We start from the raw sequence: 213,052 nt of genomic DNA, 5'->3' as shown, positions 1-213,052 counted from the left end.
GGCGGACTCCACTCGAACAAGAACGATCAAAAAGAAAAGAATAAGACGTTATTTATGTGACTCATGATTTTTTGGCGCCTGCGTCATCTACGATTGTTTCATTCACAATTCAGACAGCAAGCACACCACATAGCGCGGCGGTTTACTCCGACGATCCCGTCAAAAGGATCGCTAACGGAACCGCGGATCATAACCTAATCCGCCGAAGAGATCTTCCCCTTCTGCACAGTTTCGATCCTTTTTATCCACAGGCTATTCTTATCACAATACCCCGCAACACGGCAGAGGGGCCGCTAGCACACATTTTATCCGCCCGCGATGAAGCGCCCCAAGCATACCCTCGGTGACACGATCGTTACGGTGACATCGATCATGATCTTGTGGGACAGATCGTTGGAGGATCCTTGCGCTTTATAATAGAGTCCGTATAATTCTCTGCCCGCGCGTCTACGCCTTTTCTGTGCTCTGGCAGGCAGAAATTCCAAAAATAATCGGAATGGCTGGCGTGTTAAGTGTGATGTTAATTGACTCAGGACTGTACAATTATTACAATCCTGCCTCTTTCCGTTATATAGCTGTGATATGCGATTGAGGCGTCGGTCATTTTTTCACGCCGAACAGCCAAACGCGTTTACTGTGAAGTTATAATTTTCCAAGTTTAGGTAGAAATCGCCATGAAACGCACTTTCCAACCGTCCGTATTGAAGCGTAACCGTAGCCATGGTTTCCGTGCTCGTATGGCCACCAAAAATGGTCGTCAAGTTCTGGCCCGCCGTCGTGCGAAAGGCCGTACTCGTCTGTCTGTTTCTAAGTAATAAAAGCTAACCCACCGAGTGGTTAAGCTAGCATTTCCCAGGGAGTTACGTTTGTTAACTCCCAGTCATTTCACTTTCGTCTTCCAGCAACCGCAACGGGCTGGCACGCCGCAAATCACCATTCTCGGCCGCCTGAACTCGCTGGGGCATCCCCGCATCGGTCTTACCGTCGCCAAAAAGCATGTGAAACGTGCTCATGAACGCAATCGGATTAAACGCCTGACGCGCGAAAGTTTTCGCCTGCACCAACATTCATTGCCTTCAATGGACTTTGTGGTGCTTGTGAAAAAAGGGGTGTCTGAACTGGATAACCGTACTCTGACGGAAGCATTGGAAAAACTATGGCGTCGGCATTGTCGTTTGGCTCCCGACTCCTGATCGGGTTGATACGCGGTTATCAACTCGTTATCAGCCCGTTGCTGGGACCGCATTGTCGGTTCCAGCCAACGTGCTCGCAATACGGTATTGAAGCAATACGCAGGTTCGGCATGATAAAAGGCTGTTGGTTGACGCTTAAACGCGTATTAAAATGCCATCCTTTGAACCCTGGTGGTGATGATCCCGTACCGCCAAAAACCGACAATAACAGAGAACATTAACGATGGATTCGCAACGCAATCTTCTTCTCATCGCTCTGCTATTCGTAACCTTTATGCTTTGGCAGGCTTGGGAGACGGATAAAAATCCGCCAGCAACCACGCAGGCCATACAGCAGGCGACGAACGCAGTGACCGGTGATGCTACCAACCAGGGCGTACCAGCCAGCGGTCAAGGCAAACTGATCACAGTGAAAACCGATGTGCTGTCGCTGACAATCAACACGCGTGGCGGCGACATCGAGCAAGCGCATCTGCTGGCTTACCCAGATACATTGGGTTCAGATAAACCTTTCCACCTGCTGGAAACCACCTCCGAGTTTGTCTATCAGGCTCAGAGCGGTTTGACCGGCAAAAACGGCCCAGACAACCCGGCTAACGGCCCGCGTCCGCTGTTTACCACAACGCAAGATAGCTTCGAGCTGGCGGATGGTCAGAGCGAACTGCGCATCCCGATGACATACACTGCGGCTGACGGCGTCACCTACACCAAAACGTTTGTTCTGAAACGTGGCGACTATGCACTGAACGTTGACTATAGCGTCAACAATACCAGCGCTCAGCCTCTGGAACTCACGCTGTTCGGTCAGTTAAAGCAGTCTATGGAATTGCCTAAGCACCGCGATACCGGCAGCAGCAACTTTGCACTGCACACTTATCGTGGCGCGGCGTTCTCTTCCAGTGAAGACAAGTACAAAAAGTACAGCTTCAGCGACATGGACGAAAACCTGAACATCACCACCAACGGTGGCTGGGTCGCGATGCTGCAACAGTACTTCGCAACCGCATGGATTCCGACTACTGCAGGCGCTAACACCTTCTATACCAGCAAGCTGGGTAACGGTCAGGCCGCTATTGGCTTCAAATCCGCTCCGGTTGTGGTTGCCGCTGGTAGCCAACAGGATCTGAAGACCACCCTGTGGGTCGGCCCTGAGATTCAGGATAAGATGGCTGCTGTCGCACCACATCTGGATCTGACCGTAGATTACGGCTGGCTGTGGTTCATTTCTCAGCCGTTGTTTAAGCTGCTGAAATTCCTGCATAGCTTCATCGGCAACTGGGGCTTCTCCATCATTGCCATTACCTTTATCGTGCGCGGTATCATGTATCCGCTGACGAAAGCGCAATACACCTCAATGGCGAAAATGCGCTTACTGCAACCTAAATTGCAGGCTATGCGTGAGCGTATTGGTGATGACAAACAGCGCATGAGTCAGGAAATGATGGCGCTGTACAAGTCAGAGAAAGTGAACCCACTGGGCGGCTGCTTCCCGCTGCTGATTCAGATGCCAATCTTCCTGGCGCTGTATTACATGCTGATGGGCTCCGTTGAACTGCGTCACGCGCCGTTCGCTCTGTGGATTCATGACCTGTCCGCACAAGACCCGTACTACATTCTGCCGATCCTGATGGGCGTGACGATGTTCTTCATTCAGAAGATGTCACCAACCACCGTGACCGATCCAATGCAGCAGAAGATCATGACCTACATGCCGGTCATCTTTACGGTCTTCTTCCTGTGGTTCCCGTCAGGTCTGGTTATGTACTACATCGTCAGCAACCTGGTTACCATTCTCCAGCAGCAGTTGATCTACCGCGGTCTGGAAAAACGTGGCTTGCATAGCCGCGAGAAAAAATAATCCGGTTGATGGCTAACCGATACAAAGCGTAAGGCGGTCATTGACCGCCTTATTTTTTTAACGGCTGCTTTATCAGCCAACGATACGTAAAATAGCCTGCCAGACAGGCATCAATGCAGAGAGAACATCATGAGTAATACCGACACCATCGTCGCCCAAGCCACGCCACCGGGACGCGGAGGCGTGGGTATTTTACGCATTTCAGGACAGGCCGCCGCCGACGTCGCGCATACCGTTCTGGGTAAGCTCCCCAAGCCTCGCCACGCCGATTACCTGCCGTTCCGTGATGCCAACGGCACCACGCTCGATCAGGGCATTGCCCTCTGGTTTCCTGGCCCGAACTCCTTTACGGGGGAAGACGTGCTGGAGCTTCAGGGTCACGGCGGTCCGGTTATTCTTGATTTGCTCCTGCAACGTATTCTGACGCTATCTAACGTGCGGATTGCACGTCCTGGCGAATTTTCTGAACGTGCCTTCCTGAACGACAAACTCGATCTTGCGCAGGCGGAAGCCATTGCCGATCTGATTGATGCCAGCTCGGAACAGGCCGCGCGCTCAGCGCTGAACTCTCTGCAAGGCGTATTTTCCACCCGTATAAATCAGTTAGTGGAAGCACTTACTCACCTGCGAATCTACGTCGAAGCTGCCATCGACTTCCCGGATGAAGAGATCGACTTTCTCTCCGATGGCAAAATTGAAGCACAGTTAAATGGCGTGATGGCCGATCTGGATGCCGTCAGAGCCGAAGCGCATCAAGGTAGCCTGCTGCGGGAAGGGATGAAGGTCGTGATTGCGGGTCGTCCTAATGCCGGTAAATCCAGCTTACTCAATGCGTTAGCCGGTCGTGAAGCTGCCATTGTGACTGACATCGCGGGCACCACACGCGACGTACTACGTGAACATATCCATATCGACGGCATGCCGCTGCATATTATCGACACCGCTGGGCTGCGCGATGCCAGCGACGAAGTCGAACGCATTGGTATTGAGCGAGCCTGGCAGGAAATCGAACAGGCCGACCGCGTGCTGTTTATGGTGGACGGCACCACCACGCAGGCGACCGAGCCTGAGCAGATCTGGCCAGAATTTATGGCACGCCTGCCAAAAACGCTGCCGATTACCGTGGTGCGAAACAAAGCTGACGTGACTGGCGAAACGCTCGGCATCGAAGAGGTGAATACTCACTCACTTATCCGCCTGTCCGCCCGTACGGGTGAAGGTATCGATACGCTGCGCGACCACCTCAAGCAAAGTATGGGGTTCACCAGCAACACAGAAGGCGGTTTTATGGCTCGACGTCGCCACCTGCAAGCACTCGAAATGGCTGCACAGCATCTGATTCAGGGCAAAGAACAACTGGTGAGCGCCTACGCGGGAGAACTGCTGGCAGAAGAACTGCGGCTGGCACAGCAGGCCTTAAGTGAAATCACCGGCGAGTTCACCTCTGACGACCTGCTAGGCCGTATTTTCTCGAGCTTTTGTATTGGGAAGTGACGCTTACTTTATTCTAATCTACTCGTGCTACGCCACTGAATGACAACTGTTACCCCCGCAGTCAGTGGCGCTTTACGCAACTCACATCCGATATCAATCGACCAAGCAACCAGCACGGAAACCTGCTCACCTTACAGCGCCAGATCCGACGCTATTAAATAAATTATCATTTTTTTAACAAAAAAATTGATAAAAAATAAAATTTGTTGTATTAATCAATAATACAAAAAGCATTACTCATAATAAGAATACTCTCTGTCTCCCTGCCGTTTCCGATGATTGAAATTACTATCAATAGCTTGGTGATATTCATGATTCCATCAGTAGCCAACATAATGATTAATATATAAGTCCATATGACTTAAAATAAAAAAGAGATATGGGAATTATTAATCGGCTATCCTTTTACATAGGATAGTTATCCTGTTCTTCACGACAGCCAGTTTTATTAGAAAATAACATTAGAATAGAGAGAATTAAAAAAACCATGGCGTTTTCATTTTTAATAGCATGATTTCCCTTGAATTTTAACAACAATATTATCATTGGCTAATTTTTATTTTCATTACAACACCTGAGATTTAGACGTTATCTGTAGTCGTAGCATCTTATTTTTTGATGTTATATTTTAACTATGAGGTTGATAATGAATAGCAATACTACCAATAACGCTGGGAGACTATATTCTCACAGCACAACTCAAGATATCCCAATAGTAGCAAAAGTCGCTTCCCCCAATCTGCCATCGCTGAACGGGATACGCATGATTCTGGCCCTCTTCGTCTATCTTTTTCATACGTCGTTAGACAACATGCTTAGTCCATTTTCTGATCCCGAAATCAATACTGCCTACGCATTTATCTTTAGCAAATCTGGCTGGGTAAGCGTTTCTTTCTTTTTTATATTAAGCGGATTTGTCATGAATTGGTCATCAAAACCACTTGGCAACACGCTGACTTTCTATAAGAAGAAACTTGCGAGAATATACCCGGTTAATATTATCGTCATGTTACTACTCGTTGCGACAGGGGTGATTAATATAAGCAGAGTCGATATTTGGTTACCTAATGCTTTGCTAATACAATCCTGGCTGCCTGATGGAGAAAATTACATAGGTGGAAATATACCAAGTTGGTTTCTTTGCACGATAGTTCTTTTTTATCTATTATTTCCTTTTTTACAGAGAGTTATTAGAGCAATCCCAACCGCTCATTTATGGAAATCCATAGGTTTTTTATACCTGATTATGATTGCCACGCAAATTATTATCGCCCTATATACACCCGCAACACCCTATATTGAAGGGTGGTCATTATCGATTAGTGAACGCCGCTGGTGGTTTTCTTATACCTTCCCTCTCACCCGCCTGCCTGAACTTATTATTGGTATGTTACTATCACGAGTTATTCAGGAAGGTAAATGGATCCCCATATCAATCACAACGAGCCTAATACTAACCGCTGTAACATATTCTATTGATCTCTTTATACCACTTCAATTCAGTTTCAACCTGATTACACTCATACCTTTACTGCTCGTAATTGGTTCACTAACCGTTAGTGACATCAATCAACGTCGCTCTTTTTTACATACCAAACCCATGCAATGGCTAGGTAATCTCTCTTTTGGGTTTTATATGATTCACTTCTTAGTGATAAAACTCATTATGGTATGGGCTGACGGTGCTAAATATGATGTCCCTGAGGCGACTTTATTGGTTGTCGCCGGAATGGTGCTGAGTCTTTTAGGTGCCTGGCTGTTGTATAAATTCGTTGAGCTACCAGCCAGTAAATGGATTACTTCAAAAACATGGCTCAACTTTCGTCGTGACCCACAAAAAACCGGCGCGACATCCTGATAAACAACAGAGCATCGCTGCTTAAGCGGCGATGCTCCAGTAAAAAAGGGAATGGCCGTTAATGTGAACACTCACTTACATAGCGTGCACATTCAGGCGTTTTTTCGGTGCTTCATTTACTTTCTTACTTCAGCGTTGCTTTCACTACCGCAGACAGCGGCGTTGTTGGGCGACCAATCAGGCGGCTCAGTTGCTTGCCATCATCAAACAGACCGCCTTTGGATGCACCAGTGTCTGAATCCGCAATGATCTGCGCAAAGACATCAGGTAGCCCAGCTGAAACCAGCGCGGCGGTGAACTCCGCTTCAGACAGGTTTTGATAACCAATATTTTTACCAGACTGCTTGCTAATCTCCGCCGCCAGTTCTGCCAGCGTATAAGGCTCATCACCAGCCAGTTCGTAAACCTTGCCAGCCTGCCCTTCCTGCGTCAGTACCGCGACCGCAGCGGCAGCGAAATCTTCGCGCGTTGCTGAGGTAATTTTCCCCTCACCTGCGCTACCGATAAACACACCGTGTTCCAGCGCAGCAGGAATGCTGGCCGCGTAGTTTTCGGTATACCAGCCGTTGCGCAGCAGGACATGCGGTAAGCCAGACGCTTTCAGAAGCGCTTCTGTCTGCTGATGCTCTGCCGCCAGCGCCAGAGGCGATTTATCCGCGTGTAACAGGCTGGTGTATGCGACCAACTTAACTCCAGCTTTCACCGCCGCCTCTATGACGTTGCGGTGTTGTGCAGCACGCTGACCAACCTCGCTAGAAGAGATCAGCAGCACTTTATCCACACCTTGCAGCGCAGAAGCCAGCGCCTCACGCTGATTGTAATCCGCGGCTTTCACCTGCACGCCAAGCGCCGACAGATCGGTAACTTTATTCACATCACGCACCAGCGCCACGATGCCGCTCGCCGGAACCTTCTCTAACAGTTGTTTGATAACCAAACGGCCCAGTTGGCCGGATGCACCAGTAATAGCAATCATCTCAAGCTCCTTTTATTGACTGTCTTTTATTAACCATCTTTTGTTAACAAGAACTGGCTGGCATAATATCGGCAAAGCTAATTTTAAGTAAGTACATACATAAAGGTAAGTATAGTGAATCAATCCAAAACACCAGCAGATTTATTGCTACCCATTTTGCCAGCTGGTGATGTCTTTGCTGAAAAATGCCCTTCTCGCCAGATACTTAACCACGTTACCAGTCGCTGGGGAGTGCTGATTTTGATCGCATTACTTGATGATACGTATCGCTTCAGCCAGTTGCGTCGACGGATTGGCGGCGTGAGCGAGCGCATGTTGGCGCAGACTCTGCAATCGCTAGAAAGTGATGGTTTTGTCCTGCGAACAGCCTATCCGGTTGTCCCGCCGCATGTTGAATACAGCCTGACGCCATTAGGCAAGGAAGTGAGCGTAAGGGTAAAAGAGCTGGCGATATGGGTCGAAGGGAATCTGGACGACATTCTGGCAGCGCAGCAGTCCAGCGAGCAACAATCTATCAAACCATAATCAAACGATCATCGATAAAACAATGCGCTTCATGGATAGAGGAGCTTACTCAGGAAGAAGCCGTACGCTCAGGTAGAAGGCGGGAAATATCAGAAAAAATGGCTTTCCAGGTCTCGTCATCGACCGCCATAAAGCCAAAATAGCGCAGCAGGAATGCCCCTTCGGATGCCAGAAACGCCAGCCGAGCATCTCGCCCTTCCTGCGAATTCAGATCAAGCCCGGCCAACTGGCTGTCATACCACGCCTGCGATCTAGCAAGGTGCTCAGGCATATTCAACAGCGAGGCCATCATCCCCGCCGCTCGATCGCCTTCTGCGGCATCCGTCCGATAAGTGATGTCAACGTGCGCACGCACTCTGGCTTCCTGACTATCATCCGTACCGATGCACACGGCGGCCATCTCATCAAACTCATCTTCCCAGCGCTGATACATCGCGTGAATTAGCTCATCTTTCGTACCGAAGCTCGACTGAATACCGCCTTTTGTCACGCCCGCCGCTTTAGCAACTGCATCGATCGTCAGCGCAGCCGTTCCCTGCGTGCGGACAATCTGCTCCGCCGCATCCAACACGCATGCACGATTAATGCTCTTATGACGCCCCATATCTTCCCCAATTTAAAATACGTTTGTATTTAAAAAGCAATTCTATATCATCAGAACGCTATCCAACAGATGAAAAATAGAAGTTAAAGGTAGAGATCCTGCTATGCAATCACCAAAGAAGTGGCTGATCCTGGCCATTGTTTCCAGCGCACTGTTCCTGATCGTTATCGACATGACAGTGCTGTACACCGCACTCCCAACACTGACTCACGACTTGCACGCTACGGCATCGGACAAGCTGTGGATCGTTAATATCTACGCGTTGGTTGCCTCCGGCTTGCTGCTGGGAATGGGGACTTTGGGCGATAAGCTGGGTCATAAACCTTTATTTATCTCTGGATTGGTGGTCTTTGGTGCCGCGTCATTATTTGCCGCTTATTCGCCCACACCCAGCATGCTTATTGCCGCTCGCGCTTTGCTAGCGGTCGGTGCCGCGATGATGATGCCCGCCACACTGTCGATTATTCGTCTGACATTTACTGATGAACGGGAACGCGCACTGGCAATCGGTATCTGGGCTGCGGTGGCATCCGGCGGCGCAGCGTTTGGTCCTGTGATGGGCGGGATACTGCTTGAATACTTCTGGTGGGGCTCGGTTTTCCTCATCAACGTACCGGTTGTTCTGCTCGCTCTTATCATGGGAACCACCGTGATTCCACATCGGCCAGGTAATGCTTCACACCGCTGGGACTTCATTGGTTCTCTATTAATCATGGTTGGTTTGATTGGTGTAACCTATGCCATAAAAGAACTGGGTAAACGGGTTCCATCCTATGAAGATGCGCTTATCGCTCTGCTTATCGGCGTGGCGTTCGTTACCCTGTTCGTTCGACGTCAGCGTAACAGCAAACACCCTCTGGTCGATTTCTCTCTCTTCCGTCTGCGGCCTTTCAGCGCGGCCGTAGCCGCCGCTATCGTGGCCGCCGCCGCCTTGATCGGAATGGAGTTAGCCTTCACACAGCGGTTACAGTTAGTCGTCGGACTGTCTCCGCTACAGGCAGGATTGTTCATTTTACCGCTATCGCTGGCGTCCTTTATCTCTGGCCCATTAACTGGAAAGATACTGCCGCGCATGAACAGCGGGACAATGCTAGCGGCTGGCCTGTTGGTTTCGGGACTCGGAATGGGAAGCTATCTGCTGCTGCACAATGCACCCATCATCATACAAGTCATCAGCCTGATGGTGATTGGCGCAGGTGTGGGCTCCACCATGACGGCCGCATCCAGCACTATTATGCAGGTTGCTCCAGCGTCAAAAGCGGGTATGGCGGCATCAATTGAAGAAGTGTCCTATGAATTAGGGGGCGCAACGGGCGTAACGCTGATGGGCAGTTTGCTGTCTTTTGCTTATTCCGCAACGTTTATGCTACCCGCTGGGTTTGCCGCACCGGACACCGCGTATGACAGCCTGGACGAGGCGTTAATTTTTGCCGAATCCTTACCGGAAAATATGCGGCAGGTGCTTACTGCACAAGCCCATTCCGCCTTTGATTCGGGGTTTTCCATTGTGCTAGCAGCGGCCACGCTGATCCTGCTGTTGACCTCTGCCTTCGTCTGGACAACCCGCCATAATAAACAGCATCGTAATCAAGCCACTGATGTATAGCACTACCGACTCATCGGTTAAGACGATAAAAAACGCCGTTCAATAACGAACGGCGTTGATGATTTAGCAACGTATTACACTATAACAACGTACTGCAATGTAACGGTGTACTACCTAGAAATTTAGTAGGTTTCTTTACCGTATTGCAGTGAACGAGGCCCGTACAGCATACCGCGTGGATGGCCCGCGGCCAGCAGGCGCGCGCTGGTCACGCCCGCAACATCGTGGCCTTTGTCAGAGATCGTGTCCGCTATCTGGTTCACTGCGGCCTGCACCAGAATACCAATAATGCCGCCGTTAGAACTTGATTGCTGCTCGTTGCTGGATGCCGTTGCGCTTCCGCTCCACAGCAGTTTTCCGGTACGCAGATCAACCAGACGAGCATCCGCAGAAACACGGGTTTCGCTGTTAATCACGATGTATGACGTGCCGTACTCTTTTACGTCCAAATACAGCGCAGCATCAGCACCAAAGATTTGCTGCAGCTTAGCCGTACTCAGCGCATGAATATCCGCCGCGGTCGACAGACCATTCTGTTTGAACGTTTCGTCCACTACAGCGACAGGCAAGACGTAATAACCCGATTCCGCCAGCGGATACGTGACCTGAGAAAGCAGGCTATAGCTCGCTTTCACATCCGGGGAATGGTTAACTGGCGGCAACACCAGAATAGACTTAGGCTTGCTCTGCTTAAATGCCGTGTAATCATAAGGAACAGGTTTAGCACAGCCGGTCAGCACCAGCGCAAAAACCAGACCACATAATCCTAAGAAACGATTCATTTAATGTTCCCTTTATTTTTACTCAACAGGAAGTCCATAAAAGGTGCTGATTCAGGGAATTTCGCCTTTTCAGTTTCAAACTGTTGGCGAGCTTCACTATCACGGCCAGTATTGGCATACAGCAACCCAAGTTGAGCATAGAGTCCCGGCGGGACAGGTTTGTTTGCAGCTTTCGCTTTTTCGATCGATTCATTCAGAGAAAGAATCTGCTGCTCTGGGCTGACTTTATCTTGTTGATAATAATCATAAAGTGCAGGCTGATATTTATCCCAGCTGTAAATCGTTTTTGGTGCAGATGCACAGCCTGCTAATACTGCCGCTGCCAGTAGCAGGACAATTTTCTTATGAGATAACATGGTTATATTCCTATTCCATTAGTTCGCTGGGCGCCAGGCACCGCTTTCAATTCCTGCAACCAGATTATTGACGGCTTCACGAATAGCCAAATCCAGCACTTTGCCGTTCAGCGTAGAGTCATAGCTGGCTGTACCGCCGAAACCGATAATTTCACGGTTGGACAAGGTGTACTCGCCCGCACCCTGTACGGAATACACCACTTCAGACGTTTGTACGTTCACCACGTTTAACGTGGTTTTTGCGTAAGCAACCTGTGTTTTACCGCGCCCCAGAATGCCCCACAGCTGATGGTCACCCACTTCTTTGCGGCCAAACTCGGTCACATCACCGGTAATCACATAGCTAGCGCCTTTCAGCGTCTGCGTTTGCCCTTTAATACCCGCTTCCGCTTTCAGCTCTTCCATGTTGGTACGATCCAACACATTAAAGCGGCCGCTCTGCTGGAGATGGCTAACAAGAATGGTTTTGGATTGATTACCTAAACGGTCAACGCCATCAGAAAAAATACCGTTCATGTAGTTAGAGCGGTTTTCAAATTTCCCGATGGAAATTGGGCTGCGAACACCCTGATAAGGCGTACTGTAAGAAGTGACTTTTTGTGCTTCTACGGTACGGGAAGACTCTGTGGCACATCCGCTCAATAACGCAGCTGACATGAATACAGAACAAAGAACAACTTTTTTATTCATAACACTATCCCTTAGTGACAATCCATTAACCTGAGCAACGCCCTGTTATTGATTCATAATGAAAATGCCGTAAAACACGTTATTTAGCAGCAACATTGTTTTGATACAACAGTGTTTTGCTGCGTGTAAATAGCGCCAAACATTATGAGGGGCATAAGTAAAAGTAACGAGTTATTTCATCAAAAATAATGAAAACCAGAATTTTCACCCGAGATAAACCACTGTAAACCAGACAAAAAATAAGGTTATATGCAACCAGACCATTACTTTCACATAACATTATAACTTACTGAAACGATTCAATAATTTTATTAGTAACCCATGTGAGATTTAACATTAACCGACTTTTTACCTGCTCTATATCAAAGTCAGGGTGTTATCCAGCTATTAGGATAAAGGCCACGATTGAGGGATCCAGAGTGGGAAAAGGTAATGAACCGATTTGTTATTGCCAGTACTCAAGACTGTATGGGGTGCCATGCATGCGAAATCGCCTGTGTCATTTCACACAATGACGAGCGCTATCCAGATAGTGCCGCGGTGTTTCAGCCCAGAATCAAAGCATTCAATACGCCAACGCTGCGGGCTGCCGTGACCTGCCGTCATTGTGAAGATGCCCCCTGCGCCAGCGTGTGTCCAACGCAGGCCTTGATCAGAAAAGACAATAGCATTCAGCTCGTTCAGGAAAAGTGCATCGGCTGCAAAAGCTGTGTGCTGGCTTGCCCGTTTGGCGCAATGTCCATGGTAACAAGCCCGGTAGACAACAGCGCCGTCGCCCATAAATGCGATCTCTGCGCCGATCGTCCAGAAGGGCAAGCGTGTGTAGAAGCCTGTCCGACTCAGGCCTTACAGCTCGTCAGCGAGCAAACGTTAGCGGCCCGCCGTCAGGAGAAACAGCAGGTGATGGCGCTGCGCTCCTCCGCTCACTGGCAGCGTGAAACGCCCGTACTGAAAGCGCAGACAACCCATCCGCTCAGCAAAAGAAAAAACTGGCCGCGCCAGGATGCCGAGAAAAAGCCGCTGGCCCAGAGAACCTCCACGTTTGATGAAATCTATCATGGCTTCTCCGTGCAGCAGACGGAAGATCAGGCTGACCGCTGCCTTTCTTGCGGCAAACGCGCGATCTGCGAGTGGACCTGCCCGCTGCATAACAATATTCCCGAATTGCTGAGTCTGGCAAAACAAGGGCGGATTCTTGAAGCCGTAGAGCTATCGCACCAAACCAGCAGCCTGCCGGAAATCTGTGGCCGAGTGTGCCCGCAGGATCGGCTATGCGAAGGCGCCTGTACGCTGGGCAAGGAGTACGGTGCAATTACCATCGGTAACGTTGAGCGCTACATTACCGACACCGCGATGGAAATGGGCTGGTCGCCCGATATGACGCGTGTCGTTCCCAGCGGAAAACGCGCGGCGATTGTCGGGGCAGGCCCAGCAGGACTGGCCTGTGCCGATGTGCTGGCCCGCAACGGTGTGCAGGCCGTGGTGTTCGATCGTCACCCGGAAATTGGGGGGCTGCTCACGTTCGGGATTCCGTCGTTCAAGCTGGATAAAGACGTCCTGATCCATCGTCGTGAAGTGTTCAGCGCCATGGGAATCGAGTTCAGGCTGAATACCGAAGTGGGGAAAGATATTTCTCTGGCTCAGTTGCTGGACGACTATGACACCGTGTTCCTCGGCGTAGGCACCTACCGCTCCATGAAGGCCAACATTGAGAATGAAGAGGCTCCCGGCGTTTTCGATGCGCTTCCGTTCCTGATCGCCAATACCAAACACGTCATGGGGCTACCTGAACTAGACGACGAACCTTATATCTCGATGGCGGGAAAACGTGTTGTGGTGCTCGGCGGTGGAGATACCGCAATGGACTGCCTGCGCACCTCCGTTCGACAAGGTGCGATATCCGTAACCTGCGCGTATCGTCGCGATGAAGCGAATATGCCAGGCTCGAAAAAAGAGGTGAAAAACTCTCGCGAAGAAGGCGTGGAGTTCATGTTTAATGTCCAGCCACAAAAAATCTGCCTGAATGAACAGGGCGAAGTGTGCGGAATTAGTCTGGTTCGCACCGAACTGGGCGAACCAGATGCCAGCGGCCGTCGTCGTCCGCGCCCCATTCCTAATTCGGAATTCGTGCAGCCCGCAGAGGCCGTGATAACCGCCTTTGGTTTTCAGTCACATAGTATGCCGTGGCTGGAAGACGCCGACGTCGGTCTGGATAATTGGGGATACATCACCGCCCCCTTGAATAGTCAAATACCTTGCCAGACCAGCCATCCGCGTATTTTTGCCGGTGGCGATGCCGTGCGCGGTGCCGATTTGGTGGTTACCGCCATTGCCGACGGGCGCAAAGCCGCATTAGGAATGATTGCGACAATGGGGCTGACCGCCGTCACGGGTACGATTCCCGCGCACCCGCAGCGCCCTGAGATGAACGCAACCCGCGAGGAGCTCCGCTCATGAATCAATTTGTTATCGCTGAAGCAGAAAAATGTATCGGTTGCCGAACTTGTGAGATCGCCTGTGCGGTAGCCCATAGCGGTGGTCAAAGTGCACAACTGCGGCCTTCTCATTTCTTCCCTCGTCTGAAAGTTGTCAAAAGCGCCAGCGTCAGCGTCCCCGTTCTATGCCGCCAGTGTGAAAACGCGCCCTGTGCCAGCGTGTGCCCGAATGACGCACTGGTGCGCGATCGGGACAGCATTCAGGTTATCCCGTCTCGCTGTATCGGCTGCAAAAGTTGCGTCGTCGCCTGTCCTTTTGGAGCCATCAATGTGGTAACAAAAGCGTCAAATGATGAAGAGGAAGTACACCTCATGCAAAGCGAGGTTCACAAATGTGATTTGTGCGTAGATGTTGCCCAGAGCCCTTCCTGCGTCAGCGTGTGTCCGACATCGGCGCTGCGATTAGTGACAGCGGATGAGTTACGCAAGCAGACGTTGGAAAAACAGCGGCGTTCCGCACTGGGGTGGCCGAGCCATTAAAACAGACTGGAAGGTGGCGGACAGGGAAGATCGCCACAAAACGCACGACACAGGAAATTCGTTGTACCTAATTAATAATTATCGCCGATTTATCCATCGATTTTTCTTTAGATCACATATTAGTCTGATAATATGCATCGGTAATGCCTGATAGGTTCCCATCTTTTATCACGATCACGGAGTGAACAATGACCTGCCATTTTGTCAGGTGGACAAGCACGGAAGCGCTTCCTGACTTACAAAGACTGCCCGATAGGCTCATCTCATCAACGCAGGGTTTTTCAGCCAAACGCCGCGAGCGTTACCTGAAAAGTCGAGCGTTGCTAGCTGAGATGATGTTCTATTTTTTCGGCTATCCGCTGTTGCCCACGCTGCTGGTGTCCCCTGAAGGACGCCCTTATTTTGCCGATCCCAATATGCCCGACTTCAGCATCGGCTATGCAGGCAATACTATCGCCATCCTCCTGAGCGAAGAAGGCAGCGTCGGTATGGATATCGAAATCGTTCATGTCAGGCCAACAAATCAGGTTGTCCCACAGATGCAGGCGCAGACACAGGCCGAACAGGCGTGGATCGACGCGCAGCGCGATCCGCTGGAGGCAGCAACGCAGCTATGTACCATCCGCCAGTCATTGATGAAGATCCCTGGCGTGAACAGTCACCCTCCCAATAACCTGAAACTCCACCCCGCCTCTGGCAGGCTGCGTTCAACCTGCACCCCCGCCGTAGAAGTGATGAGCGATGTTGATGATTACCTTGCCTGGGCCTGCGCCCATATCCCCACACTTAACCGATTGATCATGTGGAAATACACGTCAGCATCGGGCATGAGAAAGTCGGGAGAAATACTACAGCAGCAGCGCCAGTCTTTACGCTATATGAAATTAACCAGCCATACGATAGAAAAAGCCACCTCTACCGCCTCACAGTAGCCAGCCGCCTTGTCGCAGGCTGAGGCTCCGGGAAAGCCCCGGAGCCACGAACACATTAATGCCCGTCGATAAACACAATTTTCAGCAGGAACAGCAGCGCAACTACGACCACGCAAGGGCTGATTTCACGCCAGCGACCCGTCGCCAACTTCATCACACAGTAAGAAATGAAGCCCAGCGCGATCCCTTCAGTAATAGAGAAGCTGAACGGCATCATCACCGCGGTAATAAAGGCCGGTACGGCTTCCGTCAAGTCATCCCACGTCACGCGCGCCAGGCTGGACGTCATCAATACGCCCACGTAAATCAGTGCGCCCGCGGCCGCATAGGCAGGTACCATCCCCGCCAACGGCGACAGGAAGATCACCAGCAGGAACAGCAGGCCAACAACCACAGCCGTCAGGCCGGTACGTCCGCCTACGGACACGCCAGAAGAGCTTTCAATATACGCAGTAACGGATGACGTTCCGATAAACGAACCGGCTACAGAGCTGATGCTATCGACATACAGCGCCTGCTTCATGCGCGGGAACTTACCGCGAGCATCAACCAGACCGGCTTTATCCGTCACGCCAATCAGCGTACCGGAGGAGTCAAACAGGTTAACCAGCATGAAGGAGAAAATAATGCCGGACATCCCGAGGTTCAGCGCCCCTGCCAGATCAACCTGGCCCACCACCGACATGACGCTCGGCGGCATGGAGAACACGCCAGAATACGTCACATCGCCCAGCAGCAGGCCAATTGAGGTGGTCACCACGATGGAGATCAGTACCGCGGCATGAATATTACGTGAAGCCAGTGCCACAATAATGAAAAAGCCCAGAGCACCCAGCAGCACGCTGTGTGACGTCAGGTTACCAATCGTCACCAGCGTTTCAGGGTTAGGAACGATAATGCCGGCGTTTTTCAGGCCCATCATGGCAATGAACAACCCGATACCGCTGGCGATACCCAAACGCAGGCTGAGCGGGATATTGGCGATCATCCAATAGCGAATCTGGAAGATGGTCAGCAACAGGAAACCGATTGCGCCCCAGAAAATAGCACCCATCGCAACCTGCCATGGCAGACCCATCGCACCGACGACGACAAAAGCGAAAAACGCATTCAGCCCCATTGCTGGTGCCAGCGCCACAGGCAGGTTAGCCAGCAGCCCCATCAAAATGCTGCCGAACGCCGCAATCAGACAGGTGGTCACAAAGACCGCTTTGGTATCCATCCCCGCCACGCCCAGAATCTGCGGGTTAACAAAAACGATGTAGACCATCGTCAAAAACGTCGTGAAACCGGCAATCGTTTCCGTACGTGCTGTCGTGCCGTGTTGTTTAAGTTTAAACACGCGCTCCAGCAAGCCCTGCTCGGTAGCAAGGCCGGGTTGTGATTTATTCATTAGTAACAATCCAAAGAAGGGAATAACTGTCGTCGGGTATCCTATAACAAAACGCTGCGTTTTTACGTTGATCCCACGTTTTTTTTCATCGAATAAGAAGAACCTATTAACGTCATGTCTATTGCGCCGCCATCCCTCTATTGAAACCCCCTAATTTTATGCAAGATCGCTCTGAAAATGGCTTTGTATTCTCTAAATAATTCGAGTTTCAGGCAGGCGGCAAGCGAGGGAGTCCCGATGAGCTTACTCAAGTAAGTGATTCGGGCGAGTAAGCGCTGCCAACGCACATGCAACTTGAAGTATGACGAGTATAGGTCGCAATATCGGGTCAATTGGTTAAAGTAGGAGCTTCATCTTTTATTTCATCGATAAGGATTGGTCATGCCCCGTATTGAATGCGTCTTCTTCGACTGTGATGGCACGCTGGTTGATAGCGAAGTGCTGTGTTGCCAGGCTTATGTGAATATCTTCATCCCGTATGGGGTGAACTTATCGCTGGAGGAGGTGATAAAAACCTACAAGGGCGTGAAGCTGTACGAGATTATTGCCCGCATCAGCCAGCAGCATGGCTTAACCGTGTCGGTAGACGATGCGGAGCGTCATTTCCGGCAAGAGGTGAAACGTCTGTTCGATGAGTTCCTGCAACCTATCGAGGGCGCACGTGAGTTAGTGCAGTCTATTACTGTCCCAATGGCCGTGGTGTCCAACGGTCCGGTCAGCAAGATGCACCATTCGCTCGGCCTGACGCACATGCTCGATCTGTTTGGCGACCATCTCTACAGCGGCTACGATCTGAAAAAATGGAAGCCCGACCCGGCGGTGCTGTATCACGCTGCCGAGCAGTTACAGCTTCCCATCGAACACTGCATTCTGGTTGAAGATTCCGCCGCGGGCGTACAAGCAGGCATCGCCGCGGGCATTCCTGTGTTCTATTACTGCGCCGATCCCCATAACCAGCCGATCCATCACCCTCTGGTCACGATGTTCGACGATATGCGCGAACTGCCGCAAATCTGGCGCGAAAAAGGCTGGAACATCACTGCGCAGGAATAAACCACAGAAAGGATTGCTTGAGGTTACCGACAAAAATCGCCGAGCGGGAGTAACGGATAGATCGTAAAGACGCTGCAAGTACATCCATGTAAGCTCGGATTGCGCCATCCCTGGCGCAAACGCTTTACTCTTCTATTCCGTTAATCCCGTTTTCGTTCTACAAATAGGTTTGTCGACAATCTGCATCCTCAGGCTGGCTTATTCCGCCACCACAGCAAACGGCGTTTCGGCTGCTTTTCCTGCTGGTTAAAACGGGCGTTAACCCCGTTCGCCAGCAGCTCCAGCGACAGACAAAACACAAAGTAGACCAGCGCGACAAACAGGAACACCTCCATCGGGTAAACCATACTGCGGTTATTGACCTGCGTAGCAAGAAACGTCAGCTCGCCGACCCCGACAATGTAGGCCAGTGAGGTATCTTTAATCAGAGAAATCCATTGGTTGATGAAGGAAGGCACCATCATCCGCAGCGCTTGAGGAAGCACTATTTGCCATAACACCTGCCAGCGGCTTAGCCCCAGCGAGAGCCCAGCCTGCCACTGGCCGCGCCCGATGGCGACAATACCGGCCTTCACACCATGTGCCAGATACGCCGAGGCGATCAGCGCCAGCGCACAAACTACGGTAGTAATTTCGGGAATATCGACGCCAAAAACGATCGGCAGCAGGAAGTACGTCCAGAAAATCAGCATGATGACGGGAATCGCCCGGAAGAACCCCAGCATCATCGCCAACAGTGCGCTCCACCAGCCTCGGGACATCGCCAGCGCCACGCCTAAAATCGTACCCAATATGGCAGACGCTATGCCCGCCAGCAGGCTCATCACCAGCGTCAGCGCCGCGCCACCCAGCGGGCCATCGGGGAACGTTCCCCACATCAAATAGTCGATGTTATCGGTGATAACGGTAAAATCCATCTTAGTGTCTCTCCGCCAGACTACGTTGCTGACGCCACATGCCCCAGCCTTCCATCACCGCAATAATCACGATGTACAACACCGTCGCCACGCCAAACGCCTGAAACGTACGCAGGGTTTCCGTCTCTACCTGACGCGACGCGTAGGACAATTCAGCCACGCCAATCGCCATCGTCAACGACGAGTTCTTAACGATATTCATGTACTGCCCAAGCAGCGGTGGCAGGGCGATTTTTAGCGCCTGTGGCAACACCACATAACGCATGGATTGGAAGCCAGTTAACCCCAAAGCATGCGCGGCGTACTTCTGCCCGCGCGCGACGCCACGAATACCGGCGCGGATCTCCTCCGCAATAAACGCGCTGGAGTAGAGCGTCAGCCCTGCCAAACCCGCCAGAAACTCAAAAGAAGGCCAGGCTAACGTCGTACCGAAGAGAGAAAGCGTATGCGGGGTGTTCAGCCATTGCATCATCTCTGAGGGAAAAAGCTGTCCGGCACCGAAATACCAGAAAAACAGCTGCACCAGCAGCGGTGTATTACGAAATAACGAGCTATACGCCACAACAACGCCGCGTAACACACGAATCTGGCTGTCTCTGGCTGCCGCCAACAAAAAGCCCAGCACCGTGGACAGAACGATCGTACTCAGGGAAAGACCCAGCGTGATCAGGAAACCATGCCACAGCCAGATGAGGTATTGAGGAGCCAACAGCCACGATTCAAGCGATTGCAGCGCCGTATCCATGCGTTTTATCTCTCTTTGTCATTATTACGAGGTACAAATAGAAATGCCCTCTGCAATGCAGAGGGCTGAGATCATAGCACTGAAGGCGTCAGCTATCAGGATTTAGGTTGTTGATCCAGCGGGGCAAAGGTGAAGTCGCCGCGCGGCTGGGATGATTTCGTGCTCGGCCCGAACCAGCGATCGTAGATTGTCTTCGCTTCACCCTGTTTTTCCAGATTAATCAGCGTGTCATTAATTTTCGCCGTCAGACGCTCTTCGCCCTTCGGAATCCCAACGCCCTGATACTCTTTGGTAATGCTGAACGGAGAAATTTCGAACTCAGCCTTCTGTGCATCAGGCACGTTAGCCAGCAGGCCGACCAGTTTGGCATCATCCTGCGTGATGGCCTGAACGTTGCCGTTACGCAGCGCGGCGAAGGCCAGCGGCGTATCGTCGTAGGAAATCACTTTGGCCGTCGGGTAATGCTCGCGCAGGGTAATTTCCTGCACGGTGCCTTTATCCGCGCCGATGCGCAGCGTTTTGATGTCTTCCGGCGTTTTCAGCACGCCTTTACGGGCGATGAATTTTTGCCCGGTCGCGAAATAAGGAATACTAAAGTTAACCTGCTTGGCACGCTCATCGGTAATGGTGAAGTTCGCGGCGATCAGATCGACTTTCTGCGAACTTAACAAAGGAATACGGTTAGCCGGGTTCGTCGCACGCAGCTCAACCTTTACGCCCAGCGCTTTACCAATGGCCTCAGCGATATCCACGTCATAACCCACCAGCTTTTTGCTTTGTGGATCGACATAGCCAAACGGCGGATTACTGTCGAAGACGGCAATTTTCACCACACCCGCCTTCTGAATGTCATCTAATTTATCTGCCTGTGCAGCACCAGAAACGGAAGCCAACCCGGCCAATAAAGTCACTGTCAAAATCTGCTTTTTCATTCCCTGCCCCTTAATTATTGGTGTATTAACCGCAGGCTATCAGCAGGGCGAAAACGCGGGAAATAACATAAATAGCTATAATATAACCTTATGTTACTTCGGTATTCTGGCAGATTATTCTGACGATTCAACGCACCTTGTCAGCGTATGCTGACAGAATAAACCAGGTCATCATCCCCCCAATCAGTCCCCAAAACGCCGCGCCGATTCCCCACAGCGTTAATCCAGAGGCGGTAATCAGAAAAGTGACCACCGCGGCATCGCGCTGTTTTTCATCCAGTAAAGCGCGGTATAGGCTGCCTGAAATGGTGCTGAGCAGCGCCAAACCGGCGATAGCGTGAATCAGCGGCTGCGGTAGCGCCGTGAAAAGCTGCCCGATCGATCCGCCAAAAGCACCCGCCAGCAGATAAAATCCACCGGCAGCGACGGCGGCAAGATAGCGTTTCTGCGGATCGGGATGCACATCCGGCCCCATACAGATTGCGGCAGTAATCGCGGCGATGCACACGGAAAAACCACCGAACGGCGTCAAAACCAGCGCGATTAATGCGGTAATACTAATCAGCGGTGATATGGGAACCTGATAGCCTGCCGCTTTCAGCGTGGCAACGCCCGGCGCGTTCTGCGACGCCATCGTGACAATGAAAAATGGAATACCGACGCCCAGCAGAGACGCCCACGAAAAATGCGGCGTAATAAACTCCGGTACGGCGAACACCAGCGGCGAATCAGAAACCACAATTTGTCCGCGAAATAAGGCGAGCAGCAGGCCAGCAAGCAGCGTCAACACAATGGCAAAGCGCGGCAACAGCCGACGGCTGAGCAAATAGGTTACGCACATCGCAAAAGCCAGCCAGAAATCGTGTTGCAGGGAAAGAAAGGCATCCGCACCAAAGCGCAGCAAAATCCCCGCCAGCATCGCAGCAGAAATAGCGTGCGGAATAACATTCATCAGGCGGGCAAAGAGGCCAGTGATTCCACAGATAAAAATAAGCGCGGAGGCAAACAGGAACACGCCGATCGCCTCATTGATCGAGGTGCCCGGCAGGCTGGTGACCAGCAGCGCCGCCCCTGGCGTTGACCAGGCCGCCAGTATCGGCGCGCGGTAATACAGCGACAGGCTAATAGACGCCAGCCCCTGGGCAATCCCCAGCATGCTTAACCAGCCGCCGATCTGCACCGCACTGGCACCCGCCGCTTCCGCTGCCTGAAAAATAATGGCGGCCGAGCTGGTGTAGCCCACCAGCACCGCAACAAAGCCAGCGATGAGGGTCGAAAAGGTGACATCTTTTAGCGCAAATGACGCAGGCATGGTATACCTTCACTCTTATCGTGCGTTATAACGCACAGAAAGCGTTAACATAGCAGTGTGCGCTATAACGCACAAGCAGGAGCCAGTACTGATGTCTGATGAGCTAACCCGCCGTATTGGCAATACGTTGAAAACGTTAAGACAAGAGAAAGGCTGGAGCCTCACGCGTGCGGCAGAAGAGACAGGTGTGAGCAAAGCGATGCTGGGCCAGATCGAACGGGGGGAATCCAGCCCAACGGTTTCCACGCTGTGGAAAATTGCGACTGGCATGAATGTCGCGTTCTCTAGCTTTATTGAACCGACGCTCGCGCACGAAGACGTGACCTATCGCTCAGGAGCGGGATCGTCATTCAGGGAAAACGAAGCGGGAATGCACGTTGCACCGCTCTTCCCTTTCGACGAAAAGCTACGTTTTGATATGTTGGTTATTGAGCTGGCGGCAGGTGCCAGCAGCACCTCATCGGCGCATGAAAGCGGGGTGATCGAGCATATTATTGTGCTGGAGGGACAACTGGAAATGACCGTTGATGGGCAAACGCATGTGTTGTCCGCTGGTGACGCCTTGCGCTTTGCCGCCGACAGGGTACACCGCTACCACAACCCTGCCGATACCACAGCGCGCTTCCACGATCTGATTCACTATCCTGATAAAAAATAACGCCCTGCAAGCAGGGCGTTATCACGAGAATCACAAAGACTGGATCACTCTTCGGCTTTATCTTTCTGCGCCAGCAGCTTTTCCAGCGCATCGCCACCCAGGTGACGGAAATCCTGACCTTTGACGAAATAGAAGATAAATTCGCAGATGTTCTGGCAACGGTCACCAATACGCTCGATAGAACGGGCGCAGAACAACGCCGTCAGTACGCTTGGGATGGTGCGAGGATCTTCCATCATGTGGGTCATCAGTTGACGCACAATCCCTTCGTACTCTTTATCCACTTTTTTGTCTTCGCGATAAATACGAATCGCTCCATCCAGATCCATACGGGCAAACGCATCCAGCACGTCATGCAGCATCTGCACGGTGTGGCGCCCTAATGACTCCAGACTCACCAGCAGCGGCTGATGCTGATGGGAAAACTTCTCCAGCGCGGTACGACAGATTTTATCCGCTACGTCACCGATGCGTTCCAGTTCGGAGATGGTTTTGATGATCGCCATCACCAGACGCAGATCGCTGGCGGTAGGCTGCCTTTTCGCAATAATGCGCACGCAGGCTTCATCAATCGCCACTTCCATCATGTTAACTTTGGCGTCACCTTCAATCACCTGCTGAGCCAGCTCCGCATCCTGATTATGCATCGCGGTAATCGCGTCACTCAGCTGTTGCTCCACCAGCCCGCCCATGGTCAGGACCTGCGTGCGGATGTGTTCCAGTTCGGCGTTAAACTGACCGGAAATGTGTTTGTTCAGATTCAGATTATCCATGATGCTTTCCTAATCAACCGTAACGGCCGGTGATGTAATCTTCAGTCTGTTTCTGCCGTGGAGCAGTAAACAGGGTATCAGTATCGCTGAACTCAATCAGTTCACCCAAATACATGAACGCCGTATGATCTGAGCAACGCGCCGCCTGCTGCATGTTGTGCGTCACGATAACCACGGTGTAATCTTTTTTCAGCTCGGAGATCAGCTCTTCAATGCGACCAGTAGAAATCGGGTCAAGCGCAGAACAAGGTTCATCCAGCAGCAAGACATCTGGACGAATCGCGATACCACGCGCAATACATAAACGCTGCTGTTGACCACCGGACAGGCTATAGCCACTCTGGTGCAGCTTATCTTTCGTCTCTTGCCACAGCGCGGCTTTGGTCAGCGCCCACTGAACGCGTTCATCCATATCGGCACGAGACAGCTTTTCAAACAGACGCACACCAAACGCGATGTTGTCGTAAATCGACATCGGGAACGGCGTCGGCTTCTGGAACACCATGCCGACCTTGGCGCGCAGCAGCGCGATATCTTGCTTATCCGTCAGGATGTTATTGCCATCCAGCAGGATGTCGCCTTCGGCGCGCTGCTCAGGGTAGAGCTGATACATTTTATTCAGCGTACGCAGCAGCGTGGATTTACCACAGCCGGACGGGCCGATAAACGCGGTAACCTGATTCGCGGCAATATCCAGCGTAATGTTTTTCAACGCATGGAATTTTCCGTAATAGAAATTCAGATCGCGTACCTGGATTTTGTTGGATGTCTCAGTAGCCATACTCATCAAGACTTCTCTCTTTTTCCTGGCGCTGCCTGGCAGCGCCTTGAATTTATTTAATGTTTCTCAGAAAACGACGCTTTCTTAGCGAATTAGTGCTTCTTGGCAGAGAAAATAACGCGCGCCAGAATATTCAGCAGCAGCACACACATCGTAATCAGCAGTACGCCCGCCCAAGCCAGCTGTTGCCACTCCACAAACGGGCTCATGGCAAACTTAAATATGGTGACCGGCAGGTTAGCAATCGGATGCATCATATCCGTGCTCCAGAACTGATTCGACAGCGACGTAAACAGCAGCGGCGCCGTTTCCCCGGCGATACGCGCAATGGCCAGTAATACCCCGGTGATGATGCCCGATACCGATGCCTTCAGCGTAATCGCAGAAATCATTTTCCATTTCGGCGTCCCCAGCGCATAAGCCGCTTCACGCAGGCTATCTGGCACCAGTTTAAGCATGTTCTCAGTGGTACGAATCACAATCGGCACCTGCAACAGCGCCAGCGCAATCACGCCCGCCCAGCCGGAGAAGTGCTGCATCTTTGCCACCACCAGCGTGTAGACAAACAGACCCACCACAATCGACGGTGCTGACAGCAGAATGTCGTTGATGAAACGAATCACTTCGGCGATCCAGGATTTACGACCGTATTCCGCCAGATAGATGCCTGCCATAATACCCAGCGGCGTCCCCAGCAGCGTCGCCCACAGGATCAGCAATCCGCTCCCGACGATGGCATTCGCCAACCCGCCACCCGCCGTATTAGGCGGCGGCGTCATTTCGGTAAACAACGCCAGAGACATGCCATCCACGCCTCGGGTCACGGTCGAAAACAGAATCCAGACCAGCCAGAACAGGCCAAACACCATCGTGGACATGGATAAGAACAGCGCAATGCGGTTTTTCTGGCGACGCCAGGCCTGCATTTTACGCCGCGAACGCTCCAGAGCAGCGTCTTGCTCTATGCCTAATGCAGCCATTAGCGCGCCCCCTCATTTTTAGCCAGACGCATCACCATCAGCTTTGAACATGCCAGAACAATAAAGGTAATCACAAACAGAATCAGCCCCAGCTCCATCAGTGCCGCCGTGTGCAGGCCGGATTCCGCTTCGGCGAATTCGTTCGCCAGCGCAGAGGTAATACTGTTGCCTGGCATATACAGCGACGCGCTGTCGAGTTGGTAGGTGTTACCGATGATAAAGGTGACCGCCATGGTTTCCCCCAACGCGCGCCCCAATCCCAACATCACCCCGCCGATCACACCGTTTTTGGTGTAAGGCAGCACAATGCGCCAGATGACTTCCCACGTCGTACAGCCAATACCGTAGGCAGACTCTTTCATCATCACCGGCGTTTGCTCAAACACATCACGCATCACCGCCGCAATGTACGGGATAATCATGATGGCCAGAATGACGCCAGCCGCCAGAATACCGATCCCGAATGCCGGCCCGGAGAACAGCGAGCCAACAATAGGAATACCGGACAGGACGTTGCCTACCGGTTGTTGGAAGTATTTGGCAAACAGCGGAGCGAAAATGAACAGCCCCCACATGCCGTAAACAATACTCGGTATGGCTGCCAGCAATTCAATCGCCACGCCAAGCGGACGCTTCAACCAAGCTGGTGCCAGTTCTGTCAGAAACAACGCAATCCCGAAGCTAATCGGAATCGCAATAATCAGTGCAATCAGCGAGGTAACGATGGTGCCGTAAATCGGAACCAGTGCACCAAACTGCTCTGCGGGCGCATCCCACTCTTTCGTCCACAAGAAGGAAAAACCGAACTTCTCGATGCTAGGCCAAGACGCCACAATCAGGGAAACAATGATGCCTCCCAAGAGCAGTAACGTGACCAGCGCCGCCAGTTTTACCAGCGTGCTGAAGAGGATATCGCCATATTTTCCCGGGGCTTTGATAGTTGGCTTGTACTCCGCCATACGTCTCTCTTCTCGTTTTAACTACATTTGATAAGCTATTGAAGGCAGAGAGGTTACTATCACCTCTCCGCCCCGATACGACTTGTTATTCCACTACATCTTTCCCAGAACCTGACAGCCTCATCACGCTCTGGTTATCAACACGATGGTGTCGATACAATAATTAGTACAGAGCTTTACCGCTGCTGTCTTTTACCTGAGTTTTCCAGGCAGCACGGATTTGCTCAACCACTTCTTTTGGCAGTGTGGCGTAATCCAGCGCTTCAGCTTGCTCACCGCCTTTCTTGAACGCCCAGTCGAAGAATTTCAACACTTCAGCGCCCTGCTCAGGTTTTTCCTGTTTGGTCTGAACCAGGATGAACGTGGTTGAGGTGATCGGCCATGCATCAGCGCCTTTCTGGTTCGTCAGATCCTGAGCGAAAGACTTGCTCCAGTCGATCTCTTTAGCCGCGTTGCTGAAGCTTGCGCCAGTCGGGCTAACCGCTTTGCCATCGGCAGAAATCAGTTTGGTGTAAGCCAGGTTGTTTTGCTTGGCATACGCGTATTCTACGTAACCGATAGAACCGGGCAGACGCTGTACGAACGCCGCGATACCATCGTTACCTTTACCGCCCAGACCGGTTGGCCAGTTCACAGTAGAACCTGCACCAATCTTCTCTTTCCACTCTGGGTTCACTTTTGCAAGGTAGCTGGTGAACACGAAAGAGGTACCAGAACCGTCAGCACGACGAACCACTGCGATATCCTGATCCGGCAGCTTGGCATTCGGGTTCAGTTTGGTGATGGCTGGGTCGTTCCATTTTTTGATTTTGCCCAGGTAGATATCACCCAGTGTTTTACCATCCAGCGTTAAATCGCCAGATTTGATACCAGGAACGTTTACAGCCAGTACCACGCCACCGATAACGGTTGGGAACTGGAATAAACCATCCTGTGCTAATTTGTCGTCAGCCAGAGGCGCGTCAGAAGCACCGAAATCGACCGTTTTAGCGATAATCTGTTTTACACCGCCAGAAGAACCGATGCCTTGATAGTTAACCTTATTACCGGTTTCTTTTTGATAGGAGTCAGCCCATTTGGCATAAACAGGCGCAGGGAATGTCGCACCGGCACCGGTGAGGTTAGCAGCAGCTAAAGCAGAAAATGCCGTCAGAGAAAAGGTTGCCGCAACAACACTGGCAAGAGTGGTACGCATCAGTTTCATAATCCCTCCTGTGGGATACTCAAACGTGTCGACGTAACGTCGTTATCAATCAGAGTTATCAAATCAGAGTGTAGTTCGCAGGAGGAAAAATAGGACAATTTGGTGACAGTAAAATGTACGAAATATGACAGTTTTATGACAAAAGAGCAGTGAGCGGGAAAGTTCGGGCACCACCAGCCAGAACACGCGTTCTGACTGGTAGAGGAGATTGGTCAGTGAGTCTGGCTATGGCTAAGCAGTTTATAAATCGTATCAGGCTTATAGCTATCGCCCTGATAATAAATCGCCCAGTCGGTTACCCACGATATATCAATAGAATACACACCGCCTTCCTGCATGTCCTCAACGTAGAATGGATGATTGATTAATGTCCCCGTAACGACCGCATCGTCGATTTTTTCGGGCACAAACCACATGTGTTCACGCTCTTCTCCCGCTTCGCCATGAGGAATGCCAAACTTCACCATAAAGCGCCATTCACTTTCGACGGGCTTAGGTGATTTTTTGAGTAGCTTAGCTAAAAAACTGGGCTTAGCCGGTTCGTCACTCACATGATAATTTTTAAACATGTTGACGAAATAACGCCAGCGCAGCTGCGCTTTACGTGACATTTCTGCCGTTTCCGCGTTCGTGCGCCAGAACATGATGGCATTCTGCTCATCAAACCCTTTAAAGAACGTTTGCAGTACCGGATTCTCTTCGTTGGTACGAAACAGCATGCAGGAAGGCTCCTGATGCACGTCATCCCGATCGGCGTGATCGCCCAGAAACACGCCTTCCGGCGTCCCTTCCAGATCGTAGTGCATCTCTTCCAGAGGCCGCAGTTGATCAATCGGTGTGGATTGATTCACATGCCGTAACCCTTCTTCAAACGGCAACGCCACCAGATATTCATACCCGCTGTCCGTTTGCCCGCACAGAATCGGCTCATTAAAGGTAATTTGCTGATTTTGAATAGCATTATTAACAAAGCTTCGGAATAAATCTGGGATGCCATAATACGAACTCAGCGTCTCAGGAATAACTAATTCAGCCTCCGTCAGGCCGCATCGCGCCAGACCATGCGAGTGGAACCAGAATGTGGTTGGCGGATCGTTCTCGATGTCGTACACGGCATGAATGGTATACAGCGATTCAATTTCCGGCAGGACATCATCTTCCAGTTGAAAACTCAGCCATTCACGGGTAAACACGTTACCGGCCGCGGAAATATCGATACCCAAGAGAAAATCCGGCACCACGGCGCTTAATAAACGGAGCTGATGAACGTAATCTTCCAGTGGATTGGGGCCAAAAATACACTCAACCATCACTTCCTGCGTTGCCGCATTCGCCTGCGCCAGCAGCTCCGGCGAAATTTCATCGGTTGAATGTATCGGCGTAATGTTATTCTCGGGATCGCGCTCCGATACCTCAAGATAAAAGGTCAGCTCACGATCGTGATGACGACAGGTATAAAAGAATCCACCCTGTTCCTGCTCGGTATAGCTTATTTCGCCCTCGGTGAAAAATGCCTGCGCCTCTAACAAGCTCTCCAGCAGTGGATAGTTCATCTCTCGTGAGGAGAAAGCCACCATCGTTGAAGGCGCTTTTTCACCCTTCCCTTCAGCGATATCCAGATATTGTTGTTTGTTATTCATATTAAGAACTAATCAATATTCAATATGGGTAAACCAATATACCCAATAAATTTTGATAAGGAGAGTGCGGTGGACTTAAAATAAGGGGGATAAAAAATGAGATGTACTATAAAAATAAGCGGAGGTAAATAACACAATCGCTATTTACCTCCGTTTTTAAAAAATTACTCTACCGTAACGGATTTCGCCAGGTTACGTGGCTGATCGACATCGGTGCCTTTAATCAGCGCGACGTGATAAGACAGCAGCTGCAACGGCACCGTATAGAAGATTGGCGCAATCACTTCTTCGATATGCGGCAGTGGAATAATCTTCATATTTTCGCTGCTGGTGAAACCGGCATCTTCGTCAGCGAAGACATACAGCTCACCGCCGCGCGCCCGAACTTCTTCGATGTTGGATTTCAATTTTTCCAACAGTTCGTTGTTCGGTGCCACGACGACAACTGGCATATCCGCATCAATCAGCGCCAGTGGGCCATGTTTCAGCTCGCCTGCCGCATAGGCTTCCGCGTGGATGTAAGAAATCTCTTTCAGCTTCAGCGCCCCTTCCATTGCGATCGGGTACTGATCGCCACGGCCGAGGAACAGCGCATGGTGCTTGTCAGAGAAACCTTCCGCCAGAGATTCGATGAGCTTGTCCTGAGACAGCATTTGCTCAATACGCGCTGGCAGCGCCTGCAAACCGTGAACGATCTCATGCTCAATTTTCGCATCCATACCGCGCAGGCGGCCAACACGCGCCACCAGCATCAGCAGAACGGTAAGCTGGGTAGTGAAGGCTTTGGTCGAGGCCACGCCAATCTCTACGCCCGCTTTAGTCATCAGCGCCAGATCGGATTCGCGCACCAGCGAGGAACCCGCAACGTTACAGATAGCCAGCGAACCCAGGTAGCCCAGCTCTTTGGACAAACGCAGTGCCGCCAGCGTATCTGCCGTTTCACCGGACTGGGACAGGGTAATCATCAGGCTGTTCTTACGCACGGCAGGTTTGCGATAGCGGAATTCGGAAGCGATTTCTACATCGCACGGAATCCCCGCCAGCGCTTCAAACCAGTAACGGGAAACCATACCGGAGTTGTAGGACGTACCGCAGGCGATAATCTGAACGTGCTCAACCTTCGCCAGCAGCTCATCCGCTTTCGGGCCTAACTCAGAAAGATTGATCTCGCCGTGGCTGAAACGCCCTTCAAGGGTGTTCTTGATCGCCATCGGCTGTTCATAGATCTCTTTCTGCATGTAGTGACGATACGCGCCTTTGTCACCAGCATCGTAATTCACTTTTGATTCAATTTCTTCGCGTACGGCAAGCTGGCCGGATTTATCAAAAACGCGCACATCACGACGGGTGATTTCCGCAATGTCACCTTCTTCCAGGAACATAAAGCGGCGAGTCACAGGCAGTAATGCCAGCTGATCGGAGGCAATGAAGTTTTCACCCACACCACGGCCAATCACCAGCGGGCTACCAGAACGCGCGGCGACCAATACGCTTGGGTCGCGGTTATCCAACACCACCATGCCATACGCACCGCGCAGCTGTGGGATCACACGCTTAACCACGTCAACCAGCGTTCCGCCGGTCTGCTGCTGTTCAAAATGAACCAGATGAGCAACCACTTCGGTATCGGTTTCAGAAACGAAACGATAGCCGCGACCGATCAGCAGTTCGCGCAGCGGTTCATGGTTTTCGATAATGCCGTTATGGACGATAGTGATATGTTCAGAAACATGCGGGTGTGCGTTCTCTTCAGAAGGTTCACCGTGCGTTGCCCAGCGAGTATGGGCAATACCCGTACCGCCGTGCAGTTCATGCTCTTCGGCTGCCTGAGACAGCACCTGCACTTTCCCCAAACGGCGCAAACGAGCGACATGTCCTTCGCTGTCAACCACCGCCAGGCCCGCAGAGTCATAGCCGCGGTACTCAAGACGGCGTAAACCTTCCAACAAAATTTCAGCAACATCACGTTGCGCAACAGCGCCTACAATTCCACACATCGATGGTATTCCTATAAAAGTGACATATTGTGTCACCAGGGATGTCTTAGACCTGATTGTTCCGGTTTTTCCGGGTTCCCCGAGCCTTGTAGAGAGTTGGGGATTATTATGTTTTGTTCTGTGCTCGGAGACCGACCCACACAGGGGATAGGCCAAAGCACAGGGCAAAACCGCCTCCGCCGCGTGCGGAGGCATCAAATATTATTTCTTTTTCACTGGCCGTATCCAGCCGGAAATATGCCGTTGTTTCACGCGACCGACCACCAGCTCATTCTCTGCCACGTCGCGCGTAACCGTCGTTCCTGCACCGATCGTCGCGCCACTGGCAATGCTAACGGGCGCTACCAGTTGACTATCCGAACCAACAAATACATCGTCACCAATAACCGTTTTATGTTTATTCGCGCCGTCATAATTACAGGTGATCGTTCCTGCGCCAATATTAACACCGGAACCGATATCCGCATCACCCAAATAGCTGAGGTGACCCGCTTTTGATCCTTTACCCAGCCGCGCTTTTTTCAGTTCGACAAAGTTGCCGACATGCGCGCCCTCAGCCAGCTCCGATCCGGGACGCAAGCGGGCAAATGGGCCAACGGTACACTCCGCTTCTAACACGGCATCTTCCAACACGGAATAAGGGCTGATCTCTGTGTCATCGCCAAGGATGCAATTTTTGATTACGCAGCCAGCACCGATTTTCACCCGGCTGCCCAGCTTAACATTGCCTTCCACGATCACATTGATATCAATCACCACATCGCGACCATGAGTCAGTTCGCCACGCAGATCAAATCGTGCCGGATCAAGCAGCATGACACCAGCAAGCAGCAGCTTATCCGCCTGTTCACGCTGATAAACCCGCTCCAGCGCCGACAGTTGCAGGCGATTATTAACACCTTCAACTTCGCTCAGCCGCTCTGGATGGACCGCTTCAACACGCTGACCTTCTTCCGCTGCCATCGCAATAATATCGGTGATGTAAAACTCACCCTGTGCGTTGTTGTTATTCAACTGGCTTAACCAACGCTTCAGATCCTTGCCGTTCGCAATCAGAATGCCGGTATTGATCTCGTTAATCTGACGCTGTTCTTCGCTGGCATCTTTGTGCTCGACGATCCCAACTACGGCACCTTTTTCACGCACAATACGTCCATAACCCGTCGGATCGTCCAGCTTCACCGTCAACAGGCCGATACCCCCCTGCGGCTTAGCCTCACGTAAACGTCCCAGCGTTTGCGATGAAATCAGCGGCACATCGCCATACAACATCAAGATGTCTTCATCATCAGCAAAATGAGGCGCGGCTTGCTGCATCGCATGCCCGGTTCCCAGCTGTTCCGCCTGCAATACCCAGTTCAACGCCGGATCGGTCAATTCACGTTTTAGCAAATCACCGCCGTGGCCGTATACCAGATGAACGTGCTGTGCACCTGTCGTCATCGCAGCATCAATAACGTGCTGAACCATTGGCTTACCCGCCAGTTGATGCAACACTTTGGGAAGGTCGGAATACATACGGGTTCCTTTACCCGCAGCAAGGATCACCACACTCATCGCACTATTTGACATAAGTATCCTGACAGTACGGAACCACAGCTCCGCAAAAATAAAATGGCTAGCCTGTTACGGCATGAATAAACCAGAGTTTACCGAAACTCATGCATAACGCGGATACTTTTTGGTGAGTTTTTTCTGAAAATCTCGCTCAAAACGACGAATGTTCGTGAGGAGAAGAAACGGACACCGTTCTATCTACATCAACAAAAATGACATGGTGTTTCATAAAAAACAGACTTTATTTTTAAGTATTTCCATTTGTGACACACACAAAAGAAACAGCGTTTCATTTATAGCAATATATGCGGGAAAATAATTCAATAACGAAGGAGATACAATGAAACGTTGTTCTTCACAAAAATGTGATTCATTACGGAAACACCGTTCTTCACGCCTCGCAGCCGTCGCGTTGACGAATGCATTACTCTTTAGCTTTAGTACACACGCTGCGACAGAATCAACCCCTGTCTGGCACGGCATCGCCTTTGGTCAATCAACAGACGTAAACTTCTCATCCAATGTCCTGCCAGAAAAGATTGGCGTTAACGACGTCACGATTAATGGCAAGAAATTAGCGCCGGGGGATAACGCTGATTTGTCCGCACCTATCACGATCGAAAGTCGTGGCGGAAAGATTGCCAACACCCATGACGGACTGACGTTCTTCTATACGCAGTTACCTGCGAATGTGAATTTTACGCTTCAGTCTGATATTACCGTGGAACAGTTTGGGCCAGAAAACGGCGCCAAGCCGGCGGCTCAGGAAGGGGCGGGGATTCTGGTGCGCGATATTATCGGCGTGCCACGTCAAGAACCGCTGAAAGAAGGGTATGAGGAATTCCCTGCTGCATCCAACATGGTGATGAACGCCATCATGACGCAGGATAAAAAGTCTCATACCGAAATCAAACTACAGGCAATTTTACGTAATGGCGTCACACAACCGTGGGGCAATGCAGGCGCGAAAATAACCAAAACCAGCTATCAGGAAAACGTTAATCTCGAGCAAACACCGACGTTCCGTCTGAAACTAGAACGCACCAACGACGGCTTCATTACCTCTTATGCGCCGAAAGGCACGGACAACTGGGTATCAAAAGAAGTCAAAGGCGCAGACGTCGTCACCAAGTTGGATAAAGATCACTACTACGTTGGTTTCTTTGCCTCCCGTAACGCCAAAATCACCGTCAGCAATGCACAGTTGACCACGACGCCAGCGCAAACCAAAGCCTCACCGGAATTTAAAGCCAAGGATTATGATCCTTTGCTCCAGGTGATGTCATCACCTAAAACCACCAGCGAACACTATGTGGTTCAGGCCAGAGCCAATTACAATGGCACGATCGCGGTATCGCAAAACGGTCAACCTCTGGGTGATGCTAAGCAGGTAAAAGCGGGAGAAACCTTATCTCTGCCAGCGAAAATTGCTGGTAAAGGCGCTGAGTTCAAGATTGCCTACCAGCCTACGGAAGGCGATGATAAAGCAGTAAAAGAGAGCACGTTCAAGGTTGAAAGAGTGGCCTACGCAGACGCCAAAAATCTGTATGTTTCGCCACAAGGCGCAGCCGGCAACGACGGCAGTAAAAATGCACCTATCGATTTAGCTAGCGCCGTCGCCGCTCTGCCAGCAGGTGGCACCATCTGGCTCAACGATGGCGATTACAGCGCGGCTGAAATCCCTGTCAGCGCCAGCGGCCAGCAAAAAACCGTCAAGAACCTGTTTGCTGTCGGCAATAAAGCCGTGATTCATGGCCTGCAGCTAAAAGCGAGCCATTGGCATGTTAAAGGGATTGAAATTACAGAGAAACCATTCCGTATCGAAGGGAGCTACAACACCATCGAACGCGTTCTGGCGCACCACGCTGACGATACGGGTATTCAGGTGACCTCGACGGCCGATGTAGGCAGACCACTGTGGGCCAGCCATAATCTGATTCTGAATTCAGAATCTCACAGCAACCAGGATCCAGGCAAAATTAACGCTGACGGTTTCGCGGTGAAAATGCGTGTGGGTGAAGGCAACGTGATCCGTGGTGCGTTCTCGCACAACAATGTCGATGACGGCTTTGACCTGTTTAACAAAATTGAAGACGGTGCCAACGGCGTTGTGGTGATCGAGAATTCAATTGCCATGAACAACACCAGCAATGGCTTCAAAATGGGTGGCGAAGGCCAGCCAGTGGCGCATCAGGTTAAACACAGCATTGCTGTGGGCAACAAACTCGATGGTTTCACTGACAACTTCAACCCTGGCGCATTGATCGTTGAAGGCAACATCGCGTTGGATAACGAACGCTTTAACTTTATCTTCCGCCCAAGCCCTTACTCTGGCCCGGAAAAACAAGGCGTCTTCAAGAGCAACATTTCGCTGAAAACCAAAGCGGGTAAATATGATGATGCGGTTGTCGGCAGTATCGATAACACCAACTATTTCATCAAAGAAGACCGTTCGGTTAACGCGCAAGGCAATGAAATCACAGTAAATAACTTCGTATCCGTTACCGTTCCGGAGACGTTTACGCGTGATGCCAAAGGCAATCTGGTACTTGGCGATTTCCTGAAGAAAAAATAAGCTAGCGCAGAGAGCATCACAGATTTTGCCGTTATCCGGCGTAAAAAATTATGCTGAGGAGGTAGCAGGCTTAGGATGAGCCGCATGGACGCGGCGAAAGCTTGCGCCACGTCAGACAAAAACGTCAGAGACGTTTTTGAACAGCACTTGTGCTGGCCCGAAGGGCGAGCCCCATTGATGGGGCGAGTAAACGTGTCGCAAGCTGTCCGTTAAGCCTGATACCGACGAAGGTACCGCGTAGCGGCATAATTTAGCCGGAAGGCAGGGAAGGGGCATCACCTTAAATACAAAAAGGCCAGTCAGTGTGAACTGACTGGCCTTCAATTATTGCAAGCTTATCTGTTACATCGCTTTTCTGGTCAGCTCGATAACACGCAGCTTCGCAATCGCTTTAGTCAGCTCTGCGGAAGCCTGAGCATAATCCACATCGCCATGCGAATTGCGGATATGATCTTCGGCTTTGCGCTTCGCTTCCAGCGCACGTGCTTCATCCAGATCCTGCCCACGGATAGCGGTATCAGACAGTACGGTGACCATATTCGGCTGCACCTCAAGGACGCCACCAGAAAGATAAATATACTCTTCCTCACCGTGCTGCTTAACGATACGAATCATACCCGGCTTAATGGCAGTGAGCAGAGGGGCATGTCCCGGATAAATACCCAGTTCGCCTTCGCTCCCCGTTACCTGGATCTTCTGCACCAGACCGGAGAACATTTGCTGTTCTGCACTCACGACATCCAGATGGTAAGTCATAGCCATGTCACCCTCCTACAAGGCGTTACAGTTTCTTGGCTTTTTCCACGACTTCTTCAATGGAACCAACCATGTAGAACGCCTGCTCTGGCAGGTGGTCGTATTCGCCTTCCATAATCCCTTTAAAGCCACGGATAGTGTCTTTCAGGGATACGTATTTGCCCGGAGAACCGGTAAATACTTCCGCTACGAAGAACGGCTGAGACAGGAAGCGCTGAATCTTACGCGCACGGGATACCACCAACTTGTCTTCTTCAGACAGCTCGTCCATACCCAGAATCGCGATGATGTCTTTCAGTTCCTGATAACGTTGCAGAATAGACTGCACGCCACGGGCAACATCATAGTGTTCCTGACCAACAACCAGCGGATCCAACTGACGGCTGGTGGAATCCAGCGGGTCAACGGCCGGGTAGATACCCAGAGAAGCGATCTGACGGCTCAGTACCACGGTTGCATCCAAGTGAGCAAAGGTGGTGGCTGGTGACGGGTCAGTCAAGTCATCCGCAGGAACGTAAACGGCCTGAACGGAGGTGATAGAACCGGTTTTGGTTGAGGTGATACGTTCTTGCAGAACGCCCATCTCTTCCGCCAGCGTCGGCTGATAACCTACCGCAGAAGGCATACGGCCCAGCAGTGCAGATACTTCCGTACCGGCCAGGGTATAACGGTAGATGTTATCGACGAACAGCAGTACGTCACGGCCTTCATCACGGAATTTTTCCGCCATGGTCAGACCGGTCAATGCTACGCGCAGACGGTTACCCGGCGGCTCGTTCATCTGGCCATACACCAGTGATACTTTATCGATTACGTTGGAATCGGTCATTTCGTGGTAGAAGTCGTTACCTTCACGGGTACGCTCACCAACACCTGCAAACACGGAGTAACCGGAGTGCTCGATCGCGATGTTACGGATCAGCTCCATCATGTTTACGGTTTTACCTACGCCCGCACCACCGAACAGACCCACTTTACCGCCCTTGGCAAACGGACACATCAGGTCGATAACCTTGATGCCGGTTTCCAGCAGTTCCTGTGAGTTTGACAGCTCTTCATAGCTCGGAGCTGAACGGTGAATAGCCCAACGCTCTTCTTCACCGATGTCGCCTTTCATGTCGATTGGATCGCCCAATACGTTCATGATACGACCCAGCGTTGCTTTACCTACCGGTACTTCGATCGGGTGGTCCAGGTTATTCACGTTCAACCCGCGACGCAGGCCGTCAGAAGAACCCATTGCGATACAACGAACAATGCCGCCGCCCAACTGCTGCTGCACTTCCAGCACCAGTTTTTCAGCGCCGTTCTCTACCTCAAGCGCATCGTACACCTTCGGTACGGCATCTTGCGGGAACTCGACGTCCACCACGGCGCCGATTACCTGGATAATCTTTCCAGTAGCCATCTTGAATCCTCTACGTAATTCGACAATACGTAATTCGTAAACCTGCTTTAAACCGCGGAGGCTCCCCCGACGATTTCGGTGAGTTCCTGGGTAATGCTGGCCTGACGAGCTTTGTTGTATACCAACTGAAGCTCTTTGATCAGGCTACCGCCGTTATCGGTCGCGGCTTTCATCGCAACCATTCGCGCGGCCTGCTCACTAGCCAGATTTTCTACGACGCCCTGATAAACCTGAGATTCTACATAACGGCGCAGCAGGGTATCCAGCAGCGACTTAGGATCGGGTTCATACAGGTAATCCCAGGCTTTCTTCTTCAACTCACCGTCATCCGAAGGCGGTAACGGTAACACTTGAACAACAAGCGGTTCCTGAGACATGGTATTAATAAACTTGTTGCTGACGATATACAGCTTGTCCAGACGACCTTCGTCATAGGCTTGCAGCATAACTTTAACCGGGCCGATCAATTCTGATACGGAAGGGTTGTCCCCATACCGGTAACCTGAGCAACAATGTTTCCGCCTACCGAACCGAAGAAAGAAACCGCTTTGGAACCAATCAGCGCTAAATCAGTTTCAACGCCTTTGTCACTCCAGGATTTCATATCAGCCAGCAGTTTCTTGAACAGGTTAATGTTCAAACCACCACACAGGCCACGGTCAGTAGACACCACCAAATACCCAACGCGCTTAACATCGCGTTCTTCCAGGTACGGGTGTTTATATTCCAGATTTCCTAACGCAAGGTGACCAATCACATTGCGTATGGTTTCCGCATAAGGACGGCTGGCCGCCATACGATCCTGCGATTTACGCATTTTGGAAGCGGCGACCATTTCCATTGCTTTGGTGATCTTCTGCGTATTTTGGACGCTTGCGATCTTACTACGTATCTCTTTTGCGCCGGCCATCTTTGCTTCTCCTCAAAGCCTTGCGGCCTGCTTTACAGCAGGCCACCGGGCGTTACCAGGACTGGGTTGCCTTAAAAGTATCGAGGATGCCTTTAAACTTGCCCTCGATCTCATCGTTATAAGCGCCAGTCTGGTCGATTTGTTGCAGAAGTTCGCCATGCTCACGGTCAGCATAAGCCAACAGTGCCGCTTCAAAGCTACCGACTTTCGACAACTCAACATCTTCCAGATAACCACGTTCCGCCGCAAACAGAACCAGAGACTGCTGTGCGACAGACATCGGCGCATACTGTTTCTGCTTCAACAGCTCGGTCACTTTCTGACCGTGGCTCAACTGCTTACGGGTTGCATCATCAAGATCGGAAGCGAACTGAGAGAACGCTGCCAGTTCACGGTACTGTGCCAGCGCGGTACGAATACCACCGGACAGTTTTTTCATGATCTTGGTCTGTGCTGCACCACCCACACGGGATACGGAGATCCCTGGGTTAACCGCAGGACGAATACCGGCGTTAAACAGGTTGGATTCCAGGAAGATCTGACCATCGGTAATAGAAATTACGTTGGTCGGAACGAACGCAGAAACGTCACCCGCTTGCGTTTCGATGATCGGCAGAGCGGTCAACGAACCGGTTTTCCCTTTCACTTCACCCTTGGTGAATGCTTCAACGTAATCGGCGTTAACACGCGATGCACGCTCCAGCAAACGGGAGTGGAGATAGAAAACGTCACCAGGATAAGCTTCACGACCTGGCGGACGACGGAGCAGCAGAGAAATCTGACGATAAGCAACGGCCTGTTTAGACAGGTCATCATAAATAATCAGTGCATCTTCACCACGGTCGCGGAAGTACTCGCCCATCGCACAACCGGCATACGGTGCCAGGTATTGCAGAGCAGCAGATTCAGACGCGGTAGCAACAACAACAATGGTGTTTTCCAGTGCGCCATGCTCTTCCAGTTTACGTACCACGTTAGAAATCGTGGAGGCTTTCTGGCCGATAGCGACGTACACACATTTGATGCCGGAATCACGCTGGTTGATGATGGCGTCGATGGCCAGTGCGGTTTTACCCGTCTGACGGTCACCGATAATCAGCTCACGCTGACCACGACCGATTGGAATCATGGCGTCAACGGACTTATAGCCCGTTTGTACCGGCTCATCAACGGACTGACGTTCGATAACGCCAGGCGCAATCGCTTCAACCGCAGAGAAACCGTCGTGATCCAGTGCGCCTTTACCGTCAATCGGTGCACCCAGCGTGTTGACCACGCGACCCAGCAGGCCGCGGCCAACTGGAACTTCAAGAATACGGCCGGTGCATTTTACTTTCATGCCTTCAGCCAGATCCGCATACGGACCCATAACTACCGCACCAACGGAGTCGCGCTCCAGGTTCAGTGCGATCGCATAACGGTTACCCGGCAGAGAGATCATCTCTCCCTGCATCACGTCTGCCAGACCGTGGACACGGATGATTCCGTCGCTGACGGAAACAATAGTACCTTCATTGTGAGCTTCGCTCACCACATTGAACTGAGCAATGCGCTGCTTGATCAGTTCGCTGATTTCGGTGGAATTCAGTTGCATGCTCCAGTCCCCTTAAGACTGCAAGACGTCTGCCAGACGTTCCAGACGACCGCGAATGCTGCCATCTATCACCATATCGCCCGCGCGGATAACCACGCCGGCCATGACAGACTTATCAATTTTGCAATTCAGCTTCACTTTGCGTGACAGACGTTTTTCCATAGCAGCAGCGATCTTCGATAGCTGCTGCTCATTCAACGTATTGGCAGAAATGACATCGACGTCAACCGTCGATTCTAGCGCTGCCCGCAGTTGAATAAATTGTTCCAGTACTTCAGTAAGCACTGGTAAACGTCCGTTCTCGGCCATCACCCTAATCAGGTTCTGACCGGCTTCATCAAGTTGATCACCACAAACGGCAATGAACGTTTTCGCCAGTTCAATCGGTGCGACTGCACCAGAAAGCAATTCGGCAATTTGCTCATTGCGCGCTACTTCGGCCGAAAACGCCAGCATGTTCTGCCAGCGATCCAAGGCCTGATTCTCAACCGCAAAGTCAAAAGCTGCTTTGGCGTAGGGGCGAGCTACCGTGACAAATTCAGACATCAGCCCCTCCCTCCTTACAGTTCAGCGACCAGTTTATCAACGATGTCGCTGTTAGCAGCTTCATCCACGGAACGTTCAATAATTTTCTCGGCACCTGCAATCGCCAATACGGCAACTTGCTTACGCAGCTCTTCACGAGCACGTTTACGTTCGGCTTCGATTTCAGCCTGCGCCTGCGCCACAATCTTGTTACGTTCAGCTTCCGCTTCAGCTTTCGCCTCATCCAGGATCTGAGCACGGCGTTTGTTCGCCTGCTCGATGATAACCTGAGCATCCGCTTTGGCTTTCTTCAGTTGATCTGTCGCATTGGCCTGAGCCAAGTTCAAATCTTTTTTGGCACGTTCAGCAGAAGCCAGACCGTCAGCAATTTCTTTCTGACGTTTCTCGATGGCTGCCATCATCGGCGGCCATACATACTTCATGCAGAACCAGACAAACAGGACGAACGCAATGGCCTGGCCGAGGATTGTTGCATTAATATTCACAGCACAATGCCTCTTTCAAAGTTAAATAAGTTGATGTTTTAACCTCAGCAGAAAACATTCTGCTTAGGCCACCGCAAACATCACATACAGCCCCAGACCAACAGCGATCATCGGGATGGCGTCAACCAGACCCATGACGATAAAGAACTGTGTACGCAGTAAAGGAATCAGGTCAGGCTGACGAGCAGCACCTTCCAAGAATTTACCACCCAGAATGCCGATACCGATCGCAGCACCGATTGCCGCCAAACCCATCATTAACGCGGCAGCCATGTACAGCAGATCCACACTCAGGTTTTCCATGACAGTCTCCAGTTTGTTTCAGTTAAAAACGTTATTTGTTGAAAGAAAATCAATGCTCTTCAGATGCCATCGAGAGATAAACAACCGTCAGAACCATGAAAATAAAAGCCTGAAGCGTAATAATCAAAATGTGGAAAATAGCCCAAGGCACATTTAACAGCCATTGTGACCACCACGGCAACAGACCGGCAATCAGGATGAAGATCAACTCACCCGCATACATATTGCCAAACAGTCGCAAGCCTAAGGAAATAGGTTTGGACAGCAGGCTGACACCTTCAAGAATCAGGTTGATAGGAATAAATACTGGATGGTTGAACGGCTGCATGGTCAGTTCTTTAACAAAACCACCGAGACCCTTCATTTTGATGCTGTAGAACAGAACCAGGATAAACACCCCAAGCGCCATAGACAGCGTGATGTTCACATCAGCCGTCGGCACAGCACGCAGATAAGCATGCGCCGGATCGTATCCCAGCAGGCTATAGATACCCGCCCAGGCTTGCGGCAACAGATCGATAGGCAGCAGGTCCATCAGGTTCATCAGGAAAACCCAGACGAAAATGGTCAGCGCCAGAGGAGCAATCAGTTTGCTTTTGCCATGGAACATATCGCGTACGGTGCCATCAACGAAACCGATAATCAGTTCGACAGCCGTTTGCAGCTTACCTGGCACACCGCTGGTCGCACGTTTCGCTACGCGGTGAAAAATAACCAGAAAGAGGACCCCAAGAGCGATGGAGAAAAACATCGAATCGACGTTGATCGACCAAAAACCCGTCCCGACCTGCAAATGCTGCAAGTGGTGACCGATATACTCTTGCGGAGTAGAGATTTCTCCAGCAGCCATGATGTCTCTTACCCTTTTGTTGTTAATTACGGCAACGATTAATTACGGCCGGTGCCACGATCTGCATAACCAGCACCGATAAATAAGTCAGGCCAAGCGGAAAGAATGCCGCTTTAAACACGCCTAACGCCACCACTAACAGTGCAATGGTGATAAACACCTTAAGCGCCTCGCCAATCGCGAATGACCAGGCCACACGCCCATCAGCAGGCTTGTGTGACTGGTGACGCAAGGCAAACAGCACAAACAACACATTCGGTAACCAGGCTGCCAATCCTCCGCCTAATGCAGAAGCAGCAGCGTTGACGCTATTGAGGCTGAAAGCAGCACTCAACAAAGCAAAAGTCACTAACTGTAACAACAGCAGCCTTAAGGCCACTTTTCCGCTGTAAAGGGATACAGGCATGACGTTTGCTCTCTCCGTACCTTTTCAGAGGTATACCGAATGACGTATAAAACTGCCTTTACACCACTGAGTCAAGCAGCAAAAAACGAGCAAATTATACGGGTCATACCTGCGAATTCAATCGATAAGTAGCGAAAAGGTGAACAATTATTTAAATTTCTTTCTGAAGCCCCGTTTTTACTAACAATCCTCACGACTCATGCTAAGTGTTATTAATTTCTAAAGGCCTCTAATCTGTGATATGACTCACATAAAAGGACTTACGAATATTTACAACAGGATGTATCTTTTTTTCCCCTTAGCAATAAAACGTATTTATTTTATTTAATTTCAATAATTTAATAAAAAAACCATTCAAAAAGAGCAATAAACAACGCTTCAACCATCTATTGACATTATTGATATCGTTTTTTTACCCAATTAACACAAAAATAACTAAATTTTGATGCCGATGATTTATTTTCGCTCGTTATTATTCAGTGCGAAAGCAAAAGGACAACGCTGAAAAAACGAAGATGTAAAATTTCAGTGATCGCGATGCGTTCTGGAACCATGCCACCCATAGACGAGGTGGCATCCTGACGCGCAATATTTAGTTATAATTTTTTTGATAAAAAACAAAATTAGTTTGGTTTAAGCACGATTAAATGGCGTTCACCTTCCAGATCGGGAACGGATAAGCGAACGACCCGATCTAATAGGACACCTTGTGGCAAGGATGACAATTCATCCTCTGGAAGTACGCCTTTTAGAGCATAAAACCGCCCTGCTGGTCTGGCTGGAAGGTGACTACACCAGCTAATCATGTCCTGCAAAGAAGCAAATGCGCGGCTGATTACGCCATCAAAAGGCGGTTCTGCCGGAAATTCCTCAACGCGGCTCTGCACTGGCGTAATATTTTCAAGCTGTAGTTCATGCTGTACCTGACGCAGGAAGCGCACACGCTTACCCAAGCTATCCAGCAAGGTGAAATGCGACTCAGGGCGAACAATCGCCAATGGAATCCCAGGCAATCCAGGCCCCGTTCCCACATCGATAAAACGCTGTCCGTGTAACTGTGGCTCAACCACGATACTGTCCATGATATGGCGGACAAGCATTTGCTGCGGATCACGTACCGACGTCAGGTTATAAGCTTTGTTCCACTTATTCAGCATGTCAACATACTGTATCAGAAGGTTTTTTTGCTTATCTGAAATAACCATACCAGCCGCGTTTAGCAGATTATCGAGTGTGTTGCGCACAATAAGATCCCGATGAAAAATATGAGGTTAATAATAAAAATAGCCGGATAACCGGCTATTTAGGGGATAAGTTTACCGTAAATCAGGCGCTGCGACGCAGCAGACCCTGTTTTTTAAGCCAGATCAGCAAAATGGAGATCGCCGCAGGCGTAATGCCAGAAATCCGTGAAGCCTGACCGATCGACGAAGGTTTGTGATCGTTCAGCTTGGCAATCACCTCATTGGACAATCCACTTACCTGTTTGTAATCCAGATCGGCAGGCAGCAGTGCATTTTCATTACGCTGCTGTTTCTCAATTTCATCCTGCTGACGAGCAATATAACCTTCGTATTTGACCTGAATTTCAACCTGTTCTGCAGCCTGCTCGTCGGTTAATCCCGGGGCAAACAGCGGTAGCGCAGTAAGCTGAACGTAATCCACTTCAGGGCGACGCAGCAGTTCTTCACCGTTCGCTTCACGGGACAACGGTGTCTTCAGCAGTGAGTTGATTTGATCTAATTGCTCAGATTGCGGGTGAACGTGAATGTCGCGCAGGCGCTGACGTTCTTTCTCAATGTTCTCAAGCTTCTCATTGAAACGCGCCCAGCGGTGATCGTCGACCATACCCAGCTCACGACCCATTTCCGTCAAACGTAGATCGGCGTTATCTTCACGCAGCATCAGGCGATATTCCGCACGTGAAGTAAACATACGGTAGGGTTCTTTCGTCCCCAGCGTACAGAGATCGTCAACTAGCACACCGAGATAAGCTTGATCGCGACGTGGCGACCAGCCTTCCTTATCGGCAGCCAATCGAGCCGCATTCAGCCCTGCCAGCATGCCCTGTGCCGCGGCTTCTTCATAGCCAGTTGTCCCGTTTATCTGTCCGGCGAAGAACAGGCCATGAATAAATTTGTTTTCCAGCGTAGGTTTCAGATCGCGAGGATCGAAGAAATCGTACTCAATCGCATAACCAGGACGAACGATGCGTGCATTTTCCATCCCTGCCATTGAGCGAACAATCTGCCACTGGACGTCAAACGGCAAACTGGTTGAGATCCCGTTAGGGTAAATTTCGTTGCTAGTCAGTCCTTCAGGTTCAAGAAAGATCTGATGCGTATTTCGATCGGCAAAGCGCATGACCTTGTCTTCGATCGATGGGCAATAGCGTGGCCCGATCCCTTCGATGATCCCGGCATACATCGGGCTGCGATCCAGATTATTACGGATCACATCATGGGTCTTCTCATTGGTATGCGTGATGTAGCACGGCATTTGTGCCGGATGCTGGCTCGCATTCCCCAGGAATGAGAAAACCGGCATCGGGTTGTCACCGTGCTGTTGTGCCAGCACGCTAAAATCAATTGTTCTGGCGTCAATACGCGGCGGAGTACCGGTTTTCAGGCGGTTGACGCGCAGAGGCAGTTCACGCAGGCGGCGCGCGAGCGGAATGGAAGGCGGATCGCCTGCACGCCCACCGCTGTAGTTATCCAATCCAATATGAATTTTGCCATCAAGGAAAGTGCCTACCGTCAACACCACGGCTTTTGCACGGAATTTTAGTCCCATCTGGGTAACCGCACCGACAACGCGATCGTTTTCCACGATCAGATCGTCAACCGCTTGCTGGAAGATCGTCAGATTTGGCTGATTCTCCAGTGCGGTGCGAACAGCCTGACGATAGAGCACGCGATCCGCTTGTGCGCGCGTTGCTCTGACGGCCGGGCCTTTACTGCTGTTTAGTATCCTAAACTGTATACCTGCCTGATCGACGGCTCGCGCCATCAAGCCTCCCATGGCATCGATCTCTTTAACCAGATGACCTTTCCCAATACCGCCGATCGCGGGGTTGCAAGACATTTGTCCCAGCGTGTCGATATTGTGTGTGAGCAAAAGCGTCTGTTGGCCCATTCGGGCAGAAGCCATTGCTGCTTCTGTTCCGGCATGACCGCCACCGATCACGATGACGTCAAATGGATCTGGATAAAACATGGTACAGCTCCTCGCATTATCGCGAATGATGAGTGGCGAACGATCGTTATTTGCCCTGGGGAGGGGATTCTACTCAACTTTGAGCCAACGACCAAGTCCGTTGGATCCTCGTTAATTAAAGAAAGATCTTTTTATTTAAAGATCTCTTTATTAGATCTCTTATTAGGATCGTCATGTTGTGTGGATAAGTGATTATTCATATTAAAGATCAAGAGAATGGAGATGATCCTTACCTGTGAATGATCGGTGATCCTAGCCAGTATAAGCTGGGATCTTAATGTGGAGTTATACACAGGACAAAAAACATACTCGGGTTGTTATTGGGATAACTACTGCTTTTACACCTGAAATAAGCATAGTTATCCACATTCAACTGCCGAATATTTCATCTTATTTGAGTAAATTAACCCACGATCCTAGCCATTCTTCTGCTGGATCTTCTGGAATTTGATGTTGGGTGATGTCGATCTCGAGGATTTCACCGATCCGTTTGGCCCCTAATTGAGCCAGTACACGATCCGCTGTTTGGATCGCGCCACAGAATGTGTCGTACTCTTTACTACCGATCCCCACTGCACCGAAACTCACCTGAGAAAGATCGGGCTTTTGCTGTTCCAGCTGTTCAAACAGTGCTTTCAGGTTGTCAGGGAATTCCCCTGCACCGTGTGTAGATGTCACCACCAGCCATATACCGCTTTCAGGCAGTGCATCAAGCGTGGGGCCATGGAGAGTTTCAGTGGAAAAATTATCCTTCTCCAGCAGTTCGGCCAAATGTTCTGCAACATATTCGGCACTGCCAAGGGTACTGCCACTGATTAAGGTAATGTCTGCCATAGCGATCCCATCCGATAAAAGACGGGACATTGTACGCTGTGATCTGGCTGGGATCTACCTGTGGATAATATGGGTATAGGAAAAAAGCATTACGGCGCGATCGTCCGCATGATGGGGTTTTGCAGGGAGATCAGCGTTTCAGTGGACTGAATTTCATCAATTGTTTGAATCTTGTTGATAAGCACATGTTGCAGCGCCTCGATCGAGCGGCACATGACCTTAATAAAGATGCTGTAATGCCCGGTGGTGTAGTAGGCCTCGACGACTTCTTCCAGATTGTTCAGCTTCTCCAGCGCGGAGGGATAATCTTTGGCGCTTTTCAGAATGATGCCGATAAAACAGCATACGTCGTAGCCCAGCTGTTTTGGATTCACATCCAGACGTGTACCGACAATGATGCCCGCCTGCTTCATTTTTTCCACCCGAACGTGGATCGTACCTGGACTGACTGAAAATTGTTTTGCCAGTTCGGCATAAGGCGTGCGTGCATTTTCCATTAAGGCGGAAAGAATGCCGCGATCGAGATTATCGATCTGATAAATTTCTGCCACTTTGAGCCCCCTATTTTAACGAATAATGATTTTATGCCGCTATAAAATGACGGATTAAAAGCACAAGTGCAATTTATCCATAAGATTATTGAATGACTAGCAGTTTTTATTGCTTAATGAATAACTAAATACGATGAATAAGAGACGCGGCAATGAAAAAGCAGTACATCGAAAAACAACAGCAAATCAGCTTCGTTAAGTCTTTCTTCTCCAGCCAGTTGGAGCAGCTTCTGGGATTGATTGAAGTCCAGGCACCGATTCTCAGCCGTATCGGCGATGGTACGCAGGACAACTTGTCCGGTACGGAAAAAGCGGTACAGGTTAAGGTTAAAGCCCTGCCGGATGCCACATTTGAAGTGGTGCACTCACTGGCGAAATGGAAACGTAAAACGCTGGGCGCGTATGATTTTAGCTTTGGCGAAGGTATCTATACCCATATGAAGGCACTGCGCCCGGACGAAGATCGTCTGAGCCCGATCCACTCGGTTTATGTCGATCAGTGGGACTGGGAGCGCGTGATGGGGGACGGCGAGCGCAATGCCGAGTATCTGAAATCGACTGTGACGCGCATTTATCAGGGTATCAAAGCGACGGAAGCGGCGGTACATCAGGCGTTTGGCATTCAGCCTTTCCTGCCAGAACAGATTCATTTTGTGCACACCGAAACGCTGCTGCAGCGCTATCCCGATCTGGATGCCAAAGGGCGTGAGCGAGCTATCGCTAAAGAACTGGGTGCGGTCTTCCTGATTGGGATTGGCGGTAAGCTGTCCAGCGGACACTCTCACGATGTGCGTGCGCCGGATTATGATGACTGGACTACACCAGGCGAGCAGGAACTGGCAGGTCTGAACGGCGATATCGTCGTGTGGAACCCGGTCCTGAACGATGCGTTTGAGATTTCATCAATGGGCATCCGTGTCGATGCAGAAGCGTTAACACGCCAGCTGGCGCTGACGCAGGACGAAGAACGTCTGAAGCTGGAATGGCATCAGGCGCTGCTGCGCGGTGAAATGCCGCAAACGATCGGTGGGGGAATCGGTCAGTCTCGTCTGGTCATGCTGTTGCTGCAATTGCCACACATTGGTCAGGTTCAGTGCGGCGTCTGGCCACAGTCGCTGCGTGAGTCGGTTTCCGGCCTGCTTTAATAAGCCTTGCCGTGCTGCCAACGGCGCATTAAGCGGCTTTTTAACCCAGTATCAAAGCGCCAGATATGGTCAAAGATGTGCATGATGCCGGGTTTGCCATGATCGGACATCGCTACAGCATGGAAACGATGCTGTAGCTGCTTCTGACGGCTTTTCACCTTATTTACTACCTCATCCGGCAACCGCTGGGCGATAAAATCCGAAATCACCACCGCGTCGGCATCATGCCAGAGTGCGTCGTCCATCTTATCCAACAATGCCGACAGACAGGCGCTCATATCTGTGCCGCCGCGGAAGGACTGGCTGAGAAAACGTATCGCCTGCTCTAATCCGTCCGCAGACGTGAGCTCATATTTCACCACGCCAGTAGAAAACAGCATGATGTAGCAACGGCGGTTGTCGGCGAGCGCGATGCGCATCAGCGCCAGACAGAAGGCTTTGGCACAGCGCTCATTAAAGCCGCCCATGGAGCCTGACGTATCGACGCAGACGATAAACGGGCCACGCGGCTGCTGTTCGTTTTGCTGATGGACAACGGGGCGCTCGGTGATTTTCTCGCGCCAGCTCTCCCCTTGTAAGCGATAGGTCAGCAGCCGATGCTCTAGCAGGCGACGATAGAATTCATATTCCAATTCGCTAATGCCCAATGTGGCCAACTCCGTCGGCATCAAACGCAAAATGTCATCGCTCTGATGTACGCCGCTCACCTGCTCGGGCACGGTGGCCGGTTCTCGTACTCTTACCCGGAAGGCTTCTTGTGGTGCCTCTTGCGTGAGGATGGATTTGGTTTCCCGGCTGCGGCCTAAGCGTTCCGCCAGTTTTTGTAATGCGGGCTGGCGTTGCAGGAAGGCACCGAAATCCAGTAACGGGCGGGGATCGGTGTGAATACGCTGCGCTGCGCTGAGATCCCAGAGCCGCCCTGCCGCGTTTTCGTTTTCGGCCAGAATAGGTTCGAGTTTGCCGCTGAGGGTCAGGCGTTGTTGCAGTTCATCCAGCAGGATTTCCCGTTCTTGATCCATCAACTGCTGATGCAGTGAAACGGTTTGCAGTGTGAGGCTTAGCCGCCAGCGCTGAAGAAAGAGTGCGTGGAGCCCACTGGTGATCTTCTGCCCTAAGGTTCTCTCTGGAGAGGTAATGAGCTGTGAGGCCTGTGCCAGAAAGGGGGATTCTACGTTGTTCAGCATATCCATAATCGCAGGCAGGCGTGTCTGAAAAGCCTGGTTGTCGATCGATTGTGAACGTTGGTAGCAGCTAAATTCTTTTTCCAGCTCTGGCGGTACCTGCGTGGTGCGTAGGCGCTGCTTTAAGGTTTCTTTCCAGTGAGGAAGATCGTTGAGTAACGCGGATTTCAGGCTGGGATACTTTTCAAAGAAGAAAGCGAGCTGCGGCGTTGCCAACAGCGTGACGACCAGATCGTCCAGCAGTTCGTTTTCATCGATAGACAGCAGCATTTCCAGTGATTCCAGCGTGATCATCGGCGTTAGTCCTGTTGCTCTGATTGCTGGATCTGCTCGGCAACCTGTTGCAAGCTGGCTTCTATTTTCGCTAGCCACTCAGCGGGGACGAACAGACAAGGCTGATGCTGGCTGAATAAGCGGCGCTGTTCGCGCAACTGCATGTTCAGTTTTTCATATTCATCGGTAATGTCGGCAGGCAGCGCACAGTCGCGCTTTTCTGGCAGAGAAAGAATGGAGGATTGCAGGCTGATATCGCGAACCGTCAGATGCTGGCGATCGTCCACCAGCAGATCGAGACGTTGAGTAAAGCCGATGCCGTTGAGCTTGCCCCGGATTTCTCCCCCTTTTTGCAGCCAGCCTTGCAAAGCATTTTTTTCAATGATCAGGTGATTGACTTCAATATCGTGCAGGATCAGCGGGCGCTGCAACACCAGATCCAGCGTTTCAGCGACGATCGTGTCAGGCAAGGTGTAATGGAATTTCCGGCCAAGGAAGTGCCCCTGTTTCTCCACCGAAAATGCCTGTAATTCGCTTTGTTCACGTTGGTATTGCTGACGTTTGGTATTCGCCTGTTGCAGCCGGAACAGCAGACTTTTCTGCTGGTAAGCGTGCTCGGTAATCAGTAGCTCAAGCTGGTGTTCGATGAGCGTCAAGGTGCTTTGGTCATGCCAGAGACAGTCTTTCAGCAGAATGATATCAACTGGTGTAATGGCGTCCCGCCCGCAGAAAAATGCGCTGGCCTGAAGCAGGCGCAGGGCTTTTTTCCAGCGTCGGTCAGAAATATATGGCGCTTGTTCCAGCGTATCTAACTGCTGACGCAGCGTGTAAATCAGCTCGAAACCGAACTCCGGCAATGCGATATGCTCAATATCCTTCTGCCACTGTTGGTACTCTTCATCGCTGACGCTAAGGGCGGGTGGAACGGGGTTATCGCGTTCGCTGCTGTTATTCACAAGTAGTGCACGGAAATTCTGTTTTTCCTGCACGCGATCGAGCCACAGACGGATGAGCATTCGGTCGTAGAGTGCTTCCAGACCGCCATCAGCCTCTGGCAGTTCGTTCGAGGCCGCGACCAGTAGGCGCATGGGGATGGTATCTTCGCTATTGCCATTGCGGAAACGTCGTTCGTTAATGGCCGTCAGCAGGGTGTTCAAAATAGCGGGACCCGCTTTCCAGATTTCATCCAGAAAGACGATTTCGGCTTCCGGCAGGTAACCCGCAGTCAAACGCTGATAGCGGCCTTCATCTTTTAACGCCTGAATGGAAAGGGGGCCAAATACTTCTTCCGGCGTTGAAAAGCGGGTCATCAGGTACTCAAACGCGTTCGCATGACGAAAAGCGAATTTAAGACGCCGGGCGATCATACTTTTGGCTATACCTGGCGGTCCCAGCAGAAAAACGCTTTCTCCGCTTAGTGCTGCCAGTAGGCAGAGACGAATGGCGTGCTGCCTTTCGTAGAGCCCGTGTTCTAGCGCATTGCTGAGACGAGAAATTCTTTCAGCCAATGCCGCAGTTTGACGCATAATTAATCCGTTAGTCCCATGATGTGATGTACTGAAATCGTTTATTTTTGAATTCGGTTGGTCTACTGAAAGCGGTGTCTCAGAAAAACCCTACTTTCAGAAAGACAATCGTAATAATAAACGGCAGATCACAGATTTTTATTAGAATACTTTTACGGATTATTACACCCTAACGGGGTGAGTAAGCAATAAACCACTTTTTACAGGATGTTTCTTGAGCAGGCGATCCACACAATAAAAATGGGTTTTTACCCTGATTTGTGCATACTGTGCGCTTTTGGACGAGTTGCTGTGAATGACGCGCTTCGCGGACTGATTAACAACAGAAGATAGGTTTATGAGCTCAGAACATAAACGTTCGCTTCCGGCTGTCACGCTGGCGGCCATCGGGGTGGTTTATGGAGATATAGGAACCAGCCCTCTTTATACGTTAAGGGAATGTTTATCAGGGCAGTTTGGTTTTGGGGTCGAACCTGACTCGGTCTTTGGTTTTCTTTCACTGATCTTTTGGCTATTGGTTCTCGTTGTTTCGCTGAAATATCTGACCTATGTGATGCGTGCCGATAACGCAGGCGAAGGTGGGATTCTGACATTAATGTCGCTAGCTGGGCGCAATACCTCCGATCGCATGACGTCCGTGCTAGTCATCATGGGGTTGATTGGTGGCAGCTTCTTTTATGGGGAAGTCGTCATCACGCCTGCTATCTCTGTGATGTCGGCGATGGAAGGGCTGGAAATTGCCGCGCCGTCGATGGACAGCTATATCGTTCCGCTCTCGATTGTCGTCCTGACGTTACTGTTTATCATTCAAAAACACGGTACGGGTAGCGTTGGCAAGCTGTTTGCACCCGTGATGCTGATTTGGTTTTTAACGCTTGGTATCCTGGGCGCTCGCAGCATTATCGCTAATCCCGAAGTCTTGCAGGCGTTGAACCCGATGTACGCTGTGCGCTTCTTTGTCGAGTATAAAGCGGTGTCGTTCTTCGCCCTGGGGGCGGTGGTGCTGGCGATTACCGGGGTCGAGGCGCTGTATGCCGATATGGGCCACTTCGGTAAATTCCCCATTCGTCTGGCTTGGTTTACGGTGGTGCTGCCGTCGCTGGTGTTAAATTACTTCGGGCAGGGGGCGTTGCTGTTAAAAGACCCGGAAGCCATCAAAAACCCGTTCTTCCTGCTGGCGCCAGATTGGGCGCTGATTCCACTGATGATATTGGCCACGCTGGCGACAATTATTGCCTCGCAGGCGGTGATTTCCGGCGTGTTCTCCCTGACGCGCCAAGCGGTGCGGCTGGGCTATTTACCGCCGATGCGTATCGTACACACGTCAGATATGGAATCCGGTCAGATTTATATTCCTGCCATTAACTGGATGCTCTATATCGCCGTCGTCATCGTGATTGTCAGCTTTGAGCATTCGAGCAATTTGGCTGCGGCTTATGGGATTGCGGTAACGGGGACGATGGTGATTACCAGTATTCTGTTCTGTACGGTGGCGGTGAAGAACTGGCTCTGGAATCGCTATCTGGCGTGGGTGTTGCTGGCGGGCCTGCTGATTATTGACGTGCCGATGTTTTTGGCAAACGTAGTCAAGATCCTCTCTGGCGGCTGGCTACCGCTAGCGCTGGGTATGGTGATGTTTATCATCATGACCACATGGAAAAGCGAGCGTTTCAGGTTGCTGCGCCGGTTGCATGAGCATGGTAATTCGCTGGATGCCATGATTGCGTCACTGGAGAAAACGCCGCCGACGCGTGTGCCAGGGACTGCTGTGTACTTCTCGCGTGCGACTCGCGTGATTCCGTTCGCACTGCTGCATAACCTTAAGCACAATAAAATCCTGCATGAGCGTGTGGTGCTGTTGACCATGCGAACGGAGGATGCGCCCTATGTATTGAACGCTCGCCGTGTGACGGTTGAACAGCTTTCGCCGACGTTTTGGCGAGTGATTGCCAACTATGGCTGGCGTGAGACGCCGGATGTGGAAGAGGTCTTTCAGCGCTGCTGGCAGGATGGGTTAACCTGCCAAATGATGGAAACATCTTTCTTTATGTCTAATGAGTCGCTGATTATCGGTGAGCGCCCGTGGTATCTGCGCTTGCGCGGTAAGCTATTCATGATGCTCAGCAGAAATGCGCTGCGAGCGGCGGATCAGTTTGAAATACCGCCGAACAGGCTGATTGAGCTGGGGATACAGGTCGAGATTTAAGTGATCCCACGATTAGGGCGCTATGTTGGGATAAGATCGAGATATACGGTCGACCACGGGGCGAGGCGTCCCTGCGGGAACCTCATCCCCGTGTTTCCCTAATAACAAGCAGCAGTTGCTGCCTGTTGGGGGAAGCCATATTGCTCAGTGCGTTAACGTATAGATAGAGAGAATAATCGTTACCAATTCACTGACACAATCAGCCCGCCTTCGGGCTGATTGGTGAACGTGACCCGCATGCGGTGCAGCGTGGCGATGTTATTTACGATGGAAATCCCCAGACCGCTGCCGGATTTCTCTTGCCCCGGCGGGCGATAAAAACGTTCGCCGATTCTTGCCAGTGCCTCCTCGCTAATGCCCGGTCCGTTATCGGCAACCTGAAAGCCGTGCTCTGTCAGCGTCAGGCTTACCGTTCCCCCTTCATAGCTGTAGCGAATAGCGTTATCCAGCAGATTGCGCACCAGCAGGGTCAGCAGCAGCGGGTGGCCCTGCTGGATAACGGGGGCGTCTGGTAAATCCAGCGTCAGTTCGATACCTGCGGTTTGCGCCGTGTGGTAGTGCGCGATCACCGCCTGTTGCAGTAGTTCATTGAACTGGACGGGCTGCATCCCTTCGGGGGACGATTCGGCATCCAGCCGCGATAGCGTCAGGAGTTGATCCACCAGCCGTGTAGCCCGATCGATACCTTTGTCCAGATTGACCAGTGCATGGTGCCGCATGGCTTCATCGTCATGCGCGAGCTGTGCGACTTCGGTTTGAACTTTCAACGCTGCCAGCGGGCTACGCAGCTCGTGAGCGGCATCGGAGGTGAAACGGCGTTCACGAACCAGCATGTCGCTGATGCGGGAAAACAGGTGGTTCAATGCATTGACCAACGGGCGAACTTCTTGCGGGATGTGCTGTGTCGCCAGCGGTGTACTTTCGTCCGGTGAACGCTGTTGAAGCTCGGCGGTAATACGTTTTAACGGCGAGAGTTCACGCGTGACCAGCCAGAACAGCAGCGCCAACATGATCGGCAGTGCGAACAGCCAGGGCATCAGGTTGGTTTTTACAATATCCAGCGTCATGTCCTGACGGTATTCCCATTCCTGTCCGACAGCGATCACGTAGCGATTATCCACCGTCGTTAGCCAGACAATGCGCCATGCGTCGTTGTCATCGCGCAATTTGCCGTCGGTGAAGCCGTTTCGCTGGTAATCAAAAATGAAATCTTTGCCGTTCTCACCATCATTCAACACCATCTTCCCATCGCGAGTAAAAATGGCGAAGGCTAGGGCATCGTCGTCCTGCTTGCCTCGATCCTTATGTACCAGACTTTTGGTTTTGGGCAGAGAAGTCGACTGAATTCGCAATTCATCGGGGTTCATCGTGGCAAGACGTTTGGCAAACAGCATTTGCTGGGTATCAAATAACTCATTGATGTTATGGCGCGTTTGATACCACGAAAGCAAACTGGCTACGCCCCAGCAAATCAGCGTCAGCAGCGTGAAACCCGCAATCAGGCGTAAACGCAGGCTGAGTCGGTTCATGGAGCATCTCCCAGAATGTAGCCAACGCCATGTACGGTACGGATAAACCCAGCACCCAGCTTTTTGCGCAGGTGGTGGATATGCACTTCTACCGCATTGCTGGAGACATCATCGTCCCACCCGTAGAGCTTTTCTTCCAACTGTGCGCGCGTGAGTACGCGGTTTGGATTGAGCAAAAACAGTTCCAGTAACGCCAGTTCGCGAGATTTTAGTATCAGCGGTTCGTTGTTAAGGGTGACGCTCCGCGATCCCGGCTCAAGGGAAACCGCGCCGTGCGTTAATGTCGGTTGCAGTTGGCCGTGACGACGGCGAATCAGCGCCTGCAGGCGAGCGGCTACTTCTGTCAGCGCAAAGGGCTTACATAAATAATCATCGGCACCCTGCTGTAGCCCTTCTACGCGCTGTTCTAACGCATCGCGGGCGGTCAGAACCAGTACCGGTTCGTCATGCCCCGCCTGACGCCACTGGCGCAGAATATCCATCCCGTCCATGCCCGGCAGGCTGAGATCGAGCACAACCGCATCATAGGGGGCAGCCTTCAATGCAGCGGCACCCGCTTTACCTTCCATAAACCAGTCAATATTAAAGCCCAGTTTGTTTAAACCAGCTTTCAGGCCGTCACCAATCAAGCGATCGTCTTCGATTAACAATATTCTCATGGGGGCCTCGCAGGGAATGTACTGCTGTTGCGCTTATGTCTTTTCCGGTTTTATACGAAATAGAGAGGCGGTGTGTACAGGACAAATCGCTGAAATTGGGCGATTTCGGCAATATAAAAAAATAAGAAAGTAAACGCTGACTCCTTAAGATTCTGTTAAGAACGGTTTGCTTTAATCCTTCCCGAAGACCGATTACTCCCGCAGGCTGACTGCGAAACCGTTGACTGTGAAACAACAGAAAAAATAAGGAAGGTAAACATGAAAAAAGCAGCTGCGTTACTCGCCATTACCGCTCTGGTTTCTGCACCCGTATTTGCCGCACAAAACGGCGGTGGTTTCGTCAACCCAGAAACGCCTGCGGTTGGCACACATAAAGGGGGATTCATCGATCAACAGAGTTCCCTCACCACGGTAGATAAAGCTAAAGAACTGCGTGACGACAGTTGGGTGACGCTGAGCGGTAATATTGAAAAACGAATCGGTGATGAAAACTACCTGTTCCGCGACGCGACAGGCACGATGGAAGTCGAAATCGATCACAAACGCTGGAATGGTCAGATGGTTTCGCCCACCGACAAAGTGGAAATTCAGGGTGAGCTGGATAAAGACTTCAACTCCGTCGAGCTGGATGTGAAGCAGATTCGCAAACTCTAAATCGTTATCCTCAATTCCCTCGTGGCGGGCCGTTGCCCGCCATTTCTCTATTTATCAACCTTCTATAACGGCCTCTTGTTCTCTTTATTTTTTTGTTAGCGAAACGTTTCGATAGCGATCACAGTTTTTTTATCTCTTCATTGCCTTTCTTGCTTCTTTTTCTAGAATGTTATTAGCGAAACGTTTCGCTGGTGGGGTGAGAAGATGAAAAAAGCAGCATTATTGAATTCAGATATTTCTTCCGTGATTTCTCGACTGGGGCATACCGATAGCCTTGTTATTGGTGATGCCGGTTTACCGATTCCTGAAACGACGACCCGTATCGATCTGGCGTTGACGCACAACGTACCGACGTTCTTGCAGGTCGTTAGCGTTGTCACCAGCGAAATGCAGGTCGAGGCCGCTATTCTTGCGGAAGAGATTCTTGAAAAGAACCCCGCAGTCCATGACGCATTACTCGATCAATTGAAGCAACTTGAACAACACCAGGGAAACTCAATTGCATTGCACTATGTTAGCCATGAAGAATTTAAAACCCAAAGCGGCAAAAGCCGGGCGATCATTCGCAGCGGAGAGTGTTCTCCGTATGCCAATGTCATCCTTTGTGCTGGCGTAACGTTCTGAGGCATCAATGCAACCTTTACTGCAACTGCAAGGCATCACGAAATCTTTTCCCGGCGTTAAAGCGCTTTCCGGTGCGGCACTCAACGTCTATCCGGGAAAAGTGATGGCGCTGGTGGGCGAAAACGGTGCGGGCAAGTCCACCATGATGAAAGTGCTGACCGGGATCTATCGTAAAGATGCCGGCAGCATTCATTTTCTGGGACAAGAGGTGGATTTCAGTGGGCCGAAAGCGTCCCAGGAAGCAGGTATCGGTATTATCCATCAGGAACTTAACCTGATTCCCCAACTCACGATTGCCGAGAATATCTTCCTTGGTCGTGAATTTACCAACCGCTTCGGTCGTATCGACTGGAACAAGATGTATGCGGAAGCCGATAAGCTGCTGAAGCGCCTTAATCTGCGCTATGACAGCCGTCGTATGGTCGGGGATTTATCGATTGGCGATCAGCAAATGGTAGAAATTGCCAAGGTGCTGAGCTTTGAATCGAAAGTCATCATCATGGATGAACCGACCGATGCTCTGACGGATACCGAAACCGCTTCGCTATTCAGCGTGATCAAAGAGCTGCAATCTCAGGGATGCGGCATTGTCTATATTTCCCACCGTCTGAAAGAAATCTTTGAAATCTGCGATGACATTACTGTTTTCCGCGATGGTCAGTTTATCGGCGAGCGTCCGGTTAGTGACTTAGAGGAAGATACGCTGATTGAAATGATGGTGGGCCGTAAACTGGAAGATCAGTACCCGCGTTCGAATAAAGCGCCGGGAGAGGTTCGCCTTAAGGTGCAGAACCTGTCTGGGCCAGGCGTAGAGGGCGTCAGCTTTACGGTGCGAAAAGGCGAGATTCTGGGCGTCGCAGGATTGATGGGCGCGGGCCGTACCGAGCTGATGAAGATTCTCTACGGCGCACTGCCGCGTACGGGCGGCAATGTGACGCTGGATGGCCACGACGTGGTGACCCGTAAACCTCAGGATGGCTTGGCGAACGGCATCGTTTATATATCGGAAGATCGCAAACGCGATGGTCTGGTGCTGGGCATGTCGGTAAAAGAAAACATGTCATTAACCGCACTGCGCTATTTCAGCCATGCGGGCGGTCGTCTGAAACACGCCGAAGAGCAACTGACGGTTGCCGATTTTATTCGCCTGTTCAACGTGAAAACGCCTTCGATGGAGCAGCCTATCGGCCTGCTTTCCGGCGGTAATCAGCAGAAAGTGGCGATTGCCCGTGGCCTGATGACGCGCCCGAATGTCCTGATCCTCGATGAACCGACGCGTGGCGTCGATGTCGGGGCGAAGAAAGAGATTTATCAGTTAATCAATCAATTCAAAGAAGAAGGGCTGAGCATCATATTGGTGTCATCCGAAATGCCCGAAGTCTTGGGAATGAGCGATCGCATCATTGTGATGCATGAAGGGCGCTTGAGCGGTGATTTCCCTATTGAGCAAGCAACCCAGGAAGCACTGATGGCTGCGGCCGTTGGTAAGCAATACGGCGCAAAGCAGGAGTAAGTCAGACATGAGTTCTCAATCTATCGCGGCAAAACGCTGGTTCAGCAAAGAGTGGTTATTGGAGCAGAAATCGCTGATCGCGCTCCTGATCCTGATTGCGGTTGTGTCCGCCATGAGCCCTAACTTTTTTACCCTGAACAACCTGTTCAATATTCTTCAGCAGACGTCGGTGAACGCCATCATGGCGGTTGGCATGACGCTAGTGATACTGACCTCGGGTATTGATTTGTCAGTGGGTTCACTGCTGGCATTGACCGGTGCCGTAGCGGCTTCCATCGTCGGGCTTGAAGTGAATGCGCTGGTGGCGGTGTTTGGCGCACTGGCGCTGGGTGCGCTGATTGGTGCGGGTACGGGGGTTATTGTCTCCAAAGGTAAAGTGCAGGCCTTTATCGCTACGTTAGTCATGATGCTGTTACTGCGCGGTGTGACGATGGTCTATACCAACGGCAGCCCGGTGAATACCGGTTTTTCCGACGTAGCAGATGCGTTTGGCTGGTTTGGTATCGGCCGTCCGCTGGGGATTCCAACGCCAATCTGGATCATGGCTATCGTGTTCGCGGCGGCCTGGTACATGCTGCACCATACGCGGTTGGGGCGCTATATCTATGCGCTGGGCGGCAATGAATCCGCAACTCGTTTGTCCGGCATCAGCGTTGATAAAATCAAGATTATTGTCTATTCCCTGTGTGGGCTGCTGTCTGCCCTGGCGGGAATTATCGAAGTCGCACGTTTGTCCTCTGCACAGCCGACGGCGGGTACAGGGTATGAGCTGGATGCTATCGCGGCTGTAGTATTGGGCGGCACCAGTCTGGCTGGAGGAAAAGGGCGTATCGTTGGTACGTTGATCGGCGCACTTATCCTTGGTTTCCTCAACAACGGACTGAATTTATTAGGTGTTTCTTCTTACTACCAAATGATCGTTAAAGCAGTCGTCATCTTGCTGGCGGTTCTGGTAGATAACAAAAGCAGTAAATAACCTTCATTCACACAGGAATTGAGTTATGAATATGAAAAAGCTGGCTACTCTGGTTTCCGCTGTTGCGCTGAGCGCGACTGTCAGTGCTAATGCCTTGGCCAAAGATACGGTTGCTCTGGTGGTTTCTACGCTGAATAACCCGTTCTTTGTTTCAATGAAAGAGGGTGCACAGAAAGAAGCTGACAAACTGGGTTACGAGCTGATTGTGCTGGATTCTCAGAATAACCCAGCAAAAGAACTGGCTAACGTTCAGGATTTGACGGTGCGTGGAACCAAAGTTCTGCTGATCAACCCGACCGATTCTGATGCGGTAGGTAATGCGATTAAAATGGCCAATCAGGCCAAGATCCCTGTTATTACGCTGGACCGCGTTGCCAGCAGTGGTGAAGTTGTGAGCCACGTTGCTTCTGATAATGCCTTCGGTGGTAAAGTTGCCGGTGACTTCATTGCCAAGAAATTGGGTGAAGGTGCCAAGGTGATTCAGTTGGAAGGGATTGCCGGAACGTCTGCTGCGCGTGAGCGTGGGGCGGGCTTCATGAAATCTGCTGAGAAAAATAAATTCGCGATGCTGGCTAGCCAACCAGCTGACTTCGACCGTACTAAAGGGCTGAACGTGATGCAGAACCTGCTGACCGCACACCCTGACGTTCAGGCCGTATTTGCTCAGAACGATGAAATGGCGTTGGGCGCACTGCGTGCACTGCAAACCGCAGGCAAAACAGATGTGCTGGTTGTCGGCTTTGATGGTACTCAGGATGGCGTGAAGGCCGTTGAGTCAGGCAAGCTGGCTGCAACTGTTGCTCAGCGTCCTGATCAGATCGGTGTAATCGGTATCGAAACGGCTGCGAAAGTGCTGAAAGGCGAAAAAACGCAGGCCATCATTCCGGTTGACCTGAAGCTGGTTGCAAAATAATTAAAAATATACCCTAAATAATTCGAGTTGCATGAAGGCGGTAACCGCACGAATCCCCAGGAGCTTACACAAGTAAGTGACTGGGGTGAGTAAGGGCAACCAACGCACAGGCTGCTTGAAGTATGACGGATATAAAGCAGGGCTCGCGCCACCCGTTTGTGGTGGCGCATTATTAACGTAGCGGGATTCGACATAATGAAAACGGGTAAGCTGGTGGTGCTGGGCAGTATTAATGCTGACCATATTCTCAATCTTGAGCAATTTCCCCGCCCAGGCGAAACGGTGATCGGTGAGCAATATAGCGTAGCTTTCGGTGGGAAAGGTGCCAATCAGGCCGTTGCCGCCGGCCGAAGCGGTGCAGACATCGCCTTTATTGCCTGCGTCGGAGAAGATGATATCGGTACCCGTATTTGCCAGCAGCTATCCAAGGACAATATTGATGTTTCCGCCGTTGAGGCTATCTCTGGGGAAACAACCGGCGTTGCGCTGATTTTTGTTAACGCCGACGCTGAGAACATGATTGCGATAAATGCAGGCGCAAATGCTGCGGTGTCGCCTGATTACCTTTATCGTCATCAGCAACACATTATTGATGCTTCTGCGTTGCTTATGCAGCTTGAGTCGCCGTTGGAAACGGTTATTGCGGCCGCTAAACTCGCGCATGAACACCAAACAAAAGTGATTCTGAACCCCGCTCCTGCCCGCGAGCTACCCGATGAACTGTTATCGCTGGTCAATATGATCACGCCGAATGAAACCGAAGCACAGTTCCTGACGGGAATTACCGTTGAGACGGAAGACGATGCGGCTCGCGCAGCACAGGTTCTGCACGATAAAGGCATCGAAACGGTTCTGATCACATTGGGTAGTCGTGGCGTATGGCTAAGTGAAAACGGTCAGGGGCAGCGTATTCCGGGTTATCGTGTAAAAGCCGTGGATACTATCGCAGCTGGAGATACTTTTAATGGCGCGTTAGTGACTGCATTACTGGAAAATAAGCCCATGTCCTCCGCAGTAAAATTTGCCCATGCGGCAGCTGCGATAGCCGTTACTCGCCGAGGTGCTCAGCCCTCTGTCCCATGGCGTGAAGAGATCGACGCATTTTTGCAAACCCAGGGGTGATCTTTGGCCACCATGAAAGATGTCGCCCGTCTTGCGGGCGTTTCTACTTCTACCGTATCTCACGTCATTAATAACAATCGCTTTGTCAGTGATACCATTCGCGAAAAAGTGATGAAGGCCGTTGAGGATCTCAACTATGCGCCGTCTGCGCTGGCCAGAAGTCTGAAAATAAACCAGACCCGCACCATTGGCATGTTGCTCACTGCCAGTAATAACCCGTTTTATGCCGAAGTGGTGCGTGGCGTAGAGCGCTGCTGTTATGAAAGAGGCTATAGCCTGATTCTGTGCAACACCGAAGGCGATCGCGACAGAATGAGCCATAGTCTCGAAACGCTGCTGCAAAAGCGGGTCGACGGCGTACTGTTGATGTGCACCGAAAGTCATCGCCCTTTGCCCGAAATGATGAGTCGCTATCCTTCTATACCTATGGTTATGATGGATTGGGCGCCTTTTGAAGGCGTTATGGATGTCATTAAAGATAACTCCCTGCTCGGTGGAGAGATCGCGACCAATTACCTCATTTCCCGTGGTTATAAAAAGATAGCCTGCATTGCGGGTCCGAAAGATAAGACGACAGCCTATAACCGATTAGAAGGTTATCGACAGGCGATGCAGCTTGCTGGGCTATTCGTTCCCGCTGATTATGAAATTTTCGGTGATTTTGAGTTTGAAGCGGGCTATCGCGCTATGCAGCAGTTGTTAGCGCTGGAAGATAAACCTGAAGCGGTGTTCACCAGTAATGATGCGATGGCCGTTGGTGTTTACCATGCGCTTTATCAGGCTGGGCTTTCAATTCCTCAAGACATGGCAGTTATTGGCTACGATGACATTGAGCTGGCTCGCTATATGTCTCCACCTCTTACTACCGTGCATCAACCGAAGGATGAACTTGGCGAATTAGCGGTTGATACACTTTTGTATCGTCTAGAGCATCCCAATACTGAACCTAATGCGCTGGTGTTGACGCCGGAATTGATGGTGCGTCAGTCTGTCCGGTGAGGATTTCTCCCAGTTAGCGGCGAAAAATCCGGCATAACGGTGTCTTTTACTGCGCTTTGCTGAAAAAATCCTCACTCGATATTTTTTTTGCATTTAGCGCTTGTCAGCGTGCGAGAAGTCCCTATAATGCGCCTCCACTGACACGGCAACAGCGACACGCGGTTGTGGTAACAGGAAAAAAGATTCAACGAAGGCGGTCAGTAATGACTTGACTTCACAGCGGAAAAGCATAGTATATGCAGCCCGCGCCACCGATGAAGTGGCACTGCTCTTTAACAATTTAATCAGACAATCTGTGTGGGCACTCACAAGACCGTATCTTAACGATATAAAAAGTCTTGAAGAGTGAACAACAGTAAATTCATTACGAATAAACAGTTACTAATTCTTTGAGCATCGCTGACGAGTTCAGCAAATCAAACAAATCTTAAATTGAAGAGTTTGATCATGGCTCAGATTGAACGCTGGCGGCAGGCCTAACACATGCAAGTCGAGCGGTAGCACAGGAGAGCTTGCTCTCTGGGTGACGAGCGGCGGACGGGTGAGTAATGTCTGGGAAACTGCCTGATGGAGGGGGATAACTACTGGAAACGGTAGCTAATACCGCATAACCTCGCAAGAGTAAAGAGGGGGACCTTCGGGCCTCTCGCCATCAGATGTGCCCAGATGGGATTAGCTAGTAGGTGAGGTAATGGCTCACCTAGGCGACGATCCCTAGCTGGTCTGAGAGGATGACCAGCCACACTGGAACTGAGACACGGTCCAGACTCCTACGGGAGGCAGCAGTGGGGAATATTGCACAATGGGCGCAAGCCTGATGCAGCCATGCCGCGTGTGTGAAGAAGGCCTTCGGGTTGTAAAGCACTTTCAGCGAGGAGGAAGGCAGTCGTGTTAATAGCACGGCTGATTGACGTTACTCGCAGAAGAAGCACCGGCTAACTCCGTGCCAGCAGCCGCGGTAATACGGAGGGTGCAAGCGTTAATCGGAATGACTGGGCGTAAAGCGCACGCAGGCGGTCTGTTAAGTTGGATGTGAAATCCCCGGGCTTAACCTGGGAACTGCATTCAAAACTGACAGGCTAGAGTCTTGTAGAGGGGGGTAGAATTCCAGGTGTAGCGGTGAAATGCGTAGAGATCTGGAGGAATACCGGTGGCGAAGGCGGCCCCCTGGACAAAGACTGACGCTCAGGTGCGAAAGCGTGGGGAGCAAACAGGATTAGATACCCTGGTAGTCCACGCTGTAAACGATGTCGATTTGGAGGTTGTGCCCTTGAGGCGTGGCTTCCGGAGCTAACGCGTTAAATCGACCGCCTGGGGAGTACGGCCGCAAGGTTAAAACTCAAATGAATTGACGGGGGCCCGCACAAGCGGTGGAGCATGTGGTTTAATTCGATGCAACGCGAAGAACCTTACCTACTCTTGACATCCAGAGAATTAGCTAGAGATAGCTGAGTGCCTTCGGGAACTCTGAGACAGGTGCTGCATGGCTGTCGTCAGCTCGTGTTGTGAAATGTTGGGTTAAGTCCCGCAACGAGCGCAACCCTTATCCTTTGTTGCCAGCGATTCGGTCGGGAACTCAAAGGAGACTGCCGGTGATAAACCGGAGGAAGGTGGGGATGACGTCAAGTCATCATGGCCCTTACGAGTAGGGCTACACACGTGCTACAATGGCGTATACAAAGAGAAGCGACCTCGCGAGAGCAAGCGGACCTCATAAAGTACGTCGTAGTCCGGATTGGAGTCTGCAACTCGACTCCATGAAGTCGGAATCGCTAGTAATCGTAGATCAGAATGCTACGGTGAATACGTTCCCGGGCCTTGTACACACCGCCCGTCACACCATGGGAGTGGGTTGCAAAAGAAGTAGGTAGCTTAACCTTCGGGAGGGCGCTTACCACTTTGTGATTCATGACTGGGGTGAAGTCGTAACAAGGTAACCGTAGGGGAACCTGCGGTTGGATCACCTCCTTACCAAGAAGATGTGTGTTAAGTGAAGTGCTCACACAGATTGTCTGATGAAAATAACGAGCAGAAATACCTTAATAGGCTTGTAGCTCAGGTGGTTAGAGCGCACCCCTGATAAGGGTGAGGTCGGTGGTTCAAGTCCACTCAGGCCTACCAACTCTTCCATGAGTGGTATCTAAGGTATCTGTAAGCAACGATGGGGTTATAGCTCAGCTGGGAGAGCGCCTGCCTTGCACGCAGGAGGTCTGCGGTTCGATCCCGCATAGCTCCACCATCACTACTCGCTATATAGAAAACTTCAGAGTGTACCTGTTTGGGTGCACTGCGACGTTTTGCTCTTTAACAATCTGGAACAAGCTGAAAATTGAAACATGACAGCTGAACATACTGATATGACATTTATGTCATGTGAGTGATGCGTCAGTGTGTCAATGAGTCTCTCAAATAATCGCAGCACGACAGTGACTTTGATTAATCAAAGACACCTTCGGGTTGTGAGGTTAAGCGACTAAGCGTACACGGTGGATGCCTAGGCAGTCAGAGGCGATGAAGGGCGTGCTAATCTGCGATAAGCGTCGGTAAGCTGATATGAAGCGTTATACCCGACGATACCCGAATGGGGAAACCCAGTGTGTTTCGACACACTATCATGACATGAATACATAGTGTCATGAGGCGAACCGGGGGAACTGAAACATCTCAGTACCCCGAGGAAAAGAAATCAACCGAGATTCCCCCAGTAGCGGCGAGCGAACGGGGAGGAGCCCAGAACCTGAATCAGTTTGTGTATTAGTGGAAGCGTCTGGAAAGTCGCACAGTAAAGGGTGATAGTCCCGTACACAAAAATGCACAAGCTGTGAGTTCGATGAGTAGGGCGGGACACGTGACATCCTGTCTGAATATGGGGGGACCATCCTCCAAGGCTAAATACTCCTGACTGACCGATAGTGAACCAGTACCGTGAGGGAAAGGCGAAAAGAACCCCGGCGAGGGGAGTGAAATAGAACCTGAAACCGTGTACGTACAAGCAGTGGGAGCCTACTTGTTAGGTGACTGCGTACCTTTTGTATAATGGGTCAGCGACTTATATTCTGTAGCAAGGTTAACCGTATAGGGGAGCCGCAGGGAAACCGAGTCTTAACTGGGCGTTAAGTTGCAGGGTATAGACCCGAAACCCGGTGATCTAGCCATGGGCAGGTTGAAGGTTGGGTAACACTAACTGGAGGACCGAACCGACTAATGTTGAAAAATTAGCGGATGACTTGTGGCTGGGGGTGAAAGGCCAATCAAACCGGGAGATAGCTGGTTCTCCCCGAAAGCTATTTAGGTAGCGCCTCGTGAACTCATCTTCGGGGGTAGAGCACTGTTTCGGCTAGGGGGTCATCCCGACTTACCAACCCGATGCAAACTACGAATACCGAAGAATGTTATCACGGGAGACACACGGCGGGTGCTAACGTTCGTCGTGAAGAGGGAAACAACCCAGACCGCCAGCTAAGGTCCCAAAGTCATGGTTAAGTGGGAAACGATGTGGGAAGGCACAGACAGCCAGGATGTTGGCTTAGAAGCAGCCATCATTTAAAGAAAGCGTAATAGCTCACTGGTCGAGTCGGCCTGCGCGGAAGATGTAACGGGGCTAAACCATGCACCGAAGCTGCGGCAGCGACACTTAGGTGTTGTTGGGTAGGGGAGCGTTCTGTAAGCCGTCGAAGGTGGCCTGTGAGGGCTGCTGGAGGTATCAGAAGTGCGAATGCTGACATAAGTAACGATAATGCGGGTGAAAAACCCGCACGCCGGAAGACCAAGGGTTCCTGTCCAACGTTAATCGGGGCAGGGTGAGTCGACCCCTAAGGCGAGGCTGAAAAGCGTAGTCGATGGGAAACAGGTTAATATTCCTGTACTCGGTGTTACTGCGAAGGGGGGACGGAGAAAGCTAGGTTATCCGGGCGACGGTTGTCCCGGTTTAAGCGTGAAGGTGGATGACTTTGGTAAATCCGGGTCATTGTTAACACTGAGGCGTGATGACGAGTCACTACGGTGATGAAGTAACCAATGCTACGCTTCCAGGAAAAGCCTCTAAGCTCCAGGTAACATCAAATCGTACCCCAAACCGACACAGGTGGTCAGGTAGAGAATACTCAGGCGCTTGAGAGAACTCGGGTGAAGGAACTAGGCAAAATGGTGCCGTAACTTCGGGAGAAGGCACGCTGATGGTAGGTGAAGTGACTTGCTCATGGAGCTGAAATCAGTCGAAGATACCAGCTGGCTGCAACTGTTTAATAAAAACACAGCACTGTGCAAACACGAAAGTGGACGTATACGGTGTGACGCCTGCCCGGTGCCGGAAGGTTAATTGATGGGGTCAGCCGCAAGGCGAAGCTCTTGATCGAAGCCCCGGTAAACGGCGGCCGTAACTATAACGGTCCTAAGGTAGCGAAATTCCTTGTCGGGTAAGTTCCGACCTGCACGAATGGCGTAATGATGGCCAGGCTGTCTCCACCCGAGACTCAGTGAAATTGAACTCGCTGTGAAGATGCAGTGTACCCGCGGCAAGACGGAAAGACCCCGTGAACCTTTACTATAGCTTGACACTGAACCTTGAGCCTTGATGTGTAGGATAGGTGGGAGGCTTTGAAGCGTGGACGCCAGTCTGCGTGGAGCCAACCTTGAAATACCACCCTTTAATGTTTGATGTTCTAACGTAGACCCGTAATCCGGGTTGCGGACAGTGTCTGGTGGGTAGTTTGACTGGGGCGGTCTCCTCCCAAAGCGTAACGGAGGAGCACGAAGGTTAGCTAATCCTGGTCGGACATCAGGAGGTTAGTGCAAAGGCATAAGCTAGCTTGACTGCGAGAGTGACAGCTCGAGCAGGTGCGAAAGCAGGTCTTAGTGATCCGGTGGTTCTGAATGGAAGGGCCATCGCTCAACGGATAAAAGGTACTCCGGGGATAACAGGCTGATACCGCCCAAGAGTTCATATCGACGGCGGTGTTTGGCACCTCGATGTCGGCTCATCACATCCTGGGGCTGAAGTAGGTCCCAAGGGTATGGCTGTTCGCCATTTAAAGTGGTACGCGAGCTGGGTTTAGAACGTCGTGAGACAGTTCGGTCCCTATCTGCCGTGGGCGTTGGAAGATTGAGAGGGGTTGCTCCTAGTACGAGAGGACCGGAGTGAACGCACCACTGGTGTACGGGTTGTGATGCCAATTGCATTGCCCGGTAGCTAAGTGCGGAAGAGATAACCGCTGAAAGCATCTAAGCGGGAAACTTGCCTCGAGATGAGTCTTCCCTGGGCACTAGATGCCCCTGAAGGGCCGTTGAAGACGACGACGTAGATAGGCTGGGTGTGTAAGCGTAGCGATACGTTGAGCTAACCAGTACTAATGACCCGAGAGGCTTAACCTTACAACACCGAAGGTGTTTTGAGATGACTCAAAAGACAATACTCAGCTTGTTCAAAGATTGGTTCTGATGGTTGTACAGATAAGAAGCGAAAGCAACTTAAGTGCAACGGTTGGGATGAAACAGAATTTGCCTGGCGGCGATAGCGCGGTGGTCCCACCTGACCCCATGCCGAACTCAGAAGTGAAACGCCGTAGCGCCGATGGTAGTGTGGGGCTTCCCCATGTGAGAGTAGGGAACTGCCAGGCATCAAATAAGTGGAAAGCCTCTGTCGCAAGACAGGGGCTTTTTGCTATGAGAAATTGGGTGAATTTACAAAAAACCTGCAGATCACATGATGGATACAGCGCATGGGAGGGTTTGGTTTTTTGGGTTCAGAAGCCCATTTTCTGCCAGACATTACCCAATGGTTCAGTGTTAACGGTTGTCTGTTCCGCATTACAGATTATTATTTTTGAGCCATTGGTGGATAAAAATAGCAACTTGCTCTGGTTGATTGATATCAAGCACTGGAAGCATGGTGTCGATCTCACCATCTGCTGCAATCGCGATGACATACTCATCGATCAAATCACTTAATGCTCTACCCAACGATTGGCGAAATAAGGCTATTTTAGCGATCCTCTCATGTTTGAACCCCTCAACCAGCACCAGATCAAGAGTAGATGCATCCATTTTTCCAGCTAGATGGTAAATATTTAGTTCTTCCTGATCAGGAGTCTCCGTCATTAGCGCCCATCTTTGGCTGCTGGCAACAATGGTTTGTGCTGCGCCTGCCTTACGTAGCTCATAGCTATCTTTACCTGGCGTATCAATATCCATCTGATGATGCGTATGTTTAATGAGTCCGACTCGAACACCATGATTAGTCAGTAGCGGGATGACGTGTTTAAGTAATGTCGTTTTACCTGTACCGCTATAAGCAACAATAGCGAGTAAGGGGACACGATTAGGGTTCACGGTGTTGCACCTCCCAATTGGATAAGTCTTCAGGCGAATTCATATTGCGAAAGGCTTCAGGTTGATCGCTAAATGAAACGTTTTTTGCTCCAACCTGTTCAATAAATAGCATTAACTTACGATTTCCGAGATGCAGATAAGCTTCCAACGGCTCAATAAGGTTTCTATTGATTAAGAGTAATGTGGGATGTGGACGTTCTCCGTCTGTGGCATAAGTCGCATTTGCCTCCCCGCATGCTTGCCACAATCGGTGCACCAGATCGAGGGGGAGAGCAGGGACATCGCAAGGGACGAATACGACCCATTCGGATGGCGAGGCATATAACCCACTCAGAATACCAGCCAACGGGCCTGGAAAGCTTGTATCAAAGTCACCAATAATGCGGCAGCCACTTTGCGCATACACAGCCTGGTTGCGGTTAGCGCTGATAATGACCTCATCGACTTGTGCTTTAAGCCGAGACAGAACGTGCAGATATAGCGGCATACCGTTCAGTGCTATCAGACCTTTATCGTGCCCGCCCATACGTGTTGCCCGTCCACCTGCGAGAATAACGCCTGTAATCATTTCACTTTCCAATTATTGATGCCTACTTTTATCTGTACCGAAAGTTTGTGGGGGATAAACCATGCGTTATTCTCTGAAAACTTTTTCCGAAGACCAAGTTCTTTCCTCATGTGCGCAAGGCTGTTATTTTTATCACTATATGCTCAATATTGTTCAAGCGGCTTCCAGCATCTTGAAATTTATTGAGTACAAATCGTTTTTAAGGAGAAAAAAATGAAATGTCATCGCGTTAATGAGCTTATTGAACTGTTGCACCCAGCCTGGCAAAAAGAACCCGATTTAAATCTGGTGCAATTTTTACAAAACCTTGCACAGGAGGCGGGGTTCGAGGGGCAGTTAAATGAACTGACTGATGATATCCTTATTTACCATCTAAAAATGCGTGATGCAGATAAAGAACAAGTCATTCCCGGTTTGAAGAAAGACTACGAAGACGATTTTAAGACAGCTTTGCTTCGTGCCCGGGGAGTTATTAAAGACTAGTGGAAAGGAATAACACGTTCATGGTGCTAACTGTTGCACGCATATCTCTTACGTCGCCTCTAACCATTTGTGGCCGTGATGAATAGTTCGATATTTAATTTCCAGACGCTATTCCCCGATCTGATCATGGATGCGCTGCTGGATGTTGGGCTGCGCGTTGATTCTGGTTTGACGGCATTAAACAGTTATGAGAATCGGGTGTACCAGTTTGCGGATGAAGATCGTAAACGATTCGTGGTGAAATTTTATCGCCCGGAAACGGTGGAGCACGGCGCAGATTCAGGAAGAGCATATTTTTGCCCAGCAATTGGAACAAGATGAAGTTCCTATTGTTGCTCCCATCTTGCTTAATGGGCAAACGCTGAATGTCTATGAAGGATTTCATTTTGCCGTATTCCCCAGCGTGGGCGGGCGGCAGTATGAAATGGATAATGAAGACCAGCTAGAGTGGGTCGGTCGTTTTCTCGGTCGGATTCACCAGACGGGTCAGAAATCGTTATTCACCGAGCGTCCGACGATAGGGGTAAATGAATATTTGCATGAACCTTATCGGCTGTTGGAGACATGTCCGCTAATACCGAAAATACATCGACATGATTTTTTACAGGCGACTCGTCAACTGATTGATACAGTTGAAACTTATTGGCATAACGACTGGCGGCCACTGCGTCTGCATGGGGATTGTCATCCAGGCAATATTTTGTGGCGTGATGGCCCGCTATTTGTGGATTTGGATGATGCCCGCAATGGTCCGGCAATACAGGATTTATGGATGCTGTTGCATGGCGACCGCCGTGAACAACGTATTCAACTGGATATCTTGTTAGAAGCCTATAGCGAATTTGCAGAGTTTCAGGAGAAAGAGCTTGCGCTGATTGAGCCTCTTCGTGCGATGCGGCAGGTTTATTATCTGGCCTGGGTTGCTCGTCGCTGGGAAGATCCCGCTTTTCCGAAAAATTTCCCCTGGATGACGGATGCTGATTTCTGGTTGAAGCAAACGGCAATATTTATTGGGCAAACTCAGCTGTTGCAGGATCCTCCTCTACAGCTAATGCCAATGTACTGAAATTAAATGGAGAGAGTGAAATTTATGAAAAAATTATGGCTTGCGCTGATTGGCGTTGTTCTGGCATTTAGTGCTTCTGCTGCAGAGTTTTCTGACGGCAAGCAATATGTAGAATTAGATAAACCCGCAACCCAAGAGCCTCAGATTCTTGAGTTCTTCTCATTCTATTGCCCGCACTGCTATCAATTTGAACAGGTTTACCACGTTCCTGATGCAGTAAAAAAAGCGTTACCAGAGGGTACGAAGATGACACGTTATCACGTGGATTTCTTGGGCCCATTGGGTAAAAACCTGACGCAGGCATGGGCTGTAGCTATGGCGCTGGGCGTCGAAGATAAAATTACCCCGCTGATGTTTGATGCCGTTCAGAAAACACAGACCTTACAAAAACCGGAAGATATTCGCGAAATTTTTGTGAAAGCTGGCGTGAGTGCGGACGAGTTTGATGGTGCACTGAATAGCTTTGTTGTGAAATCTCTGGTTGCCCAGCAGGAAAAAGCGGCGGCAGATTTACAATTACGCGGTGTTCCAGCCATGTTCGTTAACGGTAAATATATGATCAAGAATGATGGTCTTGATACCAGTTCAATGGATGGATATGTAAAACAGTACGCTGACGTGGTGAAGTTCCTCATTACCAAGAAGTAATTATTTAATAAGTCATGCGGGTAAAACCGCATGACTTTATACCTTCCCGCTGTTCATCTTCTTACCTTTTATATCTCATCATCCCGCAATATTTATTTATCTTTTTGTTTATATCCACAAATTGGATGACGGTTTATCATACCTTAAAAATAAACGGATTATATTATAACATCATGAAATTAATGAATATAAAAAAACAGATTAAGATAATAGGGGAAATTGGCAATTAAACGGATAAAACTATTCACAAAGTTATCCACAGGAAGATCTTGCGAGGATCCATGCAAAATCAGCCAATATCTCACGTTAAGGATCGTCTCTTTCCCTGACCTATGGCATGCTTAGCGCCATGACAGACAACAACGATCACGGCAGGCTATGGCTCAGATTGCAGAAAACCCTTTAATACTGGTAGACGGTTCATCCTATTTGTATCGTGCTTACCACGCTTTTCCACCGTTAACAAACAGCGCGGGAGAAGCAACCGGTGCAATGTATGGCGTACTGAATATGCTACGCAGTTTGCTGCTGCAATATCATCCCAGCCATGTTGCCGTCGTTTTTGATGCGAAAGGGAAAACGTTTCGCGATGAACTGTTCGAGAACTATAAGGCTCACCGCCCACCTATGCCGGACGATCTACGCGAACAGATAGAGCCTCTGCATAAGATGGTGAAAGCGATGGGGTTGCCGCTTCTGGCAGTATCCGGCGTAGAAGCGGACGATGTGATTGGTACGCTCGCCGTTCAGGCGGAAAAAGCGGGTAAGTCGGTGCTGATTAGTACTGGCGATAAAGATATGGCGCAGCTAGTGACGCCAAGCGTGACGCTCATTAATACCATGAATAACTCGATTCTTGGCCCACAGGAAGTGTGTGATAAGTACGGTATCCCTCCTGAGCTGATTATCGATTTCCTCGCGCTGATGGGCGATGCATCGGATAACATTCCTGGTGTACCTGGCGTGGGTGAAAAAACGGCTCAAGCGCTATTGCAAGGGCTCGGTGGGCTGGACTCGCTGTATGCCAATCTCGATAAAATTGCCGGGCTTTCCTTCCGTGGTGCGAAAACCATGGCGCCGAAGCTCGAGCAGCACAAAGAAGTAGCCTATCTCTCTTATCAGCTCGCGACCATTAAAACGGATGTTGAGCTGGAACTTAGCTGCGATCAGCTCACCGTTAACGAGTTGGATGTGGATGAGTTGCATCGTCTTTTTTCCCGTTATGAATTTAAGCGCTGGTTATTAGATATTGAATCAGGCACCTGGATGCAGGGTAAAAAGAGCAGTCCACCTGTTCAGGTGGTGAGTAACGCGGTGGTTGAGCAAGTTGCTGAAGAAGATAATACGCCTACGCTTTCTGCTGACGGTTACGTCACGATTCTTGATGAAAAAACGCTGCTGGACTGGATTGAGCGCTTAAAACAGGCTGAAGTTTTCGCTTTTGATACGGAAACCGACGGGCTGGATACGCTCACCGCCAATCTGATTGGTCTGTCATTTGCGATTAAGCCAGGTGAAGCGGCTTATTTGCCGCTGGCGCATGACTATCTGGATGCGCCAGAACAGTTGGATCGCGCCCAGGTATTGGCCTTGTTTAAACCGCTGCTGGAAGATGAGAAGCTGCTTAAGATTGGCCAGAATCTCAAGTTTGATAAAGGCGTGATGCAGCGGTATGACATCGATTTACGCGGTATCGCGTTTGATACCATGCTGGAATCTTACGTGCTCGACAGCGTGGCGGGCCGCCACGATATGGATAGCCTGGCCGAACGCTATCTGAGCCACAAAACCATTACTTTTGAAGAGATCGCGGGTAAGGGAAAAAATCAACTGACGTTTAATCAGATTGCGCTGGAACAGGCTGGGCCTTATGCCGCCGAGGACGCGGACGTTACGCTGCATCTGCACCAGAAACTCTGGGGGAAACTCCAGCCGCATGCCGATCTGTGCCAAGTCTTCCAGACTATCGATATGCCGCTGGTGCCGGTTTTATCCCGCATTGAGCGTACGGGTGTGCTTATCGACCCCGCTATTCTGGCAGAACACTCAAAAGAGCTCACAGCCCGTCTGGCGGAGCTGGAAACACAAGCGTATGAACTGGCGGGCGAAGAATTCAATCTCTCATCGACCAAGCAGCTACAGGGCATTCTGTATGAAAAGCAAAAGCTGCCGATTCTGAAGAAAACGCCAAAAGGCGCGCCATCAACCAATGAGGAAGTGTTGGCTGAACTGGCGCTGGATTACCCTCTGCCGAAGCTGATCCTGGAATATCGGGGTTTGGCCAAGCTGAAATCTACTTACACCGATAAATTGCCGCTGATGATCAATCCGGCGACGAAGCGTGTGCATACGTCTTATCATCAGGCTGTTACTGCGACTGGACGTTTGTCTTCCAGCGATCCGAATCTGCAAAACATCCCTGTGCGTAATGACGAAGGGCGCCGTATTCGTCAGGCATTCATTGCACCTAAGGGCTACAGCATTGTTGCGGCGGACTACTCGCAAATCGAACTGCGTATCATGGCGCACTTATCGGGTGATAAAGGGTTGTTGAACGCATTCGCGAACGGGCGGGATATCCACCGAGCAACGGCGTCAGAAGTGTTTGGCACCGCACTGGATAAGGTGACATCAGAACAGCGTCGCAGTGCGAAAGCGATCAACTTCGGTTTGATCTACGGCATGAGCGCGTTTGGCTTGTCGCGTCAGTTGAATATTCCCCGTAGTGAATCGCAGAAATACATGAACCTGTATTTTGAGCGTTATCCTGGTGTGCAGGATTACATGGAGCGAACGCGTCAACAGGCCGCGGAACATGGCTATGTCTCTACATTGGATGGTCGTCGTCTCTATCTGCCCGATATCCATTCTCGTAATGCGATGGCGCGTAAAGGTGCGGAGCGTGCGGCGATTAACGCCCCAATGCAGGGCACCGCTGCTGATATTATTAAGAAAGCGATGATCTCGATTGACGATTGGCTACAGAAAGACGCGCCGAAGGTGACGATGATCATGCAGGTTCACGATGAATTGGTTTTCGAGATTCATGATTCGGTTATTGAAGAATCCATTAGTAAAATCAAAGCATTAATGGAAGGTTGTATGCAATTGAATGTTCCATTACAGGTAGACATCGGTACGGGCATGAACTGGGATGAAGCACATTAATGGCCGATTCTTGCACTATTTCTGTAATTAAATAACAGGATTGTGTGACTTGGTTTAACTTTGTGTAATCGATAACCATTTTCTATGAAAGTAAACAACAAAAAAGCCTTTGTTCCCGTGAAAAAATAGGGTAGAGTTAAAGACGTAGGGTACAGAGGTAAGATGTTCTATCTTTCAGACCTTTTACTTCACGTAATCGGATTTGGCTGAATATTAGCCGCCCCGCTCAGTTTTGAGCGGGGCGTTTTTTATGGGTTTTATCCAGATTTTTACCCTCAAAACGCCAGTAACTGCCTGATAGACAGCAATGTATCAAGCACGGTTTCGAGTGTGGAAAGAACGTCTCTGATGGATGATTATCGCGGGAGAGTGGGGCGTGATGCGAGTTGATGATACTCTGCACCACGCGAAAGGATTATTCAGCTGCTTGTTCTTCTTCAGCGTGTGGTAGCGTGCTGAACCAGTTATCCAATTTCTGCTGTAGCTTATCGACGCCAAGTTTTTTCAGTGATGAAAATGCTTCGACCTGAATATCACCCATAAATGGCAAGACAGCCTCGCGAACCATATTCAACTGTGTCTTACGTGCGCCTGAAGCCAATTTATCGGCTTTGGTCAGCAGCACTAAGACTGGGAGCTCGACATCAACTGCCCACTGAATCATTTGCTGATCGAGATCTTTCAGCGGATGGCGAATATCCATCAGCACAACAAGACCCTTAAGGCTGTTACGCTTTTGCAGGTATTCACCGAGCGCACGTTGCCATTTGATCTTCATTTGCTCCGGCACTTCGGCATAGCCATAGCCGGGAAGGTCGACCAAACGCACGCCGTCTACCACCTGAAACAGGTTAATCAACTGAGTACGGCCCGGCGTTTTACTGGTTCGTGCCAGGTTTTTCTGGTTGGTCAGCGTGTTCAAGGCACTGGATTTTCCGGCATTAGAGCGCCCAGCAAAGGCCACTTCAATACCGCTATCTGTTGCCAGATGGCGAATATCCGGGGCGCTGATGATAAAACGCGTCATGTGGTAGTTATATTGCTGGGTCACGATGGTTATCTCTATCTGGATCTCTGTCTGGTTGGGGATTATACCTGTAACTGACAATAAAGGCGGTTTTATCTGTCTCGAAATGCAGCAGACTGATGCGAAAAGAAAAGCCCAGCTGTCTGATGTGGACGCTTTTTTATTCGCGGGCTTTCTGCTAGATTCCGCCGCACTTCCCTTATATCTGTGTACCTGAGAACAATATTATGAACCGACCTGTCAAAGGGGCTGCCGATCAGGCAGGGAAACCCAAAGTAAAAAGAAAGACCCGCGAAGAGCTGGAGCGTGAAGCGCGCGAACGGAAAAAAGATAAAAAGCATCGTGGCCACGCGTCGGGCAGCCGAACTCAGGAAAAAGCATCCGCCGATCAGCGCTCTGGTCAGCGTAAAGTCGCCGATCCGCGTATCGGTAGCAAAAAGCCTGTACAGCTTGGCGTGTTGGATAGCGATATCGCTAAACCGAAGCCTAAGTCGAAGCCTTCTGAACCTGTGGAGAAAGTCGTTGTTGCCAAGCCGACGATGTCACCGGAAGAAGAGCTGGAAATGTTAGAAAACGATACGCGTCTGGATGCCTTGTTGGATCGTCTGGATAGCGGCGAGACGCTGAGCGCCAAAGAACAATCATGGGTTGATGAAACGCTGGATCGTATCGACATCCTGATGGAAGAGCTTGGAATCGAGCTGGGTGATGATGACGAAGAAGAGCAGCAGGAAGATATGCTGCAGCTTTTGAAACGTAATAACCCGAAAGACACGTTCTAATCAATGAAATGGCTGTTTCTGTTCCTGATATTGCTGGTTGCGTTTTATCTGCTCTGTCTGTTCAGTAAACTATGGCTATTGTCTAAGCGTAAGCACCGGTTGCATCGCGCCCTGTTTAACGGGCGCGTGAATCAGGTTCGACGCCTACGCCCAAGACAAAAACGCCGGGAGCGTTTTTGAACGTCACAAGGTGACGGCCCTTTAGGGCGAGTCTCAGGGATGAGACGAGTAGCAAAACGCCGGGAGCGTTTTTGAACGCCATTTTTTGGTGATCTGAAGGAGGGGAAGGATAACCCACCGAGTAAAAACTGGAAGGAGTGAGCGAATATGTCGATACCGTCCGTTGACTGGGATCTGGCCCTGATTCAAAAATATAACTATTCTGGGCCGCGTTATACGTCTTATCCCACAGCGTTAGAATTCAGTGAAGCTTACGATGAGCCTGCGTTTCAGCATGCCATCGCCCGTTATCCACAGCGACCGCTGTCGCTGTATATCCACATCCCTTTTTGCCATCGGCTGTGCTATTTCTGCGGCTGTAATAAGCTGGTTACGCGTCAGCAGCATAAAGCGGATGAATACCTTGATGTACTGGAGCTGGAAATTCGCCAGCGTGCGCCGCTATTCGTCGGACGAACAGTGACGCAATTGCATTGGGGTGGCGGTACACCAACCTACCTGAATAAAGTACAAATCAGTCGGCTGATGTCGCTGCTGCGCGAACTGTTCTCTTTTTCCGAGCAGGCTGAGCTGTCGCTTGAAGTCGATCCGCGAGAAATTGAGCTGGACGTCCTCGATCATCTGCGGGCTGAAGGGTTCAACCGCCTTAGCATGGGCGTGCAGGATTTTAATAAAGACGTTCAGAAACTGGTTAATCGTGAGCAGGATGAAGACTTTATTTTTGCTCTTATTGAGCGGGCAAAAGCGCTTGGCTTCACCTCAACCAATATTGATTTGATTTACGGCCTGCCGAAACAAACGCCGGAAAGTTTCGCCTTTACGCTACAGCGCGTTGCGGAATTAAACCCCCACCGGCTTAGCGTCTTTAACTATGCGCATTTACCCAGCCTGTTCGCGGCACAGCGCAAGATTAAAGAAGCGGATTTACCGAGCGCGGAACAAAAGCTGGATATTCTGCAACAGACGATTGGATCGCTGACGCAGTCGGGCTATCAGTTTATCGGTATGGATCACTTTGCTCGGCCGGACGATGAGCTGGCAGTAGCACAGCGAGAAGGGAAGCTGCATCGCAATTTCCAGGGCTATACGACGCAGGGCGATAGCGATCTTCTCGGTATGGGTGTGTCGGCGATTAGTATGATCGGTGATAGCTATGCTCAGAACCAGAAAGAGCTGAAGCAGTATTACGCGCAGGTTAAAGACCAGGGAAATGGCCTGTGGCGTGGGTTACAGCTGACGCGTGATGACTGTCTTCGCCGCGATGTGATTAAGACGCTCATTTGTAATTTCCAGCTCAGCTATGCGCCCATTGAAGCGGAATACGCTATCGATTTTAAAACCTACTTTGAGCAGGATTTAGCATTGCTGGCTCCGCTGGTGGCCGATGGGCTGGTTGATAGTCAGGAAGACGGGCTGGTGGTTACGCCGAAAGGACGGTTGCTGATCCGCAATATCTGTATGTGCTTTGATGTCTATCTACGTAACAAGCTCAGAACACAGCAATTTTCCCGCGTGATTTAACTGCTCGGAGAGGGGGGCTATCCTGAGTGGAGAAAAGGTTTTAATGACAAGGAGAGCGCATGTTTTCAGATAAAGAGATTGCCAGAGAATATCGGGATAAGGCACTTAACCTCGCGAACCTCATGTACAACGAGGTAAAAACATTACAGGGGAAAGTGCCTGAAGACGAACATAAGAAATTTCGCGGCATTGTTGGGAATGGCATTGTGGACGTATTCGATAAGCTGATTAAAGAGATTGAAGCGATGCATCCTGACCTGAAAGTGGCTGACATGCCAGCCTATGCGGACGCTGAAAAACGTAAATAGAAAAACAGCCAGTCGATGTTAGTACCGACTGGCTGTTCTTGAGCGTTTATAGGATCAACTAAAAAAGTTAATCAGTGCGGCACACAAAACGGCGGCAATAGCAGCCTGCGGCGAATGGCTTGCCGCGGAGCCAATTTCAGCGCCATGTGTTGCAACAGAAAGTGTTGCAGCGGAAATCAATGAGTCCAGCATGGTGTTCCTCCCGAATCAGCGACACGATCATACTGCTGACCCGAGGCAAGTAAAGTACAAATTAATGACAATTTCGTGCGCCAGATTGTATTTTTTATCACCAATTTGTTTGTTAACAATTGAGCAATAAAAAAGCAATCTTGCTACTCCATTCCCAGCTCTTTTAATTTACGCGTCAGGGTATTTCTGCCCCATCCCAGCAATCTTGCTGCTTCCTGTTTATGCCCCTGCGTATGCCGTAATGCTGTCGTAAGCAGCGTTCTTTCCATTTCCGGCTGTGCTTCCGCTAGCAGATTTTGATGACCGGAACGCAGCGCGCGATCGGCCCATTGTGCCAACAGCGTGGCCCAGCTGTCCGGCAGAATATGCACGGTGGAATCCGGTGCGGTGGTCTCGAACAGTTCAGGCGGCAAATCCTGAATCAGCACTTCCTGACCTGCGGCCATAACGGTCAACCAGCGACAGGTGTTTTCCAATTGGCGCACGTTGCCAGGCCACGGTAAACGGGTTAGCGCCGTTTCCGCTTCTGGATGTAGATTCTTCGGCTCGACGCCCAGTTCTTTGGCCGTAGCCTGCAAGAAATAACGCGCCAGACGGGGAATATCTTCCCGACGTTCGCGCAGCGGCGGTAGATGAACGCGGATCACATTGAGGCGGTGGAACAAATCCTCACGGAACTTGCCTTCCTGCACGCGTTGTTCAAGATTTTGGTGCGTTGCCGCGATAATGCGGACATCCACTTTCACTGCGGCATAGCCGCCAACGCGATAAAACTGTCCGTCTGCCAATACGCGCAATAGGCGTGTTTGTACGTCTAGCGGCATATCGCCGATTTCATCCAGAAACAGCGTACCGCCATCGGCTTGCTCAAAGCGGCCCTGACGAATCTGGTTCGCGCCTGTAAATGCGCCTTTTTCATGGCCGAACAGTTCTGATTCGATCAGATCTTTGGGAATGGCAGCCATATTCAGAGCGATAAAAGGGGCTTTGGTTCGCGGACTGTGGCGGTGCAGGGCGTGTGCTACCAGCTCTTTACCGGTTCCCGATTCGCCATTAATCAGTACGCTGATCGACGAGCGAGACAGGCGGCCGATGATGCGAAAGACATCCTGCATCGCGGGGGCTTCGCCGATAATGTCCGTTGTCGGGCCGTTGATCGGTTGGTTACGTACTGGTTGCTGCTGTTCCAGATAATGGCTGATTGCGCGCTCAACCAGCGCAACGGCTTCATCAATATCGAATGGTTTCGGCAAATAGTCGAACGCACCCTGTTGATAAGCGCTAACGGCGGCATCCAAATCGGAATGTGCCGTCATAATGATGACCGGGAGCATCGGGTGGCGCTGTTTGATTTGCTGTAAGAGCGCTAATCCATCCATCCCTGGCATACGGATGTCGGACAGCAGAACGTCGGGCGTTTGTGTCGCCAGCGCATGCAGTACCTGATTTCCGTTCTCAAACGTTGCACAGGTTAAACCCGCACCAGCAAGCGCGCGCTCAAGCACCCAACGGATGGAGCTATCGTCATCGACAATCCAGACTATCCCTCGTTGCATTGTAACCTCACTGGCGAATGGGCAGATAAACCGAGAATTCGGTGTGTCCTGGCCAACTGTTAAATTCAATTTTACCGGAGTGCTGGTCGATAAGGCTGCGGGCGATGGAAAGCCCTAAACCGGTGCCTCCTTCGCGTCCGCTCACCATCGGGTAAAACAGCGTGTCCTGTAGTTGAGCGGGTACGCCGGGGCCGTCATCTTCCACGTCAATACGTGCGGCGAGACGATAGCGCACACCGTGTAACGTGAGCTGAAAAGCTGTGCGGGTACGTATCGTAATCGTCCCGCCTTCCTCGCCCAGCGCCTGTAGTGCATTGCGGGTAATATTCAGCAGTACCTGTTCAATCTGATCGGGGTCGTGCGTCAGTTCCGGCAGGCTGGGGTCATAGTCTTTCACCAGCGTCACGTTATCGGGCTTTTCCAGAGAGACAAGCTGGCAAATGCGTTCAGCGACCTGATGGATGCTTTGGGTGACGTGCAGGCCGGGCTGCTGTGGCCCGAGCAGGCGATCAACCAGATTACGCAGGCGATCCGCCTGTTCGATAATGACCTTGGTGTATTCCGTCAACGCCGGATCGGGCAATGCTTTGGCAAGCAACTGTGCGGCGCCGCGCAATCCGCCAAGCGGATTTTTTATCTCATGGGCCAGGCCTCGGACCAAATCACGAGCGGCCTGCTGCTGCGCATGTTGAAGCTGTTCCTGACTGAGACGGCGCTGGTTATCCATCGGTGCCATTTCCAGTAGGATAAAATCGTTTTGTACCCGCTGAGCGGTGAGCGACATGATGTGCGCTTTGCCATCTACAACGATGGTGACTTCGTTATCCGTAAAACCTTGTCCTGAATCCAGACTTTCACGCAGTAAACCGATATTCAGAGAAAAATATCCCAGCAAATCGGGCAGCGGTGTGCCGGATAATTTACGCGAGCTTTGTGCCAGTAATTGCTGTGCTGCTGGGTTGGAATAGTGAATCGCCAGATCGTTATCCAGCAATAAGATGCTGTTTATCAGGGAATTTAGGATCTGCCCAGCATCGGGCAGCGTGCCTGTTGCCATAACGCAGACTCCCGCACCGTCACGGTGCATTGTAGTGTGGATGATGGATGTTACGTCGCAACGGCCAATGCCGATGGTGAAAAAAGCCCATCCGAAGATGGGCTGAAGCGTTTCCACGGCAACAAAAAATTTTCAGGAAAAATTTTTGACGTCGCCCTGCGACGGCCCCTACAGGGGTGATGGGCATGGATAGCCCATCACAAAAAAAATTCTTAGTATTCTGTTGTTTATCGGTCATGGTCGGGTATCAGCACACCCAACCACGCCGAAGTAGATATTAGACGCTGTAATACAGTTCGAACTCAACTGGGTGCGGCGTCATACGAACGCGGTCAATCTCAGATTTACGCAGTTCGATGTACGCTTCGATAGCGTCGTCGGTGAACACGCCACCACGGGTCAGGAACTCGCGGTCTTCGTTCAGTGCAGCCAGGGCCTCGTCCAGAGAACCTGCAACTTTTGGAATCTCTGCTTCTTCTTCTGGAGGCAGATCGTACAGGTTTTTATCCATCGCATCGCCAGGGTGGATTTTGTTGATGATGCCGTCGAGGCCAGCCATCAGCAGTGCAGCGAAGCACAGGTATGGGTTAGCTGCTGGATCCGGGAAGCGTGCTTCGATACGACGTGCTTTCGGGCTAGCGACCACTGGGATACGGATTGAAGCAGAGCGGTTACGGGCAGAGTAAGCCAGCATAACTGGGGCTTCGTAGCCTGGGACCAGACGCTTGTAGGAGTTAGTGGTCGGGTTCGCCAGGGCGTTGATGGCTTTAGCGTGCTTGATAACACCGCCGATGTAGAACAGCGCCATTTCAGACAGGCCGCCGTATTTGTCGCCAGCGAACAGGTTAGTGCCGTCTTTAGACAGAGACATGTGGCAGTGCATACCTGAACCGTTATCACCGAACATGGGTTTTGGCATGAAGGTCGCGGTTTTACCGTAGGCGTGAGCCACGTTATGCACGACATATTTGTAGATCTGAATTTCGTCAGCTTTTTTGGTCATGGTGTTGAAGCGGGTAGCCACTTCGTTCTGACCCGCGGTAGCCACTTCGTGGTGGTGAGCTTCAACAACCAGACCCATTTGCTCCATGGTCAGACACATAGCAGAACGGATGTCCTGTGATGAATCGACTGGTGGAACTGGGAAGTAGCCGCCTTTCAGACCTGGACGGTGACCTTTGTTACCGCCTTCGTATGCTTTACCGGAGTTCCAGTAAGCTTCGATGTCGTCGATAGCAACGTGAGAACCGGACGTGCTGCTGCCGAAACGGATGTCATCGAACAGGAAGAATTCTGGCTCAGGCCCGAACAGTACGGTATCGGCAATGCCGGAAGAACGCAGGAAATCTTCCGCACGTTTTGCGATAGAACGCGGGTCGCGGTCATAGCCTTGCATCGTGCCTGGCTCAAGGATGTCACAACGAATGATCAGTGTAGAATCTTCGAAGAACGGATCGATCATTGCGGTGCTGGCATCGGGCATCAGAACCATGTCTGACTCGTTAATACCTTTCCAGCCGCCAATCGAGGAACCATCAAACATTTTACCTTCTTCGAAGAAGTCGGCATTGACTTGATGAGCCGGAATGGTGACGTGCTGCTCTTTACCTTTAGTATCAGTGAAGCGTAAATCAACAAACTTCACTTCGTGCTCATTCAGCATCGTCAAAACATGTTCTGCGGACATACTTGGTTCTCCCGATTGGTCATTTATCGTCGTGGAACGAATATCGTTGTGGATTGATGTTGTTACCGTGAGTAGACTAAAGCTAAAAGTGTGCCAACTTTTTAAATGTGTGCAATGTGTTGCTCCTTGGGGCTTTCTCACGTAAACCCACTGCACCATTATAGTCTAAAGCACCAAAATGGTGCTCCATATGTGAATTATTGCACTTATTTGGTGCATTCATGTTCGCTTGTAGCGCTTTTGCACCGTGAAAGGGATCACAAAGCAGGCTGCTCTAGGTTGTTTATCATAGATGCTTGTGATCTTGTTTAGTCCCTCGATTAATACGTGTACAATAGCGCGCTATTTCTAAATGCCTGAGGCAAAGCTGTGATCGAAAATTTGCGTAACATCGCCATTATTGCGCACGTTGACCATGGGAAAACCACCCTGGTTGACAAGCTGTTGCAACAATCCGGAACGTTCGGTGAACGTGCCGAAGCAACCGAGCGTGTAATGGACTCCAACGATTTGGAGAAAGAGCGTGGAATTACCATCCTCGCAAAAAATACCGCCATTAATTGGAAAGACTACCGTATTAACATCGTAGATACCCCGGGACACGCCGACTTCGGCGGCGAGGTTGAGCGTGTAATGTCGATGGTTGACTCGGTACTGCTGGTTGTTGATGCGATGGATGGCCCGATGCCGCAAACGCGTTTCGTGACCAAAAAAGCATTTGCCAACGGTCTGAAGCCAATTGTGGTTATCAACAAAGTTGACCGTCCTGGTGCGCGTCCTGACTGGGTTGTCGATCAGGTATTCGACCTGTTTGTGAACCTGGATGCGACTGACGAGCAACTGGATTTCCCGATCATTTATGCTTCTGCGCTGAATGGTATCGCGGGTCTCGACCACACCGACATGGCGGAAGACATGACTCCGCTGTATCAGGCGATTGTCGATCACGTTTCCCCGCCTCAGGTTGAGATGGATGCGCCGTTCCAGATGCAGATCTCTCAGCTGGACTACAACAACTATGTTGGCGTTATCGGTATCGGCCGTATCAAGCGCGGTAAAGTTAAGCCTAACCAACAAGTCACTATTGTTGATAGCGAAGGCAAAACTCGTAACGGTAAAGTAGGTAAAGTTCTGACTCACCTGGGTCTGGAGCGTATCGACGCGACTGAAGCGGAAGCAGGCGATATCATCGCGATCACCGGTCTGGGCGAGCTGAACATTTCCGACACTATCTGCGATCCGCAGAATGTCGAAGCGCTGCCAGCACTGAGCGTCGATGAACCTACCGTTACCATGTTCTTCAACGTCAATACTTCACCATTCTGCGGTAAAGAAGGTAAGTATGTAACGTCGCGCCAGATTCTGGAGCGTCTGAACAAAGAGCTGGTGCACAACGTTGCTCTGCGCGTTGACGAAACCGAAGACGCTGATGCGTTCCGCGTTTCTGGCCGTGGTGAATTGCACCTGTCAGTTCTGATCGAAAACATGCGTCGTGAAGGCTTTGAACTGGCCGTATCACGTCCGAAAGTTATCAACCGCGTTATCGACGGTCGTAACCAAGAGCCGTTTGAAAACGTGACGCTGGACATCGAAGAACAGCACCAGGGTTCAGTCATGCAAGCCATGGGTGAGCGTAAGGGTGATGTGAAAGACATGATCCCAGATGGCAAGGGTCGTATCCGTCTGGATTACCTGATCCCAGCTCGCGGTCTGATCGGTTTCCGTACCGAATTCATGACCATGACGTCTGGTACCGGTCTGCTGTACTCCACGTTCAGCCACTACGATGACGTGCGTCTAGGTGAAATCGGTCAGCGTCAAAACGGCGTGCTGGTTTCCAACGGTCAAGGTAAAGCGGTCGCGTTTGCACTGTTCAGCCTGCAAGATCGCGGTAAGCTGTTCCTCGGACACGGTGCAGAAGTGTATGAAGGCCAGATCATCGGTATTCACTCACGTTCTAACGATCTGACAGTAAACTGTCTGACCGGTAAGAAACTGACCAACATGCGTGCATCGGGTACTGATGAAGCAACCACACTGGTTCCGGCGATCAAAATGTCTCTGGAACAAGCGCTGGAGTTCATTGATGACGACGAATTGGTTGAAGTTACGCCACAGTCTATCCGTATTCGTAAGCGTCACCTGACCGAAAACGATCGTAAACGCGCTAGCCGCGGCAGCAAAGACGTCTAATTTCAGACGGATTTGTCTTGTTACGCAACAGGGCACCTTCGGGTGCCCTGAATTTTATGCGCTTTCTTCCACTTTAACCTTTCCTTTATATTTCCTCTCTGTTCAGTTTCTCTATTTCCCGCTACAGTGAAAATCCTACGATTACGTCAGGAGGTCACTGCCATGCTGTATATCTTTGATTTAGGCAATGTCGTCATAGATATTGATTTCAATAGAGTATTGGGTGTCTGGAGTAATCTGAGCAGCGCGCCGCTCGCGACGTTGCAAGAGCGTTTTGTCATGGGCGAGGCGTTTGAACAGCATGAGCGGGGTGAGATCAGCGACGAGGAATTTGCCACCAGACTGTGCCAGGAAATGGGCATTGCCCTGAGCTTCGAACAATTCACCGCTGGCTGGCAGGCTATTTTTGTCGCGTTGCGTCCCGAGGTTATCGACATCATGCAGCGTTTGCGTCAGGAAGGGCATCGTGTGGTGATTCTGTCGAATACCAATCGCCTCCACTGTTCACACTGGCCTGCGCTATTCCCAGAAGTGGCGACGGCAGCCGACAGGCTCTATCTGTCACAAGAGATTGGATTACGTAAGCCAGAATTGGCGATTTATCAATATGTCCTGACAGAGGAGGACGTTCCGCCTGCGCAAGCCGTCTTTTTTGACGATAATGCCGCGAATGTCGATGCCGCACAAAGCCTGGGCATTCGCAGCATTTTGGTGACCGATCGTCAGGTAGTGCCGGATTTTTTCGCCATGCAGGCGACGACGACCAAAGCATGATTTATATCGCAGAGGCGGACATCGTCTCTATTGGGAATGATAACATCAGGAGTAGTCGGGTTTTATGATTGCGCTAATTCAGCGAGTATCCAGCGCCAGTGTTACGGTAGAAGGCAGTGTGGTTGGGGAAATCGATAAAGGTTTACTGATCTTGCTGGGCGTTGAGCAGGGCGATGACGAACAAAAAGCCACGCGACTCTGCGAACGCGTATTGGGTTACCGCATATTTGGTGACGATGACGGGAAAATGAATCTTAATGTTCGCCAGGCTGGCGGCAATGTGCTGGTGGTTTCACAGTTTACGCTCGTTGCCGATACGCAGCGTGGCATGCGCCCTGGATTTTCTCGCGGTGCGCATCCCTCAGAGGCCGATCGCCTCTATCAGTATTTTGTCGAACAGTGTCGTGAGCAAGGCGTTCACACGGAAACGGGGCAGTTTGCGGCGGATATGAAAGTGGCATTGGTGAATGACGGCCCGGTGACGTTCTGGCTACAGACATAGCGTTGTCGCGTCATAGGTCTGTAACGTCATGGTGTTGTAACGTGCTATTACCGTTGCCGTTCCGCGTATAAATTTGCTTCAACAGTCTGATTTCATGAACCCTGATGCAATGAGGCATCTCGGTATAGAGGAAGGGTTATGTATCATTTGAGAGTACCTGAAAGCGCGGAAGAACTGGATGCGTACTATCAATTTCGCTGGGAAATGCTGCGTAAACCTCTGCACCAGCCGCTGGGCTCCGAGCGTGATGCCTATGATGCTCTGGCACATCACCAAACTGTGGTGGATGAACAGGGAAGGCTGGTTGCGATTGGGCGTCTTTCTATCAATGCGGATAATGAAGCGGCAATCCGTTTTTTAGCCGTTCACCCCGACGTACGAGGGAAAGGGCTAGGAACGCTGCTTGCGATTACCCTGGAGTCTGTCGCGCGTCAGGAAGGCGTCAAGCGCGTGGTCTGTAGCGCTCGTGAAGACGCAATGGATTTTTTCTCCAAGCTGGGCTTTGTTAATCAGGGGGAGATCACCGCGCCACAAACCACACCCGTGCGGCACTTCCTGATGATTAAACCAGTAGCGACGTTGGATGATATTTTGCATCGCCCTGACTGGTGCGGACAGCTGCAGCAGGCCTGGTACGAGCACATTCCCCTGAGTGAAAAAATGGGCGTGCGGATAAGCCAGTACACCGGAAAGCAATTTATTACCACCATGCCTGAAACGGGCAACCAGAATCCGCATCATACGCTTTTTGCTGGCAGTATGTTTTCTCTCGCTACGCTCACTGGGTGGGGGTTAATCTGGCTATTGCTGCGTGAACGGCACCTCGGTGGAACGATCATTCTGGCGGATGCGCACATTCGTTACAGTATGCCAGTCAGTGGCCGACCGAACGCCATCGCTGATTTAGGGTCGCTGAGTGGCGATCTCGATCGTCTCGCGCGTGGGCGTAAGGCACGCGTGCAGCTCAATGTTGAGCTCTTCGGTGATGACAATAAAGGGGCGTTGTTCGAAGGGGTTTATATCGTGCTGCCTGCTCAACCGGATGCACCGCTGGAAGAGGGTGGGTCAGTAGTGGATTAACCCGCGGCTAAGCATTATGAGAGCCAAATGTTATGACTCTATTCCCATCAGTACATCACGCTGCATGTTAGCTAGCAGCATCTCGTGATAGCAAACCCCCATGACAGTCATACCCCGTGATTTTCACGGGGTTTATGATGCTGTTTCAGTACGCAACAACGTTGCGGATGTTTTGAAAGTTCTTATTTAAAAAAACGTATTTTGAAAACGTAATAATTACGGCGTTTCTGTCACGGTTCCCTGATGCATTTGCTGTCTGATTGGGTGGTCGCTACTATCCACACCTTGCAGCGTACCGCTTAGCGTCGGCTTAAGCGGTGTATCAGCGGCAAGTCGCCCATTCAACTGCAATTGCAGATTCGTATTGCCTGTCGGTGCGGTTGCCGGTTCTGGCCATCCCCAGCGCGTCAGAACATCCAGCGGTACAGCGCGTCCTGCCAGCGACAGGGAGAAATTGCGTGCCGGTTGCTGGTTGATCGTTGCCTTGGCCTCCAGCATGCCATTTTGCGTAAATGCGCTGAGTTCGTTAATGGCGATCTGGTTATCGTCGGCTACCAGTGCCATCGAAGGACGGCGCACATCGACTTTATTGAACGTCGCATCGCTGGCATTAAGATTTAACGAGCCTGTCCACATTCCCCACTGGTGGTTGCGAGCCAGCAGCAAATCGCTGCCGTAGCCATCCAATGCGGTTAGCTGGAAAGGGAAATCCGGGTTGATATCGATCAGCAGATTGCGGTTCGCCGTGAATTTTCGCACATTCACTTCTGCCAGCCATGATGGCAATGTTGCTTGCCAGCGCTGACGCCAGTCGCCGGGGAGCGTGTATTCCATTCCTGCGACAACAAATTCATTCAGCTGTAAACGGTGGTTACTACGCTGCCAGTTGCCGTTGGTTCGCAGCAACCCCCCTTCCCAGCGCGTAGAAAACTGCTTGATGTTAACGCCCGCTGGTGACAAATCCAGATTCACGATAGGGTCGATAAGGTGCATGTTGCCATTCACAATGTCGGTCGCATTGAATGACAGCGTTCCACCTTCGCTTTGCCAGTCATTCTGCTTAAACGTGACATTTTGCAGGGCAACATCGAGGTCGATAAACGCCCATCCAGGCCCTTCAATACGGGCATCAATCAGATCAAAGCGATCAACCGTAACAGAAGGCAGTTCGGTAACGGGTTGCCAGAAGGTCTCCGGCGTTCTTTGCGTTTGCAAACGAACATTGCTGAGCCGTAGGCTACCGATCTGCCAGCTGCCGTCTTCTGCGCGGCTGGCGTTGCCCGTTAGCTGCCCCTGAGCGACATCCGCGCCGAAATTGCTCAGAATCAACTGGTTGTGGTTGATTTCTCCCTGAACCAATACCTGACTGGCGGGGATATCGTTGAGTTCGAGTGAGCGTGCGCTGAGCTGGAACTGTCCCTGTTTACCCAGCAGATAGCCTGCCTCAGGCTGCCACGGCATCATTCCGCCGTTGATCTGTTGACCATTCAGACGCCAATCGCCGTCCTTTGCCTGCAACGTCATTGCACGCAGCTGTAGCACATCGGCTTCGATAGGGAGTGTGGCGGCCTGCGAGGAAAGGTTTAGCGTACCGCCTTCCAGTTCTAGGCTAGCGAAATGGTGTGGCTCGGTAATTTGACGGGCGCTAAATCCGGCTGAAATCTGCTTTGCAGTGAGTGTCGGTGGCTGATTTTTCTGGCCAAAACTGACATCGGTGAGTTGGATATGATCGGCTGTTGACCAGTCATGATTAATTTTGCCCAGTGACAACTGGTAGTCGGTATTTTGGTTTACCCAATTACTTACCCAGCCTGCCGTCCAACGGGTTTGCAATAATACGTATACGACTACTAGCGCTAAAGAGGCCAGCAGCAGTAGGGTCAGCAATAATTTCCCGATAAATTTCATCGTGTCAGTCCATGCCAATCGTCAGGGAGAACTGTTCTTATGCCGCAATTTCCCTGAAGGCTCAATAGGTAATGCTGTTACAGACAGTAAAAAGCGAGCGGTGTTGCATCACCGCTCGCTTTTACATGAACTGAACAGAAATTATTGCGGGCTGGCGCTATTTTTCTTCGTGTGGGAAGACGATATTCAACACGATTGCCGTAATCCCGCCAGCGGCGATACCGGAAGACAGTAATGTTTTAATCCAATCCGGAGCGAATTGCAGAATCAGCGGCTGCTGTGATACGCCAAGACCAACAGCCAATGACAGTGCAATAATCATGATCGCACGACGATTCAGTGGCTCACGGGACACAATCCGCACACCAGAAGCGGCGATCGTACCAAACATCACGATCGTGGCGCCGCCCAGAACGGGCTCTGGAATATGCTGCACAAATCCGCTAACGGCAGGGAACAGGCCCAGAGCGATCAGCATCAGTGAAACCACGAAGCCCACATAGCGACTGGCAACCCCAGTAAGCTGGATGACGCCGTTATTCTGGCCGAAGCAAGAGTTAGGGAAGGTATTGAATACAGCAGAAAGACACGAGTTCAGACCATTTGCCAGCACGCCGCCTTTTAAGCGTTTCATATACAGCGGGCCTCTGACCGGCTGCTCTGAAACGTCGGAGGTCGCGGTGATGTCACCGATGGTTTCTAACGATGTCACCATGAAAACCAGCATCAGCGGAATCAACAGGTTCCAGTCAAAGCCTAAACCGTAATACAGCGGCGTGGGCACCATAATAACCGTGTCGTTTTGAGCAGGCGCATTTTCCGGCAGCATTCCCATCAACCAGGCACCCAGATAACCCACCGCCATAGCAATCACCAGCGAGGCGACGCGCAGGTAAGGGTTACGCTGGCGGTTAAGCAGAATAATAACCAGCAACACCGCCCCCGCTAATAGTAAGTTCTTGGGTGCACCGAAGGTGTTATTACCCATTGCGGCATAGCCGCCGCCGATGGAGGTCAGGCCGACCTGAATCAGCGACAGGCCAATGATCATCACTACAATGCCGGAAACCAGCGGAGTAATGATTCGACGGGTTAAATGTAGGAAGCGTGAAAGAATGATTTCGGTGAAGGAAGCGACCATCAGCGTACCGAACAGGGCTGCCATCATCGTGGGAATATCCGCGCCGCCGTTTTTCAGCGCCAGTCCGCCCATAATCAGCGGCGTCACGAAGTTAAAGCTGGTGCCCTGAATCGACAGCAGACCAGAACCGACAGGGCCCCAGGTTTTAATTTGGAGAATAGAAGCCAGACCGGAAGCGAAAAGCGACATGCTGATGATGCGCTGCGTATCCTCAGCGGGTAAACCTAATGCCTGACAGATCAGTAGCGCGGGGGTAATCACCGCAACAAACATGGCAAGCAGGTGCTGACTGGCGGCGAACAGCGTTTGCGGCAGCGGCGGTCTGTCTTCAAGGCGATAGATGAGTTCACTGCGCTGAGGTGCGGCAGCCGCTTCTGTTTGGGACGTTTCCGTGGTGGTAGTCATGGTGTAAGTTGGCGTTCCTGAAACGACAAAGAGCGCATTTTAATGATCTCTTTGCTGAAAGCAAACGTTTGCTAACTCATCTTTTCGATATGAATTTTGTCTGATGAACAAGGCCTTATTATTTAAGGTGATATACCCGTCATACTTCACGCTGCATGTGCGTTGGCGGCGAGGTTTTAGGAAAAATAAAGAATACGCTGCTGTGGTTAGGCGTTGGTGTAGCGTGCGCGCTCTGGTAGCCAGCGCTCGATTAGCGCAATGGCATGCTCGGGATAGTGCTCATGAAGATGACGCGCAACGCGCTGTACCTGTGGAATCAGTTCCTGATCGCGCAGGAGGTCAGCAACTTTAAACTCGGCATTGCCCGTCTGGCGCGTACCTAATAATTCACCTGGCCCGCGAATTTCCAAATCGCGCTGAGCGATGACAAAGCCATCGTTGCTATCGCGTAGAACCTGAAGCCGTTTTTGTGCGGTCTTGCTCATTGGCGTTTTATAGAGCAGCACGCAGTGGGATGCTATCGCGCCGCGTCCGACTCGCCCGCGCAACTGGTGTAGCTGTGCCAGACCCAGACGCTCCGGGTTTTCAATGATCATTAGGCTGGCATTGGGTACATCCACACCGACCTCGATGACGGTGGTCGCCACCAGCAGTTGCAGTTCGCCCTGTTTGAAGGCTTGCATCACTGCCTGCTTTTCCTGTGCTTTCATGCGGCCGTGAACCAATCCAACCTTGAGGTTCGGCAGAGCAGCCTTCAACTCTTCGCTGGTGGCTTCAGCTGCCTGTGCTTCCAGAAGATCGGATTCTTCGATCAGCGTACATACCCAATAGGCCTGCCGCCCTTCCTGCTGACAGGCATTATTCACGCGCTCGATGATGTCGCTGCGGCGTGAATCCGGTATGGCGACTGTGGTGACGGGGGTTCTGCCCGGCGGCAGTTCATCAATGACGGATGTATCCAGATCGGCATAGGCCGTCATCGCCAGCGTACGAGGAATCGGTGTGGCGGTCATAATCAGTTGATGAGGATGAAAGCCTTGTTCTTCGCCTTTTTCCCACAGCGCAAGACGTTGATGCACGCCAAAGCGGTGCTGTTCATCAATAATGACCAATGCCAGCCCGTTGAATTTAACCTGCTGCTGGAAAATAGCGTGCGTCCCGACCACCATGGAAACCTGACCGCTGGCGATGGCATCCTGCTGGGCCTGACGCGCTTTCCCTTTCTGTTTGCCAGCCAGCCAGCCCACTTCAAGCCCTAGCGGTTCAAACCACTGACGGAAATTATGGGCGTGCTGTTCGGCCAATAGCTCTGTTGGTGCCATCAGCGCGACCTGTTTGCCGTTGGCAATGGCGCGTAATGCTGCCAGCGCAGCGACCAGCGTTTTCCCTGAACCGACATCGCCCTGTACCAGACGCATCATTGGAAAATCTTTCGCCATATCCGCTTCAATCTCCGCCACAACACGATCTTGCGCCTGCGTGGGTTTGAATGGCAGGGCGGCGAGCAGTCGTTGCTTCAAGCCGTCTTGTGCCTGTAGCGGGGAGGCTTTATGCCGCTGCTCCCCCGCCCGCACCGCGAGCATACTCAGGTTATGCGCCAGCAGTTCTTCCATAATCAACCGCTGCTGTGCCGGGTGTTTCCCGTGCTCAAGCTCGCTGAGCTGCATATCCGGCGGGGGACGATGTAACGTGTGAAGCGCGTCCGGCAGGCTAATGAGCGATCGGCTCAGGGATTCAGGCAGCAACTCATCGATGGGGTTTGCATCGAGCAATGCCAATGCCTGATCGGTAAGTTTGCGGAGCGTGGCCTGACGAACGCCCTCTGTGGAGGGGTAAACCGGCGTGAGTGATTCCTGTAGCTCGACCTGCGTACTCTCCCCCTGAACACGATATTCAGGATGGATGATCTCCGCACCGATTTTACCGCGCTTGATTTCGCCATAAGCGGTAACGCGCTGTCCCGGTGCGAGGCTGTTTTTCATCGCGGCGCTGAAATTGAAGAAGCGCATGGTCAGCATGCCGCTGCCGTCGCTGATCTGGCAGGTCAACATGCGACGGCTGCCAAAGGTGATATCGTTGCGTAGGATTTCACCTTCCACGGTGGCATACATACCGGGAAGGAGGTCGCCAATAGGATAAAGATGTGTGCGGTCTTCGTAGCGCAGAGGTAAGTGCAGCAGGAGATCCTGCACGGTTTCCAGCCCAAGTCGCGCGAGTTTCGTTGCCTGACTTGCACCCACGCCGGTAAGTGTACTCAGCGGTTGGGTGTTCAGCAGGCGGCCTTTCATCAGCACTCCGACGATTGCATCGCGGCCCACCACGGGGTATCCGCTACAATCTGACCCTGATGGTCGATATGGGGGCGAGGTAGCCCTTTGCGTTTTGCAACGCGTGCCAGTACCGGGTAGCCCCCTTCAAAAAGCAGGCGCTGCTGCTCTTCTTCATCAAGCGGACTGTCTTCACGTTGGTACATACCGGCGATCTGGCGTTGGCGTTGGGCTTCATACAGGATCAACGCCGAGGCCACGGAGACATTCAGCGACTGCACCATGCCGGTCATCGGAATGATGATATCCTGATCGGCCAGTTTGAGCGCTTCGGCAGTAATACCGGTTTTTTCTTGTCCAAGCAGAATACAGGTCGGGCGGGTGTAATCAATTTCCCGAAAATCGACCGCATATTCAGACAAATTGGTCGCCAGAACCTGCATGCCTTCGGCCTTCAGGTGACCAACTGCATCACCTATGTTGCGATGGGTTTTAACCTGCACCCAGCTATTGCTACCTGCGGCGGAGGAGACCAGTGTTTTCATCCGACTGGTGGGCCAAATCGCATGGACTTCATGCACACCGACAGCATCCGCAGTACGGATAACCGCAGAAACGTTATGAGGTTTATGCACTTGCTCCATGCAAATCGTCAGATCGGGCTGACGACAGTTGAGCATTTCTTTTATACGTGCATAACGTTGAGGGGTCATGACGATTAATTTCGGTTACGGTTAACTTTGATGACATCCGGCATCACGCGAATTTTACGCATAATATTGGCCAGATGAACACGATCGAGAGTCGTGAGGCGGATAAAGGCGCTGTATACGCGGCCATCCTTCTCTTCCGTGTTGATGCTCTGAATATTGGAATTCGCGGCGTTGATCGCTGCCGTCAGGTTCGCCAGCGCGCCCTGATGGTTGAACATATCCACTTTGATTTCGGCGATGAACTCTTGTTCCGTCACCTTATCCCACTCTACTGCCATGAATTTTTCAGGTTCTTTCTGATAGCCGCGGATGTTGCGACAGGATTCATGGTGAATAACCAACCCTTTACCAGGGCTGACGTGGGCAATAATTGGGTCGCCGGGGATGGGGCGGCAGCATTTGGCAAATGAGATCATGACGCCATCTGCGCCTTTGATCGGCAACTTGCGCAGCCCAGTGGTTCCCAACTCAGATTGTTCGTTCAGCAGATTTTTTGCCACAACGACGCTCATGGCATTACCCATACCAATCTCCGCCATCAGATCGTCCAGCGTCGCGAGCTTCATGCGCTCAAGCTCAAGCTGAATCGACTTTTCAGGGATGTCGGAGAGTTTGCGGCCGTTGCCTAATGCGTGGTTCAGTAAACGGCGACCGAGACTCACGGAATCATCACGCTTGAGGTTTTTCAGCATCTGGCGGATTTTGGAACGCGCTCTGGAGCTAACCACGAAGTTAAGCCACGCGGCATTCGGCCTAGCACCCGGCGCGGTAATGATTTCAACGGTTTGACCGCTGGTGAGTGACTGTGACAGCGGGTAAGGCTGGCGGTCGACGCGGGCGCCGACGCAGGCGTGGCCAATATCGGTGTGTACTGCGTAGGCGAAGTCGACAGGGGTCGCGCCTGCGGGGAGTTCCACAATACGGCCTTCTGGCGTAAAGACGTACATCTCGTCAGGGAAGAGATCGGACTTCACGCTTTCGATAAATTCAAATGAGCTACCGGCACTTTGCTGGAGTTCCAGCAGGCTTTGCATCCAGCGTTGGGCGCGTACCTGTGCGGTAGTGCTGCTCTCGCCTTCTTTATAGGCCCAGTGCGCGGCGACACCCATTTCCGCCATTTGATCCATGTCGTCAGTGCGAATTTGTACTTCGACCGGCACGCCGTGTGGGCCAATCAGAGACGTGTGCAGTGACTGATAGCCGTTGGCTTTGGGGATGGCAATGTAGTCTTTTACCCGACCTGGGCGCGGCTTATACAGGCTGTGAACCTGTCCGAGCACGCGATAGCAGGTGTCCAGCTCTTTCACGATGACCCGAAACGCATAAATATCCATGATGGAATGAAAACGCTGCTCTTTCAGGTGCATTTTACAGTAGATGGAATACAGGTGTTTTTCGCGACCGCTGACGCGGCAGGCAATCCCAGCCTCAGTCAAACGCCCTTCGATTTCCGACAGGATTTTCTGAATCATTTCCTTGCGGTTACCGCGTGCGGCCTTGACGACCTCTTTAATGACGCGATAACGGTTCGGATACAGCGCCTCAAAACCCAACTCTTCCAGCTCGGTTTTGAGGTGATGGATACCCAGTCGATGTGCCAGCGGGCTGTATATTTCCAGCGTTTCGCGTGCAATGCGGCGGCGTTTGTCCGGGCGCAATGAACCCAGCGTGCGCATGTTATGGGTACGGTCTGCCAGTTTGATCAGGATGACGCGAATATCTTGCACCATCGCCATGATCATTTTGCGAAAGTTTTCAGCCTGCGCTTCTTTCTTATCGCGGAACTTCAGCTTGTCCAGCTTGGACACGCCCTCTACCAGTTCAGCAACGCTTTTACCGAAAAGCTGTTCCATGTCCTGATAGGTGGCGGGGGTGTCTTCTATGACATCATGCAGCAGTGCTGCCATCAGCGTTTCGTAATCGAGACGCATCTCCGCCAGAATACAGGCGACGGCAACAGGGTGTGTGATGTAGGGTTCACCGCTGGAGCGAGTCTGCCCCTCGTGAGCATCACGTGCAACTAAGTAAGCCTGCTGTAAACGTTTGATCTGATCTTCTGGCAGATAACGTTGAATCAGCAGATTAAGGCTTTCAAAAATGTACAAGGGCGACTCGTGGTGTGATTAACGACGGCCTTCAGCAATCGCGGTAACCGCCTGAATCTCTGCGGCTTCCTGCTCTTGCTGTTCCTGACGGTCACGAACATCCAGAATCTGGTTGTTGATCAGACCTTCTTCGATTTCACGCAGTGCGATCACGGTGTACTTATCGTTTTCTTCAGGAACCAGCGGATCTTTGCCGCCAGTCTGGATTTGACGGGCGCGACGAGCAGCGACCAACACCAGGTCAAAACGGTTACCAATTTTCTCTACAGCGTCTTGAACAGTTACGCGTGCCATAATGTGCTACTCCACAGGAAATAAAATGACTGCGCATCATACTGAAAGAGGCGTCAGTCTGCCAATAGTTTGGTGATTAATGCATCATGCCGAACCTGTTGTCTGCTCAAACGCAGACGTTCGGCGCGAATAATGGTTTTTAGATCGAGCAGCGCCAGATCGAAATCATCATTCACAATCAGGTAATCATACTCGCCGTAGTGTGTCATTTCCGCCACGGCCTGAGACATACGACGGGCAATGACTTCATCGCTGTCCTGTCCACGGCCACGCAGGCGGCGAGCCAGCTCTTCTTTTGACGGCGGCAGAATGAAAATACTGCGCGCGTGCGGCATCTGGGCGCGGATTTGCTTGGCACCTTGCCAGTCGATATCCAGAAAAACATCAACGCCAGTTGCTAATACCTGCTCAATTGCCGGTCGGGATGTACCGTAGTAATTGCCAAAGACTTCAGCGTGTTCCAGAAACTCGTTATCCTGAATCATACGCTTAAATTCATCGATTTCGACGAAGAAATAGTGTTCGCCGTGGTTTTCTCCCAGTCGTTTAGCTCTCGTTGTATGCGAAATCGATACCTGAGTGTCGTAAAGTGGCTGAGTTTTTAATAACGCCTGAATCAGGCTGGATTTCCCAGCTCCACTGGGAGCAGAAACGATATATAACGTGCCTTGAGCCATAATGAAGTTTTATTAACGGTTACGATGGTGAATAGTGATATGCAGCAGAAAAATGCGCATTTACCCGCATTATACACGCCTATATGTCATCAGTCGCGCTGCGATAAATTCTCTGCTGGCTGTTTTTTCGTTATGCCATCGGGAAAATGTTTTTCCAACGTTTCTTTTTTAGATTGCGAAGCACGTTCCCATCTTTTTTATCGGTGCTGCAAACGATGAATCATCTTGCGGCGCGTTTGGCATTTCTCCTTTTTTCACCTCGTATTTTCCTCTGCGTTGCTATGTACTGCGGCCATTCGCTAATGGATGGCAGGAGGTTCTATGTGGCTCAGGATCCGCACATTTTTGATCATCATCGTCATGGGGGGCATCAGCAGTTTTCCAACTGTGGCTGCGGTGTGCCCTGATTGGGATAACACAAGGGCTGGCAAAGAAATTGATGCATTGCGTCATCAGTTAGAACAGTGGGATGACGTGTATTACACCGAAGGGAAAAGCCCGATAGAAGATGACGTTTATGACCAACTGCGGGAACAGTTAACCCAGTGGTTAGGGTGTTTTCAGCCCCAAAACGCGATTCCCGCCCGGCTACCCGATAATGGCAAGCAGCCTCACCCTGTTGCCCATACGGGACTGAAAAAATTGTCCGATCGTCGGCAACTGGTGCAATGGATCGCACAGCGTGAGGATTTATGGATTCAGCCAAAAATTGATGGCGTGGCTGTCACGCTCGTCTATCAGCACGGCAAGCTCGTGTCCGCGGTTAGTCGAGGCAACGGTCTGCAAGGCGAAGACTGGACGGAAAAAGCCCGCTTGATTCCGGGAATACCTCATCTATTAACCGATGCGCCTTCCTCATTGGTATTACAAGGGGAGCTTTTCCTGAAGATGACCGATCATCGTCAGCGTACTCAGGGCGGTGTTAATGCACGCTCGGTCGTGGCCGGTGAAATGCGTCGGCATCAGCCATCTCCTGTGTTGTCGCAGATTGGTCTGTTTGTCTGGGAATGGCCGGATGGCCCTAAGACAATGCCCGAACGTCTGAAGAAATTGAAGGACATGGGGTTTGCCATGACGGCGGACTATACCCATGCTATTGCGTCATTCGCCGACGCGGAGAAATGGCGTCATCACTGGTATCACGGTCCGCTGCCTTTTGTAACGGATGGCGTAGTTATCCGCCAGACTAAAGAGCCGCAGGGGCGCTATTGGCGTAATACATCGGCCGACTGGGCGATCGCATGGAAATACCCGCCTGTTCATCAGGTTGCTGAAGTGGCTGATGTAGTGTTTTCTGTCGGGCGGACGGGTAAGAGCGCCGTGGTGTTAAAACTCAATCCTCTTGAATTGGATGACAAATCGGTCAGCCGGGTAAATGTGGGCTCGCTGTCTCGTTGGAAACAGTGGGACGTGTTGCCCGGCGATCGGGTGAGCATCAGCCTAGCGGGGCAGGGGATTCCACGTCTGGATAATGTGGTATGGCGTGGTACTGAGCGGCCAGCTATCGTCTCCCCCAGCGAACATGATTTCCATACTTTTAGCTGTTTTCGGTATAGCGCAGTTTGCCAGCAGCAATTTCTGGCTCGTTTAGTCTGGTTGAGTGGAGAGCACGGTTTAAAGCTCGCGGGAGTGCGTGAAGGGATCTGGCTGCGCCTGATGCAACATGATTTACTAGGTGATGTACTGTCATGGTTATCTCTGACCGAAGCACAGCTTAATGCCGTCCAGGGTATGGGTGATAAGCGGGCGCGAGATATCTATACGAGTTTGCAGTCGGCACGGCATAAGCCGCTATCCCGCTGGCTACTTGCCTTGGGTCTTCCTGTTCCTCGTTCGGCAATTCACGCATTGGATAATGTGGATTGGCTGGCGTTACAGCAACGGACGGCGCAACAATGGCGACAGTTCTCAGGTATTGGGGAACGACGTGCAGAAGAGATCATGGCGTTTCTTAATCACCCAATCGTTGTGGAATTAATGGCTCGCTTAGATCTCGAAATACATAGATAAGCGGTGGTGATTTTTCAGAAAACGTTGGGATAGTACTTTTTATTTTTTCGTGGATTCGTTCACATAAAAGGACAATTTTTTTCTGTTTTTCCTACTTAATCATAAGTAAAGTTTACGAATTAAACGGTGTGAGCTTATTTGCTGTTTGCGATATAAAATTGCCTGAGAGTCTGATTATTTCCGTTGAACTCAGGCATAGGGATGTTGTCGTATAGCTTCAGATAATAAGAAAGGTTTTGTTGGAGCACTTGTCATAATGAAGTTTGTAGCATCTTTTTCGCAACCCAAGTTATCGTTCGTCCTGGCAATTTATATTGGCCTTTTTCTCAATATCTCAGTGTATTACCGCCGGTTTGATTATTTTTCAATCTCTGCTGGTAGCCAGGTTCCAACATTTATTCCCGCTCTTGTCGAATTGACCGCGAGTATCTTATTTACCTTTTTCCTGATGAGGATTATTTCCCTCGGGGGACGTCGTTTTTATCGGATTATCGCGTCTCTTTTGGTGTTGATTTCTGTTGCTGCCAGCTATTACATGACATTTTTTAATGTCGTGATTGGCTATGGCATTATTGCGGCGGTCATGACCACGGATATTGATCTTTCTAAAGAAGTTATTGGTTTTCGTTTTTTCCTGTGGATGCTGGTGGTGAGTGCGCTGCCGTTGTTTTTGATTTGGAAGAACTCGCTACGTCATACGCTGATTGAACAGCTTAAATCGCCGGGAAGACGTTTGGTTCCTCTTCTGGTTCTTGCCGCTGTCGTAGCGCTGGTTTGGATGCCGCTTCGCTATATGGACAACGTTCAATCGATATCCGAGCGAGAATCCAATGTGGATTTGCCCAGCTATGGCGGCGTAGTGGCTCACTCGTATCTGCCTTCTAACTGGTTATCCGCATTAGGATTATTTGCGTACACCAAGTATGACGAGAGCCAGGACTCCTCCAATCTTTTCGATCCAGCTCAGCATTTTACCTATGTCCCGCCGAAAGGCATTGACGATACCTACGTGGTTTTCATTATCGGTGAAACAACCCGTTGGGATCATATGGGGCTGTTAGGCTACGAGCGAGATACGACGCCGAAGCTGTCAAAAGAAAAAAACTTGGTCGCTTTCCGCGGCCAATCGTGTGATACCTCAACCAAGCTTTCCATGCGCTGTATGTTTGTGCGAGAAGGTGGCACGGAAGACAACCCGCAGCGAACGCTGAAAGAACAGAATGTCTTTGCTGTAATGAAAGAGTTGGGCTTTACCTCTGAGCTGTTTGCTATGCAAAGTGAGGTGTGGTTTTACAATAGCATTGAGGCGAATAACTACTCCTTTCGCGAAATGATTGCGTCAGAGAAACACAATGACGGTAAATCGGTGCAGGATATGTTGCTGGTCGATGAGGTCAAGGAGTCGCTGGCACGCTACCCCAAAGGTAAGCATCTGATTGTGCTGCATACTAAAGGCTCTCACTACCTGTATTCCATGCGATATCCCCGCAGCTATGCGCGCTATCAACCAGAGTGCATGGGCGTTGATGCCTCCTGTACCCGTGAGCAGTTGATTAATGCGTTTGATAATAGCGTGCTCTATACCGATAGCTTTATCGATAGCGTGATCGATCAGGTTCGGGATAAGAAAGCGATCGTGTTTTATGCCTCCGATCACGGTGAATCCATCGATGATAACTACCATTTGCACGGCACGCCGCGTGAGATGGCACCACCCGAGCAGTTCCGTTCACCGATGATGGTCTGGACATCAGATAAATTTTTGGCTGACACCGATAATCAGCATGCGTTCGAGCAGTTGAAGGCTCAGCAGCGCGTTGGTAAAACACATCGCCATGAAGAGCTGTTTGATACGATTCTTGGATGTGTGGGATACACATCGCCTGACGGTGGTATTAACCCTAAAAATAACTGGTGCCAGAAACCCGCTAATTGACATGAATCACGGACAAGGACGTCGGTTTCAGGTTTATAAATACCAAGGATGGACACTTTAACGGCAGCTGAAATCCTTTTGCTAAAAAGGTATTGACGCTCTAATAAGGTAGCAGTAATATGCGCCCGCATTCGGCGAGTAGCGCAGCTTGGTAGCGCAACTGGTTTGGGACCAGTGGGTCGGAGGTTCGAATCCTCTCTCGCCGACCAACACACTTCCTCAGTAAATCATTTTCAGTTTTTCTCTGCTCCAATCATCGTCTATTCACACTATCCGTTTAAAAAATACTCTCTTGTGAAAGATATCCTTTATAAATACAGGTTTTATCTCGGTGTTTTTTTTGCGTCGAAAATTTCCATATTCCCTCTATCTTCAGTTCAGAATGTTCCCAAAAATAGCGTGAAGAATCGCGCGTTAATTATCATAAATAATACCTATCCTTTTGTTTTTTAATGGTTTAAATAAAAACAATTCCAGTTGTTTGAAAATAATACTAACTTTACCTATCGGTATTTAAATGTAAGTTTATATGCGGACAACATTCGCGATATTCATATATTCGTTTTGTTGAAGCCGTCTTTTTATTCAAATATGGAAGATGTTTCGATCATGAAAAAAAACAACACTGCTACTCTCCACTTTGATTGCTTGTGCCATGGGAATGTCTGCTGCTCAGGCGACACAAACGGTGTCTTTGGGTTATGCTCAGGCGAAAGTCGATGACTTTAAAGATCCAAAAGGGATTACGGCAAAATACCATTATCAGGGCGATTCTGCGCTTGGCATTATCGGTTCTTTCACTTATGTGAGCGCAGAACAAACTGAGTATTATCAGAATTCAAGCAGTGATGTTTATAAGCTGAAATACTATTCACTCATGGCTGGTCCATCTTACCGCTTTAATGAATATGTCAGTGTTTATGGTTTGGCAGGTATTGGCCGTGGTAAGTCCAGTTGGGAAGAAGGGGATGCGTTCCGCCAATCTGGTAGCGAAAGCAAATCCAGCTTTGCTTACGGTGCCGGTATTCAAATCACACCCGTAGCAAACTGGGCGATTGATATTGGCTATGAAGGCACGAAGATTTATGAAACGCGTGTAGACGGTTTTAATATTGGCGTCGGTTACCGTTTCTGATTTACCGATTATTGAATACCGGTGGACAAGTTTCTGCCGGTTATTACTGTTTTTCCCCTTCTTTGTTTTTATTCATAAAACTCTCAATCGATTTATTGCCATTATAGTGAAGCCAGACCAGCAGCGATTCATTGTCCATCGGCTTAGCATAAAGGAATCCTTGTATATATTTGACGCCGCGCCGTTGTAAATACAGAAGCTGTTGCTCGGTTTCCACGCCTTCTGCTACGGATTGAAGCTTGATGCGGTGGCTCAAATTAATAATGGCATCAAGAATAGGGGCCTCCTCATCCGGAGATGAGATCGCGCTGACGAATCCCTGATCTATTTTCAGGCAATCCAGCGGAAAGTTTTGCAGATAAGAGAGGGAGCAGTGGCCAGTGCCGAAGTCGTCAATGGCAATCATAAAGCCATCTTCACGCAACTGATGCAGGCGCTGTATGATTTCAGGGCCGTTGCTGATGAGGTTACGCTCTGTCAGCTCCAGTGTAATGCTCAATGAATGAGAGGCGACTTTCTCTGCGAATCGGTGTACATCTGAGACGAAACTTGGGTGATGCAAATGTTCGGCTGCAACGTTGAGCCCCAGATGGAACCCCGGTTTTACCTGCCAACTAGCGATATCTGACGCCACCAGATCAAATAAATGCCGAGTGATGGGAATGATCATGCTTTCTGCTTCGGCGGCCGAGATAAATATATCGGGTCTAATCCACAGCCCATTGCTGCGTCGCCAGCGCAGTAACGTCTCTACTCCGGTGCAGGCTTGCGATTCCACGTCATAGATGGGCTGGTAATAGACGGAAAATTCTCCGTTAGCGATGCCCTTACGGATTTCTTCGCGGAAGAATAACTTACGTTTTTGCCAGTACCACATCGCCGTAGTGAAAAGCAGAGAGAGAATAATGGCCAGTGGCAGAAACGTGAAAAATGCCTGCTTCCAGTTGGTGATTTCTTGAGACGCTGGGGCGGTAATATTGAGGGTAATCGGAAAGTGGCTCGATTTGATTTCAAGCGTAGAGGTAGAAAATAGGCTCCTGTGGGGCGTAATGGTCGGGCCCGTTTGAATCGGGTGACCGTTATCCATTTGCAGAATAAGTTGATAGCCGCGAATCTTGCTAATTGCAGTCATAAGATCAATGAGATATTGCGCATCGACCATCGCGTAAGCGCCGTAACCTGTGAGGGGCATTTGGACGAAGATCAGCGCCGGGCGTCCTTTTACGTTGGCTGAACCTGCAATTGACAGGCTCCAGCGCTCAGAATCGGTCTCCGGTAGCGGCTGTTGAATAACGCGGCTTAGTGGCGTCAGCGTGCGACCAAACGTTGAAGAGCAATAGACGTCAGTATTATGGGTAACGCCGATAGCGCGGAAGTAAGAAAAGACCGAACCAAGACGTTGCAGTTCATCGCCGATGACGTCGCAGGGCTGACCATGAAAGCGCTGGAGGCGATCCACCATCTGCCATGCCTGTGTCGAAATATTCTCGGCATGATTCATTGCGATTTGCGCGGTGGATTCCAAATCGCGCTTTACCATTAATCTGGACTCAACAAATGTGAACAATAATCCAAGCAGCAGTGGCAGCATGCCTGCAACCAATAACTGCAATATGTTGATTTTATGTTCACTACGTCTGGGGCTCATCCACATCTCCTTTCTGGCAGCAGAGGCCTATGTAGAGACGTCCTTTTCTCCATAAATTAAAGGAGAGTGCTGAATAGAGGTTATTATAGTCCTATTTGCTGAAAGAGATTTGGCGGAAATAAAGTTTGTAACCTGGATCCGTCCGTATTGTTCTGTTGTTCACACGGTGAGCCAATCTACGTTATGACCGTATGCCTGATGAGGGAATCTGCGCGCGCAGGGCGGTAATATCTTTCTTGGCCGGAACGCCGAATAAACGCCGATATTCGCGGCTGAATTGCGAAGGGCTTTCATAATCCATTTTGAATGCAGATCTGTCCCTGAAATTACTCCCACCTAATTATGCCACCATTTCATAATCCACCGATGTTTGATAACCCAGCGTTGACTGGTTTGAAAACAAGGTGGGCATTAAATCAAGGACAGATCAGCTGCGTACGCTCTCAAAATCGTTGACGTTTCAATATGATAAAATGCTTTATCTTTTTGAATCATCTGAGAAAAATTCGCATATTGCGGGTGAGAAGATCCTGCCTTTTCTCTTCAGAGATTCGGGATAAAAAGTGACATTTAAAAATGGGAAATCAGGGTCACATTATAAACTGGAATAGACATTGATTGTCGTCGCTAAATTGAGATGTCCGGATCGCAAATGCGGATATTAATGATCATCGTCTGAAAACATGTGACAACAATGTTTCCAGTCAGAATGAGCAGGAGTTGAATGTCCTGTAGCGGGTTACTGTTCCAGGAGGTTTTTTTGCCGCCATTTAGCTGGAGATACGCCGTGCACTTTCTTGAAGGCTTTAGAAAAATGCAACTGATTTTCATAGCCTACCGAAATGCCCACTACCTTGATCGCCGTATTGCTGTTTCTCAGAAGGCTTACTGCGATGCTCATACGAAAATTTAGCAAATATTCCTTGGGACCGATACCGTAGGCACTTTTAAACAACCGGCAGAGATAGCTACGGTTGATATTGCAGTAGGCAGCTAGGCTATCAACTGTCAGATGTTCGTGGTAGCGATTTTCAATTTTTTTGACCGCCTTTTGCAGGTGCTTCGTCTTGTCATCATGGAGAGATGCCCTTTCGTGAAGCGTATTGCTGATTAACGTAGAAAAGAAGAGATAACAAAGTCCCTGCACCTTCAGCTGATGTTCATCACCATGTTCGACAATTTGCTGCATGTAGCTCAAGGCGTTGGAGTTGTCTTTATTCAGGTTGGGTTGATAAACCGGGAATTGACGGCTCAGATGACAGTCTTCGAAAATCCTGGCGGCGATCAACCCATCGACCTCAAGCCACATATAGTGCCAAGGATCCTTTTTATCAGCGCAGTAGGTTGTCACATCATGCGGGTGGATCAGAAACCCTTCCCCTGCAACGACAGGAAAAGTTCCTTGTTCACTGTAAAATATGCCGGTTCCGCTTATCACATAATGAAATAGGTAATGCTGGCGGACAGCGGGGCCAAAACTGTGTCCCTTATGACAACTCTCCTCACCGTACTGGTACAAATTCAATTCGATATTGTCGGTATGGTTAAGGGTAAAAGTCTTGTGCAACAGTCATTTCCTCTATTTTTCAACCATTTTATCAGAAATTCCTCCAGTAATGTCACCGAGTTTCAGTCATATTCTGAGCTGGCTCACACTTTCTTAGTTGCATCATTTTTCGCCATAACAATATCACATTTAGCCATATTTACTGTTCACTCCGCAGCGTACATTTTGCGTATCAAAAACAGCAGGAACGGAGAAATTCAATGATTAAAGTGACATTTATGGGCGCAGGCAGCACCATTTTCGCTAAGAACGTACTCGGAGACATTATGGCGACTCCGGCGTTGAAAGAGGTCGAGATTGCGCTGTATGACATTGACAGCGCTCGTCTCAATGAATCACTCGCCATGTTGAATAATATCAACAGCAATACCAATGCGGGCAGAGCCAAGATCACCGCTTACCTCGGCGTTGAGAACCGCCGCGCGGCACTGAAAAGCGCCAATTACGTGGTGAATGCCATCCAGGTCGGCGGCTACGATCCTTGTACCATCACCGATTTCACTATTGCGAGGAAATATGGTCTCCAGCAGACTATTGCCGACACACTGGGCATTGGCGGTATCTTCCGTGCGCTGCGCACCATACCCGTGCTGTTTGATTTCGCACGGGATATTGAAGCAGTCTGCCCGGACGCTTGGTTACTGAACTACACCAATCCTATGGCCACGATAACCGGAGCCATGCTGCGCCATACGGAAGTGAAAACGGTAGGGCTTTGCCACAGCGTTCAGGTGTGTGCTGAAACGCTGTTGAAAAGCGTGAATATGCCAACCGACGACGTGCAATTTCATATCGCGGGTATTAATCACATGGCCTGGCTGCTGGACATTCGCCGTCACGGCGAAGATTTGTACCCGGAAATTAAGCGCCGCGCCAGCGCCGTGCAGGGCAAACATGATGACATGGTGCGACATGAAATAATGAAAACTTTCGGCTATTACGTCACTGAATCGTCAGAGCACAACGCCGAGTACATGCCTTACTGGATCAAACGCAACTACCCGGAACTGATTGAACGATTCAATATTCCGCTGGATGAATATCCACGCCGGTGTATCGAGCAGATTGAACAATGGCAGCAGCAGAAAGTGGCGCTGACCCATGACACCAGCCTGACCCACAGTCGTACCCATGAATATGCGTCTTACATCATCGAAGCGATGGAAACCGATCGGCCTTACAAAATTGGCGGAAACGTGCTCAACACCGGTTTGATCACCAATTTACCTTCAGAGGCCTGCGTCGAAGTGCCTTGTCTGGTGGATGCTCAGGGCGTCACGCCATGTTACGTCGGCAATTTGCCTGAGCAGCTGGCAGCGCTGAACCGTACCAACATCAATACCCAGCTGTTGACCGTCGAAGCTGCGGTTACACGCAAACGCGAAGCCATCTACCATGCAGCTCTGCTTGACCCGCACACTTCTGCAGAACTTTCGATCGATGATATCCGCAAGCTGTGCGACGAACTGATTGAAGCGCATGGCAACTGGCTTCCTGCCTACCATTAATCGCCTTACTGACCTGATTCCTCCTCATAACTTACAAGGCGCGGAGTGTGCCGCGCTGTTACCAATGGAAAGGTGAGCTATGTTTTATTTAAAGAACAGGAACTTTTGGATTTTCGGTGCCTTCTGTTTTTTCTATTTTTTTATCATGGGCGCGGTGCTGCCGTTTTTTCCAATATGGTTGCATGACGTCAACCTTCTCGATCAGCAACAAACCGGATTGGTTTTTGCCAGCATGGCGCTATTTGCCCTTGTATTTCAGCCAATTTTCGGCTTCGTCACAGACAAATTTGGTCTGAAGAAACATCTGCTGTGGATGATCATCTTTCTGCTGCTGTTTCTGGCTCCCCTGTTTATCTATGTGTTCTCACCGCTGCTGCAAAGTCACTTTTTTTTGGGGGCTCTGCTGTGCGGTATTTACCTCGGGCTAGTATGCAGCGGCGGCTCGCCTGCAATTGAAGCCTATATTGAGAAAGTAAGCCGCCGCAGCCAGTTTGAGTATGGACGTGCCCGCCTGTTTGGCTGTGTCGGCTGGGCAATCTGCGCCTCAATCGTTGGCTATATGTTTACCATTAATAACCAGTTCGCGTTCTGGCTAGCGTCAAGCTTCTCGCTGGTATTGGCCGTTTTGCTGTATCTGTTTAAACCTGAAGAAAACAATACTCTGGCAGTGGCGGATGGTCTTGCGCTGAACCAAAAACCCATAAAGCTCAAAGCGGCCTTAGGGTTGTTGAAAATGCGAAAATTCTGGTGTCTGGTGATGTATATCGTCGGGGTGGCATGCGTGTATGACGTCTTTGATCAGCAATTCGCTAACTTCTTCACCTCATTTTTCAGCGATCGTCATGCAGGTACTCAGGCATTTGGCTACGTAACCACACTGGGAGAATTTCTTAACGCTTTTATTATGTTTTTTGCGCCGTTGATCATTAACCGCATTGGCGGCAAAAATGCGCTACTGATTGCCGGTGTGATTATGTCGACGCGGATCATTGGTTCGTCACTCGCAGACTCAGTGACAGAAGTAATAATCCTGAAGACACTGCATATGTTTGAGGTGCCGTTCCTCCTTGTAGGAATTTTCAAATACATCACCACCCAGTTTAACGTGAATCTTTCAGCATCTATTTACCTGTGGGGCTTTTGCTTCTTTAAGCAGTTGTCATCCATCGTCATGTCCTATGTGGCCGGGATGATGTACGTTAATTACGGCTTCGAAACCTCCTACTTTATCCTCGGCTGCATTGCGTTTGTGTTTACCATCATTTCTGCCTTTGCTCTGAGCGGTAAGATACATATTGTCACAGACCAATCATCTGACGACCTATCTACACAGCGGATTAGTATCAGTTCCACGCCGTGTTCAAAGGCCCGAGGATCCAGTACCCTGCAAGTAAATTCTGGCCCCTGAACGGTTCAGAACGTCATAGGATATCCACGAAACGAAGCAATACTGTCCACAATGAGCGATACCTGATGGCCCGAAATATCGATAGCGATGATGACTGTAAGGCATTTCTTCGTAAAATCATCCACGCAGGTCAGACACTTGGACCTGCGTCTAACATGAAACGCCTCTCACCTTAGAAACTGCCATATGTGCCGATAACCAAAACGTCTGCGTTCAAGTATTCAGTTATGCATCTGGATACATGCGCATCAGCTGCTGCACCTCATCGCGACATGCTGACAGAAACCAGCCAGCCTGCAGGCACGACGCTGCGACAGCCACATCGCGTCACACATCTACTACCACGGCTACTCGTTTCTGGTCTCTCGTCAGTACTTTCGCCCCTGATCTACCTGAAGCGCCTCCGTGTCCAGCACGACTTCCGCAAGAAGCTTATTCAGACGGGCATTCTCTTCTTCGAGAGCCTTCAGACGCTTAACCTCTGGCACTTCCATACCACCAAACTGTGTCGCCACATGTAAAAGGTGGCATCGGAGATGGCATGCTTACGACAGAATTCCTGAGCGGAAACCCCAGTTCAGGGGATTTGCCATAGCGTTTAAACGTAAACGCTTTCATCGTCTTAGCTTTCATTTGATGTTTACCCTGTCGCGTTTATCAGTGAAATTTTTCTTAACCGCTCTGTTGCTGAGTAAAAAGCCTATACCCAGGAATAGCTCGATAAATACTGCAAAAAGTATCTGCCCGTTAACATGTCCTTCCCGCCATTCAACGATGCCCAGTACGGCTAAAATTAATAGATATCGTGCTGATACCGGCCGCCAGTGCATAACGAGCTAGTGAAGGCTCTGCATTTCTGGCGAATAAACACATCACCCCTATTCCCGCAAAAAATGCGGCACAGCGACGACTGATCACGCCGGTACCCGCCGTCAGTTCAATTCCCCACTGAGTTAAGAGCTGTTCCGGGAAAAACATCCATACCGTAGCCAGGATAAAAAACAACGAAGAGGTCAGAATAGCCAGTTGAGAAAATTTCATTTTTATTCTTTCGCATCTAGCTGAAGACTTTTTCGCACCACCTTATCCAGGAATGATGCAGGGGCGAATCTGAGAATAAAGTTCAATTGACCTGCCAGCTTTCCCGCCGTATAGCGCACCTTTGGACGTGAAGTCTGAGCCGCTTTAACCACCACGTCAGCCACTACCTCCGGACTTTCCGCTTCGGCCATTGCCTTGCTAACCACTTTCTCCAGCTTAGCCCGGATGAGGTCATACTCTTCAAGCTTGGCATCCGGCTCTATATTATTGTTTTCAAACTGTGTTTTCATGTAAGCAGGTTCGATGACAGACACTCTGATGCCCTGCGTGCGCAGTTCATGATCCAGTGCTCCCGTATACCCTTCGACCGCATGCTTACTGGCAGCATAAAGTGCCACATACGGCAACGGAACGATCCCGAGTATCGAACCGATATTGATGATGCGCCCGCTGCCCTGACGGCGCATGTGAGGGATCACTGCCCGCGACAACCTGACTATGCCCAGGAAGTTGGTATCAAAAATGCTCTTGGCCTGTTCGATAGAACTTTCTTCTGCCGCCGCCGGCGCGACCCCGAAGCCCGCATTATTCACCAGAACATCGATCCGCCCCTCCAGGCGCAGCAACTCCTCAATGGCGGCCACGACAGAAGCGTCGTCCGTCACATCCAGCGTCAATAACGGAAACAGATGCTTTTCTGCCTGAGCGCCACGCCTGCTGGTGCCATATACCCTATACCCTGCGGCTAAAAGTTTACGGGCAGACGCTTCGCCGATACCTGAGGAAGCGCCTGTAACCAGTGCTACACGTTTTTTTGTCATGCTGAATTAGGCCTTCATGATGTATTCGAGGTTTCTCATCAAAGATGAGACGACACGCTGTGAGGGATTTATGTCGGATTTATCTCTCTGCAGAACAGCCAAAAGACTGTTCTGCAGAGTACAACCCATTGACTACAGTGCTTTATACCGCTCTGCGGCTTCATCTTGTTTGATGTCGGAAAGCAGAGCCTGACGCGAAGCATCTAAGGTGTCCCAGCGGGCTGCATTATGTAAAGGCGGGATGGTGACGAGTTCACGGCGATCAAAGCCCACCAGCGCTGCATCCACTAACTCGCCCACTTCCATGAATTTTGGAGAATTACTGATGTCGATACCTGCACGGTCCCAAATTTCCGTATAAGTACCGGCAGGAAGTACCGCCTGAATATAAATGCCCTTAGATGACAGCTCGACGTTCATTCCCTGAGACAGGAAAAGAACAAAGGCTTTAGTTGCGCCGTAAACCGTCATGGCAAATTCCGGAGCGAGTCCGACGATGGAACTGATGTTGACGATCGAGCCTTCTCCGGCTTTTACAAATCGTGGTGCCACCGCACTGGCAAGTCTCGTCAGGGCAGTGACGTTAAGCGCGATAAGGCTTTCTATTGAATCAGGCGTCTGCTCTGTAAAACTGCCGGACTGTGCGATACCCGCGTTGTTGATAAGAATGCCAATTTGCGCGTCTTCACGCAGGCGAGCTTCGACCACGGCTAAATCACTCGTTTGCGTGAGGTCAGCAGGCAAAACATCAACAGAAATACCATTTTCCTGTCGCAGACGGTCGGCAAGCGTTTCTAACTTTGCTTTGTCGCGTGCGACCAGAACCAGGTCGTGGCCCCGGCGGGCGAACCGTTCAGCGTAAACAGCACCAATACCCGTGGATGCGCCTGTAATAAGAACTGAAGCTTTAGTCATAAGTTGATCTTCTTTATCAATATGTAAACAGAATTCGCAATGTGCGACGTGTGTATAACTGTGACACCTGTTGTTCTACTTTTTGGTCTCAGTAAGCGACGGGTAATCGGTATATCCCGCAGCGCCACCGCCATAAAGTGTTTCAGGATTGAGTGAGGCCAGAGGCGCGCCAGTCTTCAGCCTTTCGACCAGATCAGGGTTGGAGATGAACGGACGACCGAACGCGAACAGATCGGCTTTGCCTTCTGCAAGCTGAGTGGTCGCCAGCGGCAGGTCATAGCCGTTGTTGCCGATGTAGGTGTTTTTAAAACGCCGACGCAGGGAGTCGTAATCGAACGGAGATGCATCACGCGGGCCGCCCGTCGCGCCTTCAACCACATGAAGGTACACGATACCTAATGCATTAAGTTGATCAGCGACGTAGTCATATTGCGGCTGCGGATCGCTGCACGAAATCGCATTAACAGGGGAAACCGGCGAAATGCGCACCCCCGTGCGGTCAGCACCAATCTCTTCTTTAACAGCCGCAGTGACTTCTAACAGCAGGCGCGCGCGGTTCTCGACAGAGCCGCCATACTCATCGGTACGCTGATTGGCACCGTCTTTAAGGAACTGTTCCAGCAGATAACCATTTGCGCCGTGGATCTCTACGCCATCAAACCCGGCGGCAATGGCATTGGCAGATGCCTTCCTGAAATCGTCGATAATTCCCTGTATTTCCTGCAACTCCAGCGCACGTGGCTCAGAGACATCAGCAAATCCGTTGTTCACAAAGGTCTTCGTCTCGGCACGGATGGCAGACGGTGCGACCGGCGCAGCGCCACCAGGCTGTAAATCAACATGAGAGATCCGTCCCACGTGCCACAGCTGTACAAATATGCGCCCACCTTTGGCATGCACGGCGTCAGTCACTTTGCGCCAGCCATCGATCTGAGCCTGCGTGTAGATCCCCGGCGTATCCTGATAGCCCTGCGCCTGTGGGGAGATCTGTGTAGCCTCAGTAATCAACAATCCCGCAGTGGCACGCTGTGCGTAATATGTCGCCGCCAGTTCGCCGGGTACCAAACCTGCTCCTGCCCGGTTACGCGTCAGTGGTGCCATTACAATGTGGTTGGCAAGCGTAATTGGCCCCAGATTGTAAGGTTGAAATAGTTGCTGATTTGTCATGTTGTTTTTCCTAGTCGGTGGTTAATGAAAGCACACACCAATGATGATGGTCATAATCTAAAAAGTCAATCAATTTGATTATGACCATCATCAATGTATACTTGGCCCTATATTTTGAGAGGATTGAAAAACATGAAAGTGTCGAAAGAGCAGGTTCGGGAAAACCGAATCCGCATTGTTGAAACGGCCTCAGAACTTTTTCGTGAGCGTGGCTACGATGGTGTGGGCGTCGCGGAACTGATGTCAGCGGCAGGCTTAACCCACGGCGGGTTCTACAAGCACTTTGGCTCTAAGGCCGACCTGATGGCAGAGGCGATGAGCTGCGGTTTTACGCGATCTGCAGAAAGCACGGCAGGTGTGGACCGGGAAAATTTTGTTAAATACTACCTCTCGCGGCAACATCGCGATGATATGGGAAAAGGGTGTGTGATGTCGGCACTGGGTACCGATACAGCCCGTCAGTCTGAGTCGATAAAGGCGACATTTGCGGCTGGGATTGAACGTCAGCTTACAGTTTTAAGAAATGAGAATAATGCGGGAGACGGAACGCGTGCCGACCTGATTGACACTATTGCCCATCTTGTCGGTGCTCTGGTGTTATCTCGCGCCTGCCCCGATGATTCATCTCTTGCTGATGAGATTCTGGATGTTTGCCGCGCCCGTATTCTCAGCCAGGAAGTCCATGCGGATTGAATTTCCGCCACCTTATGGCCGGACATTTGCCGGGCTGGCCAGATGATCAAGTGCTGAAAACCAGACATGCTGTCAGAATAAATCGAGTTGTTTCGTGTCTTTTTTCTTCTTATTACCTGATTTTTCAGGTGTGGCAGCTCGCCTGACGTGTTGACCGTCAGGTTTTTCACGAAACCCCGGCGCCGGCGACAGCCCGTGTCGCTGCCGGAGTGTGGAGACTGCCGCCTTTGCCTCACGATGCGCTACGGCAAAATCGACCAGCGGCAGACAAACGGGAACGCCTGACAGATGTTCAGCCTGTTTTTGCAAGCTGGACGGCATCTTCCAGGGTTCGAAGATCCAGACATCGCTGACGACGCGAAGTTCAGGTACCCATTGCCTGACAAACCTAGCATCAGGATCGAGCGTGTGCGCCTGCATGACCGGATTATAGATGCGCAGTACGCCGTTGGCCGCCATCCCGCTTTGCATCTGAATTTGCGGATAGTGAATACCGGGATCGTAGTCAACAAAGAGCTGCGCAAGCCAGGCAGCTACCGGACCGGAGGGAAGAGAGAGCGACCAGGAGGCGGCTGAAACCAGCATGGCCCGCATGCGAAAGTTGATCCAGCCGTGGTGATGAAGATAACGCATACATGCATCTACCATCGGCCAGCCGGTGCGCCCGTCCTTCCATGCGTCAAATCTTTCCTGGTTGAACGGCCTCTTGAGTAGCCCCATTTGCGGAACCAGGGGCTTTTCCTCCATTTCCGGCTGGTTTTCTAACGTCTGTATAAAATAGCAGTGCCACCATAGCCGCGTATGAAAGGCGCTGAGGCTTTTTTTCCACTGTTGTGAAAGCGTCTGTGTGCGTAACGCTGTGACACGCTGGGCAATTTCCCGCAGGCTCAGCGTGCCATTAGCGATGTGAGGACTAAGCCGTGAACAGCCATCTTCAGCCGTGACGGGCGAGCTGATGGCGCCGCTGTACTTTTCGCTGCGGCGGTGCAGAAAGTCTTTCAACACTGCCAGGCCTGCTTCCCGACCTCCAGCCTGCCGGCCCGGACAAGGCAGAAGGTCGGCGCATGCACTTGCGGGCAAATGTTCGGCTGTAAGACCAGTTGGCGTGGTAACAAATTCCGCCTGCTGCGGCACGCAGAAGACAGGGCGAGCCGACCACGCATCCCAGTGAGCTTTAAAACGCTCGCGGCGTCGCGAAACGGGCCTGCACACGCCATTCTGGGCATACTGAAACCAGTCACAGCCCTGCGCGCGGCACCACGCAGAAACGTTTTTATCACGATCAAAGGTCCACAAATTGCCCGTTTCTTCGTGACTGTGCAGAACAAATTTACCGACCTGCCGGCGCAGTTCAGACAGTGCACCTGTTACGGTGCCGTTCATCACAGTCAGGTGCCCGCCAATGACGCGCAGCTGCGCGGAGAGGTCGTTCAGAGATTCGCGAATAAACAGCCACTGGCGGTTGCTGGTATCTTTCAGGGCCCAGTAATCCGGCTCAAATACGTACAAACACAGAACCGGTCCGGCAGCACAGGCACGGGAAAGCGCCTCGTTATCAAATGTGCGCATATCACGCTTAAACCACACTATCTGAAGCATCATCCATCTCCTATTTTAATGTCAGGACCTTACGCTGCCCTGTCCCGGCAATAATCGCAGTAAGTCGATACCGGGCACTCTGTGCAGCGTGGGTTTCTGGGCTTGCAGATGTTCATGCCGACGGCAATCAGCCATTCATGAGCGTGTTTTTTAAATTCCGCAGGCGTAACGTCGTTCAGCTTTTCCGCTGATTTTTCGTGCGTTTTTGCCTGTACAATGCCAAGGCGGTTTATAACGCGATGGACATGGGTGTCCACGGCGACCACGGGTTTGTCGTGCTTGTAGTTCAGCATCAGGTTTGCACATTTCTGTCCGATACCGGGGAGTTTCAGCAGATCCTCCTTCGTCTCGGGGATAGTATTGCCGAAATCCTCAATGATCATGTTGCACATCTTACGAAGGGTTTTTGCCTTACGGTTGTAGTGAGCGACAGGCTTTATTAGCTCAATGAGCTTTTCTTCCGGCATTTTCCTGATGTCGTCAAAGCTTCTGACCTCTGCGTAAAGAGCGTCGCAGGCTTTGACAGTGCGTCTGGTCGTGGTGACGGTGGACAGTGCGGAGGACACCAGGTGCTTAAACGGCGTCTCTGACAGACCGTGCGTCATCCACTCATCGTCGGTTTCTTCAAAGGTGGGCTGCGTGTCCCTGAGTATTTGGTAAATCTCTATTATTCTGCTCGCTTCATCTTTAGGCATAAATTCTGTCTCTGAGACCCGTCCCTTCACGAACAGTGAAAGGGGCGGATCAGGGGGTTAATAACAATGTTAGTAAAGCCATCCTGATGATATGCGGTATCACTGACCGCTGATCTGTCCTTGATTTAATGCCCACCTTGTTTTCAAACCAGTCAACGAAAGCGAGGCCACTATGACGAGACAACAATATACCCCTGAGTTCAAGCGCAGAGCTGTCGCGTGACTGCTCGAAAGCGGCGAAAGCCGACAAGGCAGGTGATAGCGCATTCGGACAGAGGGCGTCAATATGCGAGCCATCGATATCGGGACGTACTGAAAGATAACGATTTACGCTGCTCAATGAGTGGAAAGGATTGCTGTTACGATAATTCGGTAATGGAAAGCTTTTATCACACGCTGAAAACGGCGCTGATGTGTGGAAAAGCGTTTGTCAGCAGAGAAGAAGCGCTGAACGCAATATTTGATTATATCGAGGTGTTTTATCATCGTCGTCGCAACCATTCGACGCGGGGTTATCAAACACCGGTGGATTATGACATGGTGACGTAATTAGGTGGGAGTAATTTCAGGGACAGATCATCACTCCACCAATGCTGACATGATAGAGTGTAATTAGTGTACAAAGCTTATTTTTCCAAAACAAAAAGGCAGCGCTTGTGCGCACGCCCATGCCGAGCTCCACGCCCATTGGAAGTTATAGCCGCCGAGCCAGCCAGTCACATCGACCACTTCACCGATGAAATACAACCCCGGTACCGTACTGGATTCCATAGTTTTGGAGGACAGCGTGCGGGTGTCAACGCCACCGATGGTCACTTCGGCTGTGCGATAACCTTCCGTACCGTTTGGCTGCACGCGCCACTCTTGCAGGCTCTGTTCAATCTGCGTTTGCTGTGCGCTATTGAGCTGTTTCAACGTGACATCCGGCAGTTGCCCTAACGCTTGCAGGCATTCAACCAGACGTTTAGGTAACCACTGTGCCAGCGTGTTTTTCAGGCTTTGGTTCGGGTGAGCGGTGCGCTCGTCATTAATGAGCTGGGTGAGATCGCGGTCGGGCAGCAGATTGATGGTGACGAATTCACCGGCCTGCCAGTAGCTGGAAATCTGCAAAATAGCGGGGCCAGATAGCCCACGGTGCGTAAACAGGATGTTTTCACGGAACGTCACGCCGTTTTCTGCGGTGACAACGGTAGGCACGGAGACCCCGGAGAGCGTTTGCAACTGTTCGAGCAGCGGTTTGTGCAGCGTAAAGGGCACCAGTGCAGCGCGAGTTGGGAGTACGTTGATACCGAATTGTGCGGCAAGCTGGTAGCCAAACGGCGTCGCACCCAGGCCGGGCATCGACAGGCCGCCGCAGGCAACGACCAACGATGCACTTTGGAATGCTGTGCCGTTGCTTAGCTGGACGGTGAACCGATCGTCTGATTTCTCCACCGAGGTCACTTCACTGCGCAAACGGAGGGTGACGTTCGCCCGCTCACATTCTGTTACCAGCATGTCCACGATTTGCTGTGCGGAATCATCGCAGAATAACTGGCCGAGCGTTTTCTCGTGATAAGCGATGCGGTGGCTGTTGACCAGACTGATGAAATCCCACTGGGTATAACGCGCCAGTGCCGATTTACAAAAGTGGGGGTTGTGAGACAGATAGGCCGCTGGTTCTGCATACATATTGGTAAAGTTGCAGCGTCCGCCGCCGGACATCAATATCTTTCGGCCAGCTTTCTTGCCGTTATCGAGCAGTAGAACACGCAGTCCGCGTTGTCCTGCCTGTGCCGCGCAAAACATGCCTGCTGCACCGGCACCGATGATGACAGCGTCAAACTGTTCCACAATGCATTTCTCCGATGAGTGATTTTATCTTCTTGGATTGCCACAGGCCAAAAGCCGTAGGGCGGCAAATTGTAGTATTGGTTTTTGTTCGATACCAGCGTAACAATTTGCATATATTAGTAAAAATATATAATCATTTGATTTTTATTGATTAAATGGTTTATCCACCGATCGTCGTCATATATTAAGTCAAAAAAATGTCATATTTCGCTTTTCCCGACCCCTGCTTGTCGCCGATAATGCGCCGCGTTCATGACCACTAAATGGCCTAACGTTTATGCTACATTTATTTGCCGGTTTGGATTACTACACTGGCCTGATGTTGATATTGGCTTTGTTGTTTGTACTGATGTATGAAGCCATCAACGGTTTTCACGATACTGCGAATGCCGTTGCCACTGTTATTTATACCCGAGCCATGCGCGCCGAGTTTGCCGTTGTTATGGCGGGTGTCTTTAATTTCTTTGGTGTGTTGCTGGGCGGCCTGAGCGTGGCCTATGCAATTGTTCACCTTCTCCCCACGGATTTATTGCTGAACGTGAGTTCGGCGCACGGTCTGGCAATGGTCTTTTCCATGCTGCTGGCTGCCATTATCTGGAACCTGGGTACCTGGTACTTCGGTATTCCTGCCTCTAGTTCTCACACGCTGATCGGCTCCATTATCGGTATTGGTTTGACCAACGCGCTGTTGACGGATACTTCCGTTGTGGATGCGTTGAACGTGCCGAAAATGATCAGCATTTTCCTGTCCCTGCTGCTCTCGCCGATTGTGGGGATGGTGGTGGCAGGTCTGCTGGTGCTGGTGCTGCGTCGGTTCTGGAACGACAGTAAAAAACGTAAGCGCGTGCATCTGACGCCTGTCGATCGTGAAAAGCAGGACGGCAAACGTAAGCCGCCGTTCTGGACGCGTACCGCGCTGATTTTATCGGCGATTGGCGTGAGCTTCTCTCACGGTGCAAACGACGGTCAGAAAGGTATCGGCTTGATTATGCTGGTGCTGATTGGCGTCGCGCCAGCCGGGTTTATTGTCAACATGAACGCGTCTGGCTATGACATTAGCCGTACCCGTGATGCCGTTGTCAATTTGCAGGAATACTACAAGCAGCACGGCGACGCGCTGACGCACGTTATCGACCTGTCTCCGCCAGTGATTTCTCCGCCAGAAAGCACGATTCCCGGCAACGGTCAGAAAGAGTTCCACTGTGACAGCTCACGCGTGATGATTGCGATTGACCGTACACAGGGCCTGCTGAATAACCTGAAAAGTTACGATCAGTTGAACCCTGACGATCGCAGCAGAGTGCGTCGTTTGCTGATGTGTATCTCTGACACGATGGATCAGGTGATCAAGCTGCCAGAAACGTCGGGCGAAGATAAGCGCTATCTGAGCAACCTGCGTAAAGACATGCTGCAGACGGTTGAGTATGCACCTCTTTGGATTATCGTCGCTGTCGCATTGGCGCTGTCTCTGGGCACCATGGTGGGTTGGAAACGCGTTGCAGTGACCATCGGTGAGAAGATTGGTAAGAAAGGCATGACCTACGCACAGGGCGTTTCAGCGCAGGTGACGGCGGCCCTGTCGATTGGCGTTGCCAGTTACACAGGTATGCCAGTTTCCACCACGCACGTATTGTCCTCTGCGGTTGCCGGGACGATGATTGCGGACGGTGGGGGCGTACAGGGCAAAACGATCAGAAGTATTCTGCTTGCCTGGGTGTTAACGCTGCCTGTCTCAATGCTGATGTCCGGTACGCTGTACTGGCTGGCGTTGAAGCTGATCTAATCACGGCAATTCATAGCGTATAAAAAACGTAGGGAACGTTTTTCAACGTCGCTTGCGACGGCCCGTAGGGTGACGAACAAGGATGTCCGTCATAAAAAAAGGCGATTCTGTGGGGAATCGCCTTTTTACTTTTTATCAACGTTCATGGTTTTCATACCAATGATGGTGTAAGTGCCAATGTTTTTAATACCATATCGTCATAGCAATCAGACTGATGACGATTAGGCCACACAGGGCGGTTGTAAGCAGAAACTGTCCCCGCACCCGCTCGCACCGGCGAATAAACTCAGGGTCGTGATGATCAAGATAGCGTTGCGCGTAGATATAGCGTACCAGCCGGATTTGTTTACTTGGCTGGCCGTGCGATGTAAAGAAGCCACCTCCGTCAACGTATTGGTAAAGCAGTGGGTCACAATCACGCAAAATCAGCAGTAACACACGTAATGAAGAGTAGTACCTCGCCATATTAATGATGCAGACGATACATAAAGCCCAGAAAAGCGCAAATGTACTAATCATGCTTCCCTCCCGGTCGTTCTATTCGTCAGATTCGATGGCCATACATTCCCGTTGTCCACCTGCCGCCGATGACAAGCGTTACTGTTTATTTATCCGCGACGCTTATCGACGACGTTTGTCTGCGACGTTTTTCTACGAATAGTTATGCCACGCGCTTGCGCACGATTTTATTGTCATTTTGGATAGCCAACGGCATCACGGCTAGCCCCATTCTCGTTTTCCATCCCAGGGTGCAGCGGACAGGCTCACCGCCCCCTACTTGTAGTGTAGAAGAAGAATGTTTGTTTGTGCCAGAGAGGCTAGCGCAATCGGGATGAAGGACGATTTTCGACAAGACAATGCCCTTTCCGAAAGGAGAAGCTGCGCGATTTAACTGTGAAAAGGAGCGGTTTCTACTACACTTACCAATAGAATTAACAGGTTTGAAAACGGGTTGTGATCGACTGAACAGTCCGATAGCACGGACGAGTGCTATCCTATAATCCGCTGTTAAGTATCAGATTGGCAGGAAAAATATCTGCTAACCCTTAATTAGTCTTTACGGAAGGAGTCTTATTATGGCTTACAAACACATCCTTATTGCTGTTGACCTTTCTCCAGAAAGCAAAGTGTTAGTAGAAAAAGCGGTTTCAATGGCAAGACCGTACAATGCGAAAGTGTCGTTAATCCACGTCGATGTGAACTACTCCGATCTCTACACGGGGCTTATCGACGTCAATCTGGGTGATATGCAACAGCGTATCTCTGAAGAAACCCAGAATGCGTTGACTGAGCTGTCCCAGAACGCAGGTTACCCTATCAGCGAGACGCTGAGCGGCAGCGGCGATTTAGGGCAGGTACTGGTTGATGCGATTAAGAAATACGATGTTGACCTCGTGCTGTGCGGTCACCATCAGGACTTCTGGAGCAAACTGATGTCGTCTGCACGCCAACTGATTAATACCGTACATGTCGACATGCTCATCGTGCCGCTGCGTGATGAGGAAGACGAATAAAAATTAGCTTTTTTTGCATTTTTTTTCAGTGACGAAAGGCACGGCTTCTTAGCTGTGCCTTTTGTTATATAACAAAAACTTATGTCAAATTTTCCTTCCTAAAGCACCAAAAAACCCTTTCTATCTCATTGGATTCTAACGTTTATCTGAAAAGAAAACGCTTGCTTAAATATCCATCGCCAGTGTTATAGTCCAGAGGACACAACATCATTTTCACCAATCCCACAAGCTTCTGCGTGTCTAAAAATAAAGAAGCAGACGGGAGCTTATTCGTTCAATCAGGAGCTGTTCATGGCACAAATCGTATCTCTGGCAAGTTTTCTTGATTCTGTTCAACAACGCGATCCGCATCAGCCTGAATTTCTACAGGCCGTTAATGAAGTCCTTTCCACACTGTGGCCTTTTCTGGAACAGAACCCTCACTATGCGGATTACAGCCTGCTGGAACGATTGGTAGAACCGGAACGCGTGATTCAGTTCCGCGTCGCATGGACGGACGACAAAGGTCAGGTACAGGTGAACCGCGCTTGGCGTGTCCAGTTCAGCTCCGCGATCGGCCCGTACAAAGGCGGCATGCGTTTCCACCCGTCCGTTAACCTGTCGATTCTGAAATTCCTCGGATTCGAGCAGACGTTCAAAAATGCGCTGACGACGCTGCCAATGGGCGGTGGCAAAGGCGGTTCGGACTTTAACCCGAAAGGGAAAAGCCAGGGTGAAGTCATGCGCTTCTGTCAGGCGCTGATGACGGAACTGTATCGTCATCTGGGGGCGGATACGGACGTTCCGGCGGGTGACATCGGCGTGGGTGGCCGCGAAGTCGGCTTCATGACCGGCATGATGAAGAAGTTGACCAACAACACCGCGTGCGTCTTCACCGGTAAAGGATTGTCGTTCGGCGGCAGTCTGATCCGTCCTGAAGCGACGGGCTACGGCCTGATCTACTTCACGGAAGCGATGCTGAAACGCCACGGTCTGGGCTTTGAAGGCATGCGTGTCGCGGTATCCGGCTCCGGTAATGTGGCGCAGTACGCGATTGAAAAAGCAATGGAATTGGGTGCGCGCGTGGTCACGGCATCGGATTCCAACGGCACGGTAGTGGATGAGAACGGGTTTACCCCAGAGAAACTGGCGCTACTGGAAGAGATTAAAAACAAACGCTATGGCCGCGTGGAAGATTACGCGCGCGAAGCGAAACTGACCTACCTCGCAGGCAAAACGCCGTGGGAAGTACCGGTAGACATCGCGCTGCCGTGTGCGACGCAGAATGAACTGGATCTGCCAGCGGCGCAGACGCTGATTGCTAACGGCGTGAAAGCTGTGGCAGAAGGTGCCAACATGCCAACCACGATCCCTGCGACCGACGCGTTCCTGGATGCTGGCGTGCTGTTTGCGCCGGGCAAAGCGGCCAACGCTGGCGGCGTGGCGACATCTGGGCTGGAAATGGCGCAGAACGCGGCACGTTTGGGATGGAAAGCAGAGAAGGTGGATGCGCGTCTGCACCACATCATGCTGGATATTCACAATGCCTGCGTGCAGTACGGCGGTGAAGACAGCCAGACTAACTACGTGCGCGGCGCCAATGTGGCGGGCTTTGTAAAAGTGGCCGACGCGATGCTGGCGCAGGGCGTCGTGTAACACCTGCTTTACTTAAAGCGCCTGTATTCGCAGGCGCTTTGACTTTTCACTTATTTCTCTAAGTTTTAGCGACATTTCTTGCTGGACACCGCTTCCTGCCTTTCTTTATCTTAATCAGCATTGCGTATCGTCAGTCTTCTGGTACAACTCGTTCTCTTCAAGGCTTACACCATTGTGAAAATCAAACATCTTCCTTTCGATCAGAATCGTAATGGCTGGTCGGCAGATCTTGTCGATAAACCGAATTACCCGCAGCAGCGTGGAAAAACAACGGCGGACTGGCTGGTGATCGGCGCTGGCTATGCGGGGATCGCCTTTGCACAGCGTCTGGCTGAACAGCGCCCGGATAAACATATTATCCTGCTGGATGCGGGCGAGATTGGCGACAATGCTTCTGGGCGTAACTCCGGTTTTGTCATCGATTTGCCGCACAACATCGGTAGCTCGACGGCCGAGCTGGAAAAAGCGGCGGCTTATCGTCGCCTGTTGCAGTCCGGCGTCGCGCATCTGAAAGAGAAGGTGGATCGCCATGCGATTGCGTGCGACTGGAGCGTGGCGGGGAAATATCACTGTGCTGTGAGTTCAACGTTTAACGGCCTGATCGATACCTATGTCCGTGAGTTAAACGATCTTGGTGAACCCTATCAGGTGGTGGAAAAAGACGAACTTGCGCGCCGCTTAGGCACGTCTTTCTATCATCGCGCCGTGTATACGCCCAATTGCATTCTGTTAAACCCAGCGGCGCTGGTGGTCGGGCTGGTAGCGAACCTGCCGAAGAACGTGACGGTTTACGCCCATTCACCCGCGCTGAATATCGAAACTGGATCGCGCATTCGCGTGGAAACGCCGTACGGCGAGATTCAGGCGGATAAGCTGATGATGGCGATTAACGGCGCGGCGCGCGGCCTGCCGCTGTTTAATGGCCGGGTGTTTGCCGTGGCAACCTTTGCGACGCTGACGGAGCCGCTGAACGCGGAGCAGATAGCGCGCATGGGCGACATGCCGGGCTGGGGGCTAACGCCGGTTAATGCGCTGGCCAGTGCGACGTTGCGCTATACGCGCGACCATCGCTTCCTGATTCGGGAGCATGTGAAATTTACCCCGGGACTGGTCAATAGCGCAGTAGAAACTGGACGCCACGCGCGTCGCCATGCTGCTATTTTTGCCCGAATGTTCCCGCAGTTGAGCGACGTGAAGATGGCGCATACCTGGTCAGGCTTGATTAGCGTAACGCGTAATGGTGCGCCAATTTGGGGGCAGCTAAGCGACAATGTGTATGCGTCCGCAGGCTGTAATGGGGCGGGGCTGTCGAAGCAAACCGCCGCCGGACATATTTTGGCGGATCTGGCGTTAGGTGAAGACAACCCGCTGATCGTTGATATGCAATCGCTCGGACAGGCAAATTACTTGCCGCCACGCCCTTTCCTGGATGTGGGCGTGAACGGCTACCTGACGAGCGAGCGCTGGAAAGCCCGCAGCGAGAGATAGCAGTGTTTGCTGATCGTTGGAAAACCTCTTCGTAGAGTGAAAACGGTGATAATGGGATAGAAGAGTAAAGCGTCCGCGCCAAGGATGGCGCGGCTCGAGCTTACAGGGATGTACTTGCAGCGTCTTTACGATCTATCCATTATCACCGCTGCACTTTGTCTACTACCCAGATTCCCGCAAGGTATCGGTTAGTTAATCGCCGCGATAATCGTCAGCCGATCGTTCAGCCGCTGTTTGGTTAACGCGTTGGTGGCGCTGTCGCGTTGTTGCGTCAGTTCCGCCACGCGTTTCTCCCGCTGTGTGGCATCCGGCAGCAGTAACGATTTCACGTTGATGGATTGTACGTTGCTGTAGCGGCCATCGTCTGACGTCGGCACGCTGATTTTTCCGCTGTTGAGCAGCGATTCGACGATGTGGCGTTCGCGCTCATAGCCCTGCAATCCCGCCAGTTTCCAGCGCTGCGGCACAGTACCTTCGTACTGGCCTTTTTTCACCTCAGTCAGATAACGGATGGTTAGGTTACGAATCGTGCCTGCCTCTTCGCCATATTCCGCTTTGGTATCCGACAGCACTGGGAACTGCATGCCTTCCAGTACGCCGCCTTTCTGCGTCAGGTGGCCCATGCGGTAGCTGTTCATACCCAGACGAATCGGCATCTTGTCGGTAACCCGCATCCCGTTATTCAGTTTCAGGTCGGTGATGCGCTGCCCGGCGGGTTTCGTCAGATCGATGGTGTACGTCACGCCGTCGAAGAAATCATTGGTGGAATACTTGGACGCACGACGCTGCGGATTGAAGCTGTAAGTCACATCGCCGTCCTGCAACGGGTTGAAGTAACCCGCTGACCATTCCATGTATTTCTTCAGCTCTTTTCCGGTGAGCTGATAAACCGTGATCTCGCCGCCAGCGTATTGATAGTTAAAGGCAATGTCCTTCGCGGCGATGGTGCCGACATTCAGCTTGGGCTTATCGTTATCAATTTGCAGCGCGATGATCTGCGCTTTAGGGGCGTAATGACGGCTGGCTTCCTGAAACAGGGCGCTGATGCCGGTGTCCTGTACGTGTACCTGAGGAATTCCTTTCACGGCATCTTGCGGCACCAGATCGTGCCCGAGGAGCTGCGCGATCGGACGGTTGGCGTTGGCGCGCAGGGTATTGTGATAAGGCTCGTAGATGTCTTCCATCTTGCGGTCAGAATCCACGTCCTTAATCGAATAGGTATAGCTGTCTTTGTTGATCAGCACGTACTTACCGTTCTGCTGCTCAAACTGCAAATCGATGCGCGACAGTGCGCGGCCATATCTGTCCGGTTCGGTGACGATCACGCCATTAATCACCTCTTTATCCACTTTTACGTGCATATGACCCGCGACGATGGCGGCTAATTCAGGGTTCGCACGGGCAATATCGCCGACGCCAGTACCCGGTCGTTGGTTTTCGTTATCGATTCCCATATGGGCGACCAGCACGATGGCATCCACTTTGCCGTGGATTTGCTGGATAACGGTTTTTACCGCCCCGACGGGATCGGTAAAGTTCAGCCCTTTCACGCGATCGGTGCCCTTGGCGAATTCCGCGGTCATCGGCGTATCCATACCGATGATGCCAATCTTCACGCCCTGCCGTTCGACAATCTTATAGGCGGGTAAGTAAGGTTTACCGCTTTCCCAAAAAATGTTGCCCGCCAGCGCGGTGCCGTTGAACTGATCAAGCGAGGTGGAAAGTACGTTCAGGCCGAAATCGAACTCGTGGTTACCCATGACCCAGACGTCATAATTCATGGCGTTAAAACCAAGAATCATCGGGCTGGTTTTGTCATTTTTGAAGGTTTCGACAAAGTTGCCCTGAATGGTGTCGCCCGCATCAACCAGAATCACATTCGGCTGCTGCGCACGGACTTTATGCACCTGTGTGGCGATCTGACTCAGGCTGCCAGCCATGTTGGCGGTGTCGGTGGCGTAATCCCAGGGAACAAAGGTGCCATGCAGGTCTGATGTCCCCAGAATCGTAATATTGACGGGTTCTTGAGCGGCCATAGCAGAAGTACTCAAACAAAGCAGAAGTGACAGAAGCGTTTTTTTCATTATGTCATCTTAGTGTCATAAAAGGTGATAGCGCGAAATTATGCGAGTTGCTTCCCATTTGTGCTACAGACTTTGCAAATATGACACTGGAAATGCGAAGCAGGCTAAGTTTCTAGTCGCCGGTGCGCTTATCGACGCAGCGGCGAGGGGTCAGGCAGGAAGATAGAAGTCGAAGCGATGGCTTTTGGTTTCCAGCATGGACTGTGCTGGCACGCCGGCCAGCGGCGGCGCATAGTCTGGTCGCTTCACCACGACGCGTTTTTTCGCCAGCGCGCGTGCGGGTTCCAGCAGCGCATCGGCGTCGTCATCCGCACCCACCAGCGACTGAAATACCCGCATCTCTTTCTTCACCAGCGCGCTCTTTTGTTTGTGTGGAAACATCGGGTCGAGATAAACCACATCCGGTGGCGGCGTGATATCGCGCAGCGCGGTCATACTCGACGCGTGCAGCAGCGTCAGCCGCTCCCGTAGCCACGGGCCAATCTCTGCGTCCTGATAACCACGTTGCAATCCGTCGTCCAGCAGGGCTGCAACCACCGGATTGCGCTCCACCATGCGTACGTGACAGCCTAATGCTGCCAGCACAAAGGCATCGCGTCCTAGTCCGGCCGTCGCATCCACGACATCCGGCAGGTAATCTTTTTTGATACCCACGGCTTTAGCGACAGCCTCGCCGCGTCCGCCGCCAAAGCGACGGCGATGTGCCATCGTCCCAGCAACGAAATCAACGAAGATAGCGCCGAGCTTCGGTTCATCCTGCTTGCGCAGTTCCAGACGTTCCGCTGTCAGCACCAGCGCCATGACCGCATCGGGATCGGAAACCAGCCCCCAGCGTGCGGCCAGAGAAGATAAGGCGCCACTATCGGCGCCTTCTTCTGCGATTAAGCAGATGCTCATCCTTTGATGCCGTAATGCGCAAGCATGGCATCCAACTGCGGTTCACGGCCACGGAAGCGTTTGAACAGCTCCATCGGCTCTTCGGAACCGCCACGCGTCAGGATGTTATCTAGGAATGACTGACCGGTTTCACGGTTGAAGATACCTTCTTGCTCGAAGCGGGAGTAGGCATCCGCCGCCAGCACATCGGCCCACAGGTAGCTGTAGTAGCCTGCGGCATAACCGCCTGCGAAGATGTGGCTGAAGGCATGTGGGAAGCGGCCCCAGCTTGGGCTCGGCACCACGGCCACCTGCGCTTTGATTTCAGCCAGCGTCGGCAGAATCTGTGCGCCTTTCGCAGGATCAAACTCAGCATGCAGGCGGAAATCGAACAGGCCGAATTCCAGTTGGCGCAGAATGAACAGCGCAGCCTGATAGTTCTTCGCCGCCAGCATCTTCTCCAGCAGTTCTTGTGGCAGCGGTTCACCGGTTTCGTGGTGGCCGGAGATAAAGGCCAGTGCTTCAGGTTCCCAGCACCAGTTTTCCATGAACTGGCTTGGCAGTTCGACCGCATCCCACGGCACGCCATTGATGCCCGCGACACCGGCGGTATCGATCTGGGTCAACATGTGGTGCAGGCCGTGACCGAATTCGTGGAACAGCGTGGTGACTTCGTCGTGGGTGAACAGCGCGGGTTTGCCGTTGACCGGACGGTTGAAGTTACAGACCAGATAGGCGACCGGTTTTTGTAGTTCGCCGTTGCCTTTACGCAGTTTACCCGCGCAGTCATCCATCCAGGCTCCGCCGCGTTTGTTTTCACGAGCGTATAAATCGAGGTAGAAGCTGCCGCGCAGTTCGCCGCTTTCATCGAACAGATCGAAGAAGCGAACGTCCGGGTGCCATACATCGACGTCTTTACGCTCTTTGGCAGTGATGCCGTAGATACGTTTAACCACTTCGAACAGGCCGTTCACCGCGCGTTCTTCCGGGAAGTACGGACGAAGCTGCTCATCGCTGATGGAATACCGATGCTGTTTCTGCTGTTCGCTGTAGTAGGTAATATCCCAGGCCTGCAATTCATCTACGCCGTAGCGTTCTTTGGCGAAGGCACGCAGCTGCGCGAGTTCTTCTTCAGCCTGTGGACGGGCGCGTTTCGCCAGATCGGTCAGGAAATCGAGTACCTGCTGCGGGTTTTCCGCCATTTTGGTTGCTAGCGACTTGTGCGCATAGCTATCGAAGCCCAGCAGTTGTGCCAGCTCGTGGCGCAGCGCCAACGCTTCCTCCATCACCTCACTGTTGTCCCATTTGCCCGCGTTTGGCCCCTGATCGGACGCGCGCGTGCCGTAGGCGCGGTACATCTCTTCGCGCAGCGCCTGATTGGTACAGTAGGTCATCACCGGCAGATAACTTGGGATATCCAGCGTCAGCAGCCAGCCCTCTTGTTCTTTCGCTTCTGCCTGCGCTTTGGCCGCTGCCAGTGCGCTTTCCGGCATGCCATCCAGCTCGGCGACGTCGGTAATCAGCTTGCTCCAGCCCATGGTGGCATCCAGCACGTTGTTGCTGTATTGCGAACCGAGTTCGGACAGACGAGCAGAGATTTCACCGTAGCGTTTCTGTTTTTCCGGCGACAGTCCGATACCGGACAGTTCAAAATCGCGCAGCGCGTTATCAACAGATTTCTTCTGTGCCACGCTCAGTGCGGTGTACTGTTCGCCGTCACGCAGGTTGCGGTAAGCCTGATACAGCCCGGCATGTTGGCCGACCCAGGTACTGTACTCGGACAGCAGCGGCAGACATTCTTCATAAACAGCACGCAGCTCTGGGCTGTTCTTCACCGCGTTCAGGTGGCCGATGGGTGAGAAGATACGGCCAAGGCGATCGTCGCTGTCCGCCAGCGGTTGGCACAGATTATCCCATGTAAACGGCTCCGCTTGCGCCACCACGCGTTCTACCGTCTCGCGGCATTCATCCAGCGCGGATTTCACAGCAGGGACAATATCTTCCGTTTTGATACTGGAGAACGGGGGCAGGGTAAATGAGGTCAGTAATGGATTCGTCATGGTGCCGTCCTGATAATTGTGGGTGATCTCGTTGCCGGTAAGTGGAATCTGTTGAATAAAGGCCGGCAAGGCGGATATCTACTGCGGATTAATCACTAAGATGAGGTCAAGCGCTGTGAAAATCAATGGCGGAGGGGTATCGCTCATGACCAAAGGTGCGTTTTGCCGCCATAAATAAGCGCCATGCGTTACCTGAACATCATCGTTAACGCCGTGCTAAATGCTTTCTCCCGAAAATTTTTGCTATTTTTCTGCCCGATTTTGTTTTTCGCGTGACCTACCTGATGTGTCTTTTTTTTCAATATTTCAGGGGAATGACAATGGCGATAAATAATCATAATGGCGGGCGCATCGCGCATAAACCCGCCTTCACGGTGGCGCGGGCAGTGCATCTGGCACTGTCTGGCGTGTTGATATGGAGTGCTGGAGCGGCCAGCCCGGCGTTGGCAGCGGAAACTGCCACTGCTGCTACGGCACCGACAATAATGTTTTCTATTCCGGCGGGGCCGCTAGGGACCACGTTGCAGGCTATCGCCAGCCGCGCCAATGTCATTCTCACGTTTTCTCCCGATCAAACACAGAATAAAACCAGCGGGAGCGTGCAGGGAACCTACACCGTGCAGGCCGCTTTTGCGGCCGCGCTGGCTGGGACAGGACTGAGTGCGGTACAGACGGCCAGGGGCTATCGGCTGGAATCCGCGCTTGCCGCTGAGGGTAGCGACGGCAGCCTGATGATCCCGACGCTCTCGGTGGTTGGCGGCACATCGGACAGCGCCGCAGCCGGACGTTCCGTGCTGCGTCAGGCCGATGTTGACCGCGTGCAGGCTGATAATATTGCCAGCCTGCTCGATAAACTCCCCGGCGTGTCGATGGCGGGTTCTCCTCGACCGGGTGGGCAGAGCCTGAATATCTGGGGCATGGGCGATATGGAAGATGTCAAAGTCGTACTCGACGGCGCGCCAAAAGGCTTTGAAAAATACCGTCAGGGCTCGGTATTTATTGAGCCTGAGCTGATTAAGCGGATCGATGTCGATAAAGGGCCGCATGATATTCGTAGCGGTAACGGCGGCTTCGGCGGCACCATTCACGTTGATACCAAAGACGCCAGCGATCTGCTGCTGCCGGGAGAAAATTTCGGCGGGATGGCCAAATACAGCTATCACACCAACGATCGGCAAAATATCTACAGCGGCGCGCTGTATGGGCGTACGGAAGAGGGGATGGCTGACGGCCTGCTCTATATGAGCAAGCGTGATGGCGACAACATCGAACGTCCTGATGGTACGCGCTTTGTCTACTCCACCAGCGATATGGCGTCCTACCTGCTGAAGACCAACATCTACCTGACGGATGCTCAGACGCTGACGCTCTCCGCGATGCGCTCTGAATCTGACGGCTGGCAGCCGTTTGCCGCTAAGCGTGACGATATGGCCGCACCGACACAGGCGGAAATCACTCGCTACGGTTGGGAAGAAGCCTGGCGGCGTAAGCTGGTCTACCGCGATCAGGTCGATAAAAACTACTCGCTGAAATGGAATATTGCACCGGAGGATCAGCCGTGGCTGAATCTGACGGCGTCATTTGCCACCTCAAAAACCGAACAGCATGACCGACGCCCTGATTCAGCTTCACAGAGTAGCTATCTGGGCACGCTGGGGAATGAAAGCTGGGTAAGCTATAAAGATCAGCTCGCGGAAGTCAGCAATGAAAGCCAGTTCACGACGGGGCCATTCGACCATAAGCTGCTGGTGGGAATGCGCTGGCATCAGCATAAGCGTGACACGCTGATTTACTATCCGTCCGGCAAGAACAGCGCCGAGTATAACTATGGCTATTTCCAGCCTTACTACATGCCGGCTGGTGAGCAGGAAACGCGTAGTTTGTATGTGCAGGACGCTGTGACGCTGGGTAGCGTGACGATCACGCCGGGCGTGCGCTATGACCATGTGACGAATACGGGGAAACCTAATGCTGCACCACGTTATAACAGCAGCATTCCGGCCGCGGGGCATGACTACAGCAGCGTGACCTATACCGGCTGGTCGCCGCGTATTGGCGCGTTGTGGAAGGCGACGGATAACCTCTCGCTATTTGCTGATGCCAGCCGAACCTGGCGTGCCCCTGTCATTGATGAACAGTACGAAGTGCAGTCTGCGTCCTCTGGCGTACCCGGAAGCAGCCGTGACCTGCAAGTGGAAAGCATTAAAGGAGTTCGACTGGGGGCGATTCTGGACTTCAATAATCTAATGTTGGAAGAGGACAGTCTGCAAATTCGTACCACGTTGTTCCGTAACCGCGGTAAAAACGAAATTTTCAAACGCACTGGTGTTTATTGCGAGGCATCTTCCCAGACAGGCAGCAATTCATCCTGTGCCGGACCGCTGTCGGTTTATCGTAATCTGTCGGGGTATACTATCGAAGGGGTTGAGATTGAATCCTTCTACGACAGCCGCTGGCTGTTTGGCAGCCTGTCCTTCTCTTCCATTCGCGGCGAGCGCGATGCGTCACCGCGTAACCCGTGGGGCAATAAAACCTGGATTGCTGAAATCCCACCGACGACAGCACACGCCACGCTGGGTACCAAAATTCCGAGTCTGGATATGGCCGTAGGCTGGACGGGAGATTTTGTGCGCAAGCAGGATCGTTCACCTACTGACGGCGACCCGCTGGCTTCTGGCTGGGCGTTACCGAAGACGAAGGGATACGTGCTGCATGGCCTGTTTGCCAACTGGCAGCCGCAGACGATAAAAGGGTTTGAGGCGCGTGTGACGGTCGATAACCTGCTGAATACCGATTATTACCCGTATCTGGGCGAATCCGTATCCGGCGTAGGACGTAACGTAAAAATCAGCGTGTTACAGCGTTTCTGATAGCGGTGCTCGGGGCGGATAGTCTTGCCGCCCCGTTAGCGAGGGAATGTTGCATGGGCGTAATGCAAATTCAGCAAATTTGAATAATTTTCGTTTAGGAACTTGACAGTCAGAGGGAAAAAACATAAATAAGAACGATTATCATTCTTATTGTTTAAATAGCGCTCTGGGGTAAAGTTCGATGGTGAGGAAAGCGACGGCCAGCGTTAATGACTTTGCCCAACAGCTCTATTTCGATCACCACCGCTGGCTGTGTAACTGGCTGCGCCATAAACTGGACTGCGCCCAGCATGCGGAAGATCTTGCTCAAGATACGTTCCTTAGCGTGCTGATGAACCCGGAACTGCTCACGATTCGCCAGCCGCGCCCGTTTCTGGCTACCGTGGCCCGCCGTTTGGTCGCCAATCATTATCGTCGTAAAAAGATTGAAGATGCCTATCTGGATGTCTTGAGCACGCAGCCGGATGCCTGTATGCCATCTCCAGAAACACGTCTGCTTACCCTCGAAATTCTTGAACAGCTTGATGCCGCATTGGATGGCCTGCCAGCACCGGTCAGAGAAGCGTTTCTGCTGGCGCACCTCCACGGCATGCGCTACAGCGATATCGCCGAACGCTTGCGGGTTTCCAGTAGTTCGGTGAAACAGTATCTGCAACGCGCCAACCTCCAGTGTTTCTTTGCGCTGCCGCTATGAACGATCGCACGTTTTATCGGGACAGACAGGGTCAGCCGATTCAGCCAGACAGCGCGCGTGAAGCGGTGGCATGGCTGACGCAACTGATGTCCGACAACGTCACGGAACAGGATCGCCGCGAGTGGCAGCGTTGGCGGAAAGCCTCGCCGGATAACGAACAGGCGTGGCAGCATATCGAATCCGTATGTGCCAATCTGGGTCAGCTTAACGCACGGGCAGCACACCAAAGCCTGTCGACGCTTAACGGTATGCAGCGCCGTAGTGTACTCAAAGCGCTGGTGATACTCTGCCTGACCGGAGGCGCTGGCGTGGCCGGATCGCGCACCGACCTCTGGCAGTCGTTGACGGCAGATTACCAGACGCAGGTGGGCGAACAGCGCCATGCGGTATTGGATGATGGCACGACGCTGCTACTGAATACGCAGACGGCGCTGAATGTGGCCTACGGTGACGATCTACGCCAGCTCACGCTGATTCGTGGTGAAGTGATGATCGAAACCGGTCAGGCGGAGAAGGCCGCGTTGTATCCGCGTCCTTTCATTGTGACGACGGCGCAGGGAAAAGTGCAGGCGCTGGGTACGCGCTTCAGCCTGCGAGTGCAGGATGAACACACGCAGGTGGCGGTGTATGACGGTGCGGTAAGGCTTCATCCGCAGCAGAACGGTCAGGATGGACAAGTGGTAAAAAGCGGACAGACGGCGACGTTCACCACGCAGGGCTGCGGCCAGATCGAGACGGCAACGGCTGAGCCTGCCTGGGTGAAAGGACAGCTGCTGGCGGATAATCAGCGTCTGGTGGATTTTGTTGATGAACTGAGCCGTTATCGCAGCGGTGTCATTCGTTGCCAGCCGGAGGTGGAAAGCCTGCGGTTTTCCGGTGTATTCCCGCTGTCTGATACCGATAATATTTTAGCAGCGCTGGTAGAGGCGCTTCCTGTACAGGTACGTTATTTCTCTCGCTACTGGGTTCAGATTGCTGCGCGATAAAATATCCTGTCAAAATTCAATGACATTACTTTTTATGCTGTTTTCACTTTTTTTCTGCCCGATCCCCGCAACTGAACGACCTACTATTATCTCGGTTGATTGTTTTATACCTAACGATGTGATGAAGAACGCATGATGATCTCCTCGGAACCCCATTCATTGGGAATTCTGGCCCTGTCTCCACGGCGAGGGGCTGTAGGCTAATGGCTGCACAGACGCTGAAATACAATACGGTTCAGCCCGCAACGACGGTTCGTTGGGGGAGCGGCTGGCTGCTGGCATTGGCGCTACACGCAGGGCTGATTATCTGGGTTAGCTACCATGCGCTTGATTCCTCCATTGAAGCGCCGCCGCCCGCCATGATGTTAATGGTGGCGGATAGCGTGCAATCGACGCCTAGTCCTCAGGATGCACCTGTCGGCCCGCAGCAGACGCTGTCCACGCCGCAAGAAGCGGCGGCTCAACCAGAAAAAATGACGCAGGACGTGCCGTTGCTTGCGCCCGCGCCGAATCCAGTGATGGCGGCAGCGCAAAAGGAAAAGCCGCAGCCGCAGAAAAAAGTGCAGAAAAATGTACCGCGCCGTTTTTTTTTGCATAGAATCACAAATGATTTCGCATAGAGCTATAGTGAAAGAAATTCATGATTTTACATTGTGCAAAATGAGTCGAATTCTTGGCTTTGTGAAATAAAAAGCCCACCAGTTTGTGCTGGTGGGCTTTGCTTTCCCTGACATATCATTATATTTTTAAAACCAACAACATAATGACATCTGAGTCGGCTATTCTATAAACGTTTATACAGATCGATTTTGCATTATTGATCGGCGGCAGCGATCAATTCAGCATCCGGCGCAGTTGGCCACTCGATATCAGCACTATTTACATCAACACGGCTCAGCAGCACCGCGTATTTTTGCCATTCAGTGAGTGCGACGCTCTCTTCATCGGTCGCAATATCGAGGTTAACAGCATAAGTCAGCTCGTTGATGCGTGCCGTAGCAGCAGATTTGCGCGCAGCCAACTCCTGCTGTGCGGATTTTAGCGCGGCAGCGGCTTGCGCGTCTTTGTCGATCACCCACATTTTCCCGTTCCACACGTCGAATTCGGTAGCCGGTTCCAGCAATGTGACGTTATCCGGCAATTCACCAAACTGTGTAACCGTCTGCACCTGCCGCGTTTCCGTGCTGTAGACCGTCTGGCCGCGATAGTCCGGCACCTGCTCCCATGCTTTACCGCCAGCACTGCGGCGTAGCGCCTGACCGATTGGGGGTAATTCCGGTTCGTCTGCGTAGCTGTCTGCGGGTAAACCAATACCCTGCATGACGTATTCATAACTCGCGCTCTGATATTCACGCGTAACCGGATTAACGTGATAAACCGTAATCCAGCCCGCGTTGATAGCTAATCCGCGTTCGTTCAGTTCTGCGTTTTTGATTTGTGTTGAATAGTTGCTCATTATGCTGCTCTCACGATGTAGTTAAATGCGATGTTGCGAGGACGGTTTTCGTTAGCTGTCGGGACGACTTTTGAGGCATCGAATGTAATTTCAGCTGAGTCAATAGCACTACCGCTGTTTGATGATCGCCTATCTCCTGTTGTGAACAGCCCTTGGTCGGCACCAACGCCATTCCCGCCAGGGTTAAATGTTCCCGTTATATTTCTGATTGCATCACTCTGCGCTGACAGCAGCGCCCGCCCAGCATCAACACCGCGCCCGTCATCCCATCCGCGCACGAATTCACCGCGTAGGTCTGGCAATACGCCAGATGGGTATCGTGAGGCTAAGACTGGATACAGAGTTTTATCAAATGATTGCCCGTTGCATTTCAGCCAGCCCGTAGGAGCGACAGTACCGGGGTATGGCAGTGGGATGCCTGCGAGGTCGTTAATCGATACTGAGCCAGCACTACCGGGAACAACCCATGAACCGTTAGCGTCTACGACTGCATTTCTGTTTTGCACCAAAAATCTCTGATTTTCACCCTGATATACCTCCCCACCCGATGTCCCCACAAAAATATTAACATTTCCATTTTGGTTTAATTCAATTTTGCTGCCGGGTGAGTCATTTAGCAGTGTAATGGTGTCATTATTTGCCGAGCCCTTTCCAATCCAGCCCTTTCTTGTTCCCCCGCCCGCATCAAAAAACGGAATAAATACAGGGTTGCCAAGACTCTGGGCCATTAGACGTATTGGGGTAGAAGATCCCCCGCCGAACGTTTTAACCCCACCCACGTTTTGAGCAGCATCCAACGTCATCGGGTTCGCTAAATTTCCCGCCGTCCAAAATTTATCCCATGCAATTGAGTTTCCAGTAATATAGCCACGAAAAAAAACACTACCGACTCCATCGAACGTACTCCCTGCGTTTGTAGCTAGAACCACTATTAACGGCGTTGAGTTGATTTTTATGGTTTCGAATATCCACGCGTTATCAACCCGCCAGCCTGGCGGCATGTTAGTAGCATTTGCTGATGGAACGATACTGTAAAACCCACTAGGTACAGTGCGTAAATACGCAGCGACATCTGCGGCGCTAGGCATAGCGACAGCATTCCCACCTAATCCGAACGCCCCCTGACCATTTGCAGCCAGCCTCATGATTCTATTCAGCGTCGCATCAGTAGATGATGTTTGTGTTTCCAGCCCGACATTTTCAGCCGTTAGTGCAATATCAGCCGTACCATCAAACGCAACGCCAGCAATTTTGCGTGCTGTCGCTAGTTTGGTTGCGGCTACCGCTGTACCTGTGGCAGGTAACGCCCCGACGTCACCCGCTGTGAGGGTAATATCAGCAGACAATGCCTTACCGTTGACCTTGCGCGTAACAGGTACACGACCGTTAACATTTGTGTTTGTTGCAAACGTGACTTTTAATGCCGCTAATAGCTGATCAGTTTTATTCGGATCAACAGTAATGCCGGCATCGGCTAATACAGAAATAACCTCGGACTGGACATTTCTGATTGCGGCTTGCACGTTATTCATAAATAACGCCGTGACAATCGTTCCCAGCTCGCCTGTTAACGGGTTGCCATCATGAAACGCTTTATCGGGCGTATCGACCGGAGGCATTGGGTTTTGCATAATCAGACTTCCTGATACGAGAAATAACAAAATGTGTGGGCTGGTTTCAGGTCATTGAATACCGACTCAATAACCGTGTCACCGAATGACAGCAGCCGTTCACCGACTGCCGATAACCCTGTCCTGAAGTGGTACTTTTTTACCTGTGTTCCGGTGACATTAACGCGCCACGCCCAGAGAACGTCGTGATGCATGATTTGCTCACCGCAGCGGCTTACACCCGTGCGGAACGGCCGCAACTCATCAATCGTTATCGTGTAGCCGAGCCGTGACGCCAGACGTGTGAAATACGGAATACTCAGTCCGCCGGTTTCTGCTAATTTTATCAGCACATTACCAAGCCGCTGCTGGTAGCTACTCTCAGCCAGCGGTGTGATAGCCAGGACACGCTCCCAGTCGGCAAGGAGGCTTTGTGCGGCGACAGGCGTGATGCCGCCGAGGACGCGATTAGCCAGCAACTTGGCGGCATCCAGGGCATTCCCTTCGGCCTCCAACTCTGCCGCAATAACAGGCTGTGTCGCATCATATGAGGCGGGCGGTAATAACAGACCGAGTAATGTTTTTGACTCGCTCATAGCAGCGACACCGTAATATTGGCAATTCGCAGCCACTCGACTTTATTTTCATCCGCTGCCGGATAAATATTTGCCGCAGGGGAAATAATATTGCGGTCAGTCACGCCGGATAATTGCGAAATAATCATTTCGGCCTGGCTGCGAATAAACGGCTCACCCGGTGCCAGCGTATTGATATAGTCCGTCAGCGCGTTATTAATCGCAGTCGTTGCTTCAATCAGTGACACGCCCGACAGTGATACACGCACATCAATATTGAAATTCCTGATTGTCGGGCCGATTATCATCGTGTTCTTTGCTGTGACCGGGCGCACATCATCAATGTACGTCTGCACCGCATTAATGATTTCATCGCTCGGCAGGCCGTTTGCCGACGTGATAACTACGTCAACCGTTCCCAGACCACGGCGTAGCGGGTAGACATATGCAGAGGTAACGCCGGTAATGCTCAGCGCCCAGCGCTTGTAATCGTACTTATTCCCGCCCGCCGGGGGGCGACGGATCAACTCAAGCAGACGCGCCAGCATTTCAGCGTCAGTCTCTTTGTCCGTTCCGCCGCCCATCAGACCGATGCTCACCGTGCTGTCATAACCAACTGGCGCACTGGAGAACGTCCCGGATGCAATCGCGGTAGTGTTACCCGCCGCACCGGATGTGGATGAAATAACAGGAATGATCGCCTTGCCGTCGGTCCCCACCGTGCCAATCGCAGCAGTCGTGAATGACAGGCTGCCGCGATTGATTATCTGCCCGACGGGACAGGCCGCGCCGACTTCACCGGTCGCCGTAATTTCACCTGTGGCCGTAGTGGCCGCTTTACGTGAAATATCACGTAACCGGCAGTGCATTTCTAGAAACTCAGTGTCGGCCGTGTCGGGGAAAATCTGCCGGACAATCCAACCCTGATGCTGATAAATGCCGGTTACAGCACTAGCTACCGACGATGCACGGACATAAAAATCACTGTCAGCGCTAATGTCAGCATCCGGGCGCAGGTTTTGCAGGTCACGCAATAAACGACTACGGGTTTCATCGAACGATGGGGTGATATGCGGCATCAGCTTACTCTCACCGGATGTCTAAACGTTTGTGTTTGCTGCGCGGCCGTTGTGACTTCGATTTGCAACACGACCCAACCTGGATTACCCGCCGATGCAGAAACGGAAACAGCCGATGCACGGCCATCGTCAACAATCGGCTGCAATGCTTCGGCGGCGTACTGTTGCGCCAGCTTATGCACCCGCGCAACGTCTTTTTCACGCGCTAATAGATGCAGCTTTGAACCTAATGACGGGTCAGCCCAGTACGCGCCTAATGGCGTCATCAGGCGCAGATAAACGGCATTGGCTAATGTCGTTGTCGTCGTGCCGGTGTAATCGCCGGTGGTTGGGTTCAGTAAATTATCCATGCCGCCAGAATGGCAGCATGGGAGGCAATCAATAAGAGGAAGGGGTTCAGTTGGTTGTTATGGAATCGCGGGGCCGGTCATGCCGCCAGAGTCGCCGTGATGCTTGTGGCCGTTGAGCGCAATGTTGCCCGCCGTGACGTTTCCACTGGTCTGATAATCGCCCCGTGTTTGCGTGACGTTACCTTCAAACGATGCGCCAGCGCCACCTTTGATCGACATGCCACCGTTGCCGGTGATTTGGCTTTGCGCCGTTACCTGCTCGCTGGCCGTGACCATCGGGGTATTAAAATCCACCTTTTCTTCCGCATTGACAACAAATTGTTTGCAGTTGACGCGGAACTCGTCGCAGTCCGTTTCTATTAAACGCCCACGCTTGAGCACGATTTTTGCGCCTTCATCGGTATAGAGCGCAACTTCGCCAGGCTTCAGCGACTGGAGGCGATATGTTGCGTGCTCGGTCGCTATCACAATGCTGTGTGACGTTCTCCCACCGAGCGGCAGCACGATAGCAGCCGCACCAGGCAGCGGATTTGACGTAAACCCGTAATGCTGGAACAGCTCGCAGTCCTGCAATGATTCCCCGGCCAATCCTTTAGCCTGGAACGTTTGCAACGGACCAGCGCTATTCACCCGCGTTAAACGGGTTCTGAACGCCAGACGAATGCGATTTAACGCCCCGTTAATGCGTCTTTCAATATCAGGCCACATCGACAATTGCTGTTTCCCCCCTACCTTTGCGCTTACGTTGTTTTTTCCTCCTCGGATACGCATCCGGTATCCAGACGCCATCCTCTTTCAGGCGGAGCGTGGTGGTTGTGCCGCCCGGACGACCACCGCTAAATTCACGCCCCATCAGGAAATACACCGCATCAATACCGTGGTACTCACTGGTTACGTGAATACGTTGCCCTGGCTCCCACAGCACGCCGTCTGAGGTTCTGTGGCCGTGGACAATCGCCGTCAGGCTGTAGCCGTTCAGCTTCGCATCGGCCAGCGCTTTGCGGGCGCGATAGTTGATTTGCTCCTGATTGTCTGCATCACCGACAACAAGCACCTGCGGTCGGTAGTAATTGACAGTCGGGTCTTTGACCACTGCTCTCATGCCGTGCTGTCCGGTTTCTGCCGTGCCGGTATCCGTGTCGATATTGATCGGCGTATCGTCGGTTACATCAACAATCGCCGTTGACGAACCGGATGCCGAATGTGCGTGGCTTTGCGCTAACACCGTCAATTCGGAAAACGATTTGTCTATTGAACTGGCATCAGACAGCGACAGCACGTTATTGCCTTTGCCGTCCATACGCATGATGAGCGATGCGACAGGCTGTTTCGTGTAATCCGGGCCACCGATAATTAACGTTCCATCTGGTGCGAACCACGGCCACAGCCCGCGACCGGCGCACGCCCGCAACAACATGTCCCACGCCCGTTCGCCAGGCTCCGCGCTGATTTTGTCGCTGCGGATAGCGCTCTCCGCCTCAATGCGGATGTTTGTGATACCGAGAGGGCGCACAATCTGCGCAACAACGTCATCCAGTCCGACCTGCCGTGCGGTCAGTATTGGCGCAGCACAGTCAACCAGGATAGCGGCACCGTCACGACCAGACAGCGACAGCGTAACACCACTGCGGGCAACAGAGCGCTGCACGCTGTCAATGCGGCCAGTCATCACCGTATCGCTACCGACTTTTACCGTCACCGGCGCACCGCGCACAACGTCAGCAGGAAACCTACCGTCGGGCAGTCCCAGGCTGACACTCCACGCGTCAGCCGGTATCAGAAAATCACTGTCAATCTGGTAGCGTGACCAGTCCGTGTGCGCTTTTCCATTGATAATGACGGACACAGCGGCATTATCGGTGGCGGGGTTATTCTGCGTAGGCATTCAGCACATCCCCCACATTAATGTTGTTCGCGTCGCGCAGCTGCGGATTCAATCGTTGCAGTTCGGTAGCGCGGGAGTAGTCGCTATACCAGCGATGCGCAACCAGATGCAGATTGCCTGGCGCAGTGACGGTGCGCAGCAGCAGTTGCGGCTTTTCGTTGATGACAGCTTCCGCCAGTGCCTGAACCGTCAGCGCGATAGCGGCCAACTGGTCAATAACCGGCTGATATGACAACCCTGTAGGCTGTGCACTGCTGCTGATTTCATTCATCGCCGGTGCATACGCATCGCGATTGATATCAATCGCGGCCTGTATCATCGTCCGGGTTTCATTAGTGATTTTCTCAATGTCGAGCGGGGTTAACACCGCTGTCAACGCAGGGTCACTGAGCACCGCGCCAGCTTCCTCTGCGGCTTCCATCGCGACCGCCACCGCGACAATCGCGGTTAACTCGACAATATCGCTATCGACAAGCTGTGCTGGCATATCAACCGGCGCATCGATACTGCCGGAGACTAACCCCACAGGCATGGACTGAACAGACAGCAGCGCGGCATGGGTGCTTGTCCAGTCTGCCATGATGACCGCGGGCGACGATGCATAGTTCGTGGTAGCGATAGCTTGTTGCTCTACGCCCGATAACGATACCGGTGCAACAGCGGCAGCAGTAGATACAGATGTTCCGCCGCCCACGTAAGCAGAGTGCAACGAACTCTTTGATGCCCCCGTTTTGAGTGACAGCGCAGAACGTAGATCGCCGAAAAACACGGCAGGGAAATTGATAAAATCGGTCGTGCTGCTGATAAATCCGCTAATTTCGCTGCGAAAAATAGTCACGATATTTAATGCGCCGGTTGCCAGACCACGCACTTTATTCATCATCGTTCGTGCGGTTCTGAGCGGCTTGGTTACATCGTCAAGCAGCGCGTTCGCGCTATCAATCAACGCCTGGGTCTGATTAAAAATCTCATCGGCTTTTGAGAGCGGATAGTCTTTAACAAAGAACGGATTGCCCGTTTTTGACTGCACAAACTGAATATCGATAGTGCAGTAATTGACATTATCCGCATCGTGATTGACCTGAAACACCGCCGCCAGCATGTTCGGCATCGCACCAAAAACAGGGTGTATCAGTTCCGCTGCACCTGGCTTGCGCAGTGCCTCCAGCAACGACTGGAGGCGGGTTTCGTAATCATCACCCCACACAACAGCTTGAATCTGTGAGTTGTGCGGCTTTAACCCTAAATCCTGAATGTCTGCGCCGTCGATGTTCGGGTATTCATGCTGTGCCATGTCACGCTGCGCACTGTCCCGCGCGTTGATCACATCGAATTTCACGCCACGAAATGACGCATCCTGTAATGAATCTGCCCAGGCCATTATTAGTATGCTCCGTTCGAGCCACGCGTGGCTTGCTGGCTGTTGACTTCGTTAACGGCCTCGGCTATGACACGACTATCCAGCTCGACCTTTGTATTTATCTGAATCGGTTGGTTGCTTTGCGGTTGCTGCGGTAGTAAGTAAGATGGCACGCCCATCGTTGCCGGGTTTACGTCTGCGCCGATGGTTGTTGGTCGTGCCCACCAGGTCTTAACCTCATCCCACACGTCGAGTACACCCGGCGCGGCTTTTGCCGAGTCATTTATGCGTTCCAGGTCACTGCTGTAATTATCTGTATTCAGCCGTCCGAGCGCCTCTTCGGATTCTTTGCGGCGTTGTTCTCGTTGCTCATTTAATCGGGTTTTTATGTCGTCAACGGTGATTAGCGGTTGTTTATTTTGCTCTGCATCGTTATTGCGTTGCATAAGATATTCACCACGACCAACCCCCCTTGCATCAGCTTCTTTATTTATTTCATCTAGTCTTTTACCTGTCTCGTCGTATAACACCTTAGCCACTGAAGCTAGGGCTGCGGCTGCACCGACAGGACCCGGCAGATTACTGGCTTTATCCACTAACTCACTACCACCATCACCTTGATCCTGCCAGTTCGTAACATAAACCGGCACGGGCGTACCGCTACCTCCACCAGTAACCAGATCGGCTGGATTAAACCCGCCAGATTTGCCACCGCCCAACCCTGGAATACCCGGAATCCCATTCCCGCCCGTCAGTATACGAATACCAGCAACCGCCGCTGCGCCAGCGGCCAGCGCTTTAATACCGACTGTTGCGCCCGATACGGCCGTTGTCAGGCCGGGGTACTCGTTGGCATAATCCGTCATCAGACCAGATAGCCGCCCAATCACATCAGATAGCGGCTTAACCGCATCCATCGTGCCAAAATCGGCTGCATTTTTTACCTGATCGGTTTTGAAATCATTCGTATCCGCTATCAGTGCGTAGCTCGTATCTCCCGCCATTTGTCCCGGTTCGGCTGTGCGCTGGGCATTAGCTTCTCCCCGAACCTGCTTCATGTAATCCCCATTGGCACGATACGCAAGCAGTGCCATTAGCGCCTGTTGATCGGCGATAATCTTCCCGATTGCCGAGCCTTCCAGTATTTTTTTCTGAGACTCAATAATCTGTTTGCGGTCACCGTCATTTGTTGTCGCCTGTAATTTTTTCTCCAGCGCTCTATATTTAGGGTCGTTGGCAACTACACGATCAACCAACCCATTGAACGCATCAAGAGAGTTCATACCCTTGGCTCTGGCGGCCGTTAGCGTCCCCGACAAATCAATGCCTTTGCCGTTTATCTTTATTCGTGATGCCGCATTTGCCGCATCCTGGCTATTGATTTTTGCCAGCAAGTTCACCAGATTGTTTCCGGCCTGGTCTGGACTACCTGCTGTTTTCATTGACGCCTGATTTGCTCCTAGCAGGACGGTAAAGTCATCCAGCCCGCGCATACCCAAACTGCTGGCGGCGGCTAACTGCTGCGGAAACCATTTCGCCATGTCAGCCAGTTCAAATGAACCCGCAGAACCCGCAGCGATAGCCATGTTCAGTGCCGCCCCCATATCCTTATCTTCAATACCGAATACATCCTTTAGGCTAATCGCCAGTTGGGCTAAATCGATAGGGTTAGCACCTGTAGCCGTTGAGTATTTTTGAATTTGCGGTAATAACGTCTCTGCTGACTGCATATCAACCACACCAGACGCTAAAAATTTATCCAGTGTATCTGCCGCAGATTCCTTCGTGCCGCCGCCTTCTTTGACCGAGCGCCGAATCAGGGTATCCATGCTGCTCATGCCCGCCCGCCGTCCTTCGACGTCCTGATCGGCATACGCGGTATTTGCCATCATTGCGAGCCGGCGCTCGTAGCCCATCTGATTGCGCACCGGCTGCGCGACAACGGCGCTCACTGCGGCTGTACCGCCCGCGATAGCCATCGCGTTAGACCCGATATTGCGTAGGCGATCCATGCGACCGATGGACTGCGCCGCACCGCTTAATTCTGTGCGTAATTTGCTGACACGCTGCGTCATAGCATCGAACGCACGCGCCTGTTCACTCGACGACATCACCCCCATCCGGGTTAGGCGACTGTATGCGGCTATCGTCTGCTGAATTTCTCGCTGAATCTCACGCTCCGAACGAATGCCGAGCGTAGAGCGGGCGCTGTTGGCTCGCTGGAATTCGTTACTCAACGCACGCGATGCACGAACCCCCTGTTGACTGTTCTGCTGCTGTGATTTCGCCAGGTCATCACCAGCTTTTTCTGCCGCCTTTGTCCGTGCAACAGCCTCGTCCAACGCCTTACGCAGCGCTTTTGAACCGTTGTCACGGGTTAATATCGTCAACGCCAGTTGGAGTGAGCGACCCATGATTTATTTTCTCCGTTTCTGATTGGGTTTTTGCCGCAGAGACTTCGCGTGGCGTTTTGCATCCCCGGCTGACGGCGCTTTTCTGCCGTTCAACCGGGCCAGTGCATTGATGTAGCCGTCCAGTTCGGCGCGGCTCATCGCTTCTATTTGCTGTTTTGTGATGCCGTAGCGTCCGAGGGCGAGGATGATTGCTCTGTATCCTGTGAGGGCGACCTCAATCCCATCAGCTTTTTTTTAACCGCCGATACGCTCGCATCGATGAGATCGAAATCCTCATCTGATAGCTGGTTTAACAGCAGGTCAGTGGTGATTTTATCGCTCTCAATACCGTCGAATGTCAGTACGCGAGCCAGGATGCCGACGCGGTAATGCATTCCTGCCGCTGCACCCGCCGTCGTGCCTTTTACATCCTGCGTTTCCTCCAGTGCGGCGATGGTGTCGCCAACCACCGGCAGACGAACGGCAAAATCAAATCGGCGCTGGCCGTCCAGCTCAACGCCGTGGATCAACATACCTTTTTCCATGTTCATTACTCCTCTACACGGCGTAGCGCATTAAACGTAATGTCCCGCTTCGCTTCGTTATCAACTGTGTACTGTGCGCCGACCTGCGTACTGAAACAGTCCAGGAACGACACACGCTTACCGCCGCTGCCACTCACCGGGTACTGGGTGATTTTGACGCCTTCCAGGCTTTCCCAGTCCAGATCGCCATTGAGTGGGATAACCACAGATACCGTTACCTGGTACTCGGCAATACCACGCGAAAACCCCTTGGCGCGACCGGTGCGGTTCATGGTCTTGACCAGCTTTCGCCCGGTTTGCACATCTTCTTTCAGGTCAGTACATTCCAGCTCGACGCCGTTCACTTCCAGGACGATTGCGCCTACATATTCTTCTAATGCCATGATTCAGTTCCTTACAGCAGCAGGTCGATGCGACCAGCGAAAACGTGCAAACCATTCACGATATCGGCCGGGATGCGCGCATTGAGTCGGTTAACATCCTGAGAATCACGTTCAACGATTAACTGGTCTTTATAAGCGTCAACATTCTCAATGATTTCCAGTTCTTCGAGCTTGTAGAGCACGTCAAGCAGTTCACTGCGCACACGGTCTGGCGTGCGGGAACTCAGCTTGTCACGCGGGAATCGCAACGTGACGCGCTCACGACAGGCTTTGCGCACGTAATCCAGCGTGCGGATGGTGGTGATATCCAGCAGCGAAACATCGTCAACGCCATCGGCATTTTTTGTATACGTGCTGATAGCCCGGACAATTTGAACGCTATCACCAGGACCAATCTCAAACGGCGTCAGCCCGTTGTACAACGCATTTTCCTGCTCGTTACGACCAGGACGGGCAGATAGCGCAGTGACATCCAGCGTGTTCATCGCCAGAGTATTGAGCGGTCGCGCAGGGTCTTCTTCGCTTGCGATAACCGCCGCATACGCTGCCGCAATCTGTGCCGGCGTTTTCACTGATCCGTTATGCCATCCAGCCGTAATACGGCCATTGTTGATACTGGACGCAAGTGTTGAGCCGGTTGACAGTGATTTAGGCCAGCCCGCAACACCAATCGCACCGCGCTGCTCCAATGGGTCGCTGACGTTGTCCAGATGTGTGCGTAGAGCTGTTAATGCGGCCTGCGTCGCATACGGACTGACGATGATGTTGTGACCTGCGGCGAACACAGCAGCGAGAGCTGGGGCGATATCAGGATCAATATCACCACCCGTCATTGACGTTGCCGCCGCCGTTAACCCCGTCGCAGTTGACGCGATGCGCAGCGTAATGTCATTGCCAGCCAAGCCTTTATTTTTGGCAGTCAGCGTGACGACGCCAGTGGTGACAGTAGCCGTGACCGGTAGTACAGTTTTCTGCGCGATAGCGGTATTCAGCGCAGCAGCAACGGTCGCAGCGGTATCATCAGCAGACACAGCAACATCAACACGCGTTACACCAACAAACGCGCTCACCGTACCAGACGCTGTCGCCGTTCCGGTTAGTGTCAGCGCCCCTGTCGCCGCTGTGGCTGCTCCCGCATCGCTGACGCCGATAATCTGCAATTGCAAATAGCTGTTACAGCCAATTGCTTCCGCCGCCATCAGGTGCGCCATTGAGCCGCGTCCGAACAGGGTTGCCGCCTCTTCATCAGAGAACACGTTAACCGCATTGAGCGGGGTTGCCGTGCCGCTGCTGAGCATTTGCGCGACCAGGAGAACTTTTTGCTGATTGCTCGGTAATGTGCGCACTGCGAGCCTGGTGTTGAATTCAAAATATTTACCCGGCTTGCGGATGCTGCTGCCGATTTCGTAAAACTCGACGTTAGGACTCGCCACGGCTCACCTCCTCAGATTTGCCTTTCTTTGCCACTGCCGCACCGTCAGTAACGACAATCAGATCACCGGCGTTTAACTGCCGCTGGTAGTACGCCGTCAGTTCTACCTCGACCACGGTGTCGCTGGTGATGTAGCGACGACCGTTATCTTCGCGCGGCACCTGAACACCCGGTACCGCCTTAACCTTGATTTTCATGATGAATAATGTCCTCTGCATCCGGCGACGACGCCGTCTGCGGAATGTCGTAGCTCAACTGAGTGCGCAACCAGTCCGGGTCGTCGGGACTGGTTGCGCCGTGATAGCCGGTAAAAACACTGTCTGGATGGAATGGGGCTGCACCATCGAGTGGGTATTTGCCGTTTTCGAGTGCAGACTCCATCCACACTGTGTCGAACTCACACGCAAAAACAGACAGCGCCTGGCTCTCCAGCTTGGTGTTAAACAGGGGGCGCACCCGGCCTGGTATCAAGGCTGCTATTTTTAATCCCGATTCCGTTAAATCCTGCCCGGAAAGCAACCGGCGCACAGCTTCGACCATGCGATACGTGCCAACTTCGTCAAGCCGTGCGCCGCCGTGGCGTGTGGCTTCTTCACTGCGCACGCTGCGCTCACCAACAATCACTACAAAACGCCCGGTGGTTTTGTACTTCCGTTTGCCAATGTTGGCGTTCTGCGTGTTCTGAATACCGCCAAATGTTACCCACACGGCAGGCATTGCACGGGCAACCTCTGCGGGTTCACCGTCCAGCTCACCACCGTAAGAACACACGTTCGCCGCCATGTGGCCCAGCCCTTTACTGAGCCGGTCAATCATTGCCCGCTCAATATCCCGGATAATCAAAATGCACCTCCCCCGGTAGAACCCCTGTCAAATGCGCGACCCGCAGACTGAAAACGTGCGCCGGAACTGGTCTGTTGAACAACCTGGCCGTCTGACGTTCGCCCCAATCCGTGGCGACCATCTGCAACACGTTCTAGATAGCGCACCGCATCTTCATAGCGTGCGCGTACTTCATCGGTCATCTGCGTACCTGCACCGCACAACAAGTAGCGGGCAATATCACAGCAACGACCAACCAGAACGCCAGGAGTATCGGGCCACGGCACCGGATAGCGGCCGACAAGATAGCTATCGATTTCCGCACTGGCGCGGTTTAACGCACCAGACAGCACCTCATCATCAATATCGCCAGTGAAATCACGGTCGGTGAGCGAGACACACTCTTTCTCACCGAACGCCAGCACCATGTCAGAACGGGTCGCGTACATTATTTTTTCGCCTTCTCTGCGCCAGCAAGCTGCGCCTGGAGCGCATCACGCTCGGTGGTCAGCGCCGCGTTGCTTTCCTGAAGGGCGTCACGTTCGGCTGACACCGTTTCAATCGTGGTATTGGCGGACGCAACATCACGCTCCAGAGCGGCTATGCGGGTTTTGAGCGAGTCACGCTCACCAGCCAACACCGCCGAGGCTTTTTCCGCCGCTTTCAGTTTTTCCAGCGCAGAAGACAGTTGTTTAGCCGTGCCATCGCTTTTTTCTGCATCACCGCTGGCGCGAACGACGATCAACTGCGGCTCGTTTTCCAGAACTGCTAACTGCGCAGCAGAGAAGTGGTCATCAGGATAGGTTTGGGTTTTTGCGCTGTGCGCCATGCCGCAACGACGGAAACCATCAACACGGGCAGTAATTTGAATTGGCATTACGCGTCCCTCCCAGTTGAGCCATACGCCATCTGCCAGAAGGCGTAACCGCCATTCGCGCGAGCCTCTGCACCGAACAGGAATTTTTTACGCATAAAAACGTTGTCGTTGCTGTATTCGGTCTGCTCAACGAAATCTGGTTTTTTGCGCTCTTGATAGATGATCGGCTTAACCGGCCTGCTGGTGTCGAACAGAAACCACTCGGTATCGGTTTTCAGTTCGGGAACGACCAGCACCTCCGCCGTGCCTTTGTAGGGGTTCGGCGTATTGTCCGGGAAGCGGTCAGCCGTCATCAGATAGTTAGCCTCATCTTCCAATGCGGGGGGAACAACCAACAGGCCAGGCAGGATTTTAAGCGACGCACCTTCTTCGTCTTTCATACTGCGCAGGGACTTACGGCCTACACCATAACTCGCCTGTGCGGCGGCAAGGCTGGCCGTTGACAGCTTTTTCGTGCCTTTATTTGATACAGACTGCCCTCTGACAGGGTGATCGGTATCAAAGAACGGCTGGCCGTCATAACACAGGTTCGTAAAGCCATCACTAACCAGGGCAAACACGATATCAGCGGGCAATTCTGCGGCAGACTGGCCTGCCGACCGCGCCTGAATGGCGTAGCCCATCAGTTGATCGTCTTCGATATCATTGCGCTCAACCTCGACCGTGGCCTCCCAATCCTTGTTACGGATGGTGTAATTAAACGCGGCCAGCGATTTAATGACCTTGTCGCCGACCCATTCGCGCATCTTTGGGAAACGAGACAACCAGGAATAATCGTTTTCCTTACCCGTTGATGGCACAACCATCGCCACTTTTTTCCAGTCAGACGGCGTTTGAGTAAACGCATTCTGGAAGGTGGTTTTCAGGTTAACGAAAATCGCTTTAACGACTTTTGCATTCACTAACACGGCATTTCTCCTTAAATCAGAACCCAGACGCCGTCGCCGCCGACTGCCTGAACTTTCCCCGCCACCGGGCGGGCATTGGTATCGCTGGTTTTGGCAACGGTCTGACTGTCAACGACATAACAATCCCTGCCAACGTCAGCTTGCGTTACTGCATCGGCAGCGTGGTTGACGAACTGCCACGCCCGGCCACGTCGCACGAGTGCATCAGCACCGCCATTTGCACCCGCACTGTTATCAACCCAGCCGTCACTGACGCCGAGGGTGATTTGCGCGGCCGTCGCCGTTGCGGGAACGGCATAACCAGCCGCATTAATGGCAATCATGTGACCGCCAAAGATTTCCGTGGATGCCGCAACCCGAACGGGGAACAACAGCCCGTCGCGATGCGGCGTATTGCGATCACTCATTGCCGTCTCCTTTTACAAACTTGGCGACTTCAGCCGGATCAACGCCCATCATGTTGCAGATAGCGACGTCTACGACATCGTCGTCATTGCCGGTTGTGGTTTCGTTTCTGGGTTTGACGCCTGCGGGCGGCTGGCCCCCGGTTTGGGTGGTGGTCAGCGCAGCAATTTTGGGCGCGTTGTTCAGGAACGTTTTCAGACTGTCCGGTGAGGACTTCGCCAGGGATTCAGCCCACGTTTTTTGTGCCGGTAACAGACGGCCATCAGACAGCGCGACGGTGATCAACTCCGCGCATTGCTGCTGCGCCAGTGCGGCCGTGTTGTTATTCGCGGTTGCCAATGCTTCAGTGACCGATTGCTGCATCACCTCGACAGAAACCCACTTAGCCGGGTCTGGAGTAGCGACCTGCGCGGTCAGTGCCGCAACGCTGGCGGCATCCGCTGTGAGCTTTTCAATCAGATTGAATGGATTAGCCGACAGCGTGTTAAATGATGCTGCCGCCGTGCCTGCGGTTGCCGATGCTAGTTGGTCAATGAGCTTGTTTAGCTCGGCGGTGATGTCTTCTGCGGTTGCTGTGATGGGTAGATTCAGCATCCAGCGCAGACGTTCTAGTAGTTCGTCCATAGTGTCCTCTTGGGTTGATGATGTGACGGCGAGAAGCGAGGCCGCAGCGAGCATGACCTCGTCCATACCGTCAACAGCGGGGGTGTTCGTGAGCGCCGCGTGCAGGAGCTGCAAGACGCGACCTGATTTGTCGTAAGAAAAAACCGGGGAAATAAAGCGGTAGGAGCCGTCGGCAATCATCGCGGCAGCGCTGTCCGTCCACGTCACATCAACCGCAAACAGGCCGACACCCTCGCGCCATTCCAGTTTTTTGAACCAGCCGGAAGCCGGTGCCGGCTTGCCGTTCTTGGCGGCACGCAGGGTCTGGTGTTCATAGTCGATAACGTAAGGGGTTTGTTGCGCATCAGCGGCGGCAATCAATGCCTGCGCGACCTCGGCCGTCATAATCCAGGTAGGACATTCGGTGGGACGGCCATCACGCGCCCGGAACTCACCAGCAGGAAACAACTGGATGACGCCGAGGGAGGCTTTATTGATTTCTGCGGCCAGCGCAGCGACGAGTAATTTCTTTTTCATGCCGCCAGAATGGCAGCACGCAAATCAACGAATAAGAGGAAGGGGTTCAGTGGGTAGGCGTGAGGTAAAAAGGACTGTTTTTATCTTGCCACTCAAATCATGGCAACGGCAACCGATATGACCGCATTTAAACCCCGTTTAAATCGCGTTGTAAGCCCCTCAACCGAATGAGGGGCGGTAATGGTATGGAATACATCAGAAAGTCACGCCTGCGCGATTTTACGCAGGTCAATGTTAACCGACATAAAACTTGGTGTGCGTGGCGTCTGAAACAGACAGGAATAGGCGTTCAAGTTTCCTGGGAGCAATGTCTGTAATAATGGTGGTGATTGCCTTTTCGAACGCCTTTTTTTCTTTAGTGATTTCTTTGGTCAGAGTTGTTTCACGAGCATCGAATGTGATTTTCTTTTGCCCTGCGTAGAAGTTATACGGCAGCGCATCTTCTTCGATATTTGTGTCTCTGGTATAGCCTTCAGCTTCAATAGCTTTTTCGATTTTCTTATAAACGCTTTTGTCGTCATAAGTGTTGGTCAAATCGAATGTTACATAGTAAATCAGCGTTGCTTCTTTTTGATGAAAATTATCCCCAACAGCAGATCTCAATCGACTCATAATGGTTCCCATAGGTAAGTAGTTATGAACCCAGTACACGCTGTAAATAGTCCTGCGCTGTACTCTCCATTCCCTCCACATCCGATTCCGTAAGGCGCAGGAACGGGCGAGCGGGGATGGTGATTTTATACTCTCCCATTGTGTTCCACTGAGAAAAATTTGATTTGGATTTTTTCACGAACCGATTACCGACGCTGCCGTCCTTGTATTGTTTGTGGTACGACCGCTGACTGCGGGCGGGAATGTTGATTGTCCCGCCTTCCTGGTGAATACGCGCATAGACAACGTTAGTCCCGACCGTCGCGCTATCGTTGTCGCTGTACTCGCTGATACTCGCCGCCAGTCGCCCGGATTTTTGCAGTATTTTTCCGCCCGTGCGCTTTTTGGCATAGCGCGGACTCCAGCCCGCCCAGTCGGGACGACCCTGCTGCGCGAAATTCTCTTCGACCGCATCATGCATCGCGGCGGCCATCTCACGCATCAGCGGTTGGCGGTGTTCCAGGCGGCTAATCAGCTCACCCAGACCGCGCTCAAAATCGGTAATGTCATATTTTATTTCGTACATAAATTACTCTATACTTAAGGTGCGGTGGATGAGAGTTGTTTCCAATAGGAACGGTTGCTACTACGCCACGAGTGTTTGAGCATGATCCGGTTCGAGTCCGGCGCTTTCATCCCGCCGCTTAATCAAGGCTCCCCCACAGCACTTCGTTAATCCCTTTGTTTCTCAGTGATTCGTCGTTCGCCAGGATTTTTCCCGTTCTTATCAGATTAGTTTTTATCTTCTCTTTCTTTCCGCCTTCCGGCGGTCGGGCTTTTAGCTCGCGATCGATAAACACGACTAACTTGCCGGAGGCGTCCGGTAAATCTAAAACGTATGTCAATGCCGCGTCGGCTTTCTGCGTGTTATAGAGAATGGCTTTAGGGTTGAGGATAAATTCAGGCAAGCGTTGCCACAGCGCTTCGGGAAGCTGTGCGTCCTTGCTATCCCGAATCGCGTGCAACAGATTTTCATCGGTCAGTGTGATAACGGATGATTCAACAGCGACACCTTTCTCGGCTAGGCGATCAACCACTTGCGGCGGTAATGCACCGACATGTCTGAGCTGTCCGCGAGCCTGCTTGTTCAGCAGCGTGTTATTAACGAACGCGTTAACGTCCGTTGAAACTGCCTTTAACAGCGTTTCATTACCCATTGTTTGACGAACGGCCAGCGCGGCAAGCTGCGGATCGGCGACAGCGGAACGCTCAAGCAGCCGCTGACCGAGGGATGCAAGATAACCCTGGCCGGGATTGTGACCAAAACCGGCATCCGGCGTATACAGTTGACCGTTCCACTTAATCGCCTGTACCGTCCGCGAGTCATCCGGCCCCCATGCCTGCTCGACTTCGACAATCTCACTGTGCTGGACGGTGGCTTTCAGGCGATCAACATCAGCTTGGGTACGGGCGCGGATACGGCAGCGACATCCATAACCATCTGGCGGGTACATAAACTGCCAGACAGGGTCATCATAGCGTGCGATGTAGCCATGCAGCGCGGCATGGCTGGGGCGAATATGCGAATCCATTACACCGATTCGCTCCCAGTACGGGCGAAATTCTGCGTTAGCGAGCTGCTCCTCGTAACGGCCTGCGCTGTAGGCCGCCTGCATATTGGTCTCAAAAATGGTTTTCAGACGGCGCGGAGTGAGCTTTTTCCCCTCAAGCACACCGTCTTCGTCAGCTTTCAGACCCTTACCCAGCCAGCCCTTTTGCTCAAGAACGAGAGTCAACCGACGCCGGAACTGCTCCAGGGTTTCGCCGTTCTTTAGCGCCGCATCCAATCCGCCACGGATATCGGCTAGCACGTCTTGCTTGAGGACACCGGCAACGGTGAACGCTGTGGCATGTGTGCGGGCTTCAACGTCATGCCAATTAAAGCCAATCGCATAGCCTTTTGACTCAAAATAGCGGATAGCCTCTTCCGGTTTAAGACCAATGGCATACCCCAGATTGACATCGTTAGGTGTCGGCATTCAGTCGCCCCCACACATCCGCGACAAACAGCGCCTGTTTCAGCAGTTGCTGGAGCTGTGAGTCATCAAGCAAGGGATAGCTGCCCGCGATGATATCGAGCGCATCGTCTGGCGTTTGCCCCTGCTGTAATGCGGTTACCAGTGGCGCAATCAGCGCCTGCATGGCGTCGTTAATCGCTTCCGGCGTTGAGCGGGCGCTGTCGAGTGCCGATTGCGCCGGGTCGCTGATTTCGCCAGGCACCGAACTTAACGCCGCAAATCCGCGATAGGGTGAAGTCGATAGCCCTGCCAGCGACGGGCGCGGGGCAGCTTCGAGCACCGGCTCATTATTCTGCGGAACGGGAATACCAACTTTCTTGTGTACCCACGAAACCGGGATAGTTTTCATCCCCGCCTGAACCAGCGTAGACACCCCCGTAGAGAACGTGCCGATATCTTCCAGCTCGCTGGTATCAAAAATGAACTTCGGCAACCGGCGGCGGCTCACCTGATAGCCATTAATCGAAAGCAGCATCTGGATCATGTGCGAGAAAAAGCCGTGTAGCTGCTTCGCATCAGCGACCAGGATATCGTTACGCACGTCGTTATGAACATTACCGAGCGCGTTCGTTGAGGTTTTACCGTCTGCCTGGCTTGTGAGCGTTCCGCCGAGCACGGCTTTCGATACCGTCCTTTCGCACCAATCTATCATTGCCATAAACGGATCGGATTGCCCCTCGGCAGCGGCTTCAAATTTGATTTCACTGCCCATCGGGATAATACCAGCGGCGTTATGGCCGAGCGTCACCAGGGCGTGCAGCAATGCATCTTTTTGCTCGTTAGACGACCCTTCCATATATGTCCCGACCCGTGCCGGTAAACCGTAAATCTCAAGAAATTCAGCAAAATCACGCACGCTGTAGTTCTTAAACAAATACGGCCAGACCAGCACGCGGTATAACCCGGACTGCGCAACATAGCCCGATTTGGCGTTATGGGTATGCACAAGCCAGCCGAACGGCCACAATTCTGAACCATTCATGCTACCGTCAGACAGACGCACGGTGTCGTCAATCTCCGGGTTCGTGCAGAACCAGCGATGCGGCCGCAGCTTGATTTGCGCGGGAAGCCAGATGTTTTCTTCAAACTCCCACTTTTCAATTTCCTGCGCTGAAAATCCGTGTCCGATGGCCTCCGCCGCATTGAGAATAATGTCTTCAAAATCGGGAATATCATCCATCCACTCGGTGATCATTGCCGTGAGGTTCTTCTCTTCGGCTGTCGCATTGCGCGGCGGTTCGATACTCCAGTCCAGCCCCAGTAGGGCATTTTTTCGCTTCGACATCTCAGAGAAGATATGCCCGTCTTTCTCGACCATGTCTTCAAACAGGTCAGCCTGCGCAGCCAGATCGCCACGCTCAGCGGCCTCCAGAATGCGCGGCAGGCGGCGAATGGTCAGACCGCGCGATGGATGCTCTGGAAAATGCCGTGTTATCTGCGCTACACGCGCCGTCTGCGGGGATTTCAACACCTCGCGGTTCAGCGGGCGACCATGTTGATCAACAATCTGAGCCATAAACTACCAGCCTCCTGAAGAGCCGAATCTACTGCCCCGGTCATCAGAATTGCGGGGGACAGGGGTAAATGAAAATGCGCCGAAACCAGACACGGCCAGCGCCCACAGCATGTGTAATGCGTCGGGGCCGTCGTCGTGGTCGGCCATTGGGAAGTGTCGCAACTGGTCAATAAGCGTTGTCTGGCTGGGATGCAACCGTATCAGGCCGTTTGCCATGTGTGGCTGCAAGGACTCAATGCGCAGCAGCTTGTCGCTGTGCGGGGTGACCGCGCGTGCAGGCACAGGGATACCCGCTGCCGCACTGCGTTTTACGAGTTCAGTGCGCAGGAACTCCTGGAATTGCACGGACTCAATCGACCAGAGCAGACAGCCGTAAATGCGCTGTAACTCAATCACATCAGAAATGATTTTATCGGGCAGGCGCTTACGGATGGCCGCTTCGACCACATCCAGAATGCCGGTATGACGGTTAAAGCCACCGACCAGCAACGCAGACGGATCACGACTGGCACCGGCTTTACCGAGGGAGGGGTCACAGGCACCAAAGAAGATCCACTCATTCAGACGGTTTACCCAAAAATTTATGCAGTGAGCAAACGGTGCATCTTCACCGCTCACGGGGTCATTCTGGTACTCAGAATCAAAGGTGCCGTGGCCGTCACGGGCGCGGATCAACATCAGCGTCAGAATCGGACGAGCTGACCAGGACACAATCGCGCCTTCATCCATTTCGGCTTTATGATTCTGGTAGAATGCGTTCGCCATCCATTCGCCGTTATTGTCGTTGTTGCGGAGGATTTCCTCCCACTCTTCCCACAGCGACATATTGACCGGCCACTGGATAATGGCCTTAAAGCGTGCTGCTCTCCACAGCGGGTTTTTCAGGGTGCGGGACAGGACGGAATCGTAATGCAGGATGGTGCCGATATAGATAACGTCGAACTTCGCGCCCGCGCCACCGAGGGGCAGGATGGTCTTTTTCAGCCAGTTATCCAGCTTGTCGCGCTGCTCCGGGCTGCGTACCTGCTCGTCGTTCTCAATATCGTCCAGCACGACCAAGTCAGGGCGGTACGGGCCATGACGCAAGCCACGCAGCTTTTTACCGCTGCCCGCGACCTGCACTTTGATGTCGTTGCGCGTGACAATGGTGCCAGCCTGCCAGACACGGCCACCGCCCGCGACGTCGGGAAAGTCCATATCCAGGCGGGGATTAAAGGCCAGCTCGGCTTTGATGGCTTCCAGCATCGGATATGCCTGGTCGATGGAGTCCATCACGATAACCAGGTAATGTTTGAAGCCGCACACAATGTTCCACAGCGAAAACAACTGGGTAACGAGCGTGGATTTAGCCTCACCGCGCGGCGCGGCTATCGCGTCATTCTCGCTTTTTGTGCTGGCGACAATCTCAGGCAGGCGTGTAAACAGGTATTTATGCAGCTCGCTTTTGTCAGCGTGACGGACATAGTGCGGGAAATAATGCTCGACAAAATAGTCGTAGCCAGTCACAGGGTCGAATACGCGAGCACGACGCTCGGCGATGGCTGCCTCAGACGGATCAAAGCCAACGCACTCAGCTTCAATCGTCCGTCGCAGCGTTGCCGCCAGTTCTTCCAGCTCTTTGGCAAAGTCTTTGGCTGTGAGCTTTTTAGCCACCCTGAACCCCTGTAAAAAATGAATCCCCTCTGATACGGTTTAAACGCGAGTTTTCACCATGCCAAAAAGGGCTTATATGTCTGTTAAAACAACACTCACTATTGACCAGAAGATCCAAATAGCCGAAATTGCGAAAGAATTGACGACTAGCATCCTGAGTAATAGCCGGATTGCACCTCGACATATCCTTCCCGATCTGCGTTCAGACGACCTTCAGTCCATTTATAACGCGGTCTATAACATCGTTGTTGATAGCGTCATTGAAGATTAATCTGCGTTCGTCGAATGGCCTTTGCGGCTTCATCCGGGCCGCAAAGGCTATTTACGGCACTCAGTAACGCGTCGTGAAAATCAGGGTGGTACATTTCGTCTTCTGAAAACTCCGCACAAATTACATCCATAATGCGCGTTCTTAATTGTTCACGGACTTTCACTGGTTCGTATTTTTCCATGATTTAATCCCCGCTTAATGCCGCGTTAATCTCGTCGGTAATGCGCTGTTTCGCTGCATAGGGACGTCCGTTGTAGCCGCGATCTAACACAAGTTTCTCGCCGTCAGCCCAAACGAATACATCATCGCAACTACCCACTTCGATGCGGGTGATGCTGCTGGCCATAACGGCATTTTCCTGGTTAATGCTAATGATTTTGTCAGCCATAACGTTTCCCTATTTCTTCGCCAAAGCCATCAAGAATGCTGACGAACGCGTCCAGGTGTTTTGAGTGCCGCTCCCGGATGAAGGTCGAAAGCAGTTGGATCACCTCCAACGCCACCGATAGCTCACTGGTTTCCGGCAGGATTTTCTTGCTGGCCGACGTCGCTTTATTAAATGCATCAGCCAGGCTTGCAAGCAGCTCGACACGCTCACGCGGCGGGATATCGGCTGCACCGTTCAGCATTTCCAGCGTGGTTTGATACTGAGTAACCAAGCCTGTGAGCACGGCGCGGCCAATCTCTTCCAGGCCACCTCCCGCGATAACATGCGCGGCACGCAGTTTGTCCCAATCGTCGCCCGCGTCCTGCGCGTCTTTCTTCCAGCGACGGGCGGTAGCAAACGCGACACCAGACTGCGCAGACGCAATCTCAAGCGACATCTGCCCGAAAATGTAGGCGCGGCGTAGCTTGTCGCGTACCTCCTGCGGATGCGCCATTAGTACCCCAGCCGTGCTTTGATGAGCATAATTGCCGTGGTGACCAGACCACCCGTGACCGCCCCGGCAACACCGCCCGCGATTGCGCCCTGGCGAACGGCTGCGGCTTCGATGCTGTCCATACGCCGCTCAATGCGATTTAACTGCCCTGAAATCTCATCCAACCCGCCCAGTTGTACCGTTGGAACCTGTAACGCATCGAGCCTTTGCTTAATGCCAGCCAGCGCCACCGAGTCCGCGCTGGATACCGCCGCAACGCGACGAACGCGCCGTTTTTGCCTTGCCTTTGCCTTCATTTATCAGCTTTCCTGTCCAGTTTGTTATCGATACGTTCAATCGTATTTTTCAGGTCGCGCAGGGCATCCATGACGGAATCCTGATCGCGTCGTGCGTCTTCACGACGCTGGTAATCGTTTTTGATACGCTCCACCGCACTCTCAAGGTCTGTGATGTCCTTTTGCAGGGAACGCATAAACAGACTGCCGAGTGTTGATATCAGCGTCATCGCCACCCCCAGCACCCACTCCATGCTCATCGGTTACCCTCCGTGTAAAACTGATTTAGCCGTGTCATGTTCTCGCGCAGGATCAGGCACCATTCTCCGTAATCGGCGCTGTGGTCAAGAAGTCCGGCTGGGGAAAGTCCGCGACGGGGGCGGGCGGCATCGGCGGGATATACAGCAGCGCCGCTGGCGGCGTCGGGCAAATCATCGGCGGGGTAGCCAAGACTGGCGCGGTAGAGCCGCAGGCTGTCAGGGCCAATACCGGTAAAAGTAGCGCCATCTTTTTTAACCACATCGGGAATTTTCCTTTTTAGTTGGGTTTTGGTTTTGCTGAGTTCGGCTTTGACGTGCAGCAACTCAGCCGCCAGTTGATCAGCACGCTGGCGTTGGGCGTCTGCATCGGCTATCGCTTTTTGCAAGGCGGCGACATGCTGTTCGGCAGCGATGCGCTTATCTTGTTCGTAAACCAGAATCTGCGAGGCTTTGAGCTTGTTATCTGCCTGCAAATACGTGACGGTTTCTTGCAATTCGGTTTGCGTAGCATTCTTGCCCTTGATATGGCCGATGTTGTAGCCGAACGCGGCAACCGCCGCGAGGAGCAGGATGTGCGGCCAGTACGTCTTAAAGAGTTTCAGCACAGCTACGGCCTCCCCATGTCACATAGCGCGGAGACAGTTGATGCAAAATACGGTCGGGATAGTGCCGGTTCTCGCGCCAGTTGGCGGCGCTGCGTCCGGCATTGACGGTTTCGACGTGATTGAACCAACGCAGGCGATCTAACCCGCGCTGATTCGCCAGACGCTGATCGCGCTGCACCCAGCCCAGCCCGCCGTTGTATGACGACAAGGTCATTGCCATGCGTTCGCAGTCGTTGCGGGCGCTAACGCGCTCCCACAGCCAGCGGTCATATCCCGTCAGCGCACGAATAGCCCAGGCGGGATTAAACGGTTGATTAGCCCGTAAATCAGGCATGATGCGGCTAAACCAATTGGCAGTGGCTGGCATGAACTGCGCCAGCCCCTGCGCCCCAACGGGTGACACCGCCCGTGGATTCCAGCCGCTTTCCTGGTGCAACTGCGCCGCAAAGTCCGCAATAGGGGCATTGATACCCCAATCCAGACGGGCGTTGCGGATCACATCGCTACGGTATTGTTGAGCGGCGGCGGGAGGCTGCGCGGCGTGAGCGTGGCCGAAAATCAGCGACACGACTATCCCGATAATTTGCGGCCAGTCCATGATTACAGCCCCATCGCCACAGCGAGACAGACGGCGGCAACGATGATTGCGCGGCGTATCAGTGCTGCGGCAAAGACCTGCTCACAACCTGATTTAACGGGATAGATACTGGTTCTCATCAGGTCGGGTTTATGCTCCAGGTATTGCCCCAGCGCAGCTTTAGGGAACAGAGAACGGTCAAGCCAGTAGCCCAACACGGCGGCCAGTGTGATGAGTGAGATTTTGTAGATGACAACAGGCAACTGCTGAGGCGATACAAGACCGATGAGCACGAGCAACAGAACGGCGGTCAACTGCCAGCCTAGCAAGCGTTTAAAGCAGGTGATGCGAAAGATTTTGTTATTGAAAATGTTCATGAAACCACCTCGTTATGTGAGGTGGTCAGTATTCAATTATGGGAGGCAATCAATAAGAGGAAGGGGTTCAGTGGGTTATACGGCTATAAATCATTTTCTAGGTTCTTTTCCTGTAATAATTTCATCAGATTAGCGTAACTGGGTGATGTGTAGATCAATTGACCTAGATCTTTTCTTGTTGATGCATCCCGATGCGCAGTGATAAAGACGGTGTCATTGTCGTATCTGATATAAATAGCCCCTCCGTTCGCTAAAGCCCAATCTGCCTCTTCAGGTGTTGATAGTGAAGATGGTTTTCCATATCTTTTCCCCAAAGCACTAGCAACGGCATCGATGTTGGCATTAAGATTTATTGCTAACCGCTCGAATTTTCCGTTAAGAAAAAAAACTATAGCTAATGTATCAGAACCTGAAAATTTGAAATCAGTACAATAATAAGATTCAACCCCCTTAATCTTACCGCTTTCATTTTTCTTTAAACTGCACAGATTTGCAGCCAAAACAGTATTTACATCTGCACCAAACTTTACATCTTTATACCCATCAACGGCGGTTGAGCTAAAAGATAGCGCAGATAAAAAAACACCAATAATTATTTTAAATTTCATATGCACCCCTTAGAAAAGACTTTGCTGTGAATGCGTTACTACGTTCTTGCTTTCGCGCACTAATTCCCATGCGAACCTGTCGGAAAAACCATAAAGAGGACAAAGCTGCGTCATTGCCATATTACCCGACGTGCCACTCTCGCGCAGTGCGGCGAACTCAGAGAGAAAGCGCTGGTTACGCAACTCACGTAATGCGCGGTCGCAGCGCGGAAGATACAGAACTTCGCCACCGAACTTCTTAACCAGCAGCGCGGCATTATCAACACCGACCGTTTCGCGCAGTAGCTCGGCGCGATGCGCCCCCAGCGCTCGCAGCCCCTTACCAATCGGGAACGTCGTACCCCCGAATTTCTCCAGCAGGCGAGCGGTCGCAGGAAAACCGATAAGGTCCGCGACTTGCAACACAACTTCGGGCAATAGCCCCGCGACACGCTCCAGTTCCATAATTATTCCTCGGCAGCTTTTTTGCGACGTTTGGCGTCGATGATCAACGCCTGCATGAGTTTGGTTAACTGCTGTATATCTAGCCAGTCAACATATCGTACACCAAACATATTCTTCGCCATAGTCTCCGCATACTGCCACGGCCTACCGGCATCAGCTAGCAGCGCTTCAATCTTGCTGAGTACCGTTTTCTTACTGGCGGGAACGCTGGGTTTACGGCCGTGATTTTTCACCTTACGCGGCCAGCCCTGTTGGTGCATGTACTCCTTTACCTTCTCCAGTTCTGTGATGGTGCAAAGGGTTGATGAGGGCTTCCCCGTTAGCCGGGCCAGCACGCTGCGATACGTTTCATCATCCCAGCCCAACGCGGACTGACCTGCTTTTATCGCGCCAATCATGCGGCGCTGCTGAATGTTCATGGCTGTTGCTCCCCATATTCATCACTCAATTGAGCGTGACCGGTCACATCAGTTAAATTCATCTGGCGGGAATCTCGCATAAACCAACACGCAGATTCACCACGAAACAAACCGCCGTAGCCTGCTGGCAGTGTTTCATTGCAACGCTGGCAGGTTCCCAGTGCTGCTTCTTGCCGTGCCAGACGTTCGTTATCGCACAATATCAGCAGAGAAACATAATCCGCCTTGCTGTACGGTTCCCGATCTGGATTGCGACGCTGGCAGTTCTCTTCCAGCATCTGCAATTCACTATCGGATAACACCAGTTCAAGCCGGTTTTTCCCGAACTCGTTAGCCTGCCTGGCACGCTGGCGACGCTTACGCGCCGCTGCCTGCTGTTTCTGGTTAAGGTTGGTCACTGTCTGCCTCCGGTTTACGCAGCCAGACCAGCCCCTCGACTTTTTTAAACTGGCGGATCAAGCTGGTGGAGGTAGCAAAGTACGGTAGCCAAAAGCTAATTGAATCGTGCAACTTGGGGAAAAATTCTTTGGCTCTGCGCTTTCCGAATTCCTTTTCGATTTGTGCCGCTCGTTTCGCTGGGTAAAGGCGTTTTTTCCTCTCGCACCAGAACAAACGGGTGATAGGGTTGTAAATCTCACTGGTTTCCATTCCCCACCCACCGCGCATTTCCCCATCGAAATAGACAGACAGAACAGTCTTACTCTCGCCGTCTCGCTCACGAGCGATAGTAATCACTGTGTTTTGATACTGGAACTGAACACGGCAAAAATAGCCCTTCAATTCTTCGGCTATCTGCGCCCATTGTTCTTTATTGATTGTATTGCTGCTATTTTCCGTGGTTGACTGACGGCGTTTACGCGCCGCTGTTTGTTGGGTTGCGCTTGTCATGCGTCACCGTCCTTAGCTTCCGCCCGATCAAGGCGTTCGATTTCTGCAAGAATCAGAGCACCAGCTTTCACTAAGTCTCGGCGCGGGTTGGAGGGTTTCCAACACTCTTCACCCCACGGCCAGAATTTTAACGACGGCCATTCGTGATAACCGAGTCCACCACCAGGAAACAAACACCCAGCAGCGTAGGCATAGCAAGACCCTGCCAGGGCTAATTCACCCATAGAATGCTCATCATCATGTTCTGGAGTCCAACCCTCTGCACTTATCTGGCGCTGACGCTCCGCTATAACGTCCTTCATCGCACTAACCACATCGTTATTCAGCACAGTTGGCAGAACGGGGCGACGATAAATCATTATTTGGCGCCGCGGGTCATGGTATGGGTTATCAGGGTCAATCTTGTACAGATACGCACATTTGTGCGCCGCTAGGTCGCGCAGTTCTTCTGCGTCTGTCCACGCCACCGGCTCTTGCCCCCGCAGATCTGCCACTTGTGCGCGGAGTGATATCAACTCACGCGCCATTGCTCGCTGTTCGTCTACGCTGGCAGGAACTGCACCAAAACCAATTACCTCCAGCCGGGTATCATTAATAGCGTTCATTCTGTCAGCGCCTCCAGTCGTTGTTCTGTAACAGCATCAACCCGCGCGGCCAGACCTACGCGCAGAAGATATTCAGAGAGTTTAAACAGTGCGCCTGCGGCGGTTTCTGTATCTGGGAACTCATCAAGGGTGATTGCGGCTTGCCAGCGGCCGCAATGTGAAGTCAGCGTGACATCCTGCTCAAGAGCTTGATCATCTAAAGAGTGGTGCAGGGTTAACGCGAGGGTTTCAGTATCACCATCACATTCATATCGATTGATGAAGCAGCCTACAGACTGATTACCAACATGACCGAGCGCCTGCTGGTCAGGGTTAGGGCTTTTCTGGCGTAGCTCAAGCAGCTCATCGCGGCAATTAACCAGCAAATCCAGCCACCGATCACCCAAATCAGGGTTATGAGCAATAAAGCTATCCAACAGATGTAAATTAGCGCGAACATTACTCATGACACTCTCCAAATTTTTTTATGACGTTCAATGGCCTGTTTCATTTCCCGCAACACAGCAGGCTTGTAAATACGATTGCCGCGTGCGTCGTAAAACTCAAAACGGGACTTTCCAGGTAGCGCCGGACGCTCTTTTACCAGCGTGCCATCGTTCAGGTGGTAAAGGCGCTTTGCGCCGTTCTCCAGGTACTCACAACTGTTAACGGTCGCCATATCACGCTTCACCCACAGTGCAACGGCTGCACAAATCACCCTCAACCCAATAACACCCACCCTCACATGCATGTTCGAACACGCAGTGGCACACACGGCAGGACTGATACAAGTCGGGAGAAATAACGAAATGGCCTTTTTCATTAAAAGAGGCTGGCTTTATTTGCGTAACAACCAACTTTTGCAGATTGCCGAATAGCTTTTTACCGACACTGTTTACAGCCACGTCGGCGCTGTATGTGCATGACGCAGTTTTACCGTTCGCTCTGGCAAAATACGCGCCGCTGGTATATCTAACGGAAACATCAATTGAGACAGGCATAATTCAATTCTCCTGATTTTGGCGTAAGCCAGCCCTGGCGGGTTTACGCCATTTTTAAAGGTGTTTTAATTTCGGTTTAAATCAGCTTGCGGGTTTTAACGTATTAATCTTGACGAAATAAGGCTCCAGATTAATTTCAACAATCGCACCGCAATTAAAGTCACGCGCAATATCGACTGTTTTAACCATACGGCCTGCGCGTAAAGGAGGAGCGCGATGAAAAAACGCCGCCCCAACTTTATGCTTTTTATTAAACTCGCCTGCGTTCACGTCACACCCCCGCGATATCTAATGAGATAGGCTGGTACTGGTCAGAATCGCCGACACGCCTGTAGACACGAATATAAGAACGGCTACCGACTACCTGAACCGCTTCGCTAATAGCATCCATCGCCTTTTGCCAACGCGGGTCTTCAATGTTATGGCGACGTAATGCCAACACCGCACCCGTATTGACTTCACCCTCTTTTTCCGTCTGAAACGCACGGCTAATAATCGCGTGAATCTCTGGTCGCGCCCCTTCAACCCAATCCGCCAGACACTCATCAATCAACGCTTTAGCGGCTTGCAGGCGTTCATCAAACGCGATGCGGTCTTGCATAGCCCGCTGGATTTTGTAACGACCATCGTAACTAGGTAGTGTTACGTTGCCTTTTTTTCCGCCCAGGTTAACGCCGTATTCTTCCCCAGACAGCGCCACGAACGCTGCGATATCAGTGAAGCCTGTCGCTTTAAAATCAGCGATGGCTTTATTGACGGCCAATGCACGAGCAACGATTTCCTCTACCAGTCCGTCACGCGCAATATCGATAGGCTTAATCAGATGCTCCGGCGTTAATACGCCCTTAGCGTCAACCCAGTAACCTTCTGGGGCTTTTTCTTCGGTAAACTGCTTGTTTTTAATGGACATTGACTTTCCCCTTACGTGATTTGGATTTTTTTACTACCGCTTCAACTTTTGCCAGCACATGCCCAACAAGACCCGCACCAACCTTTTCAGCGGCACGCTGTGCCAGTTCGCTATCGCCAGGCTCAGGTACTACTTTGCATTCAACCGCCAACCCGCGCGGACGTTCATGAAAATACACAATGACTTTCGCCATCAACTACCTCCAAATAATGTGAGCGCCACGCCAGCGCGTCATTTTTACAATTTGCTGCACACCGTTGCGGGTTTCAGTGATATCTACCGCTCCGGCTTCCCATGCTTTAAACGGGCGATCAACCTCAATAACAGGACGTTTAAAATTTAAATTCACATTGACGACGTTAATACCAGAACGAATTAAGCGATTAATCGGCCGCATTAATTCGGGATTATTAATTGGCAGCTTGCACACCATAAATACCTCGCTAATTAACTAATCAGCATTTCTGCAAATTTGCGTACTGCGCCAGCACTAATCGCATTGCCGCTAATATCGCTGTGGCGACTGACACCACGCACCAGTTTGAACAAACGACGGGCATTACCACGGCACGCCTTGAAAAGCGCCTCGGCGATGTCGCCGTTCTGCGCATCAGGCAGCATATGCGTAGCGATAATGTTGATATCGTCCTCCGGCAGTACATCACCGATGAACAGGGCAAAGCCGACACGGCTGTATAACTGCCGGTATTCACCACGCTTACCCTTGAGATTGATAATCAGGCGTGGCATTCCAGCCAGCACCAGCCCGATCCCCGCCTTGTCGTGAATACGACGCAGCGTTTCAAGAGCGCGGTAAGGTAAGTTTTCCGCCTCGTCGATCATCACAATACGACCCGACTCACGCAGCGCCGCGATGCACGCTTCGCTCAGTTCGTGCATGTTGCCGCGTTTGCTGAGTCCGAGGCGGCTACACAGTTCTTCCAGCACCACGCGGGCGGTATAGCCAGGGTCTGCCTCAATCAGGATCGCATCACGATGACGTGCCGCGTATTCACGCAACATCATGGTCTTACCCAGCCCAGCTTCGCCGTAAATCACATTGATATCGCCGTCCAGATGCGCCATGCGGATCACTTCAATACCGCGTGCGGAGGTCATCGTTTTGACGTACTCAGCCGTAATGCGCTGACCTTTGTCCTTTTCACGCTCACGGGCAATGAATCCTTCAATCAGTTCATTAATGCCATCTACATCACCGGCATATTTGCCCTGCAAATACTGGTTAATGACCGCCGGGCTTTTACCAATAGCCCGCGCCGCTTGCGCTTGCGACCATCCCTTACGGGCAATCAGTTCATTTAATTCAGCCTGTAAACTCATATCAGCCTCTCTGTATTTAATTTACCGCTGTGCGGCTTTCTTTCTTAAATATTCGTCACGGTCGGTTTGCAGGAAGAAATACGGCTCATCTTCCGGCTCCGGCCGCTCTGCGGGGATGAAACTGCCAAAATCAAACCGTTCGCCGGGTAAAGCAGGATTAAGCTCGGCATTGATTTCCTCGGCTTTCTTGTTATTCAGCGCCATGCGGCGGCTGTGACGGTCTTTGCGAACCTTCTCGATGTAATCAACCGGGAATGCGGCGCGGGTGTTGCCGTTGACAATGGCCGTACAGACGAGTGAACCATCAAGCCGCCGTACCGTTACGCTCGTCGCGTCGTGAATATCGAACGCGACCAGCACCTCTTCGCCGTCAACCTGAATCAGTTCCTCGGCAAAATATTGGTTGTTGAAAATAGACAGCCAGCCACGCTGCGCGATGCGTTTAACCTGTGGCCGGAACATTTCGCGCAGCTCTGCCTCAGACAGGCGATCAATCTCAGCGTCGGCCAGCAGCGCGGCGCGATACTCTGCGGGGGTGTAATGCCCACCTACCGCACGCAGCGGTAACTCGCTATGCCGGTGTTGCGTGTTGTAGGTGGTGATTTCATCTTCAATGGCATCAATCAACTGGTTCCAACTCGGCAACTTCGCAATCGCAGACTGTTGTACGGGGTTAAGCGCCTTATTCTGATTCAGGGCATTCACGGCAGAATCAATCGCACGACTGGTGATACGTGCGGTTTCTTTGTCCGCTGATTTACCGTTATAAGTAGCGAACTTACGGGCGATACGAGCCGGTATCTCACGGTTTAAGCGTTCGATGATACCGCGTGCCTGCGGGTTCCCAGGAATACCGGTGGGGTGTTCGATACCGAGGCGCGGCAGGATACCGGTGATATCCGCATCCAGCATTTTCCCGGTTTCACCCGCACCGTTATCGGAGTAGTACAGCAGCGGCACGCCGTGGCGTTCAATGCCGTGGCGCAGTGCATCCGCCACGGCCAGCGTGTTTTCTGACAGCGCCAGGCTCCAGCCGACCACATAGCGAGTACGGCCATCGATAACCAGTGTTAACTCTGGCGTGAACGGGCGGCCGTGGTCAGGGTGAGCGACCTTCATCTTCATGCTGTGACCGTCACCAATCCAAACACCATTCACGGGCATCACAGACCAATCACGCTTAACGTAGGTCTGCAATGCAGTCATGGCAGAACCGGTAACACGGCCACGCTGACGCACGATGCGAGGCATTTTGTCTAATGCACGATAAACCGCATGGACAGAAGGAACCGCATCACACATCGCAGGCTGATCGGCATAGCGTTGATGCCACTCGGCGCAGAACCCCTGATAAGCCTCGGCTACGGACGGGCCGTTAGGGCTGCGGTAGTGCGCCATAAACATCGGCACCCATGAAAGCTGCTCTGGTTTCTTCGCTTTTTTATGACCGGGCGCTAAAAGGGCAAGACGTTCCGCGCTGTTTTTCGCTTTCAGATAGTCAACAACCCACTGATTCAACGCTCGGACGCTGACACCGACACGCTGGCCTTTTCGGGCGTTAGCGAGGTCAACATACTTTTGCAGATGCGCAGGCAGATCGCCGGAGCGTGACCGGTCACAGATAAAGTTAATCGCTTTGATGCGCGATAAACCGGTATCTTCCAGGCGCAGCACTTCGACAACCAGCACCATACGTGAGTCTGCAATATCGCGTTGCTTTTGCGTTAGCTCCGCTGTTTTCTGGTCGAGCACAGCAGGGCATTGACGCACAATTTCGAGCAACTGACTGGATGACGCCGTGGTTTTCGCTACAACCGGAGCCTTAACAGGCTGCTGTTGCAGCAGAGTGTTGTAGTAACGCTCACGTAAAGCGTTCTGAATATCAGCTGGTAGAAAATCAATGTGATATTCAAAAGCCTTTGAGCCAGTTTTCTTTCTCCGGACCGAAGGGTTTTTGGCTGCTAAGTTATCAAGCAGTTTTCTGCAACCGCGATCTGTTGTTGGCGCACTGGGTAATCCCACGATATCTAATACAGTCAACCACATTTCAGCCCCCCTTAATATCTGGTCGGCCAGATATCAGCGGGCTGAACCCCGATAGCATCAGCAATAATACGCTCAGCCTTCGGGTAACGGCGGTCTAAGGCATTGCTCAATGTTCTGGAGTTCAAACCAACTTTGCGAGATAAGTCAGCAAGGCAGGTTCCACGTTTTTTAAGGGCTGCAATAATGTCGGCACGATGCCAATCATCGTTTTTGATTCCATTATTGATAATTTTCTGAGACTCTAGCTGATTATGCATAGTAATAACTCAAATGATTAACTCGTTGTAGGATAAGTGTTGATCAACAAAAGGAACCAGTCAAGCTCTTAATGGTTCTTTTTGTGAAATTACTATCGAATTAAGAGTCACTGGATAAGTGAGGTAGGAATCAATGAGTTACAAAGATAAGGAACAAGGCGATAAAAATGGAACCATTGTTCCTATTGAGAGTGACACTAAAGGAACCACTTTTGCAGAAAGATTGCGAATAGCGATAGGTGATAAAAGCATTCGCTCATTTTCTACAGAAACTGGCATCTCATATGGAGCCATGCACAAGTATTTTTCAGGTACCACGCAACCGACGTTAGACAACCTGGTAGCGCTGGCTGATAAAACTGGATGTTCAATCGAGTGGTTAGCAACAGGAAAAGGTGGGTACGGCGAACCAGAGAAGGTAATGGTTAATTCTAATGCCGTTGATATGTCTGGAAGAAATGTGGACTTGAGTGAGTTTGTATTTATCCCGCGATACGATGTAAAGGCGGCAGCAGGGCATGGTGCATGGAATGATAACGAAGAACCCACATTTCCCATGGCGTTTCGCAGATACTGGGTGAGCAACCATCTACACGCAGATCCACACCACTTGTTTGTCATAACGGTTAATGGCTCGTCATTAGAAGGCATTTTGAACGATGGCGACAACATTCTGGTTAACGGCGCTGATAAAGACCCTAAAGAGGGAATCTATGTATTGAGAATGGATGGCCATTTGCTGGTGAAACTGATTCAACGTCTGCCAGGGGGCATGTTGAAAGTATCAAGCACAAACACGATGTATGAGCCATTTACAGTAGACATGAACAACAAGCCGGAAGATTTTGCAATCATTGGTCGAGTTGTGTGGTTTGGCAGGACAATTTAATAGTGGTTTAAATGCCGATTAAACAGGATCAATCGGCGCTCGAAACTATGCAGTTTTAAATACAAAAAAGTCGACTTTTGCTCATTTTTCTCTGGGCTATGCAAAATCTCTGAAATCCCACGAAAGCCGCGTCATTAAAGGCGTCGCGCTATCCCAGACTCTCTCCATTAGCTATGTAAAAATGATCACTCCCCCACAAAAAAATGGAAAAACCGGAGCAGGAGACGACGCCACAGGAAGAAGTGGCGCCATCAGAAAAACCGCCCGCGCCCGTCACCAGCGCACCGCTGCCGGGCAGCAGCCAGCAAGTCGCTGCGCCCTATAACAGCGATGCCGCGCAGATGCGCAAAGGGGTTGCGGACTGGAGCAGCCAGCTGCTGGCGCACCTGAGCCGCTATAAACGTTATCCGGCACAGGCGGCGCGGCAGCGATTGCAGGGGGTCGCCCAGATTCGCGTGACGTTGGATCGGACGGGGAGTGTGCTGGCCGTCTCGTTAGCCAGCAGCAGCGGTGTGGTGCCGCTGGATAAGGAGTCTGTCGCTTTGCCGCAGCGTGCTCAGCCACTTCCGGCTCCACCAGCAGAAGTGATTGGGGATAACGTGCAGCTCACCATCACTATCCCCATTAGCTTTGATTTACGGGAAGTGCGCCGCTAGCGGGTATCCACTAACGTGGCGTGTGCGCGTCATAGCCCGCATAAAAAAACCGAATCGCGTAAGGGTTGCCTTGTTCAGTAAAGAACTCTGCGACTCGCTCCCGCTCCAGCCCGTAACGGCGTGACAATAATCCTGCCTCGAAGGCCGCCTGCTGGCGGTCGCCTTTGGTTTCCGCCAGATTGTGAGCATAGCCACAGATATAGCCGCGCCGATAGTCGTAGCAGTAGGGATTAATGTCGTTGGTGGATTTTGGATTGGCGGATCTCAACCCCGCGAGGACACCCCGCTCAAAATGGTTTCCCATGATAATGCTCCGTAAATGATCGTTATATAGTAAATAATATAACGCTTATTTATCACTCACCAGACCTGTTGAAAAATATTCCTGAATCCGTCGCGTGCGGTCTTTTCCTGAGCAAGATGTATATACTATTGCCCTGCTCGCCGAACGGGCTATTGATCTGCGCCTGATGGGCACTCTGGGAATAGGTAGTGTACGGAATGGTTAATAAGGAATAACAGCATGACGCACCCGCAAGACGCTTCTCTGGCGATTGGTATCGATCTGGGCACGACGAACAGCCTGATTAGCGTTTGGCAAAATGGCGAGGCCCGCCTGATACCGAATGCGCTGAATGATAACTTCACTCCCTCGGCCGTCAGTATTGATGAAGACGGCAGTATTCTGGTCGGCAAACCTGCAATTTCTCGTTTGACGACGCACCCACAGGTGTCGGCGTCGCTCTTTAAGCGCTACATGGGGAGCAAGAAAACCTTCCGGCTCGGGGATAAAACGTTCTCTCCCGCCGAACTGTCGGCCATGGTGTTGAAATCACTCAAAGCTGATGCGGAAAGTTACCTTGGGCACCCTATCAAGGACGTGGTGATCTCCGTGCCAGCCTATTTCAGCGATGAACAGCGTAAGCAGACGCGTTTTGCAGCGGAACTGGCAGAGCTGAATGCGGTTCGCTTAATCAATGAACCCACCGCAGCCTCGATGGCCTATGGCTTACACACGCAGGAACTGGGACGTACGCTGGTCTTCGACTTAGGCGGCGGCACTTTCGACGTCAGCGTGCTGGAATATGCGTTTCCGCTGATCGAAGTGCATAGCTCGGCGGGCGACAACTATCTGGGGGGAGAAGATTTCACGCAGGCGATGGTGAAAACCTGTCTGAAAGCGTGGAAACTTGAGGATTCGGCGATTCCCGCAACGGATCTGGCACGTCTTTACAGCCATGCAGAAGCGCTGAAATGTCAGCCCGGCTTTCCTTCTCAATCGAATGAACTGGTATGGCACTGGCGCGAGGAAGAGTGGCGCATCGTACTGGATAATGAAGAAATCGAAGCGGCCTGGCTGCCGTTGATGAACCGCATTCGTGCGCCGATAGAACAGGCGCTGCACGATGCCCGCCTGAAACCGGAGCAGCTAGACCACGTAGTGCTGGTCGGTGGGGCATCGAAGATGTCGATTATCCAGAAGCTGGTGGTCAGGCTGTTCGGCAAGTTACCTTATCAGCATCTGGATGCGGATACCGTTGTCGCCAAGGGCGCGGCGGTGCAGGCCGCTTGTCGGCTGCGCGAGCAGGATATCGAAGAAGTGATCCTGACTGACGTTTGCCCGTACACCCTCGGGATTAAGACCGCCAACGATAAGCAAAATGGCCTGTTTTCCCCGATACTGGAGCGCAATACGGTGGTGCCGACCTCGCGGGTCGAGACGTTTTCCACTGGCTCTGCCGGGCAGGACAACATCTGTATCGCGATCTATCAGGGGGAGAGCCCTTACGTCGATAACAACGTGTTTATCGATGAATTCACCATGCCGATAAAAGCGAAATCTTATAAGCAATCCATCGAGGTGCGTTTCAGCTATGACATCAATGGGCTGCTGGAAGTGGATGTTAACCTGCCGGACAGCGGCGATACCTTCACGAAAGTGATCGATCGCAGCCCGACGGGGCTGAGTGCCGAGCAACAGCAGAAAAGCCACCAGAAACTGCAAGCGCTGAAGATTCACCCTAGAGATAACCTGATGAACCGCAACCTGTTGGCGCGGCTGGAAAAAGCCTGGGCGCAGACGCGTCTGGAAGAGAGGGAGCAGATCGGTTTCTGGCTACGGGATTTTGAACAGGCGCTGGCAGGGCAATATGCACCGGCAATTGACGAAGCGCGGCAGCGTATTGAGCGGTATCTGGATGAGGTATTTCGGTGATGTTTGGGCGGCGTGTCATTGCTACGCCGCCCGATTCGCTGTTGTCAGCTAGGTATGGTGTCCGTTTCGGTTTTCTTGCCAGTTGGCGGCGGCCCGAATTGGTTCCAGCGGTTAAGGCTCGGTGTCAGCAAGGGGAGCAGCAGAAACAGCGGTATGAGTAGGGTGAAGAAACTCATCACCCACGGCATATTGGAGCCGATATCGTTATAGCGTCGACGCGTCGCACTCAGCAGATTGAGCACGATGAGCACCATCAGTAGCCCTTCAATAGACGCCGGTGGCGACCCGATCCAGTCACTCGCGCGATAGAGAAAATAGCTTCCCAACCCAGCCTGCATCAGAAAACCGAGACGGCCGATGCGAGCGTTCGTGCGCCAGAGCTGCCACCAGTAGCTCTTTTTAGCCTGTGATGCCTGGAACTGACGTTCACGCCGATCGGCACATTGCAGCAGCACTTTCGACACCAATCTCAGCGTAACGTCTTCGTGCGGATAGGACAGATGCTCGGTTAGAAATTCCTGATCGCTGTTATCGAATAAGGACGTGTCATCCTTCGCACAATTCTGAATCAGCTTGCCGATGAGCGTGACCCGTTTGTCGTCGGAGAGCTGTTTTAGCTGTTTCTCCAGTTCATCCGACCCTTCGGCAAAGGCGGTACGGATCGCCTCTTCCTGCTCCGTTTCCACAGGAATAGCCGCAAGTTGCTCAAGGTGTTGTTCGGCCTGTCCTTCCTCTCCCACAAGGGCATAAAACGCGTGGAAAAAGATCTGGTAGATGATGGGCGATTTCGCCAGTTCCGTCTGCCAATGCTCATCGGTAAGATAAAAATGGCTGGCAGCGGACTCGCTGTAAGTTTCCGTGCTGCCAAGATATTCCTCAATAGAAACGGGGAAGTTCATCCAGCAGTGATAGTGTAATGGGTCGGTTAGATCGAGCTGTTTTTTCAACGGCGTCACCGCATCACCATCGTGGCATTCCGCCTTGCGGAAGCGTTGAGAGAGCGAATGCGCAGGGTGGGTTAAGGCCAGTTCAGGTAACACCGATTGACGCGGCAAGCCCAGACAAGACGCTGGATCGGTCATCATTAATGCGATCAGCATAGCCTGTCTCAGTTCCGCTTTGGCACTGATCTCTTGCGATTGCTCTACCCCTTGCGGCACCAGAGACGCATCGCACCGGTAGCGTGCGGACAGCTCGACCAGACAATCATTGATCGGGTCGATTTCCTCCGTATGTATGCCGCTGCTATACAGCTTGTTCAACTGATTCAGCGACAGCGGACGCCATTGTCGCAGCCAGGTTTGCGCTTGTAGCCAGGCGGACGATTTCTGGTTGGCGAACACGTTGGGCAGCGCCTCTTCTGACGGCGAATACAGCCATTCCGTGAAGGTATGAATCGCACCGGAGGTGTCCAGCCAGGATAGGCGTTGTGTCGCCTGAAACTGTAATCCCTGTAAGATCAACGCATACAGCGGCTCCTCGGGCAACGGCTGCGCCAGAATGTCCTGCAACAGGCGTTCATTACCCACGGTTAACATGCTGGCGTGCCAATACAGGCGATCCTGAATCGCGTCCCCGCTGTGTAGTAGCAGGTGTCGGTAGATGTCCTTCAGCTCCTGTTTACCCAACTTCCATCTGGCGTAGCTTTCCACCATGGGTGACAGCGGCAGTTTCAGCGCTTCTCCCCAGCGTATCAGCATTTGGGTGTTGTGCTGAGAAATGAAGAAACGCTGGCGCGGATCGTCCAGCGCTAACCCTGTCAGGTTTGGCGCTGGCGTAGAGTTGAACGACTGAATCAGTAAGGGAAGGGCATCTGGCTGGTGCTGTTTACACCAGTTAATCAGCCATTGTTCTGCCTGCGCGTGGTGGGTTTGTTGATAAAGCGTCAGCCACAGCGTGAAGGCCTGCTCGTTCTCTCCGGTAAGCGAACAGAGGCTAGCGCTGAGTTCGAGCCATTCCGCGTCGTTCGGGGTTGTGTCCCACTGTTGCAGGCAGTAATCACGCAGCATGGCGTTGGGAACGCCAGCGTGGCTGTGCCAGCGTGCGAGCTTTTGCATCAGCACCGGGCTGTCGGGCCAATAAATCGCGGTCGGAGTGCGCAGCAACGTGCCCAACATCAATGCGGGTCGATTCCAGTACGTCCCATTCGCCTGCTGGAAGTAGAAGATGGTTTCCAACTGTGCGGGCATGTTTAGGTGCGATAGCAGGGAAAAATCAAACAGATCCTCATAGCCGAGCGAGTCGAGGAAATGGCGGACATCTTCCACCCCGTCGCCGGACAGCTCTCCCTGTCGCTGTTGCCAGCGCAGGCGTTCGGCCAGCACGCGGACACAGAGGGTTGAGATGCAAGACTCACGCATCAGTCGCTGAAGCAGCGGCCAGCGAATACGATCGATCACCTCAAAAGCCTGCTGATTCAACAGCTGAATGTAGCGTTCCCAATACAGTGGAACGAAGCGCTCTTCTGGATTGTTTAACAGCAGCTCAAATGCGTTAACCAGCACTTCTATCTGGGGATCGGCCTGCTCGGCAGAGTCATTCTCGGTTGCCGATGAGGCGTCGTGTGGTTCGGTAGCGCTCTGTTCTTCATCACTCGACGGTACGGGATTTTTCGCCAGCTTGCAGGCGGTATCGTACGCCTCGCGCAGCTGTTTAAAGCCCTCGGGATCGGTTTCCGGGTGAAACTGCGGCACTTTTTGACGATAAGCTTGGCGGATAACATCCAGATCCTGAGTCGGTTCAATGCCTAGTCGCTGCCAGCACAGTGTGTCCATTATATTTCCGCTTCTGGTAAGGACTCGGGCTTATCCATTTCTATCGGATCAACATCCCAGTCGAGGTCATGAATCGGGCAGTCCGAGTGGGTATAGAGTGTGCCGATCTGGTCAATGTAGTCAGGAATCTGGCTACAGTTGCTGAAAATGTAGCGCTGGCATTCTGTATCTTCCTCATCCGAGCCGAGCCAGTAGGTGCGGCCGATCAGGAACGCAGCGTAATAATTTTCCCAACTGCGGTAATAGTAACGCGCTCTGTCGGCCAGCCGGGTGTGAATCCACAGGTTCTCTTTTTCGCTAATCCAGCCGTTGAGTAATCCGATACGGCTCAGGAAACTCATGCGACCCAGATCCCAGGCGCGGATCCCGCCTTCACCGCATAACGCGGCCGTTTCGCTCACCAGTGCGAGTGCACCTTGCGCTTCTTCAGCTTGATTGGCGCAGTGCTGCTGCCATTCGGATGTCGTCAGGTGGTGCCAAAGGTGATAGTTATACGCCAGACGCTCGGCGTGGCCGCCGTCTGTCATATCGTTAATCATTGAGATCAGTCCTTCGCGGGACGTAATACCCCAACTGTTGCTCAGACTGATGGGTTCACCGGGCTCATAAAAGGTCGGATCGCAGAAGCGGGCGCCGTACTTGATATTGAGTGCGACCATCGGGGCGGAAAGCGCCATCAGCCAGCGCTGATATTCAGGTTCCATCAGAATAACATCCAATTCCATCATGGTTAGCGTGCGATCGTACTTTATGTGCCTGAATATCGGTAGCTTTCAATCGAATGAAAAACGGCCATTTTTCACAATTTACTGATTTAAGACGATAAAAATGGCCGGTTTGCGGGACGGTTCGCAGAGGGGAGTGTTTGACGGGATATTTTCCGTCGCAGACGGTTATACTGTCGGTTAATCGACGTTATTTATGAAAACTTCACCGGAAAGCAAGCATGCTAAGTTACCGCCACAGTTTCCATGCCGGCAATCACGCCGACGTGCTGAAACACACCGTTCAGAGCCTGATCATCACTGCCCTGAAAGAGAAAGAAAAACCTTTCCTGTATCTGGATACCCATGCGGGTGCTGGCCGCTATCAGCTCAGTGGCGAACACGCCGAGCGCACGGGGGAGTATCTGGATGGCATCGCGAAAATCTGGCAGCGTGACGACATTCCGGCTGAACTCGAACCTTACATGCAGGCCGTGCACACCTATAACCACAATGGGCGGCTGCGCTATTACCCCGGCTCCCCGCTGATTGCCCGCCAGTTGCTGCGTGAACAGGACAAGCTCCACCTGACCGAACTTCACCCCAGCGATTTCCCGCTGCTGCGCAATGAATTCCAGAAAGATTCGCGCACCAAAGTGCTGCGTGACGATGGCTATCAGCAGTTGAAATCACAGCTGCCGCCGCTTTCCCGTCGGGGATTTGTGCTGATCGATCCACCTTATGAGCTGAAAACGGACTATCAGGCCGTGGTGAAAGGCATTCAGGAAGGGCATAAACGCTTTGGCACAGGCGTATTTGCGCTGTGGTATCCGGTGGTGTTGCGTCAGCACATCAAACGCATGCTGAAAGAGCTGGAAGCCACGGGCATTCGCAACATTCTGCAAATTGAACTGGCGGTGCGGCCGGACAGCGATCGCTACGGCATGACGGCGTCTGGCATGATTGTGATTAACCCGCCGTGGAAGCTGGCATCTCAGATGAAGAGTGTGCTGCCGTGGTTGCATAGCGTGCTGGTACCGGAAGGCACCGGACATACGCTGGTGGAGCAAATCGTACCAGAGTAATACACGCGATTGCGGTGGGCGACGCGGTCGGCTTTTCCTATCGTAACCATAGGTATAACCTTTATTCGGCGTATGGCTCTGGCGTTACACTCTAGGCAAATTTTATTCACTTAAGCATGGATACACTGATGACCAAACACTATGACTACCTTGCTATTGGCGGCGGCAGCGGCGGTATCGCATCTATCAACCGCGCGGCGATGTATGGACAAAAATGTGCGTTGATCGAAGCAAAATATCTGGGCGGCACCTGCGTCAACGTCGGCTGTGTGCCGAAGAAAGTGATGTGGCATGCGGCGCAGATAGCCGAAGCGATCCATCAGTATGGGCCGGATTACGGGTTCGATACCACGGTAAACCAGTTTAACTGGGGCACGCTGGTTAAGAACCGTAGCGCCTACATCGATCGCATTCACCAGTCGTACGACAACGTGCTGGGTAAGAATAAGGTCGATGTTATCCACGGTTTTGCCCGCTTTGTCGATGCGCACACGGTGGAAGTGAACGGCGAGAAAATCACGGCTGATCATATCCTGATTGCGACGGGCGGTCGTCCGGTTCACCCTAATATTCCCGGTGCGGAATACGGCATTGATTCCGACGGTTTCTTTGAACTGGATGCGCTGCCGAAGCGCACCGCGATTGTCGGTGCAGGCTATATCGCGGTAGAGATTGCTGGGGTACTGAACGGGCTGGGCTCTGAAACCCACCTGTTTGTACGTAAACACGCACCGCTGCGCAGCTTTGATCCGCTGATTGTCGATACGCTGGTGGAAGTGATGAACACCGAAGGGCCGACGCTGCATACCGAGTCGATCCCGACAGCGATTGTGAAGAATGCCGATGGCAGCCTGACGCTGGAGCTGGAAAACGGTCAGTCACAGACTGTTGACTGCCTGATTTGGGCGATAGGTCGCGAACCCGCGACGGATAACCTGAACCTGAGCGTCACCGGTGTGGAACTGAACGACAAGGGCTACATCAACGTCGATAAATTCCAGAACACTAACGTTTCTGGCATTTACGCGGTGGGCGATAACACTGGCGCTGTTGAGTTAACGCCAGTTGCCGTCGCGGCGGGGCGTCGTTTGTCCGAACGTCTGTTTAACAACAAGCCGGATGAACATCTGGATTACAGCAACATCCCGACCGTCGTCTTCAGCCACCCGCCGATTGGCACGGTCGGGCTGACCGAGCCCCAGGCGCGTGAGCAATACGGCGACGATCAGGTGAAAGTGTACAAATCTGCCTTCACCGCGATGTACACCGCCGTCACGCAGCACCGCCAGCCGTGCCGCATGAAGCTGGTCTGCGTAGGCAAAGAAGAAAAAATCGTTGGCATCCACGGCATCGGTTTTGGTATGGACGAAATGCTGCAAGGCTTCGCGGTCGCTGTCAAAATGGGCGCAACCAAGAAAGACTTCGACAACACCGTCGCTATCCACCCGACTGCCTCGGAAGAGTTTGTGACGATGCGGTAATGGAGTAGGAAAGCGGGCCTGACGGCTTTTCTGGAAGATGAAAATGTGCTGGTTGAATAGTAACTATTTGATCAGCATTTTTTATGGCTAGTCTAATCCGGCTACCTCATCCGCTCACTTGCCAGATTATAGACGCCGCTGCGCTCACGTTTGCCTACCGCTACCACGGCGATAACCAATACGTCGTCAATAACCTCATAAACCAAACGAAAGCCTGATGCTCGGAGCTTTATTTTGTAGCAATCCTTCATTCCCCGTAACTTTGCCGCAGGAATATGGGGATTTTCGCAGCATTTTTTTAGTTTTTTGGCAAATTGTTGTTGGATAGCTTTATCGAGTTTGAGCCATTCTTTTAGCGCATCTTCCCTGAATTTGACGCGATAACTCATAGGAAACTATCCAAATCCACGTCAACCAGCGGCTGGTTTTTACGTTCACCGATCAGCTTAACCAGCTCCTGATCGTCCAGCGCATCCAGCATTTTTTCGTAGAGATCCGCAGGAATGCAATAAAACGCAGGTTGGTTGCGGTTCAAGATAGCGACAGGCAGGCCATCACCAGCATTGACCGTCGCCATTGGGTTCTTTTTCAGTTCACTGACGCTAGCACTGGTATCGCTTAATATAATATTTGGCATGATAGACCTTTAATGACCGGTTAATAGGTCTTTAAAATAAGCAATCAAAGACCTGTTAACAAGTCTTTTGATGGTTTTTTATACCCGCTCCGAATGGCTTCCTGCCAACGGGATGAAGAAAATGCCGCTTTTATCACGACATTCATCTGAGTGGTGATAATGATTATCGTTAGTGTTTTGTTTATGGTAAGTTGCGGTGAATGGGTTTTATCCCGATTAATGACTTTTCCCTTACAAAACATACCGGCTTTCTCACTATGTCTTTAGCTACCCGTACAACGTCTTCCGCCTATCGGCTGTTCAATTTACGTTTAGAGAGCAAGACGCTGCTCTCGCCTTCATTGATTCGCTGTGTGTTCACCGGCCCGGAAGTGCGCCAGATGAAACTGGACGCGCCGGATCAGCGCATCAAACTGCTGCTCGCTAGTGAAAGCGGGGAACTGACCCCTATGGCCGTGAGCGATACCTGGTATCAGGACTATCTGGCGCTGCCGCGCGAGCGTCGTCCGATTTTGCGCACCTATACGCTGCGCTCTGTCTCACACGAGTCACAGCAGGCAACGGTTGATTTTGTGCTGCACGGCGATACTGGGCCTGCTTCAAGCTGGGCGAATCACGCGAAGCCGGGCGATGCGCTACAGATTGTTGCCCCCAATGCAGAGGCCGATGGTGACAGCGGCGGTTATGAGTGGGCACCACACGAGGGTGTTGAACAAGTGCTGTTGATTGCGGATGAAACGGCGCTGCCTGCGGCAATGGGGATTCTTGAACAGCTAGCGACTCAGCCTTCTCCACCGTCGGTACAGGTTTTTTTTGAAGTGCCAAAAGTGGCTGACTGCGTGACGCCAGGTGATTTCCCTTTTGCCCAGATTCACTGGCTGCCGCGTGAGGAAACGGGCAGCACAGTATGGGGCGAACGCCTGCTGGCTGCGGTACAACAGGACGTGAAGATTCCTGCCAGCGCTTGTACCAACCGTGATGAAATCGCACAGGAAACGCCGGAAGACGAGCTACTGTGGGAGCGGGCAACGGCGCATCGTCCGTTTTACGCATGGGTGGCGGGAGAGTCCTCCGCCATCAAACGGCTGCGCCGCTATCTGCTCGACGAGCGCCACCTTGATAAAGAGACAATCAACTTTATGGCTTACTGGTCGCATCGCTAAAAGAAAACGTCAGGAGGGTAATCCCCTCCTGTGCTTATTTCCCCATCATCTCCGCCAACTGCTGTTCATCCGGCAGCCCGACCACTTGCTGTAGTTCATTCTTATCATTCAGGTAATAGATGGCGGGCGTGACGTTCGCGCCTAATTCATCCATTAGCCGCTGATTATGCTGAATGTTATTCCAGATATCGCGTGATGAGTCCTTAGGGAATGGAGGCACCGTTTTGCCGTTCGATAGCTCATACTCATGCCAGGCTTTGGCCGGATCGCTGGCGGCAAGAATCGCCGCGGCATAACGCCCGCTTTCCGGTTTAATGACACCGACCAGTAGCGTTTGCAGTTGGACTTTTCCTGCTTTCACCCACGGCTGTGCCTGCTGCCAGAACTGTTTGCAGTACGGGCAGAACGGGTCGGCAAAGACGATGATTTTACGCGGCGCATCCTTCGCTCCTTCGGTGATAAACGGCGCCTGCTGTAATTTCTGCCACATCTCCCGACCAGCAGGCACATACACTTCCTGCTGAATCAGCGCTTCGCTCAGATTATTGCCTTTCTCATCATACATATAGCCCGAAATGGCATGCTTACCATCCGGCGTTAAGTAGATGGTCACCCCTACGCCCTGATAGCTGCCCAGCCAGCCTTGCACGCCGCCGGGTGCAGTGAAGGGTTTGATGATCGTAATGCCCTGTTTTTCGATACTCTTCACCGCGTCTGGCAGAACATCTTGCGCCAGTGACGATGCGGAAAGCGTCAATAAAGCGAGCGTGAGGAAGAAGCGTTTTATCATGGTATTGCGCCTGTATCGTGGATCATGCTTGCCGGATAGCCTAGTGGAGAGGTGCCAATAAGGGGAGTTTATTGACGCTTCCAGAGCCAGGACCAGATTGATTTTTCTGATGTTATCGAAGTATCTGCTGGCGGTGGTGTATCGGTAAATATGGCAGCCAATGAATCGAGAAAATGGTATTTCTCTGGCCACAGCGTGTTGAAACTCCGGCCGCCGTCATCCTCAAGACGGATGTTGACGTTGCCTGCGTGTAGCTCCTCCATCATCCAGTGGACGAAGGCATCGAGACTGGAGGCGATGGCAATTTTTCTTTCTTCGTCACGTCCGCAGTTGATCACCTGTCCACGCGTGCCTTGCGTATCGGGATCCAGATCGATAGCCAGATAGTTACCGCCCCAGTCATACGCGAAGGGGACCCACAGTGGGTTGGCATAGAGGCGCTTTACGTAGCCGGGAGGCGTGGATGACATGGCGCCATTCAAACTGGCGAGATCGTCATCACTCGATGTGTTCACAACCTCTCGCCATCCATCGACCTCTTGCATGACGCGTGTAAGAGGTAAAAAGCTCAGGCCGTACCACAGGCCAGTTTTCTGCGCCATACGCTGTCCGTTGTGCCAGCGGTACAACGTCAGAAAATCTTCCGGCACTGCCACGCCGATGTGCTGTATAAAAGCATCAAGCTCGTCGTGCGTTGCACCGGGGTTGAGGTCTTCTGCTACTTCCGGCAACTGATTGATTAACCAGCTTTCTAAGTCATTAAGTCTGCGCATCTCATTTTTTCGCTGTTGTTGTGTGATGTGGCGTTATATGGCTTGGTTGAAGAGAATTGTTTGGCAGGGTCAGGCTCTGCCGTATATTACGTAGAGATTAATATAGGATAGTTTGCCAGCTATCTTGCATCATTCTCGAGGAGAATGGTGCGCTCATGTTGTATTTCCCTGTTGGAGCGATGAATTACCGTGACCTTAACCGAATCGCTGATTACCGCCACGCGTCCGCTGTCGCGTTTTTTGCGTCGCGGTTCTGTAGTGAAGTGGATGGACCGAACGACAGGCGTTATTTTTCTGGCATTCGCCGCGCGTCTGGTTTTGTCTCGGCGGTAAGTTAGCGCCACTGCACTGATTATCCGCAGTGGTGCGGTGTGAAAACTTAATTATGAAGCACTAAATCCGTTCTGCATCGAGAATGCTCATAAGATTCAGGCGGTGTCGATAGCACCGCAGCGTCGTATCAATCGCCTCCGCAGGCATAAAGGAATCCCGATAGGTTGATTCAACGCATTCAGCTTCTTTGATGAAGTCTGCCAGTAGCTTTTTGGTAAGCTTTTCACTCAGCCCGATACGCTGTCCGAACAGAATGAAATCCATACCCAGATACTCTCCGTACGCGGTTTCAAAGCCGGGTGCGAGCGCTTCATCCCCCTCTTCTTGAATCAGCAGCGGTAGTGCCATGAAGCAGGAAGAAAAATAGGTGGGATAGGGGGCGACGGAAACAAAGTCATAAATAGGGGCCAGCATTAATTGGCCTGAGCGCGAATGTATCAGCCCAAAATTACGCAGGTGCATATCGTTGTTACCCAGCATGTAGGCGTAAGCGATGCGGCGAAACAGATCTATTTTGAAGACGACATTGTCATTAACGTGTTTGCTAAGGAATAAAGCCAACCGCTCATAACTGACGTATTGCCTGCCATCTGTTCGTATTTTACCGAATTTTTCACCGGCCCCCATCGCACCGTCTAACTGTTCCTGATGGATAGGGTGACCCGTTTTTTCGTCGCGGTCGAAGCGCTTAATAACGAAAGCAAACTCAGGTTCGTCATCAGCCTGCTCCGGTTTAAAACGGAGTAACCCGTGTTGTGGAACGGCAAACCCCAGGCGTGCCATTAGCGTCATCGTGGCGTGTTCGTTTTCTGCCAAATGGGGAAATTCAATCGGAGAGGGTTTGAGAATGTACAGCCCTTGATGATCAACGACGGTAAATGCCCGATCTTGTAACACCATCTGAATTTTGGGCTGATAGCCAGAGATGCTCATGCCTTTCTGTGCTTGTGGCAAGTCGTGCATAAATTGCTGTCGGGTGAAACGTAAGGCCGGGGAAGCGTGCATTGATCCCGTCAGATGCTTCAACCCTTTACGGCTATAACCTGTGGCCATCTCTTCTTCATGCGTCAGCGGTGTCAGCAAAATTCGACATCTTGTCATGCTTTATCCTCTGCAATCAGTTGTACGGCGCCGATCAGATTCTTACCGTTTTGAATGAGGATACCAAATAGGTCTTTCTCATCCAGATGTTGTAGCTGGCTGTACTGGCGCCGGAGCCAGCCTTCGGGGGCTAACGAGGCGAAATAGGGCGGCAATGTTTTGCTGCGAAATATTCCGGTCTGTATCGGTAGGCTCAAGGATAATGGCGGGCCGATGTAGGACTTTTTATATTCAAACAAATAGCCTTTATCGTCCTGACTTAACTGGCCGATGTGGACACCGTAAAGGTAGACTTTTACTTGACGGCGCACAGTTTTATCCCTAACGCAGAGCAGACGCTATAAACCGTGGCAAATTTCACCTGAGCGGGATCTTTGAATAAACGTTTTAACGTGGATAGGGATACGCCAGTCTGTAGCTCCAGCGTAGCGAGTTCGATGCCCAACGCTTTACGTCGCGTATTTAGCTGAACGCCAAATACATCCAGAGAATGAATGTGGTCTTCCAGCATAACCTCTTTGCTGGAGGCATCGCTACGCGCGAGTTCATGCCGGAGTTCGTCGATAGCTTCGCTAATGGCGTCGAGCTTTAGTAGTGTTGGCGCAGTGGAGGGGGTGTTCATAAATGGACTCTATTTTTTAATTTAACCCATTGATGGGCTAATTATAGGCCGTATATTTTATTTATGTCCATATTTAACACTTTTAGTTTTTATTAAATTAATTTGGCTCATTTATGGTCTGTAAGGGTTTTTGATCGCCTAAGTATTTTCTCTCAGACATCAGAGCCTGCCGAACAGCAGCGCGATGAGCGTCAGAATCTCTTTGCTGAGCGGCTGTCCCTTCTCTTCGGCTAACAGGTAGAGCGGGGTGGTGCGCCTTTCTCCTTGCTGTAACGGTAATATTTGTAATTCGCCCCGTGTAATGTGCTCTGCAATCCGAGCTTCTGGCAGCCAACCGTAACCCACCTGATGCAAAACGGCCTGCGTGGCAGCTTCAAACGTCGTGAACGTCCAATTTTCGGCAGAGGAAGGCTGCGTATGCGGCGTCGTTCGCGTCACAATCTCTACGCAGGGGTAGCGCGACAGCGCCTCATGGCTTAACGGTGTTGGTAGTGAAAAAAGTGGATGATGGCAGTGTGCGACAGCGACAAAATTAACGTTCATCAGCCATTGTCCGGCAATGCCGTCGAGCTCGCGCGGCGTGATGACATAAATATCCGCCTCGCGCGCCTTCAATTGTCCCGGCGTTTCATTACGTAGCACTTCGGTTAGGTGGATACGTGTGGCCGGATGATGTTTTTGAAAGGCACTGAGCAGGTGGAATAGGCGATCTGTGGGGAAGGTGCTGTCGATCACCAGGTTGATACTGGTCTGTTCGCCCATTTTCAGCGAGTGGGCGCAGGTTTCCAATGCATGAAATGAACGTATTACGGGTCGCACCTGTGCCAGCAGGCTTTCACCCTCTGGCGTCAGCTCGGCTTTGCGCCCGTGGATGGTGAGTAGCTCGATGCCCAGTCGCTTTTGCAGTAGAGAAAGTTGGTAGCTGACCGAAGACTGGCTGCGGTGCAGCGCATTCGCCGCCTGCGTATAGCCGCCCAAATCAATAACCGCCTGAAGGATTTCCCACTGTTCCAGCGTCGTCTTTGCCAGCATTTTCGATATATCTAAATATTGAATAGTTTTCACTGAAAAATAGCGTTATTCATCGAAATAATAAAGCTCTAGAGTGAATTCACATTCTTAGGGAGAAATACCATGCCGTCATTTAATCAACACGATCTGAGCCATTTTGTGGGGAAACATCTGGTCTATACCTACGATAATGGCTGGAATTACGAGCTGTATGTCAAAAACGCCAACACCATAGACTATCGTATTCACAGCGGCATTGTGGGTAACCGTTGGGTGAAGGATCAGCAGGTGTATATCGTGCAGGTCGCCCGCGAGGTTTATAAAATTTCATGGACAGAACCAACAGGCACGGACGTCAGTCTGATCGTTAATATCGCTGATAAACTTTTCCACGGCACCATCTTCTTCCCGCGTTGGATCATCAATCACCCAGAGAAAACGGTGTGTTTCCAGAATGAACACATTGCTGAAATGGAAGCATATCGTGCTGCGGGTCCAGCGTACCCCACCGAAGTCATCGATGAGTTTGCCACCATCACGTTCATCCGCGACTGTGGCGAAAACAACAACGATGTCATCAATTGCCCTGCCAGCGAATTGCCTGTGGATTTCCCTGCCAGCCTGACAAAATAGACAGCAATAGGCGGAACGGATGCCGTACCGCCTGATTGGTTATGGCATGAGCTGGATTAATGCTCCGGCCAGAACGGTTCACCTAGCGTGAGCATCAGTCGGTTGGCCCATGAGAAGAAGGCGGCTGACTGCACTACATCGACAATCTCCAGCGCATCTAACCCCTGTTCTTGCAGCTGCTTCAGGTCGTTGGCGTTGACCTGTGCGGGCGTGGCGGAAAGGCGTGCCGAGAAATCGATAATTGCCTGCCAGCGTGGACGTTGGCCGATGCTCAAATCGCCGCCGGGGACGACGTCCAGCAGTCGCTGCACGTCACTGTCCTGCTTGGAGAGCTGGCTGGCTTTACGTGCATGTACCGAGGCGCAGTAGATGCAACCGTTGACCTTGCTGGTGACGGCGGCAATCAGTTCGCGCTCTTTACGCGGCAGGCCGCCAGCGGTATAGAAAATCCCTTTATCCGTCAGCGTGCGCTGTTCCAGCACCGGAAGGTTGCGGCCTAGCAAACGGAAATAGTCGGAATTGGTGTGGCCGAAGCGCGCCAGAATCGCCTGCTCATCCGCATTAAATGCTGCCAGCGGTTTGGGCGTGATCCACGGTTCCCAATCCAGTTCCGCCTGAGTGAATGCCTGCGGTGCAGACTTACCGCTGTGCGTCTGTGCTTGGGTATGCCACTGGCCTGCAACGGCGGCCTGCGAATGCGGCTGGCTAACGCGATGACCGGCAATCAGGCGATAGCCGCGCAGCAGTCGGCTTTGAAAATTCACAAACGCAATGAGCTGCGACAGCGTCACGATGTCGTCTACCGACCAGCCTGCCTGCTCCAGCGCATTGACGTGGGACGCCGAGGCTTGCACGGGCGTTTTCGTCAGGCGTTCGGCATGATCCAGCGCCAGCTGTAGCGCGGGTGTCAGCGCGGGTTCAGGGAAGTCCGCTAGCCGCTCGGCATAAAAATGTTGTAGCTGCTCATCCTGCTGCCAGCCGCTGATTTTTGTCGCAAACCAGAAGCGTAGCGATAGCGGTAATGTCGCATTGTCTGCGGCGTCGGCGTTAAACAGCGCGTCGTAGCTGCCTTGGGTGTGGCGAGTTGCCGCATCGCGGGTTTTTCTGGCGGCGGCGAGTGCTGAATCCGGGCTGATTTCAGCCAGCGCATCCAGTACGTCATGAGTGTGTAACGTGTTAGCGTGCGTCATGCAATCTCCTGCCCGATTGGGCTTTTCTGTTTGACGGCGGGCTTCCAGCCCAAAGCGGGGGCGACCTGAGTCGCTATCAGTTCAAGCGAGCGAAGGATCAGCGCATGCGGCGGATCGATGGAATGCACCTGGAATGTCACATCGGTCGCGCGCTCCAGCGAACTGTCTGCCCGCAGTGACGCGATGACATCTTGCGCGGTGCCAACATGGCTATCGAAGGAGGCGATCAGTGCCTCCACCGAGTCGTGAGGGATCGGGCGGAACGTGCCGGAACGGGCGGCGGAACGATTAAGTCCTTTCTCTGCCAGACTCAGTGCTAATTGACGATCGTCAGCCACGAAAACGCTACGCGAGCTGAGGATGCGCGGTGCGACACCTGCGGGCAGCGCGGCCAAATAGGCGTCGATCATTGTGTTTTGTAGATCGGCGAGCGTGGCGTCCGGGAAATGTTCCGGGCGCGGCTGGGTACGGGAAAGCATCAGGCCATCGCCTGCTTTACCGGCACGCTCTGCACCTTCGATGGAAAACGTGGCCTGCCAGACGCGCTTATCCAAATGCGGCGCGGCAGGGTAGAGCTGATTACCGTCTTCGCTCAAGGCTTCCCCTCGCCACGCAGCGCGCAGTTTTTCCAGATAGCGCCCGAGGATCTGTCCGCGCTGTGCGCTGTCGTGACCAAATGCGGCGAATGAGGACGGTGTACCGCCAGAACCCACGCCGACTTCCAGCCGGCCGTTGCTGAGTAAATCGAGCACGGCGGTATCTTCCGCTACGCGCAGCGGCTCTTCCATCGGCAGCGTAATCACGCCAGTGCCGAGCTGGATGCGTTGGGTGCGTGCGGCGACCAGTGCCAGAAACACCAGCGGTGAAGGCAATCCGCCTTCATCTGCGTGAAAGTGGTGCTGTGCGACCCAGGCGCTGTCGAAGCCTAATTGTTCGGCTTTGACGATCTGTTCCGTCGCCAGCCGATAGCGCTGCTGGGCGGAGACGTCATCCAGTAATCGCGTGAAAAATCCCAGACGTTTCGTTGCCATTCTACAGTCCTTGGTTTAGTGCGAATGTGGGTTCAGTGTGAATATGGGGAGGGTGAAAACGGGCAAAAGCCGGGTGTTGCTGTCCGGGGATGGCCTCGATGAGTTCACGGGTATAGCGATGTTCGGGCTGGGCGAAGATCTGTTCCACCGAGCCGGATTCAAGCTGCTTGCCGTGATACAGCACGGAAACGGTGTCGGCGATTTGGCGTACTACCGCCAAATCGTGCGAAATGAACAGGTACGTCAGCCCCAGTGATTCCTGTAGCTCGGTCAGTAAACGCAGAATCTGCGCCTGCACGGTGACATCCAGTGCCGAAACCGCTTCGTCCAGCACCAGTACCTGTGGTTCCAGCACCAGCGCCCGGGCGATGGCGACACGTTGGCGCTGTCCGCCGGACAGTTCACGCGGCTTGCGTGATAGCAGCGCGACTGGCAGGGCAACGCGCTCGAACATCTCATGAATTTTTCGCTCCCGCTGCGCAGCGGTATGGCGATTAAAATTGCGCAGCGGTTCCTCGACGATGTCATATAACCGCTGTGACGGATCGAGTGAGCTAAAAGGGTTTTGATAGACCAACTGAATTTTCTGCCGGAACTGGCGCAGCGCTTCACCTTTCAGGTGAGTGATGTCGGTGCCGTCGATCAGAATGCGCCCAGCGCTGGGATGATGGAATCCGAGCAGACTGCGCGCCGTGGTGGTTTTACCGGAACCGGATTCGCCCACAATGGCGTGCGTTGTGCCGCGCGCCACGCTGAAAGAGACGTCATCCACCGCCCGAAAATGTTCCCCTTTACGGCCCGACAGGGGAAAGGTCTGCACCAGATTTTCGACCGAGACAATAATGTCAGATTCAGATTTAGGGGCACGTTGTGGACGTGGGCTTGGGTTTAGCGACGGAACATTCGCCAGCAGCGTGCGGGCATAGTGGCTTGACGGCGCACTTAGTACCTCAAGCGTTGGGCCTTGTTCCTGAATGTAGCCATTCTGGAAAACCAGCAGGCGATCGGCACGTTCGGCGGCGACGCCCAGATCGTGAGTCACGAACAGCACCGCCGTGCCATTTTCGCGCCGCAGTTCATCAAGCAGATCGAGAATACGTTTCTGCACCGTGACATCCAGCGCACTAGTAGGTTCGTCAGCAATAATCAGCGCGGGCTTCAACGCAATCGCAATGGCGATCAGGACGCGCTGTTTCATCCCGCCGGACAGCTCGTGTGGATACTGCTTTGCGCGCAGTTCTGGCTGGTTTAGCCCCACGCGCTCCAGCAGCACCAGCGTTTTCTGGCGCGTAGTCTGACGATCTTCCCGCTGATGAATTCGTAGAATTTCATCCACCTGCTCGCCGATGGTTTGCACCGGATTCAGTGAACTGGTGGGATCCTGCGGGATCAGGCTGATCTGCGCACCGCGCACGCTATCCAATCGTTTTTGCGACCAGCCGCTGATATCCACGCCGTTTAGCCGAATGGCGCCGCGCGTTAACCTGCCGTTCTCGGCGAGTAAACCGATGACGGCCTGCGCGGTGGTCGTCTTCCCTGAACCGGATTCCCCTACCAGCGCCACCACTTCACCGGGCTGAATATGGAAAGAGACGCCTTCGACCACCGTCTGCTCGCGATCGTCACTGCGATAGGCAATCGTGACATTCTCCAGAGCCAACACAGGCACGGCTGCGCGGGTTTGTAAGCTGGCTGACAGGCTCATCGTTCCTTCCTCCTGATCGACTGGCTGATACGGTTAGCGGACAGCACAACTAACACGACAATCAGGCCGGGGAAGGTGGTTAGCCACCAGGCGGTTGCGATGTAGTTGCGGCCTTCGGCAATCAGCAGCCCCCATTCCGGCGTGGGCGGCGGCGCACCATAGCCGAGGAAGCTCAGTGTGGAGATGGCCAGAATCGCGCTGCCGAATTGCAGAGCGGCAAAGGCGAAAACGGTGGTCAGTGAATTCGGCAGAATGTGTCGCCACAGCACGCTGAAAAAGGTGCCGCCGCTGCCATAGGCGGCTTCGACGTAGTCGCTGTGGCGCACGCGCAGCACTTCTGAACGCACCAGTCGGGTGAAGCTGGCAACGGAGGTGACGCCCACGGCAATCGCGGCGTTAACCGTGCCGAAACCCAACAGGATGATGACGCTCAGCGCCAGTAGCAGGCCGGGAATGGCAAGCAAGACATCGATACTGCGCATCACGACGCTATCCAGCCAGCCGCCAACGGCACCCGCCAACAGGCCGAACAGGCTACCGAGCACCAGACCTAGCCCGACGGCGATAAACGCGCCGGAAAGTGAGTGCACCGCGCCATAAACAATGCGCGCATAGAGATCGCGCCCTAACTGATCGGTACCGAGCCAGTAGTCGGCGTCAGGTGCCAGCCGCTGCGCGCCCGCGATGCCTTCCGTCGGGCTATAGCCAGTAAACCAGCCGGGAAACAGCGCCCAGAGTGCGACGGTCAGCATGACCAGCCAGGCCAGCGCCAGCCCCGGCTGAAAGGCGTAGCGACGCAGAAGCGGTCGCTTGCGCAGAAGAGGAAACGTGATTTTTTCCAGCTGTACGGTAGTCATAGCGTGGCTCCTGGCGTTCTTTTCAGGCGCGGATCGAGAAGGGGATAGAGCAGGTCGACGACCAAATTGACGACGACAAAGGCGGCGGCGGAAATCAGCACGATGGCCTGTAACACGCTGCTGTCCTGATAGTTCACGGCTTCTTGCGTCAACTGACCGAGCCCGTTACGCCCAAACACGGTTTCGGTAATCAGCGCCCCCGCAATCAGCTCGCCCAGCAGCAAACCGGCGATGGTCAGCGTGGGCAGCATCGCGTTACGGGCGATATGCCGCCAGAGCACGCCGCTGCGGCTGGCCCCTTTCGCGCGGGCGACGGCAACAAACGGCTGGGTTTGCACCTGATCGATGCTGCGCATCAGCACCTGAGCGAGCGGGGCGGAGATCGGCAGCGCCAGCGTGAGAACTGGCAAAATCAGCCCTTCCCATTCGCCGGGGTTAATGACGGGAATCAGCCCCAGACGAAAAGAAAAGATCTGAATCAACACAATGCCGAGCCAGAAGGTCGGCACGGAAATAAACAGTGATGGCAGCGATTGCAGTGCGGTTCGCAGCCACTGAAACGGCGTCAGCGTTGATAAGAACGCGAGGGCGAACGCTAACAGCCCGGCGGCGATGAAACCCAGCACCGCGAGCAGCAATGTAGGCGGTAGATTGGCGGCAATCAGCTCGGTGACCGGCACGCCAGCCTGAAGAGAGAGACCGAGATCGCCACGTAATATCTGGGCTATCGCATGAAAATATTGCGTGAGTACCGGCGTATCGGCACCGTAGGATAAACGCAGCTGCGCGATCTGCTCGGCGCTCAGGCCGAGCTCTGGGTTTTGAAACTTGATCAGTACCGCATCACCCGGCATAGCCTGAAGCAGGATAAAAGACAGGGTGAATGCCGCCCACAGGACGAGCAGTGCCTGACCGATGCGCAGTGCCAGATATCGGTTCATGATGATCTTCTCCCTCTTTCTTCTGTGTTACTTATCCAGCCAGGTGTTGTAAAAGCTGGGGCGACCAACGGCTTCAAATGCGATGCCTTTTGTGGTGGGCGCGCCCGCAAACACCTGCGGCTCTTCAAAAATAGGAATGACGTAGGCCTGATCGATCAGGTAGCTCTGCACCTCTCCGACCAGCGCCAGCCGCTTGCTGCGGTCGGTTTCAGCGGCGATGCCATCCAGCAGCGTATTAAGATGTGTATCGACAAAGGTGTTCACCTTGTCGCTGGAACCGCCTTTTTGCAGCAGGACGTTGCGTACCGTCGGGTAATACTGGCTTTTCAGTACATCCGGGTCGGCACGGCCTACCATCGCTGGAGCAACGCCCGTTTTCAGCGGGTCGAGGCTATCGACGGTCTTGCTGCCTGCGTCACCCGCCAGCACGTTCAGCTTCACGCCGACTTTTGCCCACTGCTGAGAAACCAGCTGTAAGGTTTCTTTGTTCTGCGGCTGCGGCAGGGATTCATAGGCGGTTAGCTCCAGCGTTTTGCCGTCTTTCTGCCGCAACCCCTGTGAACCGGTTTTCCAGCCTGCTTCATCTAACAGTTTGTTAGCCTGTGCGGGATCGAACGTGAGCTTGCTGGAGAGATCGACATAGCCTGCGGCGGTTTTAGCCAGCGGTGACGTGGCCTGTGGGTAGTTGTCCGAGAACAGCGTAGCGATGATCTCTTTGGTGTTGGTGGCGTGCAGCAGCGCTTTACGCACGCGAATATCGGCGACCAGTGGGTTGTCTGGGCGGAAAACGACACTGTTATTGACGCCGCGTGTCGGTGGGGCATAAAGATTGAAGCCCTGACTCTGCACCCGTTTCTCATCATAGGCTTGGATCTGACGAATGAAGTCCGCCTGACCCGATACCAGCGCGCCAATACGCACGCTGTCTTCCGGGGTCACCAGATAGGTAATGCCGTCCAGATAGGCACGCCCCTGATGCTTCGATTTAACCGGCGCCCAGTTGTAATCCTTACGGGCGGTTAGTTTCAGTTCGCGTCCCAGTTTCTCGCTGCTCACCACGAACGGGCCGGAGCCAATAATGTTTTTGGCATTGCCTAACTGATTGAAATTGCGCTCCAGCGTACTGAGGGACACCAGACCGGAACCGATGGTCGCAGTACCTTGCAGAAAGCCCGGAGACGGCTTCTTAAAGTAAAACTTCACGGTGAGCGGATCGATGACTTCACTGCGCAGGTAGTTATTGATGACCTCGGAAATCGGCTGGTTGAGCGCCGTATTTCCTAATCCATAGGTATCAAAATTTTTCGCTACCGCGTTGGCATCCAGCGGGGTGCCGTCAGAGAAACTGACACCGGGACGAATCTTGAACGTGTATTCGGTGTTATCCGCGTTAATGGTCCAGGATTCCGCAATCCACGGTTCGACCTCCAGCGTTTCTGGGTTCTGGTACGTCAGTTTATCGGTAATCTGGTTGAGGATGCCGCCGTTCGGATAAAACCCGCCCGCTGGCGTATAGAGATTGGTATGCGCCTGCTGCTCCAGATAAATCAGCGTGCCGCCGATTTTCGGCGCGTCGTTCGCTGCCTGTGCGCCCAGCGCACCACCCAGAAGGAGCAATGAGGCAAAAATAGTGAATTTCTGATGAGGATGCAAAAAAGTCGCCACGATGGTTTTCCCTACATGTGATGGTTTTTATTAAATTTGTTTTTTATCAGGTGAATAGGCGTATCGATTACGTCCTGAAACGGGGAGTACAGCAGAAGACGTTAATCGCTCGTTACAGCCGATACTTCCATAGGCGGTAGGAAACAGCAAAGAACAATACCGGTATTGGTTATCCAGTTTTTAGTTAGGAAAAAGCGGTTTTTTTGCGAGAAATCGCAGCGTTTTGTGTGTGATAACGGGGTTACTGAGTGGAGAAAAGCAGCGCTGCGAAAGCGTCTTCGCAGCGCTGAGGTCGATCTAGGGCTATTTCAAAACCTGCGGATTCACGCAGTTTTCTTTTACCTGACCGCTCAGGGCGGCAATCAGGTTGTCAACGGCGCAGGCAGCCATGCCGTAACGGGTTTCGTGCGTGGCAGAACCGATGTGCGGCAGCGCCACCACGTTAGGTAAATCCAGCAGCGGAGAATCGACGGGCAGCGGTTCTTTGACAAAAACATCCAGACCCGCGCCCTTAATGGTTCCTTTCACCAAGGCTTCAGTCAGTGCTTCTTCATCCACAACGGCACCACGACCAATATTAATCAAAATGGCGCTGGGTTTCATTTTTGCCAGCTGTTCGCGGCCAATGAGATGGTGCGTTTCTGCTGTTAGCGGCAGCGTGATACAGAGGAAATCAGACTCGGCCAATAGCGTATCGAGATCGCAGTGACGGGCATTAAAACGCTGCTCCGCTTCGGCGTGATGGCGGCGTGCGTTGTACAGAACCGGCATGCTGAAACCAAAGTGGGCGCGTTGCGCGACGGCCAGACCAATGCGTCCCATCCCCAGAATACCGATAGTTTTATGGTGAACGTCAGTGCCAAACCAGTCGCTGCCGACCCCCTCTTTCCATTCGCCTGTTTTGACCCGCTCGGCCACTTCCACGACCCGGCGTGCGCTGGCGAGCATCAGTGCCAGAACCGCATCCGCCACGGTTTCTGTCAGCACGGTTGGGGTGTGCATGAGAATCACCCCTTTTTCATTCAGCGCATCGACGTTAAAGGTGTCGTAACCAACAGAAATGGTGGACGCCGCGCGTAAACACGGTGCGTGTTGCAGGAAGTCTTTATCGACCTTGCCGCCGGAACCAATGATGCCTTCGGCCGTTGCCAGTGCGGGATGATCGAGTGAGGGAAAGGCGTCAAGTTCAGTGACGGTGAAGTGTTGGTCTAAACGAGCGCGTAGATCGTCAGAAACTTTTTTATACAGGATAACGCTAGGTTTCATCACAAACTCCAGCAGATTAAGGACGTTAACGTAGAAATAGCTCATCGAATAATCGCGTAGCTGGTGAGAGACTGCAAGCGATACCGCCCCACACCTGCCCAAGGTTAACCGCGATTAATGGGGGATTTGCACGATGGGTATGATGAACGATCGCATACAGACGCGTCACTGCCGTATACAGGGTGCTCCACGATAGTCATGAAATCTCTTTGTGGTTAATTGATTAATATATTTCTTTTGTGATTATTATCATTCGTTTTCAGGTAAAGCATTACCGTGAAAAACCGATAAGCCTATCTACGGGATGTTTTAGGCAGATATGATTTATTAATGGGGACGGAAATGCATTTTTTACCAGGATTATGAGTAACCTCAAGGTTTCTCATAAGCTGTAGCAAACGCTGATTCTAGGAGCGATTGCCAGCGTATTCGGCTTACTGATCGCATGGTCTGTTACTCGACAAATTACTCGACCTATTATCACCAACCTGAAGCTGGCAGAACGGATTGCTGGTGGCGATCTTTCAGCGAATGTCACGGTTGAACGGCATGATGAGCTGGGACAATTAACGACGGCCATGATGGTGATGACGGAGAAATTACGTCATTTAATGACTGATATTCGTCAAAGCGTGTACAGCGTTGAGAGCGCTTCTTCTGACATCGCATCGGGCAATAATGATTTGTCATCGCGTACTGAGCAGCAATCAGCGGCGATTGTAGAAACGGCAGCCAGCATGGAAGAACTAACGGCTACCGTGAAGAACAACGCCGATAATGCCCGACATGCCAGCCAGATTGCCGGATAAGCCTCAACCAATGCCAATCGCGGCGGGGATATTATTAACCGCGTGATTAACGTTCACGCTCGATAACTGCATTGATTTGGCTAGCAGTTACGACCCGTCGTTATCTGAAGCCCCGTTCGTGATTGGTCATCCGAGCCTGACCGCTCCCGCTTACGGTTGGGCTAAACGTTTTGAAGTCCGCGATGGGCTGGTTTACACCGAGCCAAAACAAGTTAATCCGGTGTTCGCCGAGGCGTTCAATGCGGGCAGCTACAAAAAGCGCTCACTGTCTATTTATCTGCCCGACACACCCGGCAATCCGAAACCCGGTCATTACTATGCCCGCCATGTTGGTTTTCTCGGCGCGGTGCCGCCTGCGATTAAGGGATTGCCCGACGTACAATTCTCCGAAGCCAGCGGCGATAACGCACCATTGGAATTTGCGCTGCCGTTTGAAACGGAGCTGCTTGCTGATCTGCTGCGTGGCGTTCGTGACTATCTCGTCGAAAAAGAAGGCACCGAGCGTGCTGATCAAATCTTGCCGCAGTGGCGCATCAAATCGTTAGAAGAGATGGGCACCAAAGCGGACAACTCTGTTATTCCCCAACTGGCGTATGCCGCGTATGCCGAGGAGCACACCGTGGATGAAAAAGAAAAAGCGTTGGCCAAGCGAGAAGAAGACCTGGCCAAACGTGAATAGGCTTGCTCCACAAACAGCGCGCCAATGGACCATTCCTCCAGCACGCTGATAAAGCCGATGAGGCTTCCTTGCTCTTCATAAACCTCGGTTTGCGACTCGGGAATATAGATCTCACGTACCGCGCTGGCACTTTATCGCCCGTCATCTTCATGAATAAACCTTCACGAATAAACGGGTGCGCCAGAATGGTGCTCTTTAGCCAAAGCTGCATCAGCGGCGCAAGATCGGGGTCGCGGTAAGGGCGAATCATGAGGGGCTTTCCTGATGACAAAAGCAGTCTGTTACATGGTCGTTGACCAATCCACCCGCCTGCATGAAGGCATAACAGATGGTTGAACCGATAAATTTGAAGCCGCGTTTCTTAAGGGCTTTTGACATGGCATCCGAAATGTCCGTTTTGGCGGGAACCTCGGCGAGTGAAGCGGGGTGATTGAGACGCGGTTGGTGTTCGACAAAAGACCAAATGAAGTGCGAGAAGCTCTCACCCTGACTTTCCATCGCCACCCACACTTTTGCATTGGTGATAATCGCCTCGATTTTCCCGCGATGGCGGATAATGCCGCTGTCCTGCACCAACCGATCCACGTCATCCTGCGTCATCTGTGCCACTTGCTCAGGATCAAACTGGTGGAAGCAACGACGATAGCCTTCGCGTTTTTTCAGAACGGTGATCCAGGAAAGACCGGCCTGCTGGCCCTCCAGACACAGTAACTCAAACAGCTTCTGGCTGTCGGTGCAGGGCTTCCCCCACTCGTTATCGTGGTAATCCTGATATAAGGTGTCTTGTGTCACCCAGCCGCAGCGTTGCATACCTTTCTCCTGATTATGGTGAGCTGTTCATTGTAAGGCAGTCTGTTACAAGTAGGCTTCGATCATGGCATTTACGGTGCTGTATAGGCAACCAGTGTTTTGCGGGCGTGCTCGCAGATATGAAAAGTCGTTTACGGATGGGGCGGAAAGTCGTCGCGGAATCGTGAATAATGCTTTGCCAACAGCTCAGGGCTGTTTAATCGATCATAAGAAAAGCAATACCCTAAATAATTCGAGTTGCGTGAAGGCGGCAACCGCGCGAGTCCCCAGGAGCTTACTCAGGTAAGTGACTGGGGTGAGTAAGGGCAGCCAACGCACAAGCAGCTTGAAGTATGACGGGTATAGACAGAGACAGGGGTACAGGGAATGGCAGTAGAGTGGATAGCAGCCTATCTGGCATTAGGCGCGGTAGTAGGTTTTATGGCGGGGTTATTGGGCATTGGCGGCGGCGGCATTATGGTGCCAGTGCTAACGGCGCTGTTTGCTGCACAGGGCGTAGATAATACACATTTGGTACATCTGGCGTTGGGAACGTCAATGGCGGCCATCGTTGTCACGGCAATTTCCAGCCTGCGTACGCATCATCAGCATCAGGCGGTGCTTTGGCCTGTGGTGGTGCGGATTACGCCTGCCATTTTGATCGGGACATTCGCTGCTACCTGGCTGGCGACGCTGTTGCCAACGCGGACGCTGGCGATCTTTTTTTCCTGCTTTATGGCCTACGTTTCGCTGCAAATGGTACTGAATATCAAACCAAAACCGCAGCGCCAGTTGCCCGGTACGGCAGGCGTTTCGCTGGCGGGATTGGTGATTGGCAGTATTTCGGCGCTGGTGGCTATCGGCGGTGGGTCGCTCACGGTGCCGTTCCTGACGTGGTGCAACGTCCGTATTCAGCAGGCGATTGGCACCTCCGCAGCAGTAGGGCTACCGATCGCCCTTTCCGGCGCGCTGGGCTACATGATTAACGGCTGGTCGACGACGGGATTACCTGACTACAGCGTCGGCTATGTGTCTCTGCCTGCCGTTCTCCTGATTTCTGCCGTCAGCTTCTTCACCGCGCCCGTTGGTGCTCGTCTGGCGCACCGTCTGCCCGTGGCGACGCTGAAGAAGGCCTTTGCCGCGTTGCTGTTGCTGCTGAGCCTGAAGATGTTGCAGACCGTTTTTTCAGGCTGATCCTGAAATTTGAAAGATGATGACGGGGGATTTGCACTTGTTGCCGCATTCTGGCTGTATATCTTGCGGTCAGAGGGTATACTGGCGCATTCCTTATAAATCCACTTGTATCGCGCGCGAATCCAACATGCAAAAGTTTGATACCAAGACCTTCCAGGGCCTGATCCTGACGTTACAGGATTATTGGGCTCGCCAGGGCTGCACCATTGTTCAACCATTGGACATGGAAGTCGGCGCAGGCACTTCACATCCAATGACCTGCCTGCGGGCACTGGGGCCAGAACCGATGGCCGCTGCCTATGTGCAGCCTTCTCGTCGTCCGACCGATGGGCGCTACGGTGAAAACCCGAACCGCTTACAGCACTATTACCAGTTTCAGGTCGTCATTAAGCCATCACCGGACAATATTCAGGAGCTGTATCTCGGTTCTCTGAAAGAACTGGGCATGGATCCGACCATTCACGATATCCGCTTCGTGGAAGACAACTGGGAAAACCCAACGCTGGGTGCCTGGGGTCTGGGCTGGGAAGTCTGGTTGAACGGTATGGAAGTCACGCAGTTTACCTACTTCCAGCAGGTTGGCGGTTTGGAATGTAAACCCGTGACTGGCGAGATCACCTACGGTCTGGAACGTCTGGCGATGTACATTCAGGGCGTCGATAGCGTTTACGATCTGGTCTGGAGCGATGGTCCTTTAGGGAAAACCACCTACGGCGACGTGTTCCATCAAAACGAAGTCGAGCAATCGACCTACAACTTTGAACACGCTGATGTCGATTTCCTGTTCAGCTGCTTCGAACAATATGAGAAAGAAGCGCAGCATCTGCTGGCGCTGGAAAAACCGCTGCCTTTACCGGCTTACGAACGCATTCTGAAAGCGGCGCACAGCTTTAACCTGCTGGATGCGCGTAAAGCGATCTCGGTTACCGAACGCCAACGCTACATTCTGCGTATTCGTACCCTGACCAAAGCGGTTGCGGAAGCCTATTATGCCTCGCGTGAGGCGCTGGGTTTCCCGATGTGTAATAAGAAAGAGAGCTAAGAGGCAGCGATGACTGACAAGACTTTTCTGGTGGAAATTGGCACGGAAGAGCTGCCGCCGAAGGCTCTCCGTAATCTGGCAGAATCCTTTGCCGCGAATTTCACGGCGGAGCTGGATGCCGCCAATCTGGCACACGGTGATGTAAGCTGGTTTGCCGCGCCGCGCCGTTTGGCGCTGAAAGTGGCACGCTTAAGCGCGTCTCAGCCCGATCGTGAAGTAGAAAAACGTGGTCCGGCGATTTCACAAGCGTTTGATGCAGAAGGTAAACCGACCAAAGCAGCAGAAGGCTGGGCGCGTGGCTGTGGCATCACCGTGGAGCAAGCTGAACGTTTGACGACTGACAAAGGCGAGTGGCTGCTGTATCGCGCCCACGCGAAAGGCGAGCAGGCGCAGGCGCTGCTGGCTGGCATGGTAAGCACCGCATTATCGAAGTTGCCGATTCCAAAATTGATGCGCTGGAGCGACAAAGAAACGCAGTTTGTGCGTCCGGTGCACACTGTAACCATGCTGCTGGGTGAAGAACTGATCCCCGGCCAGGTATTGGGTATCGACTCAGCCCGTACTATTCGCGGCCACCGCTTTATGGGTGAAGCTGAATTTACGATCGATAATGCCGAACAGTATCTGCAGATTCTGCTGGAGCGTGGTAAAGTCGTTGCCGACTACGATGCGCGTAAAGCGAAAATCAAAGCCGATGCAGAAGAAGCTGCACGTAAGATTGGCGGTAATGCCGATCTGAGCGACAGCCTGCTGGAAGAAGTCACCTCGCTGGTGGAATGGCCAGTGGTGCTGACCGCGAAATTTGAAGAAAAATTCCTCGCTGTGCCGTCCGAAGCGCTGGTTTACACCATGAAAGGTGACCAGAAGTATTTCCCAGTTTACGACAACAGCGGCAATCTACTGCCTAACTTCATCTTTGTTGCCAATATCGAGTCCAAAGATCCACAGCAGATTATTTCCGGTAACGAAAAAGTGGTGCGCCCGCGTCTTGCTGATGCTGAGTTCTTCTTCAATACCGACCGTAAGAAGCGTTTGGAAGATCACCTGCCGCGTCTGGAAACCGTCTTGTTCCAGCAGCAGTTAGGTTCATTGCGCGACAAAACTGACCGTATTCAGGCGTTGGCTGGCTGGGTTGCTGGCCAGATTGGTGCCGATGTGGATCACGCAAAGCGTGCGGGTCTGCTGTCGAAGTGTGACCTGATGACCAACATGGTGTTTGAATTCACCGACACGCAGGGCGTGATGGGGATGCACTATGCGCGTCATGATGGCGAAGCGGAAGATGTTGCCGTTGCGTTGAATGAGCAATATCAGCCGCGCTTTGCGGGTGACGAACTGCCATCTTCTGCGGTGGCCTGTGCGCTGGCAATTGCCGACAAGATGGATTCGCTGGCAGGGATTTTTGGCATCGGCCAACACCCGAAAGGCGACAAAGACCCATTTGCGCTACGTCGTGCCGCCCTCGGTGTGCTGCGCATCATCGTCGAAAAACGTCTGCCGCTTGATTTGCAGACGCTGACCGAAGAAGCAGTGCGTTTGTATGGCGATAAGCTCTCTAACGCCAAAGTTGTGGATGACGTGATTGAGTTCATGCTCGGCCGCTTCCGCGCTTGGTATCAGGAAGAAGGCCACAGCGTGGATACCATTCAGGCGGTATTGGCGCGTCGTCCTACCCGTCCGGCTGATTTCGATGCCCGCGTCAAAGCCGTCAGCCACTTCCGTTCCCTGGATGCGGCGGCGGCGCTGGCAGCGGCTAATAAGCGTGTTTCCAACATTCTGGCGAAGTCTACCGATACGCTGAACGAGAGCGTCAATGCTGCCGTATTGAAAGACGCGGCGGAAATTACGCTGGCCACGCACCTTGTCGTGCTGCGTGACAAACTGACGCCGCTGTTCGCTGAAGGCCGCTATCAGGAAGCGCTGGTTGAACTGGCCTCACTGCGTGAACCTGTCGATGCATTCTTCGATCAGGTGATGGTCATGGCGGAAGATGAGCAGGTGCGTGTGAACCGCCTGACGCTGCTGAGCCAACTGCGCGAACTGTTCTTGCAGGTTGCGGATATTTCCGTCCTGCAATAACGACAATAGCGTTACGTAATCCCAACCCCCGAGTCGGTTCACCCGTTCGGGGGTTATTTTTTCCCGCATCGCAAAACGTCCCGCCTTACCTCTGTGGTCGCCCGTACATCTCGATGCTTAAGCAATCGGTATTCGTTGTCAGATCTGACCTTTCCTGCACAGCCAGCCTGATTCGACTATGCTTATGTCGTAGAAAATCTTGTCATGGAAAATCCGTCGTCAGCGTGTTTTGGTTTGAAAAAAGCACGATTGGCGGGGCAGTAAGCATAACGGGAGTAGGGAATGAGAAGGCTAATGACGTACCGTTCACGCTGGCTGCTGCCAGTTCTGGTTATTCTGGCGGCATTGCAGCTGGCTGCCTGTGGTGACAGCGAAGCCGATCAGCGGAAGGCATTCGTTGCGTTCCTGCAAAGCGTACAGTCGCAGCAGGATGGGAAGCTGCCGACATTGACGGAAGAGCAGAAAAAGAATTTTGGCAATTTTGCCAACGATTACGCGATTTTAACCACTTTTTCTCAGCAGTTTAATCAGGCGGTGTCCGGCAGTTTAACGCCGATGTTGGGGCAAATTTCCCGTATTCGCGTCCCTAAAGACTATCTGGCACAGCGTGATGACCTTCGGCAATCCATTGGGGCAATGAACCTGTTGAGCCAGCACGTGCAGGCGGCGAAAGCGCAGGCAGACAATGCCCATCGGCTGCTAAAACAGCCCGAAGAAGTGCAAATACCCTATGAGCGGTTGTATGCACGCACGGTAATACAGCCCACCAACGCGCTGTTACCCGCCATTCCGAATGCGATTGCCTTCGCACAGAGCCTGATCCAGATCGGCGATTTCCTTCAGGCTCAGGGCGATCAGGCTGTGTTTAATGGCTCGTCTGTGCAATTCCGTACGCCGCAACAGGTGGCGCAATATAACAGCCTGGTGGCAGCGCTACCTCTACAGCAGCAGAATTTAATGAATGCGCTCAGAGGAATAACTGGTGTGAATTATCCCTAACCGCGTCGTGCCCCGACGCTTTAGCGATGCGATAGGGCAGAGAGGTATTCTGGATAAGATGTGTGTGGCTGGTGAGAGGGTAAAAATTAATTGTGATTAACATCACATAAATAAAACAAATACAGGCCTGTAAAACGTGACCAATGTCACATATTAGGCGCGGTGTTTGTCTAAAAATCTGTTTAGTTTTTCATTTTTAACGGTTTTTTGTGAAGTAAATCACCTATTTGTATCGTTGATGTAGGGTGGTTGTGTGATTTTTGTCACGTTACCGCCATGGAGTTGCGGTATGAAAACAGCGTGTTAGAGTCCGCGCTGCATACAGTAATAATGACGGAAGTCGTCTTGTGGTAATCGGTGTTTTTATTGCCACGCCGTCTCACGATAATTACCACGCGCTCTTATTGTCAGCGCGTTTCAATAGGGGTGTGTTTTTATGCTTTCACCAGATATTAAGATCAAGGTGCAAAACTTTGGTCGCTTCCTCAGTAATATGGTGATGCCCAACATTGGCGCATTTATCGCCTGGGGTATTATTACCGCGCTGTTTATCCCTACTGGCTGGTTCCCCAATGAAACATTGGCGAAGCTCGTCGGTCCGATGATTACCTATTTGCTGCCATTGTTGATTGGTTATACCGGCGGACGTCTGGTATTCGGTGAGCGTGGTGGTGTCGTGGGTGCTATTACGACGATGGGTGTGATCGTCGGGACCGATATCCCGATGTTCCTCGGCGCCATGATTGTGGGCCCGTTGGGCGGCTGGACGATCAAACGTTTTGACCGCATGGTCGACGGTAAAATCAAAAGCGGCTTTGAAATGCTGGTCAACAACTTCTCTGCCGGTATCATCGGTATGTTGTTGGCCATCCTGTCGTTTTTGGCAATTGGTCCGCTGGTTGAAGTCTTCTCTCAGGTGCTGGCTTCCGGCGTTAACCTGATGGTACAGAACAACCTGCTGCCGTTTACGTCTATCTTCGTTGAACCGGCGAAAATTCTGTTCCTGAACAACGCCATTAACCACGGTATCTTCTCACCGCTGGGCATTCAACAAGCGACGGAAACCGGCAAATCTATTTTCTTCCTGATCGAAGCGAACCCAGGTCCGGGTATGGGCGTGCTGATGGCGTACATGTTCTTCGGTCGTGGTAACGCGAAAGAGTCAGCGCCAGGTGCGGCGATTATCCACTTCCTGGGCGGGATTCACGAAATCTACTTCCCTTATGTGCTGATGAATCCGCGTCTGATTATTGCGGTGATTCTGGGCGGGATGACTGGCGTGTTTACGCTGAGCGTACTGGGCGGCGGCTTGGTTTCTCCTGCGTCTCCAGGCTCCATTCTGGCGGTGTTGGCGATGACGCCAAAAGGCGCTTACTTCGCTAACCTTGCGGCCATTGCAGCGGCTTTTGCGGTGTCCTTCATCGTGTCGGCGATTCTGCTGAAAAGCACCAAGCAAAAAGAAGAAGATCTAAGCGATGCAACGCGCCGCGTGCAGGAAATGAAAGCATCTTCTAAAGGCACGGCGACTAACGTCGGTGTCAGCGGTGATATGAGTACCGTGCGTAAAATCATCGTAGCGTGTGACGCTGGTATGGGTTCCAGCGCGATGGGTGCTGGTGTGCTGCGCAAGAAAGTTCAGGATGCCGGGCTGACCAGCATTTCGGTGACTAACAGCGCGATCAATAGTCTGCCGGACGATGTCGATCTGGTGATTACGCACCGCGACCTGACCGAACGTGCAATGCGTCATGCGCCGCAGGCACAGCACATTTCGCTGACCAACTTCCTTGATAGCGGTCTGTATAGCGATCTGGTGGCGCGTCTTACCGCAGCACAGGGGGCCGTGAAGTCTGAAGCCGTCGCGACGCCAGCACCTGCTGTCGCCGACGCACAGACTAACCTGTTCCAACTGGGCGCAGGCAATGTGTTCCTGAATCAGCATGCGACAAACAAAGAGCAGGCAATCCGTTTCGCCGGTGAACAACTGGTGAAAGGCGGCTATGTCGAGCCTGCGTATGTTGAAGCGATGCTGGAACGTGAAAAGCTGACTTCTACCTATCTGGGCGAATCGATTGCCGTGCCGCACGGTACGATTGAAGCGAAAGACCGCGTGCTGAAAACGGGCGTTGTCTTCTGCCAATATCCTGAAGGCGTTCGCTTTGGCGATGAAGACGATGAGGTTGCGCGTCTGGTTATCGGTATTGCCGCTCGCAACAATGAACATATTCAGGTCATCACCAGTCTGACCAACGCGCTGGATGATGATGCTGTCATTGAACGTCTGGCACAGACCCAGGATGTTCAGGAAGTGCTCGACTTACTCTCCGGTAAAAAGAGTGCCTAATTGATGTGGCTAGTGCCGCCTTCGGGCGGCCTCTTTTTATGTTTTTTTAAGGTTATGTCTCATGAAAGCATTACATTTTGGCGCGGGTAATATTGGCCGTGGATTTATTGGAAAATTGTTGGCCGATGCCAACGTCGAACTGACATTCGCTGACGTCAATCAGCCGCTGTTGGATGCCCTGAACAGCCGTACAAGCTATACGGTACGGATTGTCGGTGATAACACGCAGGTTGATACCGTCAGCAACGTGAGTGCCGTTCACAGCGGCAGCCAGGATGCCGTCGCACTGATTGCCTTGGCCGATCTGGTGACGACCGCTGTGGGGCCGCAGATTCTGGAAAAAATCGCCGGAACTATCGCTCAGGGGCTGGTTAAGCGTCATAACGACGGCAATACCCGGCCGTTGAACATTATCGCCTGTGAAAATATGGTGCGTGGCACCAGCCAGTTAAAACAGCATGTGCTGAAACTGCTGCCGGAAGGCCATCAGGAATGGGTTGTCGAGCATGTGGGATTCGTGGATTCCGCTGTGGATCGCATCGTTCCCCCTTCCGAAGCCGGTAGCGACGATGTGCTGGCGGTGACGGTAGAAACCTTCAGCGAATGGATTGTCGATAAAACCCAGTTCTGCGGTGAACCGCCAGCGATTCCCGGTATGGAACTGACCGACAATCTGATGGCGTTTGTTGAGCGTAAGCTCTTCACGCTGAACACCGGCCACGCGATTACGGCCTACCTCGGCCAGCAGGCGCGTCATCAAACGATCCGCGATGCGATTCTCGACCCGAAAGTCAGAGCCGTGGTCAAAGGTGCGATGGAAGAGAGCGGCGCGGTACTCATCAAACGCTACGGTTTTGATGCGGATAAACACGCCGCCTATATCAACAAAATTCTCAGCCGTTTTGAAAACCCCCATCTGCACGATGATGTAGAGCGCGTGGGTCGTCAGCCGCTGCGCAAGCTGAGTGCAGGCGACCGTCTGATCAAGCCGCTGCTTGGCACGCTGGAATACCAGTTGCCGCATGACAACCTGATTACCGGCATTGCTGCCGCGATGCATTATCGCAGTGAACAGGATCCGCAGGCGCTGGAACTGGCTGAGTTAATCCGTACGCACGGGCCGCAGGCGGCGCTGGCACAGATTTCTGGGCTGGATGCTGACAGCGAGGTTGTCGCGCAAGCAGTGAATGTGTATAACGCCATGCAGTAATCGGCGTCTCTCGTCATCAGGCAGGTGTGGTCTTTTCGACACGGTGTAAGGTATACGGGCGACGTCGGGGATAGGATGTCGCCACACCTGCCGATAAGCAGGCTGCCGAGATAGGGTAGGCTGTGGGCGGGGTTAAAGGGTCGAGAAGTGACGATGGAAGAAACACAAGCGTTTGAAAACCGGGTTCTGGAAGCGCTGAACTCAGGGAAAACCGTGCGCGACTTTATGCTCTGCGCCGTTGAGTTGTTGGCGGAAGCGGTCAGTATCCTGATGTTGCAGGTTTTCCGTAAAGACGACTATGCAGTGAAATATGCCGTTGAACCCCTGATGACGGGAACGGGCCCGCTGGGCGACCTTTCCGTGCGCCTGAAACTGATTTATGGCCTAGGGATGATCAGCCGTAAAGAGTACGAAGATGCGGAACTGTTAATGGCGCTGGGCGAAGAACTGGCACATGATGATCGGCATTACCGTTTTACCGATGATGAAATTCTGGGGCCTATCGGCGAGCTGCACTGCGTGGCGGCGTTGCCTACAGAACCCGCCTTGCCGCCGGGGGCAGATGGCGCCGATCCGCTTCTGGTGAGTATGCAGCGGCAGCGCTATCAGCAGATGGTGCGCTCCACGCTGGTGCTATCCCTGACCACATTGATTGCGCAAATCAGTCTGAAAAAGGCGTTTTAACCCCATTCCGCTTTATTACGTCACTGCGTCATGTCAGGCGTTTATACTCGTCATCCTTCAAGCGGCATGTGTGTGGCTGGTCTTTCAACAACTCGAATTATTTAGCGTATAGTGTATGCTGTGCCCCGCATTATTCTCCCGTTATATAGGTTATCTTTTATGAAAGAGCAGGAAAAAGCAGAGATCAAACGCCTTAGCGACCAATTGGATAAGCTGACGCGTAAGCAGACCACGCTGCTGGAACAAGGTGATGCTGAAGCAATCGCCCTCAATCTGGAGGCCTGCGAGAAGCTAACGGCTGAAATCGAGCGCCTGCGTAACGTGAGAGAACAGAAACTCAGCAAAGAAGCGCAGAAACTGGCGAACCTGCCTTTCAAACGTGCGATTACTAAAAAAGAGCAGGCTGATATGGGGACGTTGAAGAAAAGCGTTCGCGGTTTGGTGGTGGTGCACCCGATGACGGCACTGGGGCGCGAGATGGATTTAAAAGAGATGACAGGTTTCGCGCCGAAACCCTTCTGAGGTTTTTTCTCTTCGCAGAACGATGCTGGTGATGGATTCGTTAATGAAGCCCCTGTTTAACAGGGGCTTTGTCGTTTTTGGTACGTTGCGGTGTTGATATTAGCGTGGGGCGTGCAGACGATGCGTTTGGTCGGCAAACGCGATACCTGCTGGGGTGTCATCATGCTGTGCGTTTGCCAGACGGAAGACGGAAACCGCCTGCTTCAGCAGTCTCGCCTGTTCTTCCAGCGAGTCGGCAGCAGCAGAGGATTGTTCCACCAGTGCGGCGTTCTGCTGCGTGGTGCTGTCCATCTCAACAATCGCCTGGCTAACCTGGCTAATTCCCCGGCTTTGCTCATCCGATGCGGTAGCAATTTCACCCATGATGTCATGCACTTGCGTAATAGAGGTGACGATATCATTCATCGTCTTACCGGCATTGCCAACCAACGTCGCCCCGCGTGATACCTGAGTAACCGATTCAGAGATCAGGCCTTCGATTTCTTTCGCGGCCTGAGAACTGCGTTGGGCAAGGCTACGAACCTCGCTGGCGACAACGGCAAAACCGCGACCTTGCTCACCGGCGCGGGCAGCTTCCACCGCGGCGTTCAATGCCAGAATGTTGGTCTGGAAGGCGATGCTGTTGATGACGGACGTGATTTCCGCGATACGCTTAGAACTGCTCTCAATCGCCGTCATGGTTTGTACCACGTTATTCACCTGCTCGCCGCCTTGCTTTGCGGTTTGAGACGCGCTGATTGCCAGTTTGTTAGCGTGGTGTGCGTTATCCGCGTTTTGCTTAACCGTCGCGGTGAGTTGTTCCATGCTGGCGGCGGTTTCCTCAACGGCTGCGGCCTGCTGCTCGGTACGTGACGACAGGTCCGTGTTGCCCGCGACGATCTCGCTGGACGCGTTAGAAATCTGGCTGACGCCGACGCGAATGTCATCGATCATGTTGTGCAGGTTGTCATTCATTTTCGACATCGCACTCATCAACTGACCTAGCTCATCTTTACGCGTCGTGTTGATGGACATGGTGAGGTCGCCTGTCGCGATTTTTTCAGCCATGCTCAACGTGTTGCCTAACGGTGTGGTGATCTGGCGTGAAATAAACCAGGAAATCAGTATGCCAAGCAGCAGCGTAATCAGCGCTGCGATGATCATTTGCAGCGTGGCACTGCGAATGTCTTCCTGTGAAGCAGCCAGCTGATCGTTGAGCAGCGATGTGATCACGGCATTCAACTGATCCGCAACCACCCGCATTTGCCCTGCTTGCGCCATTTCCTCTTCATAGGCCGGCATATAGGCCAGAACCTGCTCTTCATAGTTGTTCATTATTGTTAGAACGGGTGTCAATGTTTCACGCTGTTCGGCAGACAGGCTCTGATACAGGAAGGTCAACGACGTTTGTGCTGCGTTGATGGCATCCGTCAGCTTTTCTTCAGATTCTTTATTGGTAGACAGTAATAACCCACGAACGTGGTAGCGGACGGAAATGAGTTTTTGGTTCAGATCAGAAAGTAATAATTGAAGAGTAGTGCTGTTATTGTCCGTCTTTAATTGATCGTTGAGCTGTTCTAGCGGTTTTTCTGTTGTTGAGATATTCCAGCTTTTTCTGACGGCATCCTTTTTTCCCACTGCATTAATATAATTACTTTGTTTTTCCTGATAGCTGGTAATTAATGTTGGGATATTGACTATTTTCTTGGTGTCGCTTTCTGGCCAGTTAAATTCTTTTGCTTTTTCAACGAGCTTACTGACATTGGAAATGTGTTCAACGTTCTTTTTTATATCATCAGGGTTATAGGTGGTGCCGTATAATGCGCGGTAATATTTAGCTTGGTTAATTTCATCATTGATATTGTTGCTTAAATTCACTTTATCAATACTGTCTTTCAGCGAGCCAATATGCATAATACCCGCACCAGCAATCACCATGGTCATCAGCAGAATCAGGAAAAAGCCTAATCCTAATTTTTTACCGACTTTTAGATTATCAAAATTCATAGCCATCACATCCCACCACTATATCGTATTGAGTCGAATTCACTATCCTGATGCACACTTGCTTAGCGGTGTTAGCATCTCGGATTACCGCTTACCAAGTTTATACCCGTCATACTTCAAGCCGCATGTGCGTTGGCTGCGTTTAGTCACCCTAATCACTTACTTGAGTAAGCTCATCGGGATGAAATGAGAGACATCCTGTCTCTCACCGAAGGCCAGCCGTTGGCTGGTCAAATTCGTTCCCGACGAATTTGTCCCTCTCTTGCCGCGTTACAAGGCTTATAAATAAGCCTCGCCCTGGCGGGCCAACGCTCTGCGTTGTTCAAACGTTAACGTTTGTCCTGAAACTCGAATTATTTAGGGTATATAGCTACAAAACTACATGACAAAAACCCGCAGTAGATATCGGCACTTTACTCTGAAACTTTATGCGGCAGTGAGCGAGGATAGCCAGCGGACATACGGCTACGAGGTAGGGTAGGGATAATAAAAAACTGGAATAACAGCCTGTTATTCCAGTTTATATTCAAATGCAGAAGAGGCCTGATGGTATCAGGCACTCAGCGGTTTTATTTTTTTGCGCTAGCGAAACGCGCGGCGGCTTCGTCCCAGTTCAACACGTTCCAGAATGCTTTAGCATAAGCTGGACGAAGGTTCTGATATTTCAGGTAGTAAGCGTGTTCCCACACATCCAGACCGACGATTGGGTAGCCAGACGCACCAGAAGCGGCTTCACCCATCAGCGGGCTGTCTTGGTTTGCAGTAGACACTACGGCCAGTTTGCCGTCGTCTTTCAGAACCAGCCACGCCCAGCCAGAACCAAAGCGGGTTGCTGCTGCTTGCTCAAATTTCTCTTTAAACGCATCAACGCTGCCGAAATCACGCTCGATGGCGGCTTTCAGATCGCCAGTCAGCGTCGTGCCTACTTTCAGGCCTTTCCAGAACAGGCTGTGGTTAACGTGGCCGCCAGCGTTGTTACGCAGTGCAGTTCTTTTCTCCGCAGGAACTTTATCCAGTTGAGCGATCAGCTCTTCAGCAGACAATGTAGCCAGTTCAGGCAGAGATTCCAGCGCGGCGTTAGCATTATTGACGTAAGCCTGATGGTGTTTGGAATGGTGAATTTCCATCGTTTCTTTGTCGAAATGCGGTTCCAGTGCGTCATAAGCATAAGGCAGCGATGGCAGTGAATAACTCATGTTTAGCATCTCCATTGTAAAAAAAATGTTACGGCACTGTGTTGTTAGTACCGCGTAAGCAATACCTTCATTATAGTTAATTAAATGATATTGAAAATGATTATTCTCGAGCGGGTAGCATGAATCAGATTGCTTTACTTCATGATAACAAACGCTTATATCGTTATTACACTATGTAAAAACAAATTAATCTATACCCGTCACCGGCAAAACGCTGCGACTTTGGTGGTGTCTCTTACACGCTCAGACGCTGCGGATGCGTGTAGATAGTCGCATGTCCCTGCCGACAAAAACCGACCAGCGTCAGGTTACAACGCTGTGCGACCTCTACGGCTAGTGAGGTGGCCGCTGAGACAGCAAACAGAATTTCCACGCCGCACATGGCGGATTTTTGGACCATCTCATAGCTGGCCCGGCTAGAAACTAGGGCAGCGCCTTGCTGCCACCCCTGTTTCGCTCGGGTGCCTAGCAGTTTATCGAGCGCGACATGGCGGCCGACGTCTTCACTCCCCCCGGACAGCGTGCCGTCTGGCGCGACCCAGCTTGCGGCGTGAGTGCAGCCCGTCACTTGACCGATCTTCTGCACATCGCGCAGCCGTACCAGTGCGTTTTCAAGTTTGCTAAGGGAAAATGTCTGTGTGAAGGGTAGCGGTGCGATCGGTTTGCCGATTTCTGCGAGCTGTTCTACGCCACATACGCCGCAGCCTGTACGGCCATCCATCGCCCGGCGGCGTTCTTTTAGCCCAGCGAAGCGTCGGCTCGAAAGCTCAATCTGCACTTCGATGCCGTTACAGGCGGCCTGTACATCAATGCCGTAGATATCTGCTGGTGATTGAATAATGCCTTCAGATAAAGAAAATCCGAGTGCGAACTGCTCCAGTTCCTTCGGTGAGGCCATCATGACGACATGCGATATGCCGTTATAAACCAACGCAACGGGCACCTCTTCCGCTAGCCAATCAGACTGTGGCTGATGCAGAGAATCGGGATGATAGACTGAATATTGCGTTGCGCCTTCAAGGGCGGCCTCTGCTGGTAAATGAACCCCTTCCACCTGAAATACCTGCATGTTAGTAACCTTGGAAATTAAAAGTATTATACCCGTCATACTTCAAGTTGCATGTGCGTTGGCTGCGTTTAAATACTCGGCCCATCGTGGGCCTCGCCCTGGCGGGCCAACGCTCTGCGTTGTTCACACATTAACGTTTGTCCTGAAACTCGAATTATTTAGGGTATACCTCACCGCGCCTCAAGGGATGCGACTTTTTCTTGCAAGAAACTGTGCGCCAACTCGAAGAGTTGCCTTCTTCTCTGGCTGAATCCTGTCGCTAACCCCATACCCCGTATAGGCTTAATATAATGGCTTACTGTTTTCCTCTTTTTTCACTGCGGCCTGGCCGCTCACTCGGAAATAAAAAGGAGACTGAAATGGCGCACGATAATCTCGAAGGCCGATCCGCATCTGGCGAATATGGCTCTCTCAATCTGAAGAAACGCTATGACAATTTTATCGGCGGAGCCTGGGTTCCACCTGATACTGGTCAGTATTTTGTCAATTTGACGCCAGTAACGGGCCAACCACTGTGTGAAGTCGCCAGTTCGTCAACGCGAGATATTGACCACGCGCTAGATGCCGCTCACAAGGCAAAAGCGGAATGGGGGGGTCTGTCGGTGCAGGAGCGCGCGTTGGTACTTAACCGAATCGCTGACCGGATGGAGCAGAATCTTGAGCTGCTGGCGCAAGTGGAGACCTGGGATAACGGTAAACCGATACGCGAAACCAGCGGGGCGGATGTGCCGCTGGCGATTGACCACTTTCGCTATTTCGCGGCCTGTATCCGCGCACAAGAGGGGGCGATCAGCGAAATTGACGGCGATACCGTGGCCTATCATTTTCATGAGCCTCTCGGCGTTGTCGGGCAAATCATTCCCTGGAACTTCCCGCTGCTGATGGCCTGTTGGAAGATGGCTCCGGCGCTGGCCGCTGGTAACTGTATCTTGCTGAAACCTGCCAAACTGACGCCGATGTCGGTGTTGATTTTGATGGAACTGATTCAGGATCTGCTGCCGCCAGGCGTCATCAATGTTGTTAATGGGTCAGGCAGCGAAATTGGTGAATATCTGGCAACGTCGAAACGCGTTGCGAAAGTGGCATTCACCGGCTCGACTGAGGTGGGTCAGCAGATCATGAGCTATGCGGCGCAGAACGTGACGCCGGTGACGCTGGAACTGGGTGGCAAATCACCGAACATCTTCTTTGCCGATGTGATGGATAAGGAAGACAGCTTCTTTGACAAAGTGCTCGAAGGTTTCACTCTGTTTGCCTTCAATCAGGGAGAGGTCTGCACCTGTCCGAGTCGCGCGCTGGTGCAGGAGTCTATCTACGAGCGCTTTATGGAGCGGGCAATCAAGCGCGTTGAGGCGATCCGCATTGGTAACCCGCTAGATAGCAAAACCATGATGGGCGCGCAGGTGTCCGCAGGCCAGCTTGACACCATCCTTAACTACATTGATATCGGTAAGAAAGAGGGAGCCCGAGTGCTCACGGGCGGCCAGCGCAAGGCGATGCCGGGCGGGCTGGCGGAAGGTTACTATCTGGAGCCGACGGTATTGTTTGGTAAAAACAGTATGCGCGTCTTCCAGGAGGAGATTTTCGGTCCGGTGCTGGCGGTGACGACCTTCAAAACGATGGATGACGCGCTGGAGATCGCCAACGATACGGAATACGGCTTGGGAGCTGGCGTGTGGAGCCGTAACGGTAATATCGTCTACCGCATGGGGCGCGGTATTCAGGCCGGGCGCGTCTGGACCAACTGTTATCACGCCTATCCGGCGCATGCGGCGTTTGGGGGCTACAAGCAGTCCGGCATCGGGCGTGAAAACCATAAAATGATGCTGGAACACTATCAGCAAACCAAGTGTCTATTGGTGAGTTATTCTGATAAGCCGATGGGGCTGTTCTAGCACCATGCTTCCTGTAGACTCTGCGCGCTTGCCACCGAGGTGAGCGCGTAAATTGATGCGGGTTTCCCGTATGAATCCGTCCTTATCACTCAGATTTGCCCGATTGTTGAGCGCGGGTTGTGGATAGTGGCTGGTTGTTAATAATCGATTGTGCTGGCGTTTAACAACGGCTACGCTGTTCTGAATAGCGCTTTGCTTTCAAGAGGTTGTGCATGACGGATAAGATCGGCTGGATTGATAACCTGCGGGCGTTGGCCTGCATGATGGTCGTTCTGATTCATAGCACAACGTACTATATTACCGCGGGCGGCACGCCGGGCGATGGACACTGGGATGTGGCGAATATCCTGAACTCTGCCTCACGCGTCTGCGTTCCGCTGTTTTTCATGATCTCGGGTTACCTATTCTTTGGTGAACGTAGCGCGGGGAAGAAGCATTTTCTGCGTATCGGTTTATGTCTGCTTTTCTATAGTGCAGTCGCGCTGATTTATATTGCGACGCTCACGCCGATTAATGGTCTGAATTCACTGCACCATCTGCTGCAAAAACCGATCTTTTATCACTTATGGTTTTTCTACGCCATTATCGTGATTTACCTGCTCTCTCCACTTATTACCATCAAGCCAGTATCGGGCAAATATGTAGCCGTCTTGATTATCTTGCTGGCCGTTGTCGCCAACCCCAATACGGGGCGGGTGGAGTTTGAAGGCTTTAAATTACTGCCCGTGAATCTCTATATTTACGGCGATACGTTTTACTACGTGCTGTATGCCGCGCTGGGGCGTGCGTTAGGCATGTTGGACGTGCCAAAGAAAGTCGTGCTGGCGGCTATCCCCTTCTTCATTACGTGTGTCGCGTTGATTGCGATGGGAACGAAGCACCACACATTACTGAATGATACGTTCACCCAGACATTTTACATCTACTGCGGCCCGCTGGTGTTTCTGGCTGCGGTCAGCCTTCTGGTGGTGTTTAAGCATTACGGTAGCCAGCGGATTTTACCGGGCTTTGCCACCATTTCGCGCCATTCGCTGGCGATTTATGGCTTCCACGCGTTGATCATTCACTATCTGCGTACGCATGATGTGATGCTACCCGCTCATCCGGTTCTCGATATCTTCTCTGTCTTCGC

At 51.9% G+C, this 213,052-nt stretch carries 199 protein-coding genes, 3 tRNA genes, 3 rRNA genes and 5 pseudogenes (1 of these 210 cut by a window edge); 78 read left to right on the top strand and 132 right to left on the bottom strand.

Annotated features, from left to right (window positions below; translation table 11 throughout):
- The first annotated feature begins 674 nt into the window (after positions 1-674).
- The 6 genes from rpmH (at position 675) to EO763_RS22595 (ending at position 6,403) form a co-directional block, all read left to right on the top strand.
- A complete protein-coding gene (rpmH, locus tag EO763_RS22620; RefSeq protein WP_005976668.1) occupies positions 675-815 on the top strand; it encodes a 50S ribosomal protein L34 in 141 nt (46 codons plus the stop codon).
- Between the two features lie 18 nt (positions 816-833).
- A complete protein-coding gene (rnpA, locus tag EO763_RS22615; RefSeq protein WP_010302382.1) occupies positions 834-1,193 on the top strand; it encodes a ribonuclease P protein component in 360 nt (119 codons plus the stop codon).
- Positions 1,157-1,414 carry a membrane protein insertion efficiency factor YidD gene (yidD, locus tag EO763_RS22610; protein WP_010302384.1) on the top strand — a complete coding sequence of 86 codons (258 nt, stop codon included), beginning with the start codon at positions 1,157-1,159 and terminating at the stop codon, positions 1,412-1,414. The genes rnpA and yidD overlap by 37 nt, the downstream gene beginning before the upstream one ends.
- A 2-nt stretch (positions 1,415-1,416) precedes the next feature.
- Positions 1,417-3,051: a membrane protein insertase YidC gene (yidC, locus tag EO763_RS22605; protein WP_039485128.1), complete on the top strand. Its 1,635-nt coding sequence runs from the start codon at positions 1,417-1,419 to the stop codon at positions 3,049-3,051.
- 129 nt (positions 3,052-3,180) lie between these two features.
- The gene (gene mnmE / locus EO763_RS22600) at positions 3,181-4,545 is read left to right on the top strand and encodes a tRNA uridine-5-carboxymethylaminomethyl(34) synthesis GTPase MnmE (protein WP_161530303.1); all 1,365 of its coding nucleotides are present in this window, start codon (positions 3,181-3,183) and stop codon (positions 4,543-4,545) included.
- Positions 4,546-5,191: 646 nt separating this feature from the next.
- Positions 5,192-6,403 carry an acyltransferase family protein gene (locus tag EO763_RS22595; RefSeq protein ID WP_161530302.1) on the top strand — a complete coding sequence of 404 codons (1,212 nt, stop codon included), beginning with the start codon at positions 5,192-5,194 and terminating at the stop codon, positions 6,401-6,403.
- Positions 6,404-6,527: 124 nt separating this feature from the next.
- Here EO763_RS22595 and EO763_RS22590 read toward each other — a convergent pair whose 3' ends face one another.
- Entirely contained in the window at positions 6,528-7,379 is an 852-nt protein-coding gene (locus EO763_RS22590; RefSeq protein WP_161530301.1) for an SDR family oxidoreductase, read from the bottom strand.
- Between the two features lie 114 nt (positions 7,380-7,493).
- On the opposite strand from EO763_RS22590, the gene EO763_RS22585 reads away from it, so the two are divergent.
- Positions 7,494-7,904 carry a winged helix-turn-helix transcriptional regulator gene (locus tag EO763_RS22585; RefSeq protein ID WP_161530300.1) on the top strand — a complete coding sequence of 137 codons (411 nt, stop codon included), beginning with the start codon at positions 7,494-7,496 and terminating at the stop codon, positions 7,902-7,904.
- 49 nt (positions 7,905-7,953) lie between these two features.
- Here EO763_RS22585 and EO763_RS22580 read toward each other — a convergent pair whose 3' ends face one another.
- A complete protein-coding gene (locus EO763_RS22580) occupies positions 7,954-8,508 on the bottom strand; it encodes a TetR/AcrR family transcriptional regulator (RefSeq protein ID WP_161530299.1) in 555 nt (184 codons plus the stop codon).
- 103 nt (positions 8,509-8,611) lie between these two features.
- Between EO763_RS22580 and EO763_RS22575 the strand changes: the two genes are divergently transcribed.
- Entirely contained in the window at positions 8,612-10,114 is a 1,503-nt protein-coding gene (locus tag EO763_RS22575) for an MFS transporter (RefSeq protein WP_161530298.1), read from the top strand.
- A gap of 122 nt (positions 10,115-10,236) precedes the next feature.
- Here EO763_RS22575 and EO763_RS22570 read toward each other — a convergent pair whose 3' ends face one another.
- The 3 genes from EO763_RS22570 to EO763_RS22560 are packed head-to-tail and all read right to left on the bottom strand — an operon-like array spanning position 10,237 to position 11,942.
- Entirely contained in the window at positions 10,237-10,896 is a 660-nt protein-coding gene (locus EO763_RS22570) for a DUF799 domain-containing protein (protein ID WP_161530297.1), read from the bottom strand.
- Positions 10,893-11,252: a DUF4810 domain-containing protein gene (locus EO763_RS22565; protein ID WP_161530296.1), complete on the bottom strand. Its 360-nt coding sequence runs from the start codon at positions 11,250-11,252 to the stop codon at positions 10,893-10,895. Before EO763_RS22565 ends, EO763_RS22570 begins: the two co-directional genes overlap by 4 nt.
- 18 nt (positions 11,253-11,270) lie before the next feature.
- The gene (locus EO763_RS22560; protein ID WP_010302426.1) at positions 11,271-11,942 is read right to left on the bottom strand and encodes a CsgG/HfaB family protein; all 672 of its coding nucleotides are present in this window, start codon (positions 11,940-11,942) and stop codon (positions 11,271-11,273) included.
- A gap of 432 nt (positions 11,943-12,374) precedes the next feature.
- Between EO763_RS22560 and aegA the strand changes: the two genes are divergently transcribed.
- From aegA to EO763_RS22545, 3 genes are all read left to right on the top strand, one after another.
- On the top strand, positions 12,375-14,399 hold the full coding sequence (gene aegA / locus EO763_RS22555) for a formate-dependent uric acid utilization protein AegA (protein ID WP_161530295.1): 2,025 nt from the start codon (positions 12,375-12,377) through the stop codon (positions 14,397-14,399).
- Complete coding sequence (locus EO763_RS22550; RefSeq protein ID WP_161530294.1) at positions 14,396-14,917, top strand: 4Fe-4S dicluster domain-containing protein; 522 nt, start codon at positions 14,396-14,398, stop codon at positions 14,915-14,917. The genes aegA and EO763_RS22550 overlap by 4 nt, the downstream gene beginning before the upstream one ends.
- Positions 14,918-15,105: 188 nt before the next feature.
- Positions 15,106-15,849 (top strand): 4'-phosphopantetheinyl transferase family protein, encoded by a 744-nt coding sequence (locus EO763_RS22545; RefSeq protein WP_161530293.1) that lies wholly within the window; start codon positions 15,106-15,108, stop codon positions 15,847-15,849.
- 55 nt (positions 15,850-15,904) lie between these two features.
- On the opposite strand, the gene EO763_RS22540 is transcribed toward EO763_RS22545, so the two are convergent.
- Positions 15,905-17,242 carry an NCS2 family permease gene (locus EO763_RS22540; protein WP_161530292.1) on the bottom strand — a complete coding sequence of 446 codons (1,338 nt, stop codon included), beginning with the start codon at positions 17,240-17,242 and terminating at the stop codon, positions 15,905-15,907.
- A gap of 381 nt (positions 17,243-17,623) precedes the next feature.
- Here EO763_RS22540 and yieH point away from each other — a divergent pair, with 381 nt between their 5' ends.
- The gene (gene yieH / locus EO763_RS22535) at positions 17,624-18,295 is read left to right on the top strand and encodes a 6-phosphogluconate phosphatase (RefSeq protein ID WP_039546127.1); all 672 of its coding nucleotides are present in this window, start codon (positions 17,624-17,626) and stop codon (positions 18,293-18,295) included.
- Positions 18,296-18,483: 188 nt separating this feature from the next.
- Here the strand turns inward: yieH and EO763_RS22530 are convergent, their stop codons facing one another.
- From EO763_RS22530 to EO763_RS22515, 4 genes are all read right to left on the bottom strand, one after another.
- Positions 18,484-19,212 carry an amino acid ABC transporter permease gene (locus tag EO763_RS22530; RefSeq protein WP_161530291.1) on the bottom strand — a complete coding sequence of 243 codons (729 nt, stop codon included), beginning with the start codon at positions 19,210-19,212 and terminating at the stop codon, positions 18,484-18,486.
- A 1-nt stretch (position 19,213) separates the two neighbouring features.
- Positions 19,214-19,957 (bottom strand): amino acid ABC transporter permease, encoded by a 744-nt coding sequence (locus tag EO763_RS22525; RefSeq protein ID WP_161530290.1) that lies wholly within the window; start codon positions 19,955-19,957, stop codon positions 19,214-19,216.
- A 95-nt stretch (positions 19,958-20,052) separates the two neighbouring features.
- Positions 20,053-20,889: an ABC transporter substrate-binding protein gene (locus tag EO763_RS22520; RefSeq protein WP_010681432.1), complete on the bottom strand. Its 837-nt coding sequence runs from the start codon at positions 20,887-20,889 to the stop codon at positions 20,053-20,055.
- A 127-nt stretch (positions 20,890-21,016) separates the two neighbouring features.
- Positions 21,017-22,201, bottom strand: coding sequence for a benzoate/H(+) symporter BenE family transporter (locus EO763_RS22515; RefSeq protein ID WP_161530289.1), 1,185 nt, complete (start codon positions 22,199-22,201; stop codon positions 21,017-21,019).
- A 91-nt stretch (positions 22,202-22,292) separates the two neighbouring features.
- On the opposite strand from EO763_RS22515, the gene EO763_RS22510 reads away from it, so the two are divergent.
- Positions 22,293-22,859, top strand: a complete 567-nt coding sequence (locus tag EO763_RS22510; protein WP_161530288.1) for a helix-turn-helix domain-containing protein — start codon at positions 22,293-22,295, stop codon at positions 22,857-22,859.
- Between the two features lie 44 nt (positions 22,860-22,903).
- On the opposite strand, the gene phoU is transcribed toward EO763_RS22510, so the two are convergent.
- The 8 genes from phoU to glmU all read right to left on the bottom strand — a co-directional run bounded on the left by phoU (position 22,904) and on the right by glmU (position 32,765).
- Entirely contained in the window at positions 22,904-23,632 is a 729-nt protein-coding gene (gene phoU / locus EO763_RS22505; protein WP_161530287.1) for a phosphate signaling complex protein PhoU, read from the bottom strand.
- 13 nt (positions 23,633-23,645) lie between these two features.
- Positions 23,646-24,419 carry a phosphate ABC transporter ATP-binding protein PstB gene (gene pstB, locus EO763_RS22500; protein ID WP_010681437.1) on the bottom strand — a complete coding sequence of 258 codons (774 nt, stop codon included), beginning with the start codon at positions 24,417-24,419 and terminating at the stop codon, positions 23,646-23,648.
- Between the two features lie 86 nt (positions 24,420-24,505).
- Positions 24,506-25,393 (bottom strand): phosphate ABC transporter permease PstA, encoded by an 888-nt coding sequence (gene pstA, locus EO763_RS22495; RefSeq protein WP_161530286.1) that lies wholly within the window; start codon positions 25,391-25,393, stop codon positions 24,506-24,508.
- Complete coding sequence (gene pstC / locus EO763_RS22490; RefSeq protein ID WP_161530285.1) at positions 25,393-26,352, bottom strand: phosphate ABC transporter permease PstC; 960 nt, start codon at positions 26,350-26,352, stop codon at positions 25,393-25,395. Before pstC ends, pstA begins: the two co-directional genes overlap by 1 nt.
- A gap of 163 nt (positions 26,353-26,515) precedes the next feature.
- Positions 26,516-27,556, bottom strand: coding sequence for a phosphate ABC transporter substrate-binding protein PstS (gene pstS / locus EO763_RS22485; protein ID WP_161530284.1), 1,041 nt, complete (start codon positions 27,554-27,556; stop codon positions 26,516-26,518).
- A 212-nt stretch (positions 27,557-27,768) separates the two neighbouring features.
- Entirely contained in the window at positions 27,769-29,196 is a 1,428-nt protein-coding gene (locus EO763_RS22480; protein ID WP_161530283.1) for a DUF4026 domain-containing protein, read from the bottom strand.
- Between the two features lie 164 nt (positions 29,197-29,360).
- Complete coding sequence (glmS, locus tag EO763_RS22475; RefSeq protein WP_103862420.1) at positions 29,361-31,193, bottom strand: glutamine--fructose-6-phosphate transaminase (isomerizing); 1,833 nt, start codon at positions 31,191-31,193, stop codon at positions 29,361-29,363.
- 201 nt (positions 31,194-31,394) lie between these two features.
- Positions 31,395-32,765 carry a bifunctional UDP-N-acetylglucosamine diphosphorylase/glucosamine-1-phosphate N-acetyltransferase GlmU gene (gene glmU / locus EO763_RS22470; RefSeq protein WP_161530282.1) on the bottom strand — a complete coding sequence of 457 codons (1,371 nt, stop codon included), beginning with the start codon at positions 32,763-32,765 and terminating at the stop codon, positions 31,395-31,397.
- A 325-nt stretch (positions 32,766-33,090) separates the two neighbouring features.
- Between glmU and pelX the strand changes: the two genes are divergently transcribed.
- Complete coding sequence (gene pelX, locus EO763_RS22465) at positions 33,091-35,325, top strand: pectate disaccharide-lyase PelX (RefSeq protein ID WP_161530281.1); 2,235 nt, start codon at positions 33,091-33,093, stop codon at positions 35,323-35,325.
- A 342-nt stretch (positions 35,326-35,667) separates the two neighbouring features.
- On the opposite strand, the gene EO763_RS22460 is transcribed toward pelX, so the two are convergent.
- The 13 genes and pseudogenes from EO763_RS22460 to asnC all read right to left on the bottom strand — a co-directional run bounded on the left by EO763_RS22460 (position 35,668) and on the right by asnC (position 47,184).
- Entirely contained in the window at positions 35,668-36,087 is a 420-nt protein-coding gene (locus EO763_RS22460; protein ID WP_005976558.1) for a F0F1 ATP synthase subunit epsilon, read from the bottom strand.
- Positions 36,088-36,106: 19 nt separating this feature from the next.
- A complete protein-coding gene (atpD, locus tag EO763_RS22455; RefSeq protein WP_039317443.1) occupies positions 36,107-37,489 on the bottom strand; it encodes a F0F1 ATP synthase subunit beta in 1,383 nt (460 codons plus the stop codon).
- Positions 37,490-37,536: 47 nt separating this feature from the next.
- Positions 37,537-38,399, bottom strand: a pseudogene (gene atpG / locus EO763_RS22450) (F0F1 ATP synthase subunit gamma).
- Positions 38,400-38,451: 52 nt separating this feature from the next.
- Positions 38,452-39,993 (bottom strand): F0F1 ATP synthase subunit alpha, encoded by a 1,542-nt coding sequence (atpA, locus tag EO763_RS22445; protein WP_005976551.1) that lies wholly within the window; start codon positions 39,991-39,993, stop codon positions 38,452-38,454.
- Positions 39,994-40,005: 12 nt separating this feature from the next.
- The gene (gene atpH / locus EO763_RS22440; protein ID WP_010300085.1) at positions 40,006-40,539 is read right to left on the bottom strand and encodes a F0F1 ATP synthase subunit delta; all 534 of its coding nucleotides are present in this window, start codon (positions 40,537-40,539) and stop codon (positions 40,006-40,008) included.
- 14 nt (positions 40,540-40,553) lie between these two features.
- Positions 40,554-41,024 (bottom strand): F0F1 ATP synthase subunit B, encoded by a 471-nt coding sequence (atpF, locus tag EO763_RS22435; protein WP_010681466.1) that lies wholly within the window; start codon positions 41,022-41,024, stop codon positions 40,554-40,556.
- Positions 41,025-41,087: 63 nt separating this feature from the next.
- Positions 41,088-41,327, bottom strand: coding sequence for a F0F1 ATP synthase subunit C (gene atpE, locus EO763_RS22430; RefSeq protein ID WP_005976545.1), 240 nt, complete (start codon positions 41,325-41,327; stop codon positions 41,088-41,090).
- 49 nt (positions 41,328-41,376) lie between these two features.
- Positions 41,377-42,177 carry a F0F1 ATP synthase subunit A gene (gene atpB / locus EO763_RS22425; protein ID WP_161530280.1) on the bottom strand — a complete coding sequence of 267 codons (801 nt, stop codon included), beginning with the start codon at positions 42,175-42,177 and terminating at the stop codon, positions 41,377-41,379.
- A gap of 22 nt (positions 42,178-42,199) precedes the next feature.
- Complete coding sequence (gene atpI, locus EO763_RS22420; RefSeq protein ID WP_010300094.1) at positions 42,200-42,583, bottom strand: F0F1 ATP synthase subunit I; 384 nt, start codon at positions 42,581-42,583, stop codon at positions 42,200-42,202.
- 623 nt (positions 42,584-43,206) lie between these two features.
- Positions 43,207-43,827, bottom strand: a complete 621-nt coding sequence (rsmG, locus tag EO763_RS22415; RefSeq protein ID WP_161530279.1) for a 16S rRNA (guanine(527)-N(7))-methyltransferase RsmG — start codon at positions 43,825-43,827, stop codon at positions 43,207-43,209.
- Positions 43,828-43,909: 82 nt separating this feature from the next.
- Entirely contained in the window at positions 43,910-45,799 is a 1,890-nt protein-coding gene (gene mnmG / locus EO763_RS22410; RefSeq protein WP_161530278.1) for a tRNA uridine-5-carboxymethylaminomethyl(34) synthesis enzyme MnmG, read from the bottom strand.
- A gap of 390 nt (positions 45,800-46,189) precedes the next feature.
- Complete coding sequence (mioC, locus tag EO763_RS22405; RefSeq protein ID WP_161530277.1) at positions 46,190-46,633, bottom strand: FMN-binding protein MioC; 444 nt, start codon at positions 46,631-46,633, stop codon at positions 46,190-46,192.
- An 89-nt stretch (positions 46,634-46,722) separates the two neighbouring features.
- Positions 46,723-47,184 carry a transcriptional regulator AsnC gene (gene asnC, locus EO763_RS22400; RefSeq protein ID WP_010300103.1) on the bottom strand — a complete coding sequence of 154 codons (462 nt, stop codon included), beginning with the start codon at positions 47,182-47,184 and terminating at the stop codon, positions 46,723-46,725.
- A 152-nt stretch (positions 47,185-47,336) separates the two neighbouring features.
- Between asnC and asnA the strand changes: the two genes are divergently transcribed.
- Positions 47,337-48,329 carry an aspartate--ammonia ligase gene (asnA, locus tag EO763_RS22395; protein WP_161530276.1) on the top strand — a complete coding sequence of 331 codons (993 nt, stop codon included), beginning with the start codon at positions 47,337-47,339 and terminating at the stop codon, positions 48,327-48,329.
- Here asnA and viaA read toward each other — a convergent pair.
- On the bottom strand, positions 48,326-49,804 hold the full coding sequence (gene viaA / locus EO763_RS22390) for an ATPase RavA stimulator ViaA (RefSeq protein ID WP_103862427.1): 1,479 nt from the start codon (positions 49,802-49,804) through the stop codon (positions 48,326-48,328). The two genes, asnA and viaA, sit on opposite strands and share 4 nt — an antisense overlap.
- Before the next feature lie 5 nt (positions 49,805-49,809).
- Positions 49,810-51,309, bottom strand: coding sequence for an ATPase RavA (ravA, locus tag EO763_RS22385; RefSeq protein ID WP_161530275.1), 1,500 nt, complete (start codon positions 51,307-51,309; stop codon positions 49,810-49,812).
- A 337-nt stretch (positions 51,310-51,646) separates the two neighbouring features.
- On the opposite strand from ravA, the gene kup reads away from it, so the two are divergent.
- Positions 51,647-53,515, top strand: a complete 1,869-nt coding sequence (kup, locus tag EO763_RS22380) for a low affinity potassium transporter Kup (RefSeq protein ID WP_039533588.1) — start codon at positions 51,647-51,649, stop codon at positions 53,513-53,515.
- Between the two features lie 179 nt (positions 53,516-53,694).
- On the opposite strand, the gene qseC is transcribed toward kup, so the two are convergent.
- Positions 53,695-55,044, bottom strand: a complete 1,350-nt coding sequence (gene qseC / locus EO763_RS22375; protein WP_161530274.1) for a quorum sensing histidine kinase QseC — start codon at positions 55,042-55,044, stop codon at positions 53,695-53,697.
- Positions 55,041-55,703 (bottom strand): quorum sensing response regulator transcription factor QseB, encoded by a 663-nt coding sequence (gene qseB / locus EO763_RS22370; RefSeq protein WP_161530273.1) that lies wholly within the window; start codon positions 55,701-55,703, stop codon positions 55,041-55,043. Before qseB ends, qseC begins: the two co-directional genes overlap by 4 nt.
- 258 nt (positions 55,704-55,961) lie before the next feature.
- On the opposite strand from qseB, the gene EO763_RS22365 reads away from it, so the two are divergent.
- From EO763_RS22365 to rrf, 12 genes are all read left to right on the top strand, one after another.
- Positions 55,962-56,357: a YgiW/YdeI family stress tolerance OB fold protein gene (locus EO763_RS22365; RefSeq protein ID WP_161530272.1), complete on the top strand. Its 396-nt coding sequence runs from the start codon at positions 55,962-55,964 to the stop codon at positions 56,355-56,357.
- 204 nt (positions 56,358-56,561) lie between these two features.
- Positions 56,562-56,981 carry a D-ribose pyranase gene (gene rbsD / locus EO763_RS22360; RefSeq protein ID WP_039508291.1) on the top strand — a complete coding sequence of 140 codons (420 nt, stop codon included), beginning with the start codon at positions 56,562-56,564 and terminating at the stop codon, positions 56,979-56,981.
- Positions 56,982-56,988: 7 nt separating this feature from the next.
- A complete protein-coding gene (gene rbsA / locus EO763_RS22355) occupies positions 56,989-58,494 on the top strand; it encodes a ribose ABC transporter ATP-binding protein RbsA (RefSeq protein ID WP_161530271.1) in 1,506 nt (501 codons plus the stop codon).
- A 7-nt stretch (positions 58,495-58,501) separates the two neighbouring features.
- Positions 58,502-59,470 (top strand): ribose ABC transporter permease, encoded by a 969-nt coding sequence (rbsC, locus tag EO763_RS22350; RefSeq protein ID WP_010681479.1) that lies wholly within the window; start codon positions 58,502-58,504, stop codon positions 59,468-59,470.
- A gap of 25 nt (positions 59,471-59,495) precedes the next feature.
- Positions 59,496-60,383 (top strand): ribose ABC transporter substrate-binding protein RbsB, encoded by an 888-nt coding sequence (rbsB, locus tag EO763_RS22345; RefSeq protein WP_005976509.1) that lies wholly within the window; start codon positions 59,496-59,498, stop codon positions 60,381-60,383.
- 195 nt (positions 60,384-60,578) lie between these two features.
- Positions 60,579-61,505 carry a ribokinase gene (rbsK, locus tag EO763_RS22340; protein WP_161530270.1) on the top strand — a complete coding sequence of 309 codons (927 nt, stop codon included), beginning with the start codon at positions 60,579-60,581 and terminating at the stop codon, positions 61,503-61,505.
- A 3-nt stretch (positions 61,506-61,508) separates the two neighbouring features.
- The gene (gene rbsR / locus EO763_RS22335) at positions 61,509-62,504 is read left to right on the top strand and encodes a ribose operon transcriptional repressor RbsR (RefSeq protein WP_039493988.1); all 996 of its coding nucleotides are present in this window, start codon (positions 61,509-61,511) and stop codon (positions 62,502-62,504) included.
- A 429-nt stretch (positions 62,505-62,933) separates the two neighbouring features.
- Positions 62,934-64,475, top strand: a 16S ribosomal RNA gene (locus EO763_RS22330).
- Positions 64,476-64,548: 73 nt separating this feature from the next.
- Positions 64,549-64,625, top strand: a tRNA-Ile gene (locus EO763_RS22325).
- A gap of 42 nt (positions 64,626-64,667) precedes the next feature.
- A tRNA-Ala gene (locus EO763_RS22320) sits at positions 64,668-64,743 on the top strand.
- Positions 64,744-64,967: 224 nt separating this feature from the next.
- A 23S ribosomal RNA gene (locus tag EO763_RS22315) occupies positions 64,968-67,874 on the top strand.
- Between the two features lie 129 nt (positions 67,875-68,003).
- Positions 68,004-68,119 (top strand): 5S ribosomal RNA (gene rrf / locus EO763_RS22310).
- Together the 16S, 23S and 5S rRNA genes with 2 tRNA genes alongside form the textbook arrangement of a ribosomal RNA operon.
- Positions 68,120-68,309: 190 nt before the next feature.
- Here the strand turns inward: rrf and mobB are convergent.
- Both mobB and mobA read right to left on the bottom strand, forming a co-directional pair.
- Positions 68,310-68,831: a molybdopterin-guanine dinucleotide biosynthesis protein MobB gene (gene mobB / locus EO763_RS22305; protein WP_161530269.1), complete on the bottom strand. Its 522-nt coding sequence runs from the start codon at positions 68,829-68,831 to the stop codon at positions 68,310-68,312.
- Positions 68,821-69,399: a molybdenum cofactor guanylyltransferase MobA gene (gene mobA, locus EO763_RS22300; RefSeq protein WP_161530268.1), complete on the bottom strand. Its 579-nt coding sequence runs from the start codon at positions 69,397-69,399 to the stop codon at positions 68,821-68,823. Before mobA ends, mobB begins: the two co-directional genes overlap by 11 nt.
- 213 nt (positions 69,400-69,612) lie before the next feature.
- On the opposite strand from mobA, the gene EO763_RS22295 reads away from it, so the two are divergent.
- From EO763_RS22295 to spfP, 5 genes and pseudogenes are all read left to right on the top strand, one after another.
- Positions 69,613-69,882 carry a YihD family protein gene (locus EO763_RS22295; RefSeq protein ID WP_161530267.1) on the top strand — a complete coding sequence of 90 codons (270 nt, stop codon included), beginning with the start codon at positions 69,613-69,615 and terminating at the stop codon, positions 69,880-69,882.
- Between the two features lie 78 nt (positions 69,883-69,960).
- Positions 69,961-70,948, top strand: a pseudogene (locus EO763_RS22290) (serine/threonine protein kinase).
- A 24-nt stretch (positions 70,949-70,972) separates the two neighbouring features.
- Entirely contained in the window at positions 70,973-71,596 is a 624-nt protein-coding gene (gene dsbA / locus EO763_RS22285) for a thiol:disulfide interchange protein DsbA (RefSeq protein WP_161530266.1), read from the top strand.
- 378 nt (positions 71,597-71,974) lie between these two features.
- Entirely contained in the window at positions 71,975-74,764 is a 2,790-nt protein-coding gene (polA, locus tag EO763_RS22280) for a DNA polymerase I (protein WP_161530265.1), read from the top strand.
- A gap of 162 nt (positions 74,765-74,926) precedes the next feature.
- Positions 74,927-74,974, top strand: coding sequence for a small protein SpfP (gene spfP / locus EO763_RS24020; RefSeq protein ID WP_071892919.1), 48 nt, complete (start codon positions 74,927-74,929; stop codon positions 74,972-74,974).
- A 205-nt stretch (positions 74,975-75,179) separates the two neighbouring features.
- Here the strand turns inward: spfP and yihA are convergent, their stop codons facing one another.
- Complete coding sequence (gene yihA, locus EO763_RS22275) at positions 75,180-75,815, bottom strand: ribosome biogenesis GTP-binding protein YihA/YsxC (protein WP_161530264.1); 636 nt, start codon at positions 75,813-75,815, stop codon at positions 75,180-75,182.
- A 203-nt stretch (positions 75,816-76,018) separates the two neighbouring features.
- On the opposite strand from yihA, the gene yihI reads away from it, so the two are divergent.
- From yihI to EO763_RS22255, 4 genes are all read left to right on the top strand, one after another.
- Positions 76,019-76,573 (top strand): Der GTPase-activating protein YihI, encoded by a 555-nt coding sequence (gene yihI, locus EO763_RS22265; RefSeq protein ID WP_109225106.1) that lies wholly within the window; start codon positions 76,019-76,021, stop codon positions 76,571-76,573.
- Positions 76,574-76,576: 3 nt separating this feature from the next.
- On the top strand, positions 76,577-76,753 hold the full coding sequence (locus tag EO763_RS23340; RefSeq protein WP_162847971.1) for a hypothetical protein: 177 nt from the start codon (positions 76,577-76,579) through the stop codon (positions 76,751-76,753).
- 147 nt (positions 76,754-76,900) lie between these two features.
- Positions 76,901-78,274 carry an oxygen-independent coproporphyrinogen III oxidase gene (gene hemN / locus EO763_RS22260; protein ID WP_161530263.1) on the top strand — a complete coding sequence of 458 codons (1,374 nt, stop codon included), beginning with the start codon at positions 76,901-76,903 and terminating at the stop codon, positions 78,272-78,274.
- 59 nt (positions 78,275-78,333) lie between these two features.
- The gene (locus EO763_RS22255) at positions 78,334-78,582 is read left to right on the top strand and encodes a hypothetical protein (RefSeq protein ID WP_161530262.1); all 249 of its coding nucleotides are present in this window, start codon (positions 78,334-78,336) and stop codon (positions 78,580-78,582) included.
- Positions 78,583-78,636: 54 nt separating this feature from the next.
- Here the strand turns inward: EO763_RS22255 and EO763_RS22250 are convergent, their stop codons facing one another.
- The 4 genes from EO763_RS22250 to glnA form a co-directional block, all read right to left on the bottom strand.
- Positions 78,637-78,774: a YshB family small membrane protein gene (locus tag EO763_RS22250; protein WP_010281646.1), complete on the bottom strand. Its 138-nt coding sequence runs from the start codon at positions 78,772-78,774 to the stop codon at positions 78,637-78,639.
- Between the two features lie 143 nt (positions 78,775-78,917).
- Positions 78,918-80,330 (bottom strand): nitrogen regulation protein NR(I), encoded by a 1,413-nt coding sequence (glnG, locus tag EO763_RS22245; RefSeq protein WP_010298133.1) that lies wholly within the window; start codon positions 80,328-80,330, stop codon positions 78,918-78,920.
- A gap of 7 nt (positions 80,331-80,337) precedes the next feature.
- Positions 80,338-81,387, bottom strand: coding sequence for a nitrogen regulation protein NR(II) (gene glnL, locus EO763_RS22240; RefSeq protein WP_161530261.1), 1,050 nt, complete (start codon positions 81,385-81,387; stop codon positions 80,338-80,340).
- 277 nt (positions 81,388-81,664) lie between these two features.
- Positions 81,665-83,074 (bottom strand): glutamate--ammonia ligase, encoded by a 1,410-nt coding sequence (glnA, locus tag EO763_RS22235; RefSeq protein ID WP_010281651.1) that lies wholly within the window; start codon positions 83,072-83,074, stop codon positions 81,665-81,667.
- Between the two features lie 369 nt (positions 83,075-83,443).
- Here glnA and typA point away from each other — a divergent pair, with 369 nt between their 5' ends.
- The 4 genes from typA to fabY all read left to right on the top strand — a co-directional run bounded on the left by typA (position 83,444) and on the right by fabY (position 87,623).
- Positions 83,444-85,267 carry a ribosome-dependent GTPase TypA gene (typA, locus tag EO763_RS22230; RefSeq protein WP_161530260.1) on the top strand — a complete coding sequence of 608 codons (1,824 nt, stop codon included), beginning with the start codon at positions 83,444-83,446 and terminating at the stop codon, positions 85,265-85,267.
- A gap of 162 nt (positions 85,268-85,429) precedes the next feature.
- Positions 85,430-86,041, top strand: coding sequence for a glucose-1-phosphatase (gene yihX / locus EO763_RS22225; RefSeq protein ID WP_161530259.1), 612 nt, complete (start codon positions 85,430-85,432; stop codon positions 86,039-86,041).
- 64 nt (positions 86,042-86,105) lie between these two features.
- The gene (gene dtd, locus EO763_RS22220) at positions 86,106-86,543 is read left to right on the top strand and encodes a D-aminoacyl-tRNA deacylase (protein ID WP_161530258.1); all 438 of its coding nucleotides are present in this window, start codon (positions 86,106-86,108) and stop codon (positions 86,541-86,543) included.
- Positions 86,544-86,681: 138 nt separating this feature from the next.
- Entirely contained in the window at positions 86,682-87,623 is a 942-nt protein-coding gene (gene fabY / locus EO763_RS22215) for a fatty acid biosynthesis protein FabY (RefSeq protein WP_161530257.1), read from the top strand.
- Positions 87,624-87,839: 216 nt separating this feature from the next.
- Here fabY and EO763_RS22210 read toward each other — a convergent pair whose 3' ends face one another.
- From EO763_RS22210 to gmk, 7 genes are all read right to left on the bottom strand, one after another.
- Positions 87,840-89,531 (bottom strand): AsmA family protein, encoded by a 1,692-nt coding sequence (locus EO763_RS22210; protein WP_161530256.1) that lies wholly within the window; start codon positions 89,529-89,531, stop codon positions 87,840-87,842.
- A gap of 157 nt (positions 89,532-89,688) precedes the next feature.
- Entirely contained in the window at positions 89,689-91,077 is a 1,389-nt protein-coding gene (locus EO763_RS22205) for a nucleobase:cation symporter-2 family protein (RefSeq protein WP_161530255.1), read from the bottom strand.
- A 206-nt stretch (positions 91,078-91,283) separates the two neighbouring features.
- Positions 91,284-93,365, bottom strand: a complete 2,082-nt coding sequence (recG, locus tag EO763_RS22200) for an ATP-dependent DNA helicase RecG (protein WP_161530467.1) — start codon at positions 93,363-93,365, stop codon at positions 91,284-91,286.
- Positions 93,365-94,057 (bottom strand): tRNA (guanosine(18)-2'-O)-methyltransferase TrmH, encoded by a 693-nt coding sequence (gene trmH, locus EO763_RS22195; RefSeq protein ID WP_161530254.1) that lies wholly within the window; start codon positions 94,055-94,057, stop codon positions 93,365-93,367. Before trmH ends, recG begins: the two co-directional genes overlap by 1 nt.
- A gap of 5 nt (positions 94,058-94,062) precedes the next feature.
- Positions 94,063-96,162: a bifunctional GTP diphosphokinase/guanosine-3',5'-bis pyrophosphate 3'-pyrophosphohydrolase gene (gene spoT, locus EO763_RS22190; protein ID WP_010281663.1), complete on the bottom strand. Its 2,100-nt coding sequence runs from the start codon at positions 96,160-96,162 to the stop codon at positions 94,063-94,065.
- 18 nt (positions 96,163-96,180) lie between these two features.
- Positions 96,181-96,456 carry a DNA-directed RNA polymerase subunit omega gene (rpoZ, locus tag EO763_RS22185; protein ID WP_005968230.1) on the bottom strand — a complete coding sequence of 92 codons (276 nt, stop codon included), beginning with the start codon at positions 96,454-96,456 and terminating at the stop codon, positions 96,181-96,183.
- A gap of 53 nt (positions 96,457-96,509) precedes the next feature.
- Complete coding sequence (gmk, locus tag EO763_RS22180; protein ID WP_161530253.1) at positions 96,510-97,133, bottom strand: guanylate kinase; 624 nt, start codon at positions 97,131-97,133, stop codon at positions 96,510-96,512.
- A gap of 321 nt (positions 97,134-97,454) precedes the next feature.
- On the opposite strand from gmk, the gene ligB reads away from it, so the two are divergent.
- The 4 genes from ligB (at position 97,455) to EO763_RS22160 (ending at position 102,214) form a co-directional block, all read left to right on the top strand.
- Entirely contained in the window at positions 97,455-99,143 is a 1,689-nt protein-coding gene (ligB, locus tag EO763_RS22175; RefSeq protein ID WP_161530252.1) for an NAD-dependent DNA ligase LigB, read from the top strand.
- A gap of 256 nt (positions 99,144-99,399) precedes the next feature.
- Positions 99,400-101,079, top strand: a complete 1,680-nt coding sequence (gene eptB, locus EO763_RS22170; RefSeq protein ID WP_161530251.1) for a kdo(2)-lipid A phosphoethanolamine 7''-transferase — start codon at positions 99,400-99,402, stop codon at positions 101,077-101,079.
- A 132-nt stretch (positions 101,080-101,211) separates the two neighbouring features.
- A tRNA-Pro gene (locus EO763_RS22165) sits at positions 101,212-101,288 on the top strand.
- Between the two features lie 452 nt (positions 101,289-101,740).
- Positions 101,741-102,214, top strand: a complete 474-nt coding sequence (locus EO763_RS22160) for an Ail/Lom family outer membrane beta-barrel protein (protein WP_244322035.1) — start codon at positions 101,741-101,743, stop codon at positions 102,212-102,214.
- Between the two features lie 43 nt (positions 102,215-102,257).
- Here EO763_RS22160 and EO763_RS22155 read toward each other — a convergent pair whose 3' ends face one another.
- Positions 102,258-103,862: an EAL domain-containing protein gene (locus EO763_RS22155; RefSeq protein ID WP_161530249.1), complete on the bottom strand. Its 1,605-nt coding sequence runs from the start codon at positions 103,860-103,862 to the stop codon at positions 102,258-102,260.
- 739 nt (positions 103,863-104,601) lie between these two features.
- Positions 104,602-105,429, bottom strand: coding sequence for an AraC family transcriptional regulator (locus EO763_RS22150; protein ID WP_161530248.1), 828 nt, complete (start codon positions 105,427-105,429; stop codon positions 104,602-104,604).
- A gap of 200 nt (positions 105,430-105,629) precedes the next feature.
- Here EO763_RS22150 and melA point away from each other — a divergent pair, with 200 nt between their 5' ends.
- Together melA and EO763_RS22140 are read left to right on the top strand one after the other, a co-directional pair.
- Entirely contained in the window at positions 105,630-106,937 is a 1,308-nt protein-coding gene (melA, locus tag EO763_RS22145) for an alpha-glucosidase/alpha-galactosidase (RefSeq protein ID WP_161530247.1), read from the top strand.
- A gap of 79 nt (positions 106,938-107,016) precedes the next feature.
- Positions 107,017-108,345 carry an MFS transporter gene (locus EO763_RS22140; RefSeq protein ID WP_244322034.1) on the top strand — a complete coding sequence of 443 codons (1,329 nt, stop codon included), beginning with the start codon at positions 107,017-107,019 and terminating at the stop codon, positions 108,343-108,345.
- Here the strand turns inward: EO763_RS22140 and EO763_RS23695 are convergent.
- The 5 genes and pseudogenes from EO763_RS23695 to EO763_RS22120 form a co-directional block, all read right to left on the bottom strand.
- A pseudogene (locus EO763_RS23695) lies at positions 108,270-108,919 on the bottom strand (transposase); the annotation flags it as partial. The gene EO763_RS22140 and the pseudogene EO763_RS23695 sit on opposite strands and share 76 nt — an antisense overlap.
- A 194-nt stretch (positions 108,920-109,113) precedes the next feature.
- Positions 109,114-109,386 carry a hypothetical protein gene (locus EO763_RS22135; protein ID WP_244322033.1) on the bottom strand — a complete coding sequence of 91 codons (273 nt, stop codon included), beginning with the start codon at positions 109,384-109,386 and terminating at the stop codon, positions 109,114-109,116.
- Between the two features lie 2 nt (positions 109,387-109,388).
- Positions 109,389-110,207: an oxidoreductase gene (locus EO763_RS22130; RefSeq protein WP_161530246.1), complete on the bottom strand. Its 819-nt coding sequence runs from the start codon at positions 110,205-110,207 to the stop codon at positions 109,389-109,391.
- A 132-nt stretch (positions 110,208-110,339) separates the two neighbouring features.
- Positions 110,340-111,122 carry an SDR family NAD(P)-dependent oxidoreductase gene (locus tag EO763_RS22125; RefSeq protein WP_161530245.1) on the bottom strand — a complete coding sequence of 261 codons (783 nt, stop codon included), beginning with the start codon at positions 111,120-111,122 and terminating at the stop codon, positions 110,340-110,342.
- 75 nt (positions 111,123-111,197) lie between these two features.
- A complete protein-coding gene (locus EO763_RS22120; protein WP_161530244.1) occupies positions 111,198-112,289 on the bottom strand; it encodes an alkene reductase in 1,092 nt (363 codons plus the stop codon).
- 132 nt (positions 112,290-112,421) lie between these two features.
- Between EO763_RS22120 and EO763_RS22115 the strand changes: the two genes are divergently transcribed.
- Positions 112,422-112,982: a TetR/AcrR family transcriptional regulator gene (locus EO763_RS22115; RefSeq protein WP_161530243.1), complete on the top strand. Its 561-nt coding sequence runs from the start codon at positions 112,422-112,424 to the stop codon at positions 112,980-112,982.
- A 72-nt stretch (positions 112,983-113,054) separates the two neighbouring features.
- Here the strand turns inward: EO763_RS22115 and EO763_RS22110 are convergent, their stop codons facing one another.
- Positions 113,055-114,584 (bottom strand): FAD-binding domain-containing protein, encoded by a 1,530-nt coding sequence (locus EO763_RS22110; protein ID WP_161530242.1) that lies wholly within the window; start codon positions 114,582-114,584, stop codon positions 113,055-113,057.
- A 26-nt stretch (positions 114,585-114,610) separates the two neighbouring features.
- Positions 114,611-115,276: an endonuclease III domain-containing protein gene (locus EO763_RS22105; protein ID WP_161530241.1), complete on the bottom strand. Its 666-nt coding sequence runs from the start codon at positions 115,274-115,276 to the stop codon at positions 114,611-114,613.
- A gap of 375 nt (positions 115,277-115,651) precedes the next feature.
- Between EO763_RS22105 and EO763_RS22100 the strand changes: the two genes are divergently transcribed.
- Positions 115,652-115,825, top strand: a complete 174-nt coding sequence (locus EO763_RS22100) for an IS3 family transposase (RefSeq protein ID WP_244322032.1) — start codon at positions 115,652-115,654, stop codon at positions 115,823-115,825.
- 63 nt (positions 115,826-115,888) lie between these two features.
- On the opposite strand, the gene EO763_RS22095 is transcribed toward EO763_RS22100, so the two are convergent.
- The gene (locus EO763_RS22095) at positions 115,889-117,109 is read right to left on the bottom strand and encodes a BaiN/RdsA family NAD(P)/FAD-dependent oxidoreductase (protein WP_161530239.1); all 1,221 of its coding nucleotides are present in this window, start codon (positions 117,107-117,109) and stop codon (positions 115,889-115,891) included.
- A 277-nt stretch (positions 117,110-117,386) separates the two neighbouring features.
- Between EO763_RS22095 and pitA the strand changes: the two genes are divergently transcribed.
- Positions 117,387-118,892, top strand: coding sequence for an inorganic phosphate transporter PitA (gene pitA, locus EO763_RS22090; protein WP_161530238.1), 1,506 nt, complete (start codon positions 117,387-117,389; stop codon positions 118,890-118,892).
- 183 nt (positions 118,893-119,075) lie between these two features.
- Here the strand turns inward: pitA and uspB are convergent, their stop codons facing one another.
- Positions 119,076-119,411, bottom strand: a complete 336-nt coding sequence (gene uspB, locus EO763_RS22085; RefSeq protein WP_039493737.1) for a universal stress protein UspB — start codon at positions 119,409-119,411, stop codon at positions 119,076-119,078.
- A 557-nt stretch (positions 119,412-119,968) separates the two neighbouring features.
- Here uspB and uspA point away from each other — a divergent pair.
- From uspA to EO763_RS22070, 3 genes are all read left to right on the top strand, one after another.
- Positions 119,969-120,406: a universal stress protein UspA gene (uspA, locus tag EO763_RS22080; RefSeq protein ID WP_010298197.1), complete on the top strand. Its 438-nt coding sequence runs from the start codon at positions 119,969-119,971 to the stop codon at positions 120,404-120,406.
- 291 nt (positions 120,407-120,697) lie between these two features.
- Positions 120,698-122,041 carry an NADP-specific glutamate dehydrogenase gene (gene gdhA, locus EO763_RS22075; protein ID WP_039474396.1) on the top strand — a complete coding sequence of 448 codons (1,344 nt, stop codon included), beginning with the start codon at positions 120,698-120,700 and terminating at the stop codon, positions 122,039-122,041.
- A 174-nt stretch (positions 122,042-122,215) separates the two neighbouring features.
- Positions 122,216-123,529 carry an NAD(P)/FAD-dependent oxidoreductase gene (locus EO763_RS22070; RefSeq protein ID WP_161530237.1) on the top strand — a complete coding sequence of 438 codons (1,314 nt, stop codon included), beginning with the start codon at positions 122,216-122,218 and terminating at the stop codon, positions 123,527-123,529.
- Between the two features lie 188 nt (positions 123,530-123,717).
- Here EO763_RS22070 and EO763_RS22065 read toward each other — a convergent pair whose 3' ends face one another.
- The 3 genes from EO763_RS22065 to prlC form a co-directional block, all read right to left on the bottom strand.
- Positions 123,718-125,613, bottom strand: coding sequence for a bifunctional metallophosphatase/5'-nucleotidase (locus EO763_RS22065; protein ID WP_161530236.1), 1,896 nt, complete (start codon positions 125,611-125,613; stop codon positions 123,718-123,720).
- 150 nt (positions 125,614-125,763) lie between these two features.
- A complete protein-coding gene (gene rsmJ / locus EO763_RS22060) occupies positions 125,764-126,510 on the bottom strand; it encodes a 16S rRNA (guanine(1516)-N(2))-methyltransferase RsmJ (RefSeq protein ID WP_103862845.1) in 747 nt (248 codons plus the stop codon).
- Positions 126,507-128,549, bottom strand: coding sequence for an oligopeptidase A (gene prlC / locus EO763_RS22055; RefSeq protein WP_161530235.1), 2,043 nt, complete (start codon positions 128,547-128,549; stop codon positions 126,507-126,509). The genes rsmJ and prlC overlap by 4 nt, the downstream gene beginning before the upstream one ends.
- 320 nt (positions 128,550-128,869) lie before the next feature.
- On the opposite strand from prlC, the gene EO763_RS22050 reads away from it, so the two are divergent.
- The 4 genes from EO763_RS22050 (at position 128,870) to EO763_RS22035 (ending at position 133,719) form a co-directional block, all read left to right on the top strand.
- Entirely contained in the window at positions 128,870-131,419 is a 2,550-nt protein-coding gene (locus EO763_RS22050; RefSeq protein WP_161530234.1) for a TonB-dependent hemoglobin/transferrin/lactoferrin family receptor, read from the top strand.
- Between the two features lie 181 nt (positions 131,420-131,600).
- The gene (locus tag EO763_RS22045) at positions 131,601-132,113 is read left to right on the top strand and encodes a sigma-70 family RNA polymerase sigma factor (protein ID WP_010296516.1); all 513 of its coding nucleotides are present in this window, start codon (positions 131,601-131,603) and stop codon (positions 132,111-132,113) included.
- A complete protein-coding gene (locus EO763_RS22040) occupies positions 132,110-133,099 on the top strand; it encodes a FecR domain-containing protein (protein ID WP_161530233.1) in 990 nt (329 codons plus the stop codon). Before EO763_RS22045 ends, EO763_RS22040 begins: the two co-directional genes overlap by 4 nt.
- A 203-nt stretch (positions 133,100-133,302) precedes the next feature.
- Positions 133,303-133,719: a hypothetical protein gene (locus EO763_RS22035; RefSeq protein ID WP_244322031.1), complete on the top strand. Its 417-nt coding sequence runs from the start codon at positions 133,303-133,305 to the stop codon at positions 133,717-133,719.
- A 194-nt stretch (positions 133,720-133,913) separates the two neighbouring features.
- On the opposite strand, the gene EO763_RS22030 is transcribed toward EO763_RS22035, so the two are convergent.
- The 24 genes from EO763_RS22030 to terL all read right to left on the bottom strand — a co-directional run bounded on the left by EO763_RS22030 (position 133,914) and on the right by terL (position 156,157).
- Positions 133,914-134,555 (bottom strand): tail fiber assembly protein, encoded by a 642-nt coding sequence (locus EO763_RS22030; RefSeq protein WP_161530232.1) that lies wholly within the window; start codon positions 134,553-134,555, stop codon positions 133,914-133,916.
- Positions 134,555-136,186, bottom strand: a complete 1,632-nt coding sequence (locus EO763_RS22025; protein ID WP_244322030.1) for a phage tail protein — start codon at positions 136,184-136,186, stop codon at positions 134,555-134,557. The genes EO763_RS22030 and EO763_RS22025 overlap by 1 nt, the downstream gene beginning before the upstream one ends.
- Positions 136,187-136,188: 2 nt before the next feature.
- Positions 136,189-136,761, bottom strand: coding sequence for a YmfQ family protein (locus EO763_RS22020; RefSeq protein ID WP_161530231.1), 573 nt, complete (start codon positions 136,759-136,761; stop codon positions 136,189-136,191).
- Entirely contained in the window at positions 136,758-137,819 is a 1,062-nt protein-coding gene (locus tag EO763_RS22015; RefSeq protein ID WP_161530230.1) for a baseplate J/gp47 family protein, read from the bottom strand. The genes EO763_RS22020 and EO763_RS22015 overlap by 4 nt, the downstream gene beginning before the upstream one ends.
- Positions 137,819-138,169, bottom strand: coding sequence for a phage GP46 family protein (locus tag EO763_RS22010; RefSeq protein WP_161530229.1), 351 nt, complete (start codon positions 138,167-138,169; stop codon positions 137,819-137,821). The genes EO763_RS22015 and EO763_RS22010 overlap by 1 nt, the downstream gene beginning before the upstream one ends.
- Before the next feature lie 57 nt (positions 138,170-138,226).
- Positions 138,227-138,877, bottom strand: coding sequence for a phage baseplate assembly protein V (locus EO763_RS22005; RefSeq protein ID WP_161530228.1), 651 nt, complete (start codon positions 138,875-138,877; stop codon positions 138,227-138,229).
- A complete protein-coding gene (locus EO763_RS22000) occupies positions 138,867-140,054 on the bottom strand; it encodes a phage baseplate assembly protein (RefSeq protein WP_161530227.1) in 1,188 nt (395 codons plus the stop codon). The genes EO763_RS22005 and EO763_RS22000 overlap by 11 nt, the downstream gene beginning before the upstream one ends.
- Positions 140,038-141,435: a DNA circularization protein gene (locus EO763_RS21995; protein WP_161530226.1), complete on the bottom strand. Its 1,398-nt coding sequence runs from the start codon at positions 141,433-141,435 to the stop codon at positions 140,038-140,040. Before EO763_RS21995 ends, EO763_RS22000 begins: the two co-directional genes overlap by 17 nt.
- Positions 141,436-141,437: 2 nt before the next feature.
- Positions 141,438-143,828: a phage tail tape measure protein gene (locus EO763_RS21985; protein WP_244322029.1), complete on the bottom strand. Its 2,391-nt coding sequence runs from the start codon at positions 143,826-143,828 to the stop codon at positions 141,438-141,440.
- A 143-nt stretch (positions 143,829-143,971) separates the two neighbouring features.
- Positions 143,972-144,352 carry a hypothetical protein gene (locus EO763_RS21980; RefSeq protein WP_161530225.1) on the bottom strand — a complete coding sequence of 127 codons (381 nt, stop codon included), beginning with the start codon at positions 144,350-144,352 and terminating at the stop codon, positions 143,972-143,974.
- Positions 144,353-144,357: 5 nt separating this feature from the next.
- Positions 144,358-144,735: a phage tail protein gene (locus EO763_RS21975; protein WP_161530224.1), complete on the bottom strand. Its 378-nt coding sequence runs from the start codon at positions 144,733-144,735 to the stop codon at positions 144,358-144,360.
- An 11-nt stretch (positions 144,736-144,746) separates the two neighbouring features.
- A complete protein-coding gene (locus EO763_RS21970; RefSeq protein ID WP_161530223.1) occupies positions 144,747-146,168 on the bottom strand; it encodes a phage tail sheath C-terminal domain-containing protein in 1,422 nt (473 codons plus the stop codon).
- Entirely contained in the window at positions 146,155-146,364 is a 210-nt protein-coding gene (locus EO763_RS21965) for a hypothetical protein (protein WP_167521851.1), read from the bottom strand. Before EO763_RS21965 ends, EO763_RS21970 begins: the two co-directional genes overlap by 14 nt.
- Complete coding sequence (locus EO763_RS21960; RefSeq protein WP_161530222.1) at positions 146,348-147,010, bottom strand: DUF1834 family protein; 663 nt, start codon at positions 147,008-147,010, stop codon at positions 146,348-146,350. The genes EO763_RS21965 and EO763_RS21960 overlap by 17 nt, the downstream gene beginning before the upstream one ends.
- Entirely contained in the window at positions 147,007-147,438 is a 432-nt protein-coding gene (locus EO763_RS21955) for a gp436 family protein (protein WP_161530221.1), read from the bottom strand. Before EO763_RS21955 ends, EO763_RS21960 begins: the two co-directional genes overlap by 4 nt.
- A complete protein-coding gene (locus EO763_RS21950; protein WP_161530220.1) occupies positions 147,438-147,866 on the bottom strand; it encodes an HI1506-related protein in 429 nt (142 codons plus the stop codon). The genes EO763_RS21955 and EO763_RS21950 overlap by 1 nt, the downstream gene beginning before the upstream one ends.
- Positions 147,866-148,774, bottom strand: coding sequence for a Mu-like prophage major head subunit gpT family protein (locus tag EO763_RS21945; RefSeq protein WP_161530219.1), 909 nt, complete (start codon positions 148,772-148,774; stop codon positions 147,866-147,868). Before EO763_RS21945 ends, EO763_RS21950 begins: the two co-directional genes overlap by 1 nt.
- An 11-nt stretch (positions 148,775-148,785) precedes the next feature.
- Entirely contained in the window at positions 148,786-149,181 is a 396-nt protein-coding gene (locus tag EO763_RS21940) for a hypothetical protein (protein WP_161530218.1), read from the bottom strand.
- Positions 149,174-150,319: a phage protease gene (locus tag EO763_RS21935; RefSeq protein WP_161530217.1), complete on the bottom strand. Its 1,146-nt coding sequence runs from the start codon at positions 150,317-150,319 to the stop codon at positions 149,174-149,176. Before EO763_RS21935 ends, EO763_RS21940 begins: the two co-directional genes overlap by 8 nt.
- 234 nt (positions 150,320-150,553) lie before the next feature.
- Positions 150,554-150,931, bottom strand: coding sequence for a hypothetical protein (locus EO763_RS21930; protein ID WP_161530216.1), 378 nt, complete (start codon positions 150,929-150,931; stop codon positions 150,554-150,556).
- Positions 150,932-150,953: 22 nt separating this feature from the next.
- Positions 150,954-151,496 (bottom strand): phage virion morphogenesis protein, encoded by a 543-nt coding sequence (locus EO763_RS21925; protein ID WP_161530215.1) that lies wholly within the window; start codon positions 151,494-151,496, stop codon positions 150,954-150,956.
- Between the two features lie 118 nt (positions 151,497-151,614).
- Positions 151,615-152,949, bottom strand: coding sequence for a phage head morphogenesis protein (locus EO763_RS21920; protein ID WP_161530214.1), 1,335 nt, complete (start codon positions 152,947-152,949; stop codon positions 151,615-151,617).
- Entirely contained in the window at positions 152,936-154,504 is a 1,569-nt protein-coding gene (locus EO763_RS21915) for a DUF935 domain-containing protein (protein ID WP_161530213.1), read from the bottom strand. The genes EO763_RS21920 and EO763_RS21915 overlap by 14 nt, the downstream gene beginning before the upstream one ends.
- A gap of 3 nt (positions 154,505-154,507) precedes the next feature.
- Positions 154,508-156,157, bottom strand: coding sequence for a phage terminase large subunit (gene terL, locus EO763_RS21910; RefSeq protein ID WP_161530212.1), 1,650 nt, complete (start codon positions 156,155-156,157; stop codon positions 154,508-154,510).
- A gap of 76 nt (positions 156,158-156,233) precedes the next feature.
- Here terL and EO763_RS21905 point away from each other — a divergent pair, with 76 nt between their 5' ends.
- Entirely contained in the window at positions 156,234-156,428 is a 195-nt protein-coding gene (locus EO763_RS21905; protein WP_161530211.1) for a hypothetical protein, read from the top strand.
- Here EO763_RS21905 and EO763_RS21900 read toward each other — a convergent pair.
- The 23 genes from EO763_RS21900 to EO763_RS21790 all read right to left on the bottom strand — a co-directional run bounded on the left by EO763_RS21900 (position 156,415) and on the right by EO763_RS21790 (position 167,901).
- Positions 156,415-156,609: a hypothetical protein gene (locus tag EO763_RS21900; RefSeq protein ID WP_161530210.1), complete on the bottom strand. Its 195-nt coding sequence runs from the start codon at positions 156,607-156,609 to the stop codon at positions 156,415-156,417. The two genes, EO763_RS21905 and EO763_RS21900, sit on opposite strands and share 14 nt — an antisense overlap.
- Positions 156,610-156,612: 3 nt before the next feature.
- Complete coding sequence (locus EO763_RS21895; protein WP_161530209.1) at positions 156,613-156,816, bottom strand: hypothetical protein; 204 nt, start codon at positions 156,814-156,816, stop codon at positions 156,613-156,615.
- On the bottom strand, positions 156,809-157,309 hold the full coding sequence (locus tag EO763_RS21890) for a DUF1804 family protein (RefSeq protein ID WP_161530208.1): 501 nt from the start codon (positions 157,307-157,309) through the stop codon (positions 156,809-156,811). Before EO763_RS21890 ends, EO763_RS21895 begins: the two co-directional genes overlap by 8 nt.
- On the bottom strand, positions 157,309-157,605 hold the full coding sequence (locus tag EO763_RS21885) for a hypothetical protein (protein ID WP_104209444.1): 297 nt from the start codon (positions 157,603-157,605) through the stop codon (positions 157,309-157,311). The genes EO763_RS21890 and EO763_RS21885 overlap by 1 nt, the downstream gene beginning before the upstream one ends.
- Positions 157,602-157,844, bottom strand: a complete 243-nt coding sequence (locus EO763_RS21880; protein WP_161530207.1) for a hypothetical protein — start codon at positions 157,842-157,844, stop codon at positions 157,602-157,604. The genes EO763_RS21885 and EO763_RS21880 overlap by 4 nt, the downstream gene beginning before the upstream one ends.
- Positions 157,841-158,449, bottom strand: coding sequence for a hypothetical protein (locus EO763_RS21875; protein WP_161530206.1), 609 nt, complete (start codon positions 158,447-158,449; stop codon positions 157,841-157,843). The genes EO763_RS21880 and EO763_RS21875 overlap by 4 nt, the downstream gene beginning before the upstream one ends.
- The gene (locus tag EO763_RS21870; RefSeq protein WP_161530205.1) at positions 158,433-159,047 is read right to left on the bottom strand and encodes a transglycosylase SLT domain-containing protein; all 615 of its coding nucleotides are present in this window, start codon (positions 159,045-159,047) and stop codon (positions 158,433-158,435) included. Before EO763_RS21870 ends, EO763_RS21875 begins: the two co-directional genes overlap by 17 nt.
- A 2-nt stretch (positions 159,048-159,049) precedes the next feature.
- Positions 159,050-159,403: a putative holin gene (locus EO763_RS21865; protein ID WP_161530204.1), complete on the bottom strand. Its 354-nt coding sequence runs from the start codon at positions 159,401-159,403 to the stop codon at positions 159,050-159,052.
- Positions 159,404-159,486: 83 nt separating this feature from the next.
- The gene (locus tag EO763_RS21860) at positions 159,487-160,011 is read right to left on the bottom strand and encodes a hypothetical protein (RefSeq protein WP_161530203.1); all 525 of its coding nucleotides are present in this window, start codon (positions 160,009-160,011) and stop codon (positions 159,487-159,489) included.
- A 9-nt stretch (positions 160,012-160,020) separates the two neighbouring features.
- Positions 160,021-160,455, bottom strand: coding sequence for a Mor transcription activator family protein (locus tag EO763_RS21855; RefSeq protein WP_161530202.1), 435 nt, complete (start codon positions 160,453-160,455; stop codon positions 160,021-160,023).
- A gap of 2 nt (positions 160,456-160,457) precedes the next feature.
- Positions 160,458-160,874, bottom strand: coding sequence for a gp16 family protein (locus tag EO763_RS21850; RefSeq protein WP_161530201.1), 417 nt, complete (start codon positions 160,872-160,874; stop codon positions 160,458-160,460).
- On the bottom strand, positions 160,871-161,272 hold the full coding sequence (locus EO763_RS21845; RefSeq protein ID WP_161530200.1) for a hypothetical protein: 402 nt from the start codon (positions 161,270-161,272) through the stop codon (positions 160,871-160,873). The genes EO763_RS21850 and EO763_RS21845 overlap by 4 nt, the downstream gene beginning before the upstream one ends.
- The gene (locus tag EO763_RS21840; RefSeq protein ID WP_161530199.1) at positions 161,259-161,762 is read right to left on the bottom strand and encodes a hypothetical protein; all 504 of its coding nucleotides are present in this window, start codon (positions 161,760-161,762) and stop codon (positions 161,259-161,261) included. The genes EO763_RS21845 and EO763_RS21840 overlap by 14 nt, the downstream gene beginning before the upstream one ends.
- On the bottom strand, positions 161,759-162,367 hold the full coding sequence (locus tag EO763_RS23435; protein ID WP_208851972.1) for a hypothetical protein: 609 nt from the start codon (positions 162,365-162,367) through the stop codon (positions 161,759-161,761). Before EO763_RS23435 ends, EO763_RS21840 begins: the two co-directional genes overlap by 4 nt.
- Entirely contained in the window at positions 162,364-162,813 is a 450-nt protein-coding gene (locus EO763_RS21830; RefSeq protein WP_161530198.1) for a hypothetical protein, read from the bottom strand. Before EO763_RS21830 ends, EO763_RS23435 begins: the two co-directional genes overlap by 4 nt.
- Positions 162,810-163,025, bottom strand: coding sequence for a hypothetical protein (locus tag EO763_RS21825; protein ID WP_161530197.1), 216 nt, complete (start codon positions 163,023-163,025; stop codon positions 162,810-162,812). The genes EO763_RS21830 and EO763_RS21825 overlap by 4 nt, the downstream gene beginning before the upstream one ends.
- A gap of 403 nt (positions 163,026-163,428) precedes the next feature.
- Positions 163,429-163,617 (bottom strand): hypothetical protein, encoded by a 189-nt coding sequence (locus tag EO763_RS21820; protein ID WP_161530196.1) that lies wholly within the window; start codon positions 163,615-163,617, stop codon positions 163,429-163,431.
- Between the two features lies 1 nt (position 163,618).
- Positions 163,619-164,257 carry a DUF3164 family protein gene (locus EO763_RS21815; protein ID WP_161530195.1) on the bottom strand — a complete coding sequence of 213 codons (639 nt, stop codon included), beginning with the start codon at positions 164,255-164,257 and terminating at the stop codon, positions 163,619-163,621.
- Complete coding sequence (locus EO763_RS21810; protein WP_161530194.1) at positions 164,247-164,450, bottom strand: hypothetical protein; 204 nt, start codon at positions 164,448-164,450, stop codon at positions 164,247-164,249. The genes EO763_RS21815 and EO763_RS21810 overlap by 11 nt, the downstream gene beginning before the upstream one ends.
- Positions 164,451-164,453: 3 nt before the next feature.
- On the bottom strand, positions 164,454-164,690 hold the full coding sequence (locus EO763_RS21805) for a hypothetical protein (protein WP_244322028.1): 237 nt from the start codon (positions 164,688-164,690) through the stop codon (positions 164,454-164,456).
- 14 nt (positions 164,691-164,704) lie between these two features.
- Positions 164,705-165,598, bottom strand: a complete 894-nt coding sequence (locus tag EO763_RS21800; RefSeq protein ID WP_161530193.1) for an AAA family ATPase — start codon at positions 165,596-165,598, stop codon at positions 164,705-164,707.
- A gap of 21 nt (positions 165,599-165,619) precedes the next feature.
- Complete coding sequence (locus EO763_RS21795) at positions 165,620-167,644, bottom strand: Mu transposase C-terminal domain-containing protein (protein ID WP_161530192.1); 2,025 nt, start codon at positions 167,642-167,644, stop codon at positions 165,620-165,622.
- 11 nt (positions 167,645-167,655) lie between these two features.
- Positions 167,656-167,901, bottom strand: a complete 246-nt coding sequence (locus EO763_RS21790; protein WP_039493654.1) for a helix-turn-helix domain-containing protein — start codon at positions 167,899-167,901, stop codon at positions 167,656-167,658.
- 133 nt (positions 167,902-168,034) lie between these two features.
- Here EO763_RS21790 and EO763_RS21785 point away from each other — a divergent pair, with 133 nt between their 5' ends.
- Entirely contained in the window at positions 168,035-168,790 is a 756-nt protein-coding gene (locus tag EO763_RS21785) for a LexA family transcriptional regulator (protein ID WP_208851971.1), read from the top strand.
- A gap of 203 nt (positions 168,791-168,993) precedes the next feature.
- Positions 168,994-169,446, top strand: coding sequence for an energy transducer TonB family protein (locus tag EO763_RS21780; RefSeq protein ID WP_244322027.1), 453 nt, complete (start codon positions 168,994-168,996; stop codon positions 169,444-169,446).
- A gap of 10 nt (positions 169,447-169,456) precedes the next feature.
- Here EO763_RS21780 and EO763_RS21775 read toward each other — a convergent pair whose 3' ends face one another.
- The gene (locus EO763_RS21775; RefSeq protein WP_005968196.1) at positions 169,457-169,750 is read right to left on the bottom strand and encodes a DUF2623 domain-containing protein; all 294 of its coding nucleotides are present in this window, start codon (positions 169,748-169,750) and stop codon (positions 169,457-169,459) included.
- A gap of 219 nt (positions 169,751-169,969) precedes the next feature.
- Between EO763_RS21775 and EO763_RS21770 the strand changes: the two genes are divergently transcribed.
- A complete protein-coding gene (locus EO763_RS21770; protein ID WP_039474412.1) occupies positions 169,970-171,661 on the top strand; it encodes a molecular chaperone HscC in 1,692 nt (563 codons plus the stop codon).
- 44 nt (positions 171,662-171,705) lie between these two features.
- Here EO763_RS21770 and EO763_RS21765 read toward each other — a convergent pair whose 3' ends face one another.
- The gene (locus EO763_RS21765) at positions 171,706-174,435 is read right to left on the bottom strand and encodes a J domain-containing protein (RefSeq protein WP_161530191.1); all 2,730 of its coding nucleotides are present in this window, start codon (positions 174,433-174,435) and stop codon (positions 171,706-171,708) included.
- Positions 174,435-175,163 carry a DUF1266 domain-containing protein gene (locus EO763_RS21760; protein ID WP_161530190.1) on the bottom strand — a complete coding sequence of 243 codons (729 nt, stop codon included), beginning with the start codon at positions 175,161-175,163 and terminating at the stop codon, positions 174,435-174,437. Before EO763_RS21760 ends, EO763_RS21765 begins: the two co-directional genes overlap by 1 nt.
- Before the next feature lie 218 nt (positions 175,164-175,381).
- On the opposite strand from EO763_RS21760, the gene EO763_RS21755 reads away from it, so the two are divergent.
- Complete coding sequence (locus EO763_RS21755; RefSeq protein WP_103160431.1) at positions 175,382-176,224, top strand: 23S rRNA (adenine(2030)-N(6))-methyltransferase RlmJ; 843 nt, start codon at positions 175,382-175,384, stop codon at positions 176,222-176,224.
- Positions 176,225-176,352: 128 nt separating this feature from the next.
- A complete protein-coding gene (gorA, locus tag EO763_RS21750; protein WP_161530189.1) occupies positions 176,353-177,705 on the top strand; it encodes a glutathione-disulfide reductase in 1,353 nt (450 codons plus the stop codon).
- A 101-nt stretch (positions 177,706-177,806) separates the two neighbouring features.
- Here the strand turns inward: gorA and EO763_RS21745 are convergent, their stop codons facing one another.
- Entirely contained in the window at positions 177,807-178,094 is a 288-nt protein-coding gene (locus tag EO763_RS21745) for a type II toxin-antitoxin system RelE family toxin (RefSeq protein WP_044207310.1), read from the bottom strand.
- Positions 178,091-178,342: a type II toxin-antitoxin system Phd/YefM family antitoxin gene (locus tag EO763_RS21740; RefSeq protein ID WP_010281712.1), complete on the bottom strand. Its 252-nt coding sequence runs from the start codon at positions 178,340-178,342 to the stop codon at positions 178,091-178,093. The genes EO763_RS21745 and EO763_RS21740 overlap by 4 nt, the downstream gene beginning before the upstream one ends.
- A 257-nt stretch (positions 178,343-178,599) precedes the next feature.
- Here EO763_RS21740 and EO763_RS21735 point away from each other — a divergent pair, with 257 nt between their 5' ends.
- On the top strand, positions 178,600-179,505 hold the full coding sequence (locus EO763_RS21735; RefSeq protein WP_161530188.1) for a siderophore-interacting protein: 906 nt from the start codon (positions 178,600-178,602) through the stop codon (positions 179,503-179,505).
- 34 nt (positions 179,506-179,539) lie between these two features.
- Here the strand turns inward: EO763_RS21735 and dsbG are convergent, their stop codons facing one another.
- Positions 179,540-180,295, bottom strand: coding sequence for a thiol:disulfide interchange protein DsbG (gene dsbG / locus EO763_RS21730; protein WP_161530187.1), 756 nt, complete (start codon positions 180,293-180,295; stop codon positions 179,540-179,542).
- A gap of 68 nt (positions 180,296-180,363) precedes the next feature.
- Positions 180,364-181,068, bottom strand: a complete 705-nt coding sequence (locus tag EO763_RS21725) for an SMI1/KNR4 family protein (RefSeq protein ID WP_161530186.1) — start codon at positions 181,066-181,068, stop codon at positions 180,364-180,366.
- A gap of 204 nt (positions 181,069-181,272) precedes the next feature.
- Between EO763_RS21725 and EO763_RS21720 the strand changes: the two are divergent.
- Positions 181,273-181,401: pseudogene (locus EO763_RS21720) on the top strand (LysE family translocator); the annotation flags it as partial.
- Between the two features lie 60 nt (positions 181,402-181,461).
- Here the strand turns inward: EO763_RS21720 and EO763_RS21715 are convergent.
- The 4 genes from EO763_RS21715 to EO763_RS21700 all read right to left on the bottom strand — a co-directional run bounded on the left by EO763_RS21715 (position 181,462) and on the right by EO763_RS21700 (position 184,156).
- On the bottom strand, positions 181,462-182,502 hold the full coding sequence (locus EO763_RS21715) for a type II toxin-antitoxin system HipA family toxin (protein WP_161530185.1): 1,041 nt from the start codon (positions 182,500-182,502) through the stop codon (positions 181,462-181,464).
- Positions 182,499-182,813, bottom strand: a complete 315-nt coding sequence (locus tag EO763_RS21710) for a HipA N-terminal domain-containing protein (protein ID WP_039490249.1) — start codon at positions 182,811-182,813, stop codon at positions 182,499-182,501. The genes EO763_RS21715 and EO763_RS21710 overlap by 4 nt, the downstream gene beginning before the upstream one ends.
- Positions 182,798-183,124, bottom strand: coding sequence for a helix-turn-helix domain-containing protein (locus tag EO763_RS21705; RefSeq protein WP_208851970.1), 327 nt, complete (start codon positions 183,122-183,124; stop codon positions 182,798-182,800). The genes EO763_RS21710 and EO763_RS21705 overlap by 16 nt, the downstream gene beginning before the upstream one ends.
- A gap of 159 nt (positions 183,125-183,283) precedes the next feature.
- The gene (locus EO763_RS21700) at positions 183,284-184,156 is read right to left on the bottom strand and encodes a LysR family transcriptional regulator (protein ID WP_044207317.1); all 873 of its coding nucleotides are present in this window, start codon (positions 184,154-184,156) and stop codon (positions 183,284-183,286) included.
- Positions 184,157-184,258: 102 nt separating this feature from the next.
- Between EO763_RS21700 and EO763_RS21695 the strand changes: the two genes are divergently transcribed.
- Positions 184,259-184,768, top strand: coding sequence for a phenolic acid decarboxylase (locus tag EO763_RS21695; protein ID WP_039490245.1), 510 nt, complete (start codon positions 184,259-184,261; stop codon positions 184,766-184,768).
- Positions 184,769-184,824: 56 nt separating this feature from the next.
- Here EO763_RS21695 and EO763_RS21690 read toward each other — a convergent pair whose 3' ends face one another.
- The 7 genes from EO763_RS21690 to ghrB form a co-directional block, all read right to left on the bottom strand.
- The gene (locus EO763_RS21690; RefSeq protein WP_161530184.1) at positions 184,825-185,958 is read right to left on the bottom strand and encodes an alkylhydroperoxidase domain protein; all 1,134 of its coding nucleotides are present in this window, start codon (positions 185,956-185,958) and stop codon (positions 184,825-184,827) included.
- Positions 185,955-186,989 carry a putative FMN-dependent luciferase-like monooxygenase gene (locus EO763_RS21685; RefSeq protein WP_010296554.1) on the bottom strand — a complete coding sequence of 345 codons (1,035 nt, stop codon included), beginning with the start codon at positions 186,987-186,989 and terminating at the stop codon, positions 185,955-185,957. Before EO763_RS21685 ends, EO763_RS21690 begins: the two co-directional genes overlap by 4 nt.
- Before the next feature lies 1 nt (position 186,990).
- On the bottom strand, positions 186,991-188,694 hold the full coding sequence (locus EO763_RS21680) for a dipeptide ABC transporter ATP-binding protein (RefSeq protein WP_161530183.1): 1,704 nt from the start codon (positions 188,692-188,694) through the stop codon (positions 186,991-186,993).
- Entirely contained in the window at positions 188,691-189,551 is an 861-nt protein-coding gene (locus EO763_RS21675) for an ABC transporter permease (RefSeq protein WP_161530182.1), read from the bottom strand. Before EO763_RS21675 ends, EO763_RS21680 begins: the two co-directional genes overlap by 4 nt.
- Entirely contained in the window at positions 189,548-190,492 is a 945-nt protein-coding gene (locus tag EO763_RS21670; RefSeq protein WP_010296559.1) for an ABC transporter permease, read from the bottom strand. Before EO763_RS21670 ends, EO763_RS21675 begins: the two co-directional genes overlap by 4 nt.
- A gap of 27 nt (positions 190,493-190,519) precedes the next feature.
- Positions 190,520-192,157 carry a TIGR04028 family ABC transporter substrate-binding protein gene (locus EO763_RS21665; protein WP_161530181.1) on the bottom strand — a complete coding sequence of 546 codons (1,638 nt, stop codon included), beginning with the start codon at positions 192,155-192,157 and terminating at the stop codon, positions 190,520-190,522.
- Positions 192,158-192,460: 303 nt separating this feature from the next.
- Positions 192,461-193,423 carry a glyoxylate/hydroxypyruvate reductase GhrB gene (gene ghrB / locus EO763_RS21660; RefSeq protein ID WP_039490601.1) on the bottom strand — a complete coding sequence of 321 codons (963 nt, stop codon included), beginning with the start codon at positions 193,421-193,423 and terminating at the stop codon, positions 192,461-192,463.
- Positions 193,424-193,818: 395 nt separating this feature from the next.
- Here ghrB and EO763_RS21655 point away from each other — a divergent pair.
- Positions 193,819-194,229 (top strand): annotated as a pseudogene (locus tag EO763_RS21655) (HAMP domain-containing protein); the annotation flags it as partial.
- A 121-nt stretch (positions 194,230-194,350) separates the two neighbouring features.
- Positions 194,351-194,911, top strand: a complete 561-nt coding sequence (locus EO763_RS21650; protein ID WP_161530180.1) for a hypothetical protein — start codon at positions 194,351-194,353, stop codon at positions 194,909-194,911.
- A 246-nt stretch (positions 194,912-195,157) separates the two neighbouring features.
- Here the strand turns inward: EO763_RS21650 and EO763_RS21645 are convergent, their stop codons facing one another.
- Positions 195,158-195,721 carry a DNA-3-methyladenine glycosylase I gene (locus tag EO763_RS21645; RefSeq protein ID WP_161530179.1) on the bottom strand — a complete coding sequence of 188 codons (564 nt, stop codon included), beginning with the start codon at positions 195,719-195,721 and terminating at the stop codon, positions 195,158-195,160.
- 366 nt (positions 195,722-196,087) lie between these two features.
- On the opposite strand from EO763_RS21645, the gene EO763_RS21640 reads away from it, so the two are divergent.
- The 8 genes from EO763_RS21640 to EO763_RS21605 all read left to right on the top strand — a co-directional run bounded on the left by EO763_RS21640 (position 196,088) and on the right by EO763_RS21605 (position 205,774).
- Positions 196,088-196,894 carry a sulfite exporter TauE/SafE family protein gene (locus EO763_RS21640; protein ID WP_161530178.1) on the top strand — a complete coding sequence of 269 codons (807 nt, stop codon included), beginning with the start codon at positions 196,088-196,090 and terminating at the stop codon, positions 196,892-196,894.
- Positions 196,895-197,021: 127 nt separating this feature from the next.
- Positions 197,022-197,936, top strand: coding sequence for a glycine--tRNA ligase subunit alpha (gene glyQ, locus EO763_RS21635; protein ID WP_010286428.1), 915 nt, complete (start codon positions 197,022-197,024; stop codon positions 197,934-197,936).
- Positions 197,937-197,945: 9 nt separating this feature from the next.
- On the top strand, positions 197,946-200,015 hold the full coding sequence (gene glyS, locus EO763_RS21630) for a glycine--tRNA ligase subunit beta (protein WP_161530177.1): 2,070 nt from the start codon (positions 197,946-197,948) through the stop codon (positions 200,013-200,015).
- A gap of 294 nt (positions 200,016-200,309) precedes the next feature.
- Positions 200,310-201,014: a DUF3053 domain-containing protein gene (locus EO763_RS21625; RefSeq protein ID WP_161530176.1), complete on the top strand. Its 705-nt coding sequence runs from the start codon at positions 200,310-200,312 to the stop codon at positions 201,012-201,014.
- Between the two features lie 436 nt (positions 201,015-201,450).
- Positions 201,451-203,358 (top strand): PTS mannitol transporter subunit IICBA, encoded by a 1,908-nt coding sequence (locus EO763_RS21620; RefSeq protein ID WP_161530175.1) that lies wholly within the window; start codon positions 201,451-201,453, stop codon positions 203,356-203,358.
- A 61-nt stretch (positions 203,359-203,419) separates the two neighbouring features.
- Complete coding sequence (locus EO763_RS21615; protein ID WP_161530174.1) at positions 203,420-204,568, top strand: mannitol-1-phosphate 5-dehydrogenase; 1,149 nt, start codon at positions 203,420-203,422, stop codon at positions 204,566-204,568.
- 153 nt (positions 204,569-204,721) lie between these two features.
- A complete protein-coding gene (locus tag EO763_RS21610; RefSeq protein WP_161530173.1) occupies positions 204,722-205,252 on the top strand; it encodes an MltR family transcriptional regulator in 531 nt (176 codons plus the stop codon).
- A gap of 159 nt (positions 205,253-205,411) precedes the next feature.
- On the top strand, positions 205,412-205,774 hold the full coding sequence (locus EO763_RS21605) for a YibL family ribosome-associated protein (protein ID WP_039533054.1): 363 nt from the start codon (positions 205,412-205,414) through the stop codon (positions 205,772-205,774).
- 99 nt (positions 205,775-205,873) lie between these two features.
- On the opposite strand, the gene EO763_RS21600 is transcribed toward EO763_RS21605, so the two are convergent.
- From EO763_RS21600 to fdhD, 3 genes are all read right to left on the bottom strand, one after another.
- Entirely contained in the window at positions 205,874-207,766 is a 1,893-nt protein-coding gene (locus EO763_RS21600; RefSeq protein ID WP_161530172.1) for a methyl-accepting chemotaxis protein, read from the bottom strand.
- Between the two features lie 563 nt (positions 207,767-208,329).
- A complete protein-coding gene (sodA, locus tag EO763_RS21595; protein ID WP_161530171.1) occupies positions 208,330-208,956 on the bottom strand; it encodes a superoxide dismutase [Mn] in 627 nt (208 codons plus the stop codon).
- Between the two features lie 235 nt (positions 208,957-209,191).
- Entirely contained in the window at positions 209,192-210,025 is an 834-nt protein-coding gene (gene fdhD / locus EO763_RS21590; RefSeq protein WP_161530170.1) for a formate dehydrogenase accessory sulfurtransferase FdhD, read from the bottom strand.
- Positions 210,026-210,384: 359 nt separating this feature from the next.
- On the opposite strand from fdhD, the gene exaC reads away from it, so the two are divergent.
- Together exaC and EO763_RS21580 are read left to right on the top strand one after the other, a co-directional pair.
- A complete protein-coding gene (exaC, locus tag EO763_RS21585; protein WP_161530169.1) occupies positions 210,385-211,920 on the top strand; it encodes an acetaldehyde dehydrogenase ExaC in 1,536 nt (511 codons plus the stop codon).
- 212 nt (positions 211,921-212,132) lie between these two features.
- Positions 212,133-213,052, top strand: partial view of an acyltransferase gene (locus EO763_RS21580; RefSeq protein ID WP_161530168.1) — the 5' portion only. 73 nt of this gene lie beyond the right edge of the window; only the first 920 of its 993 coding nucleotides appear in the window; its start codon is at positions 212,133-212,135; its stop codon lies beyond the right edge, outside the window.

This window comes from Pectobacterium odoriferum, from assembly GCF_009931295.1.
Taxonomy (GTDB): domain Bacteria; phylum Pseudomonadota; class Gammaproteobacteria; order Enterobacterales; family Enterobacteriaceae; genus Pectobacterium; species Pectobacterium odoriferum.
Note: the sequence above shows the minus strand (reverse complement) of the source record. Positions and strands in the feature narration are given on the sequence as shown.

Coding starts and splice junctions, on each gene's coding strand:
- EO763_RS22520 (WP_010681432.1), bottom strand. CDS start 20,889: ATGAAAAAGCAGATTTTGACAGTGACTTTATTGGCCGGGTTGGCTTCC.
- EO763_RS21940 (WP_161530218.1), bottom strand. CDS start 149,181: ATGAGTGATCGCAATACGCCGCATCGCGACGGGCTGTTGTTCCCCGTT.
- EO763_RS21715 (WP_161530185.1), bottom strand. CDS start 182,502: ATGACAAGATGTCGAATTTTGCTGACACCGCTGACGCATGAAGAAGAG.
- uspB (WP_039493737.1), bottom strand. CDS start 119,411: ATGATTAGTACATTTGCGCTTTTCTGGGCTTTATGTATCGTCTGCATC.
- rbsD (WP_039508291.1), top strand. CDS start 56,562: ATGAAAAAAGCAGCATTATTGAATTCAGATATTTCTTCCGTGATTTCT.
- EO763_RS21790 (WP_039493654.1), bottom strand. CDS start 167,901: ATGCATAATCAGCTAGAGTCTCAGAAAATTATCAATAATGGAATCAAA.
- pstS (WP_161530284.1), bottom strand. CDS start 27,556: ATGAAACTGATGCGTACCACTCTTGCCAGTGTTGTTGCGGCAACCTTT.
- rsmJ (WP_103862845.1), bottom strand. CDS start 126,510: ATGAGCATCTGCTTAATCGCAGAAGAAGGCGCCGATAGTGGCGCCTTA.
- atpI (WP_010300094.1), bottom strand. CDS start 42,583: ATGCCTGTATCCCTTTACAGCGGAAAAGTGGCCTTAAGGCTGCTGTTG.
- EO763_RS22570 (WP_161530297.1), bottom strand. CDS start 10,896: ATGAATCGTTTCTTAGGATTATGTGGTCTGGTTTTTGCGCTGGTGCTG.
- EO763_RS22065 (WP_161530236.1), bottom strand. CDS start 125,613: ATGAAAAAAACGCTTCTGTCACTTCTGCTTTGTTTGAGTACTTCTGCT.
- EO763_RS22015 (WP_161530230.1), bottom strand. CDS start 137,819: ATGCCGCATATCACCCCATCGTTCGATGAAACCCGTAGTCGTTTATTG.
- EO763_RS21955 (WP_161530221.1), bottom strand. CDS start 147,438: ATGTACGCGACCCGTTCTGACATGGTGCTGGCGTTCGGTGAGAAAGAG.
- yidD (WP_010302384.1), top strand. CDS start 1,157: ATGGCGTCGGCATTGTCGTTTGGCTCCCGACTCCTGATCGGGTTGATA.
- EO763_RS21610 (WP_161530173.1), top strand. CDS start 204,722: ATGGAAGAAACACAAGCGTTTGAAAACCGGGTTCTGGAAGCGCTGAAC.
- EO763_RS22110 (WP_161530242.1), bottom strand. CDS start 114,584: ATGATGCTTCAGATAGTGTGGTTTAAGCGTGATATGCGCACATTTGAT.
- glnG (WP_010298133.1), bottom strand. CDS start 80,330: ATGCAACGAGGGATAGTCTGGATTGTCGATGACGATAGCTCCATCCGT.
- EO763_RS22035 (WP_244322031.1), top strand. CDS start 133,303: ATGGCTGCACAGACGCTGAAATACAATACGGTTCAGCCCGCAACGACG.
- rbsB (WP_005976509.1), top strand. CDS start 59,496: ATGAATATGAAAAAGCTGGCTACTCTGGTTTCCGCTGTTGCGCTGAGC.
- EO763_RS22530 (WP_161530291.1), bottom strand. CDS start 19,212: ATGGATTTTACCGTTATCACCGATAACATCGACTATTTGATGTGGGGA.
- EO763_RS21795 (WP_161530192.1), bottom strand. CDS start 167,644: ATGTGGTTGACTGTATTAGATATCGTGGGATTACCCAGTGCGCCAACA.
- EO763_RS21605 (WP_039533054.1), top strand. CDS start 205,412: ATGAAAGAGCAGGAAAAAGCAGAGATCAAACGCCTTAGCGACCAATTG.
- EO763_RS21840 (WP_161530199.1), bottom strand. CDS start 161,762: ATGACAAGCGCAACCCAACAAACAGCGGCGCGTAAACGCCGTCAGTCA.
- mnmG (WP_161530278.1), bottom strand. CDS start 45,799: ATGTTTTATCCAGATCCATTTGACGTCATCGTGATCGGTGGCGGTCAT.
- EO763_RS21935 (WP_161530217.1), bottom strand. CDS start 150,319: ATGAAAAAGAAATTACTCGTCGCTGCGCTGGCCGCAGAAATCAATAAA.
- EO763_RS22560 (WP_010302426.1), bottom strand. CDS start 11,942: ATGAATAAAAAAGTTGTTCTTTGTTCTGTATTCATGTCAGCTGCGTTA.
- EO763_RS21765 (WP_161530191.1), bottom strand. CDS start 174,435: ATGGACACACTGTGCTGGCAGCGACTAGGCATTGAACCGACTCAGGAT.
- fabY (WP_161530257.1), top strand. CDS start 86,682: ATGTATCATTTGAGAGTACCTGAAAGCGCGGAAGAACTGGATGCGTAC.
- EO763_RS21995 (WP_161530226.1), bottom strand. CDS start 141,435: ATGGCCTGGGCAGATTCATTACAGGATGCGTCATTTCGTGGCGTGAAA.
- EO763_RS21810 (WP_161530194.1), bottom strand. CDS start 164,450: ATGGCGAAAGTCATTGTGTATTTTCATGAACGTCCGCGCGGGTTGGCG.
- atpB (WP_161530280.1), bottom strand. CDS start 42,177: ATGGCTGCTGGAGAAATCTCTACTCCGCAAGAGTATATCGGTCACCAC.
- EO763_RS22210 (WP_161530256.1), bottom strand. CDS start 89,531: ATGAAATTTATCGGGAAATTATTGCTGACCCTACTGCTGCTGGCCTCT.
- EO763_RS21700 (WP_044207317.1), bottom strand. CDS start 184,156: ATGCTGGCAAAGACGACGCTGGAACAGTGGGAAATCCTTCAGGCGGTT.
- EO763_RS21915 (WP_161530213.1), bottom strand. CDS start 154,504: ATGGCTCAGATTGTTGATCAACATGGTCGCCCGCTGAACCGCGAGGTG.
- viaA (WP_103862427.1), bottom strand. CDS start 49,804: ATGATCACGCTGGAATCACTGGAAATGCTGCTGTCTATCGATGAAAAC.
- EO763_RS23340 (WP_162847971.1), top strand. CDS start 76,577: ATGAAATGGCTGTTTCTGTTCCTGATATTGCTGGTTGCGTTTTATCTG.
- EO763_RS21680 (WP_161530183.1), bottom strand. CDS start 188,694: ATGAGCCTGTCAGCCAGCTTACAAACCCGCGCAGCCGTGCCTGTGTTG.
- EO763_RS21705 (WP_208851970.1), bottom strand. CDS start 183,124: ATGAACACCCCCTCCACTGCGCCAACACTACTAAAGCTCGACGCCATT.
- EO763_RS22030 (WP_161530232.1), bottom strand. CDS start 134,555: ATGAGCAACTATTCAACACAAATCAAAAACGCAGAACTGAACGAACGC.
- EO763_RS23435 (WP_208851972.1), bottom strand. CDS start 162,367: ATGAACGCTATTAATGATACCCGGCTGGAGGTAATTGGTTTTGGTGCA.
- EO763_RS22540 (WP_161530292.1), bottom strand. CDS start 17,242: ATGAATAAATCACAACCCGGCCTTGCTACCGAGCAGGGCTTGCTGGAG.
- melA (WP_161530247.1), top strand. CDS start 105,630: ATGATTAAAGTGACATTTATGGGCGCAGGCAGCACCATTTTCGCTAAG.
- EO763_RS22115 (WP_161530243.1), top strand. CDS start 112,422: ATGAAAGTGTCGAAAGAGCAGGTTCGGGAAAACCGAATCCGCATTGTT.
- aegA (WP_161530295.1), top strand. CDS start 12,375: ATGAACCGATTTGTTATTGCCAGTACTCAAGACTGTATGGGGTGCCAT.
- qseC (WP_161530274.1), bottom strand. CDS start 55,044: ATGAACCGACTCAGCCTGCGTTTACGCCTGATTGCGGGTTTCACGCTG.
- EO763_RS22120 (WP_161530244.1), bottom strand. CDS start 112,289: ATGACAAATCAGCAACTATTTCAACCTTACAATCTGGGGCCAATTACG.
- pitA (WP_161530238.1), top strand. CDS start 117,387: ATGCTACATTTATTTGCCGGTTTGGATTACTACACTGGCCTGATGTTG.
- glnA (WP_010281651.1), bottom strand. CDS start 83,074: ATGTCCGCAGAACATGTTTTGACGATGCTGAATGAGCACGAAGTGAAG.
- EO763_RS22515 (WP_161530289.1), bottom strand. CDS start 22,201: ATGCCTGCGTCATTTGCGCTAAAAGATGTCACCTTTTCGACCCTCATC.
- pstC (WP_161530285.1), bottom strand. CDS start 26,352: ATGGCGGAGTACAAGCCAACTATCAAAGCCCCGGGAAAATATGGCGAT.
- dsbG (WP_161530187.1), bottom strand. CDS start 180,295: ATGATAAAACGCTTCTTCCTCACGCTCGCTTTATTGACGCTTTCCGCA.
- yihX (WP_161530259.1), top strand. CDS start 85,430: ATGCTGTATATCTTTGATTTAGGCAATGTCGTCATAGATATTGATTTC.
- EO763_RS22000 (WP_161530227.1), bottom strand. CDS start 140,054: ATGCCTACGCAGAATAACCCCGCCACCGATAATGCCGCTGTGTCCGTC.
- EO763_RS21805 (WP_244322028.1), bottom strand. CDS start 164,690: ATGGTGTGCAAGCTGCCAATTAATAATCCCGAATTAATGCGGCCGATT.
- yidC (WP_039485128.1), top strand. CDS start 1,417: ATGGATTCGCAACGCAATCTTCTTCTCATCGCTCTGCTATTCGTAACC.
- EO763_RS21920 (WP_161530214.1), bottom strand. CDS start 152,949: ATGCCGACACCTAACGATGTCAATCTGGGGTATGCCATTGGTCTTAAA.
- yihI (WP_109225106.1), top strand. CDS start 76,019: ATGAACCGACCTGTCAAAGGGGCTGCCGATCAGGCAGGGAAACCCAAA.
- rbsC (WP_010681479.1), top strand. CDS start 58,502: ATGAGTTCTCAATCTATCGCGGCAAAACGCTGGTTCAGCAAAGAGTGG.
- ghrB (WP_039490601.1), bottom strand. CDS start 193,423: ATGAAACCTAGCGTTATCCTGTATAAAAAAGTTTCTGACGATCTACGC.
- glyQ (WP_010286428.1), top strand. CDS start 197,022: ATGCAAAAGTTTGATACCAAGACCTTCCAGGGCCTGATCCTGACGTTA.
- EO763_RS21890 (WP_161530208.1), bottom strand. CDS start 157,309: ATGGCGCATCCGCAGGAGGTACGCGACAAGCTACGCCGCGCCTACATT.
- EO763_RS21855 (WP_161530202.1), bottom strand. CDS start 160,455: ATGGAACTGGAGCGTGTCGCGGGGCTATTGCCCGAAGTTGTGTTGCAA.
- EO763_RS22545 (WP_161530293.1), top strand. CDS start 15,106: ATGACCTGCCATTTTGTCAGGTGGACAAGCACGGAAGCGCTTCCTGAC.
- EO763_RS21770 (WP_039474412.1), top strand. CDS start 169,970: ATGACGCACCCGCAAGACGCTTCTCTGGCGATTGGTATCGATCTGGGC.
- EO763_RS22155 (WP_161530249.1), bottom strand. CDS start 103,862: ATGAGCCCCAGACGTAGTGAACATAAAATCAACATATTGCAGTTATTG.
- EO763_RS21965 (WP_167521851.1), bottom strand. CDS start 146,364: ATGAAAATCAAGGTTAAGGCGGTACCGGGTGTTCAGGTGCCGCGCGAA.
- EO763_RS22025 (WP_244322030.1), bottom strand. CDS start 136,186: ATGCAAAACCCAATGCCTCCGGTCGATACGCCCGATAAAGCGTTTCAT.
- EO763_RS21985 (WP_244322029.1), bottom strand. CDS start 143,828: ATGGGTCGCTCACTCCAACTGGCGTTGACGATATTAACCCGTGACAAC.
- EO763_RS21865 (WP_161530204.1), bottom strand. CDS start 159,403: ATGAACATTTTCAATAACAAAATCTTTCGCATCACCTGCTTTAAACGC.
- EO763_RS21860 (WP_161530203.1), bottom strand. CDS start 160,011: ATGAAATTTAAAATAATTATTGGTGTTTTTTTATCTGCGCTATCTTTT.
- EO763_RS22100 (WP_244322032.1), top strand. CDS start 115,652: ATGGAAAGCTTTTATCACACGCTGAAAACGGCGCTGATGTGTGGAAAA.
- EO763_RS21615 (WP_161530174.1), top strand. CDS start 203,420: ATGAAAGCATTACATTTTGGCGCGGGTAATATTGGCCGTGGATTTATT.
- EO763_RS22550 (WP_161530294.1), top strand. CDS start 14,396: ATGAATCAATTTGTTATCGCTGAAGCAGAAAAATGTATCGGTTGCCGA.
- mobA (WP_161530268.1), bottom strand. CDS start 69,399: ATGATTACAGGCGTTATTCTCGCAGGTGGACGGGCAACACGTATGGGC.
- EO763_RS22565 (WP_161530296.1), bottom strand. CDS start 11,252: ATGTTATCTCATAAGAAAATTGTCCTGCTACTGGCAGCGGCAGTATTA.
- EO763_RS22295 (WP_161530267.1), top strand. CDS start 69,613: ATGAAATGTCATCGCGTTAATGAGCTTATTGAACTGTTGCACCCAGCC.
- EO763_RS22040 (WP_161530233.1), top strand. CDS start 132,110: ATGAACGATCGCACGTTTTATCGGGACAGACAGGGTCAGCCGATTCAG.
- EO763_RS22590 (WP_161530301.1), bottom strand. CDS start 7,379: ATGATTGCTATTACTGGTGCATCCGGCCAACTGGGCCGTTTGGTTATC.
- EO763_RS21725 (WP_161530186.1), bottom strand. CDS start 181,068: ATGCGCAGACTTAATGACTTAGAAAGCTGGTTAATCAATCAGTTGCCG.
- EO763_RS21755 (WP_103160431.1), top strand. CDS start 175,382: ATGCTAAGTTACCGCCACAGTTTCCATGCCGGCAATCACGCCGACGTG.
- EO763_RS22020 (WP_161530231.1), bottom strand. CDS start 136,761: ATGAGCGAGTCAAAAACATTACTCGGTCTGTTATTACCGCCCGCCTCA.
- EO763_RS21675 (WP_161530182.1), bottom strand. CDS start 189,551: ATGACTACCGTACAGCTGGAAAAAATCACGTTTCCTCTTCTGCGCAAG.
- EO763_RS21900 (WP_161530210.1), bottom strand. CDS start 156,609: ATGGAAAAATACGAACCAGTGAAAGTCCGTGAACAATTAAGAACGCGC.
- rpmH (WP_005976668.1), top strand. CDS start 675: ATGAAACGCACTTTCCAACCGTCCGTATTGAAGCGTAACCGTAGCCAT.
- kup (WP_039533588.1), top strand. CDS start 51,647: ATGAGCTCAGAACATAAACGTTCGCTTCCGGCTGTCACGCTGGCGGCC.
- glmS (WP_103862420.1), bottom strand. CDS start 31,193: ATGTGTGGAATTGTAGGCGCTGTTGCGCAACGTGATGTTGCTGAAATT.
- EO763_RS21670 (WP_010296559.1), bottom strand. CDS start 190,492: ATGAACCGATATCTGGCACTGCGCATCGGTCAGGCACTGCTCGTCCTG.
- glmU (WP_161530282.1), bottom strand. CDS start 32,765: ATGTCAAATAGTGCGATGAGTGTGGTGATCCTTGCTGCGGGTAAAGGA.
- EO763_RS21735 (WP_161530188.1), top strand. CDS start 178,600: ATGTCTTTAGCTACCCGTACAACGTCTTCCGCCTATCGGCTGTTCAAT.
- EO763_RS22365 (WP_161530272.1), top strand. CDS start 55,962: ATGAAAAAAGCAGCTGCGTTACTCGCCATTACCGCTCTGGTTTCTGCA.
- EO763_RS21645 (WP_161530179.1), bottom strand. CDS start 195,721: ATGCAACGCTGCGGCTGGGTGACACAAGACACCTTATATCAGGATTAC.
- qseB (WP_161530273.1), bottom strand. CDS start 55,703: ATGAGAATATTGTTAATCGAAGACGATCGCTTGATTGGTGACGGCCTG.
- atpE (WP_005976545.1), bottom strand. CDS start 41,327: ATGGAAAACCTGAGTGTGGATCTGCTGTACATGGCTGCCGCGTTAATG.
- dsbA (WP_161530266.1), top strand. CDS start 70,973: ATGAAAAAATTATGGCTTGCGCTGATTGGCGTTGTTCTGGCATTTAGT.
- mioC (WP_161530277.1), bottom strand. CDS start 46,633: ATGGCAGACATTACCTTAATCAGTGGCAGTACCCTTGGCAGTGCCGAA.
- EO763_RS22005 (WP_161530228.1), bottom strand. CDS start 138,877: ATGTGGCCTGATATTGAAAGACGCATTAACGGGGCGTTAAATCGCATT.
- atpD (WP_039317443.1), bottom strand. CDS start 37,489: ATGGCTACTGGAAAGATTATCCAGGTAATCGGCGCCGTGGTGGACGTC.
- glyS (WP_161530177.1), top strand. CDS start 197,946: ATGACTGACAAGACTTTTCTGGTGGAAATTGGCACGGAAGAGCTGCCG.
- rbsA (WP_161530271.1), top strand. CDS start 56,989: ATGCAACCTTTACTGCAACTGCAAGGCATCACGAAATCTTTTCCCGGC.
- EO763_RS21980 (WP_161530225.1), bottom strand. CDS start 144,352: ATGGAAAAAGGTATGTTGATCCACGGCGTTGAGCTGGACGGCCAGCGC.
- EO763_RS21760 (WP_161530190.1), bottom strand. CDS start 175,163: ATGATGGAATTGGATGTTATTCTGATGGAACCTGAATATCAGCGCTGG.
- polA (WP_161530265.1), top strand. CDS start 71,975: ATGGCTCAGATTGCAGAAAACCCTTTAATACTGGTAGACGGTTCATCC.
- EO763_RS21785 (WP_208851971.1), top strand. CDS start 168,035: ATGAGTTACAAAGATAAGGAACAAGGCGATAAAAATGGAACCATTGTT.
- EO763_RS21800 (WP_161530193.1), bottom strand. CDS start 165,598: ATGAGTTTACAGGCTGAATTAAATGAACTGATTGCCCGTAAGGGATGG.
- EO763_RS22050 (WP_161530234.1), top strand. CDS start 128,870: ATGGCGATAAATAATCATAATGGCGGGCGCATCGCGCATAAACCCGCC.
- EO763_RS22140 (WP_244322034.1), top strand. CDS start 107,017: ATGTTTTATTTAAAGAACAGGAACTTTTGGATTTTCGGTGCCTTCTGT.
- atpA (WP_005976551.1), bottom strand. CDS start 39,993: ATGCAACTGAATTCCACCGAAATCAGCGAACTGATCAAGCAGCGCATT.
- yieH (WP_039546127.1), top strand. CDS start 17,624: ATGCCCCGTATTGAATGCGTCTTCTTCGACTGTGATGGCACGCTGGTT.
- EO763_RS22010 (WP_161530229.1), bottom strand. CDS start 138,169: ATGGATAATTTACTGAACCCAACCACCGGCGATTACACCGGCACGACG.
- EO763_RS22105 (WP_161530241.1), bottom strand. CDS start 115,276: ATGCCTAAAGATGAAGCGAGCAGAATAATAGAGATTTACCAAATACTC.
- EO763_RS22525 (WP_161530290.1), bottom strand. CDS start 19,957: ATGGATACGGCGCTGCAATCGCTTGAATCGTGGCTGTTGGCTCCTCAA.
- hemN (WP_161530263.1), top strand. CDS start 76,901: ATGTCGATACCGTCCGTTGACTGGGATCTGGCCCTGATTCAAAAATAT.
- rpoZ (WP_005968230.1), bottom strand. CDS start 96,456: ATGGCACGCGTAACTGTTCAAGACGCTGTAGAGAAAATTGGTAACCGT.
- exaC (WP_161530169.1), top strand. CDS start 210,385: ATGGCGCACGATAATCTCGAAGGCCGATCCGCATCTGGCGAATATGGC.
- EO763_RS21930 (WP_161530216.1), bottom strand. CDS start 150,931: ATGAGTCGATTGAGATCTGCTGTTGGGGATAATTTTCATCAAAAAGAA.
- EO763_RS21975 (WP_161530224.1), bottom strand. CDS start 144,735: ATGGCATTAGAAGAATATGTAGGCGCAATCGTCCTGGAAGTGAACGGC.
- dtd (WP_161530258.1), top strand. CDS start 86,106: ATGATTGCGCTAATTCAGCGAGTATCCAGCGCCAGTGTTACGGTAGAA.
- EO763_RS21905 (WP_161530211.1), top strand. CDS start 156,234: ATGTCTGTTAAAACAACACTCACTATTGACCAGAAGATCCAAATAGCC.
- EO763_RS21640 (WP_161530178.1), top strand. CDS start 196,088: ATGGCAGTAGAGTGGATAGCAGCCTATCTGGCATTAGGCGCGGTAGTA.
- EO763_RS21895 (WP_161530209.1), bottom strand. CDS start 156,816: ATGGCTGACAAAATCATTAGCATTAACCAGGAAAATGCCGTTATGGCC.
- asnA (WP_161530276.1), top strand. CDS start 47,337: ATGAAAAAGCAGTACATCGAAAAACAACAGCAAATCAGCTTCGTTAAG.
- recG (WP_161530467.1), bottom strand. CDS start 93,365: ATGAAAGGCCGCCTGCTGAACACCCAACCGCTGAGTACACTTACCGGC.
- EO763_RS21850 (WP_161530201.1), bottom strand. CDS start 160,874: ATGAACATTCAGCAGCGCCGCATGATTGGCGCGATAAAAGCAGGTCAG.
- fdhD (WP_161530170.1), bottom strand. CDS start 210,025: ATGCAGGTATTTCAGGTGGAAGGGGTTCATTTACCAGCAGAGGCCGCC.
- EO763_RS21740 (WP_010281712.1), bottom strand. CDS start 178,342: ATGCCAAATATTATATTAAGCGATACCAGTGCTAGCGTCAGTGAACTG.
- EO763_RS21695 (WP_039490245.1), top strand. CDS start 184,259: ATGCCGTCATTTAATCAACACGATCTGAGCCATTTTGTGGGGAAACAT.
- EO763_RS21775 (WP_005968196.1), bottom strand. CDS start 169,750: ATGGGAAACCATTTTGAGCGGGGTGTCCTCGCGGGGTTGAGATCCGCC.
- pstB (WP_010681437.1), bottom strand. CDS start 24,419: ATGAGTATGGCTACTGAGACATCCAACAAAATCCAGGTACGCGATCTG.
- pstA (WP_161530286.1), bottom strand. CDS start 25,393: ATGGCTGCATTAGGCATAGAGCAAGACGCTGCTCTGGAGCGTTCGCGG.
- prlC (WP_161530235.1), bottom strand. CDS start 128,549: ATGACGAATCCATTACTGACCTCATTTACCCTGCCCCCGTTCTCCAGT.
- EO763_RS21830 (WP_161530198.1), bottom strand. CDS start 162,813: ATGAGTAATGTTCGCGCTAATTTACATCTGTTGGATAGCTTTATTGCT.
- EO763_RS21880 (WP_161530207.1), bottom strand. CDS start 157,844: ATGAGCATGGAGTGGGTGCTGGGGGTGGCGATGACGCTGATATCAACA.
- EO763_RS21885 (WP_104209444.1), bottom strand. CDS start 157,605: ATGAAGGCAAAGGCAAGGCAAAAACGGCGCGTTCGTCGCGTTGCGGCG.
- EO763_RS22255 (WP_161530262.1), top strand. CDS start 78,334: ATGTTTTCAGATAAAGAGATTGCCAGAGAATATCGGGATAAGGCACTT.
- sodA (WP_161530171.1), bottom strand. CDS start 208,956: ATGAGTTATTCACTGCCATCGCTGCCTTATGCTTATGACGCACTGGAA.
- mnmE (WP_161530303.1), top strand. CDS start 3,181: ATGAGTAATACCGACACCATCGTCGCCCAAGCCACGCCACCGGGACGC.
- EO763_RS21620 (WP_161530175.1), top strand. CDS start 201,451: ATGCTTTCACCAGATATTAAGATCAAGGTGCAAAACTTTGGTCGCTTC.
- EO763_RS22045 (WP_010296516.1), top strand. CDS start 131,601: ATGGTGAGGAAAGCGACGGCCAGCGTTAATGACTTTGCCCAACAGCTC.
- ravA (WP_161530275.1), bottom strand. CDS start 51,309: ATGCGTCAAACTGCGGCATTGGCTGAAAGAATTTCTCGTCTCAGCAAT.
- EO763_RS22460 (WP_005976558.1), bottom strand. CDS start 36,087: ATGGCTATGACTTACCATCTGGATGTCGTGAGTGCAGAACAGCAAATG.
- EO763_RS22510 (WP_161530288.1), top strand. CDS start 22,293: ATGTCTGATGAGCTAACCCGCCGTATTGGCAATACGTTGAAAACGTTA.
- EO763_RS22205 (WP_161530255.1), bottom strand. CDS start 91,077: ATGACTACCACCACGGAAACGTCCCAAACAGAAGCGGCTGCCGCACCT.
- glnL (WP_161530261.1), bottom strand. CDS start 81,387: ATGGCAACAGGCACGCTGCCCGATGCTGGGCAGATCCTAAATTCCCTG.
- EO763_RS22250 (WP_010281646.1), bottom strand. CDS start 78,774: ATGCTGGACTCATTGATTTCCGCTGCAACACTTTCTGTTGCAACACAT.
- EO763_RS21690 (WP_161530184.1), bottom strand. CDS start 185,958: ATGACGCACGCTAACACGTTACACACTCATGACGTACTGGATGCGCTG.
- uspA (WP_010298197.1), top strand. CDS start 119,969: ATGGCTTACAAACACATCCTTATTGCTGTTGACCTTTCTCCAGAAAGC.
- EO763_RS22595 (WP_161530302.1), top strand. CDS start 5,192: ATGAATAGCAATACTACCAATAACGCTGGGAGACTATATTCTCACAGC.
- EO763_RS22580 (WP_161530299.1), bottom strand. CDS start 8,508: ATGGGGCGTCATAAGAGCATTAATCGTGCATGCGTGTTGGATGCGGCG.
- atpH (WP_010300085.1), bottom strand. CDS start 40,539: ATGTCTGAATTTGTCACGGTAGCTCGCCCCTACGCCAAAGCAGCTTTT.
- EO763_RS21780 (WP_244322027.1), top strand. CDS start 168,994: ATGGAAAAACCGGAGCAGGAGACGACGCCACAGGAAGAAGTGGCGCCA.
- EO763_RS22130 (WP_161530246.1), bottom strand. CDS start 110,207: ATGACAAAAAAACGTGTAGCACTGGTTACAGGCGCTTCCTCAGGTATC.
- phoU (WP_161530287.1), bottom strand. CDS start 23,632: ATGGATAATCTGAATCTGAACAAACACATTTCCGGTCAGTTTAACGCC.
- pelX (WP_161530281.1), top strand. CDS start 33,091: ATGAAACGTTGTTCTTCACAAAAATGTGATTCATTACGGAAACACCGT.
- gorA (WP_161530189.1), top strand. CDS start 176,353: ATGACCAAACACTATGACTACCTTGCTATTGGCGGCGGCAGCGGCGGT.
- EO763_RS22135 (WP_244322033.1), bottom strand. CDS start 109,386: ATGAAATTTTCTCAACTGGCTATTCTGACCTCTTCGTTGTTTTTTATC.
- gmk (WP_161530253.1), bottom strand. CDS start 97,133: ATGGCTCAAGGCACGTTATATATCGTTTCTGCTCCCAGTGGAGCTGGG.
- trmH (WP_161530254.1), bottom strand. CDS start 94,057: ATGACCCCTCAACGTTATGCACGTATAAAAGAAATGCTCAACTGTCGT.
- EO763_RS21925 (WP_161530215.1), bottom strand. CDS start 151,496: ATGTACGAAATAAAATATGACATTACCGATTTTGAGCGCGGTCTGGGT.
- EO763_RS21625 (WP_161530176.1), top strand. CDS start 200,310: ATGACGTACCGTTCACGCTGGCTGCTGCCAGTTCTGGTTATTCTGGCG.
- EO763_RS22160 (WP_244322035.1), top strand. CDS start 101,741: ATGTCTGCTGCTCAGGCGACACAAACGGTGTCTTTGGGTTATGCTCAG.
- EO763_RS21600 (WP_161530172.1), bottom strand. CDS start 207,766: ATGGCTATGAATTTTGATAATCTAAAAGTCGGTAAAAAATTAGGATTA.
- EO763_RS21870 (WP_161530205.1), bottom strand. CDS start 159,047: ATGGACTGGCCGCAAATTATCGGGATAGTCGTGTCGCTGATTTTCGGC.
- EO763_RS21950 (WP_161530220.1), bottom strand. CDS start 147,866: ATGCCAATTCAAATTACTGCCCGTGTTGATGGTTTCCGTCGTTGCGGC.
- EO763_RS21825 (WP_161530197.1), bottom strand. CDS start 163,025: ATGGCGACCGTTAACAGTTGTGAGTACCTGGAGAACGGCGCAAAGCGC.
- eptB (WP_161530251.1), top strand. CDS start 99,400: ATGAAGTTTGTAGCATCTTTTTCGCAACCCAAGTTATCGTTCGTCCTG.
- EO763_RS21745 (WP_044207310.1), bottom strand. CDS start 178,094: ATGAGTTATCGCGTCAAATTCAGGGAAGATGCGCTAAAAGAATGGCTC.
- ligB (WP_161530252.1), top strand. CDS start 97,455: ATGTGGCTCAGGATCCGCACATTTTTGATCATCATCGTCATGGGGGGC.
- EO763_RS22480 (WP_161530283.1), bottom strand. CDS start 29,196: ATGAATAACAAACAACAATATCTGGATATCGCTGAAGGGAAGGGTGAA.
- EO763_RS22575 (WP_161530298.1), top strand. CDS start 8,612: ATGCAATCACCAAAGAAGTGGCTGATCCTGGCCATTGTTTCCAGCGCA.
- EO763_RS22125 (WP_161530245.1), bottom strand. CDS start 111,122: ATGACTAAAGCTTCAGTTCTTATTACAGGCGCATCCACGGGTATTGGT.
- gdhA (WP_039474396.1), top strand. CDS start 120,698: ATGGCACAAATCGTATCTCTGGCAAGTTTTCTTGATTCTGTTCAACAA.
- EO763_RS21685 (WP_010296554.1), bottom strand. CDS start 186,989: ATGGCAACGAAACGTCTGGGATTTTTCACGCGATTACTGGATGACGTC.
- EO763_RS21815 (WP_161530195.1), bottom strand. CDS start 164,257: ATGTCCATTAAAAACAAGCAGTTTACCGAAGAAAAAGCCCCAGAAGGT.
- rbsK (WP_161530270.1), top strand. CDS start 60,579: ATGAAAACGGGTAAGCTGGTGGTGCTGGGCAGTATTAATGCTGACCAT.